This window comes from Sodalis endosymbiont of Henestaris halophilus (genome assembly GCF_900161835.1).
Lineage (GTDB): Bacteria > Pseudomonadota > Gammaproteobacteria > Enterobacterales > Enterobacteriaceae.
This window is the reverse complement of record NZ_LT897836.1, coordinates 115,343-346,028: the sequence shown is the minus strand read 5'-3', so window position 1 is coordinate 346,028 and position 230,686 is coordinate 115,343. Positions and strand designations below refer to the sequence as shown.

General features: G+C 36.2%; 102 protein-coding genes, 5 tRNA genes and 3 pseudogenes (1 of these 110 only partly in view). 78 read left to right on the top strand and 32 right to left on the bottom strand.

The window, feature by feature from the left end; translation table 11 throughout:
• From mnmG to HBA_RS00720, 6 genes are all read left to right on the top strand, one after another.
• Positions 1–1,226: the 3' portion of a tRNA uridine-5-carboxymethylaminomethyl(34) synthesis enzyme MnmG gene (mnmG, locus tag HBA_RS00750; protein WP_097032154.1), read on the top strand. 673 nt of this gene lie to the left of the window's left edge; 1,226 of the gene's 1,899 nt are visible here — the last part of the coding sequence; its start codon lies off the left edge, out of view; the stop codon is at positions 1,224–1,226.
• Positions 1,227–6,024: 4,798 nt separating this feature from the next.
• A complete protein-coding gene (glmU, locus tag HBA_RS00740; RefSeq protein WP_097032153.1) occupies positions 6,025–7,383 on the top strand; it encodes a bifunctional UDP-N-acetylglucosamine diphosphorylase/glucosamine-1-phosphate N-acetyltransferase GlmU in 1,359 nt (452 codons plus the stop codon).
• Positions 7,384–7,563: 180 nt separating this feature from the next.
• Positions 7,564–9,396 carry a glutamine--fructose-6-phosphate transaminase (isomerizing) gene (gene glmS, locus HBA_RS00735; protein ID WP_097032152.1) on the top strand — a complete coding sequence of 611 codons (1,833 nt, stop codon included), beginning with the start codon at positions 7,564–7,566 and terminating at the stop codon, positions 9,394–9,396.
• A 1,449-nt stretch (positions 9,397–10,845) separates the two neighbouring features.
• On the top strand, positions 10,846–11,847 hold the full coding sequence (dusA, locus tag HBA_RS00730) for a tRNA dihydrouridine(20/20a) synthase DusA (protein WP_457920947.1): 1,002 nt from the start codon (positions 10,846–10,848) through the stop codon (positions 11,845–11,847).
• A gap of 2,964 nt (positions 11,848–14,811) precedes the next feature.
• Positions 14,812–16,206 (top strand): replicative DNA helicase, encoded by a 1,395-nt coding sequence (dnaB, locus tag HBA_RS00725; RefSeq protein WP_097032150.1) that lies wholly within the window; start codon positions 14,812–14,814, stop codon positions 16,204–16,206.
• Positions 16,207–16,340: 134 nt separating this feature from the next.
• Positions 16,341–17,537, top strand: coding sequence for an amino acid aminotransferase (locus tag HBA_RS00720; protein ID WP_097032149.1), 1,197 nt, complete (start codon positions 16,341–16,343; stop codon positions 17,535–17,537).
• Between the two features lie 750 nt (positions 17,538–18,287).
• Here HBA_RS00720 and uvrA read toward each other — a convergent pair.
• Positions 18,288–21,058 (bottom strand): annotated as a pseudogene (gene uvrA / locus HBA_RS00715) (excinuclease ABC subunit UvrA).
• Between the two features lie 234 nt (positions 21,059–21,292).
• Here uvrA and HBA_RS00710 point away from each other — a divergent pair.
• Complete coding sequence (locus HBA_RS00710; protein WP_097032148.1) at positions 21,293–21,823, top strand: single-stranded DNA-binding protein; 531 nt, start codon at positions 21,293–21,295, stop codon at positions 21,821–21,823.
• A 3,164-nt stretch (positions 21,824–24,987) separates the two neighbouring features.
• On the opposite strand, the gene corA is transcribed toward HBA_RS00710, so the two are convergent.
• From corA to HBA_RS03425, 6 genes and pseudogenes are all read right to left on the bottom strand, one after another.
• Positions 24,988–25,938 carry a magnesium/cobalt transporter CorA gene (gene corA / locus HBA_RS00705; protein ID WP_097032147.1) on the bottom strand — a complete coding sequence of 317 codons (951 nt, stop codon included), beginning with the start codon at positions 25,936–25,938 and terminating at the stop codon, positions 24,988–24,990.
• Between the two features lie 338 nt (positions 25,939–26,276).
• Complete coding sequence (gene uvrD / locus HBA_RS00700) at positions 26,277–28,439, bottom strand: DNA helicase II (protein WP_097032146.1); 2,163 nt, start codon at positions 28,437–28,439, stop codon at positions 26,277–26,279.
• Between the two features lie 82 nt (positions 28,440–28,521).
• Complete coding sequence (gene yigB / locus HBA_RS00695; RefSeq protein WP_097032145.1) at positions 28,522–29,238, bottom strand: 5-amino-6-(5-phospho-D-ribitylamino)uracil phosphatase YigB; 717 nt, start codon at positions 29,236–29,238, stop codon at positions 28,522–28,524.
• Between the two features lie 1,547 nt (positions 29,239–30,785).
• Positions 30,786–31,610, bottom strand: a complete 825-nt coding sequence (dapF, locus tag HBA_RS00690; protein WP_097032144.1) for a diaminopimelate epimerase — start codon at positions 31,608–31,610, stop codon at positions 30,786–30,788.
• 121 nt (positions 31,611–31,731) lie between these two features.
• Positions 31,732–31,914, bottom strand: a complete 183-nt coding sequence (gene lptM / locus HBA_RS03435; protein WP_157774237.1) for an LPS translocon maturation chaperone LptM — start codon at positions 31,912–31,914, stop codon at positions 31,732–31,734.
• 713 nt (positions 31,915–32,627) lie between these two features.
• A pseudogene (locus tag HBA_RS03425) lies at positions 32,628–34,633 on the bottom strand (class I adenylate cyclase); the annotation flags it as partial.
• Positions 34,634–35,243: 610 nt separating this feature from the next.
• Here HBA_RS03425 and HBA_RS00675 point away from each other — a divergent pair.
• Positions 35,244–35,468: a hypothetical protein gene (locus tag HBA_RS00675; RefSeq protein ID WP_097032142.1), complete on the top strand. Its 225-nt coding sequence runs from the start codon at positions 35,244–35,246 to the stop codon at positions 35,466–35,468.
• Between the two features lie 4,017 nt (positions 35,469–39,485).
• Here the strand turns inward: HBA_RS00675 and HBA_RS00670 are convergent.
• The 3 genes from HBA_RS00670 to def all read right to left on the bottom strand — a co-directional run bounded on the left by HBA_RS00670 (position 39,486) and on the right by def (position 48,775).
• The gene (locus HBA_RS00670; RefSeq protein WP_097032141.1) at positions 39,486–39,692 is read right to left on the bottom strand and encodes a hypothetical protein; all 207 of its coding nucleotides are present in this window, start codon (positions 39,690–39,692) and stop codon (positions 39,486–39,488) included.
• A 7,594-nt stretch (positions 39,693–47,286) separates the two neighbouring features.
• Complete coding sequence (gene fmt / locus HBA_RS00665; RefSeq protein WP_097032140.1) at positions 47,287–48,237, bottom strand: methionyl-tRNA formyltransferase; 951 nt, start codon at positions 48,235–48,237, stop codon at positions 47,287–47,289.
• Between the two features lie 22 nt (positions 48,238–48,259).
• The gene (def, locus tag HBA_RS00660) at positions 48,260–48,775 is read right to left on the bottom strand and encodes a peptide deformylase (protein ID WP_097032139.1); all 516 of its coding nucleotides are present in this window, start codon (positions 48,773–48,775) and stop codon (positions 48,260–48,262) included.
• 190 nt (positions 48,776–48,965) lie between these two features.
• On the opposite strand from def, the gene HBA_RS03565 reads away from it, so the two are divergent.
• From HBA_RS03565 to HBA_RS00640, 5 genes are all read left to right on the top strand, one after another.
• Positions 48,966–49,097, top strand: a complete 132-nt coding sequence (locus tag HBA_RS03565; protein WP_457920929.1) for a hypothetical protein — start codon at positions 48,966–48,968, stop codon at positions 49,095–49,097.
• A 735-nt stretch (positions 49,098–49,832) separates the two neighbouring features.
• Positions 49,833–50,303 carry a DUF494 family protein gene (locus tag HBA_RS00655; protein WP_097032138.1) on the top strand — a complete coding sequence of 157 codons (471 nt, stop codon included), beginning with the start codon at positions 49,833–49,835 and terminating at the stop codon, positions 50,301–50,303.
• Between the two features lie 538 nt (positions 50,304–50,841).
• Positions 50,842–51,405 carry a Sua5/YciO/YrdC/YwlC family protein gene (locus HBA_RS00650; protein WP_097032137.1) on the top strand — a complete coding sequence of 188 codons (564 nt, stop codon included), beginning with the start codon at positions 50,842–50,844 and terminating at the stop codon, positions 51,403–51,405.
• Between the two features lie 25 nt (positions 51,406–51,430).
• Positions 51,431–52,249 carry a shikimate dehydrogenase gene (gene aroE, locus HBA_RS00645; protein ID WP_097032136.1) on the top strand — a complete coding sequence of 273 codons (819 nt, stop codon included), beginning with the start codon at positions 51,431–51,433 and terminating at the stop codon, positions 52,247–52,249.
• A 2,690-nt stretch (positions 52,250–54,939) separates the two neighbouring features.
• Positions 54,940–55,015 (top strand) — tRNA-Glu (locus HBA_RS00640).
• A gap of 2,077 nt (positions 55,016–57,092) precedes the next feature.
• Here HBA_RS00640 and HBA_RS00635 read toward each other — a convergent pair.
• Positions 57,093–57,695 (bottom strand): peroxiredoxin C, encoded by a 603-nt coding sequence (locus tag HBA_RS00635; RefSeq protein WP_097032135.1) that lies wholly within the window; start codon positions 57,693–57,695, stop codon positions 57,093–57,095.
• A gap of 4,053 nt (positions 57,696–61,748) precedes the next feature.
• On the opposite strand from HBA_RS00635, the gene murJ reads away from it, so the two are divergent.
• Complete coding sequence (gene murJ / locus HBA_RS00630) at positions 61,749–63,290, top strand: murein biosynthesis integral membrane protein MurJ (protein ID WP_097032134.1); 1,542 nt, start codon at positions 61,749–61,751, stop codon at positions 63,288–63,290.
• Positions 63,291–63,389: 99 nt separating this feature from the next.
• Here murJ and argS read toward each other — a convergent pair whose 3' ends face one another.
• Both argS and HBA_RS03560 read right to left on the bottom strand, forming a co-directional pair.
• Positions 63,390–65,120 (bottom strand): arginine--tRNA ligase, encoded by a 1,731-nt coding sequence (argS, locus tag HBA_RS00625; RefSeq protein WP_097032133.1) that lies wholly within the window; start codon positions 65,118–65,120, stop codon positions 63,390–63,392.
• Positions 65,121–67,004: 1,884 nt separating this feature from the next.
• Complete coding sequence (locus tag HBA_RS03560; RefSeq protein ID WP_457920928.1) at positions 67,005–67,139, bottom strand: hypothetical protein; 135 nt, start codon at positions 67,137–67,139, stop codon at positions 67,005–67,007.
• 535 nt (positions 67,140–67,674) lie between these two features.
• On the opposite strand from HBA_RS03560, the gene aspS reads away from it, so the two are divergent.
• Together aspS and HBA_RS00610 are read left to right on the top strand one after the other, a co-directional pair.
• Complete coding sequence (gene aspS, locus HBA_RS00615) at positions 67,675–69,453, top strand: aspartate--tRNA ligase (RefSeq protein ID WP_097032131.1); 1,779 nt, start codon at positions 67,675–67,677, stop codon at positions 69,451–69,453.
• A 349-nt stretch (positions 69,454–69,802) separates the two neighbouring features.
• Complete coding sequence (locus HBA_RS00610; protein ID WP_097032130.1) at positions 69,803–70,546, top strand: YebC/PmpR family DNA-binding transcriptional regulator; 744 nt, start codon at positions 69,803–69,805, stop codon at positions 70,544–70,546.
• Between the two features lie 1,563 nt (positions 70,547–72,109).
• Here the strand turns inward: HBA_RS00610 and znuB are convergent.
• The gene (gene znuB, locus HBA_RS00605; RefSeq protein ID WP_097032129.1) at positions 72,110–72,895 is read right to left on the bottom strand and encodes a zinc ABC transporter permease subunit ZnuB; all 786 of its coding nucleotides are present in this window, start codon (positions 72,893–72,895) and stop codon (positions 72,110–72,112) included.
• A gap of 34 nt (positions 72,896–72,929) precedes the next feature.
• The gene (gene znuC, locus HBA_RS00600; RefSeq protein WP_097032128.1) at positions 72,930–73,655 is read right to left on the bottom strand and encodes a zinc ABC transporter ATP-binding protein ZnuC; all 726 of its coding nucleotides are present in this window, start codon (positions 73,653–73,655) and stop codon (positions 72,930–72,932) included.
• A 73-nt stretch (positions 73,656–73,728) separates the two neighbouring features.
• Here znuC and znuA point away from each other — a divergent pair, with 73 nt between their 5' ends.
• Positions 73,729–74,685: a zinc ABC transporter substrate-binding protein ZnuA gene (gene znuA / locus HBA_RS00595; RefSeq protein ID WP_097032607.1), complete on the top strand. Its 957-nt coding sequence runs from the start codon at positions 73,729–73,731 to the stop codon at positions 74,683–74,685.
• A 12-nt stretch (positions 74,686–74,697) separates the two neighbouring features.
• Positions 74,698–76,023 (top strand): murein DD-endopeptidase MepM, encoded by a 1,326-nt coding sequence (gene mepM, locus HBA_RS00590; RefSeq protein ID WP_097032127.1) that lies wholly within the window; start codon positions 74,698–74,700, stop codon positions 76,021–76,023.
• An 849-nt stretch (positions 76,024–76,872) separates the two neighbouring features.
• Here mepM and HBA_RS00585 read toward each other — a convergent pair.
• Entirely contained in the window at positions 76,873–78,228 is a 1,356-nt protein-coding gene (locus HBA_RS00585) for an Nramp family divalent metal transporter (protein ID WP_097032126.1), read from the bottom strand.
• A 6,169-nt stretch (positions 78,229–84,397) separates the two neighbouring features.
• Between HBA_RS00585 and zwf the strand changes: the two genes are divergently transcribed.
• A complete protein-coding gene (gene zwf, locus HBA_RS00580; RefSeq protein WP_097032125.1) occupies positions 84,398–85,873 on the top strand; it encodes a glucose-6-phosphate dehydrogenase in 1,476 nt (491 codons plus the stop codon).
• Between the two features lie 7,238 nt (positions 85,874–93,111).
• On the top strand, positions 93,112–93,825 hold the full coding sequence (locus HBA_RS00575) for a class I SAM-dependent methyltransferase (RefSeq protein ID WP_097032124.1): 714 nt from the start codon (positions 93,112–93,114) through the stop codon (positions 93,823–93,825).
• 31 nt (positions 93,826–93,856) lie between these two features.
• Here the strand turns inward: HBA_RS00575 and rnhA are convergent, their stop codons facing one another.
• Positions 93,857–94,348: a ribonuclease HI gene (rnhA, locus tag HBA_RS00570; RefSeq protein WP_097032123.1), complete on the bottom strand. Its 492-nt coding sequence runs from the start codon at positions 94,346–94,348 to the stop codon at positions 93,857–93,859.
• A gap of 52 nt (positions 94,349–94,400) precedes the next feature.
• Between rnhA and dnaQ the strand changes: the two genes are divergently transcribed.
• The 4 genes from dnaQ to HBA_RS00550 all read left to right on the top strand — a co-directional run bounded on the left by dnaQ (position 94,401) and on the right by HBA_RS00550 (position 105,762).
• The gene (gene dnaQ / locus HBA_RS00565) at positions 94,401–95,162 is read left to right on the top strand and encodes a DNA polymerase III subunit epsilon (protein ID WP_097032606.1); all 762 of its coding nucleotides are present in this window, start codon (positions 94,401–94,403) and stop codon (positions 95,160–95,162) included.
• A gap of 2,522 nt (positions 95,163–97,684) precedes the next feature.
• Positions 97,685–98,266: a D-sedoheptulose 7-phosphate isomerase gene (gene lpcA, locus HBA_RS00560; protein ID WP_097032122.1), complete on the top strand. Its 582-nt coding sequence runs from the start codon at positions 97,685–97,687 to the stop codon at positions 98,264–98,266.
• Positions 98,267–101,362: 3,096 nt separating this feature from the next.
• A complete protein-coding gene (gene gpt, locus HBA_RS00555; RefSeq protein ID WP_097032605.1) occupies positions 101,363–101,821 on the top strand; it encodes a xanthine phosphoribosyltransferase in 459 nt (152 codons plus the stop codon).
• 3,865 nt (positions 101,822–105,686) lie between these two features.
• Positions 105,687–105,762: transfer RNA gene (locus HBA_RS00550), tRNA-Thr, on the top strand.
• Between the two features lie 2,642 nt (positions 105,763–108,404).
• On the opposite strand, the gene gmhB is transcribed toward HBA_RS00550, so the two are convergent.
• The gene (gmhB, locus tag HBA_RS00545) at positions 108,405–108,977 is read right to left on the bottom strand and encodes a D-glycero-beta-D-manno-heptose 1,7-bisphosphate 7-phosphatase (protein WP_097032121.1); all 573 of its coding nucleotides are present in this window, start codon (positions 108,975–108,977) and stop codon (positions 108,405–108,407) included.
• A gap of 3,536 nt (positions 108,978–112,513) precedes the next feature.
• Between gmhB and HBA_RS00540 the strand changes: the two genes are divergently transcribed.
• On the top strand, positions 112,514–114,238 hold the full coding sequence (locus HBA_RS00540; protein WP_097032120.1) for a proline--tRNA ligase: 1,725 nt from the start codon (positions 112,514–112,516) through the stop codon (positions 114,236–114,238).
• Between the two features lie 2,032 nt (positions 114,239–116,270).
• Here the strand turns inward: HBA_RS00540 and ptsI are convergent.
• Both ptsI and ptsH read right to left on the bottom strand, forming a co-directional pair.
• Positions 116,271–117,989, bottom strand: a complete 1,719-nt coding sequence (gene ptsI, locus HBA_RS00535; RefSeq protein WP_097032119.1) for a phosphoenolpyruvate-protein phosphotransferase PtsI — start codon at positions 117,987–117,989, stop codon at positions 116,271–116,273.
• Between the two features lie 50 nt (positions 117,990–118,039).
• Positions 118,040–118,297, bottom strand: a complete 258-nt coding sequence (ptsH, locus tag HBA_RS00530; protein WP_097032118.1) for a phosphocarrier protein Hpr — start codon at positions 118,295–118,297, stop codon at positions 118,040–118,042.
• 2,257 nt (positions 118,298–120,554) lie between these two features.
• Between ptsH and ligA the strand changes: the two genes are divergently transcribed.
• Positions 120,555–122,585 carry an NAD-dependent DNA ligase LigA gene (gene ligA / locus HBA_RS00525; protein WP_097032117.1) on the top strand — a complete coding sequence of 677 codons (2,031 nt, stop codon included), beginning with the start codon at positions 120,555–120,557 and terminating at the stop codon, positions 122,583–122,585.
• A 3,856-nt stretch (positions 122,586–126,441) separates the two neighbouring features.
• On the opposite strand, the gene HBA_RS00520 is transcribed toward ligA, so the two are convergent.
• Positions 126,442–126,517: transfer RNA gene (locus tag HBA_RS00520), tRNA-Val, on the bottom strand.
• Positions 126,518–126,759: 242 nt separating this feature from the next.
• Between HBA_RS00520 and gltX the strand changes: the two genes are divergently transcribed.
• Positions 126,760–128,166, top strand: coding sequence for a glutamate--tRNA ligase (gene gltX / locus HBA_RS00515; RefSeq protein ID WP_097032116.1), 1,407 nt, complete (start codon positions 126,760–126,762; stop codon positions 128,164–128,166).
• A 129-nt stretch (positions 128,167–128,295) separates the two neighbouring features.
• Positions 128,296–128,368 (top strand) — tRNA-Ala (locus HBA_RS00510).
• Between the two features lie 133 nt (positions 128,369–128,501).
• Here the strand turns inward: HBA_RS00510 and HBA_RS00505 are convergent.
• Both HBA_RS00505 and HBA_RS00500 read right to left on the bottom strand, forming a co-directional pair.
• On the bottom strand, positions 128,502–129,686 hold the full coding sequence (locus HBA_RS00505; protein ID WP_097032115.1) for a NupC/NupG family nucleoside CNT transporter: 1,185 nt from the start codon (positions 129,684–129,686) through the stop codon (positions 128,502–128,504).
• A gap of 1,647 nt (positions 129,687–131,333) precedes the next feature.
• Positions 131,334–131,421 (bottom strand) — tRNA-Ser (locus HBA_RS00500).
• A gap of 224 nt (positions 131,422–131,645) precedes the next feature.
• Between HBA_RS00500 and yccA the strand changes: the two genes are divergently transcribed.
• From yccA to spoT, 5 genes and pseudogenes are all read left to right on the top strand, one after another.
• Entirely contained in the window at positions 131,646–132,305 is a 660-nt protein-coding gene (gene yccA, locus HBA_RS00495) for an FtsH protease modulator YccA (RefSeq protein ID WP_097032114.1), read from the top strand.
• Between the two features lie 106 nt (positions 132,306–132,411).
• Complete coding sequence (locus HBA_RS00490; protein WP_097032113.1) at positions 132,412–132,738, top strand: TusE/DsrC/DsvC family sulfur relay protein; 327 nt, start codon at positions 132,412–132,414, stop codon at positions 132,736–132,738.
• Between the two features lie 9,122 nt (positions 132,739–141,860).
• Positions 141,861–142,484 (top strand): guanylate kinase, encoded by a 624-nt coding sequence (gene gmk, locus HBA_RS00485; RefSeq protein ID WP_097032604.1) that lies wholly within the window; start codon positions 141,861–141,863, stop codon positions 142,482–142,484.
• Positions 142,485–142,539: 55 nt separating this feature from the next.
• The gene (gene rpoZ / locus HBA_RS00480; protein ID WP_097032112.1) at positions 142,540–142,815 is read left to right on the top strand and encodes a DNA-directed RNA polymerase subunit omega; all 276 of its coding nucleotides are present in this window, start codon (positions 142,540–142,542) and stop codon (positions 142,813–142,815) included.
• Positions 142,816–142,835: 20 nt separating this feature from the next.
• Positions 142,836–144,944 (top strand): annotated as a pseudogene (gene spoT / locus HBA_RS00475) (bifunctional GTP diphosphokinase/guanosine-3',5'-bis pyrophosphate 3'-pyrophosphohydrolase).
• Between the two features lie 4,453 nt (positions 144,945–149,397).
• Here spoT and typA read toward each other — a convergent pair.
• Positions 149,398–151,209: a translational GTPase TypA gene (gene typA / locus HBA_RS00470; protein WP_097032111.1), complete on the bottom strand. Its 1,812-nt coding sequence runs from the start codon at positions 151,207–151,209 to the stop codon at positions 149,398–149,400.
• Between the two features lie 2,658 nt (positions 151,210–153,867).
• On the opposite strand from typA, the gene yihA reads away from it, so the two are divergent.
• Positions 153,868–154,509, top strand: a complete 642-nt coding sequence (gene yihA / locus HBA_RS00465; protein ID WP_097032110.1) for a ribosome biogenesis GTP-binding protein YihA/YsxC — start codon at positions 153,868–153,870, stop codon at positions 154,507–154,509.
• A 291-nt stretch (positions 154,510–154,800) separates the two neighbouring features.
• On the opposite strand, the gene polA is transcribed toward yihA, so the two are convergent.
• The 3 genes from polA to HBA_RS00450 all read right to left on the bottom strand — a co-directional run bounded on the left by polA (position 154,801) and on the right by HBA_RS00450 (position 162,553).
• Positions 154,801–157,596: a DNA polymerase I gene (gene polA / locus HBA_RS00460; protein ID WP_097032109.1), complete on the bottom strand. Its 2,796-nt coding sequence runs from the start codon at positions 157,594–157,596 to the stop codon at positions 154,801–154,803.
• A gap of 419 nt (positions 157,597–158,015) precedes the next feature.
• Positions 158,016–158,639, bottom strand: a complete 624-nt coding sequence (gene dsbA, locus HBA_RS00455; protein WP_097032603.1) for a thiol:disulfide interchange protein DsbA — start codon at positions 158,637–158,639, stop codon at positions 158,016–158,018.
• A 2,243-nt stretch (positions 158,640–160,882) separates the two neighbouring features.
• The gene (locus HBA_RS00450) at positions 160,883–162,553 is read right to left on the bottom strand and encodes a Na/Pi cotransporter family protein (protein ID WP_097032602.1); all 1,671 of its coding nucleotides are present in this window, start codon (positions 162,551–162,553) and stop codon (positions 160,883–160,885) included.
• A gap of 3,272 nt (positions 162,554–165,825) precedes the next feature.
• On the opposite strand from HBA_RS00450, the gene gltP reads away from it, so the two are divergent.
• Positions 165,826–167,112, top strand: coding sequence for a glutamate/aspartate:proton symporter GltP (gltP, locus tag HBA_RS00445; protein WP_097032108.1), 1,287 nt, complete (start codon positions 165,826–165,828; stop codon positions 167,110–167,112).
• Positions 167,113–167,325: 213 nt separating this feature from the next.
• On the opposite strand, the gene HBA_RS03420 is transcribed toward gltP, so the two are convergent.
• Together HBA_RS03420 and HBA_RS00440 are read right to left on the bottom strand one after the other, a co-directional pair.
• A complete protein-coding gene (locus tag HBA_RS03420; protein ID WP_157774236.1) occupies positions 167,326–167,493 on the bottom strand; it encodes a hypothetical protein in 168 nt (55 codons plus the stop codon).
• 4,533 nt (positions 167,494–172,026) lie between these two features.
• Positions 172,027–172,620, bottom strand: coding sequence for a YhgN family NAAT transporter (locus HBA_RS00440; protein ID WP_097032107.1), 594 nt, complete (start codon positions 172,618–172,620; stop codon positions 172,027–172,029).
• 217 nt (positions 172,621–172,837) lie between these two features.
• On the opposite strand from HBA_RS00440, the gene asd reads away from it, so the two are divergent.
• Positions 172,838–173,944, top strand: coding sequence for an aspartate-semialdehyde dehydrogenase (gene asd / locus HBA_RS00435; protein ID WP_097032106.1), 1,107 nt, complete (start codon positions 172,838–172,840; stop codon positions 173,942–173,944).
• Positions 173,945–175,748: 1,804 nt separating this feature from the next.
• Here asd and nfuA read toward each other — a convergent pair.
• Positions 175,749–176,324 (bottom strand): Fe-S biogenesis protein NfuA, encoded by a 576-nt coding sequence (nfuA, locus tag HBA_RS00430; RefSeq protein ID WP_097032105.1) that lies wholly within the window; start codon positions 176,322–176,324, stop codon positions 175,749–175,751.
• Positions 176,325–182,452: 6,128 nt separating this feature from the next.
• On the opposite strand from nfuA, the gene greB reads away from it, so the two are divergent.
• Positions 182,453–182,926 carry a transcription elongation factor GreB gene (greB, locus tag HBA_RS00425; RefSeq protein ID WP_097032601.1) on the top strand — a complete coding sequence of 158 codons (474 nt, stop codon included), beginning with the start codon at positions 182,453–182,455 and terminating at the stop codon, positions 182,924–182,926.
• 1,875 nt (positions 182,927–184,801) lie between these two features.
• Here the strand turns inward: greB and pckA are convergent.
• Entirely contained in the window at positions 184,802–186,436 is a 1,635-nt protein-coding gene (gene pckA / locus HBA_RS00420) for a phosphoenolpyruvate carboxykinase (ATP) (protein WP_097032104.1), read from the bottom strand.
• Between the two features lie 1,186 nt (positions 186,437–187,622).
• On the opposite strand from pckA, the gene HBA_RS00415 reads away from it, so the two are divergent.
• The 6 genes from HBA_RS00415 to trpS all read left to right on the top strand — a co-directional run bounded on the left by HBA_RS00415 (position 187,623) and on the right by trpS (position 199,334).
• A complete protein-coding gene (locus tag HBA_RS00415; RefSeq protein WP_097032103.1) occupies positions 187,623–187,850 on the top strand; it encodes a hypothetical protein in 228 nt (75 codons plus the stop codon).
• 5,733 nt (positions 187,851–193,583) lie between these two features.
• Positions 193,584–194,105, top strand: coding sequence for a shikimate kinase AroK (gene aroK / locus HBA_RS00410; protein WP_097032102.1), 522 nt, complete (start codon positions 193,584–193,586; stop codon positions 194,103–194,105).
• Positions 194,106–194,143: 38 nt separating this feature from the next.
• Positions 194,144–195,223, top strand: coding sequence for a 3-dehydroquinate synthase (gene aroB / locus HBA_RS00405; protein WP_097032101.1), 1,080 nt, complete (start codon positions 194,144–194,146; stop codon positions 195,221–195,223).
• Between the two features lie 856 nt (positions 195,224–196,079).
• Entirely contained in the window at positions 196,080–196,892 is an 813-nt protein-coding gene (gene dam / locus HBA_RS00400; protein WP_097032100.1) for an adenine-specific DNA-methyltransferase, read from the top strand.
• A gap of 47 nt (positions 196,893–196,939) precedes the next feature.
• Positions 196,940–197,617: a ribulose-phosphate 3-epimerase gene (gene rpe, locus HBA_RS00395; protein ID WP_097032099.1), complete on the top strand. Its 678-nt coding sequence runs from the start codon at positions 196,940–196,942 to the stop codon at positions 197,615–197,617.
• Between the two features lie 712 nt (positions 197,618–198,329).
• Positions 198,330–199,334: a tryptophan--tRNA ligase gene (gene trpS / locus HBA_RS00390; protein WP_097032098.1), complete on the top strand. Its 1,005-nt coding sequence runs from the start codon at positions 198,330–198,332 to the stop codon at positions 199,332–199,334.
• 4,502 nt (positions 199,335–203,836) lie between these two features.
• Here trpS and crp read toward each other — a convergent pair.
• A complete protein-coding gene (gene crp, locus HBA_RS00380; RefSeq protein WP_097032096.1) occupies positions 203,837–204,469 on the bottom strand; it encodes a cAMP-activated global transcriptional regulator CRP in 633 nt (210 codons plus the stop codon).
• A gap of 2,987 nt (positions 204,470–207,456) precedes the next feature.
• Here crp and tusD point away from each other — a divergent pair.
• The 35 genes from tusD (at position 207,457) to rplQ (ending at position 230,386) form a co-directional block, all read left to right on the top strand.
• The gene (gene tusD / locus HBA_RS00375) at positions 207,457–207,810 is read left to right on the top strand and encodes a sulfurtransferase complex subunit TusD (protein ID WP_457920927.1); all 354 of its coding nucleotides are present in this window, start codon (positions 207,457–207,459) and stop codon (positions 207,808–207,810) included.
• Between the two features lie 6 nt (positions 207,811–207,816).
• Positions 207,817–208,176: a sulfurtransferase complex subunit TusC gene (gene tusC, locus HBA_RS00370; RefSeq protein WP_097032094.1), complete on the top strand. Its 360-nt coding sequence runs from the start codon at positions 207,817–207,819 to the stop codon at positions 208,174–208,176.
• A gap of 15 nt (positions 208,177–208,191) precedes the next feature.
• Positions 208,192–208,479 (top strand): sulfurtransferase complex subunit TusB, encoded by a 288-nt coding sequence (tusB, locus tag HBA_RS00365; RefSeq protein ID WP_097032093.1) that lies wholly within the window; start codon positions 208,192–208,194, stop codon positions 208,477–208,479.
• Between the two features lie 143 nt (positions 208,480–208,622).
• Positions 208,623–208,997: a 30S ribosomal protein S12 gene (rpsL, locus tag HBA_RS00360; RefSeq protein ID WP_097032092.1), complete on the top strand. Its 375-nt coding sequence runs from the start codon at positions 208,623–208,625 to the stop codon at positions 208,995–208,997.
• A gap of 80 nt (positions 208,998–209,077) precedes the next feature.
• Positions 209,078–209,548 carry a 30S ribosomal protein S7 gene (rpsG, locus tag HBA_RS00355; RefSeq protein WP_097032091.1) on the top strand — a complete coding sequence of 157 codons (471 nt, stop codon included), beginning with the start codon at positions 209,078–209,080 and terminating at the stop codon, positions 209,546–209,548.
• A gap of 97 nt (positions 209,549–209,645) precedes the next feature.
• Complete coding sequence (gene fusA, locus HBA_RS00350) at positions 209,646–211,751, top strand: elongation factor G (protein ID WP_097032090.1); 2,106 nt, start codon at positions 209,646–209,648, stop codon at positions 211,749–211,751.
• A gap of 83 nt (positions 211,752–211,834) precedes the next feature.
• Positions 211,835–213,019 (top strand): elongation factor Tu, encoded by a 1,185-nt coding sequence (gene tuf, locus HBA_RS00345; protein WP_097032089.1) that lies wholly within the window; start codon positions 211,835–211,837, stop codon positions 213,017–213,019.
• A 3,698-nt stretch (positions 213,020–216,717) separates the two neighbouring features.
• A complete protein-coding gene (gene rpsJ / locus HBA_RS00340) occupies positions 216,718–217,029 on the top strand; it encodes a 30S ribosomal protein S10 (protein ID WP_097032088.1) in 312 nt (103 codons plus the stop codon).
• A gap of 28 nt (positions 217,030–217,057) precedes the next feature.
• Entirely contained in the window at positions 217,058–217,687 is a 630-nt protein-coding gene (gene rplC, locus HBA_RS00335; protein WP_097032087.1) for a 50S ribosomal protein L3, read from the top strand.
• A gap of 16 nt (positions 217,688–217,703) precedes the next feature.
• Positions 217,704–218,309, top strand: a complete 606-nt coding sequence (gene rplD / locus HBA_RS00330; RefSeq protein WP_097032086.1) for a 50S ribosomal protein L4 — start codon at positions 217,704–217,706, stop codon at positions 218,307–218,309.
• Positions 218,306–218,608, top strand: a complete 303-nt coding sequence (rplW, locus tag HBA_RS00325) for a 50S ribosomal protein L23 (protein WP_097032085.1) — start codon at positions 218,306–218,308, stop codon at positions 218,606–218,608. The genes rplD and rplW overlap by 4 nt, the downstream gene beginning before the upstream one ends.
• Before the next feature lie 17 nt (positions 218,609–218,625).
• Entirely contained in the window at positions 218,626–219,447 is an 822-nt protein-coding gene (gene rplB, locus HBA_RS00320) for a 50S ribosomal protein L2 (RefSeq protein ID WP_097032084.1), read from the top strand.
• 16 nt (positions 219,448–219,463) lie between these two features.
• Positions 219,464–219,742, top strand: coding sequence for a 30S ribosomal protein S19 (gene rpsS / locus HBA_RS00315; RefSeq protein ID WP_097032083.1), 279 nt, complete (start codon positions 219,464–219,466; stop codon positions 219,740–219,742).
• Positions 219,743–219,760: 18 nt separating this feature from the next.
• The gene (gene rplV, locus HBA_RS00310) at positions 219,761–220,093 is read left to right on the top strand and encodes a 50S ribosomal protein L22 (protein ID WP_097032082.1); all 333 of its coding nucleotides are present in this window, start codon (positions 219,761–219,763) and stop codon (positions 220,091–220,093) included.
• Positions 220,094–220,110: 17 nt separating this feature from the next.
• Positions 220,111–220,818: a 30S ribosomal protein S3 gene (gene rpsC / locus HBA_RS00305; protein WP_097032081.1), complete on the top strand. Its 708-nt coding sequence runs from the start codon at positions 220,111–220,113 to the stop codon at positions 220,816–220,818.
• Positions 220,818–221,234, top strand: coding sequence for a 50S ribosomal protein L16 (rplP, locus tag HBA_RS00300; protein ID WP_097032080.1), 417 nt, complete (start codon positions 220,818–220,820; stop codon positions 221,232–221,234). The genes rpsC and rplP overlap by 1 nt, the downstream gene beginning before the upstream one ends.
• Positions 221,231–221,416 carry a 50S ribosomal protein L29 gene (gene rpmC / locus HBA_RS00295; protein WP_097032079.1) on the top strand — a complete coding sequence of 62 codons (186 nt, stop codon included), beginning with the start codon at positions 221,231–221,233 and terminating at the stop codon, positions 221,414–221,416. The genes rplP and rpmC overlap by 4 nt, the downstream gene beginning before the upstream one ends.
• 7 nt (positions 221,417–221,423) lie before the next feature.
• Positions 221,424–221,678 carry a 30S ribosomal protein S17 gene (gene rpsQ / locus HBA_RS00290; RefSeq protein ID WP_097032078.1) on the top strand — a complete coding sequence of 85 codons (255 nt, stop codon included), beginning with the start codon at positions 221,424–221,426 and terminating at the stop codon, positions 221,676–221,678.
• A gap of 168 nt (positions 221,679–221,846) precedes the next feature.
• A complete protein-coding gene (rplN, locus tag HBA_RS00285) occupies positions 221,847–222,218 on the top strand; it encodes a 50S ribosomal protein L14 (protein ID WP_097032077.1) in 372 nt (123 codons plus the stop codon).
• A gap of 10 nt (positions 222,219–222,228) precedes the next feature.
• Entirely contained in the window at positions 222,229–222,540 is a 312-nt protein-coding gene (gene rplX, locus HBA_RS00280) for a 50S ribosomal protein L24 (RefSeq protein ID WP_097032076.1), read from the top strand.
• A gap of 20 nt (positions 222,541–222,560) precedes the next feature.
• Positions 222,561–223,100: a 50S ribosomal protein L5 gene (gene rplE, locus HBA_RS00275; protein WP_097032075.1), complete on the top strand. Its 540-nt coding sequence runs from the start codon at positions 222,561–222,563 to the stop codon at positions 223,098–223,100.
• Between the two features lie 14 nt (positions 223,101–223,114).
• Entirely contained in the window at positions 223,115–223,420 is a 306-nt protein-coding gene (rpsN, locus tag HBA_RS00270; protein WP_097032074.1) for a 30S ribosomal protein S14, read from the top strand.
• A gap of 29 nt (positions 223,421–223,449) precedes the next feature.
• Positions 223,450–223,845: a 30S ribosomal protein S8 gene (rpsH, locus tag HBA_RS00265; RefSeq protein ID WP_097032073.1), complete on the top strand. Its 396-nt coding sequence runs from the start codon at positions 223,450–223,452 to the stop codon at positions 223,843–223,845.
• Positions 223,846–223,858: 13 nt separating this feature from the next.
• Positions 223,859–224,392 carry a 50S ribosomal protein L6 gene (gene rplF / locus HBA_RS00260; protein WP_097032072.1) on the top strand — a complete coding sequence of 178 codons (534 nt, stop codon included), beginning with the start codon at positions 223,859–223,861 and terminating at the stop codon, positions 224,390–224,392.
• A 9-nt stretch (positions 224,393–224,401) separates the two neighbouring features.
• Entirely contained in the window at positions 224,402–224,755 is a 354-nt protein-coding gene (rplR, locus tag HBA_RS00255; RefSeq protein ID WP_097032071.1) for a 50S ribosomal protein L18, read from the top strand.
• Between the two features lie 14 nt (positions 224,756–224,769).
• Entirely contained in the window at positions 224,770–225,270 is a 501-nt protein-coding gene (rpsE, locus tag HBA_RS00250; RefSeq protein WP_097032070.1) for a 30S ribosomal protein S5, read from the top strand.
• A 6-nt stretch (positions 225,271–225,276) separates the two neighbouring features.
• A complete protein-coding gene (gene rpmD, locus HBA_RS00245; protein WP_097032069.1) occupies positions 225,277–225,459 on the top strand; it encodes a 50S ribosomal protein L30 in 183 nt (60 codons plus the stop codon).
• Between the two features lie 3 nt (positions 225,460–225,462).
• The gene (gene rplO / locus HBA_RS00240; RefSeq protein ID WP_097032068.1) at positions 225,463–225,897 is read left to right on the top strand and encodes a 50S ribosomal protein L15; all 435 of its coding nucleotides are present in this window, start codon (positions 225,463–225,465) and stop codon (positions 225,895–225,897) included.
• A gap of 7 nt (positions 225,898–225,904) precedes the next feature.
• Positions 225,905–227,236, top strand: a complete 1,332-nt coding sequence (secY, locus tag HBA_RS00235; RefSeq protein WP_097032067.1) for a preprotein translocase subunit SecY — start codon at positions 225,905–225,907, stop codon at positions 227,234–227,236.
• Positions 227,237–227,269: 33 nt separating this feature from the next.
• On the top strand, positions 227,270–227,386 hold the full coding sequence (rpmJ, locus tag HBA_RS00230; protein WP_097032066.1) for a 50S ribosomal protein L36: 117 nt from the start codon (positions 227,270–227,272) through the stop codon (positions 227,384–227,386).
• 140 nt (positions 227,387–227,526) lie between these two features.
• On the top strand, positions 227,527–227,883 hold the full coding sequence (rpsM, locus tag HBA_RS00225) for a 30S ribosomal protein S13 (protein WP_097032065.1): 357 nt from the start codon (positions 227,527–227,529) through the stop codon (positions 227,881–227,883).
• A gap of 16 nt (positions 227,884–227,899) precedes the next feature.
• Positions 227,900–228,289: a 30S ribosomal protein S11 gene (rpsK, locus tag HBA_RS00220; RefSeq protein ID WP_097032064.1), complete on the top strand. Its 390-nt coding sequence runs from the start codon at positions 227,900–227,902 to the stop codon at positions 228,287–228,289.
• Positions 228,290–228,316: 27 nt separating this feature from the next.
• Positions 228,317–228,937 (top strand): 30S ribosomal protein S4, encoded by a 621-nt coding sequence (rpsD, locus tag HBA_RS00215; protein ID WP_097032063.1) that lies wholly within the window; start codon positions 228,317–228,319, stop codon positions 228,935–228,937.
• Between the two features lie 26 nt (positions 228,938–228,963).
• Positions 228,964–229,950 carry a DNA-directed RNA polymerase subunit alpha gene (locus HBA_RS00210; protein ID WP_097032062.1) on the top strand — a complete coding sequence of 329 codons (987 nt, stop codon included), beginning with the start codon at positions 228,964–228,966 and terminating at the stop codon, positions 229,948–229,950.
• Positions 229,951–229,990: 40 nt separating this feature from the next.
• Entirely contained in the window at positions 229,991–230,386 is a 396-nt protein-coding gene (gene rplQ, locus HBA_RS00205) for a 50S ribosomal protein L17 (RefSeq protein WP_097032061.1), read from the top strand.
• Positions 230,387–230,686 lie beyond the last annotated feature (300 nt).

Sequence of the window (230,686 nt, the reverse complement as noted above, 5' to 3'; positions counted from 1 at the left end):
CAGTTTTTTCATTCCTGGGTTCTGCGGATCAGCATCCACAGCAGATTTCTTGTTACATTACTTATACCAATAATAAGACCCATGAAGTCATCCGCCAGAATCTGGATCGTAGCCCAATGTATGCTGGCATCATGAAAGGTATAGGACCACGCTATTGTCCGTCTATAGAAGAGAAAGTAATCCGTTTTGCCGACCGCGAAGCCCATCAGATTTTTCTCGAACCTGAAGGGCTAACTAGCAACGCAATTTACCCGAACGGGATCTCGACTAGCTTACCGTTTGATATACAGATGCAAATTGTGCAATCTATTCAGGGTCTGAAAAATGCACGCATAATTCGTCCAGGCTATGCAATTGAATACGATTTTTTGGATCCGCGCGATCTTAAGCTAACACTGGAAAGTAAATTGATCCGTGGGCTATTTTTAGCCGGTCAAATTAATGGTACTACTGGGTACGAAGAAGCCGCAGCACAGGGTATGCTAGCTGGTATTAACGCGGCTAGGGTTGCCACTGGCAAAGATGGCTGGTGGCCGCGCCGTGACCAGGCCTATCTAGGTGTACTCGTAGATGATTTATGCACGTTAGGTACTAAAGAGCCTTATCGTATGTTTACCTCCCGCGCTGAATATCGGCTGACGTTACGTGAAGATAATGCAGATCTTCGTCTAACGGAAATAGGACGGCGGCTTGGTTTAGTGAATGATTGGCGTTGGAAGCACTTTTGCACGAAGCAGGAACAGATTGCACTAGAGCGTCAGCGTTTACGCGATACCTGGGTACATCCCAAAAGTGAAGTATGCAACTTGTTAAATACGCTGTTGAAGTCACCGTTGACGCGCGCACAAAATGGCGAAGATCTCCTGCGCCGTCCGGAAGTAAATTATGCTCGGTTAACTGTCCTAGATAGTTTTGGTCCAGCACTCATTAACAACCAGGTAGCTGAACAAGTTGAGATACAGATTAAATACCAAGGTTACATCTCCCGGCAGCAGGAAGAGATCGCGCGGCAGATGCGTCATGAACATACTTTTCTCCCCGCGGATATTAATTTCAGCGCTATATCGGGTTTATCTAATGAAGTGATTGCCAAACTTAACGATAATAAACCTAACTCTATCGGTCAGGCTTCACGCATTTCTGGTGTAACGCCAGCAGCAATTTCAATCTTGTTGATTTGGTTAAAAAAACATGGATTGTTAAACCGTAATATCTTACAACGATAAGATACTTTGATTTTTTGAAAATAGCTGGACATAACCGGACATGTCGCTATAAACACAGTACAAGTAGCAGTGCTAAGCGATATAGATTTGCTGGTAATAATATAAAATAAAACTAACCACTAATGTCAGTGCATTCCCTATAGTAGATGATAGTTAGTTAACTTATTAGTGTTATCTTCATGCATACCTGTTTTTTAGGGATAATTACATAAAAGTTGATTTTGGTTTTGGGTTACCAGAGATTATTTTGGATATTGTTTGGTGCAAACGCGCGGTTTTGCGAGTTTTTAAGTAGGTTCGGCCAGCGCATACATTTTCTTCTCTAAAAGTTTAGAATAAACTAACTATTGAGAATATTTTAATATTGTAAGTCTTGATTGAAAACTTTATGCCGTCTGTAAGATTAAACTGCGGTACAAGTGGCGTTTTGTCGCTTGCAGCTACATAAAAAACTATTTTACTTGAAGTGTTGATTAGGGAGGAAATACAGTTGTATTTGTTATTAGTCAGCTGGCTGAGATGGATTTTGATTATGCCTCTGCTGGAGGAGAGCATTTCGGGTCGAATCAGTGATCAGCACTCAGTTATTGCGCCTAAAAGGCGAGCTATATCTTATTGGTGGCATTAGCAAAAAATAATTTTAGTCAACGCTCAGGAAAAATAATCGTGGATTGCTTTATAAATGAAAGCATTAGCGATCATTAAAATATTGAGATCATTTACTTATATTTTATATTTGATTAAGAATTAATTTTTGTTTATTAAAGCAATATTCTATTTAATAGATAACTGATTTTATTGTTTTTTATTAAGTTTTATTTAGGGTACTAAACCTTAGGTTAATATAACTGAGTGCACCGCCTTTACGTTAATAACGTAATCACAATGTGGAGACGAATTTGATGAAATCAAATAACCAGTTGATATTAATTAATTTATTTTATAATGTATTAGCTAATTAATAATTTACGATTTTAAGTTGTTATAATCTTTTTATTTATAATTGTAATGATGATCATTAGTGAGATGTTATAAGATGTACTTTTATGATTTTGGTTTTATGTTAAAACAAAATACATATGCTTTATAAGCAGTTATATGTTGATTTCTTATAGTCAAGACAGTTTCATAAATATTTATTCAGAGTTAAGTAGGTGATAAAACATGAAAGTTATAATTATGCTATAAACAGCAGTTAACGTTCTAAGAACTATTGTTTTTTTAGTTTGTAACTTTATTGCTGTGCATGTGCACAGGCACTATTTTTCAAATCTTGGATTTGTCGTGAAGACAGAAGAGTAGTTTTCTTCTAATTGCTTAATATTGCTCTTAATCTGTATGCTTGCTGTCATTGTATTGCATGACGAGATTACGGGTCTTATATATTGCTAGTTAACTATCGATAAATTTTAATATGTAATGGCCATTGTTTAACTAGGCAATTAGTTAGGAACGTTTAAAGACTCATGTATCTAATTAAATTGGATTTATTTATTGATGATTATGCTAATATTTTCATTGGCAGTAAATTAACAAGAAAGGGTAAAAGTTATAATAACTGCATCAGGAAAATTTCTATTCCATAGTAATACATAGGTATTTACCGGTATAAACTCAGGTTGACTTTAGTACTTGAGAACTAAGCAATCCCTACTCAGCAATAACTTTAGGGTTCTTAATATTGATTTTATGTTATTAGCATTGCTGCTAGGCGGTATTTTTTACTGATATTTATACACGTTATCACTAGTGTCACGAGCAGTAGTATACTAGGAAAATACAGACTTTCATTGAGCTGGTGGTCAGATTTGTTGACGGCAGCGTAAGTGATATCTTTCACGATAAAAGTAAATTTATCACTCTGTTGGCACTTAACAATTTCGTCTAGTTTTTATCAATTTGATGAAATTTGTTGCTACCCAGCGATTTGTTACCTTATGTTGGCGAACATGTTTTTGTTTTGCCTTTCGCTGCACGTAATTCCCTTAGCTTACGTAAATATTACGTCATCGATGGCGTTTGGCGTATTTATCCTCATCATTTATTGCAGCGCTGATGCTGCAATAAATCGGCTGATTCGTCAAGTAACTTACTTTATAGCCATTTAACTACTCTTTTTTATTTTACTTAACTTGATTTTGAAGGGGTAGCTTGCTTGTCTAACTTAATGACTCTCTATGCCTTAGGTGGTTGGCAACATGTATGCGGTTCAGTTGAACTCAATTTTAATTATTAATCTATTACCGTAGTGGTCGTAATGGATTCTCAATGTGCCTTTAGCCATTTGCTACATCTTTATTATTATATTGCAGGCTTTTCTTTTTATGCTATTAACGATTATATATCTCTCCATGGCGTCTGAATAAATTAATTTTACTCACTTTAATATTGAATTTAACTAAAATAAACTTTAGATTTTATGGAATCCTGAATATAAATCTGCAGCAAATGACTCCTCATGTTATAAATTGGTATAGGCATTATATGTGTAAACCTTGGGAGGTCTCTGATCGGCAACTTGATATAATCCTTCTATTACGTATGCAATTTTGTAGTTATAAAGCTATTTTACGCTATTCTCATGATCGCCTTAGGTCTAGTCCTATCTAGTATTTACTGTATGAGCATTGAAATGCCAGATACACTAACCTCAAACCGTTAATCTTACAACAGGCATTATACTGTGAATCGTAAAGCAACTATCCTAGTCCAGACTATCGCTATTTGTCCCCTTTGTGTTATTTTACATGAGATACGTGTGGCTGCTGTTAATAGATATTGTTATAAAAAAGCGTAAAAAGAAATTATTAATAATCTAGCTTTCGTTGAACACGCAAAAGATCTAGATATTGACTAGGCTACAAAGCAACCTATCTTGTGATACAAATGAAGGTAGAAGCACGTTAGATGATTGAATAGATTAATAAGCATAAAGTGCAATTAATTGATTAAGCAAAAGTTAACTCACAAGCGGAATATTAAAATTATGGTTATGGTGCAAGTGGAAATTCATGTTTGACACCATTGCGTCTGTAAAGATTTGCGTAAGCAAGTTGCTTATCTCGCTGTGTTGTATACCGAAAAGTTCATTGAACGTTATGTAAATAACTCTGTTAATAACATTCTCAATCACATTGTTTCTACAATGATAATAAAACAAGGTCTTAACTGTCTAATATGACAACTTTAGCTTTCTCTTAGCCTTAAGTCAGCTTTCTCCTGTGTTATTGAGCACAATAGAAGGTTGTTAAACTGACAGTGGATGCTCTATAGCGTTTCCACCTAAGTAAGCCGCAATGAGCGGCTCGCTAATATAATGTTTTTGCGTGCGTGATTGAGCTCAAAAGCTATCTAAAACGTCTATTGCAGCTTTTGGTGATCAGGTGTTAGTGAACGTGCTCGTGAAGATCACGACATGTATCATGAAATGACTGACTGTAATGTCATTTATAGACTAGCGCTAGTGTATGACCGGATAGAAGAGTCACTCAATAACCTGTCTGCGCGTTGCGCTAACTTGCCTAATCATAGTTGAAAAATTTAGTGAAGAAGGTTGAAGAGTTTTACTCTTCATGGATAACATCTATCGTTATACCTAGCCGGTACTGAAGTGTTTGCACTTCTTGGTTGTATGTAGTTCTAAGTGGGTTACTATTTAATGCTGGCGGAAGAAATGGGCTGTATTGCAGGAATGTATTACTTCTACTAACAACACCGAGTTTATTACGTTTGTACAGGCAGTTTATATCCTTACATATGACTTGATTTACTTATCGCTAACTAGCAATTTGGCCCATCTTAACTTAAACGTGATACTGAGCTGTTAAATATAATTTTTAGATATATATCTGACATTAGATCCGCTAGATGCTATTAACTACCAGTTGGATCCACATAGTAGTAAGTTAGTAGCATTGCGATGTTGTGCAAAGAGTGAAGTTTTATCCTACAGTTTTATTAAAAGCTGAAAGACATTATCGTTATTCTCGAGATAGATGAACTATTCGACGATATTAATTTAATAGTATTGCGCGCACGTAAGAGCCAGCATTGCTTTTCAGAGCCGTTTTTTGTTGCGGAAATATTTATTAACTTGCCTGGCGTATATATTTCTAAAAGATACGATTCGTGGTTTTAAAGGTATCAAAAGGGGGCACGCGACATCTTTACCTGAACATACATTCTATATAGCTGGTTACATCGAATAAAGCAGTAAAAAATTTAAGTAATAGGTAATGAAGAAGTAGAAGATAGGATTTTTTTCTAGCTATACTGTTCTGTTTACTGTTATAAATTCCGTTATGGTGTTTATTGTTAAAAAAACATAACAGCAAAGAATATGTTTACTTGTCTGGCATGTACTCAAAGTTACATGCCCGAACTGTTATCATAATTGCAAATACTGCTATTCGTGGCTAAGATCTGAACGAGGTGAGAGCTATCTATAGAGTCTAAGTGCGAATCGGAAGAGCATACCAGTAAGTAACCAAGGTGATATTGATAATACTCAGGAGCGAAGGACAACCTTTTAAGTTGCTATCAAAAGTATGTGACATAGCATTAACCGTAAAAGAGATGTGATCAAAAATGTAAAGTCAAAGTTTGATTGTCATGACTCGCTTTTGATCCTTCATGTATTTAAGAAATAATTACCAATACCACTTTACATTTTTTGGTATTAAATAAATAAGCCTTAGCATTTGTATTTAAAACGTTTATGTAATGTTTTGCTTTTAAATCATGTAATAACGCGGTTGCGAATGGTTTTACTATCGGTTGATAAATAGGATTACTTATTATGGTTAGATTAAATCAAGCATTAAGTGTGGTAATTCTTGCCGCAGGAAAGGGAAGTAGAATGTTTTCCTCATTGCCAAAAGTTCTGCATTCCCTGGCCGGTAAAGCCATGGTCCAACACGTGATTGATTCTGCAACTCAGTTAGGCGCGTCGTGCATTCATCTGGTCTACGGTTACGGAGGTGCATTGCTGCGTGAACGTCTGGCTGTCCAAAACGCTCCCATAAACTGGGTGCTGCAGGCTGAGCAGCGTGGTACTGGCCATGCTGTGCAACAGACGTTGGACTATCTTTGTGACGAAGAAGATGTCCTAATACTGTATGGCGATGTACCGCTTATTTCTTCTGACACCTTGCAGAGTTTGCTGAATGCAAAGCCTTTAGGTGGCATAAGCTTGCTGACGGTAACTCTAGACAATCCAGATGGTTATGGCCGTATAGTGCACATTAAAGACGAGGTGGTCGATGTAGTTGAACATAAAGACTCCAATGAACATCAGCAGCAAATTAAGGAAATCAATACTGGTATTTTGGTTGTTAACGGCGGAGATTTAAAACGCTGGCTGGGGCAATTAACTAACAATAACGCACAGGGTGAGTTTTATCTAACAGACATTATCGCCATGGCTTCGCATGAAGGCCGTCTAATTAATACGGTGCAGCCCACACGAGATATCGAGGTCGAAGGTGTGAACAATCGGCTCCAGCTTGCGCGTCTGGAGCGACGTTTTCAGCGGGAGCAGGCTGAGCATCTATTGCTAAGCGGAGTGATGCTGTCTGATCCAGACCGCTTCGATTTGCGCGGTGAACTACGATACGGACAGGATGTGTGCATTGACACAAACGTGGTCCTAGAAGGACGTATTTTGCTCGGCAATCGAGTTATAATCGGTACTGGTTGTATCCTAAAAAATACGGTCATCGGTGATGATGTGGTCATCAGTCCTTATACTATGATTGAAGAAGGGCGCGTGGCTGCTCACAGTACTCTCGGTCCCTTTGCCCGCCTACGACCAGGTAGCGAACTGGAGGAAGGTGCACACGTGGGAAATTTTGTCGAGATGAAACAAACTCGACTCGGTAAAAGATCGAAAGTTGGCCATCTAAGTTACTTAGGTGACTCTGATATAGGTGCACAAGTAAATATTGGCGCTGGCACTATCACCTGCAATTATGATGGTGCTAATAAGCATAAGACCCTTATTGGAAATGATGTATTTATTGGTTCTGGTAGCCAACTGGTGGCACCGGTAACCATTGGCGACGACGCTACCATCGGTGCCGGTACGACTATTACACAAGATGTTGCTGACGGAGATATGATAATCAGCCGGATACGTCAATTTTCTATTGCTAACTGAAAGGGGCCAGTAAAAAAAACAAAAATAAGTTTTATTTTCTCCTGAGCACTTAGTTTTGTGCGTCACGCCATACAGAAAAGAATCCTTCAAAACCATTAACGTTTAACTAGTGCTGATAAGGTCGGATTTTGTGCTGGCTAATTATGGTGATTGCTACTAGTTTAATTAGGAATAACCGAGATGTGTGGAATAGTAGGAGCGGTTGCGCAGCGTGATATTAACGAGATCTTGTTGAAGGGATTACGTCGTCTTGAATATCGTGGATATGATTCTTCTGGTCTAGCAGTAGTGGATAAGTATGGTCATTTAAAGCTCTTGCGCCGGGTGGGTAAAGTCAGTGTATTGATCGACGCAGCACAGCAGTATGATCTAACTGGTAACATTGGTATTGCTCATACGCGCTGGGCAACTCATGGCAAGCCAACCGAAAATAATGCTCACCCTCATGTTTCGGGACACATCGTAGTTGTTCATAACGGCATGATAGAAAATCATGAACCACTTCGAGAAAAACTGCGTGAACACGGTTATACTTTCGTTACGCAAACTGACACGGAAGTAATTGCGCATTTGGTGCATTGGGAGCAGTGCCAGCATAGCGGCGCGTTCTTTGAGGTTATACAGCGGGTAGTTAACGTGTTGCGTGGCGCTTACGGAATAGTGATTATGGATATCCGCAATCCCGGTGTGCTGGCGGCAGCGCGCTCTGGTAGTTCTCTAGTAATTGGTCTCGGGATCGGCGAGAATTTTTTAGCGTCTGATCAATTGGCACTGCTGCCAGTTACTCGCCGTTTTATTTTCCTAGAAGAGGGTGATGTTTCTGAAATTACCTGTTGTACCGTACGGGTATGGAATCAAGCGGGCAATAGTGTAAAAAGGGAGGAAATAATATCACAGGTAAAATACGATGCGATTGATAAAGGATTGTATCGTCACTATATGCAAAAAGAAATTTTTGAACAGCCTCAGGCTATCAAAAATACGATAGCCGGTCGCGTCAATCATGGAGAAGTTATACTGTCTGAATTGGGCTTTGGCGCCGATGCACTATTACTCCAGGTTCAGCACGTGCAAATTATTGCCTGTGGCAGCTCTTACCACTCAGCTATGGTAGCCCGCTACTGGTTCGAAGCAATGGCCGAAGTATCTTGTGATGTAGAAATTGCCTCTGAGTTTCGATATCGTAAACCTACGATGCGACCAGGTAGTCTTTTTATTACCGTCTCTCAGTCCGGAGAGACTGCTGATACCCTATCTGCGCTACGGTTGTCAAAAGCTATTGGCTATCATAGTTCACTTACTATCTGTAATGTTGAGAGTTCTTCACTAGTGCGCGAATCGGATATGGCGCTGATGACTCGGTCTGGCGCTGAAATCAGCGTAGCTTCTACTAAATCTTTTACAGCCCAACTAACGGTTCTGTTAATGTTAGTAGCACATATTGGCCGCCTTCGTGGTAGGTGCAAGAGAATAGAGGAAAGTATCGTGCATGCTCTGCAGACATTGCCAAGCAGTATCGAGCAGGTTTTGTCGCTGGATCAACTAATTAAAACGGTAGCTGAGGAATTCTTAGATAAAAAGCATGCACTATTTTTGGGTCGCGGCGATCTTTACCCTATTGCTATGGAGGCAGCGCTAAAGCTGAAAGAAATCTCTTATATTCACGCTGAAGCCTATGCTGCGGGAGAAATGAAGCATGGACCGCTGGCTCTGATTGATGCCCATATGCCGGTTATTGTCATTGCACCTAATAATCAACTTTTAGAAAAATTAAAGTCTAATATTGAAGAAGTTAAAGTTCGTGGGGGATTATTATATATTTTTACGGAGAAAGATACTGTTTTTACTGCAAGTAAAAACATGAAAATTATTCGACTGACGCAGGTAGAACAGATTGTGGCACCTATTTTCTATGCTGTGTCGATGCAATTACTTGCTTATCATGTCTCCCTGATCAAAGGGACCAATGTCGATCATCCGCGTAATCTGGCTAAAGCAGTAACGGTGGAATAACTTTATTGCGGGTGTTCTATTCTGTTTTGACTGTTTTCGTTTCTTTTTTTATTAAATTAAGATAAAATCTAGTTTTTATGGTTATACCTGTTGCTCAGTAAAAATTAAAATGCAGGCTAACTGCATCATTTTCTTTATTACTAGTATAATACGCTTCATGGGTTCATGAATTCATGAAACATTTGTTACATAGCAAATATTACGTTAAACTGATTATATTCTATTACTTTTAGCAAAGTATAACTTATATATAAATAAATTATTAATTAAAAGTTAATGCTTAAATACCGATTTGCTAAATTTCTGCTTTAATTGTACTAAACACTTAACTTTTTACTTTCGTCGATCATTAATTAGAAGCAATAGGTAGGTTGCTAACTGTATAAATAATAAGAAATTAATGATTTATTTATTAACGTATAGTAATAATGCTCGTAGCAGTAAAGTATTATAGCAGATATTAATATTGTTAATATAAATATCTGTTAACAATAACTTGTGTAATACTGCTGATGCATTATGTTAATAACAAGACAAATATATTATTTAACCTGCAATTTTATCGCCACAACAAAGGCATTATCGTTTGGCTAATAATTAGATCGTATGATTTGCTCTCACGTTATTATTTATAATAATTTAGTTAATATATCTAATATTAATTAACTATTTATAATTATAAAATTACTAAATAAAATACACATATGTAAGTTTTATAATTAATAGTATACCTTAGTGTTTAGCCCTGAGAAACACAGTCAAGCATGGTTAACACTTAATATTTTGATGTAATAGCTTAGTTTTTATAAATTCATCTTTTCGATAGTTAAATGTTTTACTATAAGTAAATTAAAATATGATTATATTAGCATGCGCTAGTATAGCGATGAATAGTTAACTCACTCATGTTAATATTTTCTTATATAATATATTACATCAATACTAACTGTATGATAACACTTATCTGTATAGTTTGATAAACAATTATAATATCTTTGTAATAAGTGATATGATAATTAATAAATATCTCATGAATTATTTTGATAACGTTATATTTTAATTAATCTCTTTTATTTAATGATTTGATTATACTAGTTTGTATTCGGAGGTAATATTTGTAGTAACTAGCAGTATTAATATAATTTTAAAACTTAATTTAGTTCTTTTAAGTCAAGAAAGCAGAAATCTTCTTGAATAAATTACAAGTTATTTTACTAAAGTTTTTATGCAGGAGTTTTGATTTTTTACTTTATTACTATCTATTACTTGCCTGATTAGCAATCAGTTTCTTTTATAAGAAAGAATAGCACTAACCTCTTTAGTATGTTAGAATATACTTAATACTTCCTCGTTATTGCCCCTAATGCTTATGCTTTGTGGGTAATGCGATTACCTGAACAGGTATATAAAATTTTAGTTATGGGCCAAAATCGCTTTAATAAAAATATTATGCCGTCCACTATAACTTCAGTAGGTTTGGTTTCATCTGCAACTGGCCGGTTCAGTGTTGCTCCAATGATAAACAAAACAGATCGTCATTGCCGATTTTTTATGCGGCAATTTAGTCGCCACGCGTTGCTTTACACAGAAATGGTGACTACTAATGCTTTATTACATGGGAAAGGCAATTACCTGGCCTATAGTGATGCAGAACACCCTTTGGCATTGCAACTGGCCGGAAATGAACGGAATGCTTTAGCGCGCTGCGCTAGAATGGCACAGGCGCACGGATATGATGAAGTCAATCTAAATGTAGGTTGTCCCTCTAATAAGGTAAAACACGGTCGTTTCGGTGCCTGTTTAATGGCTGATAAAGATCGCATAGCGTCATGTATTGCCGCTATGCGCGAGGCTGCATCGTTGCCGATAACTGTAAAAACCCGCATTGGTATCGATGAGCAAGACAGCTATCTGTTTCTATGTGACTTTATCGATTCCGTATCTACTAGTGGCGGCTGTAAAACGTTCATAATTCATGCCAGAAAAGCTTGGCTTAACGGCTTAAACCCAAAAAAGAACCGCGAAATTCCACCGCTAGATTATGAGCGTGTGTATCAGCTAAAACGAGATTTTTCATCGCTTAATATAATAATAAATGGTGGGATCACTACTTTAAACTCGGCTAAAGTGCATTTACAGCAGATTGACGGGGTTATGATAGGACGCGAAGCCTATTATAACCCAGGTATTTTATCTCTGGTTGACAGCGAGTTGTTTGACGATACGGATCCTTTGCCGAATAGGGAGGCAGTGATTGATGTAATGTTGCCTTATATAGAGCAGGAGTTATCTCACGGAACAATCCTTGGTGATATAACCCGCCATATGCTTGGGTTATTTCATGGGGTACCGGGCGCCAGGCGGTGGCGTCGTTATTTAAGCGAGTCAGCACAGCGTCCAGGCACTGGTGCTGATGTGTTGATTAAAGCGCTATCCTGCATGCAGAATTAACAATAAGTTATTGGTGTTAATGTTTTCAACAGCTCATGGTCACATATAGTGTGATAGTTTTATTGGTCAACTAACACAAATAGTGTGTTACGCTATCTATATGCGCCTTATAGGCATTTTCCATCGTACGCTTTGATAAATAAAATTTAGGTGCTTTGTACTGCTCATGTTTTTACATAACATGATAGAGTGCATCTAGTAAACTTTTGGTAAAATTAGTTTTAGCTGATAAAATAAAAAAGTAACTTAGTTTTTTTTCACATATCTGTTTTGCAGCTAAATGTTCTGAACCTTATCAGCATAAAATTAAATTAGAATGAATTTCTAATAATATTATCGTTAAATAAGTATCGACAAAACTTTAAATATTTTGCTGTGTGTGCTACAGTGAACGTGTTATATAATAATATATAACGTAACAACTAACAACGGTAATATAATACTAATCCAGATTATCTTAATTATCTGAAGGCGGTAATTCATATTGGTATACTATTAAGTATATTACATAAGTTTTTATTTTTCTTGATACTTTACTACAAGCAGTTTACTATAAACAGCTATAAGTATAGCATTAACTCATTTAGATTATTAATGGAATAATCATCAATATAGTCACCTATAAATTAACGTAACATTTAGTCATAAACTGAGTATTTTTTTGTTTGCATGTTAGATAAATAAAACATCTTCTTGAGAAAGAACCGTTATCAAGAATAAAATAAACAAACTGTAAATTACAAACTAGTAATAATCTCTAATATTGATTAGATAAATTATTGTATTGCCTAATAGGTAATGTTTTACAATTAAAGAATAAAATCAATAAATATTAGCGTTATTAAGTAAATGCATACTAAAAATTAAGTATTAATTTTCCAAGTAAGTATATATTAAAATAAATATTAATCTTGATTAATTAATCAACACATAGCATTAGCTTGCAAAAGATATTTTAAGATAGTCTTAAGAAGATTAAATGATATCAAATTAATAATAAAACCACATTTATGCAGCATATATTACCCTAAGGTGTAATATTATCTTTAATAAAGGTTAAAGCAGCGCCTAAATCAAGCAACTAGATCATAAAACAATTAAATACGTTAGTAACAATGTTAATAAGTCTTATAAGTAACATGCACAGTAGATTTATATATCGATGATATTGTGTTGTAGCAGTAAATTAATACATAAGCGCTGCTCTGATTATTAACGTTAATTTAGTTTAGTACAAATTTTTAATAACGGTGAGCATTATAAAGTTGCTACATGTGATAATGCAAAATATTGTCAAGAAATCAGAATGATACAATAATTCATTGTATTATCAATACATATCGACTGCTCTCTAAAATACATATTGGTATACCAATATAATTAGTCACCGCCAAAGATACTAAATATGTCTAGTGATATTTGTGGGGGCGACCTGTAAAATACCGCGAAGCTTTAAACGTATCTATCTATGTGTAATGTATTTATTTGTACTATCAAAATTATATAATATACATTAATATGTTGATAAATTATCTTCAAGAAGATATCGTATGAATCTCTTTTAATAAAAGATGCTGGGAGCACGCATAAGTATGCGGTGTTTTTGTATGCGCAAAATACTCATTTATATCAAATAGATGAGTAGCTTTAACTTTATGCTAGAGATCGCTTAATGATAGCTACCTTTGATAGCTTTTTAATTACGTAAAACTACGTGGCAATATACGCCCCGCTATGTTCTACATCACCCACGGCTCTTATGCGATTAGTTAAGCTTAAAGGTTTTACATCACTGGCGGTGTATTTAGCGCACGCTTTTTGATACGGTTAAGGCTTTATCCTTCATGGGGTAGTCATCTCTTCAACAGAGAATATCGCACGTGGTTTTAGTCTGCAGCACTATGCTGCAGTGTGGGGAGTATACCATAAGCGATGGCTTTTCACTATCCGGTAGTGTAGCAGAAAATAAAGTAACAATGTTTTACAGTTAGAGCGAATAACAGTATGCTTATTTTGATGCCGCGCATGAAGCGTAGTTTTATCTATTTCGCGACTATCGCTTGCATGTTTCACACAAATAGCTTTCAGGGGACAGACTTTTAATCTTGCAATAGATACTAATAATAGTTCATTTAAGCGGCACGACTATGGATTACCTAATACTTTTGTGCAAATCGCCATCTCTGTAAGGTATCCATCGGATAATTTAGATAGTTCGCACACGTTTTAACTTTTGGCATGTCGGAAATAGCGGTGCCTAAGATTAATGATGGTATTAGTGTGATCACACGGGTTGTGCATATGCATTTATTTGTTATAGCCAGATAGTGAAGATTTATCTCGTAATCTTTAAAATAATGGCTAATGCGCATTGAAGACTAATGATTATGACATGTCAGTACTTTTAGTAGATTGTATAAGAGGAGGGGGCACGGCATACTTCTCATGTACCTTATAAAGGGCTTCTCAGAGCTAATATGTCCACTCTATATATTAAGAGTGTTGATTCCTCCATTGATATCGTTCTTGTTCAGATCCGCGTTTAGTAACAAATTAAACTATTTTCTTACTCGAGGATCACCCAAGTGAAATGTACTTTTTCGCCAAAATATCATGCACTCTTACATAAGATCCCTAAAAAGAGTGGGTATGTTCTACTTGTTCATAAGATAGAAGAGCCATACGTGTGAATTCGCTTAATTTGGATAGATTTTTGCTTACTTATACACACGTAGGGTATTGAAATCCTCCTAGTGTAAGATCCAATTTTATTATTTTCAGTTCGCCATTAGCAGCATAAGATATAATCTTAGCCCATTATGTTACCTCTAATTGAGATATTTTTAGAATCGCAAGTTTTGTTATATGTTTAACACAGCGCATAGGATATCGAACAGAGAGAAGATAAAATACACATTTATCCCAAATATTGTATAGGGAAAATACTTTTTTACATCAAAAAAAATGACTAACAAAACAAATTTTTCCCGCGATCGACAAGTTGAAAAGCTGAAGATTCCCCCCCATTCGCTAGAAGCGGAGCAATCGGTGCTGGGCGGGTTAATGTTGGATAATGCACGCTGGGACAATGTCGCTGAACGGTTGACTAGCAATGATTTCTTTCATCGTCAGCACCGTCTAATTTTTATCGAAATGCAGAGTTTATTAGAGTTGGGTAAGCCTATTGATTTGATCACTCTTTCAGAATCTTTAGAACAAAAAAAGGGACTAAATATTGTTGGTGGTTTCGCTTATTTAGCAGAGCTATCAAAAAATACTCCTAGTGCTGCTAATATCTCAGCTTATGCTGAGATTGTGCGCGAACGGGCCATAGTGCGTGAAATGATTGCTGTCGCCCATGAAATTGCCGATGCCGGTTACGATCCTCAGGGACGTAGCAGCGATGATCTCTTGGATCTTGCGGAGTCACGGGTATTCCAGATAGCTGAGAACCGTGCCAGTAAAGATGAAGGCCCGAAGAGCATTGATCGTATTTTAGAAGACACGGTAGCTCGCATCGAACAGTTCTACCAGAAACCGCACAATGGTATTACCGGGGTTTCTAGCGGATATCTAGATCTGGATAAAAAAACAGCTGGATTGCAAAAATCAGATTTGATTATTATCGCGGCTCGTCCGTCTATGGGGAAAACCACTTTTGCCATGAACCTCTGCGAAAATGCCGCGATGACCGAAGACAAACCAGTGTTAATTTTTAGCCTTGAGATGCCAGGAGAGCAAATCATGATGCGTATGCTTGCGTCGCTGTCTCGCGTCGATCAAACCCGAATTCGTACTGGCCAACTAGCCGATGAGGATTGGGCACGTATTTCCAGTAGTATGGGGATTTTGCTAGAAAAACGTAACATGTATATCGATGACTCGTCAGGATTAACTCCGACAGATATACGATCGCGGGCGCGTCGGGTATTTCGCGAACATGATGGATTGAGCTTAATTATGATCGACTATCTTCAATTAATGCGAGTCCCGGCGCTGTACGATAATCGTACTTTAGAAATCGCGGAAATTTCTCGGTCGCTAAAGTCGTTAGCTAAAGAGCTCCAGGTGCCTGTAGTGGCATTATCGCAGTTGAATAGAGGCCTGGAACAACGGTCTGACAAGCGTCCCGTAAATTCTGATCTGCGAGAATCCGGCTCAATCGAGCAGGATGCCGACTTGATTATGTTTATATATCGCGATGAGGTTTATCATGAAAATAGTGAGATGAAGGGAATAGCTGAAATTATTCTTGGCAAGCAGCGTAACGGTCCTATTGGTACCGTAAGATTAACTTTTAACGGGTCATGGTCACGATTCGATAATTATGCTGGCCCGTTGTACTATGACAACGAATGATAAACATCTCATTATTTATCACGTTCTTAATTGTAACTCTATTTTATTAATAGTAATGGCTAATAAATTTTCTTTATTTGGTATTGTAACCAGGAGTGCAAACAGTGCACCAACTGATCTAGGAGAGTTGTACTGTGTTTCAACATGTTGATGTTTATGCAGGAGATCCCATACTTACGCTAATGGAAACATATAAACAGGACCCTCGTCCTGATAAGGTCAATTTAAGCATAGGACTTTATTACAATGAACAGGCAATTATTCCTCAGCTGCGTGCTGTAGCTGAGGCGCAGTCCATAATGTTCGCTAAACCGGTTCTAAGATCATCTTCTTATCTGCCGATGGCAGGGTTATCGAGCTACCGTAGCGCTACCCAGACACTGCTGTTTGGGGAAGATCATCCGATGCTTCATGCGTTACGTATCGTTACTATTCAAACCTTGGGCGGGTCAGGAGCATTAAAAGTTGGTGCCGATTTCCTTAAGTGTTACTTTCCAGATTCTCAGGTCTGGGTCAGCGACCCGACATGGGAAAACCACGTGGCCATTTTTTCTGGTGCCGGATTTATAGTTAATCGCTATCCTTATTTAAATGATAATAAACTAGGTGTTAATTTTGATGCGATGTTGGCCTGCTTACAGAAATTGCCACGGAGTAGTATCGTGCTACTGCATCCATGTTGCCATAACCCAACCGGCTCAGATCTGACTCGATCAGAATGGAGTAAGATCATTTATGTAATGACGGAACGTCAGCTTATTCCTTTCTTAGATATTGCCTATCAGGGGTTTGGTGATGGTTTGGATGAAGATGCTTATCAGGTACGAAAAATAGCTCAACTGGGATTACCTTTACTAGTTAGCCATTCTTTTTCAAAAATTTTTTCTCTTTATAGCGAACGAGTTGGTGATCTATCAATTGTCTGCGGGAGCACAATTGAAGCCGAGCGTGTGCTGGGCCAGTTAAAGGCTATAGTACGCCGCAATTACTCTAGTCCCCCAAACTTTGGCGCTCAAGTGGTGGCACAGGTATTGAATAAACCGGTATTGAATGCCTTGTGGCGTGAAGAAGTAGCAGAGATGCGCCTGCGTATTCTGGCAATGCGCAGGAGCCTAGTTGAGGCACTGAAGGTTGCGTTACCCGAATATAAATTCGATCATTTTTTATGTCAGCGGGGCATGTTTAGCTATACGGGCCTCAGTTCGGAGCAAATTACACATTTACGAGAAGTATATGGTGTATACTTAATTGATAATGGCAGGATCTGTATAGCTGGTCTAAATACTACTAATGTCGGTAAGGTAGCCAAAGCTTTTGCGGCAGTAAAGTAAGGCACGTCCAGTGTTCTTCTGCTTTGTATTATCCATACATATAAAGAGGGATAACAAATAAGCAGATAGGTATGATTAATAAATCACAATACAGAAAGTTTGACTGTACATCTTGCTTTTAGTCACCGATGAAAGATTTGTCTAATTTATGCCACTAATCTTTAGCAGTAGTAGACTACTTTTTTCTTAACGATCAATAAAATTACAATTACCACGTCAAAAACGATCTTGGCAACTATTCTTATATTGGTTAACGTTACTTGCACCCATACTAAACATGGTTATTAAGGAATAGATGACATACCGACACATATCAATTATTTTATGTTATGCATTTTACTGCAACTGCTTGTTAATTATAGGTAAATGCGTGTGGTCAATTTAGGTTTGTTATCTTTATTTACTGTATGACAGTAATATTGGGTGAGCATGCATTACTGAATATGTATTATAAAAGTGGGCAAAAGAGAAAATATACTATTTTCCATTAACTATGTATCGTAGACAGTCAATCGGTACTTTTGCTAAGCCGCACAGACTGCTGTACTATGCCTGTGCATTGCGGCATCACAACCTGCAATGTTGGTGGTATCTGGTTAGTGGCTTTAATATAGCTCAACATTTTGTGTCATGAAGACGATATTTCTGATCATGACTCATCTTTTGCAATGAACAGCAGGGCATAAACAAAAAAATACAAGTGCACTCGACAAGAGCGCACTTGTATTAAGACCCCTAAAAATGTTCAACTTATGTCTCAATATGGGTACATAACAGGAAGTGAGCTGTATAAAAGACTTTGCAAGTTGACACCGGTTTTGGTGTGTCGGCGAACTAGGATTTCCCCGCCGTCAGGACCGCCTTCAGGGTTAAGATCGACGATTCAATCGGTATTTTGATTATATTTAAATTGTGTTCAATAATCACGATAATATTGCCACGATCTATCAGCTGATGTAATATCGCTAGCAATTACTTTAATTTCGGCGAAATGCATCCGGTTGTTTCATGCATTTAGTATATAAAGCGTTTGGCAAGAGCTACACTTAGACAATTTCCGAGCCAACTTTAACCAGCTAGGTCTAGCCGCCAGGAAGAGTAGTGGCGTATTGATCTAGTCTTAGATAAGACAGACCGACATCTATTAGCATTGAAAAGTTTGCGTGCTAGAAGAGGGATAGTTTCGAAAATGTGCGCACTTCTTCAATAGTCATCTCCAGCACCTAATGAATATTTTTATATTTGATTTTAGTGGGTTGCGATTATAGCGCTTTCTCTTGCAGTGATCGCAAGAATGGGACATAAACATTTGGAAAAATGCATTTCTACTTTCATAACACCGTTGACCTGACAAAATTCTCAGTGCCCTACTGCGCATATTGAAGTTAAAACAGCTAAGTGTATAACAACGGGCGCGAGATTTCGGTACGCAAGCAATAACTCGCGCACTTGCTTAAACACGCCAGTGTAGGTGGCAGGATTGGATAGGGAGTGTCTTGTCGATAGGACTCTGATCGGATAGTAATAGCCTTATTAAAATATTCTAACCTCTGTACGTTTTGATAGGGTGCCACTTCGGTTAAGACATCATTGTTAAGCTGACACTTTGCGGCTAGGAGTAGAGTATCGCTTGATAAGCGTAGATTTACCCGGGCCGGAAACATCGGTTATACAAATAAATGGCTCTTACAGGTAGAGTCAGTTTTACATCTTTGAGATTATTGCTGCGCGTGTTGATCAGCTTCAATACTTCAGGCATGGTCTACCGGAATGCGCCCCTTCAGGATGGCAATTTCCTGCTTTCCGCTGAATAGCTGGCCGGTTATTGACGCCGAGTGAACCCATAAATCTCCTCGCGGCGGGTGCCTGGGGCCAAAAACCTTACTGCTGTGTATTCCGGCTCCAGGTCGATGTCTATAATATCATGAGCTGCTCGAATAGAAGCATTGTCATGCTCTACCACTATAACATTACTGTTAAGATAACACAGATGTGTACTAGAATTTCCAGCAATGGCTTTTTATCACGTTGATGCAACCCGGATGGATAATTCTATTTAGCACATACATCAATCCTACCGAGCCGTCACCAACCTGCCTGGCTAGACGACGGATACGCTTTGTTTTGCCGCCAGACAATGTTTTTGTAGAACGAAATATGGAGATTTATTTTCAAACCTACGTTGACTAAGAATTTCATTCGGTTTTGGATTTATTTTAGTATTTTCAGGGATCTCAACGTGCTGACCGCTGAGTTTCATATTTTCGAAGAACGCGAATGCACGTTTGATGTTTATGTCAGAAATTTTAGTATAGCAGTGCGTTTCACAAAGACATGCCTTACTTTTGCGCTATAGTCTGGTACCGCTACAGGTAGTGCAGGAGTAGGTTCTCATATATTTTATCAGTTTTTTCCGTATCGCGCTGGAATCTGTTTTCTTATAGTAGCGCTTCATGTGCAGCATTACTTTTTCAAACGGATGTCTCTACAAGGAGATATGGTCGCGATTATTAAGAAACTTAAACACAATATTGACCGTTCTAGATCCGAATAGAATTTTTTTGCTAAACAATCGGTTTAATATCATGAAATGGCGCCTCGATGTCGAATTTATAGTGTTAGGCTACCGAGCACAGCATCTAGAAATAATGAAAGTTGTGTCGATCCTAATCGGTAATAGCACCATTGGTTAGGGAGATGTACTGATTTTTCAATACTCGATCTAGAACAAAATACTGTTAGATACCTATCCCATAGCAGGCAGGGCAAGCGCGGTTAGCAGAAAATAGTAGTTTTTCTACTTTTTAGGCTCCCGTATCGGCTACCACAGCTGTACTGCCACCGAGAGACGAAGTTGAGTTTTAAAGGATTCAACCAGCCGTTGTGCAAGATCCGCGCGCATTTTAAATGATCGCTCACTACTTTGATCTTATGTTTTTGTGCAGTTTAGTGTTGGTCAATTAGCCAAATCGCAGATGCTATCGTCGATACGCGCACGGACACACCAACTGCATCGCTAGATTTTTAGTATTTGACTATGCTTTCCCTTACGGTCTTTTATAATAGGGCAAGTAGTATCAACCATTTTCCTCCTGGGTACGGTAGCACATTATTTACAATTTGGCTAACAGTTTACGACGTTAGTGGCAAATTGTGATCCGGGCAGTAAGGTTCGCCACCGAGGACAAACAAAAAACGCACATAATCATAGAGTTCAGTTATTGTTCCTATCGTCTAGAGCGGATTGTGTGACTTAGGTTTTTGTTCAAGTAAAATCGTTGGCGACAACCCTTCAATGTGGTCTACGTCCAGCTTTTTCATCAAAGATAAAAATTACCTGTCATAAGCATAAAGTTACTTAATATACCAACGCTGCTTTTTAGCATATAGGGTATCGAAAAAAAAGATATGATTTAATGGAACTAGATACGTTAGTAATCACTATTAATTTATCTCTGGGTATAATTAAACTGATATTTTAGATTATGAGTACGGGCACCATAAACTTTAATCTTATTCATTCAACTTAATCCTAAGATTGTATGAATTAAGTTGGCTATGATAAGCACTAGTCATAAAAAACGGTTATGCGTGGTAGCTAACCATGAGACATAATAAACTAAATAAATATTCAATCATTATTCATAGAAATAATTTTCTATACGCAATCTAAATTTCTAAACATGTTTTTTAAGAGTTGTTATGGTAAGATTAACCGATTAAACTTAAGCATTTATCTTAATCAGGATAACCTAATGGCTAGCAGAGGAATTAATAAAGTAATTCTAGTAGGAAACCTGGGTCAGGATCCAGAGGTCCGTTATATGCCTAATGGTGGTGCGATAGCTAACATCACCCTTGCCACTTCTGAAAACTGGCGTGATAAGCAAACGGGCGAAAGTAAAGAAAAAACGGAATGGCACCGCGTAGTGCTGTTTGGCAAACTAGCCGAGGTGGCCGGTGAATATTTGCATAAGGGTTCCCAAGTGTATATCGAAGGATCACTGCAGACCCGTAAGTGGCAAGACCAAAGCGGACAGGTTCGTTACACTACCGAGATAGTAGTTAATATGGGCGGTACCATGCAAATGCTTGGTGGTCGCCATAGCAGTAGCGGGACGGGAGTTAACACTGGTGGTGTACAGCAGCAAGTCAGCTTGAAACAACCACAAACGTCGCAGGGTAATAACGCGCTAACCCCCAGTTGCAACGACCCTGCTCAGAATCCAGCATCGACACTTAACAACGAGCCATCGATAAACTTTGATGATGATATTCCTTTCTAAAATTGACCGTAGTTAATGCTGTTAAGCATTTTCTGTGAACTTTTTATAATTCAAAGCGTTTCGCTTTGAATTTAGCGGTAATAAAAAGAATGACAAATAAATTTAGAACATTTATCTAATATAATTAAAGTCTTAATTTTAGGTAGATACGTAATTAAGTGTATAGAACTAGTACATGAACTCTAAATAACAAGAAATAGTGCTGCTGAATAGCGGACTATTTCTAGCTACTTATATAAAGTAGAGTTCATCCTCTTTACCTCCAGAACAGTATTTGTACGCCTAGATGATTAAAGAGTAAATATTAAATATGAATATTACTATGGTTAGCTTAGTTACTATCATTACGTCAAAAAAATAATGAGAAAAATTTAATTTATTTATGTAAACAAACATCATGAATATAAATAAAGTAGAAGGTGTTGTTATTTATTTGCTTTATATTATATACAAAACAAGTACCTGATATATTTACTGTTATTTTGATTTTTTTTGTTATTATATAACTATTAAGAACTATCGATCTTAGTAAAGCATATTGTTACTAGCAGCTTGTAGTAATTAGCAAATATTGGCTCCATAAAGTAGTAGCTAGGAGTCGTTTATTTTAAAACCTACATTATATCACGGTAATCTGATGTTATTTTAGTATTTTGCTTTAAGAATCCTGCAATCTAGCATCTGTAAGATTCTTCTTCAGAAAGAAGACAAGTTACTTGTCTTTAACACTAATTTTATCTTTAGAAACTTGCCCTCTTCTTTATCAAAGTTTGATGTACTAGCACAAATACCTTTTGGTTTATGCTTAGCTGTAATATCTTAACATTATATAATTTGCTGGTACTTAAAGCTCTTTCACAACATTTGATAACAACATAGACAGCACATAATTTTTCAAAGATAACAAAATAGGTTGACTTCTGTGATTATGATTGGGCGGCTTATTAAGCACTTTGGCATTCTGAACAAAAATTAAGCTTACAGACCTAGGTGTAAAGTGTGTTTAGTTTAGATTTTTCTAAATAATCATCAGAACTACGGACGAGTTTTGTGGTAGCGTTGTACTTATAATTACAGCTATTTTATATTTTAAGCTTGTATATATAATGAGTAGTTGTCTTTATGTTTATTTTTTATCATACTGAATGTTAATTAAAAGCAATTACGACCCTGACATAAGGTAATGAGTGTTATATATTTTGTGCATATTTTGCGTCAAGTTTACATGTCGCATTTTGTTGCACATCTAAAATTCATCCTAAACGCTTTTATGAGTTACGGGTTTTGTGGTTTCATTAACTAATTAGTCGATAAATATCATGTGCCATTGAGGTCAGATCTAATAATATGAATAATATGGTGAAAAACTTCGAGTGATATGTAGTAAAATATGCGATGATAATTAGTTATACTGCATGATTTATTAATTATTAATATGATTACCTAGGAATAAAAGTGTTTGTTTCGATATAATTTTATAATGCGCATTTATAATTGCGATTTAACCATAATTTAAATACCAAGTTAAGCCTATATCTTAACAACATTCCGATAATTTAGCTATTATCCATGATATATAGCTTATAATGCTTGCATTAACAATTTCTTTACTAGCAAAAATTACTTTGCACACTTATTTTGTCGTTATAGACGATCAGTTTTAGTTACGGGGTAAATTGCTTAATAACGCAGATCAAGACGGTAATTAACTACGCGTGATCTCACGTTTACTTGTAAACCGTTGCGGCAGCCAAGATCTGGCTAGTTTACTTAGTAGCGACTTTGTATCGTATCTGGAATTTATCCATGAGAGAATCTACTAACCTAGTTTGCGTGGCCAGCGGCAACCTCAGCGCTTACAACGTCTCATGTATTTTGGTTAGCGTGTACCACCACTTTCGTTAGCAACAGTTTTAGAAATTACCTCCAATACAATTTGTTAAGAATGAAGTCTAACACTATCACAAACTATATGCAGACCATCCTTTAGAGTATTAAAATAAATTACTTAGCACATAATAAAATTATTTTATTACAATTACTGTTGTTGCTTCTATCATATAACATTTCATAATATTATATGAACATAATAAGTTAAAACTAAAATTTAGTGATTAAATATAGTTTTATTTTAATCCGTGTATTGATCGTTTGCCTAACCTTTGATTTACCAATTTTTCATACTCACTTATTACTGAACCAATGGTTACGTTCACTCTTTGAACAGATGTTTTTATTGTCTCTCATATTGTGTTTAATCTTGAATTAGGCTAGAAGCCAACAAAACATAAAAAGCACGAGACACACCTGACATTTTGTGCTATAAAATCTAGTGGCAATGTTTTGCAACGTATATTTAGAAATGTTTATTGACCCAAATTGGTAATAGGTTCTTATTGCCAGGATAATTTATATTATCAGCACGTTGCTATTGTCAAGCAAGGAGTAGCAAAGCAAAAAGCCAGGTGACTGTTTGATGCACGTGGGAGGCGATTGATATGTAAAAACATCCCCTGTAACTAGTGCTAAGCAACAAAAATTTGTGGCGCGCGCAGAACTGCATAAAATTAGTCGTATTATTTAGTCACTACCATTTATTTAGTAAATTAGTTGATAACTTAAATACACTCTTTCACAGCATGCTTTTGTGACTTAGTGGCTTACTTTATTAGTAAGTTAGCTCCCCGTCTATTGCAAATTAATAAATATATTGTCTTCCATGTAGACTCTTTTACGCTGTACTTTGCGGCATCGGTATTTTAGTATTTTACTATTACTAATCTTTAAGTTTATAATCTCTGTGCTATTTAGATAACCAAAATATTCTATTCATCTAGGAATATCAATCACTAGACTAAAAGTACGTTTCAGCTATTCTTTTTAAGAAATTGCGGAGGTTTGGTTCACAGCAGTTTATCTTTTTCGAGTAATTATTTTACTTTTATTCTGTATTGTGTATTGCAAAAAATAGACATCAACGCACAAATAGATGTGCAAGATGTTGATCGAAATCTTCTGAGTGCTCATACTTGCATTTATTGTCTGTGACGCGCATTTACTTGCTTTGCGTTCCGCAATACCATGCTCAGTTTCTACTTAATCATTATACTTTTTCTTTCATTGCATTGTTTTTAGCTTTTGTTATTACTCTGCCGGTCAAAAATCTATAGCCAGTTATTACGCTTAAAATATAAATAAGGAGCTAATCCAGCCAGAACCATCAACATAATGGCACCTGGATAGCCAAAAGACCATGCTAGTTCTGGCATGAACTCGAAGTTCATGCCATAGCTTGAAGCAACTAGAGTAGGTGGTAGAAACATCACCGACACTACCGAAAATATTTTAATGATGCGGTTTTGTTCTATGTTAATAAACCCCATTGCTGCCTGCATCAGGAAGTTTACCTTCTGAAAGAGCGATTCATTATGGGGTAACAGAGACTCTATATCGCGCAGGATCTCCCTAGCCTGCTCAAGTTGACCTGACGGCAACCGAGTTTTACGCACTAGAAAATTTAACGCTCTCTGGGTATCCATTAGACATAGCCTTACCTTCCAACCAACGTCCTCCAGCTCGGAGAGGGTGGAGAGCGCACTGTCATACTCATCCCCCTGGTGGCCGTCCATTATTACCAAGCTTAAAGCTTCCAGATCACTGTAGATATTCTCTATTGCGTCTGCCAACTGCTCGATCTTGGTTTCGAATAAATCTAGTAAGAGTTCATAAGCATTGCCATCAATCAGCCTCTGGCTACGAGTGCGCATTCGGTACAAACGAAATGCCGGTAGTTCTCTCTCGCGCAAGGTATAAAGTCGGTCATCACGGATTGTAAATGCTACGGTAGCGTTACCAGCATGATCTTCAGTATCTGCATAAAAGAAGAAAGAGTGAATATGCAGCCCATTTTCATCCTCGAAGAAACGAGCAGATGCTTCGATGTCTTCGAGTTCTAAACGCGTTGCTAAACTTTGGCCCAGTTCGTGATGTACCCGTTCGCGCTCATCATTGTTGGGCTCGATCAGATCAACCCATACCGCTTCAGGCAGAGTTCCCAACTCATCGACGTCAAGGCGCGACAGACGATGGTTTTTCAGTTGAAATGCGTTAAGCATATGCCCTAGTTTCCTTCAGGGTAACAAACGGGAAACGCATTAGATCAAAAAATACATAATCAAAATCCACCGCCAAGATTCCGATCATCAAAGGTACAACTCCCCGCGACACTAAACACGGCCCGCTGGTCACCACTAAGTCAACCAGCGCTGGAGGCAGCTTTGTGATGTATATCTATTATCAACATAATTATATAGTTAGTATCTACTGGTGGTGTCTAAGGCGTAATCCTATTCCTAATAAGAGTGCGCGCATGTTACGCCGAGAAGAAAAAGTCTGTCAATACGTGAAAAAACTGTTGGGATATTATTATCCATATATAATAACTTAAAAGCAGTTAAACCGTTTCCAGTCGAGCGTAAGTTGCCATTAGCCATTTAATTCCTTGATCTTGAAACGCGATTTGTAGCCGGAAATGCTGGCCACTACCTTCCAAATTTATCACCGTTCCCTCGCCGAATTTTGGATGACGCACTCGCTGTCCAAGGCTAAAGCCACTGTTGTTTCCGTTTAGAAGATGGCCCATGTGTTGTTGACTGACTGAACAGGTTACACTAGCGCGCAGACGAACTTCTTTGACACAAGACGGCGGCAGTTCGCCAACAAAGCGAGATGGCCGATGATAAGCTTCTTTGCCATACAGTCGACGGTGCTCTGCATAAGTGATTGTTAGATTTTTCATGGCGCGGGTAACGCCAACATAGGCTAAACGGCGTTCCTCCTCCAGCTGTTCTTTTTCGTTTAGCGACATTTTGCAAGGAAACATGCCTTCTTCCATACCAACGATAAACACCTGGGGAAATTCCAGCCCTTTGGAAGCATGCAGCGTCATTAATTGCACCGCATCTTGATATGTATTGGCTTGCCCTTCACCGGCTTCCAAGGCAGCATGAGCAAGGAATGCCTGCAGTGGTAACATATCCTGATTTTTATCGTTGTAGTTAAACTGATAGGTAGCGGTGACAAGTTCTGCTAGGTTTTCGATACGTGCTTGGCTTTTTTTGCCTTGTTCCTGCTCGTACATTCTCCACAAACCAGATTTTTTGATCACCAGATCGGTTTGCATATGCAGAGGTAGTTCTGCTGTTTCTTCTGCTAGAGCATCGATACATTCTAAAAATCGTTGCATTGCTACAGCGGCCCGGCTAGCCAGAATATGTTCAGTGAGCAGTGCGCGGCTGGCCTGCCATAGCGTCAATTGCCGTTCACTCGCGGTTTGTCGCACCACGTCGAGAGAGCGATTTCCGAGGCCGCGCACCGGCGTATTGACTACACGCTCATAGGCCGCGTCGTCATTGCGGTTAGCGATAAGACGTAAGTATGCGAGCGCATCCTTAATTTCTTGGTGTTCAAAAAAACGGATACCTCCATAAATACGGTAGGGCAAACCAGTTTGTAGTAGCGCTTCTTCCAGAACTCGGGACTGAGCGTTGCTACGGTAAAGAATAGCGCAGTCCTTGAGTGCTCCGCCCTGTTCCTGACTGACCTTGATTCGATTGGCTACAAAGCGCGCTTCGTCTAGTTCGTTAAAGGCGCAGTATAGAGTGATTGGTTCGCCATTGACGCCTGCTGTCCACAAATTTTTTCCTAGGCGTCCATCGTTGTGAGCTATAAGAGCATTTGCAGCCTGCAAAATATTGCTTGTAGAACGATAATTTTGTTCTAGACGTATAGTCTGCGTGCTAGGAAAATCATCCAAGAAACGCTGGATGTTTTTTACTTGTGCTCCTCGCCAGCCGTAAATTGATTGATCATCATCGCCAACAATCATCACATTACCGTCATTTCCTACGAGCATACGTATCCATGCATATTGTATTTGGTTGGTATCCTGAAATTCGTCAACTAAAATATTAGAAAAACGCTCACGATAATGGTGCAGAATATGCGGCTTATGTAACCACATTTCATGAGCTCGCAGTAGTAGCTCAGCAAAATCTACTAACCCAGCACGGTCGCATGCCTCTTGATAGGATTGATAAATACGTTGCCAGGTAACTTCGACTGAGTTGCCGTAACTTTCCACATGCTGGGGACGCAATCCATCGTCTTTTTTATTGCTAATGTACCACATCGCCTGTCGCGGCGACCATCGTTTCTCATCGAGATTCATTGTGCAGATGAGACGTTTTAATAAACGTAGCTGATCTTCGCCGTCAAGGATCTGAAAATTTTTTGGTAGATTTGCATCCTGAGAATGAATACGAAGCAGGCGGTGGGCTAGTCCATGAAAGGTGCCGACCCACATGCAGTTCTGGCTGCCTCCTAGTAGATGTTCGATACGGTAGCGCATTTCCACAGCCGCTTTATTTGTGAAGGTCATAGCCATGACCGAATGTGGCGAGCAATGTTTAACTGACAACAGCCAGGAAATGCGGTGAGCTAGCACTCTGGTTTTGCCGCTGCCGGCGCCGGCTAGTACTAATACATTACCGCGTGGAGCCACTACTGCTTCTCGTTGCTTATCGTTCAATTTATTCAGTAAATTTAAAACACTCATGAGTAGCCTTTAAAATACATATGGTGAATGCCACAATTAAGTGACAGCAAAATACTCGCCATTTATTTTAATGACATGTTGATTATAACAAGGCCGTCAGGCATGCCAACCGCGAAATTTCTAAATGTGGCAAGAGGCGTGCATTAGTTGCAGTAGCGAAATTACCGCCACGATTGTTGATCCAACAGGCTTGCATCCCGTATCGAATGGCACCGTTGATATCCGCTTCTAAATCGTCGCCTACATGCAGAATACTATTGGGAGGTAAATTAAGCCGTGTCACCGCCAGTTGATACATGTCTTGCAATGGCTTGGCACGCCCGTCGGGGCCGGCACGCAAAATATAGCAAAAATATCTGGCTAGACCACAGGCCTCTGGGGAAGCATTACCATTGGTTATTGCCACCAATGGCAATCGGGCGCTTAGGGCCGCTAATGTGCTATGGGTTTCCGCTGGCACGTCTATTTGACTGCGCCAGTGCATAACTACTTGCATGGCTGCATCGGCACCGACCCGTGCCTCGTGTTCGCTGAGCCCAGCGTTACGCATCGCTAGTTTGATCGCGCGCCAGCGCCAATAACTCACATCGTGGTATATATCCGGTTCGCTATGACGCAATTCATGGCGCAATTGCTGATAATCATCTTGTTTCAGTTTGCGTAGTGCTGGGTGGTAATTTTGTAGAAACCTCACTGACTCTTCTTCAGTACGGGCTATTACTGTTCGATTATCGTACAGCGTATCATCAAGATCAAAGGTTAACGCGCTAAGCGCTCGAAGAGGTCGATAAAAATACATCAAGGTTTTCCCCGGTTGCTTGTGGGTGCATGACATATTACAACGATGTCAGAGGCGAGAAATCAAGATAAGTATAGATTTGTGTGGACCTTGTGTTAAAGTTAGCATGATTATGCAGCTTTCACACTGCGCGCTGTTGTCTTATGACTAATAATAGTAGAAGTAGCGTAGCTTATGTAGCTAGGAATGTAACTATTAATCTTCTGCTTAGCGCCATATATCAGAATTATTTTTCTACAAGTTAAGCAAAGACATGTGTTATGATTCCGCGATAAACAATGCATCTCACCTTGGTGTAAATGTACGCATTGCCTTGGTTAGCTTTTATTAGCTAAGCCAATGTGATAACTACAATAAAAGTTAGTGTAGGCTGTCTCTTGCTTTTGCTTATCATCTGTACTTTGTCGTCGCCAAGATCAAGTTTGGCGCAATTGAAACCAATTAGCTACGCCAGCTTTATAGTTTACAACTATGCATTACATCAAGTATTTTACGATCGCTAAATGTAAGCATATCGATGATGTGAATCATGTGTCTTAGTAGATGTCAGTCGTGGTGTAACGAAAAAATCTGGTGCCAGGTTTGCTATTAATATAATTGATTATTTGCTTAATTAGTCAGGAAACTATTCAACATAAAAGCCGTAGCACATATAACTTATGTTAGCTGCATCTTCTGGCATTTGTCACTCTCTTGGCCAGCAAGCCAAATTTAACTTTACTTCGAGCTGTCCATGGTAATGATAAACGATAGTAGTCGTGTATAATAATTTTTCTGTGTTTTGGCGTTTTGTTTCTTATATTAGATGGTAGATAATGTAGGGAAGCATATTCACACCTCTGTATCCGCAGTAAAGAGCTATTGTTAGTTATGTTAGTAGTGTATTACCTGGTTGTTTCAGCAGGCTAGGTAATACCGTGGTCAACTGCTGTAATAACATCACCTTATCACCAATTTAGTCTGGGTAATACTAGACTTTCATGGTTAGTACAACATCATCATTACGAATGAACCGATATCTTAAAGTTAACGATATGGTGACGGATCCTAACTATCTAACTTGTGGGGGATAGTATCAATAATTTTAGACCGTTAAATTTGCTGAGATAAGGATTCCTTATCAGATACGTTGTGGATTCGCAGCTATTCGATCGCGCGGCGTATCGGCGATAAAATGCGTGAATTTAAAATAGAGCGCTCAACTACCATTGGTGGTCGCTCTAAATGAAACTGTAGATTGGTTTTAAGCGCTTAGTCCCATTTTGAGTTTTACTGAGTCCGTTTGCAGGCGATTAATGAGCTTTTTACCGACAGATACGGCAGTGTGCCGATGCTAAATTGCACAGTCTCAGCAAACGTTAATACATCAGTTTATTTATGTTCTTTTGTTATATCAAGTAAATTATGTTGTCTTCTGATTTTAGGTGTGTGCAATTTGCTGGCGCCACAGTTCTTATATCATGGGGAGACGCAAACGCGCATCTTTTAGATGCAAAGGTTGTTTGTCGTCCGCTCTTGCGTCTCGCACGTCTGTTCATTAACTATGCTCATAGATAAATAAATCCATCATATATATGGGTGGCTGGCCCGTTCATATACAACGGATGACCTGGTCCGCGCCAGCTGATGAAGATAAGGCCGCCAGGAAGTTCTACTTGCACTTGTTCGGCTAGTAGGCCCTGCAAGATTCCCACTGCGACAGCAGCACAAGCCCCGCTGCCGCAGGCCTGGGTTTCACCAGCCCCGCGTTCATATACCCTCAGTCGTATATGTTCGCGGTTTAACACTTGCATGAAACCGATGTTGGCTCGTTCTGGAAAAAGCTCATGACTCTCAAGTATCGGTCCGAGCATTAAAACTGGAGCGTTTTCAATGCTGTCCACGACAATCACGCAATGTGGATTACCAACAGACACTACGCCGCACATCACCTTTTGTTCCGCCACGCGAATCAGATAGTTTTTTTCAGTTTTAGCGGCGCAAAATGGTATCTGCTGTGGATCAAAAATTGGCTCACCAACATTGACACGCACCATATCGTCATCGGTGACGGTCAGTATCATACGTACCGTCTTGGTACTGATGTGAATATCGTTTTTTTTTGTTAGATTCTTCATGCGCACAAAACGAGCAAAACAGCGGGCTCCATTGCTACATTGCGCTACTTCGCTGCCGTCCGCGTTAAAAATACGATAATAAAAATCCAGTTTTGGGTCATAGGGCGGTTCCACCACCAAGAGCTGATCAAACCCCACGCCACAACGTCGGTTTGATAGACGACGAATTATTTCAGGTGAGAAATAAACATTTTGTGTCACTGCATCCACGACCATAAAGTCGTTACCCAGGCCGTGCATTTTAGAAAACTTCATATTCCACTCCCACTTAGTATATACTATAATGCAACACAGCACTCTTGTTGACAAAATACATTCTGCGCAATTACGATTGTTTTGTCTCGATTCCGATGCGGCATTTTTTGCTGTTATCTTATTAGAAGGCAAAATATCTCGTAAACTGGGTTACACATACTGGGGGGGGCGAGGATTGTTCATGCTTTTGTTCGCTTGTATCCTTGTTTTCTGCCTTCGGAAAATACAGTGGGCCTTTCAGGCCACAGCTGCATATTCCCATCAGCATTAACATCAACGCTATTTTGTGCGATTTGCTTTTCATGTTACTTTTATTATTCCGTTTTATTCATTTTATTTAGCTCCTTATTATCGCAGTGAATATATAAGTTCATCAAGAATCATTGTCGTGTTGAAGTGGTGTTACACAGTACATAAGATGTGCGCATAGACTGCGTGCTCATCGGTAAATTAAGTTGCTGCGCGTTTTTTTTTGCCAGCGGAGGATCGCTATTTTCAAACTGGATAGCCGTACAAAATAGGATAGCGTGCTGCGTCGGAACTATCCGATCTTAATACAGCAATTAAGATTAAATAGCTTAATAAAACCGAGACAAATAAAAATTAATGAAAATAAAAGCCAAAGGTGAAACGATTGTGGGCAGTAGAGTATAATCATATGATGTCGATAATTAGTTCATCTTTTGCTTCTTTTTTAATCAAGATTATTTAACCCGATTGATTTCATCAAAAGATAGATATTAAATATTTTGTCAGTAGTATTGTTTTCAAAAAGAACATAATAATATCTGTGCTAACAAACTAGTCTACGACCGGCGGTAAATTGATCTTCTCGATCTCGGTATGGATGAATAGTCCATAAAGTTTATTGCGGAAAATAAATCGTAAATCTTCACCGCGTTTTCAGGTTTGCATATCTAAGCGTTTAGCGCTCAAAAGACAACTTTTAGGTTTTCCTCACCTCTTCTTAGCTTACCGATTTGAAAACGCTGTATTCTTACGGATTCTGTATGGATGTAGCTCAATATATTCTGAAATTAATTGCTTGTATTTTAGTGCGGATAATTTAGCTTGAGCATGAGCTATAATAAAACATAAAACATTTCTACCGTATCTGGGGGTGTTTTGATGCATTTTGCTAAGAATAGTTTGGAATACTTCCAGTATAGACTGCATGATCTTAAAATGTGGAGTGTCCATTTCATTCCACAAGTTTCGATATAGCAAATCAATTTTGTCTACTAGACACAGTTGCTGCTGGCATAAGTTAAAACATTTAGTTTGAGGGTATCAGAATTTATCACTTGGTTACATCATGTCATGTGGTTGGATTCTTCCATATTGATATGATCGCTAGATCATAAATTTCACTTGGCTAGAAGCACGTTGGCGGGCAGTGCAGCCAACTGTAATAAAAGGTAAAATAGATTGTCGATATCAGTTCATGTAGTGTAGTGTAATCGCGAATATCGTTGCTTTTAGTAAAACTTTAATCTAGTCAGTGAACAGTTAGCTAAAATAACTAACTACACAACACCAGTTGATTAATATAATAATTATATTTTACAGTGGTTGGTGGCTGATAATAAAATTTATTGCCGGAGATTAGATTGTACAAATACTAGTCAATGCGTTGAACACGGCCTTGAGGTGCGTGTGCGAACAATATCATATTGCGGTTATGTCAGATCTGGTGAGATCTGTGGATTCAGCAGCATGCTGCTTTTACTAGGAGGCACCTCGAATACCGTATATAGCTTTTGGGTTAGCACGCCGATATCTTTTAGATTAGCGCTAACGTCCAAGTTGTTGCGGCGTCCTAACCGGATCAGATTGTTGTAACAATGTACCATCGCGTCTAGCAACTCGTTATGTGCTTTGCACACCTTTTCTATTTTCCAGTTAGCGCGATCGTCCAATATTTTTAGTTGCTCCTTATCCCAACCCCAACTCTTTACTAGTTTAGTTAAAATTTCCCGTCGCCAGCCGGCGGCGGCTGTTTCTTGCGATAATTTTTCGCATACTTTTATATAGAAGCAGCAGTGCACTATATTTAGCCGGGTCATATCGTTTATCTGTGTCAGGTAGTAAGTCACCCTTTCTAGCATCATGCAGTAGGGATCAAGGCCGAAAGATACTATTTTGCCGTCATGCAGTTTCTGCTTAATTTTCATGGCTAGCAGTTCGGTCTGAGGATATTCCCAAGAATAAGCTTCTAGAAGTAGAGTTTTTAGCACCGCCTTGTAAGGCGAGTCGATGTTTTTATGCAACTGCCACAAGCTAGCGTTAGCATACTCTTCCGCGGAAATGGTGCGTAGACCTCCTAAATCTAGCCACTCGTTTGGCGTCAGTGCACCGCTAGCGTACAGTGATAGAACATATTCATCGTAATAATCTTCTTTATCGCCTGGCACCATGTTCCATAGGATGCGTTTACCGCCCATGCGCACCGCGGTGCTATAAAATTCATTCAATAATAAGATATGTTGGGTGGAACCGCAGGCCTTCCCACCAAAATTGGCACGGGCATTATGCCTAAAACGATTTTCATCTATCAAGAAAAAATTGACGTTTACTTCTTGGCGCGCTGCCCACTGCTCTAATAAGTGACACTTGCTCTGCAAGTGGGTGCGTTCTTTGTTGTCCAGCCAGGACTGGTGACACACCCATATGTCAAGATCGGAATTAGCGTTCTGGCCGATAGAAGAAGTGCTACCCATTGAGTAAACGCCGGTGATCGGCTGCCGCTCGCCGTTATCTGGCGCCGACACCCCCTCGCTAGGGTAGTAGCCGATGTCATGAAGCCAGGATCGTTGTGTTTTATTAAGCGAATAAAAACAGATGCCGTGAGGTACATGACCGTCTAGATAACCAGGAAGCATCGGATGGTGAATATGTAGTAAAGTTGGCAGCATAATATATACGTGTTGAAAATTTAGCCCAATGTCTGCCAATGCTCGATCCACCCGAAGATGGTTAATTGTGTCTAACCTGTGTTTCAACGTTTGTATGTAACAGTACAAAATGTTTCGCTTGATTATTCCAATGTTAAAAAACTTTTTATTTTACCCAACTGCTTAATACTACTGGCATTATATGCGAGTAAAAGCTACAAACATAATTAATAGAATAATATTAATTGGCCGTAAGAAAATCAAGATATTTACCGAGTAAAGCACTTTTGCTAACGTTAATTTATTAAGCCTTGATTTACATCTATCTTAGTTATTATCAAAAACTGAAATTTTTTACGATCGATGTTAAAATGACATATAAATAACCAAATTGGTAATGTACATGCAATAAATTTCTTAGAATCGCTACCCGGCAGCTCCCTGATGGTTGTTTTTAACAAGAAAGCATGTTGGTTCTTACCTTGATGCATTGTTGCTTCATCATGCATATTTGGAGGTATGATATTAGTGGCTTATAATTATTTTGTGGTTTAATGATGATTTATTAGCTATGAATGAAACCCGGAAATGATAAATTATTTATGAGGATATTAAATGTTTTTTCTAGTACATTGTGCCGATATTGCTGTCTTTTTGATGCAGTACTTTAACAACTTCGTTTTTAGATGGTTTAGGGACTTGCGTTCTGTGCAATCTAGATGATCCGTGCACGGCTTTTGTGAGTTTGCATGAAGGCATACTTGCACGCGTATTGCAGCCAGTTGTTTCTATCTGTATTTGTGCCTTATTTGACGGCGAGGAAATAAGGCTGCAGGGTTGTGGTGAGTTCGCCGAACGGAGTACGACACTGTCGTTATTAGATTTTTCTCAAGTGGTAATTGAACAAAACTGGGCGAACAAGGTAGCAGCGCTGCAAACTCGTGTGGTATTTACCATTGAGTAATTTTATGCCCGTTTTCAACGCTCGGTTGGATTCTTTTGAAATATCTCACCACTAAAACTGCCTTCCGGTTATGAGTCGTTTTTATCGGATTACAACATGTGTTTAACGATATTTGGTAATATATAGTGCATTATTTCTTCAATTGTAGCCGGCTAAATTGTAACTATAAGACGGCGTATATCGCGCTGTTTAATTATTTAAGTAAGTTTTGCCGAGTAGTGGGATTGCTATCCCAGACTATGAAAAAACTGATAAGGATTTTATCCGCTTTTATCTGTACTGGTACTTATCGATAAAAGCGAGCACTGATTATGCGTAGCAACTGCGTAGGGGAAGAGCCGTAATAAGATTCGTGCCAGCGTGTCTTACAAATAACTATTACCAATAGCTCTGGCTAAGCAACCTGATACATTTGATTGCAGAGTAGGGTGAGCAAATGTGAAGGCTGATCAGCTATACGCTAATCATGGGTTATTGATCAAGAGTGAATGTTACAAAAAATGCTATACTTTAATACTTGTATACTATCAACGATAGTATGATAGCGGCAATACGAATAGTGTTAATATCTAACGTTTAAATGCTTGCCCACCTAATGTGAGAAAGCCTGATATCGCCTCATATTTAACATAGTAAATAATAATATAATAGATAAGCATTATGTTCTAAATTTTATAAGACAATTCAATATTACGGTACACACTACTTCAACAATCTTGCTGAATGTGCGTTTAGGAAACGTATATAACCTGCATGTTTTTATCTTGCTTTACGGCGACAACGATTTTTATCCCCCTATACTTTCGTTTACACGTCGTGGTACGGGCCTTCATCATTGCCATATTGTGCTGTAGATTGTGCACTTAACATCTACATCTCCAGCGTAAGGTGCCAGGCAAAATGCATAAACAAGAGATCTAGTGCGTACCTACAGGTAAGATTAAAGGCATTAAATCAGAAGTAACAGATCCAATGTCAATAACATGATCTGTTACGAGTACTAAAAAAACAAACACATTACTTCACCTGGACATCACAGGTGTACCTAGTACAGGATGTTGGACTTGAAGAGAACCAAAAAAATAAACCAACAGCACATCCGGACTAAAACTAATACGTAACTACTGCAATTGATAAATTTAAGGTAAAAGGTCAAACAAAAATGGTGTAGCTACCGAGCTATCGTACTGCCGTTGTGTTGCTAAAACACATTCATTTTAGTCAGGCTTAAACAAAGATCCCAGCGTGATCAAGATAGGCGCAGCGTAATTATTGAGGATGTTAATAAGTTATTATGCGTAAGCTACATAATGTGTTAGGCGCTATCTTAGCAAACTGAACTAGCTGACTAGCCAAGCAGATCAGCTTTAAATGACAAATAATAACAAAGACTGGATCTCCTATTAATAACGTCAGCGCTGCATGAACGTAAGTCAATGCAAGAAGTAAAGGTAAAAATCTTAGCAAAATCGGCATCCATTTATAAACGATTTAATTATCGGTACCGCATACAGGTGGGGAGGGCTACAATCAGGCAAATATTAGCTTTTGCATTTCTATTATTTTTGCTTCCTAGGCTAGTGCTACATTATCAAAGCATGAAAATTACTCGAAGTATTTAGAGATTACTTTTCTAAGTAAGTGCTCATTTATTTTGACATTGTGAATGGGAGAATTTTATTCTCTTGAGCTAGCTTCATTTATTAGATTAGGATGATCTTTCCATGAACTTGTGTAATTATATGTTTGTCAGCCACTGCTGTAGCAACTAATGCAACAGACCTAGGTATTAAATTTACTGAATCATTCCGCAACTTATATCATATCGTAAAATAAGTTATATTCAAGTTACTGTGCATCCTGCTATGCGTGTTAATTGGCGTTGCTTAAAGGCCCTTTTTTTTGGGGGGAGGATTATATGTTTGTTAGACTAATAATTTCAATATTGAAACCAGTGTCATCGGTTGGGTAAGTATTTGACTTTGTCATTTATAGTGTTGTTTATCTTCAGATAGAAAATCTACCGCTTGTTTTGGATAAGCGTGCTTATCTGTCGTTTGTTATATGCCCGCAGAAATTCTTGCACCCGCAAGAACAATACAATTTAGATAACAGTAATCCAACTCGTTGAAAAGATTGCCCGTAGTTAAGTAAAAAATCACGCGTATCGTCTATTACGCGATCTATCAACGGCGTTGACCGTTTGATAAAAACCGCTCATTGCCATTCTGAATTATCCCTTCTAAAAACATGCATTTGTTCGCATTTATGCTTAGCAATTTTTCTGATAACGTATCTGATAACTTTCATATGATAAACATACGACATACTAACAGTAAACAGCTTTATATTATTAAAAGACATTTAACTAAATGATATAATAAATCACACAATCGAAGCAGTAGGAGGTTGATTGCTGGATCTATGATCTAAGTTTCAAACTGCACAGAAACGACTGCCTATAAATGGTATTTGGCCGAAATATCATAAGCATGCAATCGAGCACGAAACTGCGCTGCAATTTACAGTCAAAGCGCTTAAAATTATGCTTCCAATGAACTGCTGCTGCATAATTTGGGGGATGTTTACCAGGATAAAATATGTAAAAATGATTTACAGCAAATTTATCAGCAAGGTGATACACTGCTGCCGATCAGCATACTCAAACTTGGGAGATGGTTATCTATAAAATATAGCTAATGGAAGAAGACTATAACTGCCATTTTTCCTTTTTACACTCAAGGTGTAAACAAAATCTTATTATAACCCTTATCTAGTGTTGCTGATGCACTAACTACAATTGTTCTAGGAGGCTGGCAGTCAATTTCATACTAATTAAGTTTGTACTCACATAGTGTGATGCTCTGTTGCTATAACAAACGACGCTACTATTTCTCCTGCTGAAATAGTTAGTAACGCCTTATTGGTCGTCTTGTTAATGCCTGACAAATAGTTATTTAATATATAGACCGCCGGCGGGGCACATAATAGTTAAAAAGAACACCTATAAATGGTTAACCATGTAATGAATATTAAGAATATCCCGCGCGTATCTAATCTCCTGTTATTTCTTTATGAAATGATTAATAAATAGCTGAAAAATCATATTCCATAAATGTATAATATGGACTATAAATTTTTTCTGAATGATGGGTTTGCTATCAGTGCATTTGTGCCAGATTGAGAGAACAACATTAATACGCCATCAGCATATTGTTTTATCTATTTGGATAACATTATGTTTTTAATTTAAAATTAAAAGCCGTCTAATTTTATTATTTATCGACCTTGCTGGGTCGTCAAAATAATATTTTACCGCATTTCTCTTTATATTCACGCTTTACGTTTTAAACTTTCATAAGAAATAGTTTTTTAATTTAAAACAAATTAATAATTGTATTAATGGCAATTAATTGCGGAAAATATATGCATCAACATTAGTTAATGTATGACTGATCTGGTCATATCAATGGTATATGTAACATACATTTTTTAACTCTAACATTAACAAAATTGCTGTGTGCGATGCCAGATAGCAGTCGGGATTCGAAATTCCGCTGTGAGTAACTTTTGTTTTTATCTTCGTCACGATCTTTGGCATTGAGATTTTCTTGTTTAAGTGTGGTGTTTAATGAGAAGGTGATTAAACGGTATGTAATTTACAGCTGGTTTCATAATTACTGTCTGGCTACTTCTGTTTTCTGGTGATACGAGCTTCTCATAGAGGTAGGTTGGATTGCAATATTTACTTTACCTTATTCTGACTTAATAACTGAGTGTTTATTAACTTATTCAAATTGCATAAAAACAAGATGTTTAGTCTTGTTAGTAGAAGTAAGTCACACCCAATCTTATCACATAAGATCAATGTGTCTTTATGAGACTCCACAAACTTAATTCGTAGTGTTGGGATAAGACTGTTGCAACAAGGCATATACTAAGTCTTACAGCGGTTTACTAGCATCTAAGATGTAATCTGTCGTTTTTTAATATAGTGTTTCACGTGCTGCGAGCATTTCAGTGATTTTTTTGATCATAAGTTCCCGTTAAACTCGACCGTTGGTCTTCCTCGTGATGTGTCTTTAGACGGCTGGCTAGTTTTTCTGTGCAGGCTACTTTGTAAATACACACCTGTATCTCGTGGGCGCATTTATCGGTGGTTAAACCGCCGATAAAATAATATTGTTCCCAGTCGTGACTACGGTATGTCTTTGCGTAACGCATGTTAAGATTTTGCTCTCCCGTGTACGAAATCCCAACCAGCTTTCTCAAACGTTGATTTCTTTAACAGTCTTAACTGTATCACGCCATGATACTTCTGGTCAGTATCGCGAGAAATACATATTTTTTAAGACTAGCGCTAATTTCTAATTTATCGTAGTCGTGCCGCACCAGCGTTTGCCAATCAGAAATAAGGGGTTGTGTAATTTACTTACCTATCCTTAATTAAAATAGCGGGAGAAAGCATTTATCGCCCTTTGAGCTGGAGAAGGAAAAGTGAATAGTCATTGTTACTTTTTACATACCGGCAACATATCAGATTATGTTAGCTAACGCTAGTAGCTTCCATTTTGGTCGACAAAATTTTGCGTTACTAATAAAAAAAGATAAGCGGTGCAAATGGTTGAGATATGTGCTGACACGGTACCGCTTCGCGTTTATCGCGGTATATTTAAAATAAATCACTTAATTTAAAGGGTATTTGTATGTTAATTTAAAAGTCTTTATAACGGTCTAAGATGCAATGCATTTGATGATAATTGTAAATTCAAAATATTTATACTGGCATGTTACATGCCATCGCACTAATTATAAAATAAAGTTATAAACATCAATCTTTAATTATTATTTTTAAGTAGGTTAACTCTTTTGCGGATAGCTTCTGTTTAAAGATTGTTCTTTATCTCTTAATGGGTTCAATTCAATAAGATGAAGAAAGAGATATTAATTTTGAAATAACGAATTAAATATAATTTAATATAAAAGCTACTGTGTTCTTGATGTTTTTGCACTTAATAATTTTATGCAGTTAACAAACTGAGAGAACAATACTCAAGCGCATATCTGTAACAAACTTGTATTGTAGTAGCTATCGCGTCGAGTATTACTCTAAACCGATAAGCTTACAGTTTAACGTCTCATGAAGAACATTGAGGTAAAATGAGAACACCTAGCTATGGACACGCTAGGTTTTATAAGCATGCATTAATTTTAACCTTTATATCGCACGGTAGTTGTAATGAGTCGTTAATTAGCTGCACGTGGATGAAAGGTTTTGCGATAGCTAGTTGTATAAGGTCTGGTATTACGAATGCAAGAGCACATTAAATGCAATATTGGCATCTGTCAATCGACAATGGCCGTAATACCTCAGTTATATTTAATGCGGTAATGTTACTAACATATGAACGAGTAAGTGCAGAATGCAATATCATCCTAGAGAGTGTTAAATTTGTTCGCCTATCAATTGAGTTTTTTAGTGATACCAACTCAGAAAAACTCGTTGTTAACCGTTAAATAATTTATATTAGTATGTAGTTATGTGATTTAGTTTTATAGCGTGATTGCTCTAGAGAGAGAAAATAAACTATGATGTTAGTGGTTTGATAAATATTGTCCAGCGTCGTTGCACTATTATATAATTTACAACGTTAATTGGCACGGCGCTTCTGGAATAACAGTTGGGTAGTATTCATCTTTAGTAAGATGAAGAAGATAGGTACTAATGACAAGACTACTATAGTTTTACTCAAGATATAACTTATTATCGACTTTAATACACTCAAGTAACACACGAAAGTGTACAGGTATTAAATTTTACTAAAACGCTATCAGGTCTTTTGGTGCAAAAGGTTTGACGACACGCGGATTAGAGTTTCATTTATAATGAAAAGCCAGGTGTATTGTTTAATGCACTCCCTCAACATCAACAGAGCGCTACTAAGCTCCTCTAAAAAAGCTGTGCCTGGTTTTTAGCTCTGCCTTTCACAGAGTAACAATCAGCAACAGCAATAGTGCTTAAGTCAATATTTACCTTAATGCCGTCTCTAATCTTTGTTTGCAATGATAGTAAATCACGTTTACCTTAATGGAAGGTAAGTTAATTATATTTCAAGCATGCGATACACGTGTTTTTAATAGCAAAATTAAATCACTTTTGTTGCAGGTGTAAATTAAGAAGTATATTTATTTTATAATTAAAATAAAAGTTGAGATGAGTGTAACTTTTTGGTGATTATCAATATAATTAACTGTCACTGTTTTGTGAATAGCACAGTAATGAGTTTTATTTAAAATTAATTACAATCTTATGGTTGTAAGTAAAGTAAATAAAAAATAAATTAAGTGCGATGTTCTACCGCTAATAATTGCATTACAGAAAAGATAAAATCAAATAACTAGAAGATTACTTGAAGACTATAAATATTTTATTTTATCATCGAGGTCAATTAATAACCATTTCTTTCTTACCTTAACTGATTATAAATAGTTATAATAACGATGATTAACAGTTATGACAGAATTTTATACAAGTTTTGTTTTAAACGTAGAGTAAATATTATAATGTAGAAAATACAATAAAATATCAGGTAAGTGATATCGTTAATAATTTAAATAAATTCAATAAATAAACTAAATAGTTAACCTAACGCACGGATAGTTTATACAATTTAACATGTTCTATAAAATTATTTAGGATAATGCTATGGTGCTTTATTTTTATTGTTAATACTCGTCTTTGATTTGATTACTTTGATAAAAGTATAATTTTAATGAGGCGCATTAGTTAGTGTTTATTAACTGAAGATAGCAACTATATAACGATTTACTGTATTGGTAGCTAATATGACTTCCATTTTTCTTTGATTGTATTTTACCTTTTATAATTTTGTTGTTAAGTAATTTGGTAATTAATACTGTACTTATATTAATAAAGCAATGCTAAATAATAGTATTTTAAATTTAAATCTTAAAAACCCCAGAAAGTATTCTAATATAGATGGTGATTTCAGTTTTTTTGATATAAAGCTAGCATTTATATAATCATAATTTAATTAAATTAAAATAATAAATGTTTATCAGGAGTAACATAGCGTAATAATTAATTACTTTAACAACATTTATCTACAGGATGTGATTAATTCTAGATGATCTTGCTACTTTACAGCTCTGAATGACTTAAAGCTAACTAAAAACAAATTGCATTAGTTAGTTTCTAAAATAAAACCTTTTAGCATATCAAAAGGAAAGTTACGCATACTATATTGTTGCGATTAAGATACTAATGTAGTTAATTTATAAAAATTAATTTTCGGTAGTTGCATAAATAAAAATAACCAGGATTATCTTCTTTATGTATTACATAATAAATTATCAAGTAAATAAAATTTTGTTAATTAATTTAAATTTTACCTAACGTTAGGTATTAAAGAATACTTTTTATTCTAAATAGACAAAACTAATTAACAGTTTTATATTAACGTCATATAAGTACAAAACACTAAGAAATGCAATGAGTTAAATGTGTATTTTAGCAAGATTAGGGGTGTCATGGAATGATTACATACAACACTGCAAAGAATTTAAGTAACACAAGCATTAAAGCACTAGTTAGGTCCTTTGCGTGACTATGATAGGCTCGCGCGAACATTTTGTTTATCTAAAATATTTGCTATAGTTAATTTGAATAAATTGCTCAACGAGCGAGGGGAACACGTTAAGTTTATCTTGCCATATTATACTATGTCACTCCATATTATCGGCTTGTACTACGTTACTGGCTATCAATAGTTATGGTGTACATTTTTGTTTATCTTTTACTTCAAGAAGACTTATCTTAGTAAATTGAGCAGAGAATAATGATTATAGTAATAAAGTGTTTGATTTATGACTTTATTACAAGTAACACAATTATCATATAAATAATTTACTTGTTATCAAACTTGCATTGCATTTTGACGCACATAAAATTAATGTTGATCCCCGAAAGAGAAGTGCAGTCTGCTAAGACACTTTCAGATAAAATAAATCAGAATAATTTATTAACACTATTTTTTGCTAACGTTGTTAATTTTATGAAATTATTAGTTTTATATTTTATAAGTTATTTGAGCATTTCTAGCGTGTAGAGTTATTAACTTATTAGGTATTGATAAAATATTGTGCTCGCTCAAATTCATTATCTTTATTTTGTTACTTTACTGAAAGTATACTTTCCTTAATTATGGGTAGTAATATAATAGTTTTAATATGGTTATGCGTATTGATAAATAATTATGATAAAAGTTATAAGATATGTTAGCTATTACATTCATTGGAATAACTCCCTGCTTAGCTTATTTATATTATGACGTACTAAAAAGACGATCATTTTATCGGTAGGTTGCAAAGTATTCTCTCTAATTGCAGTCTCAATAACCTCCTGAAATTGGTACTAAAAGTTATTAAATTCTAGATGTATGGGAAGATGTCGCTGAATCTAAAACCGTTACCAAGGTACATATTTCGGACTAATAGTAGATGGCGTTAACGTGCGATTTTTATTATTAAGATAATAGCTAGTTTATTAAGAAATCATTGTGGTTATGAGTTTTATTATATCAAAATATGCAATTTTGAGGTAAGAGAAGTACTTATCAAGTGTATTAAAGGTTATTTCGCGTCATTCACTTGAAATAATGATTGCCTAGTTATGGTGTAGTAGTAAATTTGAAGGTTAACGGTGAGATAGCTTCAGTGAAATAGTTTTGTTTATTAATTATTGCAGCCTTTATCAAAGATGTAATAATAATGCAAGAAGCTATTATGGTTCAACGTAACAAAACATGACCTATTCTAATTGTTAACACAACTCTAGTTAAAAAGTTAAAATAATTTAATAGTTCCTATTAAAGATGCTATGGGCGATAGTCATTTAGGTAAACAAATCTCTGGAGTGTCACAACAATATGATTATCGATATTCTAGCAATTTATGAGGTAGTTTATAGATTGAAAATCATGAGACGTTCAGTTAGAGTATTATTACTTCTACGGTATATGGTGCTAAGAAAGTCTATTTCTCTTAATTCTGAGCGAATAACGTTGTGCGTCTCTTGACGCTTTTGAGTCGTAATTTATTTAATTGTATCATAAGATGGAGGAATGATATGGGGTAATGCGGTGTCATTATTGTAACTTTTATGGTGGTATTGTGGCTCAAGCCTCCTGGATACCGAGGATGCTGTTGCTTTTCTGGCAGTTAGTCTTCGATATGACTAACTGCGACAGTTTATTTTTTTTGCTTCTGCATCGATATTAGAGATTTCGGTTAGAGAATATCAATTAATTAGTAGCATACTGTATCGTTGTAGTGTGGTTGCTACCATAATTGAGAATTTAGATTTTTGGGCATGTCGGAAGAATAAAACTTCTCCTAATCGACCGTACTTTGATTGATGACAAAGGATGCAACAGCACATAGCTAGCTTTAGCTATCACGTGAATTTGGCTTTACTACCAACTTGTTTGAAGGAAATTTTCTTCCCTTTTTTAGTTACTGAGAAAATTGTGCACTTTTAGATAATACAAATCATCAGAATTGATTGTTTCTTTGCCGCTTCGTTGACTAACTAAACGTTAGTACTATTGACACATGATCACAATATATATCTTATATCATTAATTCGATAAACGCACACAGTCTTGTTTTGCGGCGCAAAACTGATACTAAGTTAGTTATTGGTGTTTTTATCGTGCATACACATGGTCGAAATACAAGTAAGTATAACTCATGAGGCTATGTTGTTTAACCGGAAAATTTCGGTCAGTATTTCAACACGCACGGTGTATTCCATGTCTACGTCCTGAATCGGGACGTAGGTAATGTTATTTTATGACATGCTGAAACAACTTAATTTTCAATGGTATTTTACCTAACTACCAATAGCATTGCGATAGTCGCTGTGATATTATTAGCATAATAATATAAACGTATTTTGGCACTACTTATCACGAATATCCTCATGCGTAGCAGACAACATAAATCAACTATTGTGGTATGATTATTATTAACCTGATATATTTAGTGCCGCATATCTATTATAAATGCGAAATTCTAAACGTGGAAAATAAATGTATCTAAAATGATTACGCGCAACGTAACGTATACGTGAATCAATGATTACTGGGATGATACACGAAGATAATTACTTTCCAAAAGATCGCAAATGCAACGACTAAATTGCATTTGCATGCTGATGTTTTAGATAGCAAAGTATGATTGCTATTATTAATATGAGTGGTATGGAGTTACGAACATCAGCAACCCTTACTTATATGTGTAAGTTATAGACGCCACGCGTCTTTCATATTGCATCTAAATTTCTTATCATCCATGAACTTGATAGTTCTGTAGTCACTTTTGATATAGTAGGCAATAAGGTATTGCTCTTCAGCAATACCTATAACCTCTTATGTTTAGCACCTGTTTAGCTTTATAAGCTCCTATAATGAACTAACCATCAGGTGTTATCCACGCAGTCATTACGTTGATTTATATCTTGTTATTCGATAGTGCCCCAAGAGCTTGTACATATAAAGCCTTTTAAGGAAACTAAATAGATTGTTCCAATAATATCATAAGCGCAGCTATTGTTGCAACTATAAAGCATGGTATAGCAATGTGCTAATTGTTATTTTATATGTTTGCCTAATATCGAAACTACTGTGTAGTTTTGGTATTAAGAACGCTAAAATCTTTATATTTAATTTTGTATTTAAGATTTTAATCCATCTTTAATTACTATGAGTTTAAGTTATGTAAAATAACTAACAAGTATCATGATGTTTTCTGTTGTGCTAAATAGAGATTTCTCATATGTATTTTGATACAAGAAAAATAAAGCATAGATTTATGTTATGTCTTATTAATGTCATGTTATGCTAGAATTAGTTTAGCTATTTTACCTCACTTAAGCAGTTAATACTTTGCTTAAATTCTTTAAGTTTAGTAGAACAATGCAATTTAATAAAGTATGTTTAATGTGATTTAACATTAAAGTTAAAGCTAATATGCGCATCATCTAGCGGGTAGATGAGTCAAGAAGACATTAATAAAACCTTGATTTTATTAGTAAGTATTTTGTTAAAATATCTTATATCCTTAAGATTAAGCAAAATAGAGAAACATTTAACAGCCGAAGACTTTCCATTAAAGCGCTGGAGCCAATAAGAATGATACTCTAATTAAATAAACTTTTGCGACAGTGAAACCAAGAAGCCGTAGTATTAAAATTGTGGTGCAAGATAAATAATTATATTTATTATATTAATATTGCTTTGTTTGCTCAAAAGATAAAACCAGCTTAAGAAATTTAACTTACTTATTACTTAATAAGTAAGCAATGTTTAACTTAAGTATAAATAATAGATGCACAAAGCTTTAAAACGAAATATATTACTTATTATCTACTAATTATTAAGCCTGTATATATGTAGTGCATTTGACAATTGGACAAAGTAGTTTGATGTAATATATACGTAGCTTATTGCTTATTAAGTAATTTGCAGGAGTTTACACTATTTGCGCATTCTTGCGTTTAGCGCCTTCAAATATAAATATTATCTTCTCTTTAATTATATTTATGTCATAAATAACTTTATTTTATGAGGTGCAATTTATTTATAAATATAAATACTTAAATAAGTTAATAACATTTAAATGTCTCGTTAAGATGTTTTAAAAACAATATAAAGATAATTCATAAAACTTACTGATAAGTAAGTTAATATCTTTAATTATTTAATTAACAAATTAAAATCGTAAAATACTTTGATAATTAATCAAGGAGCATACCAGGAATAAACCATTTGCTGCGTGAATTGAGTAAGTCTTGGACTGGCATTACTTTTTTACCTGCGGGCTGCAAATGAGTTAGCGTCAGAAAACCCTTTCCGGTAGATATGTGAATACCAGACTTGTCCGAAGCCACAATCGTGCCTGGTGTACACGTATTTGTCTGCCGTGCGCTAACGCTAGCGCCCCAGACTTTTATTTGATGTCCCGATAAGTATAAGTAACTAACGGGGCTAGGATTAAAAGCACGGATACATCTCTCAAGTTGCGTCGCTGGCAGACGCCAATTGAGCCGGGCTTCTTCCTTGCTGAGCTTGTAGGCATAAGTGGCGAGCGCGCTGTATTGAGGCTTAGCTACTACATGACCATCAGCGAGTTGATTAAGTGTAGTCAATAAAGCATCCGGACCAATTTGCATCAATTTTTCATAAACCGATGTACTGGTATCATCGGGTTGGATAGGGCAGGTAATCTGATGCAGTATGGCTCCTGTATCAAGGCCTGCATCCATCTGCATAATCGTCACTCCAGTTTGGTCGTCGCCAGCCAACAATGCTCGCTGAATCGGCGCGGCTCCCCGCCAACGTGGCAGTAGTGACCCATGTACATTGATACAGCCAAGCCGCGGTAGATCTAACATCGCCTGGGGAAGGATAAGTCCATATGCCACGACTACCATAATATCTGCTTTCAACGCCGACACCCATTCTTGACTAGAAGATTTCTGTAGTGAATCAGGTTGAAATAATGGTAGATCATGTAGGATCGCTAATTTCTTGACCGGGCTAGGGGTTAAGTGGTTACCACGACCGGCAGGTTTATCAGGCTGTGTGAAAACGCCCATGATCTGATGTTTAGAATGAATTAGTGCATTTAAATGGCGTGCTGCGAAGTCGGGCGTACCGGCAAATATAATACGTAAAGAGTCTGACACGATAAGTCCTATGATATTTGGGTTACTTTTCTGCTCGTGCGGTCATGCGCGCCATTTTTTTCATTTTTTGACGAATTCGTTGACGTTTAAACGGCGAAAGGTAATCTACAAATAGTTTACCGACCAGGTGATCCATTTCGTGCTGAATGCAAATTGCTAGCAAATTGTTCGCCTCTAGTTCGAAAATGTTACCATCGCGGTTTTGCGCTCGTACTTTTACCCTTTTTGCCCGTGGTATGAAGCTACGCTGCTCAGGGATCGATAAACAGCCTTCATGAATACCAGTCTGACCGCTTTTCTCTAATAATTCGGGATTGATTAGCACCAGACGCTGATCGCGGTTTTTAGAGGTATCAATAACAATTATACGCTGGTGAATATCAACTTGAGTAGCTGCCAAGCCGATTCCCTCTGCGTCGTACATGGTCTCAAACATATCATCCACGATGTTGCGAATATCGTCATTAACCTTGACGACTGGTTTGGAGACTTTGCGCAGCCGTTCATCAGGGTAAAATAATACAGTCACTAATGACATAATAGTGTTAATTTATACATAAATATAAAAACTAAATTTAATATTATGTTAGTCAGTTTTTAACTAATTAACAATCTTTTGATAAAGACAATGCCCTGGTTGTTCGCCAGTCGCTAGAGAAGATTAGAGAAAATATTATTAAAAACATAGCTGCTTAGCATAGGTTAAAAAAGGGGTTAAATGGTGATCTATGTCTAAAGAAAATAAAATATTTAACCACAGCAACAGATTTGGCGCTTTTAAACCTCAAAGCAATATTGAATTAGATTTCAATCCTAAGGTAAGCCTGAGTGCTATCGTTGTTCTTAGTCAGAAAAACTAAAACGCGTTGCTATTAACGATTGCTCTTTCCGCATCAATTGTCCGGAGACTTTGATGTCTGCTACCAGCACCTATGATCAAAGGAGCTAACCTGCATTAAAATACTATAATTACCAGTGATCTGGGCCTACTGTGGTCATGTCTATTTGTGATGAAATTGACATGAAATTAACATGAAATTGTTAACACAATCATAGTATCATGTGTAATAAAGACATGTTGGTATCTAATGTTAGCCTCATTGGTCTATGCAGACTAGGTATTGTTTTTGTTTTATCTAGTAGATAGATATCTAAGTATGAGAATAGTATAGGACTTAACTGGCAATAAAAATTAGATTGTCTTTCACGGCTGTATATATTTTGAATTATGGAGGTAAGATCTTTGTCTTGTCTTAGCCCACTATGTAACTCATCTAACGCCGAGATACATATGTTTATCTGTCCGCGCTAGTCGCTTTTTACCCACAGGAAGCGGTATTTGAACAAATATTTTATGATTTGCAATATTTTTCGTCTAACAAATCAGAAATAATTTCCACAATAGAATGTGAAGTTAAATTTCCATTTGCGGATGTGTTGGCTAACGTAAGAAATAATGTTACACCTATTGACGTCGTCGCTGTACGTGTCGGCCAACCTGTGCCAGATGTGATAGTGAAACTAATTTAACTGGAGTTAGCAGGATAGATTGCAATTTGACCTAGCGGTTATGTCCACTTAAGGAGGGGCAGGTCATGTTCGACGTGCTAATATATTTATTTGAAACCTACATCCACGCTGTAGAAATGCGTGTAGATCAAGATAAATTGACCGATGACCTTACCCGAGTAGGTTTTCATCAGGACGATATTTATAATGCTTTAAATTGGCTTGAGAAACTAGCTGATTTGCAGGATGGTCAGGGTAGGGCGGTTGCTTTCAATGCCGATCCGCTCGCTATGCGTATTTACTCTGAGGAAGAAAATCATTGTCTGGATACCTGCTGCCGCGGTTTTTTATTGTTTCTTGAGCAAATTCAAGTATTAAACCTTGAAACCCGTGAGATGGTTATCGATCGAGTTATGGCGCTCGATGCAGTGGAATTTGATTTAGAAGATCTTAAATGGGTGGTTCTTATGGTTCTATTTAATATTCCAGGTTGTGAAAATGCTTATCAGCAAATGGAAGATCTAGTGTTTGAAGAACATGTCAAACATCTGCATTAAGATATCAAAGATAATTTAATATTATAAATAAAGTTGCATTTTTATTAAATAGACTAAGCGTCTTGCATCGAATTTAGTGCAAGTTATGTTATTCGTGCTAGATAGCATTTATCTGATTTGTGACAGCATTGTATTACTTGAAATGCGACCATATTTAATTATAACACCCCTATCGTGATTATCACGTGGTAAAGTGCTCGATTGGCAGCTAGATAGTCCCAGCTAGTTAATTAATGCTAGGATTGCATCAAGGATATTTAGGTATGTTTATAGTCTGCTTGAGCGATCAAGCATGAGGATATATTGCATCCACAAGTATCGTAACGCTAAACTTGTTTATCTTATTGTTGAACTTTGTTAAGTTGTTACACTTTTATAGATGATTTACCTGTGAGTATGTATCAAGTCAACAACCTACTACGGGTAATGTGAGTATTGACAATTATTGCTTTTATAGATTAAAAAAGACCGTAAGCTGTCTAAATTAGTTTTAAGATTATAAAAATTGATCTAACTATAGTAGCGATAAACTACATTCATGCATAAATCTCTCGTGATTAAACTGATAAATTTAGTTAATGCGCTAGGCCAGCAACAGGTTATAGCTTATCCTACAGAAGCTGTGTTTGGGTTAGGATGCGATCCAGATAGCGAAACGGCAGTACGGACGTTGCTCAGGCTCAAGCAACGTCCATGGCAAAAAGGGTTGATTTTAATCGCTGCTTATTATGCTCAGCTGACAGATTATATTGATGATCAAGCATTAGATAATGCTACACGGGAGCGTATGTTTTCTTGTTGGCCTGGCTTCGTTACTTGGGTGGTACCGGCTAGTGACACAACTCCATTATGGTTAACGGGACAATACACATCACTTGCGATACGTGTTAGTGCATTTGAACCTGTTAGGCGTCTTTGTCTTGCGTTCGGCAAGCCGTTGGTATCAACTAGTGCTAATCTGGCTGGATTGCCGGCGGCACGCACCTCTGCCGAAGTGCGTAAGCAATTGGGCAATGATATTCTAATGCTAGACGAAGCGGTAGAGGGTCATCGCAATCCTTCTAAACTTCTTGATGCTCTTACCGGCGCATCGATTCGTTAAAACTGACTATCACTGGAGTGATATCATGGATATCTATGCCGTTTTTGGTAATCCTATTAACCATAGTCGATCACCGCGTATTCATACGCTCTTTGCCGTCGAAATGGGACTTTCTCATACTTATGGTCGAGTTCTAGCACCGATAAATGACTTTGAGCAAACGCTGCTGCGATTTTTTGATACAGGCGGCTTGGGAGCGAATATTACTCTACCGTTTAAAGAACGTGCGTTCTCGCTTTGCGATCACCTTACTACGCGGGGATCTTTAGTCGGAGCAGTCAATACTATCAAGAAACTGCCAGATGGTTCATTATTGGGGGATAACACTGACGGCATTGGGCTCATCAGCGATTTGGAGCGTCTAAACTTATTAAGTCAAAATAGCCGAGTATTACTAGTAGGAGCGGGTGGCGCAGCGCGGGGAGGGATCTTGCCGCTGCTAACTTACGGCTGCAAGGTGGTATTGACCAACCGCACGTTCCCCCGTGCGCAAGAGCTAGTGCGATTTTACCATCACGCCGGCGATATTAGCGCGTTACCGCTAGAGCTTCTTAGTGCGCCAGATTACGACCTAATCATTAATGCTACATCTGCCGGTATGTATGGCAGCATTCCGCAGTTGCCTGCATCCATAATTACACCGTCGGTCTGCTGTTATGATATGTTTTATCAACAAAAAGATACTCCATTTATCGCTTGGAGTCGACGGCAAGGTGCGGTGCGTTGCGCTGATGGGCTCGGTATGCTAGTGGGTCAAGCTGCCTCTTCATTCTTGTTGTGGCATGGCGTTTTACCTTCTATTTTACCGGTGCTTAACACGTTACGTGCGGAACTGACCGCATGAATTACGCCTGCAATTTTGCAGATCTGGAGCAATTATATGCCGAGCGTTCAAGCATATATTTTCTAGCATGTGGAGGCAATATGTGCGTGATTTGCTCAGGCACGATGGGATGGTAAGTTGTTTTATCTATTAGCTTTTATATGCGGCTGGTGACTCTACTGCACTAAAGCTATTGCGCCGATCCCCGTGAACGTTGAGTACGTTAATGTTATAAAATTGCTTATCTTATATTAAGATATAAGATACTGTCCGATACTATTAATGCTGCTGTTGATAAAAGCATAAGCACGCTTTCTAGCCCACATAAAAAGTTCGTTGTGACTTCAGAAAAGTTTATTTCTCATATAAGCTAATAGCAATTGCTAGAGTAACACAAAAATATTTACTTTATCGTGTGTCTACAAATACCACTGTGCGTCCGTTTGCTTAAGATAATTATTATGGATCTGTTTATATGTCACATTATTTGGTTAAGTAAAGTTACTAATTTCTGATGGTATGAAATGGCGTTACTCAATCTAACTAAATTTCTAAAAATAAAGATGACCTATGTGTTGATATTTATGCTATATTTTATAGCACTTCCAACACTAATGATGACCTGTAAACCTCATAATCAATTATGGCTTTATCTAAGATAATATCTCCCATAATTATCATGGGCATTATTTACGATAGTACAGCTATGCAATATGATTTTAGGTACCAACTTAACTTCATCGCAGATAATCAGATTATAATCCTCGCGCTTGATTAACCATCGCGGTGTGAGAATTAATATTTTAATACGCATCCATCCTTAATAATTAGCGCGTGCGCTGATTTTTCATGCTTTTGAAAGTGTTGCAAATAATAGCTAGAAACCAAATACTGACATTATTTCCGATTTACATAATCGATGATTATGATGTTAAAATTGGTTATAACTTACTGATAATTTGTGTAAAGGGGTAAAGTTTCAGTAAAAGTTTAGTGACTTAACATGCTAAAACATGCATAACTAGAATTTTTACAGGATGCTGTTTATCCTGCTTCAGTTGCAAACGTTTGAGATGACCTTCCACCGCCCGCTATTGTTATAGTTTTGCTCAAATAATTGCTTTAGATCACAACAACAGGGATAACAACTCAACAAGTAACAGAAAATAAATATAGAGTTTACGTAAAAATAAATGTATATAGTTCATTTATATCTTTTTGTTATGTGGACAGCATCAAAGTTAACGAAAAGATTAAAAATAGATAAAATGGCTTGATACTACATCAGTAAAGAGTGTAGTATTGTACTAGCTGTTTGTAATGCCGGCGCTAAAATAAAATATTTTGTTGCTATTTTAACATTTTATCAGTAAGTTATTGTGCAGTCACAAGACTTATCATTTTATTACAGATTTTATCTGTACTCAGATTAAACGTTAGGTAATAGTTTAAGAAAAAGATAAATCGAGCAACATGAGAAAAAAGCAAACATTATTTTCATTACACTGCATATATAATATCTGTGTATCTAACCTACGTGGTAAAAGAACCGCCATTATAAATGGCGGTTAACGTCAAATAACGTCGCAAAACTAAAACTATTTTAAGAGCATATAATAAATGATCTGAATTAGGTAGAACTCATTATCATCATAATGTAGTTTCGAAAAACTTGAAAAGTTATTAATGTTGCAGAGGGCTTTTAACAGAGAGAAAAACGTTCATTCGAATAATGCAGATTTATATTACTCGTAAAATATCGTTAATCCCCGTACTTGACTTAACTGTGTAACTACAGTTATAGTTATAACTAACTAGAGTCTATAGACTATAACAGTAAAAGTAAAATTTAGTGTATCGGTGGTATTTATAAATATTTTTAAATGCTTTTAAATTTAAGTCATCCTTAACTAAGGATTAGCCGCGTTTTTTTTTGTAAAAGTGCGTGTGGTGGTTTGCTTATACATACTGGCGAGTTTTCTTTACAAGCAATGTTAATTTAAAGGTTGCAATTTACGTCAAGACCTTCAAAGTGAAGGTGATAAACTGGCCGGGTTATAGATACGTAAGATAAAAGATTAAAATAAATAAACTCACGGAGAAGAAACCACGTAGCCATAGATTATCGTCATTTAATACATACAACGAAGAACCTGACTTATTCTTGGCATCTAGATAAAAAGCAAAGGGAGCCCTTAATCCTTGCAGGAACCTTAAAATTATTATATCGCTATGATTTTTCGTTGTTTTCTAGAAACAACGAAACTTCTACAAAAATTGCCATAATAAACTTAAAGAACCTAAAAGATATTATAACTAATAATACCCCGATACCTTAAGAGCTACACAAGTGTTATTAGTGACAAAATAACGCATTAAAAACGCGAATCGTTTTCTCTAGCGTCAGCAAATCTTGTATACTTGTGGTACAAGTTAGAGTATAAAAATAAACTCCATAACATATTGGTAAATATCATAATACGTTACCAGCCCCTTTATACAACATAGCGAATGCTATAACCGAGTGTTTGCAAAAGAAGTGCAGTTGACTGCATTTTGCTTAAAATAAATCTCTACTACTTAAAGTAACAGAATAAATATAGTAAGGAAACCTAAAGGTAAAGAACCTACGATTCTATAATATACATATTAAACTATCTGATAACTGTTACGGATAAAGCAGCCGGTTAGTAGTTTTTATTTTGATTTACGTCTCCTTCGTCTAGTGGACCAGGACACTGCCCTTTCACGGCAGTAACAGGGGTTCAAATCCCCTAGGGGACGCCACTTTCATTTTATTTCAGAGTATACTTTTATTTTAGTGTGTTGTGAAATACCATAATAGTTAACTCATCCAGCCACGCGTTACCTAATTGTTTGTGGAGTAGTGGCTGTCATTTTACATTACAACCTTGATGCAATTATAAACTAACATCTAGACTAATCGGGTGCATTATCCCCTTAATAGCAGATACTGTTTTAATAAACGCTTATTATATTAGCCTTAATACTATGTTACCTTCCCAAGAACTTTAGGAAGAAGTTATGCTTTTGCGTTATTATCCTATCAGTTAACTAAATAACTTATACTTTACGTTATGTAGTATGGTTACATGTCTTGCGAATATTTACTACTAGTAGTAATGGTTTCTTTAGTTATTGTGAAAGTAAAAACATAATCAGCTAAAAGTTGACCCGCGTAGTTTTATCTGTCGAGTTTGTTTTTCTAGTCACTGTTAATTTACAGGTGAACAAAATTTAACACTACTGCTATATAAACCCAGTATTGCATCATTAACATGTTAGTTAAGTCACGTCGCTAAACCACCTAAACTGTGTCACTATAAATTGTTATCCTACAATATGTTACATTTCAATACATTAAATTACCGCCTTATTTATGTTTTTGAGATGTAACTTAACAATTAATTACCACTACTCTTCTGCTTAGCTGTTCATCTTAACAGCTAAGCTTGACTTCTGATGATATCTCTGGTTATGTCGGTAACAATACTTATCTTTTATTAAACTGCGCTTTGACTATATTTAAGAGCATTTCGCTCATCGAGCTGGCAGTGCCATGACCGGTCAGTTGGTACTGAGACAAGCATCAAAAATTTATTACAGAATGCTACGTTAGTGTGATCTACTGGTTTTGTAGATCATCACCAACACGTTTAGTGCATCCGACATTAAGAAACTAAAATTATTTAAAAATCCACCTTTTTAAAGGTAGAGAGAATATCTTTCTACATGAAGCTGAGTGTAATCTGCTCTGAGGTTCAATGGTAATTCTGGTAATCATTTTCCTTGCTGCTATAAGTAATGGAAGTTGCTCACATAGATATTAATAGCTGAACGACTGACGTTACTGTCTTGTTACTTCCTTCCAGGCTAATATTAGTTGAGGAGTAACGTAATTATTTCAAGTTTAAAGTTAGTAGTACAATGCTATGTTCAGGAGTTCACCCATAAAAACTTTTGTGAAATATGAGACTCAACTTATATAGTTTGTGTTTAGTGTGCCGTTATAATACGGGCTTATCCGTAGGAAGGCTTTTCATGATAGATGGCTTATAAGCGGAAAGTTTAAGTACCTAATGCAATAAAAGAACAACTACCATAGCGATCTTTTGTATGTGAGATTAAAGGTTAACAGACTAACTAGGTGACAGGGGACGTTAATTTATTTTATGCTGAAGTTTTAGAATTTATATATACCTAACCTATTGCCCCTTGTCCTACAGACATTTTTGTACTTTTTATAATTATCATCCGTCATCAATATCCCTCTTTTGTAGAGGGAGTATGTTTGCACGACGACATTGCAGAAAATTAGGTATGTACCGTTACATCTTACAGCGCGTGTTTGAGTCCTATCGTTTTTGTATCATGGTTATGATAAAAATGTTATTTACTTAAATAACATCATGCTAAGATATGTTTTTAACCTGCTAGTTTCGTTGACCTTTTTTGCTACTGAGATGGGTATGGAGAATAACTATGTGCTTACGAATTACTTGTTGCCACAAGCTCAAGCCCGCGGAGGGGTAAGCGCTAACATTTATCTATCTTATCGGCGAAATGACGGTAAATTTAGGCATTATCTTTTTACTGTTTTATGATCTAGGCGGAAACTATTTTCGCATACTAACTCTAGCTGAGTAGAATAAAAACCCGATTGGGTAAAAAACTGGTGGAGTACTCTTGTAGCTAAAATCTTAGGTAGGTTTTTTTGTGTGTATAAGATGTTTGATCGCTTGACTATATATGGTAGTTGCAGATTCAGGGTATAAAAACCGGCCACATTACTGGCCGGCGCTAAAAGGATAAAAGTATTTTCTGTGCTGTAACATAGACTCCATTATAGTTTATTTATATTTTCAGACAGATATTTTGCAACCCCTTCAGGGGAAGCGTTCATTCCTTCTTGACCTTTTTCCCACTGTGCCGGGCAAACTTTGCCGTGTTCTTCATAGAATATTAAGGCGTCTACCATTCTCATTATTTCATCGATATTGCGTCCTAGAGGCAGGTCGTTAACTACCTGGTGGCGGACAATACCTTTTTTATCGATCAGGAACGAACCGCGTAGAGCGACACCTGCGTTAGGATGCTCAATGCCATAGGCTTTAATTATTTCGCGTTTAATGTCTGCTACCATCCAGTACTGGATTGGTCCGATACCGCCTTTTTCGATGGGTACCTGACGCCAGGCGGTGTGTACAAATTCTGAGTCGAAAGATACGCCGATGATTTCTACGCCGCGCTTCTGAAACGTTGTGTAACGTTTATCGAAAGCAATCAATTCAGACGGGCAGACGAAAGTGAAGTCCATAGGCCAAAAGAAAATAACTGCTAGTTTACCCTGAATATGTGATTTTAAATTAAAATTGTGAACGATTTCACCCGTACCGCGAACGGCGGTTGCGGTAAAATCTGGGGCTTGACGAGTGACTAAGACCATATTAACTCCTGAGACATAGTATTTAGATTAATGAAACTTAAATAGGAGTTTAGTATAAACCTGTGCTAGTTGTAAAGTACATTTAATCATAATATTTAGTAAAATAGATTATGACAATTAAAGATATAATTAAACTTTGTTAGTATATATCTGCTATCCGTATTGATTAGTCAATCAAAAAGTTTCATTAGGATGTCACTAGTTATTTGCTGGTTATCTAAACAAAAGATGGCAAATAGAAGAAATTAATGTGCAGCGGTGCAATAAATCTACAGAGGAGAAACGAGGGCACCACCAGAGGTGGTATCAATGCGGTTATGTGCAAGAAATGATAGTTTTTTTTGCTCTTTGAAATTACTATCATGAACTTAATTCTTATCTTAAGAATTAAAATAAATAAAGTTAGCAGTTGGGAACTGCTAAACGTAAAATAGTTAATTGCAATTGTTAATTGCCCTTGAATTTTTATTATTACAAATAATAATAAATATTACGTACTACGATTATCATCGATAACAACCATAAAAATTAAATCTAGAATACTAGATAACAAAATAAAGCAAGTGAAATAATTTACGTATACAATAAAGAAGATAACTTATCTCTTTATGGCAATTGTGATAAACTAAAGTTACGCTATCTAATATTTATTATTACCTTAAATATAAATTTAATGTATCTTGCTGTAACGTTATGTCGTTAAGGATGCTTATAATAGCAAGATAGATAATAAGAGTATATAATTTTAAATACGTTAGTAGTGTTTATATTTGCAACAATCTATTTTAGTAAGGAAATATATAAATAATATATTGCGTATCACATACCTTTCAGGTATGTGAACTGAATTTAAGAAAAGGTAATGTTAGTAAATAACAATAAATTATTATAATGTAGGTTATTGGTGTTTATCACTACATGCGGTGCTCTAGATTGTTAATTACTTTATTTTATTTTCAATGTATCGAAATATTATACACATAACATTTAAGTTTTTTAAATTTAAATCGTAGGAATTACAAGTCAATAAAGAATAATTCAATTAGAAACCTTAAATTTAGCCAGAATAATATTAATGTTGATATTGCTCTGGTGAACAATTGAGTCAAGGTAGTGATCGATAATGACGCAAAATAATTAAGTGTATTAGTTTATTAGCAATGAGTCAAACGTGTTCAGCCTTACTTAATTTTTTAATTTGGTAAATTTAATATGCTTAAATTCCTTGTATTTATTAATATAACCGCTATGTCCATAAATATGTTTAATAGTGAAGCGTGTATGACATGTTAACAATTAATAAAAATATTAATTAACTCTAAGAAAATATGGAATGAAATATATCGTTGATGGTTACGTTAAACCTTTTAACGACTTAACTTAATAAGTTAATTACCCGACATTATATCGTTGAATACATTGAGAAAGATCGGGTATTAAATAGATTTGTTTATATGGATTTGATGTTGATTTTTATCGGGTATAGTAGCTACTTATCTTTTATTGTCAGAGCAATTATTGCCATCAGTAGAATTTTAGTTAACAAGAGACAACAAGGATATCATTCTACTAACCATAATTTTAAAGCAGCTTGTTATCTCCCAAATTATGCTATTGCATAATTGATTAGTTATTGAGCTCTACTACTTATGTAGGGATATTAATGAATATGATTTGCTCCGGCTTTTTCTAGCTATATTTTTAATCAAGCTGTATAAGTATATAATAAATAGCAATAAATAGTCATCAAAAGCTTGTTTTTGATTTTTCTTATTAAATGAATACACTTTCTACTTATGTTATTGTTGTAACTTGTCACCATGACAGCCTTTAGTTTGGCAGATACAGTATGTAAAGAAATTAACATTTATGCAATTTAACGACAGGAAAAAGTTCATAAAAATAAAATTAAACAATGTAAATATGAAATAACCGGTTAGGTTAATAAAGCATTAACGCAAGACTATTTACTGCTGACGCTGATAGCGAATAGCTAAAATTAACTAGTTTATTCAGTCAAACGAAGCCGAATACAAGTGCTGCTGACAATACTTGGGTTGATAATGCCGCAAGAAAGCATAAATGCTGTGGTGGGAAGGATATTCAAGCCTATCTCAAGCTGTTGCTCAACGAACGTAACAAAGTTAGGGAATTTTTCTGATATCCGCAGGACTATAATGCTCTAGCTAGAATTGATTATAATTAAAATAAAGAGGATGATATTTATAATCATTGACATGAATTATGAGTCTTCAGCCTGCACTCAGGTGCAAGCATGTCATGCCTGTTAGATTCAATAGCCGTTATAGCCCCTCTACGGCGAGTTTAATGTTTTATCAGGTTTGCTTGAAGCAGTGATGCTCTAAACAAAGGCTATACCATGGTTAGCAACAAAACATGAGAAAACCGTTATTAATTTAAAAAACGACGGTTCCTAATCAGCTAGCGTTGGTTTATATTTTATGACTAAAGTCATTGACATCAAGCCAATAGCTTAAATTGTATTCGATAAAAAATGTGCTAAGCAGAAAATCGTTAGTTATGAAGTTTAGGTTATTAAAATGGAGAAAGTTCAATATAATTATTAGTTAGTATGATGCTGCATTTACTACTGTAGTAGTAAATGATTTTCGCTTTTGGTCTGTTGATCTTTAGTGTGACATAGAAAACATCGCTATGGTGGTTGTTCTTTTATTATATTAGGTACTTAAGCTTTCCGCTTATAAGCTATCGAGCATGAAAAGCCTTTCTACAGCTAAGACCGCGTTAGAATAGCACACTAAACACAAACTATCTAAGTTCGGTATTATATTTCACAAAAAATTTATAGGTGACCTTTTGAGTATAGCATGTACTGCTTACTTGAAACTTTAAATAGCTATTCTTAGCCGCAACCAATATCATACCGGGTAATGCAGAACAAGTTATCAAACGTCAGTCGTTTGACTATTAGTATCTGTGTGAGCAATTTATGTTGCGAATGGCATTAGAAGAGAAGGTTACACCATAATTGCCATCTAACTTTGTAGCAGAGTGCATTCAGAGCTATTCAGAAGAGTGTACTAAACCTTGAAAAAGGGTGAGTAAAGTGATCAGTGTTAACAAAACTTTAGTGTCTTCAGGGTGAATGCACTAAGCAGGTCTGTAGGTAATCTACAAATTCAGTAGACCATTAATAAAGTGGTATTGTTGTGCTAATTTTTGGTGTTTGTCTCAGTAACGACTGCTCATAGCATCATTTGTTTGATGATCGAGATGATCTTAATAGTTGATCGCAGTTTTATAACGGAAAAGCATTACTACCTTCGTCACTGTATACCTGCGAAGGTATAATGCATGGTAATAGAATTTGACTAATATAACTATATCATAATTAAATTATATTGTAGAATACTACAGAGCTACTAGGTTCTAGTAAAAATGATGGTGGTTTACGCCAAACAAATTAAAGCGGTCATTTTATCAACAGTTAAGAAGGTAGCGATTATATTAGGGTAGCCAGTAAGTTAATCGATTGTTAGTAACTTAGTTGATCACTAAGTCTAGTTATTAATTAAACCACGACGTTTCTTTATGTTGTGGAGAACATAAGTTTGCTGTGCGCTGAATTTAACAACTCTAACATAGAGTTGTGCGTTTAGTTGCATAGATAAATGATATTCTGCTATCAACAACTTACTTATAAGATGTTATAACCAAACAATGTTTGTTGTGGTTCTTGGTTGATATCACACGATGAGATAAGGCCTTAATACGCTATGTCTTTCGGTGCCGATAAAAATTGTTAAGGGATAGTAATGGCATGAGGGCGGCGTCTTTCATGCTTATCTTCAAATTCTGTAAAGTTGTACAGCGCGAATCGATAATCTCCTTTTGCTATAGTTGGAGATGGTCAGTTATATAGCTGTTACTTCAGCGTCGAAAACGAATATTAACAATTTGTAACAATAACTATATGATATTTCAATCAAAGCGTACCTTAAAAACCCAGGTACGCAAGTTAATCTGCTAACCTATTATTAACGTCTGCCGCGTAGAATAAAAAATAACACCATGAACTTATTAAGATCGCTAGCAGCGATCAGCTCAATGACACTTTTTTCTCGTGTACTGGGGTTTACTAGAGATGCTATCGTTGCGCATGTATTCGGTGCAGGTATAGCGAGTGATGCTTTTTTTGTCGCTTTTAAAATTCCTAATCTTCTAAGACGCATCTTTGCTGAAGGAGCTTTTTCACAGGCATTTGTGCCTATTTTAGCGGACTATAAGAGTCATCAGAGCGACGAGGCGACGCGCGTGTTTGTTGCTTATATAGCCGGATTACTCATTATATTGTTGGCATTGGTTACAGTTTGTGGCATGGTGACCGCACCTTGGGTAATTATGATCACTGCCCCGGGGTTTAACGATACGCCGGAGAAATTATCCCTTGCGATTGCGCTATTACGTGTTACGTTCCCCTATATTTTGCTTATTTCTGTAACCGCGCTGGTTGGTGCAATACTCAATACTTGGCATCAATTTTCGGTACCAGCTTTTGCACCAGTATTACTTAACCTCAGCATGATATTTTTCTCGCTGTGGGAGTCGTCGTTGTTTCATCCACCGATAATGGCATTGGCCTGGGCCGTAGTGGCCGGCGGAATTTTACAATTAGGTTATCAACTACCGCATTTAAAAAAAATCGGTATGCTTGTCTTACCTAAAGTTCAATTTCGAGATACGGACGTATGGCGCGTACTTCAACAAATTTGGCCGGCGATTCTGGGTGCGTCTATTAGTCAGTTATCTATTATTATTAATACTATTTTTGCCTCTTTTCTTGTATCTGGCTCTATATCATGGATGTATTACGCCAATCGTTTGATGGAGTTCCCCTCCGGAGTTCTTGGAGTGACACTAGGAACTATTTTGCTGCCTTCACTTTCGCGCAGCTTTAGCTGCGGCAATCAAGATGAATATTCTCATTTGCTAGATTGGGGACTTCGCTTATGTTTTATAGGAGCATTGCCAAGCGCTGTGGCACTTGGCATTCTTGCGCATCCATTGACGATATCGCTGTTCCAGTACGGTAAGTTTTCCGCCTTTGATGCTCTGATGACCCAGCGAGCGCTCATAGCTTATTCAGTTGGATTAGTAGGCTTAATTATGGTAAAAGTGCTGGCTTCTGGGTTCTATTCACGTCAAGACATCAAAACACCGGTGCGCGTAGCGCTGATAACGCTAATTATGACACAAATAATGAACTTAATGTTTATCGGTCCTCTGGAACATGCTGGTTTATCCTTATCTATTGGGTTGGCAGCTTGTCTTAATGCCGTACTTTTGTACTGGCAACTACGACGGAAAAAACTTTTTCATCCTCAGCCTGGCTGGTTTAGTTTTTTTTGCCGTCTTATGCTTGCAGTTGCTATTATGGCGGTAGTGTTAATCTTTCTACTTTCCGTGATGCCAGATTGGTCGCACGGCGGCATGCCCTGGCGACTGTTGCGTCTAATAAGCGTGGTAGTTGCAGGGGTAGCTGTATATTTCACCATGCTGTGGTTTATGGGTTTTCGCCCTTACCACTTCGCGTGTTCAGTGCAGGCTCAGTAATCACATTTTTACCGATAAAACTATTACTTGGCAAGTATAAATTTTCTTGTTAACAACATTTGCTATTGAGAGCTTATTAATTCTGCCGTTACGAGTCGGCTACATACGCTCTACCGTTTCGATACCTAATAAATTTAGTCCTTGTTTTAGTGTGCGCCCGGTTAAGAGCGCTAATTGAAGGCGACTTTGGCATAAACTTGCATGTTTGGCATTGAGAATTGGACAATGTTCGTAAAAAGTGGAAAACAAAACAGCCAAATCGTACATATATGTGCATAATATGTGAGGCGTGCCGTCGCGCGCCACTGTGATAACAGCCTCTTCAAACTGCAGAAGACGCACTGCTAGCTGGGTTTCTTGTATTGTTTTTAGCCTAATATCGCTGGTAAACTGTTGCTTATTTTGGCCTCTTTGTTTAAATATCGAAGCGATACGGGTATAAGCATATTGTATGTAGAGTGCCGTATTGCCTTCGAAACTTAACATATTGTCCCAGTTAAAAACGTAATCAGTAGTGCGGTTTTTTGATAATTCGGCATATTTTATTGCCCCAACACTCACCACTTGTGCTAGTCTTTCTAGCTCTGCGGCTTCCATGTAAGGATTTTTAGTAGCTATTAGGTATCGTGCACGTTCTAGAGCTTCATCTAGCAGTGCGGTGAGTTTTATTACTCCGCCAGAACGTGTTTTAAACGGTTTGCCATCTTTGCTTAACATCATGCCCAGCATGTGATGTTCAAGTGGTACCGACTCAGGTACGTAACCAGCTTTACGCACGATGGTCCATACCTGCATCAAATGCTGATGCTGACGTGAATCGATATAGTAGATCATGCGTTCGGCTTTCAGTGTTTCGTAGCGGTATTTAGCGCAGGCGATATCGATTGTAGTATAAAGGTAAGCACCATCCTTTTTTTGGATAATAACACCCATGGGTTCGCCTTGTTTGTTCTTGAATTCCTCTAGGAATACCACGATAGCGCCTTCACTCTCTGCCGCTATTCCCTTTTCCTTTAGATCTGACACTATCCCGGGTAGCATAGGATTATACAGGCTTTCGCCCATGATGTCGTTATGCTTAAGCGTTACGTTTAGTCGGTCGTAGATTTTTTGATTCTGTTCCATAGTGACATTTACCAGTTTATGCCACATCTTCCGACAATATTTATCTCCCCTCTGGAGCTTCACAACATAGTCACGGGCGCGTTCAGTAAAGACAGGATCTTTATCATAATGCTGCTTAGCCGCGCGATAGAATCTTTCTAGACATGAGATCTGCATTTCTGCTTCGCCGTCTTGCTGCAATTTTTCTAAATAAGCAATTAGCATACCAAATTGAGTTCCCCAGTCCCCGATATGATTGGCCTTTATAACGTTATGTCCCAAAAATATGAGTGTTCGTACTGAAGCATCTCCTACGATCGTAGATCGTACGTGGCCCACATGCATTTCTTTTGCGATATTAGGAGCAGAATAATCTACCACAATAGTCTGCGGCGGAACGTTCGCAACTCCTAGCCGCGGTGAGTCAATGGCCTCGGTAAGATGTTTTTCTAGCCAGCTAGGGTCAAGATAAATATTGATAAAACCATGACCAGCGATTTCAATTTTGCTGGCAATGCCGCCTAACTCAAGCAAGTCGACAACCTTTTTTGCCAACTCGCGGGGCGGCAGACGGAGTTGCATTGCAATCGCCATGATGCCATTAACTTGATAATCACCGAATTGAGTCTTTGCTGAATGCCGTACTTGCGCTTTGCAGTCAGCACTTGCGCCTAATGTCACTAGCGCCTGTTGAATTTTTTTAGAGAGAAACATGTTGATGTTCATCGGTAATACCTTTATCACATTAGCGGAAGGAGGACCAAGTTCCAATATTTCTTAACCATCTACCTGATTACCATAACTGATCCGCTACGGTGGTCAATTTTAAAAATATACTATGTTTATACCATAAGCTGCGTCGGAGCTATTGGTAGTCATTAAAGCAGGTTAAATAAATTGAACGAGTGCGGATAGAAAAGTTAAGCGTTCGCTGGCAGCAAAGCAAGAATACTAACGATAGCCGCATCGTTATTTGTGAGAGATATTGAGTTGATTAGAAAATTTTACGTGCTACGTACATTCTATATTTCAAAAAAAATAAACGGCTAGAATAATTATGAATAAACTTAAATTAAATATGATATTGATATGTCTTTAATTGTTTAGGTATTTAGGCATTTAAAGTAGTTTGAGTTTACTATTTGTAAGATGTGTTTTTTAACATACTTACCCTACACTTTCAATTAATTTAAAATGAGGTAAGGATGATATTTATAAATGTAACGTCAGAAAACCACAAGTTTTTTATTATGTTATTAAGCCAAATAAATATTTGGTACTTAATGCTATTATTCAAATAAATATATGTGCATTATAATGCATGAACGTCTTTCGAATAAACCTATTTGACAAAATAACGAATAACTAGTTGCGACAGTAAATGTTTGTGCGGTAATTAGTAAGACCTTTAATGAAAATAATTCAATAAACTGAATGAAGTTTTTAATTTAAAATTCATTAACTTTTCCTAAAAGCTGTAAGTCATACTCACAAAATCAAGTCTCTTGTGAGAATATTTTGATTGCTAGGAATATTTATCGTTACTAAAATTAATATTTCTAGAAGAAATGAGAGCATTTCTATTTTTGTTTAATGCTGACGTATTTTAAATAAAAAGAAATCAATAATCGCAATACTTCGTTTATTAAAGTTGACTCTGCTTATAGTCTTAAAAAGATAAGTTACGTATTGTATTGAGAGCTTAAGGCGCAGTGCAATAGATAGTATTATACTATAAAATATATTTAATTGTTGTTTGCAGGGTAAAATGATACGTTTTTAAGTATTTGTTGTTATCTACATTAAATTAAGCGCTAAGAGCGCATGATTTGTACATAATGCAACGATAGACGATTAAGATAAAAAACAAACATTTCGTATATTGACATACAGATTTCATAATACTAGCACTTAGTGTTAGTATTATTTAATAATCATACTTTTTAAGTACAGTGTATCGTTGCTGAATAAAGATATTTTAATTGCAGCAAATTATATAGGTACTACTATGGTATAGTATTTATAATGCAAACCTAGTATCGAAGTCGTCCAATTCTAGTAATTGTTAGATATTTAATGTTAATTAATGTACCGTAGCATTGTACCTAGCAATTAGCTTACAGGTATAACTATGCCGCCCGTTAAGTAGAGATAATTACCATATTATGTGTTATATCTAAGATTAGTCGTCAGACCATTATTAGTAATCAGTAGATATCAATACTTAATTTGTGTTTACCGTTTGTGTTCAGCGGTACTCATAAAATATGCCTTTATACTATATAAAATGTAGTTTCTCATTTTAGCGGGACTCTCTATTAAACTCTTTTGTTCGCGAGAAATATTATACTTTTACTTCACAGATTTTTTCATATATGCTGCGCCAAACTAATCAGTTTGCAGGATAAAAAATATTGTTTAATGCTGTCAGCTAAAGTAGCGCAAGATACGTTAAACACCATCTACAGTTGCAACTGTAGATGGTTACACTCATTATAATAGATATTATGATTATAAAGTATAGTTTAAAGAAAAACAAAAATTTTCTACGTATTATATGGCGCACAACTCGCGCACTATTTCAGCATACGAGAGCGTATACAGTATGGTTTATTGCCCCCCACGCATTTGAAGCGGATAGTGTAATACAGCCGCAGGGCGCAAGCCCGTAATGGTTTTACTGTGTATTGTTGTGCTCTTACCCTGGGACAATAGCCGATTATTATCGCGTAATGCTTTGCGCATTATGTATCGCGAAAAATTATTCACTAGGGCTTGTTGTGCACTTAGTAACGTACTTGACAATGTACGGTAGCCCCCTGCAATAAGTTATCTTTTTGTAAATCGATAAAGATCAGAGCAGAAGTACTATCAGGATGATAGCTAATTATTTAGGGATCTACTTGAGTAAATAATTCTTAAATTTATTAAGTTAATTAGGATGATCGGCTAAGAGTATGTTAATCCATGCTTGCTATCATAGTTTTTTCGCATAAATATTATCAATATTTATGCGAAAATCGATAATTTCATCATTTAGTGCAATGTTACTATATACGATCTTATGTTGTGCCTGACTAAAACTTCTTTGTAATAAACCTCCATGGTAGTAAATGCAATGGAGGAGGTTGTATAAACGTGCTAGCTAATCAGTGGTTTCGTGTACAAACTTGACTATAATTATACACGATGAATCAGCGGTTATGTGTTAGTAAATAACAGCTTATTTTGTCATTAGGGCGCTTACACTGAAGGTGAAAAAAAGTTTAAGGATACCATAATGCGTACTGTATACTGCGGACAGCTAAACTTGTCACATGTTGGTTTGGAAGTGACGCTATGCGGTTGGGTTAACCGTCGACGCGACCTTGGCCGTCTGATTTTTATAGACATGCGTGACCGTGAAGGCTTAGTGCAGGTGTTTTTTGATCCAGACCGGCAAGATGTCTTTACCAGTGCAGCTAAGCTGCGTAATGAATTTTGTCTGCAACTGACCGGTATCGTGCGCGCTCGCCCAAACAAGCAGGTCAATAATGATATGATGACTGGTGCTATAGAAGTTCTGGCCACTAAATTGGTTATTATTAATCGTTCTGAACCTCTTCCCATTGATACCAATCAGAATAATAACGAAGATCAGCGCCTCAAATTTCGCTACCTTGATTTACGCCGGTCTGTTATGTTGCAGCGACTGAAAATGCGGGCACGTGTCTCTAGTTTTGTGCGTCGTTTCATGGATACCGAAGGATTTATCGAAATTGAAACGCCACTTTTAACTAAAGCAACGTTAGAGGGTTCGCGGGATTACCTGGTTCCCAGCAGAGTACATAAAGGTAAATTTTACGCTTTGCCGCAGTCGCCACAGTTGTTCAAGCAGTTGCTGATGATTTCTGGATTCGACCGCTATTATCAGATTGTAAAATGTTTCCGCGATGAAGATCTGCGCGCCGATCGTCAGCCTGAGTTTACCCAGATCGACATAGAAACATCTTTCATGACTGCAGGTCAGGTACGAGAGGTCATGGAGCGGTTGGTGCGTGATTTGTGGCGTGATATTATTGGTATCGATCTAGGCATCTTCCCTCAGATGACCTATGCTGATGCGATGCGTCGTTTTGGTTCCGATAAACCAGATCTGCGTAATCCAATGGAGCTGGTAGATGTCACGAATTTGGTCAAAGACATAAAATTTAATGCGTTTTGCGATGGCCACGGTCGTGTTATAGCGTTGCGCGTACCTGGTGGAGCTCAATTAAGTCGCAAACAGATTGATGAATACGGTAAATATGTTGAAATCCATGGAGCCAGATGGCTTTCCTGGATAAAAGTAAATTACCGTGCCGCCGGCGCGGACTGGGTAAAAAGTCCCTTAACGAAATTGTGGGGATCTCAGGTTATTGAGCAGATCCTTGAGTGCACTCATGCTGTCAGCGGTGATATCGTTTTCTTCGGTGCGGATCGTGCAAAGCTAGTTATTGAGGCGCTGGGTGCTCTGCGTCTCAAGCTTGGTTTAGATTTGCAGCTTACGGAGACTTATCGTTGGGCACCCCTTTGGGTGGTAGATTTTCCGATGTTTGAGGAAAACGAGGACGGTGGCTTAACCTCTATGCATCATCCCTTTACCGCACCAAAAGATATAGATGCTCAGATGCTTGCGTCTTGTCCAACGGCGGCGGTGGCTAACGCTTATGACATGGTCATTAATGGTTATGAAGTTGGCGGCGGTTCTGTTCGTATCTACCGCGGTGACATGCAGCAGATCGTTTTCAGCATTTTAGGTATAAATAAACATGAGCAGCAAGAGAAATTTGGCTTTTTGCTCGATGCGTTAAAATACGGTACGCCGCCGCATGCGGGATTGGCTTTTGGCTTAGATCGGCTGGTGATGTTGTTGACCGGTACTAACAATATCCGCGATGTTATCGCTTTTCCAAAAACCACTTCGGCGGCGGATCTGATGACTGAAGCCCCCGGTTTCGGCAATGCTGACTCACTAGCCGATCTTTCCATTGCTGTCGTTGGTAACGATAAGGAAGTTATGTCAAACGGTCTTTCATAACAATAAATCAACGGCCGGCGTCGGTACTACTATAAAAATCAGTGAAGTAGTAATTTTTGATGAGTACGATTAGGGATTTACATGAATCTCTTGCCTGCGTTACATATTATTTGAGATTTAATTATTTTTTGCTGCCTTTATGCATATATAGTAACGTTGTATACAACATATTGGTTCTATTTTACACCATGCTTGTGGTGTATAGAATTCATTTTAAGTAAGTATATTAGTTGGTGCGGGCGGGTGACTGCTAGCGACGATGATACCGTAACACGACTACATCCTAGATTAACTAGCAATCTATTAGAAAAATTCTATTCAGCCGAATAGGCCATTTTATGAGAAATATATGGCAGGTCATAGTAAGTGGACTAATACTAAACATCGTAAAGCCGCACAGGATGCCAAGCGCGGAAAAATTTTTACTAAAATTATCCGAGAATTGGTTACTGCTTCCAAACTGGAAGGAGGAGATATCGAATGTAATTCACGTTTGCGTGCGGCAGTAGATAAAGCATTAACGAATAACATGACGCGTGACACGTTGAATCGTGCTATCACTCGCGGAGTAGGTGGTAATGATAATACGCGAATGGAAAACATTTTTTATGAAGGTTATGGCCCTGGCGGTACCGCGATCATGGTGGAGTGCCTGAGTAATAACCGCAATCGGACTGTTTCTCAAGTGCGTTATTCTTTTAATAAAACTGGCGGTAATTTAGGTGATGTTGGCTCTGTCTCGTATATGTTTACTAAAAGGGGAGTAGTTTCCTTTGCTCCGGGGTTTAGCGAAAATATTGTTATGAACGCTGCGTTGGAGGCTGGTGCCGATGACTTAATTACTTATGATAACGGCGCGATTGATGTGTACACTACACCTAGAGCTTTTTATGAAGTAAAAAGCGCTCTGCAGGCGTCTGGTTTGACGCCAGAATCCTCGAAAGTAACGCTAATTCCATCTAGCAGCGTCAATCTAGATGTGGAGACAGCATCTAAATTGCTACGCCTTATCAATATGTTGAAAGATTCAGATGATGTGCAAGCAGTATATCACAACGGTGGAATTTCTGACGAAATAACAGCGATTTTATGATGACTAAGTTTTCGTGTTATCTCTCGTGATAACACGGATGCGTTATGACTATAATTTTGAGTATCAACTATAGATTAACGCATGAGTTCTAGAGTTGTCACCATGCGCTAGCATGGTGTGCACTGATCTTTTTGCCATAGATTGATATGTACTAGAAATAAACTATTTTACCGCCATGATCAAGATCACTCGTGTCGAAGATATTGAAATCATCAGGCATTTGTAACCACCTTATTTTTTATTAATCAAGTAGAGGGCTGGTTTGCCAGCAGCGGCGCATCTGATTAAATTGGGTATACCAACTTTGTTTAATATATATTTTTGTTAAATAACAAAGATGGTGATAAAGATAAGGTGTGCAAAAACTCTAGGTATATTACATATAGCTTGTTGTTCAACTGAAGTTTTTTTTACTGACTTACAGTTTGACGTTTGCTAATGTGATCACTACATTAACTAAAATGCCCCTGAGCATATGCGGCAACATAAACTCAATCTTAGTGTTGTGTGTCACATTCAAAATCAACTAACAGCCGTTGTGGGTTCGTGTACCTCCTCTAGACTAGATATTTATTTAGTCTAAAGGAAGTATCAGCATCACTATCATGAATAATACTCTCCTAACACATAAAAAAGTAAGTCATGGAAAGCAGATATTACTGGTGCTATTAGAAAACTATGGTGAAGTAGATTAATTAGACTAAATAGTCAATAGTTTGTTTTGAGGCCTGACAAAACTAATAGAAAAGATCATTTTCATCCATCATTAAATTAATGAATAAGGATATTGATCTACTGTTTTGGTTTTATTTATAAAAAAGAATAAGTTGCTGTTTCGTGAATAAAGTGAATAGCATCAGGCTACAGATAGTGTAAGTAATTTTATCCTGGTTGTTTTATAATTTTATCGCTATGAAACGTTAATAAATCAATGCATTGTTGTTGCCTTGCAACGTCAAATAAAAACCGCATAATAGCAATTGATAAAATACGAGATAGACTAATAAGAGTCTTGTTTATGGATCTGTTCAATTAGTAGAGCATAAAAGCTATTCCTTTCAGTTATTGATGCAGAGATCAATTAGTTTGTTCCCTAAAGTAAATTTTTTGCCGGTCCTTGTAGTGCGGGGTATAAACTGCATAAATTATTTCTACGTATGCGTGCAAATATAGATCTTCATTGAGTTGGCAAAAATGTATAATGCTATGTGCTCGATCATATTTTTATTTCTGGGCTCGCTTGAACCCTAGCAGCTGCGTAAAATCACCATGTAAACATTGTTTACTGAAACAAGGGGGACCTATAATTCCGCACTATTCTAGATCCAGAGCCTCATAACGTTTTATTGATTAATAAAATATATTAACTTTTACCAGGATAGTATGTAGTGTTGTATTCGGTAATAGAATATTTCACAATAATATATTTTTGTTAAAAGCAGATTGCAGGTTTCAATGAAAATTGAATGAGTTTTTTATTTTACTTTAAATAGTTAGACTTACCCACCATGGTGGGTGTTGATCGCGGTGATTAACGTAGATTATTTTGCTAACTAACGGTGGTTAAGCTCGTGGTTTAATGGTTAGGCTAATTAGGAACAGTACAGACGCGCATAGTACCACGGATGGCCCGGCCGGTGTATCGTAGAACGCGGAAAACGCCAGCCCACCAGTAACCGCTAGCACGCTGGTTAAAGGGGCGTATACCGCCATTTGCTCTGGGCTACGCGCATAATGACGTACGGCTGCAGCTGGAATAATAAGTAACGAGGTTATTATTAACGCACCGACAAATCTCATTGCAAACCCGATTGTTAGTGCCGTGACCAGCATTAGAAGCAACTTAATGCGTGGTAAACAGATCCCGTCTACGTGGGCTAACTCGGGACTGATAGTCACAGATAGTAACTGTCGCCATTGCGATAAAATGATGGTCAGAACTATCACGACTCCTCCACCTACCAGCGCAACATCCTGTGGCGTGACTGCTAGCAGATCGCCAAAAAGATACGCCATCATATTGACTCGCACCCCGTGCATTAGACTAATTACCACCAGTCCTAAAGAGAGTGATCCGTGCGCAATAATGCCCAACAACGTGTCGATAGTTAATTGAGAAAAGCTTTCTAGCCATACTAGTCCGAGTGCTAGCGCTAATGTAACTGCAATCACTGCGTAAAAGGGATTGATATCCAACAAAAGACCACAAGTTACGCCCAGAAGCGAAGCATGGGCGAGGGTATCGCCAAAATAAGACATTTTACGCCAGATCATGAAGGAACCTAGCGGGCCAGCCGCTAGCGATAACAGCACGCCAGCAAACCAGCTAGGTAACAATAATTCAATCATGGCGACATGCTCCTGGTGTAGGCGGTAGTCAGCACTACCCGTCCTGAAGATCGTGACGATGGTTATGGTTGTGACGATAAATCGCGAGCGATGCAGATCTTAGCAGCCCGAACATGGCAATAAAATCAGGATGAGTCGAGACCATTTCTGGTGTGCCAGAACAGCATATATGGTGATTAAGGCATAGAACTTCATCTGTTTTTGCCATTACTAGATGTAAATCGTGTGAGACCATTAACACCCCGCAACTGATAGTTCGGCGAATATTATCGATTAAATCATATAGAGCCACCTGGCCATTTACATCTAACCCCTGAGTCGGTTCGTCTAGTACAAGAAGCCTAGGTGAATTGATCAGGGCGCGCGCCAACAGCACCCGCTGCATTTCACCACCAGAAAGTTTCTGCATGGGCACCGTTTGCAAATGTTGCGCTTGCACTTGTGCTAGCGACGGCACTATATCGTTTTTATTTACTCCCGGTCGCAATCGCATGAATCGCTCCACTGTAAGCGGTAACGTTGGATCTAGGTGAATTTTTTGCGGCACATATCCCATGCGTAGTTTAGGTTGTCGCCTTAGCGTACCGTCAGTAGGGGTGATAAGACCGAGAACTACCCGTACCAGTGTCGACTTGCCGGCGCCGTTTGGACCCAGCAAAGTAAGAATGTGACCAGGGCGAAGGGTTAAAGATATATTATGCAGCACCGCGTTGCTACCAAAAGCGACGCTAATGTGTTCCAAGATTACCAAATGAGTCATGATGATTACGGTTTGTAAATTGCTATGTTATTATATCATAACAAACCACGTTGTTGACGATGAAAATATTGCCATGCCCGTATTCAGTCCTACTAGCTTGCTAAGAGCCATTTTTAGTACCATTTGTTTTTTCTGCCTAGTAGTCGTGTCTGTGATGATGGTGAGCATAGTAGATGCGCATGCCGCTGTTGTCGCTTCACTTCGTCCCCTGGGATTTATTGCTGCTGCCGTAGCCGATGGCGTTATGCCCGTAGAGGTAGTATTACCCGACGGCGCGTCACCTCATGATTATGCTTTGTGGCCTACAGATGTGATGCGGTTAAAAAAAGCCGATGTGCTAGTGTGGGTAGGACCAGAAATGGAGGCATTTTTGTCTAGTTCTGCGTCTTCTTTGCCTGCCGAACGGCGCATTACTTTGGCTAGTCTTCCTACTGTTACACCATTATTGCAAAAAGGTGGAAAAGCGCTACATAAAAATCATAAATATGATAGCAACCGCTATCATGGCGAATATAATATGCATTTGTGGCTTTCTCCAGCTATTGCGCGATGTGCTGCCGATGCTATTCATGACCGTCTCGTAGCGTTAGTGCCGGAAAAAAAGCAACGTTTAGATGATAATTTGCAAATTTTCAACACGTTCTTGACAAAAAATGACAAAAATATTGCTAAAATGTTAGCTCCTTTTCGTACTAAAAAATATTACGTATTTCACGATGCGTATGGATATTTTGAAGCATACTATGGCCTAACGCCGTTAGGGTATTTTACCATCAATCCCGAAATACAACCTGGCGCTCAGGCTTTACACAAAATTAGAACACAGTTAGTTGAGCAACAAGCAACCTGTATTTTCGCTGAGCCACAATTCAGGCCATCCGTTATCAACGCCGTGGCACGCGGGACAACTGTGCATATTGGCACTCTAGATCCATTAGGAAGAGGTATTGTATTAGACAAGGAAAGCTACACGCGCTTTCTATCGCAATTGTCTAATCAGTACATGAGCTGCCTGGAGAAGAACACATGAGGATAGTTATTAGTGCAGCAGGTAGCTCGCTCTTTCGCCTTAGCGTTTAATTATCTGCCGCGAATTCATCGCGTTATGCTGGGATCGCTAACTATATTCACTTTAGCTATCACTGTTTTACGACCTTATATTTATTCGCCAGCGGTAGAACGGCCTGCCACCGGCATCTTTCTTTTGGAAAAACACTCTTTGCCGGTGTTAGAGCCTGAAGCCAGCGAACTTCTGGATCAGACTATCCCTGATAACGATGAAGATATTCCAAAAGATGAACTTGACGAACGTATGGCAGGGGAAGCGGGAGTGCATGAATATATCATATCTACCGGAGATACGCTCAGCAGCGTCCTCACCCAGTACGGCATCGATATCGCCGACGTTACTGCGCTAGCTCGGCAACATCCTGCGTTACGTAATCTAAAAATAAGTCAGTCTCTCTCTTGGACGCTGACCGCCGAGGGCTATTTGCAGTGCTTAACTTGGAATATATCCCGCTCTGAGACCCGCACCTATGAGCGCGTTAATGGTAGTTTTAAGGAAAGCATCGCTAATATAACAGGCGAGTGGCGCAATACAACTTTGACCGGTAAACTCAACGGTAGTTTCGTTACTAGTGCTCGTATAGCTGGCCTGACGGACTGTGATATCAACTCTGTAATTAAAGCGCTGCAATGGCAACTAGATTTTCGTAAGTTGCGTACTGGAGATCAGTTTTCTGTTTTGACTTCAAGAGAAGTTCTAAATGGCCAAAGCATTCAAAGTCAATTGCTCGGCGTACGCTTACGCACCGGAGGGAAAGATTATTATGCTTTTCGTGCGGATGACAGTAAATTTTATAACCGCGATGCAGCCGGGGTAGCCCGTGGCTTTATGCGTTTCCCTACGATAAAACAATTCCGTGTTTCCTCCAATTTTAATCTTCGCCGTTGCAACCCCGTTACCGGTCGTATCGCGCCACATCGTGGGGTAGATTTTGCTATGCCGGTTGGTACGCCAGTGCTGGCTGTAGGCGACGGTGAGGTGATTGTTAGCAAAAGAGACGGTGCCGCCGGCAACTATGTGGCTATTCGCCATAGCCGTCAGTATATGACCCGTTACATGCATCTAAAAAAATTATTAGTTACACAAGGCCAGAAAGTAAAACGTGGCGATAAAATCGCTTTGTCCGGCAATACTGGACGTTCTACCGGTCCCCATTTGCATTATGAAGTCTGGATCAACCAGCAGGCAGTTAATCCTCTGACTGCTAAACTGCCGCGTACCGAAGGGCTGACTGGCAACGACCGCACTAAATATCTTGCTAAAGTTAAACAGATGTTGCCACAGCTGCATTTACACTAACAATACGCTATCAATAGTCAATCTTGTGTATTGTGGTTGCCTTGTTTTTTATAATGATAAGTAGGTTAGCAAAAGTAACTGTGCTATAAAAAATATTGATAAAGTTATACATAAAATAAGCAAAGTAGATAGACAAAGTTCATATACTAACTTGTTTTAAAAACACACGGTTATGCATCATGTTATAACGGGTGTTTCTGCTTTTATAAGATATAAAAGCTATGGTTATGCCTCCGGTTTGTTGTGTTATGTACTCGGGCTTCGTAATTCAATATTAGAAAGTTTTAGGGCGGGTAGCGTATGCAAGTTAGTAACTACACAGCATCTAACCCACTTTGTATTAGATCGATGCTTCAGGGCGTTGGGGGATATTATTTACCGGATCAGAACCAGAACTGGACACGGACCACAGTAAATTTGTATTTTGCTACATACACACACAGTGAAGTTGCCGTCGATAGACCGCCTGATGAAAGGGATACTTAGCGATCGTTACTTTTTTATTTACAACTTTAATTTCTTCTAATACAAAGCGTTATAAGACGTCGGTTCAGCTTGTGCTATAGCGTAGCGCATGAATATTAATGCGGATCCGAATTCTTAAAAATATCTTTGACTGTTAAACTTTCTCACAATTTCCCAACACCAGGGATCCTCTAACTTTTTCTAATTTACCTGCTTGTTAAGTTTACTTGTTTTCCGTGGAACGAGCGTGTATGCATCATGTGTCCTCTATTTAAAAGATCAGCTGCGTGGTTTAATTCAGATTAGCAACATTCTTATTTCATCAAATTTAAAGTCTAACATTATTCCTTTGTTGAGCAACGCTTCTCAGATCAGTAATGTTTTTCAATCGCACAGCATTTGCACTGTTTCGATGATGAGTTGGAGGTTTAAGGCCACCAATACGGCGGTAGCTAACCATCCAAGGACAATAAAGGATTTGCAATTGACAAATTTTCCCATGCGTTTTTGAGATGAAGTTAAATATAGCAGGGGAATCATTGAAATGGGTAAGGCAATGCTCAAAAACACCTGTGTGTAGACCAAGAGTTTTTCCACCACATCTCCTGTGTCTCCCCACCAATAGATGCAGATCACAACTGGCATAATAGCAATTATGCGTGTAATTAAACGACGTTGCCATAGTGGTAGCCGGAAATTAATGAAACCCTCCATCACGATTTGTCCGGTTAAGGTACCCGTAATAGTCGCATTCTGACCGGAAGCTAACAAAGCAACAGCGAATAATGTTGCCAGAGTGGTGCTAGCGATAGCGCCGACTATGTTATGATCCTGCAGGGCGTCGTACAGTTGAGCAAAACGACCAATATCATCCGGATTTTTACCAAAAAATAGTGCGGCGCCTAATATTAGAAGTAAGCAGTTTATAATAAAGGAAAATCCTAACTGAATATTAGAATCAATAGTCGCGTAGTGGATGGCTTCTTTCAATGCCTGTTCATTGCTACGGTCATATTGACGTGATTGCACAATAGAAGAATGTAAGTACAGGTTGTGTGGCATAACTGTGGCTCCCACAATGCCTAAAGCAATAAAGAAAGCGGAATCCCCCCCCGCCACATACGCGGTAATAATATCTCTTTGAGGAATGAAAGCACGGGCAATTTGTGTTAAATCAGGATTAGCAAGAGCCACTTCATAGGCAAAAATAATAAAAATAGTGGTAATTAACGTAAAGACCAATGCTTCGATCTTTCTAATACCGAACTTCATTAAGGTTAAAAGAAGAAAGACGTCTAGCACTGTAATAATTACGCTGAGCAGCATCGGAATCTTGAAAAGTAAATTTAGCGCGATAGCGCTACCGATGACTTCGGCGATTTCCGTAGCAATAATTGCTAATTCGGTTGTGATCCAAAGCGCCGCTGTGGTACGTTTTCCGACTAGAGCTTTCGTTGCTTGTGCTAAATCCATTCCTGTTACAATGCCTAATTTTGCACACATGACTTGTAGCAGCATCGCAATAAGACTAGAAATCAGTATTACTGATAGCAGAAGATAACTATATAGCGCACCACCTTGGATAGAGGTAATCCAGTTGCCTGGATCCATATAGCCTACCGCTACCAATGCTCCTGGTCCCGAAAAAGCAAACAGTTTTCTAAAAAATCCGCCTTTCCCCTTTGGGACAGGAATTGTATTGTTAATTTCTTCTAGACTGTTTTTTTTAACTATTGCCATCTTTTCTTCCAAATTGATCGAGAGCAGTTACAAAGAGTGACTTTATTATCAATGTTAATGCTGTTAGTTTCTGATTAGGGCTTGCTTATATTCAGTATAGTATACAAGCATTAAAATTTGCGTGGCGCGTTGATTAAATTGTAATCGTCAACGACTTTAGCATATGCGCCGTTAGTTTGGCATTGCAAACCATTACGTGTTTGCGGGGTATTATCATCGCCCCTATCCGAAATAGATTTAGATGCAAATCGCGTATACTACAGCAAATAATAAAGTGTGCTGGGCGGGAAAGCTGCAAAATAATCTGATGCTGTTTAAGACAAATTACGGTTTCTTCTTGACGGTGGCACTTTCAAAAGAAAGTGTGAGCCAACACTCTAGATTATCGTCTTCTAACTTTACGTGAATGCATTCATAATCGATGGTAACCACTCATTTTCATGATGCAATGCTGTGCATTGCAGCCCCGTGGTGTTTTCTCATGCTTCATGAGCAATTGATTACAGATGCTATGGCATTATTCATACGTGGTAACTAATGTTTCTCTATTATTTATACTCTGCGAGTAACATAATGTTTGATACGCTTTAGATATTTTCCACGCGAGATATGCCTACCACTTTCTTATTTGGTAATGAAAGTGCATTTTGGTAATAGAGCACGCTTACTTTCCTGATGAAAAGGTTCACATAAGAAGCATCAGGTCCGTTAAGTTTAACATAAACATCGATATATTCTCCTAAATAAATTGCATGAAGCGTAATTTTGGGACAAGTAACCTGCGGGTTGGTGTAGTGAATGTCGTGCTCAAATACTTAGTTAGCGAAGGCTGTTCTTCCTCTATTCGCTTTCATGTTAATGTGTGTATGAATTACTTTGGCTATAATCCTCATTTGTGAAGTGATCGATATCATATTTTCGCGTTTTTTTTGCAAACTAATCTGTAAAATCATCTATGGCTAACGAAAGATTCCTTGTTTTTTGGTGGTTTCACCTGCTTATTAAAGCATTTATCCTGTTTTTAATTACCTCAACGAATTGACATAATAAAAAAGAAATAATAGCAATATCGTTAAAATTAATTATTGATCTTTTAAATTATAACTATGAATTAGTTAACATATTGACTTAATAAAATATATAAATAAAATATTACGATATTTCATGTGTCTTAAACAGAAATTATGCTTTTGCGTTTGCAGAGAATAGATTAATGTATTAACTATTTAAGAATAGTATTCATGGTTAGTAAATATTTTAGATGCACGTGCCGATAAAGATAGTCATCATTACAAGTAATGTAATTTATTTCATTTAACTAGTTTAACTTTGAATGATAAAATTGATACCATAAATAGTATGATTAAAGGTTAATGTTTGGGAAAGCGTTAACTTATAAATAAAATATTGGCTTTTACTAGAATAATATTCTATTATGTGCGCAATAAAATTGCACCATACTGTAGATGATTATTTGTTAATTTAATTTAGCGAAAACTTAAGGTGTAATAATAAGGAATAAACAAGCTGATTAATTGCAACTATATAGTTAATGTATCTCTTCAAACAATAAATAATTTAATAGTGTTTTTATATTTGTATAAGATAAATAATACATTAAAGTATGAAAAGCATCGTGGATATAAGTGTGTACTTTGGTAAAGTAATAGTAATAGTAATAGTAATAGTGTTAATATATTAATGGTTATGTATGTGGTAAGTAATCGTTAGTCCGATATTAAAGTTAATAAAAGTTTTTATAAAAACGGTAAATTATTATAGTAGGTATCTTTAGAGTTAAATAAAGATCTTGTTAAAAACCTTTATACGTAAAGGAAATTAAGATCATAAAGTAAGTGGTGTCTGAAATGTCTTAAGTGACTTTATCATACCACAGCTACGTAGAAATTACTCCTATAAAAGTTGATAACGTATTCGATACATAACAAGTCAGAGGGAAAAACACTAAAATATTTGAGGATATTAATCGCTGTTTTGCGTACATTACTGGCAAGAGGTTTTTACAAAAGTTAATTACTAAAGATAAATAAATTAAATATAAGTTTTTAGTCTATTTCATTCTTTATTTTGCCTTGAAAATCACCCTTGTTAAAATGACCTTAAATGACTGTTATGGTCGTATAAATTGTGAATAATCTTTGCATAGTATATAATATTAGATATAACTAATAAGTTATAATGATTCTGTTTTTTTGCTGTGTCGTGACGGTTAAAACACTACGGTGACTATTTGAATATGTTTGTTACGAAATATATACCTAGTTAATTGGCTATAAATAATTATGTGACGAAAATAAAGAGAATATAGGGCATGCCAAGTCCATACAGTTCCTAGACTAGCACGGATTATATCCATACTATTGATGTGGTAGATAATAACCTGGTCTAGGTTTGTAAAAAAATTTAACTAATATAGTAATGATTATTAAAACAATAATTGGATAAAATAAAATCAGCTTCTGATGCATGTGCCGTCATACCTATTAAAGTGTAGTAATGAATGCTTGAAAAGCATAGAGTAAAAGATAAAATTTAACTAAATGTTTGTTGCGTTAAGACTTGATCATTACTAGTGACAGAAAGTTGACTCTACTTGCCGCGTCACAAGCGAATGATGTCGCCGTAAGTGGATTATTAGTAAAATACTAATAATTTTGTTGACTAACTATATAATTCTCGCTAAGCTAATAATAGCAAGTAATGTGGTTGTGGGTGTCTACGACCTCAATATAGTGCGAAAATATGCTATTTATATAATATTTTGCAGGCAGCGCTTTTACCCATATGAATGGGATTAGTATTCACATTAGGCAACCTGCTTGCATTGTCACTCGAGCATATTGTTTTGATTTTAGCATTAAAACCTGTACAGATCTAGCATGATATCGGACGCAGTCCATTATATCCTGTGTTCATGATGATGCAGCTAGTGTTTGTAATAATGCCGCAAACATTAATTATACCCTTGGTAATGAGTTTTGGTAGTCAATTAATATAAGTCACTTGACCTAATTATTTATGGAGAAGTTGTTTAGTTGGTTTGGTGTTGAATCTAACTTATATCAGCAGTTGCAAGGGGGGGCTAATGACCTTGTGGTATCTTATAATATAGCTAACATTTTTATAGCATAAACCTTTTCTGTAAAGAAATAGTTGTTAGTTTGTTTTCGGTAAGTATTTATATTTATATGCCTGTGAAAAATGTTATTTGTTTACTGTGTTTAGTAGTTGTCTAGCGAATTCATGCTTTGATCTAATATGAATAGCGGCTATACAAGTATTTACTGGTATTTATGTCTAGTAATATATGCCTTCTTTCTCAACCTGGTAATTTCTCACGAAAAGGTCAACCACGTCGTTCCTAGATTATCTAAAGTGCTTGCATGCTTAATATCGAATTATAAGGGAACCATTGTCCAGCCTACTTGATTACTTGTAAATAAATTTATTACCATATTAAATACATCCAGTATTATCATGAGATAATACTTATAACTTTCCGCCCTAGATATCAGTGACAGAGTCTGATACGTGTAGCTGTGCTGTATTAATAGGTAACACGGTAGTTAAAAATATTATTTTAACGTATTCATTGCTAAGTTAATATAGGTGATAATAAAAGCAATGGCCAGATATACCCTGGCCTTGGGGATATTAACTAGCTAAGCATTAAACTCAGTCGTTTGGCAATGTCGTGAGTTGTACTTATTACAGTAAACATCATAATATAATGCAGAGTTGCGTCATAATATTGCAAGCTAAGTTTGTCTATTATAGAGAGCTGTTAATTAAGTACGAGATTAATATCACTTTAGACGTTTGATGATTTCATTATCTATTGCAGGGTTTAAATGGTATACCTCTGCTTTGTAGTCTCCTGAGTGCAATTTATGCAGGAATTTATGGCAAGCTTAGTAATGTTTTTCTATCATGCCAAACATGGTTTTTACTTTATTTCTCATGAAGTTAATGTCTTATATCCATAGATTGAACTACACATTATAAAAGTAATGTGTAAGAGACCAGTAGTGGGTTATTGCCAGTATTTATTCAGCAATAAATGCTTACTGATTTAGTCATCCATAAAAATAAGATGAGAATAACATTTCAAATTAGGCGCCTATTTTTAAAGTGCCATGCATTGTATTCATCATTCTTGAATCGCATATCTAGTCGACGCTTAGACATCATGAATGTTTGGTTATTTCTGCTCTATTTATAAGCAGATTTGGTCATTTCGTACATCGTTTAGGCTAGGTAACATTGTACTGTGGTAATTTAGACGAATTACACTTAACAAGATAAACATAACTACTTCGCTGTCTTCGAGAATTAAATAAATTTCATGCACGACTTAGGCGTACATAAGTATAAAATTTGTTATGAACTATTCCGTGATATAAATAGCGGTAATTAAAGAGCAGTAATTCGTATTAAGATCACGACAAATTCGTTTATTTTGCGTGCCGATTTATTCATGGCGTCCTTACTACAACAGAATGTTTTATACATCCAGCAAAATGTATAGCAAATATTTAGAGAAGTCCTTTCACCTAAAAGTATGTACATGAATTTTCGGCATTTGCAAATCACCTATTCATGATAAATAATGTACCGGCCAAGACGGTACTGAGATCTAGTGCACTTTTGCAATTGGTAGAAATACTTTTATTTTACGCTTGCGTTTTTGTGTAAAATTTAAGTGATAGAAATCGGTGCCATGAAAGGTAGTCATTGTTCACGATGATTATCGTGAACAGTAGTAGGGTTTAGAAATTAGTGAGTATGTTAGTGCTTTTCAGCTGCTTGGTTATAGCTCTGGTGAGCTATAACTTTATGATAATAAAGTTTTTGCAAGACAACATTTCTTCTGTTAGCGTCTCCCGACGCTTGTTCTGTATTTGAAAGTTTTATAGTACCCGTTGATGTAAGTCTTTTAGCTGCTGCCAGGTTGCCAGAGTAATAGAGTAAGTAAAGGTTTCCCAAGAGGTGCTTTCTTTAGAGTCCTTGTGCCGTTTTATTAAAGCCTAATTTTTAGGCGATTATGAAAATGCGTTCAGTGATCACGGAGTTTTATATCTCACTGTTGTCTGCGTAAATTCCTTTTTATAAAGAGATTAAACAATTTAAAGTGCCGCAAGCACATGTTCGTAGCATAAATATATCAGTGTCCTAATAGGATGTTTAGCAGCATTAGGGTAAATTATTGCTTACAGCATCAGATTGCGATCCAGGAGGGTAATTACATTTATCATTATATATTATTTGTTTTATCATTATTTTGATAATAGTAAAGTATGAAAAAGCAGCATTACAACATCTCATTCACTAGAATCTATGCGTTTCATGATCTCAATAATAATACCTACATAATCAATTAGTAAAAATTTAAAATGGATAATTTATCACATTCTATCATAAACCCCATGCTATTAACGCATTAATAATAAGAAAATATTCTTAGCCTGTGTAAACTATTTCACCGTACGATTTATTGTTGCGATGTCCATATTATTTTTTACCTGCGTGCGCCGTATTTTCACAGAAAATAAGAAATTTATTAGTAAATTACTTTACGCAATTATATTTATCTACATTACGGTTTAAACATGACACGACAATCTTATTCACCAGACTTTGGGCTAGATACAATCTCAACTCACGTTAATCTTTGTGTTTTAAACTCCATAAATAGTTTATGGTTAATTCTTGCTAACGTCAGTCGTTCGAGCAATTATAGCTCTGTAGCATAGATGGTGTTAGGTTTTTTTTTGGTGGGGCAAGACACCACCCCTCTGCGACTTTATGTAGTGAGTGTAACTCATATATTTTGTTGATTTCACATCGAGAGTAAATTATTACCTGTTGTATGAAACATATTATCTAACCGTAGGGGATGATATTTAAAGGCACCGAAACCGGGATTGTCCTAAATATTTTTTTTTGCCAAACTATGGCGCGCGTTGTGTATGACTTTTCAAAGAGATAATACAGCTACAATTTAATTAATGATATGGTTAGAATAAAGTCGTGTTTTTTTATTAATTAAAATAGGTTGAAGTTGTAATTGTAGACTTTTTACTGGTTGATATAAGAAAAATATCCTTAAGATTTAATAAGATTACAAATCCTACTCGAGGAGAAAAACATGGCGCTAACATATATAGCCCCTGCCTGTGATTTTATCATTTTTGGTGCAAAAGGCGATTTAGCACGGCGTAAATTGTTGCCCTCGTTATATCAACTGGAAAAAGTTGGTGCACTTTATCCAGAAACCCGTATCATTGGTGTTGGCCGTGCCGCTTGGGACGTCAAAGCTTACACAAACGTTGTGCGTGAAGCATTAGAAACCTTCATGAAAGAACCAATTGACGATAAATTATGGCAAAATTTTAGTGCACGGCTTGATTTCTGTAATCTGGATGTCAACGAAACCAAAAATTTTAAACAGCTGAGTAAAAAAATAGATCAAAACGCTCGAGTTACGATAAATTACTTTGCCATGCCTCCTACCACCTTCGGAATAATTTGTAAAGGCCTCGGCGCGGCGGGACTCAATAACGCGCCGAGTCGTGTGGTTATGGAAAAACCAATGGGTACTGATCTGGCTTCTTCTCAGGCAATTAATGCTCAGGTCGCAGAATATTTTAATGAAAATCAGATTTACCGGATAGATCATTATCTAGGTAAAGAAACCGTGTTAAATTTGTTAGCATTGCGTTTTGCTAATTCTTTTTTTGCCTCTAATTGGGATAACCGCACAATTGATCATGTCCAGATTACGGTTGCTGAAGAAGTCGGCATCGAAGGCCGTTGGGGCTATTTTGATAAGGTTGGCCAAATGCGTGACATGATTCAAAGCCATCTATTGCAAATCCTTACCATGATAGCAATGTCGCCGCCTTCGGATTTGACTACCGACCGTATCCGTGATGAAAAAGTAAAGGTTCTACGCGCTCTTCGCCCTATAGATCAAAGCAATGTGCGTAACAATACTGTGCGCGGACAATACACCAGCGGATTCGTGCGCGGGGAAAAAGTTCCCGGATATTTGGAAGAAAAGGGCGCGAATAAAAATAGCCGTACTGAAACCTTCGTTTCTATCCGCGTTGATATCGACAATTGGCGCTGGGCTGGTGTGCCTTTTTTTCTACGAACCGGCAAGCGTTTGCCGACCAAATGTTCCGAAGTGGTCGTTTCTTTTAAAAATCCGCCGCTTAACTTATTCCGGGATTCATATAAGGAGTTGCCACATAATAAGTTGACGATCCGTCTGCAGCCAGATGAAGGAGTGGATATTCAGATCTTGAATAAGGTTCCTGGTTTAGATTATAGACATCGTCTGCAGCTTACTAAATTAGATTTAAGCTTTATCGAAAGCTTTAATCAAGAACATCTGGTCGATGCTTATGAACGTTTGCTTTTGGAAACCATGCGCGGTATTCAAGCGCTATTTGTACGCCATGATGAAGTAGAAGAAGCTTGGAGATGGGTTGATTCAATTATGAAAGCCTGGAATATTGACAATGACGCACTCAAACCTTATCAGGCTGGCACCTGGGGACCGGCCTCTTCTCTAGCCATGATGACCCGTGCTGGTCGATCGTGGAATGCGTTCGAGTAATCGCCAGTGTTAGCTTACTGGCAAGAAATATCTTGCGCTAGTTTTTCAGTCCCGAGCGCTTCAATGTATTCTTGAAGGTAAATAAAAGTCAACATTCTAGCTTTGAATAGCCTAACACTATATACATAAAATTTATTGATAGGGCGCTAATTAATGCAAGCTTTGATTGCCTGTCGCATGAAAGTAATACTAATAACCTATTTGAATCCTTGCCCAAGGAGAGTGATAAAATGGTAACAAACATCGAGATGTGCGTTATTGTTATAGTTGCGTGTACGTAATTTGCTAGTAGTGCGGTTAGGAAAGATATGCTTCTTCACGCAGTGACCTCTTTGAAACTAATTCTGTTAATTTTTAGTACCAGCACCTTGTATTAACTCATGTTCTAAAATTATGGAATGCACTACTTTAAGTGTTTTCTGCGACGTACGCAGTTGAAGCTTTGCAGGCTTGTGCTCGTAGTTTTCTTAGTTGAGTTTATTCTCGCAATCGTCTCTTGTAGTTAAATGGCTAACTACCGTAATTAATAGAACTTTATAACGTATTGTACATCCTTCGGGTAAGACAGCATTCTTTTCTGATATTACTCGCTGTCAAAACTGCGAGTATCAATAACACAATAAGTCTACACATGAGACATGTTTTTAATCGTGCTATCTTTACGACGATATTTCCTCTCCTGTATTTCGGTTTATTTATCGTTTTACTAATAACCTAAGTTTAAAGCAGTTATAATTGCAAGAATGCTGTGGCTGCATTAATAGTTTATTTTATATTAATTATTACGTCGTTCTCAGATTAGACTTTTGACCAAAAGATATAAACAGGTTTTAAACTACTAGAAGATAAATTTGGTGCGCAAGAAGCTTTTGTTGTTATTCAAGTTGCAACGATAACATTTTTAGCCATGTGCTCGTCGAGCATTATTTTAGAATGGTTTTTTTTATCCTCAGCAGATACAACAAAAGAAGGAGTAATTTATGGGATTAACCCGTTGAAAGAAGTTAACTGTCAAAAAAATATTAAGAAGATTTTTGCAGTTAAATAGCTAGAAAAGATAAGCGACAATAGCAGTTGTTACCTTTTTTATTTTATAAGAAGGTGTTAGGTAATTTTGCGTGCAAGGCATGAATTAATAACACAACACTTAAGTCAAGTTTGATGACCGATTCTGCAGAAAGATGCAGCATCGGTCTCTAAAGGATGTGCAAATCTTGCTTCTCTTACACCCCCGTTTAGCGTATTTATTAGTATACGAGGATGACATGCTGCTTTTGTTACGTTAAAGCGTAGACTTTCTATTACTCACTTTGGTGCTCATACAATATGAGCCGACACAGTACTAAGCCTAAGCAAAATAGGAGAGAACATTATTATAACCCTGCCTTTTAATGGCAGGGTTTACGACCCAACTGTGGACGTGTAAAATTCCTTCTTGCAGTTGCTACCGTCAGCATACTTTATTTTATATTTATATATTAAATATTTTAACAGGAAACTGTGGATTATAACTTGTATACTGGTAAAAGTAAAGAAAAGCATCAAAATTATTGATACCTACAGTGCTGACTATAAGCATTGTTAGCAGCAACCTCCACACGCGCTAGTGTTGTATATGCGGATAGCAACGCTCTGATAATAATATATTAGGTAAACATAGTGCCATAACACATTAGTTGCCTACGCGTGAATAAAGATAACGTGTATGTTTAATAGTTTTTAGAACATTCAAGTATCGCTATAAGCATGGTAATAGAAAGGTTTCTTTATGTTGTAAGAGGCTAAATACCAGGGCAATAGAACAAAATTTTGCCTTATAAATTAATAAAATAAAACAAATAATTATAGTAGAATAAAATTCATCATGCGACAACTAGGTAAGCAGTACAGAAGCTAATAATGCTAATTTGTTAGTAATGCATAAATCGATGTATTAAATAGCAAAATTTAAGATCTGCAGCATTCGTCAAATTCTAGTTAACTAGAATTTGAAATTTTGATTCAATTTAGAACGATGTGTGTTTGAGATATAAATAAAATGTGGTTAATTACTGTAAAAAATTACTGTATCTGCCAGTTTGCTGAAAATACGAACATATCGGCTGGCGATGAATAAATACAATGCCTCCTTTTCGCTACTATTTGAGAGTGGCGAAAAGGAGGCATTATCAATTAAATGGGGTTAAAAAGATTAACTCAATAACAGTAATTACGTTATGAATATATTAACTATTTATTAAATAGCTTGATGCATTTGGATATTTAATAAAATGATATATTATGTCAGCTTCATAAAAGTAAATATATAAAACATATAATAGCTATAGCATTAATTTTGATTATGCATGCCAATTAAGAAAATAATAATAACAATTAGTAACGCACAAAAAATTACATAACAGTTAGTTATGTTTAATATTGATTTGATTAAAAATCTTTATTTAATAAAGTGTGCATGTTAATAAAATTTTATTTACTTTTAACCAGCTTAATTAGGTTTAATAGCGTGTCTGAATTGGTGCGCATAAAGTAAATTTAATTTTGTCAATTCATAATACGAGTTATCGTGCCTTTGGCTATGCTGGGAAGAGATTTAATTATAAATAATAGCAGTATCATGTATGTATGGCTCGTTGCTCATAAAATAAAGTGATAGATGAAGATAATAACTAAAGATAGTTATGCATTCTCGCTTCTAACGGCTTTATGCCATTCCTTGGGGTTACCAAAAGCTAGCGTGATAAATATTTTAGCTAAAAAGATCGAAATGGTGATTAGTTTTCAGAGTGGTGAATAGAGTTAATAGTTTAATCATAAGGATATACTACAAACGATGTTCTTATCATAATTTGTCGATTATATTAAGGTATTTATGAAAAGTACCAGCTACAGCACTAATATCTAGCTGTATTTAAACTAAATTATTATAAACAGCACTAATATTAGTGCTCCCAGACTACTCGTCTAGTGGTATGCATAATATTTTTGCACCGATTACATATAGCTGTTATTATGAAATATAAATCTCATATTACTTCAAGTGCAATCAATTATAGCTGGTCGCTAGGAATCATAGCACAGAGTATTGACTCAACTAGCACAGTTATAGTTTTTGGGTAGAATCCATGTGAGTCAAGGTACTAATTTTTAGTGGGGCAATTTTGCTATTGCTTTTTTTTAGCTAGGGTCTGTGTTTGTAAGGCTTAATAATCTAGTGTGAGTGTTATGCTTTACTACAGTTTCGATGAAATCGACTTCATGGTTAATACCCGCCGCTCTTCCTCAAAAATCATATCATTATTACTACCTGGATGAATCTGGTTGTTAATTTCTAGCTAGAAGTTAGCAGCACTTATTTCGTATGCTGAAATTGCTAACACCGTAAATTTTACAGTCATTTTTACTTAAGCTAAATATGTTAAGCGCTAAAGTTAGATAAGGATAAGGAGTACCGGCCCGTATGTTGTTAAGGGGGTTCGTTCTTTTTTGCGTTTTGTGCTTTATACAGCAGTTGTACGATGTATTAGTAAGTTTAGTTTCCAAAGATCGGTGTAGTTTACTATATAAACTAGATTATAGTCGTAGTATTGGCCAACAGCATTATAGCTTCATTGCTCTCATAGAGAAATAAGTGAAATTTGCTTTATATAAGAACAGGCGTTTTGCTGCGTTTTATTGTGTGCTAAGTTCGTCAAACATTTCGCTAACGGACTAGTAAGTTGCCCATTAAAGTATGTCATCGGTTGGTGACGTAAGCGCTTTGTACCTACGTGATTAGAGAAAAAAAGGGGCAGGATACCGATGGGTAGCAAAGGCGGCAGTTCTGTACCAGTATTTTACAACGGATAACTCGATAATTATTACATAGAATTTTTCTATTGCTACTGTAGTACAATGGTGCCGCCAAATATCTATCAATGTTGGTATTGCTATTAACAATACAAAATTATTGTGTATTGGTTCTTAACATCTTTTTCTAATTCTATTTTAAATGCGTCATCGATTACTAGCTTTTTAAATTCTTACGATCAATAAGTTTGGCAGTTAGTAATATAATCACAGTGTCTATTTGCCGTAGTTAATTACGACGCGCTAATCATTCCCTGTCATCGTCTAGTTAAGGTCAGGATAGAATAGATGACGGCAGTAACCTTTACTAACTGTTGAAATATATACTATACGAAAGCAGGCGCCGTGCGTTTGCAGTATTCTATGGTTACGCTTACAAAAGCGGGTAGTTTTGTTATATATTATGTGTGTGGCTAAGTAATATTTTATTAGCTTACACATTGAATTTGCTGTCTGAGCTTTTATAAGCATGCATTATAGTTAGTCGTCTATCAATAAGATTCGGATAGTGAACTTAAATCCTGCCACAGTCGTAAAATGTATTTAAATAAATAGGGGTATCTTGCCAACACAAACATATGTTGTTAGATATGTAGTTTGTCAGTTAGTTGAACGTATTTTCCATCTTTTACCTCTAGTCAGTTAGAGGTAAAAGATCCTATCTTTTACGGATAATGGTATGTAATATCTACAAACAGCAGTGCATCAATTGGTTATCGATACTACAAAATTTTGGTAGAATACCTAGTTGTTTTATTGCAAGAAGCAATAACCACACTTGCGCTCATCCGATTTAATACCTTGCATTTATCTGGCAGTTGACTAGATTATGCATTAATTTTCCAGCATTCATCAAAAGCCATTACCCTTTTCGCCGCTTATCCTGTTTGTTGCTTTTTATTGCTCAAGTGCTAGCTGTTGTTACGATTAGTTAAGAGGGCTTTGATCACTTGTGTATCTTGTTTTTAATTTAAAGCTACTGATTTGTAGTCAGTATCCACGCAATAGATTTTATCTAGTACATTGATGTGTACTGTAAACAGCTATACCCAATTCAAGAGCAGATTCTTCATCATCGTGGTTTTGTTATTATAGCGTGGAGATTTTAATGCTTGGAGCTCTGACAGCGCCGGCTAATGTTTTATTGGGTTTGCTGCACGTATCACAAACTTAATAAAGTAAGGTTTGTCGATGATTAGTGCAGACGGGTGCTTGGCCGACTGTTGTGTTTTATTTTTTATCGCGACCTGAGCGACTTCTAGTCATTAGTACTAATGACTGAGGCCTGAGATCATAATTTATTGCTAATTGAATTCGATCACGTTTAGATCGCAAATTATTGATATAAAATACCGACTATAGTGTTGATGTGTGGGGGCATTAAAGCAGATATTATAGCAGTTTTTTTGACTATAGGCAATAACATAATCAGGTGCAACTCTAAGTTTTAAATGTCGTCGACAGCAAAATGTGTAGTTGTTTATGTATTAGTAGTTGTTATATGAATTAGCCGTTGATTAATCATAGTAGCTTAAGTTTCGTATGCATATTGTGAATACTTTTCAATCAATTGTTTCAGCACATAACGTCCTTTACATAGACGTCTTTTGCGTTTAGCGGCGTTTGCCAAAAAATCTCTTTTATGTCCTACATTAAGGGTATTGTTTTGTTAGCACTCTGCACATCGTGCCTTTTAGTGATACTCTTATTATTTTAGCATATATTTAAGGATGTGTGCTACACACTTAAGTTAATGCATGTCTGCAGGGGTAGCGAGGATTTAGCGTGTTAACGTTTTGTTATGCCATACAACGTATTGTGTAGCACTTATTCAATTGCTACCGCCGCTACGGGTTTGTCATTCTCTAGCACATGTTTAAAAGCATATGCTTTTAAACATAAATGATAATATCATTTAGTTAATTAGCGGCGTTGTGTTGCATTTGTAGTTATTGTGTAATTTTACATTTTGATCAGCGAAAGCTAGTAATTGCAATTATCTGCGTTTGGCCGGTTAGTTAACCGACTTCACCTTCGCAAGTGTAGGTTGTGCATTGTATTTAAATAATAAGATGCAAAATTATTCGCTGTTCTTAATGAACTTGCTAAACAAAATCATTTTTGAAATAGAAATAGTAGTGTCACACATCAAGGCCAATGGCCTAAAATTGGGGTTGCTGCTTTTTGCTCTTTTTTGTGTTAATAGATAAAATAAACAATCTAACTACTTGACTGCTTGTTATAGGCCAAGGATAGTCAACAATTAGCCGCGTTAATAGTTGATGGTGTCTTTAAAGACAAAAGCGATAGTTGTTTAATATGATTTACTTTTTAGTACATATGTAGTATGATTTTGCTAGTAATTTTACATCGTAAAGATGACGCCTTTTAAAAAAAACTCTTTATTTCATCGTAGAATAATAAGTTATCTTGTATCTCTATATTTTTTGGATTATCGTTAATCTTTTCGTTATGATCTATTTGTATTCTTCTTAACTGCCTGGAGATTATAGTTAAAACTATTATACTACAATAGTAGTATTGTACTGGTGCTTATTTGTATGTGAGAGAGATCTCATACATACTATCCACTTCACTTAAAAGTTATAAGCTATTACAAAGAACATAAGAAATGATCTCGTTTTTCTTGCTTAATATCGCAAAAGCACACCTGTTTTATTGGAAAACGAATTAAGCATTTTCTTTGTGTTTTAATCAATGCAATGACAGCGTTAAAAATTTGCTGAATATCTACATAGAGTGTAGAAGGCAAGTGAGCCTATTTAAGTGTAACTATTTAATATTACGTTAATAACCTGTGTTATCACTATTTGTGATAACAGAGCGCGTCGAAAATAACACATTGTTAATGTTATAATTTTGTACTCACGTGCATCAAAATAAATGTATAAGAAGGTGTTATTATATTTGCTTTAGTTTGCTTTCAAAAATCTAACTATAATCCTCGTAAGCATCGTATCACCGCTCAAAATCTAAAATACGCTGTAAAATACAATATACCGGAGTATATAAACGAGTAATGTCATTATGCTAAATGGTGTTATACAGTAATGTCTAAGTATAGTTTCGTTGATCATGCATATATTAATGTTAGTGCTAGTGTTTGATTTTTAAATTTGTACCAAAATGCGTTATTCAGTCAGTAGTTTTTCTTACATGATTTGATGTTATTAGTTAATAAATCGCGATAGGTAAAAGTAGTGATTGATAAGCACCTATAATCCTAGCGTTACCTAGTTATGGTTTGCAGCTAGCTATTGGCTTTTGCAATGGTGTAAAACCGAATGTAATTATCTGTCAGTGTTAGCATATTGATAATATTTATTAACCTACTCTTCTCTGTGATAATTTATTAGAAGATAAAAAACATGAAACCAGCGAAAATTAACAAGACTATTTTGGCGCCTACGTCATGGGAAGATATTCCTTTTGGTGTTTACTATCGTCGGACACTAGAGCATGGGTTGAAAACCTGGTGGCCTAAACTTTTTGGTTTTCATTTACTCAAAATCGGCGCTTTGAGCGCGGATCTAGATACCAGCTGTTGTGCTATTTCCCATCAGATTAATGTGGGCTTAAATGGTAAATATTTGCACGTTATTGCCGATCCTTACCAATTGCCTTTTGCCAATAAGTCAGCAGATGCCTGTTTATTGGCTCATACCTTATCTTATTCGGTTGATCCGCATCGGCTACTGCGGGAGGTAGATCGGGTACTGATTGATGATGGTTGGCTTATTACGACGACATTCAATCCAGTGAGTTTGTTGGGATTGAGAAAAATGTTCCCGATTCTTTTTAAGAATCAGCCATACAGAAGCCGAATGTATACACATATGAGACTGTTAGATTGGCTAGGGATGCTGAATTTTGAGGTATTATATCGTACCTGTTTGCAAGTGTTGCCATGGCGTCCTCAAGGAGGACGGCTCCTCAGTACTCATTGTCCCGCTATTGGTTGTCTGAGTGTTATAATTTCTCGCAAACGAACGTTGCCTTTAAGTCTGACGCTATTGAAAAAGATAGTTTCCAAACAAAAATTGCAACGGCCGATTAACGTCACCACTTGCAGTTACCGATAGCTGCACGCCTGGAAAGAATAGTAAACACTTTTTATTTCTCTCGTTTACTACGAGTTTGCAATTCAATTAGATAGCCAGTATCAGCTAACGCTGGATGACTGGCGGCGGCGCTTGCTAGTTTATCGCAGCGTTCATTGTCAGGATTACCAGCATGGCCTTTTACCCAATCCCAGCGCAAGTTATGGGACTGAATAGCAACGTCTAACCTATGCCATAAATCGATATTTTTTACCGGTTTCTTTTCGGCAGTTTTCCAGCTCCGCTTTTTCCAATTATGAATCCATTGTGTAATGCCTTGGTGGACGTATTGACTGTCGGTACTGAGCACGATTTCGCAGGTGTCCGTAAGTGTTTCCAGAACCATGATAGCCGCCATCAACTCCATGCGGTTGTTGGTGGTTAGGTAATATCCGGCACTAAAAGTTTTTTCATGATGTTTATAACGTAATATAGCTCCATAGCCGCCGGGGCCGGGATTTCCTAGGCACGAACCATCAATATAAATTTCAATTTGTTTGCGCATTTCTGATATATTTACTATAAGTTAAAACTCAAGTCTGACATAAACAAACATGATGAGCACGGACATTACGCGACAGATTTTTCTGGATACTGAAACTACCGGCATAAACAAATTCGGTGTCCACTACGAAGGACACCGAATTATTGAAATTGGCGCGATAGAAGTCATCAATCGCCGGTTTACTGGCCGGCATTTTCATACTTATCTGAAACCGGATCGGTACGTAGATCCAGAAGCGTTCAATATACACGGCATCAGTGATGAATTTTTAATCGATAAATTGTCATTTGCGGAGGTGGCAGATGAATTTTTGCAGTTTATTCGCGGGGGAGAACTGGTAATTCATAACGCACCTTTTGATATCGGCTTTATAGATTATGAGTTTTCAATGCTTAATCTAGGCATTGCTAAAACTGATACTATGTGTAAGGTCACGGATAGCTTGCTATTAGCACGTAAAATGTTTCCAGGTAAACGCAATAGTTTGAACGCACTGTGCGACCGCTATTTTATCGATAATAGTAGACGTACCTACCACGGAGCTTTGCTCGATGCCGAAATCCTAGCGGCTGTTTTTTTGCGAATGACCAGCAGTCAGACCGCCATGCATTTTGTAATGGAAGGGGAGCATAAACAGCGCGATGTAAGGGATTCTGTGCAAATGCATAAAAAGCATAATAGCGCCCGAACTTCGTTGAAGGTCGTTTATGCTAACATTGAGGAAGTCGTAGCCCATGAGAAGCAGTTGGATCTAGTGCAGAAAAAAAGCGGCAACTGTTTGTGGCGAAAAGAAATTACGGTGCAAAGCGAATAAAATTATCTTGGCAGGTTGCAATGAACGCAGGATACTACATTTGTGTATTTATCAAAAAACAACTCAGTACTCGCCCAAAGCATTAAATGTGATTTACCCTTGATTTTACTATGCGCCTTTCTATTCGCGACAAAATGTAATAGTATTGCAATACTTTATTTAATTAGAGCACTGTACTGTTACGCTAGAATTATAAAGTTTATTATCATCTGCAATGTTAACTACTTAAAAACCTAGAATTCAGTATTTCCCAAATTACAGGATTTTGTCTTTTCTTGCTAGAAATACATATTAAGTGCTCGCTATTTTCTCCCTGTTTTTAGCAGCAATTTATAAGAGCTTACCTAAGTTATAGTGTGTAATGCTATTTTTAATATTTTATAAGTAATCTTATTAGTAGAACATTTTTAACTTCAGTGCAGCTCGCAATATTCATATAGATTTTAATTAATATTATTTAAATAAAGATACAGTTAAGGCAATGAACGTTAAGTATTTTACTATGAGTAGTGTGTCAAGACTATTGCCTTGAAGAAAAGGTTTACATCTCTATAAGTTATCATAACTTACTTTAATAAATTGAATTTATGATTATAAAAGATGCGGTATTAAATAAAATAAATTCTAAACAGGTTAATGCGTTCTTTAACTTATATAAACTTAATGTTTTTCGATAAAATATAACTACAGAGCTCAATATGTATTTATATCGCTGTGCTCGATTTTTTAATTTACATCACAGTAACTATAGTCCATGTTATTGCTGAATAAGAGATATAAATCTGATGTTCAGGCGTCATTAAAAGCAGCCTGGTAAAATTAACCTGAAATATTTACGTAGGTTTTCTATCAATACCAAAGATATTTCTTCCGTCGTCTTTTATAACCACGAGGTCAGGATAGAACGTTGATTCACTATCAGGGAAGAGCTTATAGAAATAGTGATAGTTAGTTTTTATTCACCTCGAGTTTACAAATAAATAGTCTAGTTAGGTTTGTACTGTGACATTACTAATTTTTGGACTAGCAAGAGTGAGAGCTTATCTAGAGGTGATACTCAATTTGTTTGCCTATAAACTAATATGGGTTTTTGGTAAGTTTTAGACATTGATTTACTCTTTATACACTGTTATAATAGCTCAAGATAGCTAGATAGTTGCTGTTGTTGGGTCGTCCTTCTATCTGTGTGTGTTTTCCATAGCTATTAAAAGAATCCACTATATCAGCCAAAATACCGTCTATAGTTGTAGTGTTATCAAATAATATAATTAAGGTATGTAGCCGGGTGCTAGGTAACAGTTGAAATAATAGTGCTATGTAGTAAAACATTTAAGATCCTCACGACAGAATCGACACTGGGAGTAGTTTGTCAAAACTTAATTAATGCAAAATCCTTGTATAATTACTTTATATTAAAGGGTTGCTTATAGCTCACATCTGATTTTACCAGATATAAAGAAAGTTTAACGCTAAACGAGTAAAATTGACTGTTATTCCAGAAACAGTCAGATCGAGAGGTGATATTATCATACAATAACGCGATATTATTTGATCATTAAAGTGTTTATGGTTAAATATTACTTCTGATAAGCGTATTTATAATCAAAAAATATTTCAGTTATAAATGATAATAAACATGTATATAGCCAAATATCTGCTACTGCTTTATATTAAAAGTAGTAAAAGTAATAAGTTATTTTACAAAGTCTCATGAGTAAAATACGTTAGTAAACGAATACAATTAGCATAATTAATAACATTTAAATAATTAGCATAAAAGATGATTACGTCACTGATAAGTGAGATATATTTTGGTTTCGAGTGTCGATAGGCAAAAGAAAACCTTATTATTTAAACCTCAAATATGCTTAGTTAGTGTGTATTATCATCACTTTAGTTTTATAATTTCCAGCTAACTTTTTGATATTATAGCACATATTAGGTTAGTGCTATGCAGTTATCGTGAATGCTAAAGTGTATGTAAACATTTCAGTAAAAATAGTGGATAACACTGTGTAAATGTTAAATAATGCATTCAAAGATATGAAATATTATATAAGCAATATTACCTATAAGCAACTTTTATAGTATCAAAAGTGTCAGCAAAGGAGATAATCGTTATGTAGTCTTTCCTAATCTTAGGAAAGTAGGGCGTTATTAGCTTTTTAGTCATGTTGAATGCGGTGCTGAATTAAACCGCGTGGTAAAACACCATATACCCCCCTGAAGTTGCTGTAGGTTTATGTTCCCTTAAACTTTAAACGTTCAAAACTTTAACTAAATCAGTGTGTGCCCAGCATTATATATGCTATTTGATAAATATTGCGATAAAATGCTTATCAAATAACAGCTCTGGAGCTATAAGAGTTGTCAATAGCTTATAGCCCCCTTTTTTTATCTTTCAGGATGAAGATTTTTAATGACGGTTTATACAAACTGCTTCTTTGCGATATGCACATTTTTCGGTAAACAAATAAACGTAAAAATTTATACATCCTCCCGTTTTAATTGAAGGAGACTTAATGTATCAAGACATGATCCGCAACGAACTTCATGAATCTTTACAAACGCTACAAAATTTTCTTAGTGACGAGCGCCATATTCAGTATATTGAAAATGCGGCCAAACTGATTACCGATACTTTTAAAGCCGGCGGAAAAGTACTTGCCTGCGGCAACGGCGGGTCTCACTGTGACGCGATGCATTTTGCCGAAGAATTAACCGGTCGTTATCGCAAAAATCGCCCAGGTTATCCAGCTATTGCTATTTCCGATCCCAGCTATCTATCATGTGTCAGTAACGATTTCGGATATGCACATGTCTTTTCACGCTATATTGAAGCGGTAGGTAATCAAGGAGATGTTTTGGTAGGTATCTCTACCTCCGGCAATTCTGCAAGTATTATCCGCGCTATTGATGCCGCGCGCACAAAAGGAATGTGGATTATCGTTCTTACCGGCAAAAGAGGAGGTAAAATAGCTAGCAGAGCTGATGTAGAAATCCGCGTGCCTCATTTTGGTTATGCTGATCGCATACAGGAAATTCATATTAAGGTAATTCATATTCTAATACTTCTAATAGAGAAGAAAATGGTGGTGAAATAACTAGAATCAGTATAAAATGGACAAGAGATGGTTATTTTAAAAGCTATCATTATGATCACTAATGTGTTTAATAGATATTTTTAAATATTTACTTATTACAACTGTGTTGTAATAAGTTTATCTACGTTTTGGCTGGTTGGGTAACCAGCTCTTACAGGGAATTAATATGCAGTATTTAAAAAAACTCATGATTTATTATCAAACCTTTTATTACGTAACTGATGTAAAATAATTTTATTAAATTATGCTCGCAAATTAACTTCGTTCGTGACTGTATCACTGCCGAAGTTAATTTACGAGCATATCCCCCTTCTGAAATTTTGGGTAGCTATATTGTCTGTAGGTATTTAGCTGTATTTTCGGTTAGCGAATATACTGCGACAAAAGAGATTTTTAGTTTGTTACCGCCTATGATATACCCCAACATGGGGTTGTTGTGCAAACCTCTCTCTATTAGATAGAGGTTTGGCACAAGTTTTCTGCAATTTTAAAAAAGTAGGCTATGCCTCATAATGTGGTCACTTTTGTGGTTACGGTGACATATACCCAACTTATGACCAGCAACGAAACTTGCAAAGCAGAAGGTAGAGATAGGGAAACCTATAATTTTCTTACTAATTAGCAATTTAATTTATGACATAGCTAACGGGTCTCAACGCAATATTAGCTTGATATGTATCACATCTTTATTATTAAATATACGACATTGTCAGTATTGAATTATATTAACCTGATTCGGCTTTATTGTTCTGCAACTTAATTACATTACTTACCATAACCAGCATAATAGTGGCGTGCATATTTACTAATTTTAGTATGCGAAAGAGAAAATATTAATTTTAATCAAGTATGTTTATTAACTAATAAAGTTTTCACATAGTGATAAATTTACGCAATTAAAATATTAAGTATATCATAACAGTCTATTACGTAACGATCTACTTAAATAATTATCGTAACGTTTACATTGATATATTATTGTTAGTAGTTATTGTAGTAACTACTATTAGTAATATCATAACAATGATTGTTATGTTATATCTTGCTGATATAAACAGCTAAAATAATTCCAGGCATATAAATTAACTTTGCGTCTTTTTGTATCCAAACCGTCGTAAAATACGTTAACTAAAATGTTCACTAGATAGTTAGTGTTGCTAACAGCATTGCTAATATTCAAATTGTTATGTTTATATTATGTATTATTAAATACGTTAACGACTGCGGCGCATAACGTTACTTGGCAAATATAGCTTCAACAGTTAATATAATTCTTATCCATAACTGACATGTTTACCGCAGCTACTGTGGGCACAGATCTCAATTTATGTTAAGGTGCTCAAAAAACATTTGATGATGTGACGTATGTAACCTACTCCGTAGTGTATTCATTTGACATAGAGCCCTGTTTTTCTATTAAGCTAGTTTAGAAAACTATATTATATGATTTCAGAATGCTTACCAGAGCATTAATGAACGGAGAGAGTGAGTTCTATAGCTAAATAACTTAAGTTGGTAAGCACTGACTATAATTCTTGAGTACTATATCACCCGTTATTAATTGTGCGTTTGGGAGAATTATAGATCATCTTTAATCTTGCACTGAATCAGTATCTCTTCCGGGCTCTTCCCGATCTGCCGATCCGACGGTCGAAGCTTCAAATTCAAGTTCTCCTAATTATTAGGAGATAATGCATAAGCATTCATAAACAAGTTGTAATAAAACCAAATTGATGATCACTGCTCGTCAGTGATTTTAAGATTACTCGCCCGTCGAACGCAGTGTATTACATTAATAAATGTACAGTTTGCACGCTCATTGCTTTTAGATTAGTAATAAAAGATTCTTCTTTTAAATAACGTGTAATCACATTACCGCATGTGTTGGTAGCTGAATGCGAGCGTGAAAATCTCAGCAGTATTGACAGCTGCATATAGTAGCCATATCTGGTCTAAATTTCATTAAAAAGTAATTTCAGTAACGTTTGTTTTGTGGAGATTACTTTTAGTAGTTCTGAAGATTTTTTTTTGGTACTAACCAAAGTTAAGCTATATTCTTACTTGTGAATTCGTCGAATACTAGATACTCATGGATAGTCGATAAATTTTAGGTAAATATCGTTGTGGGGGTAGCATTTAAATAGAACGTATTCTAAAACTGTATTTGTTGCCTGATTCTTTTACTAAAATAGTCGATAGATATTACGTACTAAATAATGCATTGTCGATTAGTTGTCATCTTGTGTCAACTAGGGCGTTTGCTTTGGGCAAACCTAGTAGCAACGTCAATAAGTTGACTAAGCACATACAGCATAACTTTTACTTGCTTGTATGCTGCTTGTTGATAAGCGGACATATTAGTCATCTTCTTTGGGCGTTGTTAGTTCGTATCTTTACACTATATCGTTATTCACATGCTATGCCGCGACGCTTTTCATATAATGACTCAGACGTATAATACTGTGTGGCATGGCATTGAATAACAGGATTAGTTGTTCAGCGTAGGCTTTAGTTAGATGCAACCAGTTATCTAAGTTTTTTAGTTATCGATGACGTTTAATACCAATGCACCAGCCAGGGTTTAATACTATTATCATACGCTGAGTATTATGCTTTATATATCTTTTATTTATTAGATTTATACATAGCAGGATGTGTATGTTATGCGTTATTGTGTTTTTTGTGATTGGCATTATATGCTAGGATGCACTTATATTGCAATCATACTATAATTTGCCTAGTTTAATGTCGTCGACTTGTGCATGAGGATATTGCACATTAATGTTGTTATTGTAAAACTGGTGTAAGTTAAGACATATGGCGATAGACTCCTAGCTGCCTGTGACTAAGTTCAGGTAAGGCACATACCTTAAATTTTTATAATAATATGTGTGGTTACGCCACTATTGGAGGGTTAAGCCGCCTAGTAGTGTTACAACCATTTTTAAAGCCAAAAATACTATTTGATTTGCCAGTGTAACTGAGTTTAAAAAAGATAGATACTAGCCTTTAGACAGCTTAGTCTTTATAATCTCGCGCAATCTTTCCCCTCTAAGATTTTTAGGACGACTCAAGCCGAGGTTGGGAATGAATTTTATGAGTGAGAAATACGTTGTCACTTGGGACATGTTGCAAATTCACGCGCGTACTATGGTCAAGCGCCTACTGCCCGCTGAACAATGGAAAGGGATTATTGCGGTCAGCCGCGGCGGTTTGGTGCCAAGCGCATTAATAGCTCGCGAGTTAAATATCCGTTATGTGGATACTGTATGCGTATCCAGCTACGATCACGATAATCATCGTGATCTTAACGTGTTAAAACCTGCAATAAAGGCTGCGGAAGGATTTATCGTAGTTGACGATTTAGTGGATACTGGCAGTACAGTAAAAACTATTCGCGAAATGTACCCTAAGGCTCATTTTGTTGCCATTTTTGCCAAACCGGCGGGCCGCCCGCTGGTAGATGATTATATAATAGATATTCCTCAGAATACCTGGATAGAACAACCTTGGGATATGGGCATAGTATTTGTGCCGCCATTAGTGGACAAATAGTGGTTTTTACCATCTATCGCGACTAAATATTTTACCTACTTAGTTTATAAGCAATTTACGATCAAAGCTAGTATGCGCTCTATTAACTATACATAAGTATTGCTTAAATGTTTCGGCTTATTAACGGCAATTAGCATGCACGACCTCCATTTTGATATCGCAAAATCTCTTCACATGGGAAGTCTTATATCTATTATAAGGTACAATACAGCATACTATTGTCACTAATCATGACAACTAGTATAAGTTTATCCACTACTAAATTTTGGTTTGACGAGATATCAACCCGTGGTAAATAGAAAATATTGACTTACTAAGCTTCGGTGCCGGCGACTAGATACCTGGATTATCGGGTATAGCGGCTACAACTAGATGTACGAGTAATCGTACTTAGTTCACGGTTGGGTGATAGTATATTTTGAGTAAAGTTGACAGTGACGATAATAAAGCTTGCATTTTACAGCATAGCTAAACTATCCCATCAAGGGAGAAATGGCCTAGCATAAAGCCAATAGTAAACGTTGTGTTACCAACAATGCTTGGTAATAAGCAAAATTTGCTGCATGAAATAAAGCAGTAGGATTTGTAGATCAAGTGAAGTTATGTTATTATTTTTAGTTTACCTCCATCTTAGGATGAGAAATACTTCTCCAAGTGTTTAAATGTATTTAAGCTTAGCACATACTATAAATACGATACCTATCAGTTATTTCAAAACGGCTATGTGTCCGTTAGCCTTTGTGCCTGCTAATTATTGACATTTCCGATTGTTTTATCGAAAAGCTGATTCCTAATTAAGGAATTGTTCCTAAACTATAATTGTATCAAGCATTCACAGAGATTTAGCAAATTTACAAAAAATTAAAACATTACAACTATAACAGTGTAGCACTGTTTGTTTGCTCTTTAAGATTAGCAAGAAGAACAGTCCGCTTTATAGTCTAAATTATTATATAAGCGCTATCAGAACTAAGTTTTTTCTCAGCTTAGAAATATACTTTTATAAAGGTAAGTGCATAGATAACTATTTTCTTCAACTGTTTTGTCGTATACATATAATAATATGAAGCAATAATATGCGGTGTGTTCTTAAGAAATATGGGTTATATAGTTAGCAGATCTATTTTTATGTGGAAATAAATATTTATATTTATTTTAAACAGGTCGTTTTTTTTAATAAAAAGCACATATTAAATAAAAAAAGCATACAAAACCCTAGTTGCATGTAGTGACTAAAAAGCAAAAAAAATAATTTTGTGTCTTTTGTGCTAAATTACTTACATCATCAATGATGAGTATAAAACTGTAGCCTTTGTCGGCGCTAAAAAATAGTGATTTCGTTTAAAAGCTAAATTTTCTGCTTCTGCTTTCCCATTAGTTTTGCTATGCGCTATTAGGCATAACGCTTAATTCCCCTTAGAGATAGGCGACTTGTAAGTTAATAAATGTCCTTAACGACAGGTACTATAATCAACAGTATTTAAATTATAAAGTCAAAATTAGGTGCGTGCTACTGTTTTTATCAGCGTTTTATTCTACTAGTGCGCTAAATGTACTATTTTTTATGCATAGACTTACTACATTATAATTATCCTGTCCAGCTTGGATATTTCCAAAGAGGGTTAAATACTTCTTTAGTATTATAATTCCGACCTGCCACCATATATCTTTCAAGCAGTCAGTCGCGGCGGTAGGTGAAAGCTCTTTATTAAGTTTTAGGTGCAATTATATTCTCGTAGTATCTGTTATAAATTATATCTTGCTAATCAAAATCGATATGGAAGATCATTAATAGTTCTTTAACGACAGCGACACCCAGCGCTCTTTTATGTATAATGATTTTATGTTTAGTTACGCACAATGCTGGTAGACTATTTCTGTAATCAAAGTGGGTGACAAAGATAATTTTCGGCACTAGTAATAATGCTAAACAAGACTGATAAATTACAACAACTGATTAATATAATTTTTAGCTTTTTGCTGCAGAATTGCGCCCTTTCCCGCTATTTTAATTCTTGAAATTGAAGGCATCGACGAGAAACAGAGCAAGATGCTTGGTTACATTGAATATTATTAATGATTTAATAACTGGTGAATAGGTGCATCTTTATTTTTATTGATAAATATGCCGATGAATAGCTGTAAAAGTAATATTATACGGGTAGTTTTATATTACTAAGGTATGTTAAACAATTATAAGAAATTTTTCCTTTGGGTTGTACTTTATATTTGTAGAATAGACGGCTGTGATACTTGCCTATGACATGGTATCAGTAACTATAAAAGTGATGCGCTTAATATGATTGTTGGTTATCTTTTACCCAAGGACATTAATGTCAGCCTGGGTTACGAATATCTGTTAATCTTGATCTACAGTAACGAGATACTCTTTTTAAGAAGCACTAGCGTTTGCGCAAAGTGATACAACAAGCCTTGTTACCAAGTCGGGTTGTATTGACCACGGTGTGCTCATAAAGGATAAAACGGTGGAGTAGATTGCTTACAGTTATATTCTGTGGGATGATAATAGTAAAAGCATACTCAACAGTTAACGAGTATAGAATATCAAGACTACGCAGACGCGCGGCTAGATTGTGTTGTTGCTACCTGATCTTGACCTGTAAATTTAATAGGCGATTAGCTATTTTACTGCATATCTTGTCGCTGAAGCTATTCAGCGTATTTTGCATAGTAGATGTTGTCTATGATAACTTTTATGTCGTGATCGCTGATGATAATTTATTTTAAGAAATAAAAACCCAGCTAATATAACCTTACGGCAAGAGAATATACTACATAAATTATGCTACATTCAATATGATGCAGCATAGTTCATGATGGAATGTAATATCTATTTCCAGAGTAGAGTATTCTATTGCTAAGGCACATTGTATCCTAACTAACGACTTTTTGTACCCCGCTGGGGTACTGTGCTATACGGATATGCTAATACCCGCTTATAGGCATGGTTAGTATAATCTATTCTTTGCTTAACCCCATCTATGAATTTTTACCAATAGAATCGGTGTGTACAATATCTATTGTTATGAAACCATTAGTTTCAGCACAAGCAAGTAATCATCAAAATAATAAAATATAACGTCATAGCTTTTAATTTGCTATAAAGATTGCAGGTATACCACTTACATTATCCTTGATTTTTCTTGTGGTGCTAACCTGCAATATTTAGACACTAGCATCATAACATATTACAATAATACAATCCTTATCTGTTTTACCGCGAGAGAAGTCAATGGACATGACTAATCACTGGGTTTCGCATTCTGAATGTCAAGTTGATTGAATGGCCGTGCCATGGCCGTATAATATATTTGCTATTATAAGTTATTGTAGTACTCATAATTTTATGATTATGATTATGATTATGATTATGATTATGATTATGATTATAATTATAATTATGATTATCACATATTTTATGCGTGCGGATGTCTCCTCAGAGGTTTTTATGTAAAACTATTAATTGTTTTATCGACATTAGACAACTTTATATTGATGTAGATAACATGGCCGCTAGACAATCAGCTTAGCATGCTGCTAAATATGCTGATTATAAATTAACAAAAGCATGCCAGTGGTTTGATTTGTCTCGCAATATATGGGGTTATTGTTAGTTGATTAAAGTGCTGAAAAGCATACGCTGACTACCACTGCGATAGTGGTGGCGTGACTTTTATTACAACGTGAAAATTACGGGAATTAAATGATTTCAGAGAAAATTATCTATGAGTTTATTTATTACTAAGAGATATTACTAATATCCTTCATGAAGTTTTGATTATATCAAAAATAGTTTTGCATAGCCTGTGCATCCTAGATTTATACTAGGATTATGTTGTCTTATGCCGATATAGCTCAGTTGGTAGAGCAGCGCATTCGTAATGCGAAGGTCGTAGGTTCAACCCCTATTATCGGCACCAGTAAAATAGATAAATCAAACTCTCACTGGCTCTAGAAAATAGTTTCTTACTATCTTTTGTCGGAAGTATATCAATCCCTATTATATATTTTGTTAAAGCATTTTGTACTATCTATATGTTTTTATAATACCATGTGTCTCGTAATGCATTTCATGGTTCGCTAATGTTGTGCAAGCTATCTGGCCAACTTGTGTTTCAGGTTATGAGGCCGGAAGATTTCAATACCTGCTAGTTGTAGTTACGCTCGTTCAGCTAGTTAGTAACTATACTAATAGTATTTTGTGTACAGCTTTTGCTGTAACTATCTCTTGAACGCATAATTATGCATTAACAAAAGTCCAGCGGTTAGATTTCCTTACCTAATTGTCTAATTTCTTACAAACTTAATAATGTAAAATAACCTTGTTTGCCTTTCTTGTTTTCACGTATTTATAATACTGAACTGCAATTTTTATTTTATATAAATTTGCGATCACTTTAACTTAGGTAAAGTTTGTTTTATCTACGTAAACCAGCTTCTAATAAAATAAAGTCTAGTATTTATCATTTTCCCAAAAGATCCTCAATGCAGTTAGTCCTTGCTTTTATTAGTCAATGAATATGATTACTTCGTTTATTATATATTTTAGTGATTTGGCACTACTATATGGGCACTTGTTTGTCGGCATCTTAAACGTGTTCTCATAAAGCAAGGTGTATGACTTTTGTTACCAAAAGAGTTGTTCATTGCTGAAATGCGAGACAATATTTTATATGTTCACGCAGTGAACCATCTTGTTTCGATGCGTTGATTATGCGATTTTACGAGGCTATTAATTATTATCGTATTTAATGCGGTTAATATTTTATCTCATTTGTTTATAAAATTATGTTTTATAAAGTATACGCTATTGAGCTTAATTTATCTTTAGCATTATCCATGTTTGTGTTTATTATCAAATTATGAATGTATTGCTCTACCTTTTATTTATTGTGTTAAGATAGTTTTTTATGTGTTTTTAAAAGTAGCAGCTAAGCTAGACTTTATCTTTTTTAAAAACAATCATCTTTACTCATATCTAACGAATACTTTTATCTACCTGTTGTGTAAGTATAATATTAAGTTATTTCTTTATATTGTAAATCACCTTACTATTATAAAATAATTAGGTTGTTTGTGGTAAACTCGCTTTATTGAGCTGTTACTTTGCATACGCTATTTCTTGTCGTATAGTTTCTGACTTTGTAATTTTATGCTTTCATAGCGACTAAATCTCATTATTATAAAGTTTAAGTATGACTTATCATGTCTGAGTGCTGTAATCTTGTTTAGGATAATATTAATTATCTAAGATTAGCAGGTGTGATTAAATATTACAATTTGTAAGGAGAAAATTAATGAAGATCACATTTTAGTACTATGATAGATAAAAGCATTTTAGTTAGTGGTTGAATATAATAAAAGTACAGTTTTTATCTATGATTTATTTACGATGTAAATGGTTGATGTGTTTTATTTAATAAATGTAATTTTTATTTAGTTGTTTTTGTTAGCCAACTTATCAAGATAGTATAAAGTATAAATAACACGCAACAATATCACGCATTGATATTGATTTAATGTGAAATGTACAGTGGTCGTTGTCATGAATGCTATAATCGGGTTTTAGTGCTGTATAATATTTATTGAGTACTTAATAAGTAGTAAGAAATATAAAATTTACTTTTGTTGTAAAGTTTATTACACTACTGTTAAGTAGTAACTTAATTTAAGCATGTTAATGTTCTTCAGCATCTTACATGGCTAGAAAAAGGGAATCATGTGTATTTCTTTAATACCTATTAAGGGAGGTTAATTAGTATCCTTACTCCTTACTTTTTGTTAATTAATTTAAGTTACTAAGATTTTTGCTGTTTACGTAACGATATTTAGGGTGTATTGAGGTAAGTGTGCAACATCCAACACCGAGAGGTATACGTTCTTAAAGTTGTACAAAATTAGCTGGGGCTTCTTAGTCCACGATGGGGATTAACGTCTTCTCACTTAAAGTCTCTTAATAAGTATTTTAATCAGTAAAACATTTAATGTTAAACCTAGGCTGAAAGTAGCTACACTAGTACTTAACTAAAGTCACTAAATAAATAATTTTGTTTTGGTATTTTACTTTCACTTCATGATAACACCATTAGTTGTAGTAGTTATCCTAGTTTATCTGATGGGTATCTATACACTGTTTATTTGGTACCTTTTTGACAAAACAATCTTTTCTGATATTTGTTTTACTTGCACAGATTAGATTTAATGATGTCGTTTAATTTAAGTTATTAGTCGACCCTGTAATTAAGTAAATATTTATTGCTAGAAGCTAATACCAATATTTCATGCCAAAACTAATAGTTTATTTTAACTTTGAACACTTCTTTTATTAACGTCATTTTTTGAGTATTTATACAGGTTATCTAATAAATTATTCAAGGGTATTTTAATTACTATTATAGCATATAATGCTTTCTTTTATTTGGTTTAAACCTTTTTATCTATTTTGAATTTTGCTGTGCCTTTAACTGGTGACAAATGTACTGTCGATGACAATATTTAATAAAAAACTAATTTGAAAATAATAGAGTGTTTGCTTATTTATTAAATAATTAAGCATGATTTATTACATTCTGGTTTGATGTTTTTTAATTGCGTCCGGCAGTGACGCTAAGCTATCAATAACCCAGTCTGATGCCTCAATAGCCTGTTTAGTGACCAATTTACCGCTGCGCACAAGTACTTTAGTACCGATTCCTGCTGCCCTGCCCGCCAACATATCGTCTAGTTTGTCACCGACCATATAAGAAGAAGCCATATCTATATGCATGTGGCATTGTGCGTCCAGTAGCATGCCAGGTTTGGGCTTGCGACAAGAACAATCTTGTCTTAATTTTTTTACTACTGCCTGCGGATGGTGCGGACAAAAATAGATACCATCTAAGTTAACATCATGATCCGCCAGCGACCAGTCAATCCATTTAATTAATCGCATAAATTGTTCTTCGTTAAAACGACCTCGAGCCATCCCGGATTGATTAGTAACCATCACCAAGGAGAAAAACATTTTTTTTAATTTCTGCATGGTTGTAATTACGTCTTCAATAAAATGAAAGTCTGCAATTTTATAAACATAACCGTTATCGGTGTTTATGGTACCGTCGCGGTCTAAAAAAATTGCAGAAACAGATGGTGCCACTACAAGACTCCTAATAACACTTTATCTTTAATTTTGGCATATTATAGCATGGGAAAAGAAACTATTAAAATGATACTTGCTATAATTTAACTGGTATTCCAGAATGATTAACAGGCAAAAGCTTTAATGCTAGTCAGTATTAGGTTGTAAACTTTTGCGTTCATTATTCGTGCCAATGATAAAAATAAGCATAACCACATTATGTTACCAAACATGTAACTCTGGCCGTTCTAACAATGAACGCGCTATCGGATGGTAACTTTCTCATGTATCTACCAGACAATTTTGCTATGTTATCGAGGCATCTTATGTAGGCAAACACCTTAAATACGCCTAGTTAATTTGTTACAAGCATCTCCTTCTAATGCAAAAATTGTTTCATAGCTTTAATTTAATAAAATTTACGGTCGGCAATTGATCCATGACCGTTGTTAGATAAATAAAACATTGCAGCATTTGTATTTACTTTTCTTCGCGCATGAAAGTTGGTAATAACGTGTTGCCATTAGAGTTAAATAAGCTACCTCAAACACTCATCATGTAGTGAGTTGCGAAATAGCTAGAGTTGGTAGGGGTTTAAGATTAAGTAGGTAGCTATCCGGCAAATCTTTCGGGCAAATAAAGAAATAACAGTTTTCCATTATTTCATAGAATAAGTCTAGTCACGATCTCTGCTATATTTAGCATTATCTAGCTATATTAATTAGTGCTTGTTTTTCACATACTTTTGATAAACTATAATTATAGATATCGTAAAACGAATTAGCGATTAAGTCTAGTTTTATCATTTAGGGTTCATGCATTAAACAAAATACAGTAAGAAAAATTTTCCTCATAATAAAACCCATTAACTTAAGCCTGCATTCATTTTATGCTGTATTTGAAAATTTTGCAGGAATATTGATAATTAATTTATATTGTATGTTATTCTGGATATATCCTATATTAAAGCTATAATTTAACAGTCAGTCGTTAGGATTATGTTTATGCAATAATACTTAAATGAACTAAAAGTATTTCTTACTTTCCTCAGATTGTAATAGTACAAGTTTAGATATACTTAGCATAAACATGTAATAATAATTGATGTAATCATATATATTAATTTTGGGTTATCGGAAACCAAGATAAATATTTATTTTGATATTATAACTAAGTTACTAAACAGTAGAGTATTATTATATTGTTAGCTTTGAATAGATATTAATAAAACTACATTGTATTGCCTTAGTATCAAGTTCAAGTAGTAACATATTATGTTATATTATGTTTATAATATCTGTTAGTATAAATTATTGACCGTATTATTATCGATACTTTTCTTTAATTTAGATCTGTTATTGTTTTACTAAAATAAACATTTTCATCACCTATGTAGATATAAAATATCTTGTTAGAAATCTTCTTTGATTTATCAACAGTATTGCGCGCTGTATGTTGCACTATTGAAAAACGTTAACTTAAAACATTATCGATTAATACAATGATGTAGCCCGCAATCCTGTTGAAATTAATGTAAAATATACGATTAGCATCAAAGTAAATGTGTGTAATGGCTTACAATAAGCAGATAACTAAAAGGATACGACAGTAGCTAAACATAGCTAAACGTATAATTAGTGCGTTTTCATATTCACACATTAACAAACAGATATATGAGCAAGATAGATGTTTACATTGACGTTATATATTATAAATATTGTCTAAATCAATGAATAAAGATAATAGCTATAAGATAACGGTAATAGTAAATACTTATGTATCTTATTTTATGGTTTATAAACAAATTAAATAATTGTAAGGACTAAAAGTTAGTGCGCACAAATTGTTTTGGTTAACGTTTATTAACTTAACTAACTATTGCTGCAGTAAAATAAAACCAATTAATACGTAATTAAGCTTAAGTTTAATGTCGATCAGGTATTATTAAATGTAATTAATAATTCTCATAACATTAACCTAGCAGAAAAATAAATTATTATCTTCGCATGTTAAATAATCCGTAATTAGTTATAGCAGTTATCAAAATTACTTACATTAATCAATTAACTTGACGTCTACTTACGCCAGTATCTTTTAAAAGATACTGGCTTACTGTATACTATCCTAGTCATAATATTAAAAATGATATACTCCTAAGTATAAAGAAGTTCTTCCTGGTGTATTATTATGATGAATTAAATAATACCGCTAGTAATTTATAATTTTACCATAAAAGATGAAAGGATTGTGATTGTTAATAACAATTTTGTGGTGCCTAAATCAGATGAGGTTAAGTTTATCTTGTTATTTTCTATAAATTTCGTTAACTGCAGACATGAAAAAATAATTTCAACACCCACATCACGATGTGGGCATTACTTATTTAGTTGTGCTTTTCCCGATAACAAGATATTTCAAGCTAAATTATGGTATGTATCTATTATTGCGTACAATGCTCTGGTGCTAGCTTAATCAGATAAAAAATCAAGAAAATCTAACGAGTAAATTAGTTTGCAATCTGGGAGATGTTTATAATCATACCTAATAAAGAAAGTATTCTACCATGTAAGATTGCGTCGCCTAGCATCACCGCGCTAGGCGACGCAATTGTAGCTCTATTTAGACGCATGAATAGCATAGGCTCCTTGCTTTGTTAATTCCAGATCGTCATCTCTGGAGCTGATTGCTATTAGCATGCTATTTAGGGTATGACTTTCAGCCTTTCTCCATAATTGCCGCTTTTAGTTTATAGAAGTAGGCTTTTGTCTATTACTTAAAGAAAAATTACAAAAATTACTGAATTGTATTAATAGATAATAATGTATTCGAGTTGCATGTATTGCCGTTTTAGAAATTGATTGGCAGCATTGCATGTTCCTAACACACTTTATTTAACTCTTGTTTATTTTGTGTTAAATGCAGAAGGGCAGATAGTTGTGAACAGTGAATTCCCTCACAGTTTACCGGTAATATAGCCGGATATGTTTTTGTTGCTCGCTCATCTTTTCTCTCATACTACTATTGAGTAGTCACTAGTTTAGCTTTCGGAAATGACACTGCTCATCATCTCCGGTTACGTATTGACCGGCCTAATGTTATGAATGGGAAATTGAACTTTTCTTTATTAAATTTAAAAAGTTAACCCATGATGCTTGTGAGTTTGTTGGTCTAAGTTTTTCTCACACAAGAATTTTGAAGATTATTTTCTCCCAGATAGGGTTGTAAATTGTGTGCGCAGGCTTAAGTTTAGTCCAAAGCGCAAGAAACTTTCTGTAATACACACAGGAAGTGTGTAGTGAAAGTGAGGATAATTATACTGCGCTTATTTACCGCTTTGTGGGTAATCCAATGCAGTGGTTTAATGTGCTTTCTATTCATAAATGCTTATTTATTTTCATAGTCGCTGTAGGGTTAAACGAAATAACAAGTAATTTTTGCTGATAATTTTAGCCGCGATCAGGCACTGATAAATGATATTATTTATTAATCTTACTATTGTTACAGCTTATCTACGCCCGTAGAGTGTTAAATATTTTTTGTGGAATTTAATTAACATGCGTACTACTCAATATCTGCTTTGTACTCTTAATACAATGCCAGCTGATGCGGAAGCAGTCAGTCATCAATTAATGCAGCGTTCTGGGATGATCCGTAAGTTGGCATCCGGCCTTTATAGCTGGCTGCCAACTGGTTTGCGCGTGCGGCGTAAAGTAGAAAATATTGTACGTGAAGAAATGAACAATGTCGGCGCAATTGAATTATCTATGCCAATAATGCAGCCTGCGAATTTGTGGCAAAATAGTGGACGTTGGATTGAATACGGCCAAGAACTGCTGCGGTTTACCGATCGAGGCATGCGGTCGTTTGTACTAGGACCCACTCATGAAGAGGTGATAACTGATTTTGTTCGTAACGAAATAATTTCTTATAAACAGTTACCGTTAAATTTTTATCAGATCCAAGATAAATTTCGAGACGAATTACGCCCGCGTTTCGGTGTCATGCGTTCGCGAGAATTTGTGATGCAAGATGCTTATTCTTTTCATATTAGCCAAGATTCTCTTCAGGCAACTTATGACGCTATGTATCAGGCCTATAGCGCTATTTTCACCCGTATGGGGCTAGAATTTCGAGTGGTGCAGGCAGATACCGGCTCCATCGGCGGTAGTGTGTCCCACGAATTTCAGGTGCTAGCTGATAGCGGTGAGGATAATATCGTTTTCTCGACCGCTTCAGACTACGCCGCTAATATCGAATTAGCAGAGGCGGTTGCTCCGGCTGCTACGCGCGCTTTACCGGGTGAAGAAATGCATATGGTGGAGATTCCAGATGCAAGCACTATCACTGAACTATTCGTGAAATTAACACTGCCAGTAGAAAAAACTGTCAAAACTCTGTTGGTCCGCGCTACGGAAGGTGCCTGTCATCCGCTTGTTGCGCTCATAGTACGCGGTGATCATCAACTCAATGATATCAAAGCTGAAAAATTGCTGCAAGTTGCCGCACCTCTTACGTTTGCTAGCGAAGAAGAAATCCGCTTGGCGGTAGGTGTCAACTCAGATTTTCTGGGTCCAGTTAACTTGCCGTTGCCGCTAGTTATCGACCGCAGCGTAGCTGTGATGAGTGATTTTGCTGCCGGGGCTAACGCCGAAGGAAAATATTTCTTCGGCATTAACTGGGAACGGGATTTGCCATTACCTCAAGTGGCGGACTTGCGCAAAGTAGTTAACGGCGATATAAGTCCAGACGGCAAGGGATTTTTGCAAATCAAGCGAGGAATTGAAGTAGGCCATATTTTCCAATTGGGGACTAAATATTCAGAGGTTATGAAAGCTACCGTGCAAGGTGCAGATGGCCGTAACCAAAAGCTTACTATGGGCTGCTACGGCATCGGCATAACCCGGGTAGTGGCGGCCGCGATCGAGCAAAATCATGACAAGCGTGGTATTGTGTGGCCGGAAGCCCTAGCGCCATTCAAGGTTGCTATTTTGCCGATGAATATGCATAAATCTTTCCGCGTAAAAAAAGTATCAGAAGATCTTTATCAGCAGTTACAGGTACTGGGTATTGACGTACTGATTGATGACCGTAAAGAGCGGCCGGGTGTTATGTTTGCCGATATAGAACTTATCGGCGTACCACATCAATTAGTTATAGGTGATCGCAATTTGGATACGGAAGAAATAGAATACAAAAACCGACGCCGAAGTGAAAAGCAGATAATTAAACTACACGCGATTGTTGATTTTTTATTAAATGAGATCACCTGCGCTAAATAACAAGATCTGTTTTATGCGCTTCGCGCATACGTCCGCCATTTAGCATTGTTAACTTATTTTAATGATTTTATGCATAATGAAATTGGGATAAGGGTTAAAAGAGTCTTACCTTCTAGAATATTTTTCATTATCTTAATGATATTGATTGTGATCATATAAATATATATTTTAAAAGCTTATCTAGTAAGAGTGGATAAAACTAATAATGCTATTGCAGGCATTATTAGTTTAAACAGATTATGTAAACACATATTTTAGACATCGTTTTTATGAAGACTCATGTCACCTAAAATATTTTGCAGCAAATATTTTAGTCTTGTTTCTCTTTCGTTGACCTTTATGGTCAACAACTACTCTATAATAACTTTTAACTAATAATTTGTAGATAATTTAGTAAAAGTTATGGCAAAGAATGTAGGGCATCTTAATTACGGTAGTAGATTAATAATTCTAATTATTTATTAAGTTTTACTGATTATAAATAAATTATAATCTAACACGATGTATAGAAAAGGTCCCAAACATAATGATAATTAGTATTAGTTAATGCCTGTAATATTTAAGTAACAGTTAGAAACTGCCAACTGGCAACCTGTTGTTATTTTAGTACAAATTTACTGTCAGGATTAATTAGTGTGTGTACGCTTTCTTTGGCGACGTTGATTGTTTAGATTTTGAAATCCGGTTAAAGATATCAATTGTATGTAACAAGAATTTCTTAAATATTTTAAGTTGGGCTATTAATGATATTGGCCTTACTTATTATTTAGTTGGCATGTGATACTTAGTTAAATTTTTCATAAGTGCTTTAATAAAAATATTTATTGATATACTTCAACTAGAAGAATTCAAACAAATCTTAGCTTTACTAAGCTATCAGTAAATGAGTAGAAATATTTGTCTAGCTTGGCATGAGAAAACTTCTCTAGAATTGCTATGAAATTTTTTAAAATGAAATTAAAACTTATAAAGAAAAGAAAAAAGATATAAGGCTTTAAAAGAGATGGTAACATGATGACACAACTACAGCATTAATGATAAAGTCATTAATTCAATAATTATTGGTAATTTAGAAGTTGAGACGAAATATCTAAATATATCGCTGTGCTATATTTTAATGTTTATAGTCGCAGTAGTTATTGCTTACATGATATTTTGGTATCAATAAATTAATGCTTATGCTTTTATTCAACTAAACGAAATTTTGTGAAAGATTTCTGTGATATTATCTGGAACTGTTTCTATGCTGCATAGATAAAGAAATATTTTATTTATTAAGATGATATAATGAACATATCGGTTAATAATTTTTCGTTACGAAGCTTAGCTTTTACTAGGGTTGGAGCGCTGATTACCCCTCAGCTGTTGTACGACGATTACATCAAAGATAATCATAAGTATGATGAGCTTTAGAAGATGAAGTTATCGATCAACGTTCAAACTTTCTTTATGTCCAGGTTAGTCAGTCGAAACTTATAAAGACTGAACAGTCAGACTGTAGATTTTTTATTATGTCCAAAATGTGGACAATCAGCGTTCGCCCACCCTACCCTAATTCTGTAGGACACTTTAATTATTGCTGTAATTTTATCTACGTTTTTAATTAACACATTAGTAAGGTTTTATTTTACTGCTAGTAACAGGGCATATAGAGGATTTTATTACAAAATCATTTTTTATACATTTTCTGTTTCAGTAACACGGAAGGGGAAATCCTTTAATAGACGGATAGAGATTAATACCATTGCCTTATATGATAGAGGTATCGTTATTAAATTTAAAATTTTGCCTCCCTTACCAAATACCTGTGTAGTCATATAATTCCTTTAGGTTTGATAGCTACTGCATCGCCTACTATTTTAGTAGAACGACGTTAAAATATTTAATGTATTTGCAATAACTATTACAATACATGTAATTCTTTCAATACGTTATGTATCTTTACATTATTAAAAACCTAATGTTTGAGCGTATTTAACAAGCTATGGTCTTCTTTTAAGTATTTAAACCAAGTTAGTATTCTTATACTAATTTAGTGTTTTTTAATAAACTTATTGACGACATCCATTAATTCTTTCTCTGTAGGTTGCATTAACGCTTCTTCTGCTAATTCTTGGGTGTTAATAAAATTAGAGTTGCGAATAATTTTTTTTATGCGTGGAATAGAGACGGCATTCATGCTAAATTCATCTAGTCCCATCCCTAATAACAGTAATGTAGCACGCTCATCTCCCGCAAGCTCGCCACACATCCCAGTCCATTTCCCTGCTGCGTGAGATGCATCAATGACATGCTTAATTAATGTTAGTACTGTTGGAGACATGGGATTATATAGATGAGAAATGCGTGCATTACTTCGATCGACCGCAAGAGTATACTGAGTTAAGTCGTTTGTCCCAAGACTAAAAAAATCTACTTCTTGTGCAAGATGATGCGCAATAACTGCGGCTGCTGGTGTTTCCACCATCACGCCGACTTTGATTCCTTCGTCGAAGGACTTACCCTCTTCATACAGCTGCTCTTTTAACATAGATAGCTCATATTTTAAGGTGCGAACTTCTTCAACGGAAATAATCATTGGATACATGATACGCAATTTGCCGAACGCTGAGGCGCGCAAAATAGCTCGCAATTGTGCATGCAATATCTCTTTACGGTCTAGTCCGATACGGATGGCTCGCCAACCAAGAAAGGGGTTGTCTTCTTTAGGTAAATTCATATAAGGCAAATCTTTATCTCCCCCGATATCCATCGTGCGCACAATAATCGATCTGTATGGCATTGATTCTGCCACCGCTTTGTACGCCTGGAACTGTTCTTCTTCGCTGGGTAATGAATCACGGTCCATAAACAAAAACTCGGTACGATATAATCCAACTCCTTCCGCGCCGTTGCGTTGAGCGCCTACCACGTCGCGCACGGTACCGATATTAGCGCAGATTGTCACTTTATGGCCGTCAAGCGTCACGGCGGGCAAATCTTTGAGATTAGCAAATTCGCTTTTCTCAGCGATGTATTTGTTTTGTAGAAATTTTAGTTTTTTAATCACCGCAGGTTCGGGATTGATATAAATTTGGTTGTTTATAGCGTCTAGAATTAAATAATCTCCGTTAACGACTTTATGGGTAATGTTACCGGTCCCAACGATAGCCGGTAGTTCCAACGAGCGTGCCATAATAGCAGTATGCGAGGTTTTGCCGCCGATATCAGTAACAAAACCTAACACTTTATCTAAATTAAGTTGCGCAGTTTCTGAAGGCGTTAAGTCTGCAGCTACTAGCACGACTTCTTCATTGATAATGCTTAGGTCAATAATAGGTATGGCAAGAATATTGCGCAGTAAACGTTGACCGATATCGCGTACGTCTGTAGCACGTTCTTTAAGATATTCATCGTTAATTTCTTCCAGCGCTTTGGCCTGCATTTGAATTACGGAATATACGGCGGCATCTGCGCGTGCGAAGTCTTTTTTGATAAGGGCTATAATATCTCGCTCAAGTTCTTCGTCTTCCAATAACATGAGATGGCCATCCAAGATGGTAATTTTTTCTTTACCTAAGGTTTCACCTGCTTTGGTTTTTATCGCTTCTAACTGAGCCAAGGCTTTAGCGCGGCCAGAAAGAAAACGTTTAATTTCCTGTTCGACTTGATCCGCGGAAATTTTTTCCCGGTTGATGACAAGCTCATCTTCCTTGAGTAACAGCGCCTTACCAAAGGCGATGCCCGGTGATGCTAAAATTCCTGAAATCATAACTGTACCTTATTCATGACTCATGTTAGCCGGAAAGACCATACTATATTTTACTCAAGTTCTGCCATTAGTTTAACCAAATGTTCTACTGCCTTTTGTTCGTCTTTACCTTCCGCGGTGATAGTAATCACGGTACCCTCTGTCATACCAAGGGTTTGTAGTTTGAATAGGCTTTTCGCACTGGCGCTTTTGCCATTAACGGTTACGGTTATTTCGGAACTAAAGCTTTTAGCTTTCTTGACAAATTGGGTGGCGGGACGGGTATGCAGACCATTAGGAGCAGTAATTATAGCTTCTTGCTGGTACATTTTATTTCCCCAAACTTTCTAAATTGATGTCATTGCTATGGGGCTAAAGTTTAACTTAAATTTTTTACTTTAGCCTACTATGGTTTTGATAGAGTTTGCGGCGCGATCGCAGGACATACAGCATCTTAATTTGTTTGATTGTATTAATTGTTAAATTATGCCTTGTAAGCGCATAAACACTGTTAACATAAATCATGATGCCGTTTTTGCCTGACAGCCATAGGCTAGTAATACTTTCTGTTAACTCTATGATAAATAGTTTAGTTAATTTCATATTCTGAAATAATTGTCTGCTTAAATACAAGATAGGATCAATAAAATCAATTCTTACTAAGTTTAAAATATGATCTATTCCACAAAAAGTATCCAAGGCGCCGCTTTTTTAACAAAGCGGCTATAGCGTTTATGATTGTAATTGAGGGAAAGTACACACCTCTGCAAACAGTGCATTTCTAAGATAGCGCCGCTAGAGAATGGGTAAGGTTACTTAGAAGTCTTATCAGCAAGTTTATTCTTGTCTATTAGTTTAGGGCTATCGCTATAGCATTTATGGAGAAGGTTACTGACCAGTAAATATTTTTCTCTTGTGATAGACAGCACACGGTTTAAATCTACGGATGCATGACTTTATGTGTTATCAAACATAATAATCGCAGCATTAAATTGCTAGCATCCAGGTCGTTAAAGAAGAGTTATACTAACTTTATTAATATTTGGTAGATTGTCAGGATAAAATGAAAAGTTGCTAAAATTAGCGCATAAAATAAATAGATTGATAACATCGATGCATTAATGGTTTCAATTCGAAATGCGATATGCACGTAGTATCGCACACTAGATCCAGATGGATGCTACCCCAATTGTTTATCGTTTTTATTGCCTGTTGTTTTGTTAAAAAAGCAAAAAGTAGTTTACTAAACTATTTTGAAAAAAAATCATACTGTAGATTTACAGTTATTAATTTAAGATATTAAAGATAATAGCTTAATGAGTAAATTTTGTCGCTATTTAAATACGCGATGAATTAAAAAAACGTGGATTATAATGATCTAAAATCTGCGACTGATATTAATCATCGTAAGTATGATCGCGATCATGGTATTGCTATTGCATGGTCGGTTAATTAACTGTAAAGAACGTGCAGTTGTTTTTCGTGACTTACCACGTTAAGTGAATGAAACAAAAACCTCAAAATCAGAACAAACAGATTTTGCTAGAACAGCATGAGTATGATTTAGTAGGTACGTGTGAATAGCTGATGTTGCACCCTCTTGCGCGGATATAAACTGCGTTAAAGGAGATGCGTGTTTCTGCTGTTCATCAACTAGCTCTATCCTAACAGACAAGGATAGAGCGGGATAATTGTGTAGATTTTATTTAATGAATATATCGGACGGTGTACATCCTGTGCAGCTAGATTCTATCTCGATCCACCAGAAATCCGTGTATACTAACCAGTTATATATTCAGGTGCTTTTGAATAAATCGCTAGGCAATTATAACCTTTACTGCCAACTGTAATTGCTGCTGCGGTGCAGATATAATACCCGCTCCTGCTGCTTTTTCCTATTTTATGAGGAGAAAGCAAAAAAGTATCACAAGTAGCAATATAAAGCAATAACGCCTAATGCGCAGTATTAGGCTGCTCACAACGGTGGTGGGGTATAGGTGGGTGCGCAATGGTTGCAAAGAGTGCTGAGCGTTGGTTTTCAATTCGGATAATCAAATATTTACTATCACCTCAACTCCTCTGTCAAAGGACAAAGGCGACTTATTATTCCTGTTAATATGGTAACAGCCCAGCTCTTCTATCTTCAAGATAAATGAAGATTTTTATCAATACTTTCGGAATTTCTATGTTCATAACGATACCATCATTCATGGTAATAGTATCAAAATTGCAAATAGATTTTGCAATCCGTTAGCATATTATAGTCATTGCGGGGTGTAATAGTTGATAACTATAGTTGTTTGATAACCCTCAAAGACTAGATGGGTATAAGGTGCGCATGGAGTTAAGATCTGAATCCCAAAATACCAGCGCTACTGAACGCAAGATTAATTTACGTGCGGTAAGTCTAAGTTTATTAATCAGAGCTGCTTGTCTGCGCTAAGCAGCTCTAGTTAGGTTTAACTGACAGAGAATTTATTACAACTATTTAGTATCACTTGAATTAAGTTAAGCCCTACTAAAATTAGTGTTACTCCTGAGCCCTTCTTGTAGAGGTTTTACTGTTAATGGTATATTTGTATTGTTATGCAACAAATAAAACAACATATTTTGCGGCTACGTGAGAAGTTGAGACGTTGGGAATACCTTTATTATGTGGAGGCTTCTCCTGAAGTATCTGATAGTGAATATGACCGAGTCATGACGGAATTACGCGACTTAGAGGGCAAACGGCCAGACCTGCTGACTATAGATTCTCCTAGCCATCGTGTCGGAGGACAGGTTCAGAACAACTTTTGTCAGGTGTATCATGAGGTACCGATGCTTTCTCTGGATAACGTGTTTGAAGAGACAGATTTTTTGGCATTTAACAAGAGGGTGCTTGCCCGGCTTAGGAGCAATAACGACATAACCTATTGCTGTGAATTAAAGATTGACGGTCTAGCGGTCAGCTTGCTTTACGAAAATGGGGTTTTGGTAAGGGCTGCCACCCGTGGTGACGGTGCTATCGGCGAAGATATCACCGCAAATGTACGCACTATTCGTACCGTTCCGTTACGTTTGCAGTATAACTGCAAAGATGACCTGCCTCGTTTACTAGAGATCCGTGGCGAAGTGTTCATGTTAGAAGCAGGCTTTCAACAGCTGAATGAAATTGCCAAACGAGACGGGGGAAAAGTTTTTGCCAATCCGCGCAATGCTGCCTCTGGCTCTTTACGCCAGTTGGATCCCTCCATTACAGCCCGGAGGCCACTGACGTTTTATTGTTACGGCGTCGGTCTGTTGGAAGACGGTACGTTGTCAGAAAGTCATTGGGAGTGTCTGCAACAGTTCAAAGCCTGGGGTGTGCCGGTGAGTGATCACATTCGCCTCTGCACCGGCAGTGCAGAGGTGTTAGATTTTTATAAAAACGTGCATAAGGCACGATCAACTCTTGGATTTGATATAGATGGTGTGGTTATTAAAGTAGATTCGTTATCTTTACAGCAACAATTGGGCTTTATGGCCCACGCTCCTCGTTGGGCCATTGCTTATAAGTTTCCCTCTCAAGAACAACAGACCCGGGTTCAGGACGTAGAATTCCAGGTCGGACGTACCGGTTTAATTACCCCGGTTGCACGTCTTGAACCGGTTATGGTTTCTGGAACTATAGTCAGTAATGCCACTCTGCACAACGCTAATGAGGTAAAGCGGCTCGATTTAATGATTGGTGATACAGTCATTGTACGTCGCGCCGCTGATGTTATTCCACAAATTGTTAGTGTCGTCTCTTTTAAAAGACCTAAAGATGCGCAGATGGTAGAGTTTCCATCTCAATGCCCGGTATGTGGCTCACATGTTGAGCGCATGGATGGCCAAGCAATCGTAAGATGCCCGGCAGGTTTAGTCTGCGCAGCGCAGCGTAAAGCAGCGTTGAAGCATTTTGTTTCTCGTCGTGCGATGAATATCAAAGGTATGGGAGCTAAGATTATCGAACAATTAGTCGAACGAGAGCTAGTGAAAACTCCGGTTGATGTGTTTCGGTTGAATAAAGAAAGCTTAACTAGGCTAGAGCATATAGGTCCGAAATCAGCACTAAATTTATTGAATGCTATAGATAAAGCTAAACAAACTACCTTTGCGCGTTTTCTCTACGCGCTAAATATCCGCGAGGTAGGCCAAGCAACGGCCGCTAACCTGGCTGCCGCTTACGGCACGCTAAACGCGCTGACAGCTGCCGATATCGATTCGTTGATGAGAGTGCAAGACATAGGCAAAATTGTAGCGACTCAGGTACATTCTTTTTTCAAAGAAAGACATAACCTTGAAGTTATTAGAAAATTATTGAGCCCACCGATAGAAATTTATTGGCCACAGACTGTTGCCGCGTCCGAGTTTATAAATGATAATCCGTTCGCCGGTAAGATTATCGTTCTGACTGGATGGTTCAATACGATGTCGCGAGATCAGGCCAAAAATCAGTTAGTAGCGCTCTCTGCTCGGGTCACTAGTAACATTTCCACCAAAACTGACCTACTCATTGCGGGGAAAGAGGCGGGATCTAAAATTTTCAAGGCAAAAAAATTGAATATTCCAATCATGGATGAGGCTAAGCTAATGCGTTTCCTAAGAAAATAGCCTGCATCGCAAGAGTGCAAAAACGAAAAAAAGATTTTGTAGATATTTCCAATATCGCGATGCTATTTGATAATATCACAAGGGAGGGTGAGCATCATTATGTTCGCCGGGGCTCCATAAAACAAAAGTGACAGCATCTATTTATTATGTTAGGAAGCATAAATAACGTCGTTAGAAAGCTTTATCCAGAGCACTTGTATCGTGGTAGTCATAGGCATACTCGAGTTAATATATAAGCGCGTGCCCCTAGCAATACCTTCCCATAGATCGGACATTCACAAACATTTGCTAGCAAAATAGCTGCTTTGGATCATAAAGGACACGAATATACTATTGTTGATCTGCACTGATAATAAACGTCCAGGATCTTAGGCATCGTGCCGGTTGATAATATCTGAAGCTTATGATTATACTGAATATTGGCATACAGACCCGCCCAGCACTTTTCATCTGCTGCCAACGCGTTAACTAAGTATATTTATTAGCACAAAAAACCAGTTTAATAGCACAAAAAGAGACACACTATAAGGTTGAATTATACGATCTTCAGCGGCATACTCGTGGTAGTAAAACAAGAGATATCCTCTTCCCAATTAATATGCTTCTCCAGTCATAATGATGACTACGCGATTAGTGGTCCCCGATTACTTCCGTGCAGTATCATGCAGGAGTTTTTCCTGCTATTGTTTATACTAATAACACACTCAATTGGCTGAGTCACGGCGTCAAAATAAGCGTCTTATTAGTGGAATATGATATAGGTAAACGCTCGGTGACAACATGAAGCCGATTAGAAAGATTAGTTAGCACGAATGCTATGGTTTCATGCCAAGACTTATAAAACTTACTCGCATTGTATGCGACGGTTCAGTAAATCTTATCACGCCGCATGTACGATTATGACCAATAGTTACCGAACTTGTTCGTTAGCACTTTAGTGGGTTGAAGTCGCCGCTAAAAATATTAATTTTAGCGGAATTCTTTTATAAACTTGAATATTACCGCTACAGTCGGTATCAAAATTATTTGTAAGCGATGCGTCTTAATGCACTTAACGACTTTTACCGTTGCGGTTCATTGTTGTCGTTATTAATCTTTAAATCTGGACACCAGCGCACGGATTTATCTGGCAGAAATGCCGACTAGACTGTAGTTATATGTGCAATATAATTAATTGTTAGTCAACTACCATTGAGCAATATCGTTGTTGCAATTAAGCACTTGTAGTAGACTAGAATAATAAAAGTGAACTTAAAATTCATGTGTGACTAAAGAGCTATCGCTTGTATAATAAAGGCTGGCAATATCAGATCAAATAACGTGCTTGGTCTACTTAATGATATAAAATAAAAGCGCGCTGTGCTGTTGTTTTTCCTACTAATAGTTTTTATGTCGAGTTCATTTAGGGAATAAGTAGCAATTTAATTTGGGGGTATATTTCTCTCAAGTGTATTATTAGGATAATGATAAAAGATTTTTTATTACATACATACTCTATGCGTGAACCTATTAATATATCAACATGATAAATCATAAAATGTGGTTAAATCATAAACGTGAGTTGTTTTGATGTTGGTTGATAAATTTAGCAATTTCATCTCGTTACGATATCAGAAAACTTTTCTAAACTTGCAAATTCAATCGTGAATAAATTAAATTATATGACTATAAAAAGATATTACGTTTTTAAGTAGATAATAAAATATTCAAAATATGACATGTCTGTTGTGACATCATAATAATTTTATGTTTCTAAGTAGCTGAGAAGTGCATAAGGCAATGCTAAGACTATTGTTGTATCACATTTAATGATGACAGTAGTTACTGTCATCGATGACATTTCCTGACTGATAATTCAAGATATCAGCAATTCATTACACGTAAAACACATGCTAATCAAAGCAGCCTAAAAAACGTTAGCAGATGCATCTTGTGTTCTAAAAAATTGCTTTTATCATAACTTATGCTTAAGGGATCAAGATAAATTATGACCCGTAAATTAGTCGGCTAGCCGATGTAAAGATCTCAGAATAGCTATTACTATTTGTCAGTTCATAAATACCAATTCGTAGGAAAATAACTCATCAAAATAATAAATTTTATTACTTAGTAATGTCAATACTATTGCTGAACTAGGGATACTGGCACTGCGTTTTTAACGATATCTAAATAAGAAAGTATTAAAATTAGCTTGCTAACGTGCTGAATTTTTATTCTTCTCTAACCGTACATATAAATGATATCGATCTTTCGATAGGGATTTGGTGTTAATCATCAAAGCGTTTTAAGTGATTTTAACACTAATATTAGTTTAATATAACTTCTTTTATTAAAGAAACCATTATACTCAGTCTTAGATGCCGGTAAAAACTATGGCGCTATCGGATAAAGGAACGTAAATTAGTATGAGCTAGGTTACTATTTAGATAACAGCTTTATAGATAGAGTTATGAAGAAATCTTAATGATAGAATAAATGCTGTATTTGAGCTTTAATTAAAGATAATAAGCTTTAATAATATAACGAATGGATGTAGAGCGTCAAGTGAAAAGTAAGAGCAGCGTTTCATAAAGCACCTCGTGGGGCAAAATATATTAGTTGATTATTAAAATTGTGCTTTTATTCTCTACCTTAGGTGATCTGATCGAGTGCGTTCGTTGGTACTTTACTGCAGAGAACATCAACTATGCAAGGGTCATAGAACATTTTGTTGCCATGCATTATGGCTAGTCGCAATAACAAGTAGGCATTCATGTCTAATTTTGAGGTATATTATTCCTCTTCTTCGACCAACACGTGTAGCACCGTAGTTTAGCGTAGCAGCAAAGTGTATATGTTTTATTCTTTTGTTTTGAGTGTGGAGAGGTCTTTCATAAATGTTTTATTATATTGTTTTTCAAGTTAGGAAGTGACTTCTCAGATAAACACGTGTTCTAGGTGATACCTAGAAGACCTTATTAAAGTTAGCTATGGTAAATTGGCAAAGAAGTTTTTCTTAACTAATTTGCGTTGTGTTTTTTCTGTAGTTGCCATCTATATTATTACTATTTCTATGTTTCTAAAAGTAACTGTTACCGAACGGTAACTTATAGCTGTTCGTCTATCTTGATATCTTCGCCATGTGCCAGAATTTATCATGGTGCGATATGTACTAAATCCCGTACCAAACGTTTATTAGTAATAATTATTAGAGTGAAAACCACTAATGTGAAATCACATTATATACCGAGCATGTCTTCTCTCGTATCCCGGTATCGTTCAGCACATTCCGCTCGGTGAGTGCTAGCAGTTGTCTTATAGGTTTGCTTGTTATCGCAGTTCATTTTAGTTAATTTTGTATATAATTTTGTGCTGTTGCGGCTGTAGTATCGCTAACGCTTTAGACTCTCCGTGAGAAAGAATAAAATACCAATAATCTTTGTGATGTACATTTTTTCTAGCGATAGAATTATAAAATGATAACTGTTATGCATGTTTTAATATTAAGTAATTATACTGCTTTAGATTTACATGTAGAGTAATTTGCTTTTGAGGTTTTTAAGGTCTTTATATTATAAGATATTTATCTGCTAACGTACATATACGTTTACGTAGAGCAAGTTTACTAGTAGTAAATGATTAAAGTGTTTTCTAATGACACAAACATTAATCTAGAAGCCATAAACTTATATTATATATCGTGCGTTTTGCGATATAACATAAGCAACTGTTACGCTATTAAGCTGTTACAGTATAAAGATCCGGCTAAAAGTTAACTAACAGGCATGAATCTTGAATGATTTGTATCTATGATTTATTGCTATAAGCAATCGCTGTAACAATTGAATTAAGAATATTTTTTTGAATATAGTATCTTTGGTGGGTGATGACGGGATCGAACCGCCGACCCCCTCCTTGTAAGGGAGGTGCTCTCCCAGCTGAGCTAATCACCCATGCAATCTAATAGTTCTATTATATAGAAGTTACGTTATAAATCAATTTTTTTTAGTGAATTGGCGTCTTTGTATTAAATTTAGCTATTCCATGGGGTTGCACCGAATTGAGTAAGAAATTGCCTACATGAGGGACATGTATTGAGAATACATCCCTACATGGTAATCTACCCATACTTTATAGTATAAACCAAAAGTATTGTTTTATCTCTTTGCTATGCACAATAAAGGCAATGTAACTAATGAAAATTAAAACTCGGTTTTCTCCAAGCCCTACTGGAGAGTTGCATATTGGTAGTGTGCGTACTGCGCTCTATTCGTGGCTATTCGCCCGCAATATGGGCGGTCGTTTCGTGCTGCGTATTGAAGACACCAATCGTGAGCGTTCGACGCAGAGGGCGATTGAGGCCATCATAGAGGGTATGAATTGGCTTAACTTAGATTGGGACGAAGGTCCATATTTTCAGACTAAACGTTTTAGTCGTTACAACGCGGTGATTGACAAAATGCTGGTTAATAACACTGCCTATAAATGCTATTGTTCGAAAGATCGGCTGGAGAAGTTACGTGAGGCTCAAATGGCTCGTGGCGACAAACCACGCTACGATGGTCACTGTCGAGACAGTCAAGACTATCACGCTACTAATGAACCTTGTGTGGTACGTTTTCATAACCCGGATAACGGTTTTGTTATATTTAATGATCTTATCCGTGGCCCTATTGAGTTTAGTAACCGCGAACTAGATGATCTGATAATCCGCCGCACCGACGGTTCTCCTACTTATAATTTTTGTGTGGTAGTAGATGATTTTGATATGCAGATTACCCATGTCATCCGAGGTGATGATCATATAAATAATACACCTCGTCAAATCAATATACTTAAGACCCTTGGCGGGCCGGTGCCGCATTATGCCCATGTTTCTATGATCTTAGATACCAACGGTAAAAAACTCTCTAAACGTCAAGGCGCAGTGGGGGTGATACAATACCGTGATGACGGCTTTTTACCAGAAGCACTAATAAATTATTTGGTTCGCTTAGGATGGTCACACGGGGATCAAGAAATTTTCAGTATAGACGAGATGAAGCGGCAGTTTAGCCTTAACGCATTAAATAAATCCGCTAGCATTTTTAATGCCGAAAAACTATTGTGGTTGAATAACCATTACATTAGTCATTTACCTGCTGATTACGTTGCTACTCACTTGGTTAAGCATATTGAGCAAGAAGGAATTAATATTTGCACCGGCCCTCATTTGTCGGAGATCGTGAAACTACTGGGCAAGCGATGCAAAACTTTGAAAGAAATGGCAGCTAGCTGCCGCTATTTTTACGAGGATTTTAGCGAATTTGATGTCGATGCTGCCAAAAAATATTTGAGTCCTGTTGCAGTGAAAACACTAGAGGTAGTGCGCGCAAAATTGGCGGCACTCACGGAATGGACACCTAAATCGGTGTATGCGGTCATTGATCAGACTGCCAAGGAATTACATGTAAGTATGGGCAAAGTCGGTATGCCGCTACGTGTCGCGTTAACTGGCAACTGCCAATCTCCGGCCATCGACGTGACGGTGCATGCGATAGGTCAATCGAGATCTATTATGCGTATTAATTTAGCGCTAGACTTTATTGCCCAGCAGGAGTAACAAAATTCTATCAAAGTTAATTTAATAGTTTGTTAGTATCTAATTACATTAGCCAGTTTAGCCATTGACAGATCTTATTAAAATTTATACGAATATAACCTATTCGCTATAGGAAATATTATAATTTACGGGGCTATAGCTCAGCCGGGAGAGCACTTGTATGGCATACAAGAGGTCAGCGGTTCGATCCCGCTTAGCTCCATCAATAAAAAACTAGCTATTTATTATTTGTACGTCTAGAAAGTTCAGGTAACGTAGGGAATTACGCACTTGTTTGTGATCCCTCCGTGTTATCCCTTAAGTTAGTAAAACATGAAACATAGTTTGTTAAGATTTTAAATCACCAAGCTGGTGATGACTGCTGATAGCAAGCTAACAAGCGTTGAACCATAGACTAGTTTCAGGCCATAACGTGAGACAACATTTCCCTGATATTCGTTTAAGCATTTTATTGCGCCAGATATAATGCCTATTGAAGAAAAGTTAGAAAACGAAACCAAGAATACTGATAGAATTCCTAGTGATCGCGGTGATAATTCATCAGCGACTTTTTGTAAATCGATCATGGCGACAAATTCATTCAACACTAATTTAGTTGCCATAATTCTACCCACCTGAAGAGCCTCAGGTGAAGGCATGCCCATCATCCAGGCGAATGGGAAAAAAATATAACCAAGAATTACCTGAAAGTTTATTCCTAATAACATGCTAACTAACTCGTTAACGGCTGAAATTAATCCTATAAACCCAATAAGCATTCCTGCAATGATAATTGCTACTTTAAAACCGGTTAATATATATTCTCCCAGCATTTCAAAAAAACTTTGCCCTTCATGCAGAAGGCTCATCTTCAAATCTTCTTCAGTTTCTACCCAGTAAGGATTGAGAAGAGACAATATAATAAAGGTACTAAACATATTCAGCATTAGTGCTGCCACGACATATTTTGGTACTAGCATAGTCATGTAAGAACCAACGACGGATATGGATACCGTCGACATCGCCGTGGTAGCCATGTTATACATGCGTGGCTCAGGTATTTTGCTAAGGATGTCCTTATAAACAATAAAGTTTTCTGATTGTCCTAGGATCAGTGAACTGACAGCGTTGAACGATTCCAGTTTGCCTATACCGTTAATCTTAAAAAATACAGTACCAATAATACGGATCATGAAAGGTAACACATGAATGTGCTGCAGGATGCCAATAAGTGCTGACATGAATACAATCGGGCAAAGTACATTAAGGAAGAATAATGCCAGACCTTGCTTTTCCATATTGCCAAAAACGAAACCGGTACCTGTCGCAGCAAAACTTAGCAATGTATCAAACAGAGTAGATAAAGTTTGCACGAAAGCTAGACCTATTTGAGATTGAAGCAAAAAATAAGCAAGTAAGATTTCAATCGCTAACATCTGAATAATAAAACGCACACGAACGATTTTACGATCGCGACTAATTAACATTGCCAAAGTGATGACTACAACGAGTGCTAGGATAAAGTGCAGAATACGAAACATAGTTGCTCCCAAAATAAGGCGTACATAATTCACTGCTTATTTTGATATTATCAGGTAGGTAAAATTAGTTATATCTTACAAAGAGAAAAGAATTATCTTTCTATGAGGCGTAGCCAATTTTCACAATTAAGTTTATGTATTTAATAGTTTTATTGTTATCAAACAATTAGTTATTGTTCTGTATTTTGCTCAATTCACATTCAAACAGAGTAACTCACAATACACTGATAATCATTGAAATTATATTTAATAAATATTAGTTAGTAGAGGCGATCGATATAAATGCTATGTGGTAGGATCACTGCAATAACGTAAATAGCACATATAAAATTCAAGCCTTACTTGATGATACGGTTTTCATTATCGCTAGTAAAGAGTTGTATTGATTCAAATACTTTCATGTCTCACCTACCCTACTAGATTCAATCTGGTGCCAGTTTTGACTACTCGATGATATGTCGTATTAGTATATAGCAACCTCATTTGTGGGTACTTGTTTCATTTTGTCCGTCAAATTGACTACACAACATGTCGGCTAACGATTTTCTTATCATGTCTGTATAACCTTATGAGGCATAAGCAAAAATTATCGTCTTTGGTATAAAAGCCCCACAATGCTGCAGGGAAGTTATCCCTGTGCTATCAAGCTCCATGATTAACATCATTGTTACGTTCTTGATCTTAATGTTGCAAAATAGCAGGTAAAATCACTACAAATAATAGGTAGATTATTGCTGATTTCACTGATAAATGTATATATTTAAGATATTTAATATCTGTGTGGTAATAAGCGCACAAAAAGCATTATCACACAGATATTACTGACGTTGCTCAATAGCAGAATACGATTCTTGCGATCATGCTTGCGTCGGTTTAACATTTAATTGTTGATTTAGGTCAAATTTTTACCTAAATATTAGGTGTTAATGTTAATTAAGTTCCTTGTAGAATGAGTGTTCTGAACTATTGATTAATTATGTAGCGGAATTATTTTGGCGATCATAGCTGCATTGTGTTTTTGCCGTTAGGCATTAATTCGTATGTTATTTCTTTATCCCTTATATTTTAGTAAAATAAAACCTTATTTTAAAAATGTAGGTGTCATGCTACAATGCTTGTTCGTCAACTTAAGCGCTTAGATTCTTATTTATGTACTTGTAGTACAGTAATTTTGCCTAAAAAATTTAGATGAGTAGTACTACATGGGTAATAGGGAGGCGGGAGATTAATCAAATAAAAGTTTATATAGAAAGACTACGAGTATCTTTTTTCTTTAAATACTGGCTAAAGCTAGTAGCTTCTTTCCTCATAGTCAGGAAGAAGCATAAAGTCGGGTATTTCAGTTAAAAAATATTAGTCGTTTGACTAGGTAAAAGATCGTGAAAAATATCTCCGAAACTTAAGTTATGGAAATGCATCTCACGTTTTATACCTGGAGAGATAAAAGATGTTGCGTATTAAACATAAATCATATATTATTAAGAGCATAGCTAAAAACAGTGTATGTTTAAATAATAAATTATTGATGATAACATCAAGTGAATTAGTATAGTTAGAATAACGTCATAGAATGTAAATGTAAGCTTTATTTAAAACTTGGTAAATTCTTGTGACATTATCAAATGTAACTTTTAAGGTCAAGTAACGTGGCGGAGGAGGTGAGATTTGAACTCACGAAAAGTCACCCTTAGCCGGTTTTCAAGACCGGTGCCTTCAACCACTCGGCCACTCCTCCACGGAGCTACAATTATAAACACAATTTTTTATCTTGCAAGGAGCATTTCGCATTAATTAACTAATTTAATTTTATTAGTCTGCTATTCATCTGTGTTTTGTGCGCAATCGCAGGCGTTTTACGTAAACATAAGTAACAAGATATAAACACAACTGTGACAAGACATAGCGTTACGTAACGTGTTTTAACCTATTATTTTAAATATAAATTTTGAGAGGCAAATTATGAATCGTTTGATTGCGACATCCTCGCGCAGACATTCGCTATTAAGCACCCACAAGGTATTGCGCAATACTTATTTCTTATTGTCGTTGACGTTAGCATTTTCTGCTCTTACTGCCACTGTAAGTACATTAATACGGTTGCCAGCACCTGGTTTGATCCTAATGTTGGCCGGTTTTTACGGGCTTCTGTTTTTGACACATCGGTTAGCCAATAGCTCGGCGGGAATTGTCGCTACTTTTGCTTTAACCGGTTTTATGGGATATACACTGGGGCCGTTATTAAGTATATTGCTAGCGTCTGGTGCAGGTGATGCCATCATGTTGGCTCTGTGTGGCACCGCACTAGTTTTCTTTTGCTGCTCAACGTATGTTCTAACTACTCGCAAGGATATGTCCTTCCTGTCGGGAATGATGATGGCTGGTTTCGTTGTGCTATTGATTGCGGTAATTGCTAATTTGTTTTTGCACATTCCCGCTATGTCGTTAGCGATAAGCGTCATGTTTATCCTATTTTCCTCAGCAGCAATCTTGTGGGAAACCAGCAATATCATCCATGGCGGAGAAACGAACTATATCCGCGCCACTGTCAGTTTGTATGTGTCTATCTACAATAGCTTCACAAGTATGCTCAGTATATTTAGCGGTATGCGTAGAAACTAATACTCTTTACATCTCTCACGTCCTGCCTAAGGCAGGACCTGTTGTTTTTAACTAAAATAAATTAACTAGATTTTATCAGCTAACTTTAAATCGGACACAGTGATCGATGAGGTGTAGTAAATTAGAAATCTCGATGGATGCACAAGGATATTTAATAAATCCTCAGGATTGGAGCGAGGAATTAGCTGTAAAAATATCTCGTTTAGAAGGCCTGATATTAAGTGAAGCCCACTGGCAAGTTATCTATTTCTTACGTGCGTTTTATATGCAATATAAAATATCGCCAACGGTTCGTATGTTATTAGCCGCTATATCTAATGTTTACGGCGCGGAGAAATGGAACAGTCGTTACCTTTTTTATTTATTTCCGCAAGGACCAGCTAAGCAGGCAACCAAAATTGCTGGATTACCCAAAACAGTTAAATGCCTATAACTTTTTTTGGTGTATTATTACCGTAACTATTGCTATATTAGCAATATAAAAGTTAGATGCAACTATCGTGTAATAATTTTAGTTCGCTAACTAGCCAATCGCTCTTGATTTTACAGCGTATTTATATACAGCTTGTACCGTTATACATATTAAGCAGGCCCTTTTATAGGCGGGGCGTAAACTCTGTCTATTAATATTAGAGATTAAAACAATGTAAATTATCAATTCTTACGTTACTCGATTTATTAATAACTTTATTTAACCTGATATACAATTTCTTATTGCAACTAGGATAGAGATTTTAATCTATTTGCTTTTTGTGTTGCATACAACGACTACTATTATTTTGATTACAAATATAACCTTGCTCTGCTTTAGTTTTTTTTTGTTTGAGGTGAATAGGCTTATTGAATGCTAATACTTGAATCTACTTATAGATCTAGATTATTTAGATAGATTTATCTTGACCTAGTTTATAGAGAAAAATTCTAGTAAGTCACTGTTATCCTTAAATCTTCTCAGGAAAATTAGGATTAATGGAAAGAAAAGCACAACTGCGGGAATACATTGATATTTATAAATATACCAGTTGTAGTTAGTGCGTATCTTAGGTCGCTACTAATTATAGATGCTGGCCAGAGAGATAAATTTTCATGTTGAACAAGTAAAATTGATGTATATTTCTTCGTTTGCGGGTTACAAGCTATTTGCTTTATGAGACTGAATAAATGGTCATACTGTGATCAACACAGTAAAAATGAGTGTTATTCGTATTTTGCTTTTAAAAATATTTTGATACAACGGGCAAGAATTATATACGATAAACTCTCCATGTTGTTAACGATGATAACTCATCATACTTGCTTTTCTCCGTGAATACAACATGTTGTTATTAGTAGATGTTGTCTAAGGCTATAAAACTATTTTATTTCTATTCACGTATTTTGTCTGTTTGCCCTAAGAAACATAAAATATAGTCAGATTACCAATCCATTTTATTTAAATAATTGTCTATTTATTTCTAATAACTACCGATTTGTTTCAAGAAAATTCTTTCTAATGTGACCTTAATCCCTTCAGCAAGACTACGTTTATTGAATACTTACTTAAGTAGAAGAATAGCAGTCTATTGGCTGTTACTTATCGCTAATGACTGTGTATGAAGATACTTTTTGCATAGTTGGCTTAGTCATGTTTTATATTCTTAATTCTATTTTTATTTTCTTTTATACAAAATCAGATATATTTCTTACTGAAATCTTTATTGTTGTAACAAATGTAACATCAGATAGCCGGTCTAGCATAAACTTCTAGGGGGATCTAAAAATGATATGTAGCCGGTATTTTACCTGTAAAGCCATTGTTGTATTAGTTGAATATAAATTCATTCTTTTAGAGTGTTACGCATTATTGCGCTTGATAAATTAATTCAAGGCCATAGCTGTGTGCTCACCCAGCTTATTATAAAACTATTGATATTTTCCTAACATCAAAGTGCAGTAACTTAACAAAGGTTTGCTCTTACACAGTTTTATTATTAGTTTTAATTGACTTTCGTACATTAATCATTTTTACAATATTAGTTTCTATCTTATTTAACTAGTTGGCTTCCGAGATAAATTCTCTTTTTTTGCTTTTTGATAAGCATAAATAACTTAGAGGCTTAATCGCAGTATTTTACTTTGTGGACAGCGATTTATCATAACTTTTATTTTAATATTTTGCCGGTAATTTTGGGTTGCTCATTCATAGTGTTTTACTGCAACTATTATAATTCGTTGATAAGCGGTAATTGCTTCTTACATCAAATTTGATGCTATATTAGGCATTGAAGAATTTTTTTTCATATAAAGTTTGACGGAGATCTGGATAAGCTAGTAAATAATTTAACTTAGCATTACTTTTTCTTAGGTCATGCATTAGTGATGGTCTAGTTTGGATGATCTCTCTGGCGTCGGTTATTACAGCGATGGTATTAAGAATTTTAAAGATGTTACTAATTTGAGTTTTGTCAGAATAATATCTTGTTATAAATCTGGTTATTAGTATAGTTTATCTAAAATACTTTTTATTAACTTGCTTAATAATATTAAAGATAAAATCTATTTATTTACAGAATAAAATTATTTTATTTGGCACCATAAATATGGTGTAGTTACTATATTTACGTCTTGATAAGATAAATAAAAAAAATTTTTTGTGAGTCTTTATTATGAGACTGTGTATGTTAACGGTTGTTACCGTGATGTCAACTATGCTTGTATTTCTTGATAAGCTAGTATTATTGATAGCTAATGTTGAAGTACTACAAAGTTCTTTGCGGCTTGCCGCTTACAGCATATTATTCGAATAATACCACTAACTAGCTCGTCCCGACGGCTAGGGATAAGTAAATAATGGCACTTTCTTATAAAGATTTTCTTATATTATTATTGGCTTTGATACGAGTAAAGTATGTCTACTAAAATTTGTGCTACAGAGGTTTTATAATTTAAACTCAAGGAGAGTATATTGCTATAACACGCGTCGGTATTAATTTGCAGCACAAAGACTAACACTCTACTACTATTTAGTATTAGCCCGTTCGATGTAAACACAAATAGTTTATTTACGTTAAAATACAACTACCGTCTAGGGTAAGTAATACGAGTTCCTCGTTTAACGCAAAATAGATAAATCAAAGACATATTTTATATTAATTTGTTGGTTTATATTTTTGTGTAAAAATTTAGTTGTAGTTATCTAAAATTTTTTGATTTAACGAAAAGAAAAGTAATTAATGACTATCACTATTGCCACATGCAAATATATAATATTATTAATGCGCGCTATCAATATAGATGATAGCTACTTAATTGTTAGTTAATTAATTACTATTACAATAATAAATTTTGTTATTAATACTATTTTTTGATAATAATCAAGACCATGATAACAAAGCAGGAGAGAATCTTTTCTCTAATCTATATTTGTTAAATATAGATCGATCTTCATTTCAACATATAATTTAAATTTGAGTAATTCTCAATGAAGATTTTACTAAATATGTTAATTTTAGCAAAATAATTTATATAAATTTTAAATAATTTCTGTATGTTACGATCAATTGATCAAATATTTATTTAGTAAATGTAAATACAAGTGTTGTAGTATTTTACTTTAAAACAAAGTATTCTTAAGTTGCACTCATATAAATAATTTTTTTCAAAAGTAATATTTTTAATGCCTATAAATATTTTATGTTAATAAAACAAATTATATGATCATATCTGATATCATAACTACTTTATTTTCTTGAATTTATACTAAGTTACAAACTATAACAACAAATAAAATATAAGTTATATCTCACATATTACATGTGAGTTGTAGATAGATAAACATTACTCTATTATTTTAAGTAAGTTGTATAAAGATCTACTAAAATGCAATCTTACATATTTTGGTTAGTTAAATAATTAAAGTATTATTTTAATTTTTTAGTATTTAAATATCGATCACGTATAGAAATGATATTAAGTACTGTTACTAATTTAGTCACTTTAAATATTAAGTTTACGTTACCTTAACCTTAATATATTATGTTACGAGCAGAATATATATTGCTTAATGTAGCTTAGTATAGTGTGAGCGATTAGTAATGTATTACCTGTAATACTAACAAAAGATATACGCATAATAAAATTTATACTAAGCATAGTAGGATAATAAATTATGAGTCAATTAATATGGTTTATTTATTATTTAATTTATCGATTAAGTTACGTAAATATTATTATGTTTAAGCCTATTTGCAGCTTTTTACACAAAAAAAAGTAAATTAACACAGTCTTATGCAAGTTTTAAGACTATAAAATATGATGTATTTGACGTTTACTTTTTTATTTATCTTTTTGATAAAAATTAAGTTTTATTGTAGTGACTTAGTAACTTCTAAGTATCATATATTTTTTCTTTATGCACTTATGAGTGCATTATTATAATTGATAGTACTAAATAGTATTACCTTATTTGCAGTAATTGAGGATGGCGATGGTATTATGATGAATTATTTCATAAAACATAAACGTGTAGTAGTATCTTATGTAATATAATTTTGGTAATTATCACCTGTTTGATTATTTATTAATACCGTGGTATTTTATTGTTATATCCCAACTTAGGTAATTACGATAAATATATTATCTTCATAGTGTTAAGTATCTTGCTTGTATAGTATCGTCTTTTTAATATATTAATGTTTTGTGATAATTTTATTACAAATAAAAATTAAAGTTACTGTTGTATAGTTTGTTGTGTGCTAGCTAAGATGTTAATATTATGCATGATATTACAGAATATAAATAAGTTGTTAGCAAATTAGTATATAGAAGTCAAGACACGCAGCATTTTGCTATTACATGAATCTTTTCTTAATTCTTGAATTAAACATTCAACTTACTAAAGTAAGTAAGTTGAATTTATTTGACTAGTTTTAGTTTTTGAGCAAGTTATAACAGTGTGCGATTTTATTAGCACAATTTACATTAATTAATATTTTACATGACAATTTAATCGTCTGACTATAACAAATAATCATTTTAATTATATTCATGTCTTTTATTAATGGTACCTACCGTTTTAGTAATTAACACCAGAAAAACTGGCTGCTTAGTTAGGTATTGACAGATTATTTTTGATGTATGTCTTTAATAAGGCGTCAGCTAATAAATTCACTATTTATGTACTTAATATCGCGTTGTTGCTGTGGATTTAGAAATATATACCTTATTAAATTTTAAAATAAAAACATGCCATTTACCGAGTAAAACAAGACTGGTAATTTCTAACTGGTTGTGTAGGGAATAATCGCTATCATTAGGTAAGTATTAAACTTTTATTATATATTATTAAGGTCTGCGATAGCACTTTTACTATAAACGCATAAAGATCAGTACCATATAACTATTATTACAGTAGTAATCTATTCGGATAAGGCATTGCCTTATTTAATAGTGCAATAGTACTTGAAAGTATCGTAATTTATTTAGTATTTGTGGAGTAAATATCACAAGGTTTTCTTTATGTATCTCTCAGGTTATTTGCATCTCCTTTAACTGTTAGCGCGCGTGTTTTTTGGGTGAAGGGGTAAAAGAGATAGACATCACCTATAATACCTAGTTAAATTCGTGTACAAACGTAACAAATTAAAATTACATCTAAATAAGCTGAATATTTCATGGTTTATATACCAGCGATATCGTCGCCCTAGATTCGATTGAGCTACATTATTGAATATTAATGCTATAGAAAGCATAACATTTTGACATATTTGTTGCCATTTTGTTTATATTAGTAGGCTGATAACGACCTATCGACCGTTTTTTCATTTGATGGAGATAGCTTACTTAATGTCTATTTTTATATACGTCACGTAAGTATAGGTTAAGATAAAAGCCATGTTGATAGCATCTATAAAGTTTCCTTTGTTAGAAAACTAAACTTCTTGTATTATATTGCATTATTTAATTACGCGCACTAAGAATCAGTGTTGATCTGGCAAATAACGCGATGAGTGATAAATGCTATAATCAACATAAGAAGATAATCTTGACTATGTTTTTCTTTTTGTTCAAGAAAGAAATTTTATTTAATAATTGCTACCTGAACGGTTTACTTACATGACATGACTGCAGCTAAGTGACAAGATTACGCAAATAATCGTGTAGTATATAGAATAATACTAGCCATTGCTTAATGGCCTAATTACACTTTATTGGCTGTATTTTTTTTCGTGGAACTTTAGATATGCAGCTATTTTATTTGCTATCAGTATTTACGTCTTAGTAAACAACAATGCATTTATGGCGAGATGCACTATTGTGTTTTCCGCATACATAAAGCTAATTAGCGTAAAGAAATGTTTTACTGATCCTCACTACTAACTTGAGTTCAAGTAGTTTGATCTTGCGAGTGATAGAAGATACTTTTATTGTGTATTTTACGCTTTAATTATCTCGGACAGCATTGACCAATAAATAATGCTATAGTAAAAGAATTATTATCCTCGGTCTTTGGGCATGGGGTAGCAGAGTAATGAACATGATTACTTACTAGTAGTAAATTTTCTGAAATATTTTTCGCTCACGCACAAAATACTGAATTTTATTAATGATCAAAATCAAATTGCTTATAGTTTGTTGCCACTAACAGGAAGAAGCGTAACTAAGATTTAATTGATGAATATTAAGAAGAGTCATGAGCTATTGTCTGCTCTGCAGACTAAATATTAGGTTTAGTAGATCTATTGCATCAACTATATTTAATAGCGGAATAATATAATACCATATACGCTTGAATATGCATATATAATGGGGTACGCGCTTTGATTACTCGCCCGTAAATGGCTAGTACTTATGAAGGTAATAATGATAATAATTGTGGTAACACTAGAGCAGATTAAAGTTTTTTCTTACATGTGAATTGATATTATCTAATCGTACGGCAGCGTAGATAACGTGTCGAGTTAGCGCGTCCCTTAGTAAGAACTAAGAGACGGGTTCAGCGATACCAACAGTAGAGTAATTTGTTCATTTCGGGCAAGACAACATTATCGTGATATAAGTATGCTAAATTAGCGTAAAATATTTTGTTATGCTTCTCAGCATTAAGAAGGTAATAATTTATTGTTGTATTGTTTTAGCCGCAAGGTATATCTAATGCATCTAAAGATGCTACCATATGTATATCAATAAGATTATGTGTGGCAAACTAGAATATTAAAATGCGAACATTAATGATGTCTCTGCAAATTATGTCGCAGCAGTTGCTGCTGGGTTAACCAGCAGCTGCCGCAATAGCCAATAAGATATATGCCCATTTATAAACAGGAGTACATGTTATTACATTGAGAATAAAGTGATAAGAAACTTAGAGTTGAGGTCTTCATAATTATTATACTCTTATTAGAGAAAGTTACATTACGTGATCAAATCAAATGCCAATTTATCTATGCTATGGTAGGGCGTAGACGAATTATGCGTCAGTAATGCTGTGTAAAAAAGTTATGAAACTCCATATCAATTATCAGCACTGTGATACAATTAATATCCGCTGCTCTTCATGGTATCGAACAAGATGATCAGTTAATAAGCTATTAGCTTAGCTTGTTAAGCTATGAATATAATTTTCTTTTATAATTTAGGAAATAGAGGTTCGCATCAGGCGACAAAGAGGCGGTAGATTACTCCAATTATTGCTGTCGTTGATGGCAATAACTAGTTAAAATACATGTAACCGTAAAACCATATAACCTGATTGGCACGTGTAGGTTTAATTTATTTTTTTACGACTGTAAAATACATGGATATTAAGGTACATTATTATGATAAAGTAACTATTTTGCAAAAAGATAGTCTGTGATGGGGTTTTAATCCTATTTTCTCGCTTTGATAGCGCTAATTTGATGTAGTGTAATATTACTTCTTTTCTTACTTAACTATGTATTATATCATCTGTATCTAGGCCAGATCAGATACGACCAGTAATCTTATAGTAAGAAGATTGACTTGCTTTCATTTCCTTCACGGTATCTATCATTAATACGGCAGTAACGTAATAGTTGAGGTGAAGAGTAAATAAACTCTATTAATTTTATTGAGTTACGTTACTAGTATTATATTAAATAGATTGCAGGGCTAAATTTTGCATTTTATCTTATATTTATCTGTAATATAGAACAAGTAATAAATTTGTGTAATTTTTTACGTATTGTTTTATCGTGATTTCTGCTTTTGCAATCACAGAGATAATGTCCGTTGCACTCTTTTATTATACTATTTAAATATAAATTAATTAATTTATTGATTTTGACGATACATATATAAGTATGATTTGACGTAAGTTTCAATAAATAAATGACAGCAATAATAAATATTATTGATAACTAATGCATGCAAACTTATATTTGTTATCTTTTCATAAACTATGTACCTTTTTCTTATAGTTATATTGAAAATTTAAAATAAACCGACAAATTGGTTAAGTTGTTAGTAATGAATCATAAGTAAAATATCTTACTCTGATTTAGCAGTAATACTAACTAAGAGAGTTTAATTTATACTATTTTGTCTTTAAATTATCCTAATTAATGTAGGTTAAGAAATAATGTTTTGTAAAATATATTTTGATACTTAACATAATATAGCAATATTGCAGTTAAAGGTATTTATCAACATCATTGATTATGTGTAGATGTAATATTAGCCCAATGATATTAAATCATTAATCATTATTAACAGAAACCTACCGTTTATAGAATAGATAATAGCTAATGCATAACATATAGAGATTGAATATAAATGAATTAAATAATATTTCAGTAATATGTGAGTACCAATCGCGTATCTATGATCGCTTCAAAAAAGTGAATAGTCAATTCATAAACGAAGGTTTCTCGATACCAAAATGAAAATTTTAAATATAATTACCGTTGGTAAAACCAACGGTACCGATATTAAGAATTATATGATTTTTCGTCGCGTACGGTAGTAACCGTACTTGATATATTAGAAAAATAAGAGATGCTTCAGCGCCAACAAAGCTCTACCGATTGCCGTGTAAAGTACGTCTATCTCACTGAAAAGGTCGTGAAAAATTACGCATGACCCAACAAGCTCAAAAGTCATTCTTAATTGTATTTTTTCTTCGTGATCTGAGAGGTAGTATAAAATCTTAACAAAGTTTGTAATATACTTAAAAAGAAACAAATAGCATAAATGTTACATATAATATCATTAATTTTGCATTAAAAAGAACTAAAAGTTGTAAATTCGAGTATAATTATACTGACTGATCGGATGACTATTTCAGCTACCAGTTATTAGCTCTTTAATGTAACTTTCAATATGCAAAGGTGATTTTTGTGGGTGTTTTTACAGATAAACATTTGTAACTTTCAAAAAGAGAAGCGTGGTATTTATGTCTTTTAATTGACTACGAGCTTTCTTTATTCATTCTTAACCTCTATTTTACCCCATCTACGATAACTACGGTTAAGTTGAATGCATCATGGTTTTTTTAATGCCGCGTATAATAGAAATGCGTTCTATAGTTTTATTTCAATTTATACTGACTATTTAATGATGATTAAAGGTACATTATATATTGTTTCGGCTCCAAGCGGCGCGGGAAAATCTAGTTTGATTCAGGCATTTCTGAAAACTCAACCGCTTTATGACACCCAGATGTCAATTTCTCACACTACCCGCGCCATGCGGCTCGGTGAAGCTCATGGTCAGCATTATTTTTTTGTTTCAGTAGCAGAATTTGAACGTATGATTGTTGAAAATGCTTTTCTGGAATATGCTCAAGTTTTTGGTAATTACTATGGTACCTCGCGCGCCATTATTGTACAGATTCTTGCAACTGGTGTTGATGTGTTCCTTGATATTGATTGGCAGGGTGCACAACAAATTAGATGGAAAATGCCTTCCGCGCGCAGCATTTTTATCTTACCGCCGTCTAGGGAGGAGTTAGATCGTCGGTTGCGAGGACGTGGTCAGGACAGCGAAGATGTTATTGCTCGACGAATGGCTCAGGCGGTAGCTGAAATGACTCACTGGGCGGAGTACGATTATCTCGTCGTTAATGACGACTTTAACATAGCATTGCTTGATTTGAAAACTATTATCCGAGCTGAGAGATTACGCCTTGAGCGTCAAAAATCACGTCATGACTCATTAATAAGCAAATTGTTGGCAGAATAATACGATTTTTATTATGATTTTTGAATAACTTATTTATCTGTGGAGTAGTTCACATATGGCACGCGTAACTGTACAATACGCCGTCGAAAAAATTGGTAATCGTTTTGATCTAGTTTTGATCGCCGCACGGCGCGCTCGTCAGATTCAGATTGGCGGAAAAGATCCAATGGTCGCTAAAGAAAACGATAAATACACTGTTATCGCTTTGCGTGAAATCGAGGAAGGCCTAATAACCGACCAAATCTTAGATATGCACGATCGCAAGGAGCAGCGAGAACGGGAAGCGAAGGAGATAAAGTCAATAACCACCGTCGCTGAAGGCCGCTATTAAAAGCAGGTTTCGAGCCTACTTTGTATCTGTTCGAAAGTCTGAATCTTCTGATTCAACGCTATCTGCCTGAGAATCAGATAATACTCCTCCGGCAGGCTTATTTTGTCGCTCGTGATGCGCACGAGGGGCAGACTCGTTCCAGTGGTGAACCTTATATCACCCATCCCGTGGCGGTTGCGTGTATCCTGGCAAAGATGGGTCTAGATCATAAGACACTAATGGCGGCACTGTTGCATGATGTTATTGAAGATACTACCGCTACCTATCAGGATATGGAAAAACTATTTGGTAAAAGTGTCGCTGAGCTGGTTGAGGGCGTGTCAAAGCTAGACAAGCTTAGATTTCGCGACAAAAAAGAAGCCCAGGCCGAAAATTTCCGTAAAATGATAATGGCGATGGTGCAAGATATCCGTGTCGTACTTATAAAACTTGCTGATCGTACGCATAATATGCGTACCCTTGGTTCTTTGCGGCCGGAAAAAAGGCGTCGTATCGCGCGCGAGACTCTGGAAATCTATAGTCCTTTGGCCCACCGACTGGGTATCCATCACCTCAAAAACGAACTAGAAGAGCTGGGTTTTGAGGCGTTATATCCCAATCGCTACCGGATTATCAAGGAGGTAGTGAAAGCTTCGCTCAGTAACCGAAAGGCATTAATACAGACAATACTGACTGAGATTAAGGGTCGCCTAACCAAAGCTGGAATTCCCTGTCGCGTTAGCGGATGGGAAAAACATCTTTATTCTATTTATTGCAAAATGCACTTGAAAGAAAAATGTTTCCGTTCCATAACGGACATTTATTCTTTTCGGGTGATCGTCAACGACATGGATACTTGTTATCGGGTGCTGGGTCAGATGCATGGGTTATATAAACCACGCCCCGGTCGGGTGAAAGATTATATCTCTATCCCCAAAGTCAACGGCTACCAATCCTTGCATACGTCGATGATTGGTCCAGATGGCGTGCCGGTGGAAGTGCAGATTCGCACTGAGGACATGGATAAGATGGCTGAAATGGGAGTAGCAGCTCATTGGGCATATAAAAATCAGAGCAAAATTAGTACTACTACGCAAATCAGAGCACAACGTTGGATGCAAAGCTTATTGGAACTACAGCAAAGCACCGCCAGTTCTTTTGAATTTATTGAATGTGTTAAATCTGATCTTTTGCCCGACGAAATCTATATTTTTACCCCTAAGGGACGTATCATCAAATTGCCAGCGGGTGCTACGCCAGTGGACTTTGCTTATGCCGTGCATACCGATATCGGTCATGCTTGTGTTGGTGCACGGGTTGACAGGCAGCCCTACCCGCTTTCCCAGTCGCTCACGAGCGGCCAGACCGTGGAAATTATTACCGCTCCTGGCGGGAGACCTACCACCTCCTGGCTAAATTTTGTCGTAAGCGCTAAGGCGCAGACCAAAATTCGTCAAATGCTACAATACCTCAAGCACGAGGACTCAGTTAACCTTGGTCGTTGCTTGCTTAGTCATGCATTAGGCAGTAGCCACAAATTGATCGAGATGCCTCTGGAAAATATACAACTCGAACTTTATAGAATGAAATTAACGACGCTTGAAGATGTTTTTGCAGAAATAGATTTTGGAAACGCTATGAGCGTAATTGTTACAAAACATCTGCAGGGCGAACAATTTAACTTGACGCCTCTTTCTACTTTGCGTACAACGCTGATTAAGTATGCGAACGGCTTGCGGATAACTTTCGCTAAATGCTGTTGCCCTATTCCTAGCGATCCGGTTATCGCCTGCGCTATCCCGGGGAAAGGTATAGTAGTGCATCACGTATCTTGCCACAATACCAAAATATACAAAAATAGCCGGAGAATTCGTACCTGTAAAGTGGAAAATAATTAAGAAACAGAAATTTATCATCGGAATCAAAGTAAATATATTTCATCATTAAAAAGTGTAATATAGCTAATTTAACTGCATCGATTAACACTGTTAATGGTAATATACAAAGCCTTACTACCGAAGAGTAAGTAAGGTGTATATAATTGTGCATTTATTTTCCTAACGATACGATATCTCATCCATCTTTCAAATATTATGCGTACAATCAGTATTATGCTGTATATCGTTCGGATGAACCGCACTAGTAATTAGTGCCATGATGCCTGAAATGTACGTTAGTTGTTTAATTAGCAATTCTTGAAGAAAATTTCCTGCTTTAATAGAAAAACCTCACCAGGATTAACGTTTTATGTCAATGATAGTATTTGTCGCTATTGTCGATATTTGAACGATCAGCTTCATGCTCAACGCGCGTTATTAAATAATGCAATTTAATGCAAGAAACTTAGTACTATAGCAATCACTTTACCGATTCTATCGATATTACTTTTATATTCAACCAATACTTATAGGTCAAGATAGTTCGTTGATGTGTTGTGCTTATTGAATGAAAGAATAGGCAATAACTAACTACTATATTTTATCTCACTAATATAACTACATTAGTAACTACTATATTAACACGTTATATTTTGAATATTATTCATTCATACAACCTAGTTAAATATGTTGTGGCGATGTCACTAACATCTGAACAGCAATTTTGAGCGTATTAACAGTATTGCTAAATTTGCTTGCTCTTAAATAGTTGACTTGGTCAAGAGTAGATATATTTGCTTCCCTAAAAGGGAAAGGACTAGTCGTTAACTATTTCAAGCACTACAGAGATCCTGAAAGATCTACCTGAATAATTTGTAGTATTTTCAAGCGTATTAAGGAAGTTAATATTTTAACCATAAAACTGGTTATGGCTGTTACGTTAATGTAAATAAAGCAAAAATAAATCGTAGAGGTAACTACCGGGATAAGAGATAAGTATAACTGCTCTTTGAGATCTTAAAGATCGAATAAGTATCGATAACAAGCTAATAAAGCGCCTTTATCAAAACAAAATCTGTCACGATTCGCATATATTTATGGAATTCCACGTAGTTCCATAAAGCACGACCATTGCTTGTATATGCATATATACAGGTCTAAAGAAAAATGAATTAGAACGCTTATTTTAAAAAAAAGGCAGATAAAGAATTTTATAGTATTATACTGAATAACTACACGATATATGCCTTTATAAATGTACTGAATACATTGTGTAAAACAGCGTGATATTTTTAACTAAATACCCATAATCTGTACTGTTGCAGTCATTGTAACAGTGTAGGGTATCTACAAACGTAAACTACAAATTTTTACTCGATATTTTGTAGAAAATTATGGTCTTTTCTTAAAAGAAAACCTAGACAACAATTGTTGCACCTTTTTGCTTAAGTACATCTAAATAAATAAATTGGTTCGGCTTTTCCTGCACATATTTAATGCAAATAAATTCTATCTACGTATTTTATTTTAAATTATAAACTAAACGATTAATCGCAATACAGATTAAAAATTAGTTTTAAAGAAAAGTATTTTACTAACACCCATGCTTATGCTGTCAAATCGAAATTTTTGTATCTCGTGTAGTAAAGTCTACTAATATTATCTGTTATTACGTGTTTAAATTGTCAACTGTTTAATTTGCCGCATATTTTAACGGCAAATAAACCATCGGTTATATCTCCCTAAGTTTATATATTTACAAAACTTTTATCTATGTCGAACTTTTCTGTAAAATGGTTAGTAATAACACACGGTTAAAATGCTTTAACTTTCTAATGCTCAATTAAAATAGATATTAAGTAGGGACATTACTGAAGTTAAATATATTATATAGTATAAATTTTCCGACATTTTTATGAAAGTTTAATATTAACCGATGTAGTTTAATTAAATCGCTGGTCGCTAATACTCTTGTAAGACAACAAGACTATGTATTTTACATCGCAACTAACGATTTACTTAGTGCTGCGACGCGCGGTTTTGAGTTAAGCTAAGAGCAATTATAGTTGAATTTAGGGAAGGTTTTTGTATTATCTTTACCCATGGGTGGTTACTTTAATTAATACTTTACCAAAACTTATCATAAAAGTAGATGATAAGATAAATAAGAAATATATCAGTAAGATTATGAAAGATAGCTTTAGGTAATTAATAGAATAATATAATCCTATAATCTGGTCAAGATTTAACTGCTGCCGATAAGAATTACGATCATGACTATAGCTATTTCATCAAAACGTTATAAAGTGTTATTTAACAGAGAACAAATCAGGCGTTGAAGCTGAACGTAGGATATAGAACATTTCTAACATTATATACTGCCATTACAAGACATTCTAAATTTATTAATTAGTAAATTATTAATATTTTATCCTTACATGTTGTAAGGAGTTATTGATCAAATAATTGATGTGTTTATCAATAAACAAATAAATAAAGCTATAGTTTATAAAATAAAATGTGTGCGTTTGATGTAAAATACTATACCGCTAGCTCTAAAACCAATACATAAAAACTGTTCCAGCATACGTACGTAAATATGCTTTTCTCGGAAATATAGCGCAATGTCTCGGCTATGATGGGGTGCCGCATGGTGTTGTAAGTTTTGAATTTTATGTTCAATTACTCTGGCTCAACGTAATCAACAAAAGTACGCTCAGAAGATACACCTATATCAAATTATGATATATATAAAAAAGATATGCTACAGCATTTTTAATTAAAAAGCGTAAATTTGTTGCGCTATCATTAACGCGATTACAATTTTCTAAATTATCGACTTTATTAAATATCAAGCAGTTCCCTATCACGATGTTCATGGAGACCTCTTACCTGATCGAAAAGAATGTCTGTTGCCTGATATTTCAACGTAGGGTACGCATAATTTGGGTATTCTATCTTTAAGTTTTAAAGAGGTATATTAATGAAGGACTGCTTATAAAGCTCATTTTTTGCTATAGTTGGTAAGATTTCTGCCAGAAAGCATAATGCAGACCTCAAATGAGTAACGCGTGATAAATATTGGGAAACATACGATATACAATGTTAGTTTAATAATAATGGTAAATTTATAGTTGCTGCGCGAATAACCAGCGTTGCCTAGGGATTACTAACAGCAAAAAAACAGTATTAAAATGTTTTCTATATTGAAGCTTTAGTGCAACTATTTGATGTAAATATTTATATTAAGTAATAAAATATTCTTAAAGTTTAAGACATAGTTGTATAGTAAAATAAGCATAGTAAAAAGGTAAATTAAAATCATGGTGTTTTGTTTGTATTGCTGTTTTTAATAATTCTATAGTTAGATGAGATATAAATAAACTTACAACAGTGTATGAAGTCAATAACGAGGATTTTTACAACATTAAGCGTACCTCCGCTTAGTAATAAAGAAAACGAGATGGGGTGCACGATTAACGTGTGTGCTCTTGCTATACATATCGCGGTGCAATACACAATAATTATTTTGGTATTTTATGCCTATGTGCTAGATGTTAAAAAGTGCTACTTCTGATGCATCATTAGTTAATATTAATGTAATTAATGATCATATATTCGTATAACTATTTTTATGCATGCAATTAATTAGTGTTATGGCATTATCTATAATGCCTATAATGTATATTAGTTTAATAAAACTTAATATTTAAATATATTTAGTATATGACTTATGAATAAAAACACGTAATTATGATATATACTAAATAGTAGCGATAACTAGCATGCACGGTAAAATAGTAACTAATTGTAATAATATACAGGTATGGTTACGGGTATGTCGCGAGAGGTATATAGAACTTACAACGCTGCTGTGTAACGTTTTTTAAACTATCGCACGCTGGAATTTCAGTGTTAAATTAGCGTAGATTTATATTTTTATTCTGCAGCTATATAGGGGAGTTAACCGTGCCTCACGACAATACAGTAACGCACCATTTTATTTCCAGTCAGCAGACTTTTGTTATGTAAATAAAAAGCGCAGGCTATCGATCTATCAGTATGTTAATCAAACTAAACAAAACGCTGTTTTTTGGTGTACAGCAAAACCACGTTTTTATTATAGATCTTATTAATTATAATTTGATATTGACAGCCATTTGTTATCCTATAAACATTTTTGAGTGTATTAATAACAACTGCTTTGTAACAAAATATTCTGAGGTGTGTAATATCCCAGAAAACTACACATTTATCCTGCTGATAATTTATTAGGCGCTTGATGATATTTTTTATTTAATATTTATTAGTACAGGACTGTTGCCTGCAAGGCAGGCATTAATTGCTTCTATTTATATAATTTAGCACTAAAATAAGGCTCATCAGTTTATTTTAGTTAGTGTAATGTTAAAACATTAAACTTTGTATGCACTCCTAGAATTAGCTTCTGATCGCATTTATGCGTTAATGATTGATAGATAGTTTACCAAGCAAATTTTTAATTACTGTCGGCATTAAATTGTCATGCTGCAATATAAATAATTATAAATATACGAATTGTATTTACAATAGATGACTTAATAAATTAAGGAAATAGGATTAGGCATTAGCGAAGCCTATTAAAAGCATAGAAATAGATGCCCCAATGAATGGAAAATTGAGTTTTATTCTTGAAGTAAAGAGAGGGCATAATGTGATTTCTACTTCTCCTTTTGGCTTTAATTAGTTATGAGCGATTAGTACGCTTACGTTCTTTATGAGTGAGGTAACGTTTACGTAAACGGATTGATTTCGGCGTCACTTCGACTAATTCATCATCATTGATAAATTCCAGTGCTTGCTCTAAAGACATTTTTATTATTGGCACGAGAGTGATTGCTTCTTCGGCACCAGAAGCGCGCATGTTAGTCAGTTTTTTACCGGTCAAACAGTTAACTGTTAAATCGTTAGAGCGAGTGTGAATGCCGACAATCTGACCTTCATAAACTTCTGTGCCGTGACTCACAAACAAATGTCCGTGATTCTGCAGGCTATATAGAGCGTACGCTACTGCCTTGCCGTGATCGTTGGAGATCATCACGCCGTTTTGACGCCGGCCAATTTCTCCAGAGAGCACGTTGTCATAGTTGCTGAAGGTGGAATACAATAAACCTGTGCCTGAGGTTATTGTCAAGAAATCTGTACGGAAACCAATTAGTCCTCGGCTTGGAATTACATAATCTAGACGTATGCGGCTTTTACCATTTGGTAGCATGTTGCGCATATTACCTTTACGAAAGCTCATGGCTTTCATAACCAGTCCCTGATGTTGCTCTTCAATATCCAGCGTGACTGACTCAAAAGGTTCTTGTTTGGTGCCGTTGACAATACGAAAAATAATTTTCGGCCGAGAAACGGACATCTCGAACCCTTCACGACGCATTTGCTCGATAAGTACCGACAAGTGCAGCTCGCCGCGACCGGAAACGAGAAAAGTATCCGGATCTTCGGTTTCTTCTACACGCAGAGCCATATTATGCAATAGTTCTTTATGCAGACGTTCTAGTATCTGGTTGGATGTGACGTATTTTCCTTCTTTACCGCAAAATGGTGAGGTGTTAACTCCGAATGACATGGATACGGTAGGTTTTTCAACTGCAAGTGGTGGTAGTGCTTCTATCTGAGAAGGATCGCAAATGGTATCCGAAATATTTAGCTGGCCTAGCCCAGTAATTGCAATAATATCGCCAGCTTCTGCAAGCTTGACTTTTATCCGCTGCAAGCCTATATAGCTCATTATCTGGCTTACTTTAACTTTATAGCGTTTGTCTTCACTGTTTACTACGATCACTTTTTGGTTGGGTTTTACAGAGCCGCGCTGAATGCGACCAATCCCAATAATGCCAAAATAGCTGTCGTAGTCAAGCTGAGAAATCTGCATCTGAAATGGGCCATCAACGTCAACTTTAGGGGGATTAACGTTTTTCACTATTGATTCAAACAGCGGGGTCATATCGGTTGCCATTTTTTTATGTTCTAAACCAGCTATACCGTTCAGCGCAGATGCGTAGACTATCGGAAAATCAAGTTGCTCGTTGTTAGCACCTAAGTTAATAAATAAATCAAAGACTTGGTCTACAACCCAGTCTGGTCTAGCGCCGGGGCGGTCAACTTTGTTTATAATCACTATAGGTTTCAGACCATAATCGAATGCTTTCTGCGTAACGAAACGGGTTTGGGGCATCGTTCCATCCATGGCATCAACTAACAGCAATACTGAGTCAACCATCGACATCACACGCTCAACTTCGCCGCCGAAATCGGCGTGCCCAGGGGTATCGATGATGTTAATTCGGTAGTTACGCCAATAGATGGCGGTATTTTTAGCGAAGATGGTAATTCCACGCTCTTTCTCCAAATCATTGGAGTCCATTAAGCGGTCGGTTGCATTGGTATGGTCACCGAGCGTTCCAGATTGTTGCAACAATTTATCAATTAGGGTGGTTTTACCATGATCTACGTGTGCAATTATGGCTATGTTACGCAGGTTTTCGATCACAATTTTGTCTCAAGCAATTAGAAAGAATATGTTATAATACACTTATTATTAGGTGATGTAATACATTAAATCTGTCGTTTATAGTAATTATTTAATTGTACTTGTTTGCCACACCACTTTCTAAGTGGGAAAGATTATTTCTTTCTTACTTACACGCACTTTCATAGTGAATACGTTACAATAAACTACTACTAATATATTAAAATATAATTAGACTAATGTAATCCCGTGTGTATAGTAAAGTTAAGACGAAGTGTATATTATTGTTTCTAGTTCATTCCAGCATAATTTTAGTTTTAAACATAAGCTATGTGCAACAAACTAAATTTGGTTTATAAGTATCTTCTTTATGAAGAAAATAATAAAATTTATAAAATATTTTATTTGTTAAAAATTTATTGCGATACTTAAAGTATTCGTTAAGATTTAATTGGTTATATATTTAACATCAAAGATTAAAAACAGAATTTTATTCTGTGTGCGCCAGACAGAAATAAAGCTTGAATAAATACTTTGCAGTTATTAAATATTTGATGATTTCCCCATCAACGAATATAACATAGGGAAAATATTTCCCACTTACTCCTAAGCCAGAATGAATTTGATTTACGAAAAATTTATCGATCAAAAATCTTATGTGATATCCTTATAGCTAGTCATTATGAAAAGCTATAATAGTGCTTTTCTATCCATAATCAATTTTATAAATTTTCTGAAATTTCCTAGTTAGTTTATTAAGTATTAGTTCTACTTGAACTAAAATTTTTTTTGCTAGATATCTCCGTTGAAAATTTTATTTTCTGGATCAAATGGGTTAAGTATTGTTGATACTAAAGCTTATTAGTTAATGATAAAGTTTATGAAGGTATCAACAAAAAAATACCTAGCAAGTAGTTATTTATTAGTTTCGTAAAAGAATTCTTCTCGTGGGATTTGCATTTTATCATATATTTAACTATGGTAAACATTAGATAAGCTATGCAGCCATTTTATCATAAAACAACTACTCGCTTCATTAATTTGCCTTATAGATAAAATCTAGATTTAGATATAAGTCATTCATAATGTTGCCTATATATTAATTAAATCATCATTTATGTCTATAAGTTGATGAGTTTTTTAGTAATCACGGTCCCAGCATGCTGCTGTCATATATCGCTAATCAAAGATGGTAAGTAAATTGCTTCCCGGTGGTTGTTAGCTAGATAGAAGGTCTTATTAAAGTGCGCTTCCCGGAGCCGGCGGTTAATTCATACCATACTTTGCATTTTACTAGCTCTTATAATTCGTCAAACCTAGAGAGGTATTATCAATACAACTCATTTTAGTGATGCTATGAATAAGAACTTGTACGGTGGTCTGTTGGTGTTAAGACGTCAACTATATCTTGACCGTGTCAGGCCATAGCAGGGAATATTAAACGCCTTGAATGCAAATTGTAACTTTTTGATTAAGAGTGTTATATTACCCAGTAACATCATGAATGTTGATCGGTGTGTGCATATAGAAAAAACGACCGCTCACTTGTAATATTTACACCCTATAGATTGTGTAACTGAACTATAGTTTTGAATAAATTAATTTTTCTTCGTGAAAATATCTTTTAACCTATCTTTATAAAAATTTTCTCTATCATCTTTACTAGGCGATCATACATAGTCACCTATAATCTATCGTTTTGCACTGACTGCATGAGATAAATTTCTAACTGAAAACCGTTACACTATACAAAATTATAAAAATGCTTAATTTATTAAGCACAAGTATCCATACTTGCTGTATAATGATCTTATAGTACCGGTGCCGCCGACCAAGAATTTTATAAGCTAATAGCGCAAATTGTGCGTAAGCTGCTTGTTACTCTGCTATCGGAAATGCTGCGTTATGTTTGCCTTCTTACTTTTATGTTGAGCCGATGTGTGTGATTTAAAATGTTTAGCTAAAAGGTGGCACGGATAATAAAGTGATGCTGTTAGCAAACGATACAGAACACATATCCGATCTTTGATCTTGTAGAGGCTAGATAAAGATGCATACTGATGAGTTGGTGCCAATAGGTAATTACTACCCTCTTAGATAAGAGGGTAGCTTGAATATGCTCAACAGGTCGTAGTATGGAATGGTGATCGCAACTTTCATGATCGCAACTTTTAAAGTTGATCCATGATTTGGTTAATATAAATTATGTCATGTACTGAATATCAGTTGCAGCCAGCTGCAACTGCGTGTTGGTAGAGAGATGCGACACTATTATAGCAGAATACGCACATTTCTTGTCATTTGTTGTTCCTAATTGGTTACCTACTAGTGTATAGTAGTATATTGATAAGCGGAGACTATGTACCTGGTAATTATGTTACAACTTTAGAATTTCTTCTTTTATCCTCTATGGTAATCCTTACGGAATTATGGTTATTAATACAATTGTCTTACGGGGTAAGGATATTATAGAGAACAGTTTCGGCCATTGTCACTGTGCTAGTAAACGCCTAACATTATTTAATTTTGGGATGAAATAATATTTATTGTTGCAGTTCAATTTCAAAGAAAGTCACGCAAGAAAATCATGAACCATGCATTTGGATTAAAATAAAATACATTATTGTATATAGTTATATAGCTATATTTTAACTGGTCATTACTAGAGAGAGGATTTAGTTGACTAAATCTTATAACTATCAGAAAACCCATTTCTTGACCAGTGCATCGGATATTCACAATTTGCCAATTGACAGTAAGCTTGAAATAGCTTTTGCGGGACGTTCTAATTCTGGAAAATCCAGCGCGATTAACACTCTTGTGAATCAAAAAACACTAGCTAGAATTAGTAAAATGCCCGGTCGCACACAGCTTATCAACTTGTTTGAGGTAGAGCCTGGCATTAGGCTAGTAGACCTTCCTGGCTATGGTTACGCTAAAGCCCCCGTAGTGTTGAAACGCCAGTGGCAACGTGCCTTAGCACAATATATTCAGAAGCGCGACAACCTCAAAGGACTAGTGGTATTAATGGATATCCGACACCCGATGAAAGATCTTGACCAGAAAATGTTGCAATTAGCGGTAGATGTTAAGATCCCAATTCTTGTTTTGCTTACCAAAGCCGATAAACTAGATTCTGGAGCATGTAAAGCACACTTAAATCAGGTGCGTAAATCAGCGTTGATGTTTATGGGTGATGTACAAGTGGAAATATTTTCTTCGCTTAAAAAACTCGGCGTAGATAAATTACGGCATAAACTAGATGCATGGTTTGCAAATATCCCATCATCGTTAGAGATTAAGTTGCCTTTTAGAAAATAATAAAACCGATGACTTACTTGAAATGTAACGCTTGCGGGCGTTATTACAATTGTTTACAGTTGTTATGGTTATGTGAGTAGATAATTCCCGCAAAGCATTTTGCGAAATTAATAAAAAATATCTCAAGTATTTTATGACTAGGATGTTTGATAGTTATCAAACTTACAGATGCCGTTTTAATAGTAAATAAAGAGTAAGTTGTAGTTTATTTCCGCTTTTTACATATAAGTAATACTTTTAATATAAATAACTTATGTTTTAATATAGTTAGTTTACAAAAGTGTTGATTAACTATTTTGAATGAGCTTCATCCCAGTTTGTACCGATACCTATGTCTACCTGCATCGGTACATCTAACATAGAACAACCTTCCATTAGAGATTTGATTTTTGTTGTGTTGATCTCGACTACATCCTGTTGCACTTCAAATATCAATTCATCATGAACCTGCATAATCATGCGAACCCGCGGAGCTTCATGCTGCAGCCAACTGTCGATCGCAATCATTGCTCGTTTAATAATATCAGCTGCTGTGCCTTGCATAGGCGCATTGATAGCCGCGCGATCTGCGCTTTTATTACGTGTACCGTTACGTGAGTAAATATTTTTCAAATAAAGTCGCCTCCCGTTCAGAGTTGTGACATAGCCTTTCTCAATAGCTTGTCTGCGAGTTTCTCTCATATATTTCAAAATACTGGGGTACCGCTTGAAATAGAAATTCATATATTGCTGCGCTTCTGAGTGCTTTATTGACAACTGACGAGCTAGACCAAAGGCGCTCATTCCGTAAATCAAGCCAAAGTTAATAGTTTTGGCACGGCGACGCTGATCCTGAGTTACTTTATCTAACGGCATACCAAATATCTCGGCGGCGGTAACGCAATGAATATCTTTACTTTCAGCAAAAGCATTCAGTAATCCGGGATCGCGAGATAGATGCGCCATAATGCGCAACTCAATTTGTGAATAGTCGGCCGTTACGATAAACGAGTTTGGAGGCGCAATAAACGCCTGTCGTATACGTCTTCCCTCATCAGTGCGCACTGGTATATTCTGTAGGTTAGGATCACTAGAAGATAGGCGTCCCGTTACGGTAATGGCTTGATTATAAGAGGTATGTATCCGTTTTGATACTGGGTTGATCATTTGCGGTAGTTTATCTGTGTAAGTGGATTTAAGTTTGGCTAGACTTCGGTATTCTAAAATTAGCTTTGGCAGCGGGTAATCTAGCGCTAATTTTGCTAGCACCTCTTCATTGGTAGAAGGGGTACCCCTCGGGGTTTTTTTTAGCACCGGCAGTTTTTGCTTATCGTAGAAAATTGTTTGTATTTGTTTTGTAGAGGAAAGATTGAACGGTTCTTTAGCTAGCTGATGTGCTTTTTGCTTAAGCGCTTCAAGGCGTTTGCTTATCTCTATCGAATGCACGGTGAGTATATTTTCGTCAATGAGCACACCAGTATGTTCGATGCGAGAGAGAACTGGTACTAGCGGCATCTCGATTTCTTCAAAAATCTTTTTCAGTTCCGATGCCTGCTTAATTAGCGGCCACAGCTTCTGATGCAAACGTAGTATCGTGTTAGCGTTTTTTGTAGCGTAGGGATCATTTGTTTTAAATGCAATTTGATTAAACGTTAGTTTGGTACGTTTTTTACCAGCTATTTCCCCGAAATTCACGGTAGTAAACTGTAAAAAACGGTCTATTAAACTATCTATATCGTGGCGTCCAGCGCTGCTGTTTAGCACGTAAGATTCTAACATTGTATCGAATATAATACCAGATAATTTAATTCCATATCGGTTTAGAACCTTAAGATCAAACTTTAGATTTTGACCAATTTTACTAATGGAAGGATCTTCTAGCACTGGTTTTAGCATTGCCAATGCGACTGCGCGATCAAGTTGATTTGATGTATCTAAATAGTTGTGACCCATTGGCAGATAGGCTATTTCTCCTGACCTTATGGCAAAGCACAATCCTACAAGATTAGCAGTTAGTGTATTCAGCCCGTCTGTTTCGGTGTTGACCGCGAATACACCAGTGCTTCGTATTAAGGCAATCCATTTCTCTAAGGTTTTTATCTTATTGATAATAAAATAATTATTTTTTGATGATGGATTAATTGGTTCTTCCTGGGCGGTAAAACGTCGTGGTGCGGTAAAAGGCGATGGCAAAGCAACGGCGCTTTTGCTATTCTGTAGCCATTTGCCAGCTTCTAAGTCGCGTATCCAGCGTTTAAATTCATAACGCTGAAATAATATCATGAGGGTTTTACTCTCAAGTTTTTGCACCATTAGCTCATCATAAGATAAATCTAGTTCCACATCGGTTTTAATCTTCGCTAACTTATAGGAAAGAAATGCTAATTCGCGATGCTGAGCTAGTTTTGCAGCCATTGTTTTAGCGCCACGGAAACGTAAAGTGCTGATGTTATCCAGTTGTTTATATAGGTTTTTCAAACCACCAAAATTTTGTAATAGCACCTGTGCAGTTTTTTTTCCTATTCCTGGAATACCCGGAATATTATCAGAGTTATCGCCAATAAGTGCCAGATAATCAATGATCAGCTGTGGTGGTACGCCAAATTTTAGTTGCACCTCTTCTGGACCAAAGATAATATTCGACATGGTATTGATTAATGTAATGTGAGGTGATACCATTTGCGCCATGTCTTTATCACCCGTGCTTATCAACACATCTCGTCCGTTGCGCTCTGCCGACTGCGCTAGCGTACCGATAACATCATCGGCTTCTACACCATTTATAGCTAGCAATGGTAGCCCCATAGCTTTGATCATATTGTATAGCGGTTTTATCTGATTGCATAAATCGTCCGGCATAGGAGGACGACGTGATTTGTAATGCTCAAATAATTCATCGCGAAAGGTCTTACCTTTGGTATCAAATATAACTGCTACGTGGCTTGGTTGGTATTTTATTAGCAGACTTTTAAGCATATTTAATACACCGTACATTGCTCCCGTAGGTTCACCTGCACTATTGGTCAGCAGTGGTAATACATAATAGGCGCGGTAAAGATAAGAAGAACCATCTACTAGTATGAGTGGGTTTTCTGTAATTTGCACCATAGCGTATTTCGTTATTTATATTCATCAACTGATAAAATTTTATCACAGGCAACAGTTGTTTTTTCTACTACGATCGTTAGCGTAATATAAGTAACAACAGAAACCTCAAAATGTAGATATATAAAACAATATGTTATTGTGTATAACTATGTGAATAAAATTATAGTTTTTTTATTGACGGTAGTAGTGTTTTTTAAACATAAAATAAAAACCTTTATTATTAATATGTTATAGATTAATCTATCTATAGAAAATTTTGTTACATGGTAATCTAATTGTGAATATTAAATATTATTAATATTTTCCAAAAAGACATTTTTTCTGAAAAATTAAGGAGATGTCTGCTCATTTAATCAGCACTATTAAACTTAATGCCGGCGGTAGTCGATACTAGGCTTTATTCGGTCCTTAGAGATATATTACTTTTGACTCAGTAAAAATTTTATCACATCGGCGAATTGGTTTGTGTAAGCATCCATGGATGACATATCTAATCCATCATTTTTTATCATGTATTTGCCGTTTATAAATATTGACGGAACTCCACGTAGTTGCAGAGCGACCGCAGCTTTTTCTTGCTTCACGACCAGAGATTTTACCATGCGGCTGTTCCAAGCAGAATCATACTCTTCAGCTCTGATGCCTGATTGAATAAAAACTGCGCGTATGTCATTCGGCGTTTTTATGTTTTGTGTTTTTTGCAGACCATCAAACAACAGTGGACTAACTTTATCTTCTACGCCTAGCATCATGGCTACCGCCCAGGCCTGGGTAAGTGATTTACCAATCGGTCCTATACAGTCAAGGTGATATTTTGTCATTTTGATTCCGACTGGTAGAGATTTTTTTACCTTACTGGAAATGTGATAAATTTGCTCAAATTGATAACAGTGCGGGCAATAAAATGAGAAGAATTCAAGTACTTGCGGTTCATTGATTGCTGGTTTATCTATCTGCAAATATTGTTGTCCTTCAGTAAAAGTAGTGGCTAAGGCACTAAATACCGACATGATACCCATCAACATAAACCAGATTGTTTTCATAGATCCCATCTCTTCAAAATGAATAAAATAAGCGTAAGAACAATAAATATACATGCTTAAGCTGCAGCTAAGGCAATTGTGGCAACGTTGCTTTTCTATAAATATTGTGAGCGCAGTTTGTTTCGACTAACATCTCACCTAATCATCTAAGAAAATTGCGTGTAACTGCTAAGTTGTCCTAAAGCAGTTAAGACTCTTGCAAAGAGTTTTTATAAAAGACGGTTCTTGAGGTTCGGTATTTTATATATTCAACACAAACGGTTAGCATCAGGTTTTTTCTAGTCCTGTAGTTATTCTTATGATACATCACGACTGTTATCGTATAACAAATACAGTAAAAAGCTTTTTATTTACTCTAACTCGTCATTACTCTCCTGCGCAAAAGTATGTTCGTCAAGGATAGAAAAAAGCAACATAATAATAAAAACGTTTTTGCAGCGGCGCATTTTTTAATTAACATGCTACTAAATAGGTCTTTCTCGCTTTTTAGCGGCTATTCTAGTATGTGTTCAGCAGCATACTAGCAGCGAAGTAATAAAATTTATCCAGATAGAGATTGCACAAACTTATAAACAGTATTTTCGTAACTTTACGAGTTAATCACTAGGCATTAACGAAGAATCTCTGTCTGTTGTATTATGTTTATAATTTAATTGATTATTAATTACTAATAATTTCATTTTTTTATTTAATGTCAATTGTTAATTTTAGCTAATTCTTTAATAATTAAGCCGCCATGCGAACTAGTTGTTTTATAAATCTTCTTAGTAATCTTTTACGATCCTAGAAATAGCGTATTATTTATTTTCATCGCATATATTAACAATAGATGAAGAGATTGTTCGTCAAAATACCTAAATGAATTACTTATATATTATTCCTTCTGTGCTAGATTTGAAAAACATTAGCAAATTAAACTTATCTGCTCATTTTCAGTCATATTATAATAATATACTAATATTATTAATGTACAAGATTTATTGTATATTACTGCATGAAAATTTCACTATGCTCTAAGAAGTGTTTACGAACGAGAATAAATACCATTATTTTGCATTTTCTTGGGTAGAAGAAATTATTAAAATAATCTATTCCTCCTCCCCCCTCCAGAAAAAATATTTTAGAGAAAACAGATCGAAATTAATGGTATTATCTTTATAATTCTCTGATGTGAAGTATTGTTTAAACGCTTATTTATTGATAAATGTCAGAGCTGGCTATATTAATCCTAAGTGAATTATATCGCATGTTGCTGTGCTGAATGTTGATTATAAAAGCTGCTTTATAAGGAAAAAAGCTTCTTAGCATATCGTTTTTCGATTATAACAAATCTTTTCTGATCTTGTTAGAACCTTAATGGGAGCCGCTGATGGATGTGTGTCGTACTTATAACTCATAATTCATATCTATCGCTCGTAATATCATATTATTTTTAGCCATATGGTAGCTTGGTTATTAGATGGTTGATAATAGACTATTGTAAATTTTGCCAACGAATATAAATATAATAATCATCCTGTTACGTGATTACACTGTGCTATAGTGCCATTACTAGCAGCATTCTGCGCAGTAAAGAAAAATAAATTAAACTTTTTCTATCTATTATATTTGCACAACTGGTGCAAATTTCATTCTTTTCGCTACACTTTTATGATTTTCTACGTATTGTGAGATCTTTTCTATTATTATAAGTACGGTTGCTATTACTATCTCGATTATTATTTGTACTAGTCGTAGACCCCCATAGCTCTGCCGATAAAACGGTTTTGTTACAAATAGTTTTTTATGTTAATTGATCAATATGGTTCGCATGTAGTTATTATTAATTTATGTATCTATAATAGCGAACTAATACTGTTCACCATAACAGTCTGTTTATAGGTCGATTTTCTTACTTTGTTTGAAGTTGAAATGCTACTATTAGCCTTTGGGGGTTAATAATTAACCACTACACGTCGACGAGCAAGCTTCAGAAAATATTAAGTGAGAACATTCGTCACAAAGACAGTTGTATTTTAAAAAGCTTTCTTCTAATTAAAAAAGCAAATATTGTCTAAAATCTATGCGCTTATTGAAAAAGCGAGTGTTCTCTAAAAATCCTGTCTTAATAGAGAGTAGTAGTTGTGTGCTTACTTTTATAGTTTTTATATATTATATCATGTAGCACGGCGTTAGAAAGTCAAAAGAACGCGGGCAGTTCTTATACGCATCTTCTGTCTGCTTACTAAAACATAATTATGTCGTTAGTTCGTATTGGTAATTGTCGGTCGGTTGTCTTCACGGTCGCGGACTTTATCTTCTTCCGACTCCTCATCAATTTCTAATATGTTATAGGCCACGGAACACAATAGTGAATTTACTCTTTTCAAATCCCCAAGCAAGCTCAAATGCAGCGAGCTGGTTTCAAGGCTTTGCACATTTTGCTGATGTAAGCGATCCACATGAGCGTGTGCATATCGTCGGTCTGTAATTCTAAAACGGTGTTTAGCACGCCGCAGGCGTTTAGCGCTTTTTATATCGTTCGATAAGAACACCGATAAGCTTAAACGCAAGTTTGACATCAGTTGCTCATGCAGCGTATTAAGCTCCTTAATGCCCTGTGAAGAAAAAGTTCGGCGTGCATTTAGCGATTTGATGGCAATATCTGCTGTCATTCGTTCGATTATATCTCCTGCTTGTTCCAGATTAAGTGCCATTTCAATGATTTCTGCCCAGCGGCGTGAATCCGATAAGTTAAGATCTTCCTGCGGTATTTGCGCCAGATAAAGTTTGATAGCAGTATAAAGCATATCGACGTCGTCATCTAGACGGCGTACTTCACGGTTTTTATCAATCTGTCCATGTAGCACTGCGGTGTGTAAAAGCAACATGTTTTCTACTACGTCACCCATGCGTAGTGTTTCACGAGCGGCATTCACCAGTGCCAGAGCGGGCGTATCAAGTGCGCTGGTATCTAAATGACGCGGGTGTACACTTCGATCGTCTATCGGATTATCAGGAATCCACTTACTGCATAAACGCGCCATATTATCGGCGAATGGTACCATGGTTAAACAGCGAAATAAGTTATAAAACATATGAAAATAAATGATCAATTCCGAATCAGCTAGAGGTAGCCGTTCTAATAATCGCGCCAATAATGTGACAAAAGGCAGCACTATTAGACATCCTATAATTTTAAACAACAGGCTACCTAGAGCGACGCGTTTGCTTTCGGTATCCTGCCCTCTGGTGTGAAGTATTGCTAAAATTCCACTGCCAAGATTTGCGCCAATAGCTAGACATAGCGCTACTTTAAAGGAGATAACATCGGCAGCAGATAAAGTTGCTGTTAACAGTACTGCAGTCAAACTAGAGTAACTGATAATGGCAAACAACGCTCCGGTTAATGCATCTAGCAAAATGTCGCCGGTAAGTGAGGATAACAAAACTTTAACGCTGTTAACTTGTGTTATAGACGTGGAGGCATTAACAATTAGTTCTAGGGCCAGCAAAATTAAGCCCATACCGATAGCGATACGCCCATGTTGTACGGCACGGGATTGTGTGAGGCCGAGAAACAAGCAAACACCGATGAAAATAAGTAGCGGCGATAGCCAGGAAATATCGAAAGTAAAGACTCGCGCCACCAGGGCGGTACCCACATCAGCACCGAGAATAATTACCAACGCTGGAGTTAGTGCTACTAATTCCTGGGCTACGAAGGACGCTACCAGCATCACCGTAGCGTTACTGCTTTGCACCAACGCAGTTACACCAATGCCGGCTATAAAGGCCATATATTTTTTCTCTATGCTATAGCCAAGTACTTGCCTTAGTTGGGCCCCATAAATACGCATAATACTCGTGTGAACGATATGAGTACCCCATACCAGTAATGCTACTGCGGACAGCAAATGTAACAGATTTAACACTTTAATTTGAAGCTCCCTTAATGCAGATGAATACTGGCGCTTCCTGCTGGAAATGCTAATAAGCAGGTTCATAATGTTTGTGCAATTGGAGGCAACCGGCATCTCGTGCTTGAATATTATTAACTGTAGACTTTTAGTCTAATTTGACCGCATTTAATATAGAATTTAGCCACAATAAGGTTCAAAATATTAACTGCGAGTAAAATATGGCAGTATTTTATCCGATAGTGCTCACATTGAACCAACAACACAAAATTTGACCGCGAGAAGATTGACTGCGTTAATACTTTTCTTCACTAGCAACAGTGTAATAGACTTTAGCTGTATTGCGATCTGTCTGGTATATCGAGGTTCAGTTAGCGTACTAATCTATAAAATTGTCCTCAAAATATTGTAATTGCCTATGCACCTAGTGCAAAAGCTTTTATCGTACTAGTAAAGTATTGTTTTACTATATCGGATGACATCAACGCTTCATCTTAATTTTGAATGATTAAGACAAGAGTTAATTTCAACTTATATTGAGATTAAATCTCGTACTAAATAGTACGGATTTTTATTACGCATAGCAGTATAGAAGAACACAACACCGTTGCTAATTTTACTACTTTTAAAAAATACCTGACGCTAGCTAAGCTAGCTATATGATAAAGTAATAATCATGACTCTTGAAAATATGCTGATATTGCATTGCAGATGCTTCTATAGGCATCAGGTTATTGTCTTTGCAATAACATTTGTTGGTATGTTTACTGAAAATTAAATTTTGGTTAGTTCATGAGCAGTAGCATGATTCTACACAACATCTTTGGCATAGCATGTGATAAACGCGTCTGCGTTTGGCGTTAAATTACTATTTATTCATGAATCATATTGATTTAATCATAGTGTGACTGCAGTTGCCTAACTTTTAACTAAGCAATGCTAACTCTATTTTTTGCTAACAAAATAGTATAAATCAGTAATGTTAATAACAGCATCATCAAAATAAAAAACTTACTATTATTGTTGAAAATGTTATATGTGATTTCTGCCAAGTTTCTTCGTAACGACTTTGTAATATTTCAGCAAAATGAACTAATTAATCGTGCCGATTTAGCATTTATAAATTGTTATTTAAGTCGCGATAAATAAATGGCAATAAAAAATATTTATCACCATCGTCTATCCCGCTTAGTAAGCAGAAAATAAATGATGATAAAATCACTGGCGGTAGTAAGTATCACCGATAGTAAAAGCTCGTCTAAGAAAATGAGTAAATAATTCGACGATTATACAATATAATGACAGGTATTAAGACAGATCTAAAAATCATTAAACTTCTGAAAATCTTTGTGGAAAATAGTGGCTCAAGTCGGGTTGAGAGCATAAATTGGCATTGATGTCACCAGTAATAATAGCTTAATTAGCAAGCATATTTATCACATGGTGTTACCGAATTAAGTAGGCCTGATTTATCTTTTTATTCTCGTCCTTGTAGGGACTAGTGCGTGGGTACAGGATGGGGATATAGCTGAGATGTACCAACAGGTTATGCGCTAGTAATATCAATACTATTACCCGACTAATTCTGTTTCTAGCGCGTTGGATTCATTCTATAATTTTTGATAAAATTACGTATTTTGTCACTAGAATCAAAATTAGGATTGTTATGTTGCGATGATATGTGGTTATCTGTAGTTAACTTAAAGAGTGATATAGGGTTTTTAGCGGAGAAACGAGCAAGATAGAAAAGATGCTGGCAAAATACGGAGGATAATGCCATGTTTTCACGCACCGCATCGAATGTTGAATTAAAGCAGCATGCCTATCTGGATTTGAAACAAGAATAATGCAATGTTATAACCAGTTTTTTGAACACGAAAATAAGAACTGTTATTAAGCTATAACAGCTCAGTGATTAATTCCCAACAAAACCATCAAGGCAAGGACAGAGTTTATAACGGTAAAGTTTCTATTTAATCTGTTACGAGCAATAGCACAATCCCTAGTTGCTTCAAATATTATTATAGATTGCTGGGTAAAATAGCTAGAGATATAAGTTCTTAGCTACTTGAATTAGATTTAAGGGAACATCAATTGCATAACAACTTTATTGCTTAGTAATAAACGGCGAGATAAAAATGGTACAGCAATTACGAGAATTTTATTCTTTGAGATCTTTTATAAAATTATTTATGGTTACTAGTACGAATGACGCTATCTTGAACGCGGTGAAAATAGTAAATACAGCAAATGGTAACAGCGTCAATACGACAATCTATTTATCTTGCATCGCGTATAGTCTCTAGAGGTTAGCCTGCCATGATTTATGACAAACAACCTGCACATTTTATCAGTAATTTATATTTACTGTATTAAGCTTAAAACTAAGCTTAAATATTGCCAAATACAAAAGAGAAATATTGATGTATTGGCATACAAGTTTTTTTATTTACTGTAGTCATCATTCATATTATGATTAGTTGTTACTATAACCGTATAGCTGAGATTGCCCCCTGTAACCCCAGAAGGGGTTACGCAGCCCAATGTATGTTACTACGGCGTAGGACAAGTTGCAGTGATAGTCATCGTCATTGATATCTCTCAGATGAATTAGCAATCAACATGATTAATGTTCAAACGTAAATTTTGCGTATCTGCTAATAAATAAAAGCTTGGATAATAATTTGAGTAATATGAGTTTTCGTCTAGAAAAGACATCTAGTTACAATGCGCTTAATTTATTTTAACTATTTTGTATTTTTTATGACATCTCTATGAGATGTTAATCATTGGTTAATTACCACCCCATTTTCCTAGATTGACTTTATGTTTTTTGCATTGTATAGCTCAAATCTATCACTAAGTCTATACAATATAAAAACGTACTTCCGCCAGTATTGAGATAACAAGTATTCATGGCTCTTGCAGTCATCTACGGAGATATTTTCATTTTATTTTTAAAAAAAAACGTATATAAAAGATAGGTAGCGTTTTTGCTAGTAACAACTTTAATGTACTTTCTCTTGCTGAACACTTTAATAACAAATAGTTAAATTTATTCTCTTGTAAAATGCAAGAGAATAATTAAAAATCATCAAAAAAACTTTTATGAATAAAAGTTTAATCAAGGATCGTGTGTGCTTAGCATTTTGCTACTTTCTATTTTATCCTAACTTTTACAGCCCCCGGCTTCACATAATTAGTGTATAAAAAGTGAGTAAGTGAAACCGATGATAAAAATCATAAATGTTTGTCACGATGGGGTTTACTATGGAAACATTATTCTTATGAAAAAGTTAAAAATAACGCTAGCTTGGCAAATTCTTTTTGCTTTGATCCTGGGTGTTATGCTAGGTACAGTACTACATAACCAGGGAGAATTACGTGATTGGATAATTGCCAATATTCTTTCACCGGCCGGAGAGATTTTTATCCGAATGATCAAAATGATCGTAGTGCCTATCGTGGTTGCTACGCTTGTAGTTGGTATTGCTGGTATTGGCGATACCAAAAAGTTTGGTAGCATCGGATTTAAAACCATTTTGTATTTCGAGGGAATCACGACACTGGCAATAATTTTGGGTATTACCCTGGCTAATGTTTTTCATCCCGGTAACGGAATTGATATGTCAACTCTGGCAGTGGTTAATATCTCAAAATATGAACAAACTGCGGTTGAAGCGCAGTCTGATGACTATAGTTTAGTCGGGACTATTTTATCGCTGATCCCAGCAAACATTTTCGTTTCAATGGTTAAGGGAAGTATGTTACCTATCATTTTCTTCTTTGCCTTGTTTGGGCTAGGTCTAGCCTCTTTGCCGCAAAATACCCGAGTACCACTGCTCAATGTATTAAAAGCGGTTGCGGAAACTATGTTTAAAGTCACACATATGGTGATGTGTTACGCCCCTATTGGGGTTTTTTCATTGATTGCGGTTACTGTAGCGACCTTCGGCTTTGCATCGCTGATGCCGTTAGCTAAGCTGGTTTTATTGGTGTATGGCGCTATTATCTTTTTTGCTCTGGTGGTGTTGGGATCTGTAGCAAGATTGTGCCGGTTACGTATCTGGACTCTTATTTGTATTTTAAAAGAAGAGTTGATTCTGGCCTTTTCCACGGCCAGTTCAGAAAGCGTTTTGCCGCGTATTATTGAAAAAATGGAGGCGTATGGCGCTCCTGCGGCGATTACTAACTTTGTGGTACCAACAGGTTATTCATTTAATTTAGACGGATCGACGCTATATCAAAGTATCGCCGCCATTTTCATCGCGCAGCTGTATGGTATTGAGTTATCCTTAGGTCAGGAGGTGGTTCTAGTGCTGACGTTAATGGTTACCTCCAAAGGAATAGCAGGCGTACCTGGCGTGTCCTTTGTGGTCTTGCTGGCGACACTTGGCAGTGTGGGAATTCCTCTGGGAGGATTAGCATTTATTGCTGGCGTTGACCGGATCCTAGATATGGCCCGCACCGCGCTTAATGTCGTGGGGAATGCGTTAGCGGTTTTAGTGATCGCCAAATGGGAAAATCAGTACGATAGAGCACAGGCTTTGGCGTATGAAAAAAAAATGTTATAGTAACCAGGAGCTGATCTTTTCACGTGGGCAGAGCCACTGTGGTGTTAACTAATGGTTTTTTGTATCGCTTATCGGGTTCGTATGATGCGGATACATTAGTAAATAATCAAACTGAATCGATATTCATAACAATAGGTTATTTTATACCGCAAATGCGGTAGACAAAAGGTTATCTGTTAGGTTAAGTTGAATTTTAAAAAAAATGTGGATAGATTAGCTTTTGTTAATGTTATAAGCCGTGGTGGTGAAAAATAGCTTATACAGAGCGTCGGAATAATCAACATGAACAACTGCGATGCCCTTGATATCCCCATCAACCTCCTTGTGCGGCATCACTGTTGTGCCGCTGCTTACCTCATAGATCGGTGAGTATTTATCCATCAAGTTCTTTGTGATCATGACTTTTTGATCGTACTCATGGCACGCGTTATCGTGAATTTGGCCATTAGTAATGCGCTTGTTTGTCTAGTTTGTTTATTGTTTTCGGTGTGTGTTTAAACGTATCCTTATAATTATTACCAATTTACCGTAACGTTTACTAGTGAAATAAAAAACTACTGTAACCATTATTAAAATGGTAGTGCGGTAGATAAACTAAGATGTAGCTCATCTAGCAATGCAACTACAGCGTAATAAGAAGCATATCGCACAGTTAGTTCCAGATTATATGCAGTAATACAAAGATAAGCGCTAGTCTAAAAGATAGCAAAATTACCTTTTGATACTCTTGGGAGCTCAAAATATGCAATTTGGTCTGGACTAGTTAAACAAAGCTTCTGCAGGAGATTTTCCTACAGATTCACTTCGCTCATCCTTTCTTAGAAGGTTGATTCTAAATCCTATGAATTCATAGATATGTAAATATAGTTAGAACAACTGGGTGTTTTCTTTTTTCAGCATAGGTGGCTTGTTATTAACATTTGTGGGTTCCAAATCTTTCCAATTTTATTTGTACATTAGCTGCGATTATAACGGGAAGAACGTACGGTTTTTGTATCTCATCGCGTAATTAGCATAGAGCATGCTCAGTAATAAAATAACGTTCGTATCTTTTTACGTTTTGACCGATTTTTAATCCTAACTAAAAATACATCGCAAACACGGTCGTTATTAGTTATAATGCAAAGCACAGCATGAAGAGCTATATCTGTAAGATATGAGGACACTTATTAAAACATACTATATACTATAACATAACTTTGTTAGAGGGTTGGTATTAGTACGGTAGTCGCATTATTAAATATGATTTATTATCATGTGTATTGCCAATAGATTTTTCTTGATTAAGAATTTCATATCCTCAGCGCACGAGGACCAGATATATTGCATTCTGGCAGTAAAATAATTAGCATATTAAACTATTTATACATTGAGTATCAACTAACTAGTTTATTAAGTAGTAAAATGTGGTGGTAAAAAACGCAAGAAGTATCAGTGATCTGATCAATTAAGTGTAGCAAGCGGTAATTACGCTCAGCTGCTATTATAGCATTGGCTGCAACATTTTTACCGATGAGGAATGAGTGTATCTAGTAAACCACTTGCGTGAATCACATATTTATTTCTGTATTACGTAGTGCTGAATTAATTTATGAGTCAGTTTCTTACATTGTTACCCGTTGAGCGTTTTATAATTTTGCGTAGATATCTAGAAGGAAAATTTCTGCACAGCTGGATTATTCTGAGATAAAAAGGAGGCATTTATTTAATGCGTTAATTATTCTTTATCTATTAAGGATAATTAAATATGTTTCTGTTACCCCGTCGTTTTTGCTATGAGATTAAATTTAATTAACATATTGATTTTTTCTGGTAAGGTGATAGGGTATTTGAAATACCCATGCTGTTATTATTACATAGGTGGTTCTGTTTATTTTATATACTATTATGTTACACTAACGTACACGATAGTTTTATTGCCTATTTATAATTATCGTACTACAATTTTTACACATTGTATTATAGTACCATCTACTTACCTTGTAATATAGAGGTATTACCTAGCATTTATATATACCGTCATATCAGTATTAATACACGCATTATTGGCTTGTATTGGTTTTATACTGGAGCTTGTTATATCGCGCGTTCAACGATGGTATCGTTTGTAAAATATTATAATAATCACCAATTTTAATACCCACGATAAGCCTAACGGTCACTTAACATATCTTCTTCAGTAGAAGGCAATGAGCAACTAAAACTTATATTTGTTACTGGTGATAGTAACTTTTATCAGCACACATATTTATGTATCGCACTAATTACTCAAATCTTCCCGAGCGTAAATAATGTTCATTCGCTTTTTATTATTTATATCCTAATTGTTTATTGCGGATCACCGTATAAGTGTCTGTTTTAACTTTTGTTGTAATAGCGAGATTACTAGTGTTTAGTGTTTGATTCAAGTGATTGCGCTAGATGTCACGTGAGTATAACATTATTTACTGTTTCAATTGCTTTAGCTAATCCTTCTATAATCTTGTTAATTAAACTCAAAGAGAGGGAGAACACTTTTGTATTGCTTGTCTGATTTTCTCACGTGTTTACTTATTGTATCACTAGAGAAAACATGGTTGTAGCTATTTTATTTTGTTGTTTACGTAGCGTATTAGTAATATTTTAATGTTACTTTAACAGATAATAAATTATTTAGTATCTATTAAATAATAGATATATTAATGTATCATATTTAAACTAAATCTTTTTATTGTTGATAACCTTTATAATAATATTACCAATAACGCGCAGTCAGCCGCGTTGAGCATTTTCAGCTAAACGAAACATATTATTGATAATAAAGTCAATAACGATGATCGCTAATCACAATTATAAAGTTAAAGTCAATATTTATACATCATCCTCGTTATCATCTACTTACTATATTAATAACACATACACTAGTTAGTAGATTAAATAAGGATCCGTGTTTTCTGTCTTTCTAATTAAGTTAATTTTTTGATATTATTAGTTTATTTTAGTGTGCATATAAATCTACCATGCTAAATTTTAATACTGTTATCTAACAGATTAATAAAACTTAAATATATTACATGCTATTTTAATAAATTGTTTATTCAAATACTAAATTAAAGCAAATACTTTAAGATACTAACAATAGTTTATTATTAATATTTATAAAATGAGAAATGATGTTTTGGTAAACTTAACTTGATAACTATTAATTATTTAATAATGTTAAATTAACTAGTATGGTTGATAGTGGTAAAATAGGTAGCATAATATTTACTATCATAAATATAGTAATAACTATATTTATTGCGTAATAAAATTACGCATATGTGAAGCTTGCTTGATTTCCTCTTTTATATCAAAGAAACCGTTAATAATAAATAAAATATAAATAATAAAACTTAATACAAGTAAGATGTATTTATTTAAGAGTAACTAATTGTAGTACTATGTTAATGCTTTAGAATTACTATGTAATTATTTAGATGCTTGTCCAGAAGATATTCTGGAATTATGTTTATGCTTTTCATTATAAAATTTTTACTTTTCTCATAAAAACGTAATGATCACTATGTAATGTTACTTGATTTATTGCTTAGTTAATCGAGATTAAACATGTGTGCAACATTGTATTAAATTTGCTAAATCTTCTTATTAATATGCTAACTTAATAATAAAATGTAACTGTATAATATTATTGATCAAATTAGATGTACTTACAAATCACAATAAGCTGTTATTTATGTCATCTAGACTAATATGCTCAGATATTTGAGGAAAAACCGCTACGACACCTTACATATTAAGCCTGATTATTTCTGAAAATTAAGTTATTGACACCAATATTTTCTTAGAAAATGTTAGCTTATATATGGCATATAATGATTATGCACTTGACCGAAATTTAAAGAGATGCGGATAATCTAGCTTTTCTTTTAATATTTAATGATAATATACTATTTAAACGTTATTTCCATCAGTACGTTAAAATGATTTTGCATTTGGTTAATATTGAAGTAATCGATAACATGGTTGTCTTTTAACTTGTTTGAATATAATTTCGAATTTAAATGATTTAGATATATTACATCAGCTGACTAAACTTGCCAGCGTATAACGTCATGATAAAAGAATTTCTTTAGTATACTAACCATTGTTTAGCGTTAGTTTTAGTGTAACAAGGAGATTATATTAAGATAAACGGTGTTGTTAGTACAACTAAAATTTAGTTATTTCTTGCTATTGCAATGCTGGCGTCAATAGATTGTTCTGTTTGAACAAATAGAGATTGTTAGTTCTTATTGTGCTTACTTTATCAGCTTAATTTATCCACGATTTAGCTATAATCTATTCATCTTCAGATAATCAAGAGGTTAACTTGAGCGTCGATTGCCTGCTGCTCAAGACCACAAGATAAACATCGAGGTAGTGAGTCAATTGATGTGACCTTTAAATTACTAATAAGTGAAATGATTAAACTACCTGCTGTAGGCTGGAGAATTTGCAGTCTTCTGATAGTTGATAGTCATCAACTATCCTTTCCCTGCCTGTTTTTGACAGGCAGAGCCAAATGGCTTGTTTTATTGCTAAGTTACGCGAACAGAGCCGTTGATTATCTACGGCTTTTTTAACAGAGTAATCTTTTTATGTCAATTATCCTTAACTGTTGCTTATTCAAGCATTATTAAATGCTTGGTCTATCGAAGAAATTATCAACTTTTGTAGTCGGTTGTGCTGGAAATCAGCATTGCTGTTAATCTTCTTTTGGGTAATATACTGCTAAATATGTGAATTTTACTTTCACCGTCTACTCATTCTCCCCTAAATTAACAAGCAGACAATGTGTCTAGGCTGGTGTTGCCAATTAACTTCTTGCTTTTCTGAACTCGTGCGTACGGTCATTAAACACTATAGATTGTGGACCATGGCATCCTTTCTCTTCTACGCGCGTAAATAAATACGTACACCTTCTAGAAACATCTGAGTTGAAATCATTATCAATAATAAACCCATCAGCCGCTCAAGCGCGCTAACAACTTTATTTCCCAGTAATCGCAAAAAGACGTTGGATAGCATCAGAATAACAACCGATAGAACCCACGCTATCATTAACGATAAAACTAAGTGTTTGGTTGGATGTGAATATTTATGTGATAACAACATCAGTGTTGCCAGAATTGATGGGCCGGCAACTAGAGGGATCGCTAAAGGCACCAAAAACGGTTCTTCCCCAGCCGGTAGGCCTGTACTATTCTCTTCCGGGGAAGGAAAGATCATTTTAATAGCGATCAAAAATAAAATGACACCGCCGGAGATCGACACGATCTCGGGGCACAGGTTGAGAAACAGCAAAATATGTTCGCCGGAAAAGAGAAAAATTAACATTAGTAGCAGAGCCATCAACATTTCTCTAATAACGGTAACCAGCCGCCGTTTCGGTTCTAGATGTTTGAGTACCGACATGAAAATTGGCAGATTACCCAAGGGGTCCATTATCAAAAATAACAAGACAGTATCTGATATAATTTCACTCATTAATTGCCTCCATGTCATTAATGCCGTGGTTCAGGCAACGGCAAGTGGTGGGGGGGAGAAGTATAAGCGTCACAGCTGAAAATTGCTTAACATTGAATAATTTTGCTTGTTGCATTTTAGATATATTTTGTATGGTAGACAGATTGTATTATCCATTAGTGCAATATAGTAAGAACAAATGATATAGTTCTTAGCTCTTATGACAGGATAATTAAACATGAAAAATGTTGGTTTTATTGGCTGGCGTGGTATGGTTGGTTCAGTGCTGATGCAGCGTATGATTGAAGAGCGTGATTTTGATATTATTTGCCCGGTATTTTTTTCCACTTCTCAACAAGGTCAGCCCGCACCGGTGGCTAATGGTCAGCAAAGTGTACTACAGTACGCTCGCGATCTAGCGGCGCTTAGTGCGCTGGACATTATTGTTATCTGTCAAGGTGATGATTATAGTAACGAAATATATCCGCAACTACGTAAAATAGGTTGGCGGGGATATTGGATTGATGCAGCTGCATCTTTGCGTATGCGTGATGATGCGATTATTATCCTGGATCCTGTAAACCAGGCGGTTATACAAAAGGGCCTAGATCGCGGTATCAAGACCTTTGTAGGTGGCAATTGTACCGTGAGCTTGATGTTAATGTCACTAGGCGGTTTGTTTGCCCAAGATTTAGTAGAATGGGCGTCAGTTGCTACCTATCAGGCGGCATCTGGCGGCGGTGCACGCCATATGCGTGAATTATTGATGCAAATGGGTCAATTGCACGGTGTGGTAGAAAAATTGTTGCAGGATCCAGCATCGGCTATTTTAGATATCGAGCGTCGGGTTACCGACTTGACCCGTAGCGGAGCCTTACCGACAGATAATTTTGGCGTGCCACTAGCTGGTAGCTTGATTCCCTGGATAGACACGCAGCTAGAAAATGGACAGAGCCGCGAAGAGTGGAAAGGCCAGGCCGAAACTAATAAAATTCTCAACACGCGACAGGCAATCCCGGTGGATGGATTGTGCATGCGCGTTGGGTCTTTACGATGCCATAGCCAAGCATTTACGTTAAAGTTGAAGCAGGATGTTCCGCTAGCAGAAATTGAATGTTTGCTCACATCCCATAATGATTGGGTGACCGTGGTGCCTAATGAGCGTGAACTATCTATTCAGGAATTGACACCTGCAGCGGTGACCGGCACGCTAAAAACTCCTGTCGGTAGGTTGCGCAAATTGAATATGGGGCCGAAGTATCTTTCAGCTTTTACCGTAGGCGACCAGTTGTTATGGGGAGCTGCTGAGCCCCTGCGTCGCATGTTGCGTCAGTTATCTCATTAATACTTCCACCAGGATCGATTGCCCATTGCTAGATGCAGGGTACTCAACGAGTTTTACTTAGCTCTTCTGATAGAGGTTTTGGAAGCTAATGTGGCTGGATTATACGTGCTACGGAATTTTACCTTCTTAGATGCGAAGTCACATGCCTTCACCTTTATCTAATTAATATATTTAGTCGATATCTCTAATATCGGACCAAAACACATAGCATTTTAAGTGTTATGAATCACAGCAGATTTAGGAAAGAATAATCTTCTTATCTTACCCCCAGCAAAAGAGTATAAATATTTTACCCATACCTGTCCACTTGTCATGGTTGACATGTTCTGTCGTTGCCTTATAGGATACCTAGACTATATGCTGTTTGCAGCCTGTGTAATAAATAATCTTTTGTTGCCTCTTTCATTATTAATTGCGTCGAATGTAGAGTTCGTTGCTAACGTGTTGTTTTTGAATTTTTAATTTATTAAAATTAAAGATAATTATAGATTAGCTTGATAGCTAAAAATTTTAGCAAATCTGCTTCTCTCATAAAAAAGCTTATGTATGCTTATTTTCATAATAATACGATTAATTAGTACTGTAAGTACTTTCGTAAAGGTTTGCTTTTTAGTTGCGTATGTTAACCGGTAAATTGCTGTCTTTGCATAGACTAACCGGATACTGTATCACTAATATTTCTCTGAAAATTTGTCAGAAGGCGTTGTCCAGCTAGTTTTATATTTGAAGAGAATTTAACCGTGTGTCTGCAGTGCTCTATCTTCTACGTTTTTGTTTTATGTTTATACAGCCATTGTTGTGACGTTTTAAAGTGTTATGCGATGCGACTAAATTCTAACTGATTAGTTACTACACAAACTTATAAAATATTGTCTCACGTCTTTAAGATTAAAACAGGGGAATTCAGTGAAATAAATGCACTGTTTGTCTATGTATTATTTACCCCAAGCTTAATTTTTCTTAAATATATTCTATCCACAGTCCTTATTCACTAAGTATTGATTGAAATTAAGGTAAATTGCAGGAATTTTTAGCCCCTTCGTAACTACAAAGCGAATTTAGTAGCAGCCTGTTACATTAAGGGATAAATTTGCTGGGGTAGACAACGCAGATCTGTTAGATTGAATCTATTACCAGACTATCTTTAATTTTGATACGAGTATCACTAAAATTTATCAGTTTTGAAGTCCATGTCAAAACATTGAAATCTACTTTTATATTTATCAATGCAAAATTAATAATGATTGATAAATATATCGTTATATTTAATGTTATTTAGTACCCTTATTATTTCGTATGGCTGGTTAAATAGACAATGAGCTTTCCTTTGCTAATGAAGTGTGAGCCAATTTTGACTGCTAATCTAATTATGGTAATCAAGAAATCGTTAATATAAATCTAACGCCACATGGAGAGTTAACTAATGGTATCTTGCTAGAATTATTCTGAAAATCTTTGAATAAGTGAATGAGGAAAAGATATTGATCTTCGGCCATACGATAAAGTTAGTTGAAGGTGTTGCTCGCTCTTGATTATCAATTATCGCAGTAACTGAAATAAGGTAAGGTACACAAAAGGTGTCTAACATATTTGTCTAACGATGTATCTCTATAACAACAAATGCAAAGCTTGGAAGAAGTATGCTTCTTTAGCTAATAATAAGTGGTCTTTGCAGATGCACTAGGATAGATTGATCACCGTGTACTAGATCTGCTGTCTGCGCGGCAGTAGACCGCGGATCTAGTATCAATGATTAAATCTTGTTAATACCCATTAATTATGAATGGGTTCGGCTTGACATTTATTAATAATAAGAATGCTTGCCGTGCTGGTGTTCTGTTAAATCGCGCACGCCTTTCAACTCTGGAAATTTCTCTAGCATTTTTTTCTCAATACTTTCTTTAAGCGTATAGCTTACCATCGAACATCCGTTACAGCTGCCGCTAAATTGGAGGATGGCTAGCATATCATCCGTAATTTTTATTAATGTAACTTGACCATGGTGGACAGCCAACTGAGGATTGATCTGCGACTGTAGCATATATCTCACACGTTCTATAAGCGGTGCGTCGTCGCTTATTTGGCGCATTTTTGTATTGGGGGCTTTTAACGTTAGCTCGGAGCCTAGTTGATCTGTGACGAAATCAATTTCTGCATCTTTCAGGTAAGGAGCGGAAAACTTATCTACATAAATCGATATTGTATCAAATTTCAGCTCAGTGTCTGTTATCTCCACCGCGTCTGGTGGACAGTACGAAACTCCGCATTCCGCATTAGGTGTGCCATAATTGATAACAAACACTCGGATCTGGGTGCCTGGTTTTTGATTATTAAGTAGTTTAGCAAAATGTTTTTGGGCGGCATAGGTGATACTAATCATAACATGCACTCAATAGTTGATTAAAGCAGTTAGAAATTCTAGTTTTTTTCTCTTATAGATAACAAAGGGATATGGATGCTTCATAGTTGCACGGTACTAGCGCTTATTGACAAATCAGAATACTATTTAATTTCTTGGCGGTTATTTTACACATTTTGATGTGTATCATTTATTAGCGATGTTTATTGTTTAGCTTAATCGAAACGGAGACACAGATTAAGCAAAATTATATACCGTTAATACTCTCCCCATCCAGTTTGTTATTTTGTCATCGCGGGTAAGTTATTGTAGCGGAGGAAATTAGGCTTTCTCTCATGGTCGTGTGACTGCTGTTGAATCAATCTACCGTGGTGGTAGAGAGTCTTACTTAATTTTATCAAGTTTTTTAGTCAACGCATTAGCCTGTTAGCAGGCCGTTTAAGTTTTATCTATAGTCCCTGCTCCAGTGACTATTGGCATGCAAATAGTATATTAAGTAATAAATGTGTTTTCTTACTTTCACTATACGAGTTTCGACACTACTATAATATGCTAGACAAGCAAAACTTAGTCAAGGTTGTTGTTACCCTTAATATTTAAGTTTTTCTCACTAGCGCAAAGACGATGTACAGGATTCCTTTCTACCCCTGTGGAAACAACTTGCAGATTGATAAGCGGTTCCTTGCTTATTTAATAGTACTCTAACGCAGCTAATAAAATACTTCATGTCTCAACTGAGACTAACTCCAACATAGTTAATGCTATGTGATAATTGTTATATTATGATAAATCTTTCTTGTTTTTATTTTAAGCAATACATTAGTGAAATTACTGTGTTAGCAAATTACCGCCGATATTAACTATCGCGATCTTATGCAGTGCTATAAATAAGGACTGAATGCTAAAATTTTTTTATGCATTATTTAATGGTGGAAGACTTAATATCGTTTATACATAGATAAATTGCCTTGTGTCGTGTTCGATTCCGCAAATATGGGCGATTAATTTTGTTGAAATAGATATATAATGGGAATAATAACATTACGGGTTTATAACTGCTTAATTGTTTATTTAGTCAGATAATTTTTGATTAGCTAGTGGTAGTAAGGGTGGTTTTTAAATGGACTAACGAAAAGTAGATGATCTGATTGACTAAAATTTTTCTCCGCAGTTTTGCTGCGTCGGTGATTAAGCATAAAGGAGAGGCCTAATGTATAAACTAAATGCGTTAGAAGACTTTGTGCACGCACAGCTTTCGGCTTTTATCAGAAGTATCGTTGGTTTTCTCGTTTTTCAAAATACAATAATCGAATCTTACTAGCTACGTTAGCGAAAAGTATTTTACTGGTGTTGTGCTGCTCGTTAGTAATTTATGCTTGGTATACTGAAATAAGTATTACTTACTATTTTGCACCTGTATGTTTATTTAAACGTCCTGATACCGCATAAAGTTATTCTTACTTGATAAAGTATAAATTTAATTTAGTAGTAGTTAGGATATACATTTATCTCAGTAAGCGAGGTATAGCTGAAATCAAGGATCTTTATAGATATGACGAAAAGAATGTTAACACAGTAAAAGAAAGATGGTGGTCTTAATACAATTTTATAATTGTATCACTGATAGTAAAAACGCCAAGATGATTAATAATAGTTGCGGTAGATAAAATTAAAAATTTAAAATAACTAAAAATGTAAGCAGTTTAATATAAGCATTACAAATGCATCCGCTGGCGATAGCACCAATGATTCAATACTTCACGTTAGTATATACTTACTAACAAGTCGATAAAGATCGACGTCACAATATTTATTAATTATAGCAATAATATCATAGTTATGCCATGCCAACTAAAATGGTGGCGGTATAATGGTAAAATTCCTGGCTACCTATCCTGGAGATACAGGGATGTTATCATGAAGGTTATCATTCTGTTTATGACGAATAAACTATGCATATTATATAGCCAATATCTTTTAAAAGGCAGATATAAATAAATTATGCCAATTTTTAGAATTAGCTGTAGCTAATGGTATTGAGCTTGCTATTCGTCCTTATCTCTTTAGTAGGAGATAGCAATACGATAATCGTAACTCATGTATTTGTTACTATTAATATAATATTTATTTATAAAGAATGTTGCGCAGGAATTTATCCTGGCACCCTTAACTATAGGGTGGTATATATTTATGTTGGTGTAGGGATATATATGTTTAATATATAATCTATAACGGCATGCTAAATCTATTATTAACAGCATGGTGTGAAGACGCGAGGTTGGTTTTTTAATAAACTTCAACTAGCCGTATTATTAATATATTGATAAATTATTGTAATCATGTAATAGATATCTGCAATAGGTTAATAGAGTATCTCGCCTTTATTTTACGAGTAATTTTTTCTTCCGTTAGGTAAGGGTTACTAAATTCAAACTGTACAGATTTTATTTTCTAATATATTAAACACCACGATGCAAGATATGCCTGATTTGGTAATCTCTCAGTTAATTAAAATACGTGCCAAATTAACGGCATCGCTTACATTCATGTGCATGTAGACTCTCGTTAAAAGCCATATGTATATAAAGATTTGTATACCATGAGAGGTTTTCTGAGATGGTGTTGTCAGAGAATATTTGCCGGGTAGTTAGATAATTTTAATACGCTGATTTTACCTGTTTAAAATAGCTTTTCTTTACGTTAAACTGTGATGTCTTCCTAGTTATTGCCCATTAACTCATGCTAATTAACTAGTGTGGTTTTGCCTCTATTGCGATTTCCGGTCAAGACCAAATTATATCTAATAATTTAATAAAAACTTAAATAATAATATACAACATACTATCTACAATTTGAACGTGCGTTACGGTTAGAGCAAATTAGAGAAATGATCGGTTCGGTTTAATTATAATAATAACAGATTTTTCGCAATAACATCCGTGCCTTTACTCCATTTATATTTGTATTAGGTTATTTAGCATAGTGACTCGTATCATTTATAACTACTTATCAGGTAACATTTTAAGAAAATATTTCTGAAAAGATGGATGGAATTTTAACATATCAAACAATTTTAATTGTTCTGTATAGTTATCGTAAGTATAGTAAAACGGAAATAACTAGGTTGTTTATGAGTATATTTATTAGAACAAACAAGAGTAGAATTAAGTAACACAAATAGTAAAATCAATGGTGTTTTATGAGCATATTTATCACTCTTTGTTATTTATATTAAATATAATATAGTTAGTAACTTATTCTTTAGCTACGAATAACATTTTGTAAAATAGAGTAACTGTTTGTTTTATTTTTAAGCATTAGCTATTATGTTATAATAAAACTTATTTATATTATTGGTAATAATATACATTAGTTATAATTATACTTAATGTATGTAAGTTGGCTATATTCTTTTGTATTTCGTAAATTTATTGTTAAACTTATAATCACATTATTGACATTTATAGCAATAATGAAATGTTTTGGATTTACTTTATTTTAATTAAGTTGATATGAGAATAATTATTGACATTATGGTTATCTAGATATTGAGTTTTGCTCCCATAGACTTTTATACGTATTTTACAAAATGATCAATATAATTTATTTTATAAATGCTAAATATTATAATTAGAGTTTTGAAATATCAAAATATTTTAATTTTAGTTATTTATAATAACTACAGAATGTTACGTTGAATATAGTTAACAAAATATTAAGTTATGCATGATATGATATCTAATTTATGATATCAATCGCTTTCAATTCAGCCTTGCTTTTAATGCGTTTTTGTGGAATACAGAAATAAAATTGCTATTTTATGTATTTAATATTGTATTTATATACAAGCAAATTATTTAAAATTTTACGCCAATTTTAATAATCGACAGTCGTTTTTGGTTACATGTAGCTTATTACGTAAATACTAAGTGATATTTATCAGAATTAATATAAACAAATATTAATATAATCATAGCCATGTAGATAAATTGGTTAAAATAATCGTAACGCATATCTTTTAAGTCGTACAAAATATTTTGTACTTTTAAGTTAGTTATATTTAAGTTTATTGATGGTTTTAGTAAAACTAATTTTAGTTTATTGATGCTCTGGTTTCGTAAAATCACTAATTAATGTGTCTCACAAACATGTCTTGTTATCAATTATTTGATATTATCTCGTATCAGATCATTAAGGTATAACAAGTATCAATTAAATATTTAATTCAATAGCAACGAATTGAATAAATATATTAATTAACTGCGATAGTTTTTGATTGAAGGAGATTTTATTTAACATTATCAACATCTATTTCTATAATTTATGTTAATAAATAATCGCTAAGATAGCATGGTAGTATCCATCATCAAGATGATAAAAGTATTTTTTATAAAACACATTGCACATATAGACGCAATAGTACATTAAATTAACTATTTAAGAGTAAACAGATAAAGTAGCAAAATATATGATTTTATTCGTGAGGTAATTATTAATGTTTAATTTAAATTATTAATTAAGATACAATAAAAGATAAGTAAAGTATGTTATATTCTCTCTTGATATTAAAACTGTTTTGTAATTACTTAGTAAGTATTTATCTAACCTTTATCCTCATAGATTATAAGTAAGCTTAACTCATATATATAAAAACGTATGCAACTCCATGTTAATAAATTACAAATATTAATTAAGTATAAATATAGTAACAGGAATATTATTTCAGTTGTTAAAACTATTGTAATTGACAATCACGCAAAATAATCGGTAGACATTAATCAATAAATTTATTGACAAAATTATTTATTTTGTTTAAGAGAATGTGACCACCTTGGTGTTGTTTATATCAGTAAAGTTGCAGAAGAGACTCGTCTTGTATTATAAACGGTGAGTTACCTGTGCTGACGTTGAGTGCGTAAAGAACGAGTTTGTTTACGTTATTTTGTCATCCTTAGCCACATTTAACCAACGCCATCTTTCCGTTCATAGTGATATAGTGCTGCTAGAGAGCAATATTGCTGCAGTGACGATTATTGACACTTCTTTCATCAAAAGTATGTATTTTACGAGTTAGCGATTAAACTTTTTTCTATATTTATCTTTTCATGCATGCCGTGCATTAATCTATTTGTTTTCCAAGAGCATCTTGATTTTAAGACGTTAGGTCTAAAAGATGATAGTTTACACTTGCTATCGGCAGTACATGATTAAAATATTTTCTTAAATGATCGCCGATCATTTTTCGCAGTAGCAGGCATACGGCTATTTGTTGTTGTGCCGTTCTACTTTTAATGTTATGTGCAATAGCAATATGTCTTTGTTGTGGTTACATAACATTGCTTGAGCACGATAAGGCATCTTTTAGTACAGTAGGTTATGTTAATTGACATAGTAGCACTATTTATTGCTATTTTCTTTTCCGAGTACTACTCGGGTCACTAAATACGCGTTCCCTCAAATGAACGCGCATTTTTCCAACTATAAAGATCTTTGACAAAGCTCTTTGACAGGATATCTAGTGCTTTATTAATCGTTGTTTTGATATCTACGAAAGTTTTGTATCATTAATTTTAATAAAAATGGTTGCCGTAGTTTCTTAAGTCTAATAGAGACTATGCCAGATATGATCTACACCTCAATGGCTGTCTGGCCGCAGGTGCGGTGTTTGGTTCGTATAGCAGATTTAAAGAGATTCACTGAATTCTTCCACTTATAGTCAAAGTTATATAGCTTCGGTCAAAACCGTGGTCAATTTGCCATACTCGTCAATATATTTAAAAACATTCTGTGCCGTGAATTCGGTTGGCCTAAGTGATAAGTAAGATTCAAGTATACGCATTTGTGCATATTGTTTAGGTTCATGATGACTATTTTTACGATTGCAGTTTGATAAAAGGTATAATATATTTTTGTTTATCCGCCGCCAGACACGGCTGTTTTTTCGTCCAAATTTGTCATTTTGCAGGCATGAAAATTATTTAATGATTTTTATTCATAACGCTATAGTTTGTTCTTTTGTAAAGATTGCTTGAGTCTGTGCAATTTTATAATTTATGAAGTTTTCATGTCGACCGCAAGGTTCGTTAACCTGCAGTTCTTCTTATGATATTCTGTTTGTATTAATGATGTACTGCATGCAATAGATAATGATGCAAACTAATCTTATTACCCGGCAGGGCTACCAGGAATTACAGGATGAGTTAAATTATCTTTGGAAATGTTATCGACCAAAGATTATAGCTAAGGTTACTTGGGCTGCTGGTCTAGGCGATCGCAGTGAAAATGCTGATTATCATTATAACAAAAGGATTCTACACGATATTGATCGTCGGGTGAGGCATCTGCGCCGCGTATTAAAACAAGTATGGGTAGTAGACTATTCCCCGCAGCAGGAGGGGAAGGTATTTTTTGGCGCCTGGGTTGCAGTGAAAAATCTTGAGGGAGAAGTAAAACGTTTTCGTATAGCCGGTCCTGATGAAATTTATAAACATAAAGACTATATCTCTATTAATTCGCCTGTAGCTCGCGCCTTGATAAAAAAGACGGTTCATGACGAGGCGGAAGTGATTACTCCTAGTGGTCGTCGTACCTGGTATATCACTGCCATTACCTACCACGAATAATGCACGTGATATGATGAAAGTCGTTATTAAACTACCTGTAGTTACGGTCATTAATTATTTTGTCGAAAGACTAATGTTATTCTTAAATTAAGAGAATATTTGTATTAATTTTATTTTAAATAGTTGCTTAAAATTTCTGTAAGTTATTTATCTGGTTGGTGAATATTTTTACTAGCAATTACTTTTTAGAAAATATGGTGATGTCAAATCACAAGATTAGTATAGATAACGATATGTGCTAAGATTGTTTCTTTTAGTTTATTTAATTTAATAGAGATATAAAGGTATGCAATTACGACAAATGCCGATATTATTTCTCTTGCATGCTTCATGCAAGAGCCTGATATTTTAATCCTGCTAGATCTTATATATATTATACTCTTGGTTAAGATACCCGTTCTATTAGCAGATATTTGCATAGTTAGAGCAACTGAATGTCTATTCATTTATGTGTAATCGCAAAAAAGTAGATTTTACTGTTGGATTGAAAATCGGAGCCGATAATTTTATTTTAAAGTTCTCTAACCTAGAGCTAACTGAAAGCGTTGGCAAACCAACACGAGAGTTGTCCTGACTTGATAAATATAGAAATAAACATTAGGCAAAACTACACGTATAGTGTCATAAGAGTGCACAATTAATGTGCATGTTTTGCATCTTAGGTGAATGATGGAAAAAGATTTTATTTATCCACTTTATCATCCAAATTTAGTCAGGTTGGCTATATCTTTATATAAGATAAGAGGTAAAGTATAAAGCCATGGGTCATTTTTTTTGAACTGTTCCTTCTAACCACCAGTAACATACTATTTAAGCTGGGTTACTTTGCCTTTCATTAAGTCTGGTCATGATTTATCTTATGGTTTTAAATTTTGCTGCCTTACCTATGATTTAATAAAATTTAAGCCTATAAAAACAGAATGTTAATTACCGATCAATTATAGTCGTCGTAAGATACGTTACTAAAATTACTGCCGGTGTTTGGGCGTAAAATGTGTTTGTGCATTAGGTATGTTTTGCTATATACTAAATTAGTAGTAATAGAAATCAAGTTGCGTTAATTATCACGACTGGATAACTTGGATTTGATGTCGCTAAATTAAAGCACGAAATTCCTTTATCACCTGGTGCAGACTTTGATATTATCGGATATTTAGGCACTCGTTTAACTGGTTGAAATTCATGAAAATAACTTTTATTTATTTTTTTAAAACACACTAAAGCTAGTTTATTGTTAGTTTTCAGTGCTTATTAGCTATTAATTTTGTATACATAAGCGGCTTATAGTGAATTTGAAACATGCTGCGTTACAAGTGTGTAGTCGAGGGGTATTGCTTTTGCTGCCGTGGCGTATGATATTGCGCCTCGCGGAGACGTTCTAGTATTACGTTCCTGCAATCACATAACATTCTTCGCATCAAGGAGTAGTTAGATAACTGGTACTAATTGAAGGTTTCAGGATTAGCAGTAATTTAATTATCCCCCCCATTAATCTTCATGCATCGGTTATTGTAAATGATGAGTGTGTGATATTAGTATCTTGTTCAGTAAAAATATATAATTATGCAGCTTTATGTATTGATAAGTTTATCGATTAATTGCTATCAGGTAAAACGCAGATCTAAATAGCTCATTGTAACATTATTTTTATTGAATTAAGAGGTGATACCGAAGAGCATGAAGTGCGTTGATTGCACCCTGTACCTTTAGTTAGAAACTGATGGTTTATATTACCATTTTTATCACACTGTTAACGCGTTTAGTATGGTAACGCTTACACAGCACGCTACGTTAATGGTTGGCTATAACATAGCCGTATTTATTTTGAGATTAAAGACGATGGTCCAGAGATCAAGTCGAATCAGCTCCATGGTATTAATGGGGAAGAGGTGCGTGCTGTGGACCAGCGCTCACCAATGCAGCCCCTTCTGAAGTATTAGTGAATTTACTGAAATTATTGATAAAGCGCTGGGCCAGATCTTCTGCTTTGACCCACCATTCGTTAGCATTAGTGTAAGTGGTGCGTGGGTCGAGAAACATGCCGTCTACGCCCGGCAGTTCTGTTGGTATAGTTAGATTGAAAATCGGTAGGGACACCGATGGTGCATCGTCAATTGTGCCGCGCAAAATAGCGTTGATAATCGCTCTAGTGTCTTTAAGAGCTATTCTTTTCCCACGGCCATTCCAACCAGTATTGACTAAAAAGGCACTAGCGCCAACGGCGTTCATGCGTTTGGACAATACATCAGCATAGGTAGTAGGATGTAGCGACAAAAATGCCGCGCCAAAGCAGGCAGAAAAAGTAGGCACCGGCGCAATCACGCCTTGTTCGGTACCTGCCAGTTTAGCAGTGAAGCCGGATAGGAAATAATAACGCACCTGCTCCATAGACAAAATAGCTATTGAAGGTAAAACGCCGAAAGCATCAGCTGTCAGAAAAATGATACGCTTAGCGTGTCCTGCGCGCGAGATTGGTTTTACTATATTCTGGATGTGATGTATGGGATAAGAAACGCGAGTATTTTCAGTTTTACTGTCGTCATTGTAATCAATATTTCCGTCCGCCAGTACCACCACATTTTCCAGCAGTGCATTGCGGCGAATCGCTTTATAAATCTCTGGCTCGGACTCGGGGGAAAGGCGGATGGTTTTGGCGTAACATCCTCCTTCAAAATTGAAAACGCCACGGTCGTCCCAGCCGTGTTCATCATCGCCTATCAGTCGGCGGCAAGGATCGTTGGACAACGTGGTTTTACCGGTGCCGGATAGACCGAAGAATAGTGCAACATCCTCATTATCCCCCACATTAGCTGAACAGTGCATTGAGGCGATGCCTTTCATCGGCAGAAAGTAGTTCATTACCGAAAATAGTCCTTTTTTCATTTCGCCTCCATACCAAGTACCGCCGATAAGTTGGATACCTTCTGTCAGATTAAAGGCAATAAAATTTTCCGAATGCAGACCTTGTTCTCGCCAGTTGGGATTAATGCATTTAGCGCCATTGAGTACCACAAAATCTGGTTCAAAGCCACGAAGTTCCTCAGTATTTGGTCGGATAAACATATTTTTTACGAAATGAGCCTGCCAGGCCACCTCGGTCACGAAACGTACCTTAAGCCGATTATCCTCATTAGCGCCGCAGAAAGCGTCAATGACAAACAAGCGTTTCCCGCTTAGTTGCTGGCCGACCTGCCTTTTAAGATGAACCCAGGTTTTTTGATCGATGGGATGATTATCGTTAATATTTTTGCCATGATCGGACCACCACAGAGTATCGCTGGTCTTGGTATCACGCACTATATATTTATCTAACGGTGATCTTCCGGTGAAAACCCCGGTATCTACCGCCACTGCGCCTGAAAGAGTGATCGTGCCGCGTTCAAGTCCTTTGAGGTTAGGATCAGTTTCTTCTGTAAATAGTTTGTTGTATCCTGGGTTATAAATTAGTTCGCTGTAGCTCGTTATTCCATAAATGAGCCATTGCTCCGGGCTAATAATCTTATTTAACATTTATTGCTCCTGAGTTCACATTAAGTACTGTCTTTTATATTAGTAGAGATTAAAGTTTAGAGCTTCAAGAGATGAATTAAGAATTAATCTGATTGGATTAAATTCACGTCATTTTATTTAATATGTAAACTACAATAAATTATTATCTTAGCATATCTTGCTACAAGAAGTAGCTTTTCTAAAGGATAATAGCCGTAGACCTACGTCTGTTAGCCCTTCTGTTTTTTTTGTTATAGTAGTCGCGATAGTACTAGAATCATAACGGTAATGGAGAAGGCAAAATTTCAATGCATATTAACTTGTTGCGTTACTCAAGTATGTCATTCAATCCCTGTTTGTCCGGAGTTATCCTTGTATTAACCTAGAGTGTTCACATGGAGGTAGATATATAAAATAGTGCTTATTGCGTAAGGTAAGCGGTCTCTTCTTAATTCTTATAATCTGGATGATAAAATATTTTTGGCTAGCAAAATATAATTCATTACTTTTTATTATCGCGGTAGTTGCTTCATATTATGTAATATCCATGGTGCTCAGGATATCCTGCCTGTTAATGTTTGTAATTGTAATTTAGTAACGGTAATTATTGGTCCTTAATGTTGGCCTCGGTGCCAGAGAAATAAACATCCGTATCGGTAAGCAATATTATTAGTGACTATGGGGGTTACCAAAGATTTTTTATATCTACGCAAATATTTTGTGCTTACCCAACATCTGTTTATGGTTGCCCTGTAATGACACTAATTTAGCCTTGATTTTTAACATGACAATGCCATGGGTTTTATGCAAGATTCAGTCTTGCATGTATTTAGCTTTTTAGGATGCTTGTTTTTTCTGATTCGGAGTACCATACTTAAATTTAGTTAAATTAGAGCGTTCTTTTTTAGCTGTGCACACCTACCTATATAGGATATCACAAGCGCATTTTTATGCTTTAATAATTCTTTCCTCTAGGCGTGAAGCCTGACATCGGTTTCTTGATGATACATCAGTTTCGTATGTTTACCCTCCTGGTTATGCTGATTGCTAATAGCGTGTGCACCCTCTAGCCTTGTGTTTATCGTTGCCTTGACATATAGTGATCAAGGTAACTATTTTCATTAGGATTCGGTTTTATTATTTTATTAATTGCTACTTATACAACGGCAAGGCTAAATTATTGCTATTTATATCTTATAATTTCATTATGTTTCTTAATATTGTTATTAGTACATCATTGCGACTAACGTTATTAGGAGAGCATGATAATCAAGTAGAAATAAGTTCTATTAAAAATCTTGAGGCGTGGTCCAGCTTAAAAATTTTGATTGGCCATGTGCCAAAGCAATGGGAGGAGAATGCTAAAGTAATTATGTCTGTATCGAAAATAGGCTCTTTATTCTTTATAAATAGCATGATACTGGGTGAAAACTAATATACATGCGGACGCATGATCACACTTATTGATATTTTTTTGAGATCAATAAGTGTATGGTTACTGAAATAAAAAATCATTTTGCTGACCAAAATCAGTGTTGCGTATTGTTAATATTTGCTAATCGTGAGGTGAGTTGCTCAGTAAAAAATTACCCTACCGCTACAATGGTGCGGTCAACAAACATGTTTCAGCACGCCGTTGCAAGGTATGTCTAGACATGGACGCTCATAGATGAGATGTTCAGCAACAAATGCGACCTAAAGAATCAACGAAGTATTAATTCAATAGCGTATTATTCGTGCTAAGATTAATAGCATCAATATGGTGTCAGTCGATAGCTACTAAGGGCATACGGATTTCAGTATGTTCATGGGAGGTAAGAAAATGAGTAGAGGTATAAACCAAACAGTCGTATTGGTTTGTACAGTAATTATTTACAGTCTGACTGAAATTTTATATAACTTGCATTTACCCTCCTCCTATGACCAAACTAAATTGCCCCAATCTTTACTATCTTGTTTGGTAGTACTTAAAGATTTTGCGCTCATTGCAAATCCGTTGTACAGGCGGCGCATCGCCACGATGATGTTAAACGGTGTATGTACAGCGGTTGTTTAACTATTTATTGCAATTTCTATTCATGTTAGTTCATTGCGCTAGCTTGTTCTCATAATTATTGAAATTTGCGGTATAGCGTCTCTGTTAGTTGTTTATATACGTTTTACCACGCATCAAAAACCCGCACAATTCATATTTGCTTTTGAGCTCGTATTGATCACATGCCAACACTTCTATTGTTGGCTCCATAGAGTTGAAGGAGGCTACATTATAATCACTCTCCTTACGGGGTATAAAGTAGTTTACGCGATGCAGCAGAATGTTAATGTGTTTAATAAGTTGAAGGGGCGTTTTAACTAATATCGACTAATCGTGTGCATTAACTAAATTCACTAATGCTGCTTTTAGTTAACAGCAATTTTAGTAGATAACTATATCGTTCTGATATAATGCCCGAGTTTCAGTTTATTCTTGTTAATATTATTAGGCAATATTATACCAATTTTTTGATTAATGGCCGCTAGATTTATTGTTATTTTTATATTTTCTGAACTTGCATACAACCGATTACTTACCTACTATTAATTAGTGCCGCCCACATTAGTTACCTGTCTGTTTATTGCATTTGTAGAGGTATGGAATTCTTTTAAAGAACAATCGAGCAATCAAAATATAAAAACGGTATTTAGTTTTATAATTTAACATATCTACCATCGCTCTAGCTTTAAAGGGTGTCAGCGATTCGCCGAAAGGCTTCATTGATAGTGTAAGCTGTGCTACATAGGCACATCGTTTGTGTGTCCTACAATCATGCAACATGCAATTTCAGCAGTTGGAAGATTAATATAGAATCCCAAAAACAGCCATTTAAGACCAGCATCGCACACTATCACATTGTATTATCATATTTCCACCTCAGCGCTGTAGAAGCGAGTAGTAGGAATCATTCGATTCGTAAAGATATTATCTTTAGCGCATTATTAAGTTATTGACATAAATATTGGTCTAGTTTTCTGATCTAAATCATGGGAAATATACTGCATCAATGCATTAAATTTTAATAGTAAAACTATCGAGAATAAATATTACTGAATATGATATTAACCATATTTGCGCTAAATACCCTTTTGTATCATGGAATTTATGGTAAGTGGTGTTATATCCTGGCGTTTATGCGCATATTGTTACTAGACGAGAAACCGCATCTCGACGAGAGTTAAAGCAATTAGTCAAGTAATATTATCATGGGTTCCAAGAGAGGCTGCATAGTATTAACAGCAGCACCGCTTGCCTGTTGTTATAATGAACTGTTTGTAATTCATTAATGAAATTTCCGTTTAAAACATTACTAGATTTATATTATTGTTATTTTATTAGATTGATGTAGTATTTTTTACAAAAAATGTACGCATTTCGCCAGCGAATTTTGCTGTTATTTAAATATTAACGTTATTTATGCGGCACATAACTGCCAGAACTATAAGGGTAATAATATAAGTGACTAAATCAACATGATAGTTGTGTTGCATCATCGTTAATGCTTGTTTCTCTGGGCTATGAAACTTTAATCGGCGCTGCGTTTATTAAAGCCTTTTGGGAGACAATTAAATTAATACTCTATTGCCGTCAACTTTTTTGTTGTTATTGTGATCGTACAATACTAAATGAAATATAAATCGCTTTACTGATACATAAGTCCAAGACTGACAGTGCGCATAGCGCTCATACGGCAATCGAAAAATATATAAGCAAGTATGCTAGTTTAATATAAAGAGGATTGCACTTATGTTAATCTCACCCCTAAAAATATGTAAATGCCACACTTAAATTAACCTTTGTTGCAAGGAATTTTGCTTTTGCTGCTTTCTGCTATAACTATCCACCACTGATTAGCAAATGCGGCACCTGCATTTATAATTATGAGATAGATTTTCTAAAAAGGTGGTGATCGACGTTGGCTAACATTTGATAATATATCAAATATCTTATTGATGGAAGAAACTTTGCTTGACGCGCTCTTGTATCTTTTGGTGGGTAATTAGATTCGGTATACGCTCTCTTATGTTTCATTAAAATGAATAACCCAGACCTAGATATTAATTCATCCAGCGGTAAACTATTTAAAATAGTTCTTGCTTTTAGTAGATATTTAATTAGAGTCATACTAGCTTCATATATAACCCAAGTGTTCGACTGATGGTTGTCGATAAAATCTTTAAGTAGGTTTTGTTTCCTGCATCTATAACTTGCTGCTTTTTATCGATATTTACGGTAATAATGATTTATTACAAATTATAATTATTGTCGAGGACATTATTTGAATCCCTATTTTATATATAGAATTATTTAGATAAATTAAACACTTATAATGCTGTCTTCGGTGAGCAAAGCTTATAGCTAATAAGTAACTTAAGTTATGCGTTTTTTCAAATTGTGGTGAAAACAATCCAAAATTGAATATATGTATAAATACAGTGGTGACCACCCCATTAGCGAATTCATATTCTTAGAACCAGGTATTGCGGAATCTATAAACTTTTCTGATAATATAACGGGTTTCTTCAGATGCTGATATTACACTAACCAGTGCTTATACAGACGTAATTACCGCATATGTTACCGCTAAGAGTGGCTGTCCCAGTTAAAATGAATGCGGGCTTTTAATCATTGTGTGGTTATACAATTATGTTCCTCGTCTGCTCCCTATGTGTTGGTAAAATACTTTCTAGTTTTGGTATCGTTTTGTCTTACTATTAAAGGCGAACTAGTGGTAAGATGCAGCCATACTTTGTCGGACTGTCATTCGACAGGACCACTTGTATCAATCTATTATTTTAAATAAGTTATAAATTAGCGCTGCCGCAACATATTGATTCTACAAAACATCACTTAATTTATTACCATTGGTATTTTTTGTTATGAGGTGAGGATCTACCAGATAAGCACCTTTGGTAAATACAGCATAACCTTACTTTAGCTATTCGATTTGGACGATATTCTGTGCTAGTAAGCATAAGTTCTTTGGTTATTCTGTGCGTAACTTATACCTATCGTGCATATTATCACTACATTTTTTTAACTACTTTAGGTTTCTAGCGTCATTAAACCGGATTGCTATAAATTAATGTAGGATAGTGCAAGTTATATTTTTTCACCGAGCGGTCTTGTTAATCCATAGATAAAATCTTGGAATTGAGTCCGGTATATAGAACTTATTTATGAACTATTTTTCATTAGATTAGGTCAATCTAGAGGATAGTCATATCGCCACATTGTAGCTATTAGTCAGTTTATCGCCACCGGTAAATCGATATTATTTTGGTCACGATGCCATATGCCGTGGTTGTAATACTTACATGGTATTTCATTTGTCACAGATTTATCTAAGCACCTTATGGCTACTATCTTCATTGCAATTTTTTTAAGAGTACATAGGTTAGTTATACAGACTATGTTATCCTTGATGTACATCAATAATAGGGTTAGCATGTTGCTGCGTACCAAGGTTTGGATCACCTGTTTCATGTGTGTAATGAAGATAATATGCATTTAAACTATTAGTTTAGGTGTTGTCCGTATTGTTTTAACATATTTTAGAGCACTATTTTGATATATTAAAGATATGATAAAAATTAATTTTTAGCGTGGTGGGGATATTATTTATCACTGCTACACAGTTTGTTTATTTTATTAGATCTGGTCAGTGATCTTTAATCATGCATTCGCGTCAGAATAACATTAACGTTGCACCAGCGCCGGATCTAATGAATAGATCTTTCGGCAATTAACAATCATGACCATCTTTAAGTAGATGGTGAGCTAGCTGACGTCCTTGTCGAAATGTATCTTTGTTAGATGATTTGTCGATCCATACTTTTATACAAACTACTTTTTATTTTACAACATGTCTTTCATAGTTGCTGGAAAAATTGCGTGGTAAGTTTAAAGTATAAACTAACGTGCTGACTTTACCAAAGTGTAGCTGTAGCTAAGGGTAATAGATACCGTACGAGCCATTGCTGAGACAAAGATCTCGTGCTATCGCCATACATATTATTGCTGTTCATGGACTCTGTAGAGAGTAAGGATTTATACTCTAGTTTTGCTCTGAACGGCGCATCCTAGTTGGGTAATTAAGGATGCAGCCTGCATGTGATCCAGCCGGAGGTTTTTAGGCATTAATTATAAGGTTACGTCTCGATAGAATGCTTACTGGTGGCAATTTCGTCGCATCACTGATGCATTAAGTTTAAAGTGCAGTTTACAGTACATTTATTTTTAGTTGAAAACATTAAAGCATTAATTCTAGATTTCGGATTAACTCGGGCAGAATAATAAATTCCATAGTAAAATAGAAATGACTATAGAGATATACTAGTTTAAGTATAATGAGAAATATTATTTAAAACCAGAAAAAACTATATAATCTTGAATAAGATGCAGTGCAAAACTTATAGGTTCTGGTTTGTTATCTTTCTTGCTTTTCCGACGCCTCATTTTTATATTAGAAAATTAGTAGATCTGAAATTTTCACGCTAAAGCAGGAAAATAAAGCGAATATTTTAGTTATCCCCCGCAGTTTTACACCTAATATAATTCAATTGCCAGATTTAAAAAAAGTTGCGCAAATCTCTCGTGTCTTATGACTAGTTATTAAGGCAATATATATTTTATATGCAACATATTATAACATTAAAATATAGAAATAATGATCAGGTGCCACAATTAATCTCTCTCCTCTGATAGAGGAGTTATGATTACAGCATCAATGTGCTCATTTTTATAAATGACGTTAACTGATAAATTTATTATACTTACCAGTATGTTAAGTGATGACTTGCATCTTTTAAGTTTAATAAATTATATATTATATGACAAAATGTATAATTTAGTTATCAATTTGACGATAACAGTTCTTTCATTTATAAAAGAATAGTTTATTTAAGGTTCTTTAATTTACTTAAATGTTATTTAAGTAGTGTTCTAGAGGTCTATTCTAGGGAGTGGGTGTAAATATTGATTTAATCGGTTGCCAAACCACTTAGAGTATTGAGATAATTTTACTGATTATCTCAATAATATTCATGAGGTTTCAGTTTAGGTCCTCCAGCCGCTAATTTAACTGGCGGTGCAGGTTGTCATTAACTAATAAACTTAGTGATACTCAAAAACATGGTAGAGAAACGCAATATATTTCTAGTTGGGCCTATGGGTGCTGGAAAGAGCACTATTGGACGTCAGTTAGCTCAACAACTGAATATGGATTTTTTTGATTCTGATCAAGAGATTGAGAAACGCACGGGAGCTGATATAAGCTGGGTGTTTGACGTAGAAGGTGAAGATCGTTTTCGCGATCGAGAAGAGAAAGTCATCAACGAATTGACCGAAAAGCAGGGGATCGTTTTGGCTACCGGCGGTGGATCCGTCAAATCTTACGAGACACGGAACCGTCTCTCTGCCCGCGGTGTGGTTGTTTATCTCGAAACCACGATTGAAAAACAGTTATTTCGTACGCAACGTGATAAAAAACGCCCGCTATTGCAAGTAGATGCTCATCCAGAAGATGTCCTACAAGCACTGGCTCGTGAACGTAACCCGTTGTATGAAGAAATAGCAGATGTTACTGTCTGTACCGACGAACAAAGTGCTAAGGTTGTGGCTAATAAAATTATTAGCTTATTAGAATGTTGTTAATCTAACTTAATAAAATATTAAAGGTTATTGAACTTTTCATGGAAAGGCTTATTGTTAAATTAGGGGAGCGTAGTTACCCTATTACCATTGCCGCCGGATTATTAAATGATCCGGCATCCTTCTGGCCGGTAAATCGTGGCGATAACGTTATGTTGGTAACTAACGATTGCATTGCTCCACTGTATCTGGACTGCCTTAGTGAATTACTGATACAAGATGGAGTCAAAGTCGATTATGTTGTGTTACCTGATAATGAACAAAATAAATCATTAACGGTGCTAGATCAGGTTTTTACAGCACTTTTAACTAAACCTCATGGTCGCGATACTACTATCATCGCGCTCGGTGGTGGCGTTATCGGTGATCTTGCTGGATTCGCCGCTGCGAGCTATCAACGCGGCGTGCGTTTTATCCAGGTTCCTACCACGCTGCTTGCTCAGGTTGATTCATCAGTAGGCGGTAAAACCGCGGTTAATCATCCTCTCGGAAAAAACATGATTGGCGCCTTCTATCAGCCAGCTTCGGTGATCATCGACTTAAACTGTCTGAATACGTTGCCTCGACGCGAATTATCCTCAGGATTAGCGGAAGTCATCAAGTATGGTATTATTTTTGATGCGGCGTTTTTTGATTGGTTAGAAAATAATATTGATATGATTTTGGCACTAGAGCCGCAGGCACTAGCTTATTGTATCCGTCGCTGCTGTGAGCTTAAAGCTGATATAGTGGCTGCAGATGAACGTGAACATGGCCAGCGCGCGTTGCTTAATCTTGGCCACAGCTACGGCCATGCCATTGAAACCCATATGGGCTATGGCAACTGGTTGCACGGCGAAGCCGTGGCTGCGGGCATGATGATGGCGGTACGCGCAGCGCGTCGGTTCGGTCAGTTTAGTGATGTAGCCGCCGAACGGGTCAGTGCTCTATTGTTGCGTGCTGGCCTGCCGGTAAGCGGCCCAAAGGAGATGGCTGCGGAAGATTACTTGCCGCATATGACGCGTGACAAAAAAGTTATTGCCGGCCATATGCGTCTGGTTTTGCCGGTAATGCTTGGCAAGGCGGAAGTGCGTGCTGGTATAACAGATGATATATTAATCGCATCTATTAATGATTGCTAAGATTGAGTGAGTATGTCGCACGTCTCAGAGCACATTAATGAGACTTATTTTGTTTTTATAAACCTTTTCTGCTTCTCTGGGGAAGCAGTTATTGTCATCTACCTTTTTAATAGGGGATTTATATGAATAAGTTCAAGTTAAAAGACAATATTAAACTTGATAGCAGCGATCGGCTACAGCAGTTTTTTATTACTAAGCAATAACACTTAGTGTTTTGTTTTGCAAATAAGTTCAGTTTAACGGCGTGTTTACACAAATGAATATTCAAAGGTTTGGTTTCGATTCTAATTATTACTGTAGTGACTACTCTGACGCTAGGTAACCTACGACGTCACTCAGCATAACTCACAATTTAGTAGCGACGGTTAAAACCGTCTGCAATCAAGTACCGCGAATCGAAAAAAAATAAAATAATGCCGATCGCTTGTCGTTAGCGTTCTGAAAATGGTTACTAATGCCCAAACTTATGTACCTTTCACCTATTCATCGTCTGTTACTGAAGAGTAACTTTGCGGAAATTATGTAATCTGCACCTTCACAGGTTATCACACGTTGAAGTTAAGCAGTGCTTCGCAATTAGTTAGGCTTAACATGTGTTTTTAATGCGCTTCAATAACAGCAGCTTAGCTCTATTATGAAGAGTGTATCTAAGCTTATCGTGATTGCAAACCTTATGGTATGTGCTTGTTAGTTAGTAAGGATTATCCTTCTCTATTGCTGGCCAAAAACGCAGAGGCGTTCATTTAAGTAAATTACAAAAGACCAAAAAAAATAATTTAGCATTTCTGCAGATAGCGCTGCAGCAGCTATCGTAAACAGGGGTAGGATTTGCGTCACTGTATAGTTTGAGTAAAGCATGAAGAAGAACCGTGCGTTTTTAAAATGGGCTGGCGGTAAGTATTCGTTGATGGATGATATACGTCGTCATCTACCGGTAGGCGATTGCCTAATAGAGCCTTTTGTAGGAGCCGGATCGGTATTTCTCAATACCGAGTACGATCGGTACATTCTTGCGGATATAAATAGCGATATTATAAATTTGTTTAATTTTATTAAAGAAAGTCCAAACGATTTTATCCACGATGCCCGTAAATTGTTTGCTGCTGATGCTAATATCTCTGAGGTTTACTATCTGTTGCGCCGGGAATTTAATCTTTGTACGAATAGTCATCGGCGCGCGGTACTGTTTCTTTACCTTAACAGGCATTGCTACAACGGTTTGTGCCGATATAACTTGAGCGGTGAGTTTAATGTTCCTTTCGGCCGTTATAAAAAGCCATATTTTCCGGAAATAGAACTGTATCGGTTCGCCGATAAGGCACGTCGTGCGGTATTTTTCTGCGAGTACTATCAACAAACTTTGTCTCGTGCCGTACCGGGTTCGGTGGTATATTGTGATCCACCTTATGTGCCGCTTTCTAATACCGCGAATTTTACAGCGTACCATACCAATAATTTCAATTTAACTGAACAACAAAATCTGGCGCGTCTCGCGAACCAACTAGCTCGTAAAAGTCGTATACCAGTGCTAATTTCTAATCATGATACCGCATTGACCCGGAAATGGTATGGCGATGCCATCTTGTATCATATCACGGCGCGTCGGACTATTAGCAGTAATGCCTGCGGGCGCACTAGCGTAAATGAGCTATTGGCTTTATATCTTTAAACTGGTCTGTCTTGCTACAGACCGCCGGTAACTGATGAGAGACATAGATGAAAAAATTTTTAATCGCCCCCTCCATTTTTTCAGCGGATTTTTCCCGTCTGGGTGACGATACCGCCCGGGTGATATCTGCTGGGTCGGATGTTGTACATTTTGATGTGATGGATAATCATTACGTTCCTAACCTTACCATTGGTCCCATGGTGCTTAAAGCCCTGCGAGGTTATGGTATTACTGCCCCTATTGACGTGCATTTAATGGTGAATCCGGTTGATCGCCTAATTCCGGATTTTGCTGCAGCTGGCGCCAGTTGTATCACCTTCCACACGGAAGCATCGGAACATATAGATCGTTCTCTACAGCTTATAAAAGAATACGGTTGCAAGGCAGGATTGGCATTTAATCCGGCCACACCCCTTAACTGCCTGGAGTATGTGCTAGATAAGCTTGATGTAATCCTTTTGATGTCGGTAAACCCTGGTTTCGGTGGTCAGTTGTTTTTGCCTTCCACGCTGGATAAACTGCGCCAGGTTCGTCAGTTAATAGATTTTAGTGGTAGGGATATTTTGCTAGAGATAGATGGTGGCGTTAAAGTGAACAATATCGGTGCTATCGCTTCGGCAGGAGCCGATATATTTGTGTCTGGCTCCGCCATATTCGACCAACCTGATTACCGTACTGTTATCGATGCGATGCGTTATGAATTATCGATAGCAGTTGTTGACTAGTGATTAACATTTTATTTATAATATCGTGGTTATAAGCTTAATATTGGTGCAATATATGAGCATCCTACCTGCTTTATTTTCTTGCTTAATCGGACATTTTCAGAGCATACCTTGCTTACTTTGTCTTAGCTTTCGAATTGCTACTTTGATTTGCAATTAACCAATGTTTTAGTAAAATCAAGCTACATTGTTCCACTCTTCTGCACCTAGATGAGCATTATGTTCTCCCTGAAGAAGTGTGCCGGCTCAAGCATACTCTCGGTAAAAAGAGCTTTTGTTTGGAGATATGTGCTTGCACCAGTAACTATTTTATGGTCTGTGCCGATAGAACACAGTATTGACTTCTGCAAGTTAATATCTCTTATCGCGTTACTTACTGTCCTTTTGTTCTGCATTTGGTACTATTTTACGCTAAATTATAGATGTCAATGACGTTTCAACTAAAAAAATAGAGTCAGACTCCATTTAGTCTTGTGCTCAGCTATCTTGTCGGGGAGATCTTGGTAAGTTGATTTATACAGTTTATTTAACAAATTACGAAATAGTACTCTCTTTGTTAAGATTGCTAAATGCACAAGCGTAAACATGATTTATGACTATAACACTATGATGCAGCGATCATATTTGAGTCATCAGGATTACGTTCTAGACTGTTTTGTCAATTTTTTACCTTTGCTCGGTTTTTCACTTTCCCTTAATCAGGACGTTTAAAATGAGTAAACCTATTGTGTTCAGCGGAATGCAGCCGTCAGGAGAACTAACTATTGGTAACTATATTGGTGCATTACGTCATTGGGTAAGTATGCAAAATGATTATGAGTGTATTTATTGTATAGTCGATTTGCATGCCATAACTACCCGTTATGCTGCCCATCAGCTACGCAAGGCGACGTTGGACTCTCTGGCGTTATATTTAGCTTGTGGTATCGATCCATCCAAAAGTACAGTTTTCATTCAGTCGCACGTGCCGGAACATAGCCAGCTTGGTTGGCTGTTAAATTGTTATACTTATTTCGGCGAACTATGCCGAATGATACAATTCAAGGATAAATCAGTCCATTGCGCTGAAAACATCAATGTCGGACTTTTGGATTATCCGGTACTAATGGCGGCGGATATTTTGCTCTATCAAACCAATCAGGTGCCGGTTGGAGAAGATCAGAAGCAACATTTAGAGCTTAGTCGTGATATCGCCAAACGGTTTAACGCGCTATATGGCAACATTTTTACTATTCCAGAGCCATTTATTCCTCAATTTGGCGCGCGGGTAATGTCATTACTAGAACCGACGAAAAAGATGTCAAAATCAGATGATAACCGCAATAACGTGATTACCTTACTAGAGGATCCTAAATCCGTATTTAATAAATTAAAGCGCGCAGTAACTGATTCTGACGATCCACCTGTGTTACGTTACGATCCCTTAGCAAAACCCGGTATTTCTAATTTGTTAGAAATTTTTTCAGGCGTGACTGGCACTCCGGTGGCTGATCTAGAGCAGGCTTTTGCCGGTAAGATGTACGTCCATTTGAAAATGGCCGTAGCGGATGCGGTATCGGATATGCTAGCATCGTTGCAGGCTCGGTACCGAACTATACGTCACGACGAATCCTATTTGAATGAAGTTTTACGCGCGGGGTCGAAAAAAGCCCGAACTCAGGCTAGCGTTACCTTAGCCAAGGTTTATGAAGCGGTTGGTTGTGTTATCAAACTATAAGTATTTATGGTAGTTGTTAGCGCCTACCTATTTGATATAAAGGTAGAAAAGACTACGACTTTCGTTTTTAGGCCTACTGCACTTTGGATTTACGCGGCATTGTAATAAATATATTACGTTCTCTGTGGAGAGAACTATTATGCAGCGTCTGCTAAGCTTATTTTACTAAGTCAGCCCTCCTCCCTTTGATAAAAGGATTTATACAGTGTCTAATCTCTTTCAGTAGATTATCAATAATATCCCGACTACTTGGCAGAAATATTTATGAGAAATCATCATTAAACAAGAAAAAATGCTCTGTTTGACGCAACAAAATTATAGTAAGAAAGACAAAAAATGATTTTTAAAATGCGCCGATTAAGGAAGCCTTAATTATATCGCTTTTCATAAAAAATATGATCGATTCGTAGAAATTCATTGTAAAGATATCTTTGATAAATATAGAGCACTTTTAAAGTGGAACCACTGCCACAGGTAGTGGTTCCACATATAGATGACATGGTTACCGCTATTTTATTTACAAATTGCTATGCATTCTTATAATTGCGTCTATACAGATATGATGTTCTGCTTACTATCAAAATTCGAGTCTCAATTTCGTGGTTGGTTTGTCAGATAATATTCACCTGAAGTTTGAGGTTTTTTAGAAATTATTTAAATTTCTACGGATAGTTATTCGTGTTCAAGAGATGTTTTCGCTCAACATTAACATGTTTGTTTTAGTTATGAAATGTTTTTGATCTGTTATATCTACGCGGCACCAATAATATAAAGTAGGTAACACATATCACACTTTAGCGTATGCTGATTAATGAAAATATTAGCAGATAAATAAAAAGATAACCTTGCTAACAGATAGCAAAGATCTAACGATCAACCTTAGTTTAAGTACGGCATGGAATTCCTGTTATCAGGCTAGTTCTATGAACCTCAATTAGCAAAATGGGTTAACCACTTTGTGCTGCGTGAGACATCTTTTAACTATGGTATTTACCTTCGGTAAATGATAGCACAAACTTAGCTATAACAGTCGATGTTGTTATAGCAATGACTTGAGAGTATGGTTTTGCGCAAAACAGTAAATTGCTATTACCATTTTAACTTTTTTACCATTACTTAATTTGTGAAGGCGCATGTTTACAATTGCTACTTTATCTAATCTTTAATTGCCAGAATGATGTCATTTACTTAACAAAATATGTAAGCAATGGTCATATTGCTTACAATTAGATAAAATTAGATAATAGCTATCTGTACCTTTATTTTAACTGACTATTGAGTCAGTAGGACATAAAACGCTGTAGGCACTTTACTCTATAAGAAATCTTTACACCGATGTCTTATAAGAATATTAACTATAAATAATTCTGTATTTATTTCGTCATAATATAGCACGTTAGTTTATAATAATAAACGGCATACGGTTTATCTGTTTGAGTTTATATTTCTCTAGCGCAAAATTTTGTAATGGCTAAATGCGGTTAACTAATGGCGCTTAGGTGTTGGTATATTTCATATGTAGTTACTATATTGCTACACATAGTATTTAGATTCGATCTCTCAGATAAACAATACGGAAACTAGCATTCTAACAAACAGTATAGCTATCAATGATAAGAGCTTATATTATAAGCTTTGTGTCAGCTCAGTACCAAGGCTTGCGGTAGATTACATATCTCGGAGGTTAAAAGAGTTTGCCATTACGTCTAGTGTTAACACCGTTAGATGTACTAACTAGGAAATATGACGGTATAGTTTAAAAGATCAAAATCATTATTTAGATAACACCGAGATAGGAATTAACTTAGTATCAAGTGATATAACTCGTTATAAACAAGTCGTTCAATATAAAAATAAAATACTGACTATAGTGCAAGCAGTGCTTTGATCCGGCATAAAGCCATTTGGTGGAAAAGTAAAATTATATGCAAGATTTCACATTTAAGTCATTATGTAACAATTTTACGGTGTATTGTGCCTAATGCTGCTCCCATATCAAAAGATATGGGGTCTGGTACCGTAAGTTGATTTTTAGATTTACGGTAATTAATTAATAATAAAATTATAACGTTATCCTAGATGATTGCTGCCTGCCGCGCTGGCTATGATTGCTGATAGAGGATCCCCAGCATTCTTAATTATGACGTTTATAACCGTGTTTTGTCTATCATTAACTGTTACTATTATAACATTGTTTGTTTTTTTGGCAACGGTACTGCTTTTGAGCTGCACCACATAGGTATTTATTAAGGTATTATTTATTATAATCCTTATAAAATAAATTATAATGTTCATTATCTTTTACTTCCATACACTGTTTATCGGGTCGGTAGGGCGCAACCTAGTGGTTTAAGTGTTTTTTAATAAAAACTAGCGGTAACTGTTTATATTTCGATCCAAGATATAGATAACGATCAAGCCGTTATTGACACAAACACACGCTATTGACTTGAGTTTTATTCATGGAGGGTAGAGTATCAGTCTCCAGGTAATACCGGTATTTTTAAGGATATATGGGGAATGACACCATAAGTATCATACTTTGTAGATGATATGTGGTGTGTAATACCGGCATAAGAATCCAGTTTTAAACTCCTATTTTATAAATATTATAGAGTACTGTCATAAACCCCCCACAAAATGGTAACTAGTTAAAACTATCTTTATTACTAACGCTATTAACTACTACAATATTACGTACAATGTTTCGAATGATAACGACGAGACTAGATCTACTACGGATTATATAAACGTACTTTGCCTACGCTGCCGCCGATGCTATTCTGGATGTAATAAATGTGTTTAGAGGTAGGTACCTGAGCAACGTTAACCAACGCCATAATTTTTTTACCACAGGTGTTATATGATATATGCGAAGGCATTAGGTATTTACACAACAGTTACCGCAGTATGGATATTGCTACTTATTACGTAAGTAAAGCCAGGCTGATTATATGGACAGTTTTAAAGGGAGATATATGATACAAAATCCTCAGAAGGGATCATGAGTCTCAGCCTAGACGCGATTCTCTTCGTGCTATTGCACTCTGATAATATTTTATAAAATGTCTAAAAAGTTTAAAGTAGTTTAAGAAAATTTTGGTACGTTTGACTAAAGAGACTTTACAATATAGAAAACAGCAACTGCTGCTCTGTATGGCTGTTCCTATAGTATAGAGTTATTTTTGATAGGTGCCGTGCGGTTAATCTTGTCACTTGATGCTTTCCGTTTTCAAACCGATTAGTGTATTGCATGGCTGACTTTGGTATCTCGTGTTTTTTTTATCCAACTTTATATTTTAGTCAAGCTGGGTAGCATGATTAATTTTTGTATGAAACTTATAACCTATCAAAACTTATAGTTTGTTTAGTGTATTCATTGCCGGATTATGAATATAAGTATCAAGGCTAGTTACATCACAACATACTAGGTATTAACTTAGTTTGAGTAAGCAATGTTTTTCTAGTGGTGACGATACTATTTTACGTATATCTAGCAAACGGCACGTCAACAAACAATTTCAAGTAACTCACACATTAAAATAATCAATATTCTCTATGCCATTTCGTATTGATACATCTCATACAGGTTTGATGTTGCTTATTCATTGGTGCCTCTAGACCAGGTAGTGCTAGACTTATCTAGTGGTAGTGTTGTATGTGTTATTTCGTACAACTAAATAAGTTGATTGATATAAATTTTGTTGGACTTAACTCTAACCGTTAAAGCATTTTATCCGATAGTCTCGTAGCTGCATAATCAGTTTTTAAGTGTGACATTTTAAAAGATTCAAGAAGCCACTATCGTTGATAAATACCGACTAAGGCTGTTGCTCTATTGAATAACGCAACAGTTTTAATCTTTGAGGTGATTGCTAGAATAATTTAGATGAAGAAACCATTCAGAAGCCTGAATATAAAATGGATGCTGAAGATAAGATATCAAAGGGTTACGGAAACGTAAACTAGAATTGTTCATTCTATCTCCGGATTAATACAGCGCTATCAGAAAACTTAACTAAGTTGATAAATATCACATACCAAGAGGTATTATATATTTTTTAATAAACAGTCAAGAGAACCACAGTATAAATTAGTCTTACTTATACAATAGTATAACTCTAAATAGAGTAAGAGTAGCGGCGAGAGTGGCGCATTGTTGTAATCTTGGGTATAAACACTGCAACAATAAGCGCTACCGATATCAGACAAAGGTGAATCAGATTAATTGTGATTTTATGCTAAACATTACCCCTTTTTTTAAAATGATGATATCGATCAAGATATCAAGGATACCTTTAACATTCAGGTACCTGAGAGAATCGTTAACCTTACTTCAAATTACTGAATATCGTTACAATTGCAATCCATATAACAAATCAAAAGTACCTACCTAAGGGTCGTGATTGATTTGGAGGAGTTAGTTTGTTCAGTTTGCGTTACATTGGTCGATTAAAATAAAAAGCATGGCTGATATGCCTATGCTTTCCTTAAAAAGGAAATTATCGAGTGCCGTAAACAACAATGGTTTTTCCATGAGCAGAAATTAGGTTCTTATTTTCGAGGATTTTTAAGATCCGGCCGACCGTTTCCCGTGAACATCCGACAATTTGACCGATTTCCTGCCGAGTGATTTTGATTTGCATACCGTCCGGGTGAGTCATGGCATCTGGTTGTTTGGCTAAATTAAATAACGTTTGTGCTATACGCCCTGTTACATTAAGAAAAACCAAGTTGCCGACTTTTTTAGACGTTATCTTTAGACGGTTTGCCATTTGTGATGACACGCGCATTAAAATATCGGGATTAACCTGGATAAGCTGGAGAAATTTCTTGTAGGATATTTCAGCTACTGCACAAGCCGTTTTTACTCGCACCCATGCGCTGCGCTCTTGCTTTGCTTCAAAAAATCCTAATTCGCCAATAAAATCGCCCTGATTAAGATAGGAAAGAATCATTTCTTTGCCTTCTTCGTCCTTGATAAATACTACAACAGAGCCCTTAATAATGTAATAAAGCGTTTCTGCTTTTTCACCCTGGTGAATTAATGTGCTTTTCGAGGGATATTTATGAATATGGCAATGAGACAAGAGCCATTCGATAGTGGGGTCTTTTTGCTGTTTGCCGATAATCATTTGTTGTTATCCTCTCTTGTCATCACCGATTTTGATTGGTGAGTATCATATTTTATGTGAGGTTTTGTTATGACATAATTACGTCTATGTTTTTGTAAACAGAACTTAAAGGTAGGTGATGATGATTTAGTATTTATTATTTTTTTGATTACTTACTTGTTATTTAACTGTCATTAACTTTATATCTTATTATTCTTTATTACAGCATAGTTTTAAGAAATTGTCTTGTATTGTCTTGATACATCATGACACATCTACAGTTACATTGGCAGTTTGCCAGTAAAAAGTAGTTTTTATGCACAAATTATCAAAAACTGATATTATGTGAGCTATACTATAGTATATATCAAACATGTTTTTTATTGGCTAATTTGCTTTCTGCTACTAAATGAGCATGAATGGTAACATAGGAAAATTCTATATCGCGATAAAATGCTCTTTATTTTCGCCTTATCTAAAAATGCTATTTGACAAAGTGTCAATTTGTAAATTAGTTAGGTTATTAGGGTGTTATTCTGTCTTGCTGAAGTTAGACAATTGTTTTGGTATAGCGTACCTCTTTTAAGGTACGTGTCATCGAGTGATAGCGTGGTCATACAGTAATATAGTACTACGTTAACGAATATGATTTGATGTCATCAAGTTTTTTATTGTAAATGTAGTAATGAATTTTATGTCAGAGCTATTTGCTGCTTGACAACTACCAGTTTATTGATGTTGAAAATTTAGAATTGATGCAGTACATAGTCCCTAGTAAATAGGAAATATATGCTTTTAAATTACGGAAATGAGTTAGTTTAAAGTTTTTTTTTGAATACCTAAGTTTTTTGATAGCGAACGAATGTGATATACCTGTTGTTGATACACACTAAAAATTGATATCAGTACGGATAATTGCAGTATAATAACATTCATGTTAAACTCTATCGAGTTGCAATAGAATTATTAAAGAGTGCTGCGCTTGCATATTTGTATTCGGTGGTATCGCACATTCATTTTCAGTAAATTTACTATTGTAAAATACAGAAAAAGTTAATAAATTTACATGGAAATTTTATTGTAATATACAACATACAGTTTTAGTTTTTGTCTAACTTTGCTATTTATTACGTGGGTTTTTACTCAATGCAATAAAAATTAATTAAATTTTAATTAAGTCATTAGTATTGATCTATGTCAATATAGCATTTGTCCAAAACGCAAGCAGCTGGAGTAGGTTGTAGATTCGGTTCAGCAACGTGTCGTAATAGACAACTACATGAGACTGGCAACGCCAGTCTCATGTAAATCTAAAACAGCGAAAATCAAGTTACCTATACAATAGGTAACTTGATTTGGGTGTTGATATATAATTTAATAAAATTATAGGAAAATCTGTATCAGACTAGATGAATATCAGTTTCCTGTCGGTTTATAGGAAGATTTTAGCAACACAATAAACTTTCTGATTAAGAAATTGAGTAATAACACTAAAAGGTTTAAAGAGCGTATAAACAGTCTTATCAGACTAAAATAAGACAGAAAACTAATAAGGATAACAACTATAAGGGAGATAAATATCGCACAATTTATGTTAAGTAAAAGTACTTTAAGAAAAACGTTCACGGCATGCTGTATAAAATCAATAAAGATGTTTTGCTTGCTGCACGCCGACCGATAAGTGATACTGTGGTATTAAATTTATAAAGTTGAATTGGTTGATGAGACGAAATTTAACAATTCCTATAAGTGTGTTGTCCGTTTTCCTTACTTATAGAAAACGCGATCCCTATTTAACTGAAGGGTTAGAGATCATAAAAGGTGGGGAATTTAACTGCTTATTTAGCTAGAATAAGCTTATAGTAACTTCCTTATTTACCGGTATTGCAGAGTAACTCTACTCTAGTTTTTTGGTATCGAACCATTAAATATCAAATTGATTACTCCAATCTTTTGTTTAGCGTCATTGCTAACGTTTATTAGTACAGATGACATATTATGTGATTATCACGTAATTTTCTTTTAATTTTTAGGGTGTCTTGCTTGATTAAACAAGTTTTCACTTATGAGTGCGGCGCACCTACCGCAGACAGGTACTATCGCATCAATATTCATGTTAAATAATAAAATTAATACACAAAAGATCAGCGAGTTTATTAAGAGATACTCTCTCAGTTGCTGTTTAGTAAAATTACAAGTAAATCTATTTAATAATATCCTGTCAAATTTATAATTAGTGTAGACATGTCTACATGCATGTATCTAATCTCTAAAGTAAAGAGAGCTAGATTTACTAGACAAACATTATCTTAGCATTGTTTATGAAAAAGTTTTTCTTAGTATAAAGTTATTTTAAGTAGTTGGTCTATGTTTATTTCAGTTATTCTTTTCAGTGAATTGCACTGAATTTTACTCTCCGTAAGACCTTAAATGTTAGGTGGTGCTTATCGCCACCGTCAAAATATCAAATGTTAGTAGGGGCATCAATTGCTTATCTTGCATGGTGCTAGCTGATGATGTTACCTAACAAAATAGCTAGTTTATCCACTGACTGTCAACTTTGATTTAACGTTTTCATAATAAAATACATATAACTATTATGATTTAATATCATGAATAGTGAATGATAAGCTTCCTGTGCACCAGGAATGCATCTGGTGGTGGCATTTCTCTTTAAAATACATACTTTAATTTGCTAAACATGGAAGACCATTGCTATTTGGCTGACTTTTTATTTTGTAAACTATTTGATAGTTGAAATTACTTAATTTTACAATTAATGATTTTACCGCGGATCGCGGTGTGTTTAGTAATAATTTATAATTGAAGTAACACTTGTAAGTAAGTTATAATGTCTAGTTTTAAAGTCAAAACCGTAAGAGCGTTCTGAATTTGACATACTTGCCATCAATCAGATTTTCTATAGTCTGAATATTTCTAAGCGCACCGTGTTATATTGATTACTTCAAAAGTTCTCTTTGTTTATAAGATAGGAGAGTTATAAGTCTTTGGATTACTGTTTAATGGTTACTGGCCCAGCTTATGGTAACCAACGCGCTAGCAACGCTCTGCAGTTCGCACATGCCCTACTAACATGTGGACACCGTTTAGGTATTGTTTTTTTTTATCAAGATGGTGTTGGGAATTCTAATCGTCTGAGTATGCCTGCAAGCGATGAGGTTGATCTGGTGCGTGCCTGGCATAATTTATCTCAAAAGCATTCGGTCGCTCTGCATGTCTGTGCCTCCGCCGCCATGCGGCGTGGCATTGCCGATGATGTTCTTCAGCTAGGTTTTAAACTTAGTGGTCTAGGTACTCTGTCGCAGGCAATGATTAGTTGCGATCGTTTCATACAATTTTAAGTCGTCATGAACCGTATCGCTTTTGTTTTTACTTACGGGCCGCACGGCAACGCTTCAGGACGTGAAGGGCTTGATGCACTATTGGCTACTTTGGGATTAACCAATGATATAGGTGTATTTTTTATCGCTGATGGTGTATTGTTGCTATTACTACATCAACAGCCATCACGAGTTTTAGCGCGAGACTTTATCGCTACTTTCGGTGTGTTATCATTGTATGATGTTAACAGGCTTTATCTCTGCGCTGACTCGGCCACAGAGCGCGGACTAGATGTTTCTACTGGCTGGATTCTAAACGTCGAGTGGCTTTCGGCGTTAGACTGGCGTCAGTGTTTATCCACTTATGACGTCATAGTGACGTTTTAACACTAAAGGCGTTGAATGTTGTATACCCTAAGTCATTCTCCCTACTCCCGCGATCTTGCGGCGCTGTTGCGTACCGTTAGACCTGGTGATGTTCTGCTGCTGCTATCTGATGGCGTAATTGCTGGGTTGCGTGGCTCACCATCCGCTCACGATTTGAGCGTTTCGTCTCTGATACTGCAAGCATTGGAGAATGATATTGCTGCACGCGGGTTATTTGCCTTTTTTTCACCAAACATTGCGATAGTCAGTTATACTGATTTTGTTAAGTTAACTGAAAAACAGATTCAGCAGATAGCCTGGTAAAAATGGGTAATTGGTATATATCTTGACAAGATTATTCATTAATTATACAATTTTTATATTTTAGTACTTTGACCCTCCGCATTATTATGCAATTTAATTTATTTCTTAATACTTACAAAGTAAAATACCAGGAGCTTTATTGAATGGCAACCATAAATCAGTTGGTACGCAAATCGCGCTCCATGAAGTTTGTAAAGAGCAATGTTCCGGCATTAGATGCCTGTCCACAAAAACGTGGCGTATGTACTCGAGTGTATACTACCACGCCCAAAAAACCAAACTCCGCGTTGCGTAAAGTGTGTCGTGTTCGTTTAACCAACGGATTTGAAGTTACCTCTTATATTGGAGGTGAAGGACATAATCTGCAAGAACACTCCGTGATTCTTATACGCGGCGGCCGTGTAAAAGATCTTCCAGGAGTTCGTTATCATACTGTGCGTGGTGCTCTTGATTGTTCCGGTGTTAAAGACCGCAAGCAAGGACGATCTAAATATGGTGTAAAGAAATCAAAGGCTTAATGCTTCTCTTGTAGAGAAGTTAAGTTAGGTATTTATTATATTAATAAGTTATAAATTTTAAATTAAATACGGAGCATTTTATGCCACGTCGTCGTGTTGTTGGCCAACGTAAAATCCTACCTGATCCGAAGTTTGGATCTGAACTTTTGGCCAAGTTTGTTAATATACTGATGGTAGATGGTAAAAAATCTACAGCGGAAGTAATCGTTTATAATGCATTGAAGATCCTTGTGCACCATTCAGGAAAAGACCCTCTAGAAGCTTTTGAAATCGCTCTAAACAACGTTCGTCCAACTGTCGAGGTCAAATCTCGACGTGTTGGTGGTTCTACATATCAGGTGCCAGTAGAAGTTCGTCCGGTTCGCCGTAATGCACTAGCAATGCGTTGGATAGTTGAAGCTTCTCGTAAACGCGGTGATCAATCTATGGCTCTTCGTTTAGCAAACGAACTTTCTGATGCAGTGGAGAACAAAGGTGCTGCTGTGAAAAAACGTGAAGATGTTCACCGGATGGCGGATGCTAATAAGGCTTTTGCCCACTACCGTTGGTAATAGTAACACCAGTAGTCATGCTAACTAAACGGACGATCATGAGCTGGCCAGGCCGTGTAATTTCGTAAATGCATGCCCTAAGTAATCGAGGATTTTAATGGCTCGTATAACACCCATTGCATGCTACCGTAACATTGGTATTAGTGCTCATATCGATGCGGGTAAAACCACCACGACTGAACGTATTTTGTTCTATACTGGTGTGAACCACAAAATTGGTGAAGTTCATAATGGCGCTGCCACTATGGATTGGATGGCGCAAGAGCAAGAACGTGGTATTACCATCACGTCTGCAGCGACGACTTGTTTCTGGACCGGCATGGCCAAACAGTTTGTTTCCCACCGAATTAACATCATTGACACTCCGGGACACGTAGACTTCACTATTGAAGTAGAACGTTCCTTGCGTGTGCTCGATGGTGTGGTTATGATCTACTGTGCCGTAGGCGGCGTGCAGCCGCAGTCTGAAACTGTCTGGCGTCAGGCAAACAAGTATAAAGTGCCGCGTATTGCGTTCGTGAATAAAATGGACCGTATAGGAGCTAACTATCTGCGCGTGGTTGAACAGTTAAAAACTCGTTTAGCCGCTAATCCTGTTCCTATTCAGCTAGCTATCGGTGCAGAAGAACATTTTACGGGCGTTGTCGACTTAGTTAAAATGAAGGCCATCAATTGGAGTGAAGCAAATCAAGGTTTAACCTTTAATTATGAAAACATTCCTTCCGATTTAACCGCACTAGCTGACAAATGGCGACAACATCTGGTTGAATCAGCTGCTGAAGCGTCTGAAGATTTGATGGACAAATACTTAGGAGGCGAAGAGCTAACCGAAGAAGAAATTAAAAAAGGTTTGCGCCAGCGCGTTATAAATAACGAAATTATTCTGGTTACCTGTGGTTCTGCGTTTAAGAACAAGGGAGTTCAGGCAATGTTAGATGCAATCATAGAATACCTTCCTGCACCAACTGATGTTAGTGCTATGAATAGCGTGCTTAACGATGGTGAAACCAGCGCTGAGCGTTATTCAAGAGATGATGAGCCATTTTCAGCTCTAGCTTTCAAAATCATCACCGACCCGTTTGTCGGTAATTTGACCTTCTTCCGCGTCTATTCAGGAGTCGTGAATTCTGGTGATACCGTTCTAAATTCGGTTAAAGACAAGCGCGAACGTTTCGGTCGTATTGTACAGATGCATGCTAACAAACGTGAAGAAATCAAAGAAGTGCGAGCCGGTGATATTGCTGCGGCCATAGGCTTAAAAGATGTGACTACTGGGGATACTCTGTGCGATCCTTCCGCACCTACAATTCTTGAGCGTATGGAATTTCCGGAGCCGGTCATTTCGGTTGCGGTGGAACCTAAAACGAAGGCTGACCAGGAAAAAATGAGCATGGCTTTAGGTCGTTTAGCGCAGGAAGACCCCTCTTTTCGCGTTTGGACTGATGAAGAGTCTGGCCAAACTATCATCGCTGGTATGGGTGAATTGCACCTTGAAATTCTTGTTGACCGCATGCGTCGTGAATTCAACGTGGAAGCTAATGTTGGTAAGCCTCAGGTGGCTTACCGAGAAACTATTCATGCCACGATAGAACAGGAAGGTAAATTTGTTCGTCAGTCAGGTGGTCGTGGTCAGTTCGGTCACGTATGGCTGCGTATTGAGCCAATGGAGCCAGGTGGCAAAGGTTACGAGTTTCTGAACGAAATTGTTGGTGGCGTGGTGCCTAAAGAATATGTTCCGGCGGTGGATAAAGGTATTCAGGAACAGCTAAAAAGTGGTATTCTAGCCGGCTACCCGATCGTAGATGTTCGCGTTACCATCTTCGATGGCTCTTACCACGAAGTAGATTCCTCGGAAATGGCGTTTAAGATTGCTGGTTCTATTGCATTCAAAGAAGCCTTTATCAAGGCAAAGCCTGTTTTACTGGAACCTATAATGAAAGTGGAAATTGAAACACCTGAAGATTATATGGGTGACGTGATTGGTGATTTGAACCGTCGTCGCGGTATTATTGACGGTATGGAGGATACCACAACTGGTAAAACTGTTCGCGCGCAGGTCCCATTGGCTGAAATGTTCGGTTATGCTACTGAACTGCGTTCACAGACTCAGGGCCGTGCTTCTTATTCCATGGAGTTTTTGAAGTACCATGAAGCACCGAATAACGTTGCTCAGGCCATTCTCGAAACCCGCAGAGCTAAGTAAGCTTTTTAAAAGGATTACACAATAAAGACCCGCGCTTTTACTTAATTTAGTAAAAGCATAAGAGTAAAGTAAGGAATATAGCCGTGTCTAAAGAAAAGTTTCAACGCACAAAACCACATCTTAATGTCGGTACTATTGGTCATGTCGACCATGGTAAAACGACCTTGACCGCAGCCATCACGACCGTTTTAGCCAAGACCTATGGCGGAAGTGCGTGCGCCTTTGATCAGATTGACAACGCGCCAGAAGAAAAAGCCCGAGGTATAACTATTAACACTTCGCACGTTGAATATGATACATCTACACGCCATTATGCACATGTAGATTGCCCGGGTCACGCCGACTATGTGAAAAACATGATTACCGGCGCGGCTCAAATGGACGGAGCGATTCTGGTGGTTGCTGCAACCGATGGCCCGATGCCGCAGACTCGCGAGCACATTTTGTTGGGTCGCCAGGTAGGTGTGCCGTACATCGTCGTTTTTATGAACAAATGTGACATAGTAGATGACGAAGAGCTGCTAGATTTGGTTGAAATGGAAGTTCGTGAACTATTGTCTCAGTATAACTTCCCGGGCGATGATACACCAGTTATCCGCGGTTCAGCGCTGAAAGCGCTTGAAGGAGACGAAGCTTGGACGCAAAAAATTTTTGAACTAGCAAAAGCGCTAGATAACTATATTCCGGAACCTAAACGAGATATTGATAAACCTTTCCTAATGCCGATTGAGGACGTATTTTCCATCTCAGGCCGTGGTACGGTAGTAACTGGTCGTGTAGAACGCGGTATTGTCAAGGTAGGTGAAGAAGTAGAAATCGTGGGTATCAAAAACACCATCAAAACCATTTGTACGGGTGTTGAAATGTTTCGTAAGCTGTTAGACGAAGGTCGTGCTGGCGAGAACGTAGGTGTGTTATTGCGTGGCATAAAGCGTGATGATGTCGAGCGTGGCCAGGTATTAGCTAAACCGGGTTCAATTAAGCCACACACTCAATTTGAATCAGAAGTTTATATTCTAAACAAAGATGAGGGAGGCCGCCACACACCATTCTTTAAGGGTTACCGTCCGCAGTTTTACTTTCGTACTACTGACGTGACCGGTGCTATTGAATTACCAGAAACCATTGAAATGGTGATGCCAGGCGATAATATTAAGATGTTTGTCAACTTAATTTCTCCGATTGCCATGGATGAGGGTCTGCATTTTGCAATTCGTGAAGGTGGCCGTACAGTTGGTGCTGGTGTGGTTGTTAAAATTATAACTTAATATAATGTTGCACATATAATGTATGTTTTGAATTAGTAACCATAAAAATGGCGCAAATAGCGCCATTTTTATGGTTTTACCATCTTGGTGGATGTAATGAACCTACAATTCTTGTGCTGCTTAGGATAAGCAGCACAAAGACGGCTAATATGATCATTGGATACTTCCAAGATACTTATTGATTAGATCGTTGTCTAATGCGATGCCTAGACGTAGCACCATAACCCAATTTTGTAAATGGTTATTTCAGTAAAAATTTGCATTTAGGTTACTAGTGTGATGCTTATAAACTTAATAATAGCGATGTACTAATAATAAGAGCTTTACCCATGCATAAAGCGATTAGCTTTGACACTACTGTAAAAAATAAGGTTTCAACAAGTCTATCTTTATATCATAATGATAACGTAATATAAAAATCGCAGGAGACAGTGTTGAACATTTTAATATTCACTATTCATTAAAAATGAGAAAATTAAGTTCAAAGATGGTAAAATAAATATTTTGCCGGTATAATTTTTAAATTCTAATGAGTAGCAACATAGTTTCAACATTTTTATTAATAACTTAGTAAGTTCTGCTCTTATGCAAATTAGCTACATACAGGAATAACAATTCCACAACAATATTGCTAGAAAAGAAAGCGTTATTAAAAATAAAGCCTATAGTTATTCCCAACTATAGCAATAATACTGACGGGGGCTATAAACCAGATCGGTCATGTATGTGCTTGTCTTTTTACGTGGGAGCAGGAGGATAAGTTGATTGTGACTGTATTGAGTAAACGCTTACCGGTTTGGTTGCCGTGCTGTCGGTCAAACATTGCCACTTAGTCAAAACAATAAAGCTGAAAGATAAATATGTTATACCATGCACAACTTAAACGGTAAAGTGCATAGTTATAATAAGCGGTTAAGTATAATATCTATTGTAACCCGGTTTCCGAACAGCAGGATATGTTAATTAAAATAGTCAGCAGTAAAACTTACTTAGATTAACAAAAACATTCGTAATTAAAATGTTAACGATATTACCGTGCTTCTGGTCCAGGTTTTATCTAGTTTTTTTTTGTTGTGTTCTGCATCATTATCTTGTCTATCTGGGAAATTAGATCCTCCCCCCGTAAAGCTTAATAAGCAATAATTTTCAGATTCGCAGTGAACGGAAAACTTCACTAGCTAACAGGCTTATAGCCTCTATAGTACCTTTGTATAAAAAGAGGAAAGAATAAAAATTGAAACGTCAGAAACATTTTCATAGCTAGAAATGCGTAATTTGATAGCTTAATATTTCCTGTGATATAGATAACTAAATCGCAAATCTTACAGAAGAACGCATAACTTAAAAACAAAGTTAATACTTTTACCAAATTATTTTGATCCACGCAAAGGTAAATTATATTTTAATAGGTGTAACATGGAGTTAGCCAGGAAATTACGACCTGGAATACTATTCCAGATGTAAAGACTGCATTAGTAATCAAAGATCTAAAAGCCTAATCAGGCAAGCCAATATATCACATTCAACACCTTTTTTCAAATAACCCACATGAATAAACATTTTATCTGACCGGCTTTACCGCAGGTTGCTAAAAGACATAAATAATACAGTAAGCGCTATTGCTTTAACTGGTGTCCGTATAGCTGCTATCATAATTAACTTTGCAAGTAAGTTTAATTACTATTCTTTTTTTAAGCCGTGGTTAATACTTATAAATATAATGCATAGAGTGACAATATGATTTATTAACGCACGGGTATAAAAGGGGATATCTTGCCACGTTGTTTTGGCTCACTATTACTTCTTTAATAAGCGACACAGGCATTTAAGAATTAATAAATAATCAGCAAACTTAGTCTCCCCAGCACAAGATTAACGCGCAACAGTCAGTTGCATTTAAGATTCTGTACATAGAAAGAAGCCACTCTATATGTTATTCGTTAGCCGAAGATTATCGTAGGTGTTTGCTTTTATTTGGCGTTCTTGTCTGTTCGGCGGTTTTGTTAATTGTTGCTAAAGAAAATCTGATTTGCTCTGGCCAAGGAAGTGAATATAGCTTTTTAGCTATAAAGCAACATTTGTTATGCAAATAACATTAATTACATATAAGTAATTAATTTATACAAATTTAACTGTTTTATTGAACTTGCGCCTAACTTTAGCATAATATCTTATGCTTGCATGTTGCCATAATTTCTTAATATGCGTATTATTTCAAGGGTAATAAAACTCAAAAAAAACAATAGGAATATTTTTGCTGAATTTATTTTAAAGAAAGTGATCTCTTACTTAATAAGAGGTAAGAGAGCAAGCTAAAGCAATTCAGGCATATATGTTGTCGTTTAGGTCATGATTAATGAGAAAGTTACTGTCATTTTGATTGTTCTTAATAAGCATGGCACATAATAGACAAGCTTTATAACTTAACTAAATTTAGCTTAATTATCATCGTTCTAACACAATAATATCACTATATTCACTTATTGAAGGTAACTTATTTTAATAATTAAAATAATTTTGATATTGTAAAATAATCGTTAATAAACTTTTTAAGTTTAACTACTGAGTAGTAATGTATATTTTATGTAATGCAATATAAACAACAACGCATTACTAGCCGCAGTGAGTTTAAATTATCCCTATATTTACCAGAATTAAAATTATAAGTATTGTGATTCTTAAGTTTGATCATTTTATGCGTAATACTTTATAATAAAGTACATGATGAACGAGAGCATATCGCATAGTTATAAAATATTTTGAAAAGTATAGTGATCGTTTTTATGATTTTATTGTAACTATATACAGATATAATCTGTAGCGAATGAATGTATCATTAACGATAATACAAATTTATCAATTATATAAACAAACTGTTTGACAAGGATCTGATGATTATCATCTAGTATTTATTGCATTTCAATATATTTAATAAATTAGGCCTTATATAGTTTAATGAAATTAAATACTACAAATTTACTGGTGAAATAAAATACTTAGATATCGTATCCTATGCGAGGATATGCGTTGCTGGATTTGAAAAGATTTTAACTGAGTAAATAAATAGTACCTTAGATGTTTTAAAAACTCATGCTGAAGTTTTTCAAGCTTGTAAGCTACCTGAACTACTTTGCAGTCATAGCCTGGAAAGGCTCAGCTATGCTCAGCTATTTTCCGTGCTTATTAGGTTGTATTTTATGGTAGACAGTTTCAAATTCACCGCATCTCGCAATGCCGATCAGCACATTAAGTGATTTTGCTCAGTCTTTATTTTATTTTTTAATTAATTTTCGATCAGCTTACGAGACTTTCTGTATGATATTTATGCTTTTAAATGGCTCTCTCAAGTTAGAGAGTTTTGCCTTTTAATTTAATTTGTTTTATTGTGTTTCGTGTAAGTGCATAATGTTTTCTAACACAGTACTTTTCCTTTTTTACGCCTTGCGCTTGCTTTCTGTATAAATTTGCGTATAATATGTATCCTTGTATTCTAGATATTTACTATAAAAGCCGACTTTGCTCATCAAGGCCCTTTCTGAGCCACGTAAGCTGTAAGCCAGCTAACAATATCCCCAATAGGGGGATAACAATGAACGATTATATTACTCCCCTATCAAAGTATACTCCCTTATAAATCGATAAGGGAATGAGTTTGTTAGGTGTTTTTTAAGTTTATTCATAATTGGAGCTCTGGTCTCATGCAGAACCAAAGAATCCGTATACGGTTGAAAGCGTTTGATCATCGTTTGATCGATCAATCAACCGCGGAAATTGTCGAGACTGCTAAACGTACCGGTGCTCAGGTACGTGGTCCGATTCCGCTGCCGACCCGGAAAGAGCGATTTACTATTTTGATCTCTCCGCATGTTAACAAAGATGCGCGTGATCAGTATGAAATACGCACTCATAAGAGGCTGATTGATATAGTGGAACCAACCGAAAAAACCATTGATGCTCTTATGCGTCTGGATCTGCCTGCCGGTGTAGATGTGCAGATTAGCCTAGGTTAACCAGATTATTAATGATTGAGAGGTTAAAATGAAGGGTTTAATCGGACGTAAAGTAGGCATGACTCGCATTTTTACTGAAGACGGCGTTTCTATCCCGGTCACCGTTATTAAAATCGAAGCCAATTGCGTGACGCAAGTAAAAAATCTGGAAAAAGATGGATACTCGGCAATTCAGGTTACTGCTGGTACAAAAAAGACCAATCGCCTAATCAAACCGGAAGCTGGTCATTTTGCTAAGGCTGGCGTTGAAGCAGGTCGTGGTCTATGGGAATTTCGCGTCGAAAAAGGGGAAGAAATCACCATTGGCCAGAGCATCTCCGTAAAATTGTTTGCTGATGTTAAAAAAGTTGACGTTACGGGTACCTCTAAAGGTAAAGGATTTTCAGGCACTGTAAAGCGCTGGAATTTTCGTACCCAGGATGCTACTCATGGTAATTCTTTGTCTCACCGCGTTCCGGGTTCTATCGGGCAGAATCAAACGCCAGGGAAAGTATTTAAAGGCAAAAAAATGGCAGGCCAATTAGGCCACACCCGCGTAACCGTTCAAAGCCTAGACTTGATCAATGTTGATGTAAAACGCAACTTGCTTCTGGTTAAGGGCGCGGTCCCGGGAGCAACCGGTGGTGACCTGATTGTTAAACCAGCTATCAAGGAGTAACATCAAGGAGATAGGCATGGAATTAGTATTAAAAGATGCGCAAGGCACACTTTCTGTTTCAGAAAACACCTTCGGGTGTGAATTCAATGAAGCGCTAGTCCACCAAGTGGTTGTGGCTTACGCATCAGGTAGGCGTCAGGGAACCCGCAGTCAAAAGACCCGTGCCGAAGTTACTGGAACCGGTAAAAAACCTTGGCGTCAGAAGGGTACCGGCCGTGCTCGTTCCGGTAGCTTTCAAAGCCCAATTTGGCGTTCTGGTGGCGCAACATTTGCAGTGAAGCCGCAAAATCACAGTCAAAAAGTCAACAAAAAAATGTATCGCGGGGCTCTGAAAAGTATCTTATCTGAATTGATACGTCAGCATCGTTTAATTGTTGTTGAACAGTTCTTGATCGAAGCACCGAAAACCAAGTTTCTTGCACAAAAACTTAAGGAAATGATGTTGAAAGATGTTCTGATCATTATCCGCAAACTAGACAAAAACCTATTTTTAGCTGCGCGTAACCTCTATAAAGTAGATGTGCGGGCTGTTCAAGGTATCGATCCGGTTAGTCTGATAGCCTTCGATAAAATTATTATGACTGTTGATGCTATTAAACAAATTGAGGAGATGCTGGCATGATTCGTGAAGCACGTGTACTAACAGTACTACGCGCGCCGCATGTTTCTGAAAAAGCATCTATTGCTATGGAAAAATATAACACTATCGTTTTCAAAGTAGCTAAAGATGCGACCAAAGCAGAAATCAGAGCCTCTGCGTATACACTGTTTCAAGTTGAAGTCAATGATGTGCGTACCCTGATTGTTAAAGGTAAAACCAAACGTCATGGAAAACGTATCGGTCGTCGTAGCGACTGGAAAAAAGCTTATATCACCCTGCAAAAAGGTCAGAACCTAGATTTCATCAGCGGTGCAAAGTAAATCAAAGGAGTAAGACAATGACAATTGTCAAATGTAAACCCACATCTCCTGGTCGTCGCCACGTTGTCAAAGTGGTTAATACTGAGTTACACAAAGGCAAACCATATGCTCCGTTGCTGGAAACTATCAGTAAATCTGGTGGACGTAATAAAAACGGCCGTATTACTACACGTCATATTGGTGGTGGTCATAAGCAACATTATCGTTTAATTGACTTTAAACGTAATAAAGATGGTATACCGGCAGTGATAGAACGTCTAGAATACGATCCTAATCGATCTGCCAACATTGCTCTTATTTTGTATAAAGATGGTGAACGTCGTTACATTTTAGCACCAAAAGGTATGAAGGCCGGTGATCAGATTGAATCTGGCGCTAATGCAACAATTAAAGCCGGTAACGCACTGCCGATGTGTAATATACCTGTTGGTTCTACCGTGCATAATGTGGAAATGAAACCTGGTAAAGGTGGTCAGCTGGCACGATCTGCCGGTGCTTATGTTCAAATAGTAGCTCGTGATGGTGCTTATGTCACGCTGCGTTTACGTTCAGGTGAAATACGAAAAATTCATTCAGAATGCCGCGCTACTTTGGGTGAAGTAGGTAATGTAGAGCATATGCTGCGTGTACTAGGTAAAGCCGGTGCAAACCGCTGGCGTGGCATCCGCCCAACCGTTCGTGGTACGGCGATGAACCCGGTTGACCACCCACACGGTGGTGGTGAAGGTCGCAATTTTGGTAAGCATCCGGTATCCCCATGGGGTATTCAGACAAAAGGTAAGAAAACTCGTAGCAATAAGCGTACTGATAAGTTTATCGTACGTCGACGCAGCAAATAATATTAGAGGATAAACAATGCCACGTTCTCTCAAGAAAGGTCCATTTATTGACCTGCACTTGCTGAAGAAAGTAGAAAAAGCGGTAGAAAGCGGTGACAAGAAGCCTATTCGCACTTGGTCACGTCGTTCAACGATTCTTCCAAAAATGATTGGTTGTACCATTGCTGTTCATAATGGTCGTCAACACATACCGGTTTTTGTTGCCGATGAAATGGTTGGTCACAAACTCGGTGAATTCGCTCCGACGCGTACTTATCGCGGCCATGTATCCGACAAAAAAACCAAGAAACGTTAATATAGGAATGAAGAAGAGATGGAAACTATTGCTAAATATCGCCACGCTCGTTCTTCTGCCCAAAAGGTTCGTTTAGTGGCTGACCTGATTCGCGGGAAGAAAGTGTCGAAAGCACTGGACGTTCTTAACTATTCTAACAAGAAAACTGCTAGTCTGGTTAAGAAAGTACTGGAGTCTGCTATTGCTAATGCTGAACACAATGATGGTGCAGATATTGATGATCTGAAAGTCGCAAAAATTTTCGTCGATGCTGGTCCGAGCATGAAGCGTATTATGCCGCGGGCTAAGGGTCGTGCAGACCGTATCCTAAAACGTACCAGCCACATTACTGTGGTTTTGTCAGATCGCTGAGATATTGGAGATTAGCAATGGGCCAGAAAGTACATCCAAATGGTATTCGCCTGGGTATCGTCAAACCCTGGAACTCTACTTGGTATGCAAATACCAAAGAATTCGCCGATAATCTAAACAGTGATTTTAAAGTTCGTGAGTTTTTAAATAAGGAATTGTCGAAAGCTGCAGTTTCTCGCGTAGTTATAGAGCGTCCAGCCAAAAGTATCCGTGTAACTATTTATACCTCTCGTCCAGGTATCGTAATTGGTAAGAAAGGCGAAGATATAGAAAAATTGCGTAAAGTTGTAGCGGATATTACTAAAGTCCCAGCACAGATTAATATTACTGAAGTCCGTAAACCAGAACTGGATGCCAAACTAGTTGCCGATAGCATAGCTTCACAGCTAGAACACCGTGTTATGTTCCGTCGTGCAATGAAACGTGCCGTGCAAAATGCTCTTCGCCTTGGAGCTCAGGGGATTAAGGTCGAAGTCAGTGGCCGGTTGGGCGGTGCTGAAATCGCGCGTACTGAATGGTATCGAGAAGGTCGTGTTCCGTTGCATACGCTGCGAGCGGATATCGACTATAATATGTCTGAAGCGCATACTACTTATGGTATTATCGGTGTAAAAGTGTGGATCTTTAAAGGTGAAATTTTAGGTGGTATAGCTGCGGTTGAACAACCGGAATTTGCTGCTCAACCTAAAAAACAGCAGCGTAAAGGACATAAGGAGCTTCGCTGATGTTACAACAACCCAAGCGTACAAAATTCCGTAAAATGCATAAAGGCTGCAACCGTGGCTTAGCATCTGGTACTAATGTTAGTTTTGGCACTTTTGGTTTAAAAGCTATTGTTCGTGGTCGTTTAACTGCGCGTCAAATCGAATCAGCACGGCGGGCTATGACACGTGCAATTAAGCGTCAAGGTAAGATTTGGATCCGCATTTTCCCGGATAAACCTATCACCGAAAAGCCTCTTGAGGTGCGTATGGGTAAAGGTAAAGGCAATGTAGAATACTGGGTTGCCTTAATTCAGCCTGGTAAGGTTCTGTACGAAATGGACGGTGTTTCGAAAGAGCTTGCCCGTGAAGCTTTTAAGCTAGCTGCAGCAAAACTGCCAATTAAAACCACTTTTGTGACTAAAACGGTGATCTCATGAAAGCAAATGAGTTGCGTGAAAAAAATGATAAAGAGCTTAATACAAAACTACTAGATCTGCTGCGTGAGCAATTCAACTTGCGTATGCAGGTTGCGAACGGTCAATTGCAACAGACGCACCTATTGCAGATAGTTCGCCGTAATGTTGCTCGTATCAAGATGTTATTAACTAAGAAAAGATGAATGCGTTATGAATAATAAATTTCGTACTTTGCAAGGTCGTGTAGTCAGTGACAAGATGACAAAATCTATTGTTGTAAATATTGAACGTTTTGTGAAACACCCTCTTTATGGGAAGTTTATTAAACGAACTACCAAGTTTCATGTACATGACGAAAACAATGATAGCAAGATTAACGATATCATTGAAATTAGAGAATGTCGGCCGATATCCAAGACCAAGTCCTGGACGCTGGTTCGCGTTTTAGAAAAAGCACTCCCGTAAACCTGTAAGCACGCTTTAAATAAATATTTTAAAAATTAGCAGGTTATTTGTTTTACCAATTTACTAGGAGTGGTGTTCTACGGATAACGCTCTATTTTATAAAATTTTTTATAACGATCTATTGAGGTCATTAGAGAGAATAGTAATTGACATGAACGGAGCACTAACATGATCCAAGAGCAAACTATGCTGACCGTGGCTGACAACTCCGGTGCACGGCGCGTAATGTGTATCAAGGTTCTAGGCGGGTCGCACCGTTACTACGCAGGCATCGGCGATATGATAAAAATCACCATAAAAGAAGCAATTCCTCGTGGCAAAGTAAAAAAAGGTGATGTTCTTAAGGCTGTAGTCGTACGTACTAAAAAAGGTGTTCGTCGCCCTGATGGTTCTGTTGTTCGCTTTGATAGTAATGCTTGTGTTCTGATAAATAATCAGAATGAACAACCTATAGGTACGCGTATTTTTGGACCGGTAACTCGTGAACTACGTACCGAAAAGTTTATGAAGATCATTTCTCTTGCACCTGAGGTACTCTAAGGAGTAAAACATGGCAGCGAAAATCCGTCGTAATGACGAAGTCGTCGTGTTGACCGGTAAAGATAAAGGTAAACGCGGTAAAGTAAAAAGTGTTTTGTCTACTGGTAAAGCCATAGTAGAAGGCATTAATTTAGTAAAAAAACATCAAAAACCAGTCCCAGCAATAAAACGGTTAGGTGGCATCATTGAGAGAGAAGCAACAATCGATCTCTCTAATCTTGCAATATTCAATACGATTACTAACAAGGCGGACCGCGTGGGCTTTAAGATTGAAGATAGAAAGAAAGTACGTGTCTTTAAATCTAATGGTGAAACTATTTAAGCAATTTGGAGAGTAGTACAATGTCAAAATTGCATAGTTACTACAAATACAAAGTAGTACATCAACTTATTAAACATTTCAGATACTATTCTGCCATGCAAGTACCTCGGATCGAAAAGATCGTTCTAAACATGGGGGTGGGGGCAGCAATTACTAATAAAAAGCTATTAGCTAGTGCTGTTGCCGATTTAACCTCAATTTCCGGCCAAAAACCGCTGATTACCAAAGCACGTAAATCTATTGCGGGCTTTAAGATTCGTCAGGGCTATCCAATTGGTTGCAAAGTAACCTTACGAGGCGAACGCATGTGGGAGTTCTTCGAACGACTAATTTCCATTGCTGTACCGCGTATCCGTGATTTCCGGGGCCTCTCTGCCAAGTCATTTGATGGCCGTGGCAACTATAGCATGGGTGTGCGTGAGCATATCATCTTTCCAGAAATCGACTACGATAAAGTAGATTGTGTTCGGGGCTTGGATATTACTATTAATACAACTGCGAAATCTGATGATGAAGGACGAGCCTTGTTGACCGCCTTCAACTTTCCATTTCGCAAGTAAGGTATAATTACTGTATGGCTAAAGAATCTATGAAAGCACGTGAAGTAAAACGCGTGAAATTAGCTAATAAATTTTTCACAAAACGTGCTGAACTAAAAAATATCGTTTCTAATGTGAATGTTTCTCACGAAGAACGTTGGAATGCAGTTTTAAAACTGCAGACGCTGCCGCGTGATTCTAGTCCATCTCGTCAACGTAACCGCTGCCGACAAACTGGTCGGCCGCATGCTTTTCTACGAAAATTTGGGCTTAGCCGTATCAAAGCCCGTGAAGCTGCTATGCGCGGTGAAATTCCGGGTCTAAGAAAGGCTAGCTGGTAAATAATCATAAATTACGAGAGTAAAAAGAGATGAGTATGCAAGATCCGATCGCGGATATGTTAACTCGTATCCGTAACGGTCAATCCGCAAACAAAACTGCTGTCTTCATGCCTTCTTCGAAGCTTAAAATGGCAATTGCTAATTTACTAAAAGAAGAAGGATTTATTAAAGATTATAATAAAGTTGAAGTCGGTACCAATCCGGCGCTGAAATTAGTACTTAAGTACTTTCAAGGTAAACCAGTAATAGAACGCATTCAGCGTATCAGCCGTCCCGGTCTTCGCATATATAAGAAAAAAGATATGCTCCCCAAAGTCATGGCAGGACTGGGTATTGCGGTTATTTCTACTTCTAAAGGAATTATGACTGATCGTGCAGCCCGCCAAGCTGGTCTTGGCGGCGAGATTATATGTTATGTAGCATAATTGGGAGGAAAGAATGTCTCGTGTTGCTAAAGCACCAATCGTCATTCCTACTGATGTAGAAGTTAACCTTAACGGTAAAAATATTTCTATTAAGGGTAAGAAGGGCCATCTTACGCGTACTATCCACGAAGTTGTTAACATTCAGTATTATGATAACCAGCTAACCTTTGCTCCTCGTGAAGGTCATACCAATGGTTGGGCGCTTGCCGGCACTACACGTGCATTAGTAAACAATATGGTGATTGGTGTGACACACGGGTTTACTAAAAAGCTACAGCTGGTAGGAGTAGGTTACCGCGCTGCAGTAAAAGGTAACCTGGTGAATTTATCTTTGGGTTTTTCTCATCTCATTGAACATCGACTACCGGATGGTATTACAGCTGAATGTCCTAGCCAAAATGAAATTTTGCTGAAAGGTTTTGATAAACAAATTATTGGTCAGGTTGCGGCAGATTTGCGAGCTTATCGTCGTCCTGAACCTTATAAAGGAAAGGGTATTCGTCACGTCGACGAAGTTGTGCGTGCAAAAGAAGCTAAAAAAAAGTAAGGTAATACTATGGATAAGAAAGTTGCTCGTATTCGTCGTGCTACTCGTGCACGATGCAAGATCCGAGAGTTGGGTGCAACTCGCCTGGTAGTACACCGTACCCCACGTCATATTTATGCACAGGTTATAGTGCCAAACGGTTCTGAAGTCTTGGCAGCCGCTTCCACTGTAGAAAAAGCTATTGTGGGGCAGTTAAATGGTACCGGTAATAAAGCTGCTGCTGCCGCAGTAGGTAAAATTATAGCTGATCGTGCATTAAAAAAAGGCATTAAAGATGTGTCATTTGACCGTTCTGGGTTCAAATATCATGGTCGAATCCAAAAATTGGCAGATGCTGCCCGTGAAGCTGGCCTTAAGTTTTAATATAGGGAAATAAAATGGCACGTATTGAAAAACAAAATAGTGAACTGCAGGAAAAGTTGATTGCGGTAAATCGCGTATCTAAGACCGTAAAAGGTGGCCGTATTTTTAGCTTTACTGCACTGACTGTTGTTGGTAATGGTGACGGTCGTGTTGGTTTTGGCTACGGTAAAGCACGTGAAGTTCCGGCTGCCATCCAGAAAGCAATGGAAAAAGCCCGTCGCAACATGATAAATATTGCGTTGAATAACGGCACGTTGCAGCACCAAATTAAAGGTGCACATACGGGTTCTCGCGTTTTTATGCAGCCGGCTTCAGAGGGTACTGGTATTATTGCTGGGGGCGCAATGCGCGCTGTTCTGGAAGTAACAGGAGTTCATAATGTATTGGCAAAAACCTATGGTTCTACTAATCCGATCAATGTGGTTCGTGCAACTATCGACGCTCTTGGCAATATGAAATCTCCTGAAATGATCGCTGTCAAGCGTGGTAAATCCGTCGAAGAAATTCGAGGGTAAGTAACCATGGCTCATACTATTAAAATTACTCAAACTCGTAGTTCCATAGGTCGTTTACCAACACACAAGGCAACTTTGATTGGGTTGGGTTTGCGTTGCATTGGCCACACTGTAGAGCTTAAAGATACTCCTGCTATACGAGGAATGATAAATTTAGTTTCCTATATGATCAAAGTAGAGGATCAATAAGAGATGCGTTTAAATACTCTGTCTCCGGCTGAGGGTTCCCAACACCCCTCAAAGCGTCTATGCCGAGGTATTGGTTCTGGTTTGGGGAAAACCGGTGGCCGCGGTCATAAAGGTCAAAAATCTCGTTCTGGCGGAGGAGTAAGGCGTGGGTTTGAAGGTGGTCAGATGGCTCTGTACCGGCGTCTTCCAAAATTTGGTTTTACGTCGAATAAATCTATGGTGACCACAGAAGTCCGCCTGTCCGATTTGGCGCATATAGAAGGAGAAGTCGTAGATCTTAATGCGTTAAAAGTTTCTAACATCATTGGCAACAAAACTGTATTCGTCAAAATAATGCTATCAGGCAAGATCAAACGTGCAGTTATCGTGCGTGGCTTACGTGTAAGCAAAGGCGCCCGTATCTTAATCGAAGCAGCCGGTGGCAAAATTGAGGAATAAGTAGCAGATGGTTAAACAACCAAGATTAGATTTTTTTAATACCAAGAGCGGATTAGGTGAATTAAAAAGCAAACTTTTATTTGTTATCGGAGCGCTTATTATTTTCCGCATTGGCTCTTTTATTCCGATTCCTGGAATCGATGTTACTATAATTGCAAGGTTGCTAGAAGAGCAACGTGGCACTATCATTGAAATGTTCAACATGTTCTCTGGTGGGGCACTTAGTCGTGCTTCTATATTTGCGTTAGGAATCATGCCATATATTTCGTCATCGATCATCATTCAGTTACTTACTATAGTTCACCCGTCGTTAGCAGAAGTTAAAAAAGAGGGTGAATCAGGCAGACGTAAACTTAGTCAATACACGCGTTATGGCGCATTGTTATTGGCGGTATTTCAATCAATCGGCATTGCGACTGGTTTGCCAAATATGCCTGGAATGCAAAACCTGGTAATTAATCCAGGTTTTATATTTTACTTGACTGCGGTAGTAAGCTTAGTTTGCGGAACAATGTTCCTAATGTGGTTGGGTGAACAGATTACTGAACGAGGTATTGGCAACGGTATCTCCATCATTATATTCGCAGGTATCGTAGCAGGATTGCCGCCTGCTATTGGCCAGACTATAGAGCAAGCTCGACAAGGTAATATGCAATTTATTGTGTTACTATTAGCTGTAGTGTTTGTGTTTGCGGTAACATTTTTTGTAGTCTACGTTGAACGTGGACAACGACGCATCATCGTTCACTACGCCAAGCGTCAGCAAGGACGTCGCATTTATGCTACCCAGAGCACACATTTACCGCTTAAAGTTAACATGGCTGGGGTTATTCCGGCAATTTTTGCTTCCAGCATAATTTTGTTTCCGGCTACGATTGCATCCTGGTTCGGAGGTGGAACAGGTTGGAATTGGCTTTCTGTTTTTTCGTTTTATTTACAACCTGGTCAACCACTTTATGTGTTATTATACGCAATTGCAATCATATTTTTCTGTTTTTTTTATACAGGGTTAGTGTTTAACCCGCGAGAGACGGCAGATAACTTGAAGAAGTCCGGTGCTTTTGTACCAGGCATTCGTCCAGGAGAACAGACGGCAAAGTATATTGATAAAGTGATGATTCGTTTAACGTTTATCGGCGCTATGTACATGACCTTTATTTGCCTAATTCCTGAGTTCATGCGTGATGCAATGAAAGTGCCCTTTTATTTCGGAGGCACATCTTTATTGATCGTCGTTGTAGTGATCATGGACTTTATGGTTCAAGTGCAGACTCTATTAATATCAAGTCAATATGAATCCGTATTAAAGAAAGCACATCTGAAATATTATAACCGTTAATTAAAAAAACTTGAGAAGTTACAGAGAGTAAACATGAAAGTTCGCGCTTCTGTTAAGAAATTATGTCGCAACTGCAAAATTGTTAAGCGTAATGGTATCGTTCATGTGATTTGCAGTTCTGATTTTAAGCATAAACAACGCCAAGGATAATATTTTCAGCTTTTTCTTGCAAAATTGGTTGTAGATAGCTAAATTGACGAGCCAATTTTAGATATCTTTGCAATCTTGTTTAAGTATCCTGAAACGGGCTTTTCAGGATCATATTTTATTAAATTTTTTAGGAGTGAATAGTGGCCCGTATAGCAGGCATTAATATTCCTGATCACAAACATACCGGGATTGCGCTAACGTCAATTTATGGCATTGGCAAAACGCGTTCGCGCCACATCTGCGCGGCCACTGGTATTGCTGAAAATATTAAGCTTAGTGATCTGTCTGAAGAGCAAATTGATATATTGCGTGATGCAGTTGCCAAGTTTGTTGTTGAAGGTGATTTGCGTCGTAAAGTAACCTTGAGTATTAAGCGTTTAATGGATCTTGGTACTTATCGTGGTTTACGTCATCGTCGTGGTCTTACTGTCCGCGGTCAGCGGACAAAGACTAATGCCCGTACCCGCAAGGGTCCACGTAAACCGATAAAAAAATAGTCTGGGTGAGTAAATAATGGCGAAAATACCTACTCGTGCACGTAAACGAGTTAACAAACAAGTTGCAGATGGTATAGCACATATTCATGCATCTTTTAATAATACTATTGTAACTATCACCGATCGTCAGGGTAATGTGTTAGGCTGGGCGACAGCTGGTGATTCCGGTTTTCGAGGGTTTCGTAAGTCGACTCCTTTCGCTGCACAGGTGGCAGCAGAACGTTGTGCTGAAGCAGTAAAAGAATATGGAATTAAAAATCTTGAAGTTATGGTTAAAGGGCCAGGTCCGGGACGAGAATCTACTATCCGTGCGTTAAACGCGTCTGGTTTTCGCATTACGAACATTACTGATGTAACTCCTATCCCCCATAACGGTTGTCGGCCGCCTAAAAAACGTCGTGTATAACGTTGCCTTAGGTTATTTGGAGAATAAATGGCAAGATATTTGGGTCCTAAACTTAAACTAAGCCGTCGTGAGGGCACAGATTTATTCCATAAATCTGGTGTTCGCTCGATCGATTCTAAGTGCAAAATTGAGCAATTGCCCGGTCAGCACGGTACACGTAAACTGCGTCTGTCTGATTACGGCGTACAGTTACGCGAAAAACAAAAAGTTCGTCGTATTTACGGTGTGTTAGAACGTCAATTTCGAAACTACAACAAAGCAGCAGCCCGCCTGAAAGGTAATACTGGTGAAAACCTTTTGCAATTACTAGAAGGTCGTCTCGATAATATCGTTTACCGCATGGGCTTTGGTACTACTCGTGCTGAATCTCGTCAATTAATCAGTCACAAGGCTATAATGGTGAACGGCAATGTTGTCAACATTGCTTCTTATCAAGTAATTCCTAATGATGTTGTCAGTATCCGCGAAAAAGCACAAAAACAATCCCGTGTGCGTGCCTCATTAGAACTTAATGAGCAGCGTGAAAAGCCAACTTGGCTTGAAGTCAATGCTACTAAGTTCTCAGGAGTGCTCAAGCGTATTCCAAGACGTACTGATCTATCTCCGGATATTAATGAACACCTGATAGTTGAACTTTACTCTAAGTAAAGTTTAGTACTATAAGAGAGGAAACAATGCAGGGTTCTGTAATAGATTTTTTAAAACCACGCCTGGTAGATATTAAGCAAATTAGTTTAACTCATGCCAAAGTTACCCTTGAGCCATTAGAGCGTGGCTTTGGTCATACTCTAGGTAACGCACTTCGCCGTATTCTGCTTTCATCTATGCCGGGTTGTGCGGTGACTGAGGTTGAGATTGATGGTGTACTGCACGAGTACAGTACCAAAGAAGGTATACAGGAAGATATCCTAGAGATCTTGCTTAACCTGAAAGGGTTAGCAGTAAGATTACAAGGTAAAGACAAAATCTTTTTGACCCTAAATAAATTTGGTATTGGCCCTGTAACTGCAGCTGATATTAGCCATGATGTGAATGTCGAAATTATTAATCCGCAGCATGTTTTGTGCCATTTGACCGATAAAAACGCATCTATCAATATGCGTATTCAAGTTCAGCGTGGACGTGGATATGTTCCGGCTTCTGCACGAATGCACGTAGAGGAAGAACGCCCTATTGGCCGTCTGTTGTTAGACGCATGCTATAGTCCTGTAGAGCGTATTGCCTATAATGTTGAAGCTGCACGTGTTGAACAGCGTACCGACTTAGACAGACTTGTTATAGAAATGGAAACTAATGGTACTATCGATCCTGAAGAAGCTATTCGCCGTTCAGCAACTATTTTGGCTGAACAATTAGAAGCTTTTGTTGACTTGCGTGATATACGTCAGCCAGAAATAAAAGAGGTAAAACCGGAATTTGATCCGGTTTTACTTCGCCCTGTTGACGATCTTGAATTGACTGTCCGCTCTGCTAATTGCCTTAAGGCAGAAGCTATTCATTACATTGGTGATTTGGTACAGCGCACGGAGGTTGAATTGCTGAAAACGCCCAATCTTGGTAAAAAATCTCTTACCGAAATTAAAGATGTGTTAGCTTCCCGAGGTTTGTCTCTGGGTATGCGTCTGGAGAATTGGCCTCCGCTAATCATAGCAAATGAATAATTCGATCACATGTTAAAATTTTACTGAGAAGGATGAGGTTATGCGTCATCGTAAGAGTGGTCGTCAATTGAATCGTGATAGCAGTCATCGTCAAAGTATGTTACGTAACATGACTGGTTCTTTGGTTCGCCATGAAATCATCAAAACGACTTTATCAAGGGCTAAAGAACTTCAGCGATTTGTTGAACCTTTGATTACACTTTCTAAAATAAATAGTGTGGCAAATAGGCGTTTAGCATTTTCTCGCACTAGGGATAACAAAATTGTGTTAAAACTATTTAGCGATCTAGGCCAACGTTTTGCAAACCGTGCCGGTGGTTACACTCGTATTTTAAAGTGTGGTTTCCGTGCTGGCGATAACGCACCAATGGCATATATCGAACTTGTTGATCGCGCTGAAGTAATAACACTAAGAACGGAAGGAACTGCAGAGTAATATGTTTAGATTTTGTCCGCAATTGCTCTTTTATTAAACTTACTACTGTAACGAATAGCTAGATACTGCATCGAAGGTGCAATATCTATTATTTTGCTTCTTTCTACGAAAAGTCACATATCTTCTAAACCAAGTTTCTTAAGCCAGTGCACAAGATTTCTTGTGTCATAGATAGCTTGCTTTTGTCCATTTTGATTTTTAGTATACTTAATTATAATTAAGTAACGTTGACTATACTAATGTGTATAGTCATTTTTTATATATTTATTTGTAGGCGTGTTTTTCTCAATAATTATCACG

What these genes read in the sequence shown, in the direction of transcription:
- glmU (WP_097032153.1), top strand. Translation starts at nt 6,025, where the DNA reads ATGGTTAGATTAAATCAAGCATTAAGTGTGGTAATTCTTGCCGCAGGA.
- glmS (WP_097032152.1), top strand. Translation starts at nt 7,564, where the DNA reads ATGTGTGGAATAGTAGGAGCGGTTGCGCAGCGTGATATTAACGAGATC.
- dusA (WP_457920947.1), top strand. Translation starts at nt 10,846, where the DNA reads ATGCCGTCCACTATAACTTCAGTAGGTTTGGTTTCATCTGCAACTGGC.
- dnaB (WP_097032150.1), top strand. Translation starts at nt 14,812, where the DNA reads ATGACTAACAAAACAAATTTTTCCCGCGATCGACAAGTTGAAAAGCTG.
- HBA_RS00710 (WP_097032148.1), top strand. Translation starts at nt 21,293, where the DNA reads ATGGCTAGCAGAGGAATTAATAAAGTAATTCTAGTAGGAAACCTGGGT.
- corA (WP_097032147.1), bottom strand. Translation starts at nt 25,938, where the DNA reads ATGCTTAACGCATTTCAACTGAAAAACCATCGTCTGTCGCGCCTTGAC.
- uvrD (WP_097032146.1), bottom strand. Translation starts at nt 28,439, where the DNA reads ATGAGTGTTTTAAATTTACTGAATAAATTGAACGATAAGCAACGAGAA.
- yigB (WP_097032145.1), bottom strand. Translation starts at nt 29,238, where the DNA reads ATGTATTTTTATCGACCTCTTCGAGCGCTTAGCGCGTTAACCTTTGAT.
- dapF (WP_097032144.1), bottom strand. Translation starts at nt 31,610, where the DNA reads ATGAAGTTTTCTAAAATGCACGGCCTGGGTAACGACTTTATGGTCGTG.
- lptM (WP_157774237.1), bottom strand. Translation starts at nt 31,914, where the DNA reads ATGAAAAGCAAATCGCACAAAATAGCGTTGATGTTAATGCTGATGGGA.
- HBA_RS00670 (WP_097032141.1), bottom strand. Translation starts at nt 39,692, where the DNA reads ATGCGTTACGCAAAGACATACCGTAGTCACGACTGGGAACAATATTAT.
- def (WP_097032139.1), bottom strand. Translation starts at nt 48,775, where the DNA reads ATGTCATTAGTGACTGTATTATTTTACCCTGATGAACGGCTGCGCAAA.
- HBA_RS03565 (WP_457920929.1), top strand. Translation starts at nt 48,966, where the DNA reads ATGTCTAAAGAAAATAAAATATTTAACCACAGCAACAGATTTGGCGCT.
- HBA_RS00655 (WP_097032138.1), top strand. Translation starts at nt 49,833, where the DNA reads ATGTTCGACGTGCTAATATATTTATTTGAAACCTACATCCACGCTGTA.
- HBA_RS00650 (WP_097032137.1), top strand. Translation starts at nt 50,842, where the DNA reads ATGCATAAATCTCTCGTGATTAAACTGATAAATTTAGTTAATGCGCTA.
- aroE (WP_097032136.1), top strand. Translation starts at nt 51,431, where the DNA reads ATGGATATCTATGCCGTTTTTGGTAATCCTATTAACCATAGTCGATCA.
- HBA_RS00635 (WP_097032135.1), bottom strand. Translation starts at nt 57,695, where the DNA reads ATGGTCTTAGTCACTCGTCAAGCCCCAGATTTTACCGCAACCGCCGTT.
- murJ (WP_097032134.1), top strand. Translation starts at nt 61,749, where the DNA reads ATGAACTTATTAAGATCGCTAGCAGCGATCAGCTCAATGACACTTTTT.
- argS (WP_097032133.1), bottom strand. Translation starts at nt 65,120, where the DNA reads ATGAACATCAACATGTTTCTCTCTAAAAAAATTCAACAGGCGCTAGTG.
- HBA_RS03560 (WP_457920928.1), bottom strand. Translation starts at nt 67,139, where the DNA reads ATGCGCAAAGCATTACGCGATAATAATCGGCTATTGTCCCAGGGTAAG.
- aspS (WP_097032131.1), top strand. Translation starts at nt 67,675, where the DNA reads ATGCGTACTGTATACTGCGGACAGCTAAACTTGTCACATGTTGGTTTG.
- HBA_RS00610 (WP_097032130.1), top strand. Translation starts at nt 69,803, where the DNA reads ATGGCAGGTCATAGTAAGTGGACTAATACTAAACATCGTAAAGCCGCA.
- znuB (WP_097032129.1), bottom strand. Translation starts at nt 72,895, where the DNA reads ATGATTGAATTATTGTTACCTAGCTGGTTTGCTGGCGTGCTGTTATCG.
- znuC (WP_097032128.1), bottom strand. Translation starts at nt 73,655, where the DNA reads ATGACTCATTTGGTAATCTTGGAACACATTAGCGTCGCTTTTGGTAGC.
- znuA (WP_097032607.1), top strand. Translation starts at nt 73,729, where the DNA reads ATGCCCGTATTCAGTCCTACTAGCTTGCTAAGAGCCATTTTTAGTACC.
- HBA_RS00585 (WP_097032126.1), bottom strand. Translation starts at nt 78,228, where the DNA reads ATGGCAATAGTTAAAAAAAACAGTCTAGAAGAAATTAACAATACAATT.
- zwf (WP_097032125.1), top strand. Translation starts at nt 84,398, where the DNA reads ATGGCGCTAACATATATAGCCCCTGCCTGTGATTTTATCATTTTTGGT.
- HBA_RS00575 (WP_097032124.1), top strand. Translation starts at nt 93,112, where the DNA reads ATGAAACCAGCGAAAATTAACAAGACTATTTTGGCGCCTACGTCATGG.
- rnhA (WP_097032123.1), bottom strand. Translation starts at nt 94,348, where the DNA reads ATGCGCAAACAAATTGAAATTTATATTGATGGTTCGTGCCTAGGAAAT.
- dnaQ (WP_097032606.1), top strand. Translation starts at nt 94,401, where the DNA reads ATGAGCACGGACATTACGCGACAGATTTTTCTGGATACTGAAACTACC.
- lpcA (WP_097032122.1), top strand. Translation starts at nt 97,685, where the DNA reads ATGTATCAAGACATGATCCGCAACGAACTTCATGAATCTTTACAAACG.
- gpt (WP_097032605.1), top strand. Translation starts at nt 101,363, where the DNA reads ATGAGTGAGAAATACGTTGTCACTTGGGACATGTTGCAAATTCACGCG.
- HBA_RS00540 (WP_097032120.1), top strand. Translation starts at nt 112,514, where the DNA reads ATGCGTACTACTCAATATCTGCTTTGTACTCTTAATACAATGCCAGCT.
- ptsI (WP_097032119.1), bottom strand. Translation starts at nt 117,989, where the DNA reads ATGATTTCAGGAATTTTAGCATCACCGGGCATCGCCTTTGGTAAGGCG.
- ptsH (WP_097032118.1), bottom strand. Translation starts at nt 118,297, where the DNA reads ATGTACCAGCAAGAAGCTATAATTACTGCTCCTAATGGTCTGCATACC.
- ligA (WP_097032117.1), top strand. Translation starts at nt 120,555, where the DNA reads ATGCAACAAATAAAACAACATATTTTGCGGCTACGTGAGAAGTTGAGA.
- gltX (WP_097032116.1), top strand. Translation starts at nt 126,760, where the DNA reads ATGAAAATTAAAACTCGGTTTTCTCCAAGCCCTACTGGAGAGTTGCAT.
- HBA_RS00505 (WP_097032115.1), bottom strand. Translation starts at nt 129,686, where the DNA reads ATGTTTCGTATTCTGCACTTTATCCTAGCACTCGTTGTAGTCATCACT.
- yccA (WP_097032114.1), top strand. Translation starts at nt 131,646, where the DNA reads ATGAATCGTTTGATTGCGACATCCTCGCGCAGACATTCGCTATTAAGC.
- HBA_RS00490 (WP_097032113.1), top strand. Translation starts at nt 132,412, where the DNA reads ATGAGGTGTAGTAAATTAGAAATCTCGATGGATGCACAAGGATATTTA.
- gmk (WP_097032604.1), top strand. Translation starts at nt 141,861, where the DNA reads ATGATTAAAGGTACATTATATATTGTTTCGGCTCCAAGCGGCGCGGGA.
- rpoZ (WP_097032112.1), top strand. Translation starts at nt 142,540, where the DNA reads ATGGCACGCGTAACTGTACAATACGCCGTCGAAAAAATTGGTAATCGT.
- polA (WP_097032109.1), bottom strand. Translation starts at nt 157,596, where the DNA reads ATGGTGCAAATTACAGAAAACCCACTCATACTAGTAGATGGTTCTTCT.
- dsbA (WP_097032603.1), bottom strand. Translation starts at nt 158,639, where the DNA reads ATGAAAACAATCTGGTTTATGTTGATGGGTATCATGTCGGTATTTAGT.
- gltP (WP_097032108.1), top strand. Translation starts at nt 165,826, where the DNA reads ATGAAAAAGTTAAAAATAACGCTAGCTTGGCAAATTCTTTTTGCTTTG.
- HBA_RS03420 (WP_157774236.1), bottom strand. Translation starts at nt 167,493, where the DNA reads ATGGATAAATACTCACCGATCTATGAGGTAAGCAGCGGCACAACAGTG.
- HBA_RS00440 (WP_097032107.1), bottom strand. Translation starts at nt 172,620, where the DNA reads ATGAGTGAAATTATATCAGATACTGTCTTGTTATTTTTGATAATGGAC.
- asd (WP_097032106.1), top strand. Translation starts at nt 172,838, where the DNA reads ATGAAAAATGTTGGTTTTATTGGCTGGCGTGGTATGGTTGGTTCAGTG.
- nfuA (WP_097032105.1), bottom strand. Translation starts at nt 176,324, where the DNA reads ATGATTAGTATCACCTATGCCGCCCAAAAACATTTTGCTAAACTACTT.
- greB (WP_097032601.1), top strand. Translation starts at nt 182,453, where the DNA reads ATGCAAACTAATCTTATTACCCGGCAGGGCTACCAGGAATTACAGGAT.
- pckA (WP_097032104.1), bottom strand. Translation starts at nt 186,436, where the DNA reads ATGTTAAATAAGATTATTAGCCCGGAGCAATGGCTCATTTATGGAATA.
- HBA_RS00415 (WP_097032103.1), top strand. Translation starts at nt 187,623, where the DNA reads ATGTTTCTTAATATTGTTATTAGTACATCATTGCGACTAACGTTATTA.
- aroK (WP_097032102.1), top strand. Translation starts at nt 193,584, where the DNA reads ATGGTAGAGAAACGCAATATATTTCTAGTTGGGCCTATGGGTGCTGGA.
- aroB (WP_097032101.1), top strand. Translation starts at nt 194,144, where the DNA reads ATGGAAAGGCTTATTGTTAAATTAGGGGAGCGTAGTTACCCTATTACC.
- dam (WP_097032100.1), top strand. Translation starts at nt 196,080, where the DNA reads ATGAAGAAGAACCGTGCGTTTTTAAAATGGGCTGGCGGTAAGTATTCG.
- rpe (WP_097032099.1), top strand. Translation starts at nt 196,940, where the DNA reads ATGAAAAAATTTTTAATCGCCCCCTCCATTTTTTCAGCGGATTTTTCC.
- trpS (WP_097032098.1), top strand. Translation starts at nt 198,330, where the DNA reads ATGAGTAAACCTATTGTGTTCAGCGGAATGCAGCCGTCAGGAGAACTA.
- crp (WP_097032096.1), bottom strand. Translation starts at nt 204,469, where the DNA reads ATGATTATCGGCAAACAGCAAAAAGACCCCACTATCGAATGGCTCTTG.
- tusC (WP_097032094.1), top strand. Translation starts at nt 207,817, where the DNA reads ATGAACCGTATCGCTTTTGTTTTTACTTACGGGCCGCACGGCAACGCT.
- tusB (WP_097032093.1), top strand. Translation starts at nt 208,192, where the DNA reads ATGTTGTATACCCTAAGTCATTCTCCCTACTCCCGCGATCTTGCGGCG.
- rpsL (WP_097032092.1), top strand. Translation starts at nt 208,623, where the DNA reads ATGGCAACCATAAATCAGTTGGTACGCAAATCGCGCTCCATGAAGTTT.
- rpsG (WP_097032091.1), top strand. Translation starts at nt 209,078, where the DNA reads ATGCCACGTCGTCGTGTTGTTGGCCAACGTAAAATCCTACCTGATCCG.
- fusA (WP_097032090.1), top strand. Translation starts at nt 209,646, where the DNA reads ATGGCTCGTATAACACCCATTGCATGCTACCGTAACATTGGTATTAGT.
- rpsJ (WP_097032088.1), top strand. Translation starts at nt 216,718, where the DNA reads ATGCAGAACCAAAGAATCCGTATACGGTTGAAAGCGTTTGATCATCGT.
- rplC (WP_097032087.1), top strand. Translation starts at nt 217,058, where the DNA reads ATGAAGGGTTTAATCGGACGTAAAGTAGGCATGACTCGCATTTTTACT.
- rplD (WP_097032086.1), top strand. Translation starts at nt 217,704, where the DNA reads ATGGAATTAGTATTAAAAGATGCGCAAGGCACACTTTCTGTTTCAGAA.
- rplW (WP_097032085.1), top strand. Translation starts at nt 218,306, where the DNA reads ATGATTCGTGAAGCACGTGTACTAACAGTACTACGCGCGCCGCATGTT.
- rplB (WP_097032084.1), top strand. Translation starts at nt 218,626, where the DNA reads ATGACAATTGTCAAATGTAAACCCACATCTCCTGGTCGTCGCCACGTT.
- rpsS (WP_097032083.1), top strand. Translation starts at nt 219,464, where the DNA reads ATGCCACGTTCTCTCAAGAAAGGTCCATTTATTGACCTGCACTTGCTG.
- rplV (WP_097032082.1), top strand. Translation starts at nt 219,761, where the DNA reads ATGGAAACTATTGCTAAATATCGCCACGCTCGTTCTTCTGCCCAAAAG.
- rpsC (WP_097032081.1), top strand. Translation starts at nt 220,111, where the DNA reads ATGGGCCAGAAAGTACATCCAAATGGTATTCGCCTGGGTATCGTCAAA.
- rplP (WP_097032080.1), top strand. Translation starts at nt 220,818, where the DNA reads ATGTTACAACAACCCAAGCGTACAAAATTCCGTAAAATGCATAAAGGC.
- rpmC (WP_097032079.1), top strand. Translation starts at nt 221,231, where the DNA reads ATGAAAGCAAATGAGTTGCGTGAAAAAAATGATAAAGAGCTTAATACA.
- rpsQ (WP_097032078.1), top strand. Translation starts at nt 221,424, where the DNA reads ATGAATAATAAATTTCGTACTTTGCAAGGTCGTGTAGTCAGTGACAAG.
- rplN (WP_097032077.1), top strand. Translation starts at nt 221,847, where the DNA reads ATGATCCAAGAGCAAACTATGCTGACCGTGGCTGACAACTCCGGTGCA.
- rplX (WP_097032076.1), top strand. Translation starts at nt 222,229, where the DNA reads ATGGCAGCGAAAATCCGTCGTAATGACGAAGTCGTCGTGTTGACCGGT.
- rplE (WP_097032075.1), top strand. Translation starts at nt 222,561, where the DNA reads ATGTCAAAATTGCATAGTTACTACAAATACAAAGTAGTACATCAACTT.
- rpsN (WP_097032074.1), top strand. Translation starts at nt 223,115, where the DNA reads ATGGCTAAAGAATCTATGAAAGCACGTGAAGTAAAACGCGTGAAATTA.
- rpsH (WP_097032073.1), top strand. Translation starts at nt 223,450, where the DNA reads ATGAGTATGCAAGATCCGATCGCGGATATGTTAACTCGTATCCGTAAC.
- rplF (WP_097032072.1), top strand. Translation starts at nt 223,859, where the DNA reads ATGTCTCGTGTTGCTAAAGCACCAATCGTCATTCCTACTGATGTAGAA.
- rplR (WP_097032071.1), top strand. Translation starts at nt 224,402, where the DNA reads ATGGATAAGAAAGTTGCTCGTATTCGTCGTGCTACTCGTGCACGATGC.
- rpsE (WP_097032070.1), top strand. Translation starts at nt 224,770, where the DNA reads ATGGCACGTATTGAAAAACAAAATAGTGAACTGCAGGAAAAGTTGATT.
- rpmD (WP_097032069.1), top strand. Translation starts at nt 225,277, where the DNA reads ATGGCTCATACTATTAAAATTACTCAAACTCGTAGTTCCATAGGTCGT.
- rplO (WP_097032068.1), top strand. Translation starts at nt 225,463, where the DNA reads ATGCGTTTAAATACTCTGTCTCCGGCTGAGGGTTCCCAACACCCCTCA.
- secY (WP_097032067.1), top strand. Translation starts at nt 225,905, where the DNA reads ATGGTTAAACAACCAAGATTAGATTTTTTTAATACCAAGAGCGGATTA.
- rpmJ (WP_097032066.1), top strand. Translation starts at nt 227,270, where the DNA reads ATGAAAGTTCGCGCTTCTGTTAAGAAATTATGTCGCAACTGCAAAATT.
- rpsK (WP_097032064.1), top strand. Translation starts at nt 227,900, where the DNA reads ATGGCGAAAATACCTACTCGTGCACGTAAACGAGTTAACAAACAAGTT.
- rpsD (WP_097032063.1), top strand. Translation starts at nt 228,317, where the DNA reads ATGGCAAGATATTTGGGTCCTAAACTTAAACTAAGCCGTCGTGAGGGC.
- HBA_RS00210 (WP_097032062.1), top strand. Translation starts at nt 228,964, where the DNA reads ATGCAGGGTTCTGTAATAGATTTTTTAAAACCACGCCTGGTAGATATT.
- rplQ (WP_097032061.1), top strand. Translation starts at nt 229,991, where the DNA reads ATGCGTCATCGTAAGAGTGGTCGTCAATTGAATCGTGATAGCAGTCAT.